Origin of the sequence: Paenibacillus andongensis (assembly GCF_025369935.1) — a bacterium.
Lineage (GTDB): Bacteria > Bacillota > Bacilli > Paenibacillales > NBRC-103111 > Paenibacillus_E > Paenibacillus_E andongensis.
This window is the reverse complement of the sequence record NZ_CP104467.1, coordinates 1,725,687-1,956,372: the sequence shown is the minus strand read 5'-3', so window position 1 is coordinate 1,956,372 and position 230,686 is coordinate 1,725,687. Positions and strand designations below refer to the sequence as shown.

Below are 230,686 nucleotides of genomic sequence, written 5' to 3'. Positions count from 1 at the left end.
GAAACTCCAATAAGTGAACGAAATCCTGCGTAAGTAGAATCTTGCATACGGAGCAGTCCCTGTTTCACGATTAAGCGATTCTCCCCGGTGAGAGGCATTAAATCAGCAACCGTACCAAGCGCTGCAAATTCCAGAAGTTCTTCAGGCAATCGATCCAGCAAAGCATGAGCCAGCTTAAAAGCAACGCCTACACCTGCAAGATGTTTATAAGGGTAAGAGCAGCCTGGCTTCTTCGGATTAATGACGGCTAAAGCTTGAGGCAGTATTTCAGGAGGCTCATGATGATCCGTTACGATAACATCTAGGCCTATTTCCTGGCAATAGGCTATTTCTTGAACCGCACTAATGCCTGTGTCAACGGTGATTAGTAGCGTGACGCCTTGCTCTTTGGCTAATTCGATCGCAGAACGATTCAGCCCATAGCCTTCTCGAATGCGATGCGGGATATACGTATCGAAACGAGCGCCTAAGCCTTTTAACAAATGAGCCATCAACGAGGTGCTGCTTACACCATCTGCATCGTAATCACCATAGACACGTATGAATTCATCGTTCTGAAGAGCCTTTCGGATGCGTTCAACTGCTGGTAGCATCCCGTCAAGCAGATACGGGTCATTATAATAGTGGACTCCGCCATGCAAGAATTGTTCAGCATCTGGCACCGTGCGTATATCTCGAAGAACAAGCATTCTGGCAACGAGTGGGTCTATTTGCAGCTCGCGCGCAAAAGTTTCAACGAGCATTTCATCCGCATTTCCTATGCTCCATCTTGCCTTCGGTGCTAGCACTTGGGTAGTGTCCTCCTTAGAGTTTTGCTTTGCAAAACTTTCTTCGTAAGCATTAGCTAAGAGTTTTCCGTATGGAAAACTGTCTTCGTATGCATAGTCTTAGCGTTTTGCTTTGCAATGCGCTTTTTTAGTGAATAACGGAAGATTCATTAAGTTCGGAATCCGTATTATTTTTGTAAGGATATCCTGCATCATAAGGGTTTACTTGAACAAAAACATCGGAAACATGATGGAATCGTTTCATCAACTGCTTTTTAATCTTTTTGGAGACTTCATGCCCTTCCCAAACAGATACCCTTGGATTCACGCTAATTTTGATAACGACAACGACATAATGGCCATGTTCCCTTGCCTGCAAATCATCGACGGTTATTACGCCTTTAATCATTTGTACGGCAGCAATCAGTTCAGCGGCATCTTCCTGCAGCAATACGTAATCCGATTTCGTATGTAAAGCTTCCTTAAGTAACGAATATCCCATCTTCACCACCATTAGAGATATAAATAATCCCGCAAGTGAATCCAAATAATAAAGGAAAGATAGGTTTAGGTAATTGCCCATTAAAGCACCTAGCACACCTATGAGAGCTACAATAGAAGAGTATATATCGGAACGGTGTCCCCAGCTATTAGCAATTAATTCCTGAGACCCCAAACGCTTGCCCAACCTGTATGTATATTGAAACATCATCTCTTTTACCAAGAGCGAAATCCCAATGGCAACAAGTGCATACACCTTAGGAGCATGCTCTACGTCGACCCATATGGATTTGATGGTTGAGATGCCCAGTTCAACACCTAGGACTAGAATAACTATCGACAGCAGAATAGATGTGATGGATACCTTCTTATCTTGACGATTAGGGTAAGCTTCTTGAGGCACCACTTCTGCAGCTCTTCGTTTAATTAATGCATCAACAGAACTTACTGCCTCAGATGCTGAATGTACCGCGTCAGCGAGAAGTGCTTTACTTTGCGACATAAACCCAACAATAACCTTGAGACAGGCAAGAGCTACATTGCCGGCAAGACCTACCCAGACAGTGAGTTCTGTCTTTTGAAAACGCTCGTCATTCACGTGTACACTCCCCCTGAACGGATACAAAGGCCGCGCAACATTCACGCGGCCGGTTATTATGGTTATTACGCTGCAGCTTTCTTTTTAGAACTACTTAAAGATTTTCTTTTCAATAAATACCACAGAGAACATGCAATGAAAATAGACGAATAAGCTCCACTTGTTAAACCGATTAATTTCGCAAGTGCGAAAAGTTTAATGGACTCACTACCGAAAATATACAAACAGCCTGCGGCTAACAACACCACTAATACGGTATTGATGTTACGCGCCATCGTCTGCCAGATACTATCGTTGACTAATGCAACGAGATCCGCGTCCGTTTTGAGTTTAGCAAATCGTAGATTTTCACGAATACGGTCAAAAATAACGATTTTATCATTGATGGAATAACCGATTGTGGTCAAAACAGCCGCTAGGAACGGTAAGTTCACTTCAAGGCGGAAAATCGCAAACACGGCGATAACCATAAAAGCATCATGAAGTATGGCAATAATCGCTGCTACGGCAAAGCGCCATTCGAAACGAATACTGACATACAAACAAATCAAAACGCTGGAAATGGCAACAGCATATACCGCTTTAAGCAACAATTCCTTCGCTAATTGTGGATCAACGGTGTTGATTTCTTTGGAAACCTCAGTGCCATAAGCAGTTGCGAATGCTTTTTGGATTTTATTAACCGTATCATCATTCAAAACATCATCGAATCGGATGGAGACACGATCACTGTTATTACCGCCGATTGTTGGATCCGCAAAGTTCGATTTTACATCGCCATTCGTTGTAAGAGTATGTAAAATCTCTTCAACCTTGGCCTTGTCTAGTTGCTTGCCAACGACAAGATCAATATTCGTTCCTGCTTTAAAATCAACACCGAAGTTCATGCCTGAGAACAGCATAACGGCTAGTCCAATAACAAGTAAAGCTATCGAAACGACAAAAAATTTATTGCGGTTTTTTACAAAATCAAACTTTTTCTTAGAGTCCACGAATGTCTGCCTCCTTCACACCGAAATAACTTGGCTTTTTCAGCAAGTTGCCCCGTATGATAAGATGAAGCAGCCATCTGGAGAACAATACGTTCGTTAAGATACTGATAATAATACTCATCATCGTTATAACCGCGAATCCACGAATGGCGCCATTCCCGACATAATAAAGAACAATACCTGCAATTAAATTTGTTACGTTAGCGTCCATGATCGTACGAAGTGAGTGTTTGGATCCCGACTTCAAGGATGAGAGAATACTCTTACCTGCACGGATCTCCTCGCGTATTCTTTCATAGGTGATAATGTTCGCATCAACCGCCATACCTGCTCCCAAGACGAGGGCCGCAATACCTGGAAGCGTGAGTGTCGCATTCATAAAGTCAAATATAGCCAGTAGTACCCATACGTAAGTAATCAGTGTAAAGGCAGCCACAAGTCCTGGCACACGGTAATACAGTACCATGAAGATAAAGATTAAGATCGAAGCAATCAAACCAGCTCTAGCCGTTTGGTGAAGCGATGCTTGGCCTAAAGTGGCATCCACACGCTGGATATATTTCTCTGTTAATTTCAATGGCATCGCACCCAAGTTAATCATCTTGGCTACTTTCGTTGCTTCCGCTACACTTGTTTGTGTAATAATCGCTGAATCACTGTCAATGGGAAAATTAACAGATGCTGTCGACTTCACTTCATCATCCAAGTAGATGGACAAGGTACTTCCAACAAGCTTAGTCGTTACTTCTTTAAATTTCTCTCTGCTTTTCATCTTGATTTCGACAATCGGTTGCTTCGTATTCGGATCGTAGCTTAATTTAGCCGCGTTTTCTACGAAATCTGTCCCGTTCATATAAACCGTTCCATCCGGACCTCTGAAGGTAAGTACCGAAGGCTTAGACATTAAGCCTCTAACTTCTTCCTCATTTTTCACACCCGCAAGACGTACACGAATGCGATCCGTTCCTTCCGGATAAACCTCAGGTTCGGCTACACCAAGGGAGTCAGCTCGTTTCGCAAGACTTTCTGCTGCTTGCGTAAGCGTTTCCTTCGTCAATGGTGCACCAGCAGCCAAAGGCTCTGCGGTGTATAAAATTTCAAACCCGCCTTTTAAATCTAATCCAAGCTTAATTCGATCTACTAGACTAGGGCTTGTTGCTCCGATCGCGCCGAGAACAATCACAACCGTTAGAAAAAAGAACGATATTCGTTTCCAATCCACCATCTCTTGCTTGTCTCCCTTCCATACTCAATATGCCTATTATACTCAGGTCTGAAAATCGAGTCAATTTAAGTCGTTTCACGTAAAAATAAGCCCATTCTTAGAATTGGGCCCCTCTATACATACTAATCGTCATCCAGTTCATGAACGCCGTTGATTTGAGCGACAAAATGTCATTTACGATTTGATGGAGCGAAGGGACACCTGTTTTACGGTATTTGTCACTAACGCAATCCCATATATCTTTCCCGCTCACATGTTCGTAGCCAAGCATAATAAATTCTTCAACTTTGCTTAGACATAAGCTTTCGATAAGCTCATTGAGTTCTATATCCGTAAGGGAAACCTCATCTTCATCTGAGTCTATGGATGCTGTCTCGCTAACCTCTGACTGTTCATTCTTAATGTCCTCAGGATGATGAGGTACTTGATCGTTATCTTCTCCGTTCATTGGGAGAACCTCCTAAGGTCTGACTTACCTGTACTCAATTAGAATAATTCGCTGTTCATCCACCATTTTCCTGCAAACTGCGACCTGTCCACAAAATGTTAGCATGAGCTTGGCCAGCCTTCGCATAGTCATAGGATATGACACGTATCGGAAGAGGGAATGGCAGTGACCAAGCAGTCGTTTATTAGAGGCACGATGATCCTGTTAGCCGCAGGCATTTTGAACCGTATTCTTGGCTTCATACCTAGAATTACATTACCGCGTGTCATCGGTGCTGAAGGTATCGGTATTTATCATATGGGCTGGCCATTCTTGTCCGTCATCTTAACTATTATAACAGGTGGGATACCTGTCGCAATTGCTAAGTTGATAGCAGAAGCAGAGGCTGAACACAACGAAACGAGAATCCGCAGTATTCTAAAAATTTCGTTAGCCATTACCATTTGTCTCAGTATCGTATTTACGATCGCTTGTGTTGTAGGAGCTTCGTGGATTACATCTCATTTATTAACAGACTCACGAGTTTACTACACATTCCTGTGTATGAGTCCAATGATCCCGATCATCGGAATCTCCGCTGTGTATCGCGGCTATTTTCAGGGAAGACAGAATATGATCCCTACCGCTACTTCTCAAATTATGGAGACACTCATCCGTATTGTCATGGTTCTCGTTTGTTCGTATGTCATGATCCCCTATGGGATCGAATATGCAGCAGCCGGGGCAATGATGGGTGTCCTAGCAGGAGAAATTGGCGGCCTCGTCGTCTTAGCCATCCATTTCAAGTACGACAAGAAAGCATCTCCCAAAGCTCCTATCGCGCAAATTGGTGCGAATAAAACGAATGGCCGGCTTACAAATTTTCGTAGGATTATGCGAATTGCTATCCCTATAACAGGCAGTAAATTGATTGGGGCAAGCTCCTACCTGTTTGAATCCATTCTGATTGCACAAAGTCTAGCGATTGCCGGTATTTCAACTTCATTGGCTACAGCCCAATATGGTGCCTTACAAGGGATGATTATCCCCATCATACTTCTGCCTAGCGCTCTTACGATGTCATTGTCGGTCTCGCTCGTTCCCTCTTTAAGTGAAGCCCTTGCCCGTAAAGATATCAAAACGATTCACATGCGGCTGCATCAAGCCTTGAAACTGGCTTTAGTAACCGGCGCTCCATTCGCTGTTCTTATGTTCGTTCTGGCTGAACCGATCTGTACCTACATGTACAATCAACCCGATGTAGGGGTCATGTTGAAAATGATGGCTCCTATCGCGATATTTATTTATTTTCAAGCTCCGTTACAGTCCGCCTTGCAGGCATTGAATAAGCCAGGAGCCGCTTTAATCAACACCTTGATTGGCTCATCTGTTAAGCTTATTCTTATCTATTGGTTAGCCAGCAAGCCGGAAATGGGCATACACGGAGCTGTTTTTGCCATCAATGTGAACATCGTCTTGGTAACGCTTCTGCATTGGAATAGTGTTGTACGCCTGTTGAAATTTCGTATGGAAGGCAGTGATTTCGGTAAAATTGGAGCGGCTATGGCGCTTTCCGGGCTCTGCAGTTACTTCGTCATGTACACGCCTTGGACTTCAACCGATTGGCTTCGTTTTTTAACCTCATTTCTAATAGGGTTTATTGTGTATTTAATGTTCATTACTGTATTTCGCCTAATTAGCTTAAAGGATATAAGCCGGCTTATGAACATGGGCAAAAAAATCATTCGCTGATGAGCAACTTATCTTTTTCGATCTAGAAACATTCGCCCTTTATGATCAATGGAGAAGTAAAACACTTCTTTAAAATCACGCACTCCTTTAGCTTGGAGCTGATTTTTCAGCCAAAATCTGGTTTTTCCTATTTTATCCAAATTCTCATCTTGCACTTTACCATCCATAATGAGAGGCAGCGGAAGTCCTTCATAGCGAATCGTCCCTTTTATTCCATCACTGACTTCGGCTGTCTCAGGCTTTGTAACTTCCACAGTCTTTGTCTCTGTCTCTTTTACTTTTCTTTCCAATACACTTAATTTCCCCGAAGGTTCTAACACCGCGAACTCCACGTCTGCCACATTGATAATCTTATTTTGTCTTAGCTGCTGCATCAAATCATCTAAATTATATCGATGCTTCTTCATTTCCTCCCGGTCAATCTTACCTTTGTTGATTAAGACGCTCGGTTTTCCGTCAAAAAGAACTCGAACCATTCTACTTTTTAACGTAATAAATGCAATTAAGATTTGGATGAGCACCAGCGTTGTCATAGGGACAAGCCCATCCATGAGTGGTTTCTCGGTATCCTCAATAACAAAGACTGCAATTTCTGCAATCATAATCGAGATCACAAGATCAAACAGCGAAAGTTTACCAATTTCACGTTTCCCCATGATCCTTAACATGAGAAAAACAACAAAATAGATCAGCACGGTACGTAAAAAAATGGTCAGAATCTCCATTGTTAGCCTCCCCTGATTAAGCTCTTGCTTGTTCCCGGAGTTCAATGGTATTCTGACCGCTCATGCACTTCATCATGCAGAATTTACGTATTCAATTGTTGGCAATTCCTACAGAAACAACTTGAAATAAATAGTAGCTGCTATGAATAAAAGCAGGGAAATTGGGGCTGCCACGATAAAATAGCCACGTTGAGTTAGCCCTCCTCCTTCCTGATCAGAAAGAGCGGCCGCATACATGCTGGTCATAGAACTCAGAAGAGTTACCCCGCTCCCAACGGCAGTTCCAACGATTAAGGACCACCATAAGGAGGAAACGGTTGAGATACCATTTGCATTTTGCAGCATGCTGCCCATATGATCTACGATTGGAATCATGGCTGCCGTATAAGGAATGTAGTCCATCATGGCAGAGCCAAAGCCAGTAAGCCATAACAGAAGAATGGATAAGAAGGGGATGTTCCCTTGACTGATTTCTAAACCTCTCATTGCAATAAATCCGCTAATCCCCGCATATGTTAAACCGCCAATCATGATGAATAATCCAAAGAAAAAGAGCAATTGTGTTTCTCTCAAACCTTGCCATACAGAAAGATAATCTCTTCTTTTCACCAATTGGACTAGTTCTTTATAGTTTAAAGCCAATAAAGTCACTGCCCCACATGCAGCAATATACGAAGCATTCCATCCAAGAACACCTTGAAGGAACAAAGCCAACAACGTCAGTCCGGTGATTAAACAGCTCCCAGCAAGGAACCATCGATCTGAAGCCAAATAAGAGGCGGGTTGTAAAGTAAGCAGCTCTCTTTTATACGACTCTGCCACAATCATCTTCTTCCCGTAAATCAACCATATTACGAGATATACGTTGGCCAGCAAGATAATTACAAGAGGCCCGAGCTTTATAAGCATTTCCCCATTTGATATGTTCTCTGCAGCTCCAATCATTCGGTTAGGCAAATTCCCCATGAGCGTTGCAGCTCCTCCAATATTCACGGATAAGAGAATGCTAATCAGAAAAGGGACTGGTGACAATTTCATCATTTTCGTCGTCTTCAGCAAGATGGGCACCAGTACAGCTATAGCTAGTAAACCGTCCAAAAGCGCTGATATGATCGCAGAAAGGACTGACAAACTAAGTAGAACTGTAATTGGCTTTAAACGAAACTTTCGTAGAATATGACTTGCCGTGTAATCGATAATACCGGTTTTCTGAAAAACGCTTGAAATAACAAATAAGCTTGTAATAAGTAAAAGAACTCGCCAGTTCGCGTAAATTGTAACTGCCTTTCCAAGAGGAACAATACCCACAATTACCATCAGAAGGGCTCCACCTAATACTGTATACATCCGATCCCATTTCTCAATCAAGATACAAACATAAGCCGCGGCAAAAATGATTAAGGCAATAATAGCTTGCCATAAAGCTGGACCTTGAGAAAATTCCGTCATAATTATCCACTTCCCTTTGAACAGTCTGTACTAATTCTATGTGCTTGGCCATACAATGATGTTAAATGAAAAGAACGAATATACGAAAGGATTGGTGGCCTGTGAACCCTATGAAAACGGTCAGCCAGGTTCGAATAACGTCTCCTTTATTTTCCGGACTTGTTTATTCATTAAGCATGATGACAATTGGAACCATAGTAACGTCTTTATTTCTTCTTTTAACCAGCACACAAGAGAGCTCTCTGCATATTTTAACTACGATTATTCATGCAGTTTCTTTATTTATTGGTGGCTGGGTTTCAGGCAAAAGAGCTGGAAACCGCGGCTGGTATCATGGGGGTATTGTTGGTTTTGTTTATTTTATCCTCATATTTTTGGTGGGATTTCTTGCATTCGATGCAGGTTTAAATCTTCAATCCCTTCAATTACTATGTATCCTTTTCGTGTCAGGAGCATTAGGTGGAATACTCGGCGTTAACACGCAAAAATAAGACGTTTCCGTGAAGATATCACTTTCCCCCTTAGATTGTGGTATAATATCATAGTTATTGCCGCAAATAATTTCCAATATTAGGGGGAAAACACCATGAGCCCTTTTCATTCTATGACGCATGCAACGGTCTATATAGTGATTACTGTTTTAATTTTCCTGATTGCTGCGACACGCAAAAGTCCATTTAATATTGCTGGAAGCTTTGTTCAAGAAATATTTACTTCTCGAAAGTATCTCATTCACTTTGTGGCACTGATTACGATCCTATTTTTTAATAAAGTCGAGATGTGGGTTGAAAAAAGCATCGATATCAAAACCGATTTCACCAAGTCGATCTATGGCATTGAAGGCAACTTTGTTTCAGCCATTCAGCACTTTTTCCATAACGATACATTGACTTTAGTAAGCAGTTATTTTTATGTGGTCATTTTTCCTGCTGTAATGATAGCATCGATTGCACTTTATACGTACCAAAAAAATTATAAACTTTTTTACGCCATTTGCTACGCACTCATGTTCAACTATATGATCGCTATTCCATTCTATCTGTTTTTCCCAGTTAACGAAGTTTGGTCGTTTCATCCTAATGTTAAGCTTTTAATCCTAGATGTGTTCCCAACCTTTGAGCAAGATTATCGGCCACTCTCTGGACTTGATAATTGTTTCCCAAGCTTGCATACATCGATCTCGGTTTCGATGGCAGTAATTGCAGTGAAGAGCCGCAGTACGTTTTGGAAAATATTCGTTCCTTGCTCTTCGGCATTTATTATTTTCACGATCTTTTATCTGGGCATCCACTGGTTGTCTGACATGTGTGCCGGAGTTGTGCTTGGTGTCGTAGCAGCCAGAGTTGGCTTACGCATTGCCGACGGCCGTCTCGTTCTTGGCGAGCAAGCTCTGCTAAAACGCTTAAAGAATAATGAACTATAATCACTTTGTAGAAAACCAAATAAAAAGCGAGAACCTGATTGAAGGATCTCGCTTTTTTATTTTATTCTTTTGCTGTTGTTTGAGAAACAGCATTGATAGCAGAACGATCAAATGTCATTTTTGTCGCATCGTTGACACGAAGTACACAAATGTCGTCTGTGATTTCCATAATCGTTCCGTGAAGCCCACCAATGGTAACGACCTTATCCCCTTTTTTCAATCCTCCAAGCATTTGATTACGGGTTTTCTGTCTTTTCTGCTGTGGACGAATAAGTAGGAAGTAGAGAACAACGAACATGAGCACTAAGGGCCCGTATGTATACAAATATCCTACCGCACCTGTATCGGCAGTTCCTTCAGCCAATAGAAACATAGGTATCCTCCTCTCTTAGAATCCTCTTTCATTATCATTCAGCCCATATGCTGCAAAGAAGTCATCGCGGAAATCAAGTAAACGATCTTCCTTAATAGCTTCTCTGACTTCACGCATAAGCTGTAGTAGAAAGTGAAGGTTATGAATGGTAGTCAATCTGATTCCGAAGGTCTCATCCGCTTTAATTAAATGACGAATATAAGCCCGGCTGTAGTTGGTACAGGTATAACATGTACATTTGGGGTCCAGCGGACCAAAGTCGGTCGCATGCTTAGCATTACGAATAACAAGCCGGCCTTCGCTAGTCATACATGTCCCATTCCTGGCTATCCTTGTTGGCAATACGCAATCAAACATATCGATACCGCGGATAGAGCCTTCAATTAAAGCATCTGGCGAACCTACACCCATCAAATAGCGAGGTTTGTTCGCAGGCATAAGAGGTGTTGTATAATCCAGTACTTCGTACATCAAATGCTTAGGTTCTCCAACACTCAGTCCACCAATAGCATACCCCGGGAAATCCATGGAAGTCAACTGCTCGGCACTCAACCTGCGAAGATCTTCATGCATGCCTCCTTGAATGATAGCAAACAATCCTTGATCATTCGGTCGACTATGACTTTGCAGACAGCGCTCAGCCCAACGCGTTGTACGCTCAAGTGATTTCTTCACATATTCGTATTCTGCTGGGAAAGGCGGACATTCGTCAAATGCCATCATAATATCTGAACCAAGCGCATTCTGAATCTCCATGGCTTTCTCTGGGGAAAGAAACAGCTTGTCCCCATTCAAGTGAGACTTAAACTGTACGCCTTCTTCTGTAATCTTACGCATGTCACTTAGACTGAATACTTGAAACCCGCCGCTGTCTGTCAAAATAGGTCGGTCCCAATTCATGAATTTATGCAAACCGCCAGCGGCTTTCACAATATCATGGCCCGGTCTGATGAAGAGATGATATGTATTACTTAAAATAATATGAGCATCCATCGTCTTCAATTCCTCAGGGCTCATTGTCTTGACCGTCGCCTGTGTGCCAACTGGCATGAAGGCGGGGGTTTCAATGACACCGTGAGGGGTGTGAACGCGTCCAAGACGTGCTCCGGATTGTTTACATGTTTTGATTGGTTCGTAAGTAACTGCTGCTGCCAATACATCCACTTCCTAACTTCCTATTCTAAGCGTCTTTCTGATCAATGAACTTAGTAAATTAACATGGCATCTCCAAAACTAAAAAAGCGATACTGCTCTCGAACAGCTTCTTCATAAGCTTGCAACACATTCGTTCGCCCAGCTAATGCGCTAATCAGCATAAGCAGGGTTGACTTAGGCAAGTGGAAATTGGTTAACAAAGCATCCACCACACCGAACGTATACCCCGGATAAATAAAAATGGAAGTCCAGCCCTGTGAAGGCTGAATAACTAATTGTTCCTTAGCGTCGTCACCTGCTTGTTTACGGCTCAAACCAGCTGCTGTTTCTAACGTTCGCGCAGATGTAGTCCCCACAGCAATCACACGCTTACCTTTCATTTTTGTTTCATTAATTAGTGCTGCCGTTTCAGGTGACAGCATATAATACTCCTCGTGCATTCGATGCTCTTCAATGGTGTCTACGGATACAGGTCGGAATGTCCCAAGCCCGACATGCAAGGTGACAAATGCAAGACGGACACCCTTAGCTTGAAGTTTATCCAAGTAGGCTTCGGTAAAGTGCAGCCCTGCCGTTGGTGCAGCAGCTGAGCCTTCATGCTTGGCATATACCGTTTGATAACGTTCCCGCTCGGATAACTGCTCCTTAATATAAGGAGGAAGCGGCATCTCGCCTAATCGGTCAAGAATCTCATTGAAAATGCCCGTATAACTAAATTGGAGCACACGACCACCCATATCTAGGGCTTCCACAACTTCCGCTGTTAATAAAGGTTCTTCTTCCTCGGCCCCATCGGCGTTCACGCCGAAAACAGCCACAGCTCCTAATTGCATGCGTTTCCCAGGCTTTACCAAAGCCTCCCAACGATCCTCGCCCAGGGGCTTCAGGAGCAAAATCTCCACTTTGGCGCCGGTGTCTTTCTTCGCACCAAAAAGCCGTGCTGGAATGACTCGTGTGTCATTCATCACGAGTAAATCCCCGGCTTCTACATAATCAATTAGCTGCTCAAAAGTCCGGTGACTAATCTCACCTGATTGTTTGTTCAGCGTAAGCAGTCTAGACGCCGTGCGATTAAGCAGCGGCGTCTGGGCAATCAATGATTCAGGTAGTTCAAAATCGAAAGCTTCTACATCCATGTTGTGTATTCATTCCTTAGTTATGTTGACTCCAGCATAGTAAGTCTGAAGTATTTTCTTATAATCATAGCCTAATTCGGCATAGCCTCTTGCACCCCATTGAGACATGCCAAGTCCGTGTCCAAAGCCTGTTCCACGGAAAATGAACTGATTGCCTTGACCTGCCGTTTGCGGATTTGGAGGGGTCACTGGGGCTACCGACGAAGACACTGGTTTCGACTGTCCCGCTGTACCTAAAGCCGTTAAATCGGTTATCTTCAAGGCTGTAGGCTGTGACTGACCACCAGACAACACATAAACCGAATCAGAGCCAGCACTACTTGTCTCACTACTTTCTGCACCAGCAATAGCTAGGCCACTAGGAGCTGGGGTATTACCAGTATAACTTCCTGCTTGTACAATTTCAAACCGGGTGCTGGGTAATCCCCCAAGTGCCGTACGTAACGCATCGGGATAAGGTACCTTCACCACAACTCCGTTCGCTTTAAGTTCGGTCACCCTTCCTGAAGGCCCTCGCTTCGATATTTCAAGTGATTGCAGATCTCCGCTTACAACTACATCTGCTGCGGCTAATTTACTTTTAATCTCATTTGCTGTGTATGGACCTCTAATCCAAGAATAGGCATTCGATTCTTTTTCTTGGCCTAGTACTAACACTTTCTCTTTATTGGAAAGCCCCGCAATTGGAGGATTAGCCGCATTATCTACATACGGTGCCGTGCGGACATTCACACCTTGTTCCGTGGCCTCGTAGTAAGACGCGCCTTCTTTCCCCTTCTGGCCCGTGTCTTTGAGGTACATGCTGTGCACGTAGCCCGTTCGACCATCGGATAACTGAATGCGATACCAGATGGCTTTCCCTTTTTCAGCACCATCGTCAGGGCTTGGCACACTGCGCAAATAGGCTGATGGATTCCCCCATACTTCAGAGGGATCCGCTGTCATCCCGCCTGAATTCGAAGAAAATACAGGTGAAATCAGTCCATTTTTATCTGATATTACTTCGTCCTTCGTAGCATCAACAGCTTGTATTCCCGCATCAAATTCCTTTTGAATCCCAAAGTAAGCCTGATCTAACGTTGTATCCGTAACGTGTGCAATCTCATACCTATTCCCTTGTTTGATCGCAAACGTACGGGCAGCTACTGCTTGTGCCTTCAACGCCTCTGATGGCCAACCTGAACTAAGCTCCGAGCCCACGACAGCATATAAATATTGCTCCATCGGCACTTCATTCACCAAAGCTAACCTGCCATGATAGGTACTGATCTCCATGTCTCCGCGGTAACTTCGGTCAGCACGCTCCTTGACTGCAATTCCCTGACTCTTCGGATGAATCACCGTCTTTTGATCCCCTGCTGCCGCAGCATAATGAGGCACGGAAATGGAGCCATTGGAGGAAGCCGTTACATCCGACCTGCGAAGCAAATAGGATAATTTTGTATTCACGGGTTGTAAAGGCAAATTGGGAGTCGCTCGTAATGCTGCCTGTTTGACAGCTTCTAATTGTCCAGAATTAGCTTCATTACCAACCCATACGCTATAGGTTAGTTTACCCGCCACATCTTCTTGCATTGCAATATCTGCATCCAGTCCTGCTTGGTTAAACACAAGCACCTGCTGCAAAGCTGATGACTCATCAGCATACGTACCCGCACTCCAATGCAGCGGGCCTTTAACTACAGGGGGAACCGTTTTCGTTAACGCCGCAACAGTTGTATCTTTAAGCGCTTGCGCCGCTGCGCCCTCGGCTTCTTCCTTAGAAGGGAAGCTGCCGTAATAAACTTGGTACAAAGTTCTGCCTTGTTTCACTCTACTTAACACATAACTATCTTCCGGCATCGCAGCTAATTTAGCATATAAAGCTTTGGCTGATGTGTAGTCCATCGTTTCGAGCATAATCATACTATACTGATCAATCGACATGCGAATCGAAGCATCCGGAATCGAGACCCACGGTTTAGCAGCAGTACCGGCTGAATTACGTACAGCAATATCCAGTCCGCCAGATGCCGTAAGGGTAACTACAGGCTCTACTTTCTTATATTTCGTCGAATCTATCAAAAGTGCAACACGAATCTGATCCAAATGTTTGATCCCCTCTGCATTTGCATGGGGCTCTAGCGCAGGGAATGTTCCAAAGGTCAAAGCAGCCGTCGTTATCAACGCTAATCTCTTAGGGGTAAGCAGCTTATTTCTCCAATTCATTCGACACGTTTTCCTTTCTTTCGCAGCATTCTACTAAGTTAGACTCTAAGAATTGGAAGAAGTTTTGTTTGATAGAATTTTAATAGGCAAAAAAAATAACCATAAACCATCCCTATGTGAAAAAATTCTTTAGCTAAGCTTATAGGACTTGGGCTTGGGAGGTTACCAATGTTGTAGTTGTTTCTACAACATTTCACACGCCTAAAGGCTATTTTGCCTGTTGAAGTTGCAGTTTGTACAACATTTCTACCCCATTTGTTGCGAAATGGCTTTTATTGGGCCTTATTGTTGTACATGATGCAACAATGAAGGGAGAGAGGCGAGATCTGGGCAGAAATTGTTGCACTTTCTGCAACATCATTCAACCGAGAATATGGATTCATTTCATCCAGCAACTTCAAATATTGAATATATGATGATGAATTCCAAATTTAAGCCACCTCATTGGTGAACGAGATAAGATGAATGAATCGACAGTCTCGTTTGTACTTCCACTACCTAGGGAAAACAAAGAAACTTTCTTTTATCACAAAAGTTTAGGCCGAAAAACTTTCTTGCACTGCAATACTCAACTGAAGCAAAATACCACTTTTGTACCTCTAAGCTCGACGGCAAAAACACTCCCTAGCACAGCACAACTCGACTGAAACAAAAAAATCTTTTGCCCGCCTTTCAGCTGCGACAAAAGATCACGAATTACCGTTGTTCCGGCACCGGTAAACCTAAATGATGATAGGCCTGAGGTGTTACCATCCGGCCTCTTGGGGTACGCTGCAAGAATCCAATTTGCAGCAAATAAGGCTCGTAGACGTCTTCAATCGTCTGACTCTCTTCACCGATGGTGGCGGCAATCGTTTCGAGCCCGACTGGGCCGCCCTGGAAGCTTTGAATGATGGCGCGCAGCATCTTATGATCAATCTCATCAAGTCCAAGGTCATCGACCTGAATGAGCTTGAGTGCCTCTTTGGCGATGTCCAGCGTGATAATGCCATCGCCTTTCACTTGCGCGAAGTCGCGAACCCGCTTCAGCAAGCGGTTCGCGATTCGCGGTGTTCCCCGCGAGCGCATGCCGATCTCGCGCGCAGCTTCACCGACGATGCCGACCTGCAGGATGTCGGCCGTTCGGCTGACGATGTAGGTGAGCTCCTCCACCGTATAAAACTCCAGCCGACTGACGACCCCGAAACGGTCGCGCAGCGGCGCAGAAAGCAATCCGACGCGTGTCGTCGCGCCGATCATGGTAAACGCCGGCAAGTCCAGACGCACCGAGCGCGCGCTCGGCCCCTTGCCGATGATAATATCAAGGGCAAAGTCCTCCATCGCCGGATACAACACCTCTTCCACCGTACGGTGGAGGCGGTGAATTTCGTCGATGAAGAGCACATCGCCCTCCTGTAAATTCGTCAGGATGGCAGCCAAATCACCCGGCCGCTCGATCGCAGGGCCGGAGGTCGTTCTGATATTCACGCCAAGCTCGTTGGCGATGATGTTGGACAGCGTCGTTTTGCCGAGCCCGGGCGGTCCATAAAGCAGCACATGATCAAGCGCTTCCTTACGCAGCTTGGCAGCTTCTATATAGATTTTGAGGTTCTCCTTCGCCTGCTTCTGGCCGATATATTCGGCCAAATAACGAGGACGTAGGCTGTACTCAATCGTGTTGTCCTCCATCATTAAATTAGCCGATATAATCCGGTCATTGTCCATGTTGATCCTCCTAAAAGTTTTGCTTTAGCAAAACGAACTCTATAAGAATTGGCTAAGTCAGCCCAATCCTCTTTCACTACATCGTATACAAAGCTTGCAGCGCAAGCTTCATCAACACATCAACAGAATCCGACGGATTCGCTTTTGGCTTCACTTGCAACCAAGCACGATCAGCTTCAGCTTCCGTGTAGCCAAGCGTCATCAACGCTTCCTTCGCTTCGCTCCAGGCATGACCGCCGTCGCTAAGCTGCGCCGATCCGACCACGCTTAAGGCTACCGCAGCTTCCGGGCTTGAGAAGCTTACCGAACCCAATTTGTCCTTCAGATCCAAAATAATCCGCTGCGCAGTCTTCTTTCCGATGCCGGGAAGCTTGGTTAAGAAGGCCAGATTCTCCTGGCTAATTGCCAGAATCACAGCCTCTGGTCTTCCACCTGCAGCAAGAATCCCCAGCGCAACCTTTGGGCCAATTCCCGTTACATCGAGCAATAAGCGGAACAAAGACTGCTCATCCCGTGAAATAAAACCGAATAGCAAGTGAGCATCTTCACGCACATGATAATGAATGAACATTGTCACGTCTTCACCTTCTTTATGCGGCAGCGCAAAGGGATTCGGGCAGAATACACGATACCCTACGCCATTCACATCCAGCACAGCATAGTCGCTCTCACGCAGCGCAACTTTTCCTCTTAAGAAATCTATCATCGTTTCCCGACCTCATTTATCCTAGATTGCAAAGCCGAAGAATGCGCATGACAAATAGCAATCGCAAGCGCATCCGCCACATCATCAGGTTTAGGTATTTGCGATAGTTTAAGTAAAATTTTGACCATTTCCTGCACTTGATGTTTCTCGGCATTCCCGTAGCCGACTACGGATTGTTTGACTTGAAGCGGTGTATATTCAGCAATTGGCAACCCAGCCTGGACACCCGCAAGAATCATGACCCCCCGCGCTTGTCCTACAGTGAATGCCGTCGTCACATTCCGATTAAAGAACAATTTCTCTATCGACATCGCGTCCGGTTTATATTTCTCTATTAATTGCGTCGTAGCATCATAGACATCTTTCAGCCTGATCCCAGGATCCGTATGTGCTTCGGTTTGAATTGAACCATACTGCACAGGAATGAGCTTACTTCCGATCTTATCAATAAAGCCAAAACCAACAATCGCGATCCCCGGATCAATACCTAGAATACGCAAAGCAATTCTCTCCCATCTTTTAAAAAAGCGAACATATGTAGTCATTTCATTATAGCAGATAACAAAAAAAAGAGATAGACTCAGGAAACTCCCGATCTACCTCTTCCGTACATCTTACTATCACCTAATCAAGGACTTGTCATGGCCCGTTCAGCCTCTTGAGGCGGCATGGCATAATCGCTGAAAGTTGATAATACGCTATTATACTCCTCCAAATCAGTGACGCGGATCCCCTCATGGAGCTGCTCCACCGTTTCGCGTGGAAGACTGCTTTCTAAATGCTTAATATTCAATTGAAAAAATGTTCGAATCACATTATCCTTGGCTGGCGTTCCATTAAATAGCGACAGATTACTGCTGCCGTCAATGCCGAATACCGCCTTTTCCTTGCATGCCGGCGATAAATCATCAATATTTTCGGTAAAAGTGACCTCTCCATTCGCCCCTATGCTCAGCAACCAGTTTGGGTGCTTCATTTGCATTTTCAATAATTCTTGAGGGGTCTGCAGGCCCAACTGACTGCGCTCTTCGCCACAAACATAAGTCTTAAGCAAATAGCTTTGCCTGCTGTCCGTTATACTTTTCAGCGTTGCCGTCGCTTCTTGAAGACGTTGATCGTCCACCGGTGTAAGACCGGCAAAGGTCGATCTAACTGCTCCACCAGGGCTATCACCAGCACTTAGAAGGCTCCCAGTTGCATATAATATATAGCTAACCATAACGACAGCAAAGAACATTCCTAAAGTCAACCAACTACGTTTCCAGCGCAGTTTTCTTTTCAAATGCTTCAAAAATTGTCGTACATTCACCGATATCCCCTTCTATTCTCGTTTTTCCGTATTGTTTCCATTTGCATGTGACACTATACATCATTTACCATAGAGGGAGAATATGAAACCAATCAAGACGGACGGTGAAGCCCAATCATGAAAGGTAGAAAACGAATCAAACGTACAACACTCCTAATTATAGGAGTTGTCCTATTATGGGGGGCAGTCGCCATTTGGAATGAAGTACAAAAAAATAAGTCAGGTGTAACCTCACCACGCTCAACTTCAGCCTCCTATCCAACTCCAGCACAGAAAAGTCACCAAACTTCCATGAATTCGGTAACAAATGGGTATAAAATGAGCTCTCCCTAGCTTTAAAATTTGACTGTAGCCACAAAAATGATATAGTCAGAAGTAGATGAAATATTCACATACTTAATCAGGGAAACCGATATATATTTGAATCAGAGAGACTTTGAGCTACGCTCAAAGATCCCAAATCAGAGAGACTTTGAGCTACGCTCAAAGATCCCTATATTAGGAGGGGAACAGCATGAATGTGGCAGAACTTCAATTAATTCAATTATCCAGACGGGGCGACCGCAACGCTTTCGTGGAGCTAGTCGAGTTATACCGTAACAAAATACAGAAACTTGCTTTTCGTATGCTTCATAACAGACCAGATTCAGAGGACATTGTTCAAGAAACATTTATCCGTGTTTATTTGAACCTAAACCACTTTGATGAGAGTCAGAACTTCTCTACTTGGATTTATCGAATTGGTAAAAATGTCGCCATTGACTTGCTGCGCAAAAAAAGACCTGTTCAATCCTTAGATGCCGAGTTGAACGATTATGACGATGATTACAGCTATTACAGTAAGCTTGCAAGTCAAGATCAGTCGCCTGAGCACGTTGTTCTCCAAACAGAAGTTCAAGAGCATATGCATACATCCATTAATAAATTAGCTGACAAATATAGAAGTATCATTACGCTTTACTACCTGGAAGAGCTCTCCCTTCAGGAAATAAGCGAAAAACTGAACTTGCCGATTACAACAGTGAAAACTCGTTTACACCGCGGACGTGAATTGCTTCGCAAAAAATGGGGCATGAATTTCGTTATCGGTTTAATGACTTTTTTCACATTGGGTATGATTGCCTAATCCATAGCATAACGAAACTAAGAAGCCTCCTATTCCACAAATCCTGTGGTTTAGGAGGCTTCTTGTTCATTTTCAGAAGTTAATCCAAGGTGCGTTTTGCTTGGCGTCCCGCTTTTCAGAAGCTCTCTGCTGCCGTTTCAAGAAAGCGTTGAGTGCTCCTGTACCTGACAATTTCACTTTTTTTGAAGAACTGCCGCTGCTTGACCTATCTGCTTTTTTATCGGAACGGATGTCAATTTCAACAACTTCTTCTGTATCTGTCTCTTCCGCAAGCTCATGCGTGTGGACTTGTGGCATAATAGGTGACTCATATGGAGCTTGATAATGAGCTCCAGCATAAGGAATCCCATAAGGATCATATGGATTATGCCCAGTATGATGCATCTCAAAGGGAGCCTGCGCCTGCTGGAAGTCATACGGATTATGTGCAGTATGCTGCATGTCATAAGGAGATGCTGGTGGAAATAACCCAGGAACTGTAGGGAAGCCATGCTGATAACCATCCCACGGACTTTCTACTGTTCCGGTTGGATAACCCGCCGGGAATGTCGTCCATGGGTGTTCCATCATCGATTGGCCACCGCAGCCACAACCATCTTGACTCATTGGATAGGAGGTTGGCTCTGCATGATACGGAAATTGCTCATATGGAGACTGCTGATACGGTGAAAAAGCCGGATATTCTGGTACCTCCTGTTGCTCGGAACCTGGATAGGCAAATACCTCAGTCGCTTTAATGTGAAACTGCTTGAAGGGATGGACCGCTTGCTGCTCGTAGGGTGTTTGGAGACCTATAACCCCAACTTCAGGTGCTGGAATGACTGGTACAGAGGTCATAGGCGAAGGTACAAACGGTTCCTCAGCCTGCGGCATTGATTCTACAAATGGCGCAGGCGGCGTTTGACTTATCGGTTCTTCTGCAATGGGCATAAATGGTTGCTGATGTGAATCTGCAACAGGCCACTGCTGAGCTGATGGGACTTGAGCAAATGGTACTGTCGATGGCTTAGTCACCGATAAAGGCGTAACTCCTACATGTTCATGATGCATCTTGGGCACATAAACAATTTCTCCCGTCATTAGGACATTAGGATTCTTCAGTTGAGGATTCGCCTTAATCATCTCTTGAAGGGGTACATCCCAAGCCTTACCCAGTTTCCATAAGCTATCCCCTTGCTCCACAACGTGTTTATAAACGTAATCTGAAGCAGGTGGACCTACTGGTTTCGGTTTGGAGGGTATTTTCACCTTCATCCCGATGTCAAGATGGTCCGGTTGTTCAATTTGCGGATTAAGTGCGATCACTTCGTCCAACGTGGTTTGATATTTTTTCGCAAGCTCGTACAGGGTATCGCCCTTTTTGACAATGTGGATTTTCAACACCATACCTCCTTAGAGTTTTCGTTAGAAAACTTGCTTCGTAAGCATAGACTCGAGTATTCGTTAGAAAACTTGCTTGGTAAGCACAATCTCGAGTTCTCGCAAGAAAACTTGCTTCGTAAGCATTCGCTTAGTCACAATGATATTACAGTTTATGCAGGTTCCTAGGCTTTTGCCCCTTTTGGACAAAAAAAATCCCTCGCGTAATGAACGCAAGGGAAGAACGGTATTAACTCGTGTATGAATAACTCGGATAGCAACCCAAAATTCGTACCTGACAGCCAATCGCTTCAATCTCCTGAATGGCAGATGGCAGGAGAACGGAATCCAGGGAACCAACAATATCGATATAGAAATAATAATTACCAAGTTTCTTCTTTGTCGGCTTGGATTCAATCTTCGAAAGATTTATTCTGCGCCAAGCGAAGGCAGAGAGCACCTGATGAAGCGCACCCGGGTAATCTTCTGGCAGCGTGACAAGAATGGTTGTTTTCATGTTTTCCGAGGACTTCAGCTCTGACGCTTCGGTACCAACAAGCAGAAACCGGGTCATGTTGTCTTTATGATCCTGTATTTCTCTTTGCAGCATAGGAACACCATAATTTGTAGATGCAATAGCCGTTCCGATAGCAGCCACGGTAGGGTCCTGCAGCGTCGATACAATACGTACTCCCTCTGCCGTGGTGCTTATTTGCTCAAACTCTGCTTCGCTCAAATACTGCTTCATAAATCTACTGCACTGTGCAGGGACGACTTGATGAGATAGCACCTTGCGAATATGTCCGTAGGGGTTCGAAGCTTCCGTTTGTCCGTCAGGGTTCGGATACCCGATGAGATTCATATCAATGGGAAAAACCCATTCTGCCCGAATGGGCAGATCAACCTCATGAACAAGCCAGTCGACATGTAAATGAACAGAACCTTCAAGCGTATTTTCAATGGGAATGACTCCTAATTCCGTTTCGCCTGACGCTGTTGCATTGAACACTTCTGAAATTAGCTTGTATGAAACGTAAGTAAAATCTTCACCCAAAAAATGACGGGTGGCTTCTTCCGAAAAGGTACTTGGTCCTAAGATGGCAACCCGCTTCATGCAAGAACCTCCCCTTCAACGAGGGATAACAGATCCCCGTCACCTTCTTGTAACAGAACGGTCGCCACGCCTTCTCCGCTCGGCTTTAACCAAAGCGTCTCCGCCTCAATCCCTTCCTTAGCAAGCGTACCCTTCAGGAATGCCTCCAGCTCCTCTTTCTGGCCGCTTCGTGCATCCACTAGCGCAAGCATCGTCGGTCCAGCTCCGCTGAGTGCAACCCCGAGCGCACCATGATTCTCCGCTTGCTCAAGCAACGTCTTCATGCCCGGAATGAGTTCTGCACGGTAAGGCTGATGCAGCGCGTCCTTCATGGCATGACGGATCATTCCCAGGTTGCCTGTGCTTAGCGCGGCAACAAGCAAAGATGAATGGCTGAGGTTGAACACCGCATCCTTCATGGGTACTTGCTTCGGCATGACACTTCTCGCCTTCTCTGTAGCAAGCTGGAACGCTGGTATAGCCACCAGCACTTCCAAATTCGCGTCCGGCTCAATTCGTATAGATTCGGCTTTCTCTCCGTCCCAGAACGCAACCACGATCCCGCCGAACAAGCTGGCCCCGACATTGTCCGGGTGCTTCTCCAAACGGCTCGCGATTTGGAACAGCTCATACTGTGTGAGCTTGTTCCCGATTAGGGCATTGGCGCCGGCTAGCGCACCAACAATGGCTGACGCGCTGCTCCCCAGACCGCGTGTGAGTGGAATATCGCTGTACATGGAAATGGCCAGCTCAGGGTGAGATACGCCCGCCTGTTCAAACACCATCTGCGCGACTTTATAAATTAAATTGGACTTGTCCGTTGGAATTCCGTTCATCTGATCGCCGATTAAGTGAATCGTCGTTTCATTCGAAATCGCCATGTCAATCCAAGCATATAAGTTCAAGGCCATCCCCAGTGAGTCAAAGCCAGGACCTAAGTTTGCCGTGCTTGCCGGCACTTTCACTCTTACCTTTTTCACTGCCTTATAACTCATTTCGAAATTGCGCCTCTTTTCAATAATTTAGCCTTCTACGCGATAGACGCTTTTGATGGCGTGAATAACATCCATAGATTCGAATTGTCTCAGCACATTTTTCATACTGGCTTGGTTCGCATCATGTGTGATAATAATAATTTCAGCCTTCGGATTGGTCTGGTTCGGATGCTGGAACACAGACTCCAAACTAACTTCGTGCTGAGCGAAAATTTGCGTAATTTGTGCAAGTACACCTGCTTTATCTTCAACATGCAGAAGAATAAAGTTTTTGGAAGCAATCTGTGCGTCCGTCTTCAGCTTCATTTCTTTGTATGGCGCTAGCACCGTACGTCCATTCACGCCCAGCCTTAAGTTGCGCACAACGGCAACCAAATCTGCTACGACAGAAGTTGCTGTAGGCAGCTCGCCTGCTCCAGCACCGTAGAACATCGTTTCGCCCACTGCTTCACCTGTTACATACACTGCATTAAATACACCATTAACGGAAGCAAGCGGATGCGAGTTTTTCACCATAGTAGGCTGTACACTCACAGAGATATGACCATCATGATTTTCAGCAATTCCAAGCAATTTCACTTCGTAGCCTAATTTTTTGCCATATAGAATATCTTCTTTGGATACTTTCGAAATGCCTTTCGCTTCAACATCACTCAGAGCGACATTTGCGTGGAAGCCAAGTGTTGATAAGATGGTCATTTTACGAGCTGCATCCAACCCCTCAACATCAGATGTCGGGTCTGCTTCTGCGTAGCCAAGATCCTGTGCTTCTTTCAAAACATCGGCATAAGCAGCGCCTTCTTGACTCATTTTAGTCAAAATGTAATTGGTTGTACCGTTCACGATACCCATAATCTTCGTAATACGGTCCGAGGAGAAGCCCTCTACGAGTGCGCGAATGATCGGAATACCGCCGGCAACACTAGCTTCGTAAAATACATCGCAGCCGTGTTCAGCTGCTTTTGCCAAGATTTCAGCGCCATGCATGGCCATAAGATCCTTATTCGCAGTTACGATGTGTTTGCCATTGCCTAGCGCAGTTAAAATATGCTCTTTGGTTGCAGCAACTCCGCCCATAACTTCAACGACAACATCAATTTCACTATCACCGATAACGTCCCATACTTGTTCAGTCAGTTTATCTGCATCCACGGAGATGTTGCGAAGCTTTGATTTATCTTGTACCAAAATTTTTGAAATTTCAATGGACGAGCCTGTTTGACGCTGTAAATCCTCTTGATGTCCTTCGATAATGCGGACTACACCAGTTCCTACTGTACCTAATCCGAGCAAACCAACCTTAATGGGTTTCATGTATGTTACCTCCTGAATATATTTATCTATTTTAACTGCCCTGACCGATGACCATGGCACGCTTGACCCCGTCTTGCGCTTGAAGTCGATTAAGCAATTGACGAATCTCTTCCCCCATGGAGGAGGTCTCTACCGAAATGACGACATTCGCCATACCCTGCAGAGGAATTGTCTGATGTATCGTTAATACATTCCCATCCAAATTAGCAATGAGAGCAAGTACACGAGACAGAATCCCGGACCGATGCTCCAAATCCATGGATATTGTGATAATGCGCTCTCGTTCCAGTTTGCTAAGAGGGTGAATACCATCCTTATACTTATAGAACGCGCTGCGGCTGAGCCCGACTTGTTCAACGGCATCGTGAATCGTCTTCACTTCTCCCCGTGCAAGCAATTCCTTAGCCTGAGCTGTCTTGAGTACTCCTTCTGGCAATATATCTTCCCGGACTAAGTAGTACCTCTCAGGACCGGTGTGCTTGATCGTTTGTAAAAACTCTTTGCTTTCCGGCACTTTACCGCCGTCCTCTCTGGAAAGACCAATGTTCCTCTATAGAGGACATTATATCGAATCATACGGATTGAAGCAATAGGCAATTCACATCTTATTCTTTCATCTTTTGCAGCACCTAACTTCACTATGATAAGCTGATAGTACTAGATTAGAAAGGGATCGCCTCCATGATTACATTACGCATGATGTCTACGGCTCTCCTATGGAACAGCCAGAATGAATTACTAATGATGAAACGCTCCTTAACGCGTTCACTATCACCAGGTTTATGGGCTGCTATTGGCGGTCACCTGGAGCCAAGTGAATTGAATAACCCGCGGGCAGCCTGTTTGCGCGAAGTGTGGGAGGAGACTGGCATTGAGCATGATGAAATCCAAGGGCTGCGCATGCAGTATGTTTTACTTCGATTGAATGGTCAAGAAATTCGCCAGCAATTTTTTTATATCGGAACGACAGATGTGAATCCGCGAATCGTTACACCCGAAGGGGATCTGCATTGGATTCCTAAAGATCAGGTGCTGGAGCGCCCAATCCCTTTTATTTTTCGATGTTTGCTTGAACATTATTTCAGCGTTGGCCTTACTGAGCACCCATGGGTAGGTTCGGCAGGCATTCAACTGGACACAGGTGAACCTACTATTCACTGGAACCCTTTAGTAGATCCCCTGCAGACTTAAAAAGTATGAGAAAACCTCTATCGAGGTCATTCAAGGATGAGCGACCGCGTTTAGAGGTAGGTTTTATCGCCAATAAGAAAGCGGTTTTCGGGAACCGAAAACTTATACTTTCTTATGTGGTAGCAAAAAAGGCAGACATCGATTTCTCGATGTCTGCCTTTTTGAATGGCTAGTTATAACGCACTGCCCCCAAATAAGAAACGATACTCCCAATGGCGATTCTCGATGGAATCAATCCGAACACCGCCGCTGTCCTTGGAGTATGTCGACAAGATTTGTCCATTTCCTAAGTAAATAGCCACATGTGTGATGGTCTGAGTAGACTTATTAATGCCGCTGTAATTCGATTGGCTTGTCCCTTTGTAGGACATGAAGAACATGAGATCGCCAGCCTTCAGATCGTGCCAATTTGTTTTGGCATGCCCGAGAGATTTCACATAATTCCCTTGGCTTCTAGAGTCACTTGGCAGCTTCTTTCCAATACCGTCCAAGAAAGCTTGTCGGACAAAATCAGAGCAATCAAACGTCCTTGTATTATCACGACTTGATCCGTATTCATAGGGCGTGCCTAGATACTTTTTACCCGCTGCAATAATTTTTTGAACATTTACACTTGTTGAAGCTCCAGAACTACTACCGGAACCACTATTCGAGTCGGAATCCCCAGGCGCTGTAACACCCGATGCTTGTATGTATTTGGCGCTTGTGCTTATGTAACCCTCGCGGCCGTCAGAAGCTTTTACTTTATACCACCAACTGTTCACTTTGGACAGAATGGTAACTTTCTCGCCTTCCTTCAGGTACCGGATACGCGTAGAATTCTCATTTGCACTTTGACGAAGACTGACACTGCTAATAATTTGACCTGTTGATGCGGCCGAAGCTTCTTTAGGTAAAGGAATTGTTACAGCACCAAAGATAAGGGCTGGAACAAGTACGAGGGTCAATAGTTGTTTTTTCATGATGTTTCCTCCTAGCATTTTGTGTTACAGAACGAGTCTCATTCACATCTTCTTCTATTTCACCAGGACCAAACTCCGAAAGTTGTTGTCCTTCATATCTATTCGTAATATCGGCCTCCTTTGGGTGGGTAAGATCACAATAATTTAGAAACTTACCTCTAATTCCTCTAGTTGATGGAAACAAAAAAAGCCTTCCTCTAGCTGAATACAAACCAGCACACAGGAAAGCCTTTATCCAATTTTGGCTGAGGAGTCACGGATTTTCGGATGATCTTGAAGCGTAAAGTGATGACTCTGATCCACCCAGCGCTGCATGACTTTGTTGGCTTCTTTTCTTTGCAGCAGCGATTCCGCTAATTGAAATCCTTCTTCATAACTACCCACTTTATCAAACCACATCAATCGAAGTCCCGTATTAAAAATGACATGATCACGTTCTCGCTTCAAATCCTCTGAATCTTCTCCAGCAATAATGCGCCGTACCATGGCAACCTGATCATCTTTACTTAAAGGCTGCAGGGGCTCACTCAGAAAACCAAATTTCTGCGGTTCAACCACTCGCGACTCATCTCCCCAGGGGGTTACGATCCTTATCGTACTGTTCTGGTAGATCGGCAGATCCTCGGATCCTTCAATCCCATTGACAATATACACATTTTGAAAACCAGATCGGATAGATATGGGAATCAGAGATTCCATCGCTTTCCGCTGATTGACGCCTATTATCATATTCATTGAACGTACGGGATTTATGACTTTCTCAACGGTATTCATCACGGTTCGCAATCCTAACTGCTCGCGAACCTGTTTCAGCTTCCCTAGCGGCGGACAAATCTGATCTGTGTGAAGAAATCCAATATGCAGGTGAAACAGCAACGTTTCCCATGCTTTCACTGACAAATCTATCGCAACACCGAAGCTTTCTAATAGTTCTTTCATTGCGGTCCCCTGTCTAGGCGGAAGCGAATCACCTCCATGCAGTACCTGAGAGAAACCCACTGAAGCAAGCAGAAGGCTAACAGGTAGTGTGATGGGAAAATATTGCCGGCCTTCCGTCGGTCCCGCACAATTGAGTGAATCCGCAAAAGTATGGAAATTCAAAGAGTAGCTGCGGAAAACATCAATGAAAGCCATCAGCTCTTCTTCAGCTTCCCCTTTCATACATAGGGCCATTAAGAAAGCTGCGCATTGAGCATCTGTAGAATCTCCTCTGGCCATCTCATGTGCTGCTTCTACAGCTTCCTCATAAGATAAATCACGTGACCCTTGCCTACCTGTTCCCATTGCTTGAATCCATCTTTTCATCAAAATCCTCCTTTCTCCTATATTCACAAGGTAGTCAATGTTATATTAAATGACATAAAATTATGCTAATTAGTGAAATCGTAATCCTTTTCTTTATTTGTGTCAAGTTTCATGACATATTATCGCGTTTAAATGTAAAAGAACGGCTTTCGCCGTCCTTAGGTAAGAGTATTTATTAAAGTTGAAGCAATGCATGCTGCAACTCGCAAGAAGTATTTGCTTTAGTAATTGTAGTTGTAGTCGCTTTAGTATTCGTTTACTTGTCCTTGCAGTGTTGTATTTTGGTCAACATTAGGCAAGCTAATCTGCGATTTCCACGACAACCAATAATCAAAACACAGAAATCAAAACACAGAAAAATTATACAAAAAAAACACTCATCCTGAGGATAAGTGTTTTTCATTATTCTAATGCTTCTCATCGAATTCGAAGTCAAAATCACCAATTTGGATCGTCTGTCCATGGACAGCTCCACGTTTACGCAATTCGTCATCGATTCCCATATTACGCAAAATTCGAGCAAAACGAGCAATGCCGTCCTGTGTGCTGAAATTCGTTCGCTTGATCAACTTCTCAATAGAAGGACTTTCAACAATGAATACATCGTTCTCTCGACGTATTGTGTAATCATTCTCCTCGCGTTTCTCGAAGCGATACACCTTACGCTCTTCTTTATCAGCTACGCCCTCAACTTCAGGAGCATTCGGGATACTTTCTACAATGTCCGAGATCTTGTAGAGAAGCTCCTGCACACCGCCTCGTGTCAAAGCAGAGATCGGATAAATCTCAAACTCTTTGCCATCTGCCGCCATCTGCTCTTTGAACAAAGCCAGATTGTCCTCTGCTTCCGGCATGTCCATCTTGTTGGCAACAACAATTTGCGGACGCTGCTCCAGCTTGGCATTATAGAGCTTAATTTCCTCATTAATCTTGAGGAAATCTTCGTAAGGATCGCGGCCGTCTGCAGCAGACATGTCCACGACATGAACAATCACTCGCGTCCGTTCTACGTGACGCAAGAACTCATGCCCAAGCCCCACGCCCTCGTGGGCCCCTTCAATAAGACCGGGAAGGTCCGCCATGACGAAGCTGCGTCCATCGCCAACATCCACAACCCCGAGGTTCGGGGTCAGGGTTGTAAAGTGATACGCCGCAATTTTCGGTTTTGCGGCAGAGACAACCGACAATAGCGTGGATTTTCCAACGCTTGGGAAGCCTACTAAGCCGACGTCGGCCATGACCTTCATCTCCAGCACAACCCAACGCTCCACGCCTTCCTCGCCGTTCTCAGCAATTTCTGGCGCTGTTACGCGCGCTGTTGCGAAGCGTGTGTTGCCCCGGCCACCTCGACCGCCTTTGGCCACGACAACCTCTTGACCATGACGCGTCAAGTCGGCAATAACCTCTTGCGTGTCATCGTCGATGATGGTTGTACCCGGCGGGATGCGTACAATCATATCCTCCGCATTAGCGCCATGCATGGACTTGTTACGGCCCTTCTCGCCGCGCTCCGCCTTAAAGTGCTTCTGATAGCGGAAATCCATCAATGTACGCAGACCCTCATCTACACGGAATACAACATCGCCGCCATTTCCTCCATCGCCACCTGCCGGTCCACCCTCTGGTACATATTTCTCACGGCGGAAAGCAACTAAACCGTCCCCACCGTCGCCACCTTTAACAAATATCTTCGCTTTATCAACAAACATTTCTACACCTCAACTAAGGAGAGACTTTGGTCTTGGACCAAAGATCCCTTTATTATGTACGAAACGGTAACCGTAATGTGATGACCGCTTCTTCCTCTTGCCATTCACTCTGCTCAAGTGAATAAGAATCCACTTTCGGAAGCAGGGTTGCCTTCACGGCCTTTTCAAGTTGCTCCCTGTTATAGGGGCCTTGATATACAAAATCAAGCAGTAAGCCATCTTCTTGAACATCAAATTCCAAGCTGAGTGTACCGCTTTCACCGTCACTTGCCGCAGCATGCTCTTGGACGCATTCCACGGTTTGACGAACCAATCTTTCGATGAGGCCGTCATGCAAAGGAAGTTGTCCAAGATTGATTTCTTGATCTAATTCAACTTCCAGCTCTAGTGATTTTGACTGGACGCGAAACAGCAACAAGAAAGCAATTAACGATGGAATACCTAACTTGGAGAGATTACTTTCCTGCTGCATAGTCATTTTTATTTTTTCCATATAGGGCTGTAAATTATCAAACTTCTTTAACTGAATATAACCAAACAAAATTTGGGTATCGTTCATCCAATCGTGACGTGAGCGATTTATAACTTGTATTAACTTCTGTTGAGACTGATGTTCCTGTTGACGGAGCTCTTGGCTCCATTTCTCTTCCAATCTACTCGCTTCCAACTTGAATGCAGTATAACCACTGATGACGACGATGAAAAATAATGCGCCCCTGACAATCCAGGGTTCCATAAACATCATTCCAGTCAATCCTATGAGCACAAGTGCTATTAAATATACTTGCGTACTACCTGCTCGTTTCATTCCCCGTTCGCTCCGTTCTCCCTGCTTTGTAACCGTTCATCCAGTATATCACGATGTACTAGCAAACTTCACCAAACAAATGAGAAAACCTCTGCTTTCGGTCATTCGAGATGAGTGACCGCTTTCTAAGATGAGAGACTTTGGCATCCGACCAAAGATCCCTATATAAGGCTTGTTCTGTAGTTAGAAAAAAATCCCTGGGCGGGCTTATCGCTCGCCAGGGATTCAAATTACGCTTCTAAAGCTGCAGCCACAGGAGCTACATCAACTGGGTATACGCTCACTTTTTTGCGATCGCGGCCCCAACGCTCGAATTTCACTACGCCTTGTACCAAAGCGAAAAGTGTATCATCCGAACCGATGCCTACGTTCGTTCCTGGGTGAATTTTCGTACCGCGTTGGCGGTAGAGAATGCTTCCAGCAGTAACGGTTTGACCGTCAGCACGTTTAGCGCCAAGGCGCTTAGAGTGTGAGTCACGTCCGTTCTTTGTGGAACCCACCCCTTTTTTGGAAGCGAAAAACTGGAGATCCAATTTCAACATGGTGTTATCCTCCTTTGTGATAGATTGTTTCAATCGTTATATAGTCACCGTAATTATCTGCAATGGTTTGTAGCATGACGACCATCGATTCAAGAATCAATTGGACTTTATTCCATGTCTCCGGAACAGATCGTGTACTCTCTGGAATGGTAACATCCATCAAGCCTCGTTCCATCTCGTGAATAGGAATCACACCCGTCAGCGATTCAATCGAATTATAAGTACCGAACGTTACCGCCGATACTGCAGCGCAGACCAAGTCTTTGCCAGGTACGTCATATTCAGCATGGCCTTCCACTACAAAAGATGAGATTTGAGGTGAATCCGGTGCAAGACGCTCTATGGTCACATAGATCATAAGGCTGCCTCTTACGCTTGGATTTTCTCAACTACTACTCTTGTGTACGGTTGACGATGACCTTGCTTTTTGTGATAGTTCTTTTTCGGCTTGTACTTATAAACGATGACTTTAGCGCCTTTGCCGTGTTTCTCCACTTTCGCGGAAACTGAAGCACCAGCAACCAATGGAGCACCTACTACTAAGCCGCTCTCTTTGGAAACCAAGAACACACGATCAAAAGAAACAACTTCACCTTCAGCTGCGTTCAATTTTTCGATGTAAAGAACATCGCCCTCTTGAACTTTGTACTGTTTACCACCTGTTTCAATAATTGCGTACATTTTCATTACCTCCTCATGTCTCAGACTCGCCTTGTCCAGGTGACGGTAGGATCAAATCCAAATCCGTGCTTAGACCCGATTCGTGCGGTTACAGCATGCCTAAACAACACACTCCGAGTATTATATCACAGAAACATTTTGTAATGCAATTATTATTTCCGCTTACGCGTCATCTCAAGCAGACCTAGCTTGGTCCAACCCACAATAATCGTTTTGGAGCGATCCTTACGCACGGCTTGTGTGATGTTCTCCATCACGGCTGCTCGATTTACTTCCGAACTCATGTCTATAAAATCAACAATAATAATGCCTCTTATATTACGAAGCCGCAGAAGCCTTGGAATTTCACTCGCCGCTTCTCGATTAATATCGGTAACTGTCTGTTCTAAATCAATGGATCCGGTGTACCTTCCCGTATTCACATCAATAACGGTAAGTGCTTCGGTTTGATCAATGACCAAATATCCGCCGCTAGGCAGCCAAATTTTACGTCTAAAGCTTTGATTCAGTTCTTCCGTGACACCAAATTGATCAAACAAAGGAATCTTGCGGTCATAAAAAGCTACGCGCCCTCGCCAACTCGGCTGCTGCTTTCGTAATAATTGTTTCATCTCTTCGTACACCTTGGCGTCATTGAGCCAAACTTCATGAACGTCATCTGTAATGACATCTCGGGCTAATCTTGGCAAAAGATCAAGATCCTGATACAGCTGTGCAGGTGCGTGTACCTCTTCCATTTTGGAGACAATGGCACTCCATAATTCTCGTAAATTTTGCAAATCATCACGAATCGCTTCTTCACTTTGACCAATAGCACCCGTTCGTATAATAACACCTTCACCAGGCAGCAAGCTGCCTTCAGCAAGCTGTTTGAGGCGCTGCCGTTCTGCGTCCAAATCAATTTTACGGGAGATTGCAATATAATCAGCGTCTGGCATGTAGACAATCCAGCGGCCAGCAATAGAAACATGTGTTGTTACTCTTGCACCTTTGGTACCTTGCGGATCCTTCGTCACCTGCACCATCAGCGTCTGACCGACTTCGGCGAGCTCCGTTATTGAAGGTTTAATCTTAGGCTGCTTGTCCAAGTGGACGGGTAGGAGGTCGTCTATATATAGAAAGGCATTCTTCGCAAGACCGATATCGACGAATGCCGCCTGCATGCCGGGAAGGACGTTGACGATGCGACCCATGTAGATGCTGCCTGCTCTTTGAGAATCAAGCGGATACTGCGTATCATACTCAACAAGTCGACTTTCTTCAAGCAATGCCGCTTGTGTAAGATCAGGTGCGCAGTGAATTATAAGTTGCTTCATACACGTTCACCTCAACAGTTATTTTACATGAAAAGATCGGAAACTGCACTCCCCGGTTTTTTCCCATCCAAATAACCGCTCACTAATTGCTGTTCCGGCAATACGGCTTGTATGCGCCCCGTTTCTCCTACGATATAGATTAAATGATATTTTTCCCTCATAAAAAGCTTCAATGTTTCCGCCATTGTGCGATGTCTCGTAATGATAATTGGCTGTGCTAATGTCCCGCGGCTCAAAAGCCTGCTCATTCGGGTTCCGCGCCCCATAAGAAAACGAAAAAAGTGATAGGGCAGCTGCCGATAGGCGTACCAATTGGATACAAGCAAGAAAATACCGATAACTAATATATTGAGCGGGAGGTGTCCGCTAATCAGTTGGATAATGGCTATTGCAATAATGGCCAAGCTTAATATCATACTGATCCAAGTTGTATATAAAATTGTGTTATGGTAGGACAATAAATACCCTAACAATGACTGCATCACTTTGCCGCCATCGAGCGGCATGACTGGAATGAGATTAAATAAGCCAATCATTATATTTGCCTCAATGAAATAATCCCACCAACTGCTTGCGCCCACGTCCACCCATTTCATCAGCAAAGCAATAAGAATCATCCATACATGCTGCAGCGGCCCAGCTAGGGAGACAATAAGTTCTTCACGCGTTGGAGCCGTTCCAAGCTCATCAACGATCAAGACTCCACCAAAAGGCAGAAGCTGCACTTCCCGCACCCTCCACCCAAAGCCGCTCGCCGCAGCCAAATGACCAAGCTCATGAACCAGTACGATGCCAAATAACGTAACGGCCTCCAGGAAGTAGCCTGTAATGGCAGAGCCAATCATAATGAGTGTAAATAGGGGGTGGAATCGGTACGTAGTTCCGGCCCATTTAATCAAAGCTGATCACATCCGATGGGTTGACGGGATGCCCGTCCTTCGTAACAGCAAAGTAAAGCGTCCCCTTTGCAGGATCCTTCTTGGAAGCCTTACCGACGGGTTCACCAACTTTCATCCAGTCGCCTACCTCAACACTGGCCTCACTCAATCCGCCATACAAGGATTGGAGACCTCCTGGATGGCGAATCACAATCGTTAAGCCCGTATCTGCAGCTACTCCGGAGAAGATGACCTGACCTGTATCCAGCGCATAAACCGGTGCAAATTCAATGGTGTTCAAATTAACTCCGATATGAGAAGTTCCGTCATATCGCGTAACAATGCTTCCCTTTGCTGGAGTGAAAAAGGTGCGCTTAGTGGCATTCACTTTAATGGCCTCATTCCCTTCCCGATTGAAGCTGGGAATGAACGAAGGTGACCCACCAAACTGATCGCTATACCAAGCGGACAGCGACGAGAAATCGTACGACTGTGTAAGCGAAGAGGTCACGAATTGCTTCCCTTTATTAGCCCAAGGCTGATTAAGCTGGAACATCCCGTACAGCGCTGCAAACAATACGCAGCTAATGAACAGCTTGACCGCAATCTTACGAGGCGAAGGCGGAGCTAATAACCCTCTTTCACCATCCCTCAAATAATCTCGCCCAACCAAAGCTGGGTCCATTAATAATTTTTGCTGCCATGCATACTCAGGATCTTCCATTCGCCGTTTCCATTCTGGATCCACATAGTGAGATATTTCGGAATGGTGATGTATAGGCAATGAACTCCCCCTATTTCGAGTGGGTATCATTGGACTTCCACTCCCGTTAGAAGGATCTGACGTTTCGCGCAAATTGCGAAGTCGTTCTATCCTCCGCTGTTTCACTTTATCTTTGACTTCCATGGAAGCCCCTCCCCATCGTTAACCTTTGTACAGCCTATGAGAAGAGGGACAAGATTATGTGGACAAAAAAAGCCCCTGACCAAAGGTCAAGGGCACTGCATTCCTAGATATTCAGAAAAATTCAGGTTCGCGTTCCTGATGCAGCTTTACGCTCATCACGAGGCCTAATGAAAGCATATTAATCAGTAGAGAAGTTCCCCCATAACTGACGAAAGGAAGGGTGATTCCCGTTAACGGCATGATACCAATCATCATCCCGACATTTTCAAAAATTTGAAAGACGAACATGGAAACCACACCGACTACAACATAAGCTCCGCTAAGCTGAGTACTTTGGATCGAAATGAGGATCATACGGTAGATGAGTAAAAAATAGATCAACAAGAGGACAGCAGACCCGCGGAAACCGAATTCTTCACCAACTACGACGAAAATCGAATCGGAATACGCGAATGGAATGAAATTACTATGAACAGAGGTGCCTTTCAGAAAACCTTCGCCTTCCAAGCCTCCTGAACCGATCGCTCTTACCGCATTACGAACCTGATAATTATCATCAGCAGACACCTCTTGGGGATAAAGGAACGTATCAATACGATCCATCCAATGACTGAAACCATAACCCTTAAGCAGTTCAAACAAGGAGTGATGGAAATACTTATATAACGTCAAAAGCAAGAAACCAGCGCCTATGAGTACGACGGTGCTAAGTAAGACATGCGAGTATTTAATATTACCAATCCAAATCATTCCCAACAGAATGATCACAAAAATGATCGCATTCCCTAAATCAGGTTGAATGAGGACCAAAATAAACGGTAATAACACGGCTGCACCGACTGGGATAATATCATTCTTGATTTGCAGTAAATCACCTTTGCGTCTTGCCAGTAGTGCGGTAACAGCCACGATTAGAATTAACTTCACTAACTCCGCTGGTTGAAAGGTTAAGCCGCCCGGGAGTTCAAACCAGCCGCGCGCCCCATGAATTTTCGTCCCAAAAAAGTAGACAGCGACCAAAGAAAAGATGCCGATACCATAAAGATAGGGAGCGATTCTAATTAATACTCGATAATCAAATAAACTGCTTGCAACGAATGCTGCTAGACCAACGCCGTATAAGACCAGTATTTTTGTGATACTAACGTTAATTTTTGGATGATCGACAGATGCACTGTACACAAGCATCGTGCTAATGACCATAAAGGCAATCAAAATGACAACAATAGGAATATCTATGTTTTTCAGTTTGGCAAGCACGGGTCTATCATCCTATTCCGATAAACTTTTTCATACGTTTGACCCAGCCGGTTTTGTCCTCCAATTGCATGAGCGGCACCGTGTCGCCCAGAATACGACGAGCGATATTGCGGTAAGCAATCGCTGCGCGCGACGACGGATTCATTACGGTGGGTTCACCTAAGTTGGCTGCTTTGATCACATGCTCGTCATCTGGAACTATCCCTAACAAATCGATGGCGAGTACCGAGCATATTTCATCAATGTCCAGCATCTCACCTTTCTTCATCATCATGGGACGAATGCGGTTAATGACTAACTTAGGTGAGGAAATTTTCTCATTCTCCAGCAAACCGATAATGCGATCAGCATCACGTACAGCCGCATTTTCCGGTGTAGTAACAACGATCGCTTTGTCTGCACCGGCTACGGCATTCTTAAAGCCTTGTTCGATGCCAGCTGGACAGTCAATTATGACAAATTCGAAATCTTTTTTGAGCTCCAAGATAATATCTCTTACTTGCTCTGGGGATACGGCATGCTTATCCTTCGTTTGAGCAGCTGGCAAAAGATAAAGCTCATCAAAGCGCTTATCCTTAATCAATGCTTGCGGCAAACGGCAGCGGCCTTCTGCAACATCCACAAGATCATAAATAATACGGTTTTCCAGACCCATGACCACATCCAGATTGCGCAGACCAATGTCGGTATCTACCATACAAACTTTTTTCCCTAAAAGCGCTAGTGCCGTTCCAAGATTCGCAGATGTCGTTGTCTTACCAACGCCACCTTTTCCTGAAGTGACGACGATTGCCTCTCCCATATTTCCTCACCCCACACGCTATTTTTACAATTACAAATGATTATTTTACATTCGATTCCGGCCAGATACGATGAAGCTGGTGCAGCTTATCGATTTCCATTTTACCTTCTTTTACATAGGCAAATTCCATGAAAGCCTCATCGATTCCCCATTCATCCGGTGGACGACTAATAATTCCGGCAATCCTAAGCTGCGTGGGACGCATATGAGAAGCAGCAATAATCGCATTCTCATCGCCATCTACCCCTGCATGCGCCATGCCGCGAAGTGATCCCATTATATAAATGTTCCCTGTAGAGGTAATGGTTCCGCCAGGATTAACATCGCCTAAATATAATAAATCACCCTCGTTGTGTAGGGTTTGTCCCGACCGAATCATTCCTTTGAGCGTTGTCATAGAAACCGCAGACTCTTCTGCAGCTTCCTCTTTAGGCGACTCACTTTCGATCGATTGGATAAGCAGGTTGCCTTTTTGCCGGATGACGGACCGAATTTCTTCCTTCTGTTCTTCGGTCGCTTCTCGGCTGCCTAATTTAACGTGCACATGAATAATCGGTCCAGTCAATATTTGTTGATGCGTTTTCTCAAGCTTGTGCTGCAGCTCTTGCAGTAAATCTTGCCATTCGCATGCGTCATTTAGCAAAAAAACAAGGCCATCCTTGACCCCTTTTATCATCACATGGTGCTTTGTTACGGACATAATTGCGCTACGACCTCCCAACCTATACATTTCGGTTCATGTCCTGAATTCTCCTGCCTAGAGCCTGGAAAATTAATCTTCGTTTCCGGACGGCACAATCCGCTTTCCTTCAAGCAGCTTGCGGATAGGAACGTAGCAAATCAAGGCGATGAGCAGATTAAATAGAACACTCGGAAGCATGTAGTGGGTGAGAGCAAACTTCAAATCAATATCAATGAGCTTGAACAACCGATTAATTCCATAATTAATAAACTCAAACAAGAGCAAACCAACGCCAGTTATGAGTAAATTATAAAAAATCAAATTAGGCTGCCTTCGCTGTGCCAGTCCGGCCAAATAACCAGTAAGCCCCATACCGAAGGAATATACACCTAGCATCGATCCATAATAGTTAAAGTCGTGCAATAGTCCGAACAAAAGCCCATAAATTAATGCGGTATGACGATGATGAAAAAGTCCGATAAACAATATGAAAACAAGTGTTAAATGGGGTGTAACATTAACGCTAGATTGCCATGATGAAGGGATCAGCCAAACAAGCAAAGTTCCTTGCAGGATAAACAAACCGAGTAGAATGAGCCACAATAGATGTCGAATCACTTAACGGCTCACCTCATTTCACTTCCGGGACTTCGACAACAAACACTTCTCGGATACGATTGAACGAAGCTTTGGGCTTCACCATAACCTTGTATGTAATGCCGAATTCCCCTGGACCTATGGAAGAGATTGTCCCTACCTCAATGCCCTTAGGAAATACTTGCCCCATGCCGGATGTAATGATCGTTTCCCCGATCTTCATATCGTCCGCATGTTCAACCTTGTTCATCACAAGCTCGCCTGTTTTGGAGTCATAAGACTCGATCATACCGAAGGGTTGACTCTCATTCCCCTTCACAGTGACAGCAATAGCCTTAGAGTTATTATCGGTGTCATTGGTTTCCGTGAGTAATTGAACATTAGAGTGAAAACCAAACACCTTACTCACCCTGCCGATCAACCCATCTACGGTCATGACGGCCATATTCTCCTTGATGCCATCTTTGTCGCCTAAATTAATGGTAACCGTGCTATTATACGGATCCGGATCAATGGTTACGACCTCAGCAATGCGATACGTATATACGTTAGCCTGACGCTGTCTTTCTGTGAAGCCAAGGGCCTCCATTAATCGCTTGTTTTGTGATTCTAGCTCATTCAAACGCTGTGTATCTCGTGCATACTGCGTAAGCGTCAGTTTCAACGTCTTATTTTCCTCGTAGATGACTCTTAGCTGCCGGATATCTTCGAAGAAACCCGCTACCTGCGCAGCGGGCTTGTAGAGTAGTCCTTGCGTCCATGATACCGAGTCTTTGACAAATTTCTCCGGCCATGTCATAGGTCCCCGGTTCCCAAGTGTCAGTCCCATCAATATAAAGAAGCAGACTAGACCGAACATCAGAAAAATCAGCCTCTTGTTGCCCATAAATTTAAACAAATTAGCACCTTCTAACGAATATTAACGCTTATATCTCGAACTGGATCCTGATCTACTCTTGAACAAATGGATATTTTCCAATGCGCGACCCGTTCCAATCGCCACACAATCTAACGGATTATCAGCAACGAGTACTGGCATTCCGGTTTCTCTGGCAAGCAGTCGGTCAAGATTACGAAGTAATCCGCCGCCACCCGTCAGTACAATTCCGCGATCCATAATATCCGCTGATAATTCAGGCGGGCATTTCTCGAGAGTAACCTTCACAGCGTCAACGATCGCATTCACTGTGTCCGTTAATGATTCCGTAATTTCATGCGATGTAACACTTAGCGTTTTGGGTAAGCCGGAAACAAGATCCCGTCCTCGTATTTCGAGGGACTCCGGCTCGTCCATTGGAAGTGCCGATCCGATTTCCATCTTAAGCGTTTCGGATGTACGTTCCCCGATCATCAAATTATACGTTCGTTTAATGTATTGAATGATGGCTTCGTCCATTTCATCGCCGGCGATACGGATGGAACGGCTTGTTACAATCCCTCCAAGCGAGATGACAGCAACCTCCGTTGTTCCCCCGCCAATGTCGACAACCATGCTTCCTGTTGGTTCCCAGACAGGAAGATCAGCACCGATCGCTGCTGCGAAAGGCTCTTCAATGGTGTAAGCTTCGCGAGCTCCAGCCTGTTTCGTCGCATCCTCAACAGCACGCTTCTCAACAGCTGTGATGCCTGAAGGCACACAAACCATGACATTCGGGTGGCGCGCGAATAACCAACGCTGCTTCTGTGCTTGTCTTAAGAAGTAGCGAATCATCGTAGCGGTCGTCTCAAAATCAGCAATTACCCCATCCTTCATTGGACGAATTGCGCGAATGTTTCCTGGTGTACGACCGATCATTTTTTTAGCGGCATCTCCGACAGCCTCGATTGTTTTTGTATCAGTACGTAGAGCAACCACGGACGGCTCCCTAACGACAATTCCTCTGCCTTTTACATAAACCAGTGTATTCGCTGTACCTAAATCAATTCCTAAATCTTTGGTAAAACCACCGAACATGGTAGTTGCTCCTTTCCTATTGCGATATCTATTATATTACATAAAGCCTTGTTCCTTCAAACTTATGAATCTCTGATCACCAATGATAACATGATCAAGCACTTCAATACCAATTATAGTTCCCGCTTCCATTAGCCGATGAGTGAGCTGTATATCCTCCGGACTTGGCGTTGGATCACCGCTTGGATGATTGTGCACACAGATGATCGAAGCACTGCTGCGTTTGATTGCCGCACGAAACACTTCGCGAGGATGAACAATAGATGCGTTGAGGCTGCCCATCGATAATGTTTCCTGCGCAAGCAAATGGTTCTTTGTATTGAGAAATAAGCAAACGAAATGTTCCTTCTGCAAATAGCGAAGATCTTCACTCACTAAATCTGCAATATCCTTGGGAGAACGAATAATAACTCGCTCCGCAAATGTACTCTTGGCCAATCTTCGACCAAGCTCGATCCCAGCTTGAATTTGCAAAGCCTTCGCATCGCCGATTCCTTTGATTTGGGTAAGCTGGTCTTTGCTCATGTCAACAAGGCTGCGCAGCCCGCCGCTTTCACTTAATATACGACCTGCTAGCCTCAGCGCAGACTCCGACACCGTCCCTGTTCGAAGTAAAATGGCCAGGAGTTCTGCATGACTTAATGCACCTGCTCCGTATTGGAGCATTCGCTCTCTAGGTCTTTCCTCCTGTGGTACTTCTCGTAGCATCAAGCTTGTGACTTCCATGAATTCCCCTCTTTCATTATGTAGGTTGTGTTACTTATTCGCATCCCATTCATTCGGATAAGTGCCCATAAAACAAAAATAAAGCCCGCGGATTTGTAAGATCCGAGGGCTTCTAGGACAATTGCTCTTTATTCGATTGTGGACACTCGAATGCTCTGATTTGTTCCAGCATACTGCCGATGGTATGTCCATCAAAGTATATTTCCATCTGCTTCTCTGCGTCAATGAAAACCTTCCCCATCAAAAAATCCATTTTAGATGAAATGACGCAGGTCTTATTCTCATCACCAGAGCACCAGCTCGGTTTCAAGGAACCATGACAAGTTAGTCGGTAAATTTCGCCGAGTGTCACCTCGTCCGGATTGCAGCTAAGTATGAATCCGCCACCGATCCCTTCTTTCGTAGAAACGTAACCTGCTTTTCGTAGAAAGCCCATAACTTTACGTATACGAGCAGAATGGGTGGATACATTCGCAGCAATTTCTTCACTGGTTGCCATATGATCGGGCAAATGAGCCAGAAATACGAGACTGTGGACGGCTATTGTAAATTCGCTGTTCATGGCCAAATACCTCCCAGAAGAATGCGAAGTCATGTCGCTTACTGTCATTGTAACCGTTACAGATTACACAGTCAATGTATGCGTCCTACTTTAGACATAATTTCCAGCTAGGATCAAGTGATTATAGAACTTGAATTTCAAAGCTTAGCAGCAGATCACTGAGTAGAGAAAGCGGCAATCCAACAACGGTAAAGTAATCACCTTCAATCGATTCCACGATCGTTGCTCCGATCCCTTGAATCGCATAGGAACCTGCTTTATCCTTAGGTTCTCCAGTGGCGATATAACGATGAATTTGTGCGTCAGACATAATCTTCATCTTCACATGAGTCACACGATGAGAGACAACCTGCTTACCTGTAGCCGCGTCCACACAAGCAACTCCACTATAAACCTGATGCGTACTGCCTTGCAGTGCTTTAAGCATCCGGAAAGAATCCTGTTCATCCACCGGTTTACCCAAAACTTCATCTTGATAGACAACGACGGTGTCCGATCCGATGATGATTCCTTCTTTTTCACTAGCTTCAAGCATTTCTAGAACAGTTGAAGCTTTACGCAAAGAGAGCACTTCTACGAGTTCAGATGGCGATATTTTTTCTTCGACGGTCTCATCTGCGTCACTCACTCGAATGATATAGGGTAAACCAAGTGATTGAATGAGTTCCTGCCTCCGCGGCGAAGACGAAGCAAGAATAAGTCTTTGTTTAGGGGAATGACTCAAAAGAAACAACTCCTAGCTGATTGTTATTTACTATGGTTTTCTTAATGCAATCCAGTTACACCTTACGATACAGGAGGTACGCCCCTACTAATCCAAGAATACTGCACAGGTTTAGTTTCACCAAAAGATGGAACTCATATTTCACGACTTGTAAATCAGCTTTGGGCTCCCATGAAATTTGTGCCGATTTGGTCAAAAATGCGAGAGCAGGCACTGCAGCCAGCAGCTGGCCTATGATAATCCCGGTAATTAAGCCGACGATTAAAAATACGATCAATGTGAAGGTACCTTTTTTCATTCCTGTCATCCTCTCTTTATGTACAAGCCCTATTATACGGGTAGACTCTTCTTTTTTCCAAGTAAAAATAGGATAGGGTGGCGTTTCTTACCAGCTTACAACGTAAGCCGATCCTAGTAAGATAGTTAGCGGAGGGATTTCAACTTATGACTCTACTTAAAAGACTTATCCTTTTATCCTTATTCCTTACATTTGCATTTCCTTATCAAGCCTTCGCTTACAAAGTTGTCCTCGATGCCGGACATGGTGGTAGTGATCCTGGAGCGACCGGTATAAACGGGTTGCTTGAAAAAGATGTCAATTGGGACATCACCCAGAAGGTACGGGACGAGCTCGTCGCAAAAGGTTACGAAGTCGTCTTAACAAGAACAGATGACTCCTATTGGTCACTTGCGCAGCGAGTCGAATTCACAAATGCTCAAAAAGCGGATTTATTCGTATCTATCCACGCCAATTCGCATCCGGACGGCAAAACGAAGGGAACTATGGTTCTCTACTACGACAATGATTATCCGCAAGAAGACTATCCAGCAAGTGAAACGATGAAAAAATTAACTCCGTATAGTAAAGACCTCGCACAGCATGTTTTGGATTCTCTACTAGCTGCAGCCGGCACCAAAAACTTAGGTCTCATTCCAAGTGCCGTTTATGTAGCCAGAATGGGAACAATTCCGAGTATTCTCGTGGAGACAGCCTTTCTTAACCAAACAAGCGACGCAGCTTTGCTTGCAAGTGACTCTGTTCGGTCTAAAATGGCTGCAGGTATTGCGGATGGTATTGCTGCCTACACACCGCCATTGTTCACAGATTCACTTGGTCATTGGGCCAGAGAAGCGATTTTGCGGATGAAAAATAAAGGGATCATCGAAGGCATAGCTAATCGTTATGAACCGGATCGTGCTTTAACAAGAGCGGAATTTCTCACATTAATGGATCGGGTATTTACATTCAGCAAGTTGAAAGCCGTCTGTGAGCCGAGCGGAACTGTGACATCCAGCGTTTATGGCTGCCAATCTGCCGCTGAGCAAAGTTACATAGACTTGCCGTCATCTCATTGGGCAAACCCTGTATTTGCCAAAGCCAAAAACTTAAACCTCTTACAGGGCTACTCCGATGGAACGATTAGACCCAATCAATCGATCACGCGAGGCGAAGTCGCTTTTCTTTTCGATCGCCTTTTGCAAATGTCGTCTATAACAACGAATAGCCAGCCCGTTCCGGCAACAGAGTCTTCCGCATCATTCAACGATGTACCTGAAGCATTATGGAGTGCTAAGGCCATTTATGCACTTAGAAATAAGGGCATCATTGATGGTATAACGGATACCGAATTTAAACCAAGTCAAACGATTACCCGTGCAGAGATTGCTGCCATGCTCAATCGCTACTACAAATAAAAAGCAGTGTGTTCAAACTCCTGAGAGTTTTGGGCACACTGCTTTTTCATTAAGATACGCTGATTTTCTTTAGCAGCTCTCTCTGAGCAATAATGTACTGCATCATGGACGATTGAGCTTGCCATAGCATAGCAGTGGAAGGACTCTTCTTGTATTCTTCCATGGATTGAACCGCACTGTTGATCGACGTTGTCATTTTTTGCACGAATGACTTCGTGTCATCACCTAGCCCCTCGCCTAGCGAGGCCGACAATGTCGTAAGCAGCTGATGCGAAGAGCGAATCGATTGCAACGATGTTTCAGCCAGCGGGGTTGGCTTCGTCTCAGCCAAATGAACAAGCGCCAATCCATTGATCGTATTCACCAGTTTATCACCTTCGCTAATGAAGGTTGGAACCGACTCCGGTTTTGAACCGCTCCAACGAATTCCTGTGGCCGCAGGGATATCCATATTTTTCATATAAACTTCAATGGTTTTATCCGTTGTTTGCACTTGTTCTCTTAGAGCGAGAGCGTCATCTCGGTTTTTGGCAAATCCGACGAATACGGTTAGCTTATCTGTGGTGTCAAGCGCAGTGGCTAGTCCTTTCTTCTTCAAGGTATCTTGGATAGCTTGAGCTCCCTGTAAATTACTAAACACACCATTTTGAAGGAAAGTATAGGATTTCGCAGGAATTTGAACCGCTGTGACCGCTGAGGCTGAAGCAGGAAGGGAGGATGCTTGATCTGTCGTCGTTTTAGTTGCTCCTGTTGGCGCTTTCGATGGAACTGCTGCTTGTACATTAGGTGAAGCAACTGTAATCGTATGATTACTCGATGCCGTATCTTTGGTATCACGATCGCTTGAAAACATGGAGAGAACAAAGAATCCAAACGCAATCCCCGTCACCACCGCTCCTGCCACTGATGTAGCAATTCGAATCCAAGGAGTACTCGTTGATTTCGCGTATCTGGCACCTGTCCCCGCTTCCGTATACGGCTCCTTAGACGTCCAGGTTGACCACTCATCCCGATGTCGGTCAGAAGTAGGCTCAGCTCTCTCTGTTGACGGATTTCTTACCGTTGGATTCTCTCGGGCCGCCTGTGACTCACGAATGATCCGTTCCACTCGCTCACCTTCTGATTCAATCTGACTGTTCCAGCTTCCAAAATCCGTCGTGAACGTATTTAAAGCATGAGGTTCAAAGATTTGTTCGACTTGCTCCCTCTCCGCTTGATGATAAGGAGTCACCTCATCCGAAGTATGACGGTCAATCGTAGAATCTATAACCTTAAACTCTTCCTGATAGAGTGGTATCACTTTCTCCTCTTGATCAGGTACGCGCGATGCTCTACGGGTCGATTCCGACCTTTCTTGTGGATCGAAACGGTAGGTTATTCTTGCTTTATTCTTATTCATCTCTCAATCACTCCTCGTAATATTTATTTGGAAACGGGCATAGCGCCGCGTCGTCTTGTCCAAATCTTCTGTTACTAGATTATGATTGAGAGAACCCCATTATGTTTCTTTCAGCAAAAAAAGACCGCCTCCAGCCATTTGGCTTGCAGCGATCTTTCTTCTAACTATTCGCTTCGTACTTTTTACGCAGCGATTTGGCTAAACCATCCGCTGTTTTCCAGATGTCGCCCGCTCCCATGGTTAACACCAAGTCACCAGGCTGCACATGCTGAATCAGATAAGTAAGTACCTCATCTCGAGTTGCCATATGCTGAACATTCGGGTTGCTGTTACTGCGGATCAATTGGGTCAGCTTGGCTGAATCTATTCCCTCAATTCGCTTCTCGCCGGCTGGTGAATAGATATCCGTAATAATAACCTCATCAGCTTCATCGAATGAGCGGCTGAACTGTTCAAATAAATAATAGGTTCTCGTGTAACGTTGCGGTTGGAATACAGCTATGATCCGTTTGCCTGTTGCTTTTGCTGCGGAAATGGTAGCTTGAATCTCCGTAGGATGATGCGCGTAGTCATCAATGACCAATATATTCGCAACTTCTCCCATCACTTGGAACCTACGCTTTGCACCGCGGAATTCTTGAATGGCTTCTGCAATGTTCTCGAAACGGAGTCCTGCTTCCAGACAAGTGATAAGTGTAGCTAGTGCATTATACACGTTGTGTTTACCTGGTACGGACAAGCTCACCTGACCGAGTTCCGCCCCTTTGAACTGAACAGTAAACGTAACCTTACGATCACCTAACGTAATATCGCTTGCAACATAATCAGCCTCAGTATCTATACCATACGTAATAACTTCGCTTCCAATATGCGGAATCATTTCACGTAAGAACGTATCATCATTACAAACAATCGCTCTCCCGCCAGGTCTAACTTGACTGAGGAACTGCTTGTAAGCTTTCTTTAAATTCTCGAAATCACCATTGTAATTCTCCAAGTGATCCGCTTCTATATTGTTCACAAGTGCGAGAGTCGGGTGATATTGAAGAAAGGTTCCATCACTCTCGTCCGCTTCTGCTACGACGAATTCACCCTTGCCAGCCTTGGCATTACTGCCAACATTCATGATCTCGCCACCGATGATATAGGTCGGATCTATGCCACAAATCTCCATGACTAAAGCAATCATTGATGATGTTGTTGTTTTGCCGTGGGCCCCGGCTACCGCAATGCCTTTGCGCTCGTTCATGAGCCGAGCAAGCATTTGTGAGCGATGAATAATCGGAATATTCAATTGTTCCGCAGCTTGCATTTCTACGTTATCTTTGGCCAGAGCGGTTGAATACACAACTAAATCGGCTCCTGACACGTTCGTAGCTTCATGTCCGATGAAAACTTGCGCACCCTTCGCTTTCAGCTTTTCTGTAAGCTCTTGCTGTGCCAGATCGGAACCAGATATCCGGTATCCCATTTCCAGCATGACTTTGGCAATGGCACTCATGCCGTATCCGCCGATGCCTATAAAATGTACGTGTTCTGCTTGACTCACGCCGTTCTCACCATCCTTTTTCAGAATCGGTTTGATAGGTAATCCAAGAACGAACATCAGAGATTAAATACAGCGTGCCGGATACGACCGCCAGATCATCCTGCTCAGTTCTACTTGTTAGTGTTTCTAAGGCTAGCTTCCAATCTCGCTCGACAATGATATCTACCGTTCGATTCATCTCACGCAGCAGCTCACTTGCAATCCCAGCAAGCATAGAAGCGTCGCCTTTTTTATGAAAATCAGGTTCCGTAATTATAAGAGTATCCACCAATGGTAGTATATGCCTTAAGTAGCCTGTATGATTCTTCGTCGAAAGCATTCCTACCATCATATGAAGCTTCCGGTACGTATATACACTTTGAAGCGCGGCAGCCAGTGTTGCGGCCCCTTCAGGGTTGTGAGCGCCATCGAGTAATATACGAGGCTTGCTCGAAACCATCTCAAGTCTGCCCGGCCAACGTGTCTCCTTGAGTCCTTTGAACAGATCTTCATCATCTACGATGCACGCATAATATTGACGAAGAACTTCAAGCGTCATTACGGCCACTGCTGCGTTCTTCAATTGGTGTTCTCCGTTTAGTGAAATCGGCACACTAGTAATATTTCGAAACGGCCCGCTAAAATCAAAAGTTTGGCTATCTAGCTCACTTGTCACATTCGTGAAATTGAATTGTCCGCCAAGAGAGTAGAGTGTTGCTTTTTTCGCCTTGGCTGTTTGATCGATCACACGCCAAACCTCATGGGGCTGGACAGCGGTAATGACGGGTACACCAGCTTTAATAATTCCTGCTTTCTCTGCTGCTACTAATTCGAGTGTATCTCCCAAGATTTCCATATGGTCATGGCCGACATTCGTAATGATGGTGACGACAGGATTCACTATATTCGTGCTATCCAGCCTTCCCCCGAGACCTGTTTCCCATACTACGTAATCGGGATATGCCACTTTGCCGAAATACATAATCGCTAGTGCGGTCGAAATTTCAAACATTGACGGAGGACCGACCTCAGTCTCTGCAATTTCGTCTACGATTGGCTTCATATCATTCACCAGTCTGAGCAGCACGTCGTCTGGAATGTCGGACCCGTTCACTTGGATACGATTCGTATACTTCTCCAAATAAGGAGAGGTGAATGTACCCACGTCATACCCGCAAGCCTGCAACACAGAAGAAAGATAGGCACATGTAGAGCCTTTACCATTCGTCCCAGCCACATGAATGAACTTCAGCCTGCGTTCGGGGTGCCCTAGTTTCTCCATTAACATCTGCATTCGTTGAAGTCCCGGTTTTATGCCGAGCTTCTCCATCCGGCCGACAATCCAAGCAATGGCTTCTTGCGCGGTCTGGAATTCAGCCGAAGGGGTGTCTTTGATTTTATCCATCGATCTCATCCTCATTTACTATATGAATCAGCTTGTTTTCGTAACTAGGCATTCGTTTGTTTTACCGCAATTATCCTTTTAACTCCGCCAATCGAGCGATCACTTTGTCTCGCTTATCGGCATAATCAGCAAGCTTTGCTTTTTCTTCCTCGATGACCTTGGCTGGCGCCTTGGCCACAAAGCCCTCATTGCCCAATTTCTTCTCGATACGCTCTACTTCACCGTGCAAAGATTGTAATTCTTTATCCAAGCGTGTGAGCTCTTGCGCAATGTCAATAAGACCAGCCAGCGGCAAGAAAAGCTCTGCTCCTGTAATGATAGCCGTCATTGCTTTCTCCGGAGCTGCCATCTCTGCGTCGATTTGGAGCAGGGATGTGTTACAGAAACGCTTCAGGTATTCTTCATTGCTGCGGAGTATGCTCAGCGTTTCGCTGCTAGCCGGCTTTACAAGCAGTTCAACTTTCTTACTCATCGGCACATTCACTTCGGAACGAATATTACGAACGGAACGAATTACGTCCATCAAGAGTTCCATCTCACGAACAGCGTCAGGCGATTCGAAAGCCTCATTCTCTACTGGCCAAGATGCAAGCGTAATGGTCTCTCCCACATGCGGCAGATGCTGCCAAATCTCTTCTGAAATGAAAGGCATGAACGGATGAATCAAACGTTGTGTATGATCAAGAACGTAAGCAAGTACGGACTGCGTTTTACTCTTAACAGCTGCATCTGCCCCATATAAGCTTAATTTACTAAACTCAATGTACCAATCACAGAGATCATCCCAGATGAAATTATACAGCAAGCGGCCAGTTTCTCCGAATTCATAGCTGTCAATTAGACGCGTCACGTCACGAACGGTTTCATTCAGGCGGTGCAGAATCCAGCGGTCTGCCGTACCCAGTTGACCCGTTAAATCAATATCCGCTGCGTTTACACCTTCAAGATTCATTAAAGCAAAGCGAGATGCATTCCATATCTTATTGGCAAAATTCCGCGCTTGCTCTACACGTTCTAGGCGGAAACGCAGATCCTGCCCAGGTGTGCTGCTCGTCGAAATCATATAGCGCATGGCATCAGCGCCGTACTTCTCGATAACTTCAAGCGGATCGACACCATTGCCGAGTGATTTTGACATTTTGCGCCCTTCGGAATCCCGTACAAGACCATGCATCAATACATCTTTGAACGGAATTTGATCCGTAAATTCAAGAGCAGTGAAGATCATCCGAGCTACCCAGAAATAAATGATATCATAGCCCGTAACCAGTACATTCGTCGGATAGAACCGCTTCATATCCTCCGTCTCATTCGGCCAGCCTAACGTGGAGAATGGCCACAATGCGGAACTAAACCATGTATCAAGCACATCGTTGTCTTGGTTCAAGTTCGTGCTTTGGCAATGCGAGCAAGCCATTGCGTCTTCACGCGTTACCGTGATTTGTTTGCAATCCGCACAATGCCAAGCTGGAATACGATGTCCCCACCACAACTGACGGGAAATACACCAGTCACGCACGTTTTCAATCCAGTTTAAGTAAATTTTCTCGAAACGATCCGGTACGAAGTTAACGCCTTTGCCTGATTTTTGTACATCAATCGCTTGATCAGCAAGCGGCTGCATTTTCACAAACCATTGCGTAGATAAATAAGGCTCGATTACTGCGCCGCTGCGCTCGCTATGACCTACTTGATGAACGTGTTCCTCTATTTTGATAAGAACACCTTGCTCTTTCAAGTCAGCGACAATTTGCTTGCGGCATTCAAAACGATCTTGGCCTTGATAAGGACCCGCATTCGCGTTCATCGTGCCGGATTCGTCCATAACCAGAACTTGCGGCAGGTTGTGACGTTTCCCGACTTCGAAGTCGTTCGGATCGTGAGCCGGCGTAATTTTAACAGCACCGCTTCCGAACTCTTTTTCAACATACTCATCCGCAATGATCGGAATCTCACGATTCACGATAGGCAGAAGTAGCATTTTGCCGATGAGATGCTGATAGCGCTCATCCTTGGGATGAACAGCGACAGCTGTATCCCCGAGCATCGTCTCAGGACGAGTCGTAGCAACAACGATTGAACCTGTCCCATCCGTCGTTTTGTATTCTAAGTGATAGAGAGCGCCTTGCACCTCTTTATATTCTACTTCAATGTCAGATAGCGCTGTACGAGCCGCTGGATCCCAGTTAATAATATAATTCCCGCGGTAGATGAGACCTTTCTCATAAAGGCTAACGAATACTTCGCGAACGGCTTGCGATAGGCCCTCATCCAAGGTGAAGCGTTCACGCGAATAGTCCAGTGAGAAGCCCATTTTGGCCCATTGCTCACGAATCGTGTTCGCATATAGCTCCTTCCACTCCCAAACCGTCTCCAAGAACTTCTCGCGTCCAAGATCATAACGTGATTGTCCTTGCTCACGGAGCTTTTGCTCAACCCTAGTTTGAGTAGCAATACCTGCGTGGTCAGATCCAGGCAGCCAAAGCGCGTCATAACCCTGCATCCTTTTGGTGCGAATTATAATATCCTGAAGTGTGAAATCAAGCGCATGCCCGATATGCAGCATACCCGTAACGTTCGGTGGCGGGATCACAATGGTGTAGGTTTCCGCATCAGGACGGGTGCCCGCTTTGAAAAATTCATTTTTAATCCAGTAATCATACCACTTGCGCTCAGCTTCTTTAGGATCATACGTAGTAGGCATTTGCAATTGTTCTTTGGTCTCATTAGCTTCTGTCATAAGATTACCTCCATTACTATTATCTCTGTTAAACAAGCTTATAAGGCCTGTAAGTCATCTCACATCGGCATCCATTCAAACAAAAAAAGCCCTCCGCCCGCAAAGGACGAAAGGCTTGCTTCCGTGGTACCACCTTCATTCCGCGCAGCTTCAAAAGAAGCGCGTGGCTCTCAAACAGATAACGGCTGCGGCCGGCGAATGCTAATGCTGCTCACCGCTTAAACGGATGCATACAATCACATTCACTACTCCAGGGCGACTTCGTTCGGTTGCTTCCTATGGAACCTTTCAGCGCTACCAGTTCCACTCTCTGAAGGGCTTACCGACTACTACTCCCTATCAACGTTTCCAATATTACTCAAAATGGTTTACATCATATGATATCGAACATTTGAAATAGAGTCAATATATCATTCCAGTATTACCGTTTATGTATAAATTATGCTTGCTTCCGATAGATGTTACGAAAATGAAATAAGAGCCCCCAGCCGCTAGAAGCAGCCAGAGGCTCTTGCCTATGTAACCTGTTATTTATCTAGGCAGATAAATAACCTGACCAACTGAAATTTCTTGATCACTCATTCGGTTCAGAAGTTGAAGCTCACGCGGGTTGAGTTGATATCGTTTGGCAATAGATTCCAACGTATCTTCTTTTTGAACAATGCATAGTTTTAGTTTCCTGAACTCTTGTGATCCTGTGCTGCTCTGAAGAAATAGTCGCTTCCACTCTACAGCATCTATTCGACTCTCTTCCGCAAGTGCAGCTTGCGCTTCTGCTTCTGCATTCCGCTTATCGGTAAGATACGAGCCTGCCTTAGAAAGTAGCGATTTAATACCGTACGGGTTGATGTCCACAGCCTCATCCGCCTTTTTGCCAAAGGCGACTTTGAGTTCTTTCTTATCTTCCGTAACCACCGTGCTTTCTTGATGGGGGGTCACTTTTAATTCGGTTTGTTCAATCTCCACGACAACGACACCATCGTCAGCATTAACCTCATTTTGAACGGGAGCAACAAATGGAATAGCAGCAGCAATAGACGGTACATTTACAGGTTCTCGTATGGTTGGAATTGCCTGTGGTTCCTGCGAAGGTTGCGGCTGATAGGGCATAGGTGGCACGGAACTTGGGATGTTAACCTCATGAACGAAGGTAACTTCCTCTTCTTCCCGCCAGTTCTCCGGCGGAGCCGAAACAATTTCGACACCTTGTAGGGAAAGAACACCTGTAACGTTCAGACTTCGTGCAGATAAAAGATCAATATCAAAATTTTCAATTTCGACCTGAATATCTTCCACACGATGAATGCGATTTAAAGGTAATGTGATCTCGACTGGAATCAGATGCTCTAGTGATCTGGGAGTATCCCTTTCTTCACTAAAATAATTACCCGTGAGCAGCAAGTTTCCTTTCAGGATTGCCTGATCATCCAAAGTAATTACCTGAATATGAGGAAGCAATTCTACATCATTTAATTCTTGTATCCCCGCCAAATCTTCTTGCAAATGAACGCGCTCATAGATATCGAACCTTAAACCTGGTTGTTGTTCAGACACCGAATTAATCCTCCCTTCCATCAAATCCAGATGCTGGACAGCATTCGGATTGTTTGGCCATTTACTTGTTTGTCTCTAAAAGTATATGGGTAGGGTGGGCTAGGCATGACTACATTTTTACAGGGCTGAAACTTCTTCTAGTAAAAGCTTGAAATCTTGCGGCAGCGGAGCATGCACGATGACCTGCTTTTGAGTAACCGGATGATCGAATAAAAGCCTCTCTCCATGCAAGGCTTGTCGATGAAACAAACGCGATGAACCCCCGTAAAGAGAATCCCCTACTAATGGGTGGCCTAAATGACTGAGGTGGACTCGAATTTGATGGGTTCTCCCTGTTTCTAACTCTAATTCCACGAAAGCTGCTTTCTTCATTTGCTCTATAACCCTATAATGCGTTACCGCTTGATCACCGCTTGGTGAAACTCTTCGTTTGCCTGAGATATAGCGATCTTTACCGATAGGTTCATCTATCGATCCCTGCTTTTTCCGGAATACGCCTTCAGCTAGCGCCACATAGCGTCTATCAATCCGTTTGTCACGCATCGCTTCATCAAGAAGCACATGCGCCCACTCATTTTTGGCATAAAGTACAGCTCCGGTCGTATCTTGATCTAAACGATGGATGTGCCGAACCCCGCAAGCCTGGCCAGTCGATTCAAAATAGTAGGCTACCGCTGAAGCCAACGTACCGCTTTGCCCTGCTTCTGCTGGATGTACGGACATGCCTGCCGGTTTATTAACGACAAGGCAAAAGTCGTCCTCATACAAAATGCCAAGATCATAAGACTCCTGTCTGAAAGCAGCCTTCTCTTCAGGAAACGCATGGAGTCGAATTTTGTTATCTTGAATCCGGATAAGGCCTTGAGAGGCTAGTCGAAGAAAATACTTTCTAGGAACTGGCAGCATAACTGCTAATTCTTCGATAGCTCCCGGTTTAAGCGGTTTCCATAACGGATTTGGAACCGGGAGCTCCAACCATTCACCGCTGCGCTTCCACTCCGTCATTTCAGTGTTCCTTTACGAAAAGATAAATAGATTACGAGCAAAATCACTAGAAAGCCAAAAATAACGGCCATTAAATCTATTGGAAAATCAAAAAAGTAATATCGTTTCATAGAATCCATGACTCCTTAAGAAAATAGGGATTATGTACACTTTATTTTAACAATTACCAATAACTATTGCATGCTAAAATATGATAATATAAATCTTGTATTGTTTTTTTTCGACATTACTTATCAAAATATCTAATACCAAATAGAATAATAGAGCAGGAGAGGACAACCTTGGGTAGTTCAATATTAGAGCATTTTCGGAGTTATAGTTGGCTGAAACGCACTTTTCTCATTATAGCTGTTTGTACTTTTCTGAGTTCAAGCTTCTTATTTCTAACTCCTCCTGGGAAAGATTTGCGCGAATATTTGGCTAAAACGGTTATTACCACGCAGCATCGTGACTGGGCCTGGATTTTCGTTGGTGCTGAACGTAGAGATCAAATGGTTCTTGAAATGCAAAATTTGACCGAAATCAACTCTGTTGAAAAACAAGATTTGCGGGCGGTTCAATTCAATAAAAATCGTCCTTTGGAGAGTCTTGTAAAAGTCGAGGACATTTCCGGTCAGTTCTGGAAAGGTAAGAAAATGTATGTGTATGACCCACGAACCATTCGTGTTGTCGTTCCCGGTAAGCAAGGTGAAGGGGAGCGAATTACATCCATGGTGCAGCGTACCGGTGCTGTCGCTGGCGTAAATGGCGGCGGATTTAATGATCCGGACGGATTAGGAAACGGATTTGCCCCAATTGGAGCTATTATGTCCGGTGGGAATATACTTTATACCGACCAAGAAGGCAGCATTGCTCAACATATTGTAGGATTTACCAAAGAAGGAACGCTTATTATCGGTAAATACACAATTAACGAACTTTTGAAGCTGGGTGTTACGGAAGCTGTATCCTTTTACCCACGCGTTATCGCTAATGGAAAACCGCTCATTACGAGCGGTGACGGAGGATGGGGACGCGCACCTCGTACCGCTGTCGGACAAAAAGCCGACGGTACGGTTATCTTCATCGTGATCGACGGCCGGCAAACACACAGTGTAGGCGCAACTCTCAAAGAAGTACAGGATATGTTCCTTGAAGATGGCGTCATAAATGCTGGCTTCTTGGATGGCGGAGCTTCCTCCGAGATGGTATACAATGATGAGTTGATCACGAAACCTTCTAGCCGTTATGGAGAGCGTCGCTTACCTTCCGCTTTCTTAGTTTTTGATCATCCCGACCAAGTTAAAGTGAAGAACGTTTGGGAAGGACTTACGACAATCGATCCAGGCGGTGCTTATGACCACCCTGACTTCTTGAAAGAACAAGCAACTAAAAAAGCGAACCCGCCTAAAGCAACAGCTACACCGAAGTCAACAACGTCTACCAAGCCTGAATCCAGCAGTGAAGCTGGTAAAAACGGCACATCTAATCCACCTTCAGGATCAGATAATGGGACGGTCAAACCAAGTTCATCAGCGAAGCCTGAAACTTCACCGACGCCTTCACCGAAGCCAAGTCCATCTCCGAGTACGGGCACTGGCAACGGAAATGCAGGCACAGGTTCTGGCACTGGCATAGGAAGCTCTTCACCAGGAGCTTCCACATCATCAAAGCCAAGCCCGACGCCTACACCGAATACAAGCCCTATCCAAGGGCAAACAAACAACGGGAATAGTACATTGCCATCTCCAACCGTTCCTCCTACAGTAAAAACAGAATAAATTCTTCTACATAAATCGCAAAAGACCTGGCCGCATTGGCCAGGTCTTTGTATGTTCACAAACTTATAATCGTTTCAAAGCTTCGCGATGAGCATCGATTGTGGCATCGATATCTTCATCGGAGTGTACCGTTGATACAAACATCCCTTCGAATTGCGAAGGTGCAACCGAAACTCCCAAATCCAGCAAATGGCCAAAATAAGCATTAAATTTAGCCAGATCAGATGTTTTGGCTGTATCGTAATTCGTGACCTTCTGCTCGGTGAAGAATGGACATATCATGGACCCTACTCGGTTTATTGTGCTTGCTACACCAAATTCAGCTGCATTCCCAGCAAATCCAGCTTCCAGCTTCGCGGACTTGCGTTCCAGTTCCTCATACACATTGGGCTCACCCAATAAGGATAACGTAGCGAAGCCAGCTGCCATCGCTAGCGGATTACCGGATAAAGTTCCCGCCTGATAGATTGGACCTGCAGGAGCAATCTGCTCCATAATGTCCAGTCGGCCTCCATAAGCGCCAACAGGCAGTCCTCCGCCAATGACCTTACCTAGACATGTTAAATCAGGCGTAACGCCGTACAAGCCCTGAGCGCAGTGTTTATGCACACGAAAACCCGTCATTACCTCATCAAATATTAGCAAGGAACCATATTGCTGCGTAATCGTACGTAAACCTTGCAAAAATCCTTCTGCTGGAGGCACTACGCCCATATTCCCTGCAATCGGCTCTACAATTAAAGCGGCGATTTCTTCCCCAAACTTTTCAAAGACTAATTGGACGGATGCCAAATCATTGTAAGGCACGGTGATCGTATTCGAGGCTACGCTATTCGGAACCCCTGGACTATCCGGAAGGCCTAATGTAGCTACACCTGAGCCAGCTTTGATCAGCAATGCATCTGCATGTCCATGGTAGCTTCCTTCGAATTTCACGATCTTATCACGCTTCGTAAATCCGCGGGCTAACCGTAGGGCGCTCATGGTCGCTTCCGTCCCTGAATTCACCATGCGAACCATATCAATCGACGGCACGCGTTCTATAACCAGCTTTGCCATTTCCGTTTCTAGAAGCGTCGGAGCACCGAAGCTCGTCCCCTTCTCGGCCGTACTTTTAATGGCTTCCAGCACGACAGGGTGAGCATGTCCTACAATTAGTGGGCCCCAAGATCCTACATAATCGATAAAAGTATTGCCGTCAATATCCGTTACGCGAGAACCTGAGCCCTTCTCCATGAACAAAGGTGTTAAACCAACTGACTTGAAGGCGCGAACAGGACTATTCACTCCACCAGGAATGATCTTCTTAGCTTCTTGAAAGGCAGCTGAAGAGCGCGTGTCGATTCTGCTCGAATTTTCCATAATTTCATACCCCCAGTAAACGATCTATGATAAAATGAGTTGACTTACAACATATAAAGGCGGTACCCATATGATCGAAATCCTCAAAAAAGTACCTTTATTCTCCCAATTGAATGAAGAACATTTCAACGCTCTAGCTCAGATCTGTACGAAACGCTCCTTTACAAGGAGTACCGTCCTATTTTCCGAAAAAGAAGTTGGCTCTGTCTTTTATATGGTCCTCAGCGGCTCCGTCAAAATTTTCACAACAAGCAGCTCCGGTGAGGAAAAAATATTGTCCATCTGCAAATCAGGCGAAAGCTTCGGTGAACTTTCACTGATAGATGGCAAGCCGCGCTCTGCTTCTGCCCAAACGTTGGAAGACAGTGTGCTTCTCACATTGACAGGACAAAATTTCCTCGATCTGCTACGCACTCATTTTGACATTACCTTGGGCATTATGCAAGAGCTCAGCAATCGACTGCGTGATACGAATCAACAAGTGTTTGACTTGACCTTCTTAGACGCGAGAACGCGTGTCATCAAAAGTTTGATCACAATGGCCAATAAACATGGGCTGCGTAACGGATCTACGATTACCATTAAGCTCGTGCTTAACTTTGATGAAATATCTCAACTAGCCGGCGTGCAAAAAGCGACACTTATGCAGGTGATTCGTGATCTTGAAGAAAAGCAAATCTTAACCATTTCATCATCCGATTTCAAATTAGACCTGGCCAAACTTCGTTAAATCGAACTAGCTACGGCTTCCTGTGACTGGTTTTGGACCAGGTCTGCAAGCTGCAGAGCAGCCTCTTTACCTTGCCTTATACAGTCAGGAAGACCCACACCATGAAACCCGGCGCCCACGACAATGACTTGAGGCATAGCTGCAGCAAGCTCTTCACGAAACTGTGCAATCTGCTCCAGATGACCGACAGGATACTGGGGCATGGAATGCATGAGGCGAGTTACATCCGTAAAGAGCGGTTCCGCCTTTAGTCCTAGCAATTCTCGAAGATCATGGCGAGCTTTGCTAACTAGTTGTTCATCCGACCACTCCGGCCATTTTTGCTCACCTGAACGACCGATATAACAGCGCAGAAGCACCTTCCCGTCTGGGGCTGTGTGCAGCCATTTGGCAGATGTTAAGGTGCACGCCGTAATCGTCCTGCCCTCGGTTTTGGGTACTAGAAAGCCCGACGCATCCAGTTCAAATGGGATATCTTTGCGATCGAAAGCCATAATTACATTCGCCACAGAAATGTACTCAATCTTCTTAAGCTGATTTGCTGCGGGCAGATCTGCTAACAAATGCGCTGCCTGATAAGTCGGCGTAGTTAGGATAACGCCATCTACCACTTCACTATGCCCATCTTCAAAGATAACCTCGGCTTGCTGCTGCCCCATTTTACGAACAGATATAACCCCAACGCCATTTCGCAGATCCACAGTCTTTAAGGCGTCTTCTAAGCCCGAAACCAACGTCTGAAGTCCCTTCTTGAACGTTACAAAAAGCGAGTTACGAACACCGGAAGGTAAGTGAGCACTCTCTTCACTCACATTTTTGCGGCTCGCCATCATCCCTAGAATTAAACTTCGATGCTTCTGTTCCATCGCTCGAAACTGTGGGAACGTTGCTTTCAAACTAAGCTTAAATGTATCACCGGCATAAATCCCTGCTAGAAGCGGTTCCACGATGCGCTGAAGCACTTCTTTCCCTAATCGGCGCTCCAGGAAATGCCCAAGCGATTCATCCGTCGATAAATCGCGCTTAGGCAGAATCAAATCGAGTGCAGCTCGCATTTTACCTAACGGGGAGATGAGGCCCGTCTTCATGAACGGTGTCATCTGCGTGGGTATGCCGAGCACTAAGCCAGGCGGCATGCGGTGCAGCTTGCCTTGACGTACGATGTAGGTCTTTTTCGCCCCAGGATTCGTACCTGTAAGCTCTTGTTCAAGCCCAAGATCATAAGCCAGATCAATAATAGGACGCTTCCGTGCAAGGAAGGAATCCGGACCCTTTTCAATGACGAATCCTTCTCGCTCTATGGTATGAATTTTCCCGCCAAATGTCGGGGACTTCTCCACCACAGAAAGCCGAAAAGGGGCTTCCGCCGACTCCAACCTTTTCTTTAAGTAAAAAGCTGCGCTAAGCCCCGTAATCCCCCCGCCAATAATCATGTAGTGAGGAATCCTAGTACTCATGATAAACGGGTGACCTCTTTCCATTTCTTGTAGACAACATCACTCAATGTTTCCAGGTATAGAGGGTCTGTATTTAGTGATTCTGTTCGTTCCAAATGCAGTCCAAGTTCCTTAGCCAAAGCCTGTGCTTCAATATCAATATCGTAGAGAACCTCCAGATGATCGGAAACAAAACCTATCGGACATAGGAGAACATTTTTGACGTTTTCTTCTTGATTGATCTTTTGAAGAACTTCCAAAATATCCGGACCGAGCCACGGCATCGCTGTTTGCCCAGCACTTTGCCAACCAAACTGCCAATTCGTCAGACCTACACGTTCAGCAATGGCTTTGGAAGTGGCAAGCAATTGATCTGGGTATGGGTCTTTCATTTCAAGTATTTTCTCAGGCAAGCTGTGGGCTGTAAAGATAACACGCACATCATTGCGATCAATACCTGCGAATTTCTCCAAGGCTTTATCAACACGTGTGCTAAGGGCATCAAGCAGTTTCGGATGAAGATGGTAGTCAAGAACGAAATCAATCTTCAGACCAAGCGCCTCTGCCTTATCTTTCGCTCTTTTCACGTAGCCGCCAACACTCATAGTGGAGTAGTGAGGGGCCAGAACGACTCCTACAGCCTCTGTAATACCGTCCTTAACCATTTGCTCCACACCGTCTTCTACATAAGGCTGAGCATGCTTCAGACCCTGATAACAGACGAATTCAAGTTCTGGATGCTCTTGACGAAGTGTACTCTCCAGGCCTTTAACCTGCTTGTTCGTATTTTCACGCAGCGGGAAAAACCCACCTACAATTGCCTCATAACGAGCCGTTAACTCATGCAGCTGTTCAGGCGTTGGAGGGTGCCCGCGTCTAATATGTGTGTAGTAAGCTTCAACTTGATCCAAACTTTCCGGAGTACCATAAGACATGACTAAAACACCAATGCGCTGACTTCCCATGCTAAACACCACTCTTTTCTGCTTGCTTCGTTAATACGGAATGTGAGTAAGTATGAATGAATGTAGTCAAATCCTTTAACTTCTCAAGCGATGCTTCCGGGAATAATCCATGGCCAAGGTTAAAGATATAACCCGGTTGCTGAATCCCCTCATCGATAATCGCTTTCGCCTGCTGCTCAATAACGCTCATAGGAGCTGTTAAAATATAGGGATCCAAATTTCCTTGTACGGCAAAGCGTTCGCCAACTCGTCCGCGGCCTACAGAAATTGGAATCCGCCAATCTAGACCAATGACATCCGCTTGGATGTCTTTGAGATATGGAAGCAGCTCCCCTGAACTCACGCCTGGGAAATAAATCTTTGGCTCCTTCAAGTCCGCAAGTTCTTTGAAAATACGCGTCATTGTCGGTAGCACATACATTTGGAAATCCGCAGGAGAAAGCGCGCCAACCCAGCTATCAAAAACTTGAACAGCTTTGGCACCCGCTGCGATATGCGCTCGCAAGTAGGTAATGACCATATCACCCAGTTTCTCCATTAAGGCAAACCAAACGGTTGGTTCGGAGTACATAAGCTGCTTCGTACGGATATAGCTTTTGGATGGTCTACCTTCAATTAAGTAGCTTGCAATCGTAAATGGCGCACCCGCAAATGAGATGAGGGGAACCTCAAGCTCCTTATCTAAAATACGGATCGTTTGAATAATATGCGATAAATCTTTGTCCACATCGATTGGACGCAGGCGCTCAACATCTTGTGCTGTCCGAACCGGCGTATGAATGACAGGACCCACATCTTTGACAATATCAAAATCAACCCCAAGAGAAGCAACGGGATTCATAATGTCCGAATATAAAATGGCCGCATCAACACCCAACTTTTTAATGGGCATCATCGTAACTTCTGCAGCTAGCTCTGGTTGCTGACAAATTTCGAGCAGTGAGTACTTTTCTTTGATTTTGCGATAATCCGGATCGTAACGTCCAGCTTGGCGCATATACCAAACAGGCAGCGTATCCACCTGTTCTTTCCGGCATGCTTTAATAAAATTATCGTTGTAGGTCATGAGGCACCTTCCATATATAGGGATCTTTGGCCCTAAGCCAAAGTCTATCCGATTGGTTTCCATCTATTCTCATTCATTATGCCCTAATTATACCCCTGTCACAACTGAGGTAAGCTTAGGTTTTGCGACAAAAGTATGACAAAAGAACCATCCGCACTATAGACTACATGCTGATCGTTTCCACCGGAAACTGCTCGCCCTGCATCTTAGGTGAATGGCTCTAAATAGATATTAGCTATTTCTTCAAATATCGAGCAATGTCTTTAGCAAAATAAGTCAAGATAATATCAGCACCGGCACGTTTGAAGCTCGTCATTGTTTCCATTACGATAGCCTCTTCATTCACCCAGCCCTGCATGGCCGCAGCCTTAATCATTGAATACTCCGCACTCACATTATAGGCCACTACCGGCAAATCGAAGTTGTCCTTCAGCATCCGAATGATGTCCATATAAGCAAGAGCCGGTTTCACCATGAGGAAATCAGCGCCTTCAGCAACGTCACTTTCCGCTTCGCGCAAAGCTTCGCGCCCGTTGGCTGGATCCATTTGATACGTCTTGCGGTCACCGAATTGCGGTGTAGAATCTACAGCATCACGGAATGGACCGTAGTAAGCAGATGCATATTTAACGGAATAGGCCATAATCGGTGTATTCTCATAGCCAGCTTCATCTAAACCTGAACGAATCGCATGTACATAACCGTCCATCATGTTGGAAGGTGCGATAATGTCAGCACCCGCTTTGGCTTGCGATACAGCCGTACGAACCAATAGCTCCAAGGAAGCATCATTCGCCACATCCGCCTGTCCTGTAACCGGATGATGATGGATGACACCACAGTGGCCTGTATCCGTAAACTGACATAGACACGTATCGGCGATAATGAGCAAATTCGGATTCAATTCTTTAATCAACCGAGTTGCTTGCTGTACAATGCCATCATCCATAAAAGCGGATGTTCCTTTCGCATCTTTATGATCCGGAACACCAAATAAAAGAATAGCTTGAATGCCAAGCTTTGTAATTTCTTCGATCTCTTCTTGCACTCTGTCTAAAGAAAAATGATAAACGCCTGGCATTGAAGCAATTTCGGACTTGATGTTCGAACCATGTGTGACAAAAATCGGTTGTACAACATCGTGAACAGTCACTTGATTTTCACGTACCAGATTACGAATAGCTGCACTGCCGCGTAAGCGGCGATTACGAACGATAGGAAAACTCATGAAGAATTCCGCCTCCTTATTGGCGATCAGATGCAGCTCCTAAAGAAGCTGCAGCTGAGGCTTTTTATTATTTATGTTGAGAAATGCTTTGTACTAACGATGCAACGGTAGCCTCTTCTGCCATATAAGTAACAGGCAGTCCACATTGACTTGCGGTCTCTGCAGTCTTGGGTCCAATACAGGCAATTTCAACCCCTTGCAGCAAGGATAGCGGATCTTCCACACCCAGCTGACGCAAGGCTTCAAGTAAATTTGTAACCGTGGATGAACTTGTAAAAGTTATGATATGAATGCTTTGATTTTGCAGAAGATGAATAATTTCATCCCCATCATCTGTCGTGAGTACATTTTCGTAGACATCGACTTCGGTTACTTCAAGACCGAGTTCTTTGAGCTTAGCAGGCAAATAATCACGTGCCAGATCAGCCGTAGGCAACAGCACCTTCTGACCGGCTTTCAAATCTGCTTGAATGGCTTCCAGGATACCCTCGCCTTGATATTTGGCCGGGAGTACATCCGCAATAATGCCACGCTCAGCTAGCGCTTCGGCTGTCTTAGGCCCTACGGCAGCAATGCGAGCATTCCCCATTTTACGAACATCGATCCCTTTTTCACGCAGCCTGCGGAAAAAATACTCAACACCGTTGACGCTTGTCAGCAACACCCAGTCAAATTCTTGAAGCTTGTCTAGCGCCAGATCCAACTCTTGAATGGCCTCAGGGCGACTTGGCGGTTGTAATCGAATAACTGGGAATTCAACCGCTTCCCCGCCCATGTCATCGATTAAATCCACAAGCTCGCTTGCTTGACTTCTAGCTCTTGTGACCAGCACTCGACGCCCAAAGAGCGGCTTTTTCTCAATCCAGGCCAGCTTCTCACGCAGCTTAACAACTTCACCAACAATAATCACGGCTGGCGATTTGAAATTAGCTTCTCTGACCTTTTCAGTAATGTCTGACAGCGTTCCTGTAATCGTAGCCTGATCCGCCCATGTCCCCCATCTGACAAGAGCAACAGGCATTTCTGGCGGTTTGCCGCAGCGAATCAATTCGCGGCAAATTTGTTCAAGATTCGCTACACCCATCAAGAAGACCATGGTGCCAATCGCCTTAGCCAGATGCTCCCAGTCCAAACTGGAGTAGGTTTTATTCGGATATTCATGGCCGGTAATAATGGCAAAAGACGAAGTGAAATCGCGATGAGTGACTGGAATACCCGCATAGGCTGGAACCGCAATCGAGGATGTGATACCCGGAATAATATCGAAGATCACATCGTTATCTGCAAGCAGCTCCGCTTCCTCGCCAACTCGACCGAAGACGCTGGGATCGCCGCCTTTGAGACGAGTCACGACTTTCCCTTGAAGGGCCAAATCCACGAGCAATTGATTAATTTCTTCTTGCTTTAGTATATGTTTGTCCGGAAGTTTACCGACAAAGATCAGCTCTGCTTCCGGTCTGCGATGCTTGAGTAGACGAGGGTTGGCCAGCCGGTCATAAACGATGACATCGGCTTTCTGAATAGCTTCCATACCGCGAACCGAGATGAGTTTAGGATCTCCGGGACCCGCACCAACGAGATAGACTCTTCCTTTGTTCACGATGCTCACTTCCTTACCTCAGCCAGGATACGTTCTGCGCCTTGTGCGATTAGCTTATCGGCGACAAGCAAACCAAGCGCTTCCGGATCGCGCCCGGAAGCCGTTTCCTTGAGCATGGTGACGCCGTCCGGCGTACCCACCATGCCCGTTAAAGTGAGCAGCGGCGACTCTGATACGCTGCTGTCTTCGCTTATGCTCGCGTAAGCGCCGAGCGGCACTTGGCAGCCTCCATTGAGTCTGCCGAGGAAAGCCCGCTCCGCTCGCACCGCGAGCGCAGTTGGCTCATGCTGGAACCTGCTCAGCAGGTCCAGCATGAAGGCGTCGCCGCCCCGGCACTCGATGCACAGCGCCCCCTGCCCTACGGCAGGGAGGCAGATCTCGGGCGGCAAGTACGCACTGATGCGATCCTGCCAGCCGATCCGGTGCAAACCGGCCGCGGCAAGCAGAATCGCATCGAAGTTCTCATCATCGAGCTTGCGCAGCCTCGAATCGATGTTGCCGCGGACCGACTCGATGCGGAGGTCCGGGCGAAGATGCTGCAGCTGGCTGGCGCGCCGCAGCGAGCTGGTTCCGACGAGCGCGCCTTGCGGCAGCTCGTCCAGGGAGCGGTGCCCGCGTGTGATCAGCGCATCGCGCGGATCCTCACGCTTCGGCACCGCTCCAACGACTAGCCCTTCGGGTAGCTCGAAGGGCATATCTTTCATGCTGTGGACGGCCATGTCGATGTCGCCGTCCACGAGTGCCTGTTCGATTTCCTTGACGAACAGCCCCTTACCGCCCACCTTGGATAAGGTGACGTCCAAAATGCGATCGCCCTTCGTGACTATTTTCTTTATTTCAAATTGACAAGCGATCCCATGGTCAGCTGCAAGCTGTTTTAAGAGTTCCACAACTTGCCCTGTCTGAGTTAGTGCCAACGCACTTTGCCTAGTTCCTACAATGATTGTTCTCATCTCTACCCGCCTCCTTGTACTTGCTGCCCGATATCCTTGATAGCTGTTAACCAAGCAGATAGATCTGTACCTTTATCCCCAACTTGACTCTGCATCCAAGGTTCTTTTTCTATGGTTATGTAGAGCTTTTCTTTCCAACTCTCGAACGTTCCGCTCCGTATTTTGGCGAGCACGTCCCATTCTAGCATTTCTTTAAACACACGTTGTCTAGCCTGTTTATCGGCCACCTTACTCTGAATCAATAACCGCAAATCACTGAGGAAATCGAGGTATGTTTCATACTCCTCACCATAAGCGGTGTCTAGTTCTTGAGCGATCTTACGAGCAGCTGACGGACTTGCGCCACCTGTTGAAACGGCAATAACTAACTTCCCTCTACGAACAACAGAAGGTACGATGAAGGAGCTCAATTGAGGTTGATCAACAACGTTGATCAGCTGTCCCTGCCTTGATGCAATCTCATACACCCCGGCATTAACTTTCGCATCGTTCGTTGCAGCTACAACCAAAGTGTAAGGCGCACAATCTGAACTTTCATCGATCATTATCGAAGGCTGAAACGTTTGCCTATACAGTACCACTTCCGACTGGTTCTCCATCTTCATAAGTCCCTCAGTGAATTCTGTGCTTACGATTGTTACATGAGCACCTGCTTGCAGAAGCGATTTCACCTTTCGTTCAGCCACTGAACCGCCGCCTACAACTAAACATCGGCGTCCAGACAGATTCATCATAATCGGATAAGGATGATTCATCGTCGTTAGCTCCATATCCAGCCATGAAAACCTGAAACCAGATTAGAAACCACGAAATTGAGAACTACAATCAAGAATGCTGCAAGGTTCCAAGCTGCTAGCTTATTACCCGAAATACGCATAGAATGCTGCTGAAATAAATAAAAAGCGTACGCTGCTAATACAAAAAATGAATTAATTACCTTAGGATCATAAAGTAAATTACGATTTCCTTCCAGTACAACCCAAACCACACCCAGGCTTAAAGCCATAAGAAGCAAAGGAGCTCCGATAATCACGGAGAGATAGGTGTAATGCTCAATTTTCTCAAGGGAAGGTAGTCTCATCACCGTTTGAGAAAATTTCTTCGCTTTCAGCATTTTGTGTAAGAACACATACATGCCTGAGAAAATAGCTGCAATCGAGAATGCCACGTAGCTGCCAATCGCTAGGGTAATATGGATAAATAATAGCTCATCATTAATGTTCCAATCGGGCTTAATTGGCGTTACGTTCGGATTACTGAAAACATTCAAAGCCAAAATAGCAAAACCGAGTACATTCACAAAAAATACAAACAATTCAATGCGGAAAAATCGGTTAATCAACAGTGAAATCGTGACAATCAACCACGAAAACATAAATAGTACATCCGACCGGGCAAATGCCCATTCTGTCAAATGACCAAACAAGTTAATTCCTAGGTAAGCGGTTTGCAGAACCCATACAAACAAAAGCAGCCCCGTCCCCATCCGTTTCGCACTTCGGTTCGCATTAGCGAAATCCGAAAAGTAAAACAATAGGCTCAGGGCATACATATAAATCATCGCATCAAACAACCAGCTACGTGTTACCATGGCACCTCTCCTAGGCGATTAGCGCCCTTTTCTTCAAGATTGGGCTAGAACATCAGCGTTCTGTAAACTAAGCACGGACAACTTCTCATCCAGCAACTGCTTAGCTTCAACTGCTTTATGCCCGGCTTCTAGTTCTTGTGCTAACTGATCGGCTTGTTCTTGTTGTTCAAGGGTCTCTTCTAGGGCAAACAGTTTCGTGAATAGCTCGAGCGCTTCATCACCATGCCGCTCTCCCGCCATTTCCTTAATGCGAAGGATCGGGTCTCGCAGCACTTGATTCACAATGCTTTTCGTTAATTTACGAATAACTTTAATTTCACGTTCATCTAGGTCCGGCAGCTTCTTTAGCATATTATCCATCGTCTCTTCGTGAATCTGACTCGCTTTTGTTTGAAGAGCGCTAATGACCGGACTTACACCTAGCGTCTTCGTCCATTGTTCGAAAACACCCATTTCAGTTTCAATCATCGTTTCAATCTTAGCTGCTTCTTTCTTTCTCTCCTGCAAATGCTTATCAACGATATTCTCCAGATCATCGATATCATAAAGAAAAACATTAGGTAAGCCGCTAATTTGCGGATCTAGATCCCGAGGGACCGCAATATCCATCATAAAAAGCGGACGTGATTTTCTTTTTTGAACATAGGACTGAATATCATTCTTCGTAAGAACATATCCCGGAGCGCCTGTCGAGCTAATAATAATGTCCACTTCCGCTAGATGCTCGGGCATGTTATCCATGGTACATGGAATACCGTTAAATTTCTGGGCCAATTCTACTGCACGTTCAAACGTACGGTTAACCACGATAACTTTGTTAGCGCCATTTGCGTAAAGGTGCTTCACAGTGAGTTCGCTCATCTTACCAGCACCAATAATCATAACCGTCTTGTTCATGTAGGTACCGAATATTCGTTTACCAAGTTCCACCGCGGCATAACTGATGGAAACTGGATTATTGCTAATGCCTGTTTCGGAGTGTGCTTTTTTGGCAAGTGTCACGGATTGCTTAAACAATGTATTGAAATAAGCTCCGGTTGCTTTCATATTTTGAGATGATAAAAAAGCATCACGCACTTGTCCTAGAATTTGGGTTTCCCCAATGACCATGGAATCTAACCCGCTTGTTACGCGGAATAAATGTTCAATCGCTTTTTCATTTTCATACATATATAAATGTTTTTGGAATTGATCCTTACCGACTTGGAACCAACGTTCAATGAAGTGTGTCAAATAATGACTGCACATCTGCGGTCGATCCACAACAGCGTAGATTTCCGTGCGATTGCAGGTGGCGACAATTACACACTCCAATATACTTTTCGTTTCTTTCAATTCTGCCAATGCCTTAGGTAAATCCTGATCGGAGAAAGCGAACTTCTCCCGAATTTCTACCGGGGCCGTACGATAATTCAAGCCTAGTGCGATAATATGCAAAGGTACCACCTGCCTTTCCGTCTAATTCTATGTCCCATTATAGCACAGCAAAACAAGCAATCCGACAAATTTTTTGTATAAATTATGAATGCTTTACTTCTCGTTAGTTTTAACAGCATTCGGTTCGTATATACCTAATATAGGGATCTTTGAGCGTTGCTCAAAGTCTCTCCGCTTTAGGATCTTTGAGCGTTGCTCAAAGTCTCTCCGCTTTAGGATCTTTGAGCGTTGCTCAAAGTCTCTCCGCTTTAGGATCTTTGAGCGTTGCTCAAAGTCTCTCCGCTTTAGGATCTTTGAGCGTTGCTCAAAGTCTCTCCGCTTTAGGATCTTTGAGCGTTGCTCAAAGTCTCTCCGCTTTGGGATCTTTGAGCGTTGCTCAAAGTCTCTCCACTTTGGGATCTTTGAGCGTAGCTCAAAGTCTCTCCGCTTTGGGATCTTTGAGCGTTGCTCAAAGTTTTCTATAAGTCCTTTATTGAAGTGCTTTTTTTCGAATAAAAGAGGTTAAATTTCGATCTAGTTCAGCCAGCTTCGTATTTTGGGACGAAACAATATCGCCATTCGAAGCCATAATTTTTTCATACAGATCGTACATACTCTTGTATTGAAGCCAAACTTCCTTCAAAACTTGGAGCTCATCAGGCTTTAATGTGCGCTCTCCCCCCACCTGCATACGCTTCAAGTATTGCGTTAGCTGGGTCATGCTGTCCAGTGTAGTCAGATATTCACTTCCTCCTGCAGCGAGCACCAGGCGTTCATGTGTATAACTTGCCGAGTAAAGGGCTTGCCCCACAGCATTCAACCCTTCGGTATCCTTGCTTTGAGCAGCTTCTTCCAGATAGCTCTTTAGAAGTTCCATCTGAAACAGAGATACTTGATACAGGAGATGGGTAGCATCATGCTCTTCTTTATGCGGGCCTAGTATTTGAATGAGCTGATAGATAGGCCAGATAATGAGGAAGACAACAACACTGTAAATCACTGCTTTTCTAACTATTTTTTGTTTCAATTCCGTTCCCCCAATTCATGTTTGCTTCATGTTCGGACATGTGTCGCAATAACATTGTATGGGTATCTGGACAAACAAATAACCACGGATTTCTCCGTGGTTATCGTTATTGTTATGCGCAGATTCTTATTTAACAAGCTCTGCTTGCTTTATTTCAGGAGTTTCAACTTGTAGTTCACCCATTCCGCGAACTAATTTCTTCGCATAGAATGTTTCTGGTTTCAATACGGATACCATAAAGTCAATTGCTAATTGAGGGTCCACTGTCTCACCGCATGTATAGCAGTCAAGCGCGGCAAAACCTCTCTCAGGATAAGTATGAATGGAGAGATGACTCTCGGACAACATAACAAGTACAGTTGCTCCTTGTGGTTCAAATTGCTTGGATTGTACAGATAGTACGGTTGCTCCGCATACCTCGGCAGCTTCTACCATCTGAGCCTGCAGCCAATCTGCATTGTTCAGAAGTTCGAAATCTACCCCCCAAGTATCTACAGCAACGTGTCTTCCGAAAGTTGAGTATTCTGTTTCCATCTTTCGGTTCCCCCTTCCTAGGAATAAAATGTCTGAAAAAAATTTCATCCGCTAGGACCTACGTCATTCACTTCCCGAGGGTATAATCTCTCGCAACATTCAATGTCCTGAGTGAATCCTGGTTCCTATATTGTTTCAACGAGAATAAAAATAACATCTATCGACGAGAAATGCAATAGTTTTTTTTACCAAGTGTCTTAAAACAAAAAAGACCCTAAAAAGGGTCTATTGTAATAGTGGTATATGTGTGGTTAAGCCTCCAATATAAACAAACGATGTGTTAGCTCATTGAGGCGAGTGTCGATCTGCTGATGTTCTTCCTGTCCCTGCAGCATATTGCGTAAATCAAGTAGATGGTTAATTTGATCGTAGATCATTTCAATCTCTTGCTCGACTTCTCTCTTTTGGAACATTTGCTGCATTTGACCAATGGTGTCTTTGTACTCATAAATAACGGTCAACAATTGCCCTTTGACTTCCTCGATCTTAACGACTGTTCCACGTTCATAATAGTAAACCATGGTGTAACTAGGGTAAATTCGGTTTACTGTTGCGCTTCCTTTAAACTCTGATACCGCTTTACGCATCAAATTAGCCAATAATGTGTTACTTAATCTGCAGGATCCTGTGCATTCATATAGGCCCGATTTCTTCTCAAATGAAAGGACGATTTCCTGACCTGCTCCATCTTGAAAAACAACCTCTTGGTTGCCATTTTCCAAGACTTTCACTTGCAACGTCACTTGATGATCCACAAACATTTGAAAAAACCTGAACATCTCGGCTTCTGTTAACTGGAGGCAGGTTTTGACATATTCAGTCGCTAACCTTTGTGCCATAAAAATCCCTCGATTCTTTGTTTTCAAGCCATTAACTATTACCTTGATTATTATTATACTACATGCGTCTCTAATATTCCTGCGTACAATTCATTATAATCAGCCAAATATTCTGAAAAAACCAAGGAATTACGGAATGCCAGCAAATTTTCCCCAGTAAACCTCGCTTTCCCGTATGCTTCTTCTTGATTTTCTCTGTCTTTTGACGTCCTCCTAATCCCTACACAAAAAACCGCCCTATGAATCAGGACGGTTCTTGTTCTTTATCTTGTTCTTGCTCGATCACAAGTTCGTTCGCTTCTTCAGGCTCTGCTTCTCCATAAGCAATGGCTTGCTCAAGAATCCCCCACAGCTCGTCTTTCCCGAGCCCAAGTTCCGAGGAGAACATCAACGGCTGGACACCCTTATCCATCCCAAGTGTTTCTCGCACAATCTTGATATGCTTAGGCCATCTGCTTTTCGGGATCTTATCAGCCTTGGTCGCAATAACAATGACTGGCACATCATTATGTCTTAGCCACTCGTACATAGCTTGATCATCTTTGGAAGGAGGATGCCGCAAATCAACTAATTGCATAACAAGACGAAGTGTTTCTCGATTCATCAAGTAACTCTCAATGAATTTTCCCCACTGCTCCCGTTTCGTTTTGGAAACTTTGGCGTAGCCATAACCTGGAAGATCTACGAAATATAAGTCCTGGTTGATTTTATAATAATTTAGCGTTTGGGTTTTGCCGGGCTGTGAGCTGGTTCTGGCCAAATTTTTGCGGGAGATCATACAGTTAATGAGTGACGATTTCCCGACATTAGAACGCCCTGCCAGAGCAATCTCTGGCAAGGCATCCTCTGGATACTGGCTAGGTCCAACCGCACTGATTATAAACTCAGCTTGATTGACTTTCATGGATGTTCAACTACTTTCTATCGTTATCCGACTTGCACGGGAGGCTTATTTTTGACAAGCGCATGTTCCAGCACTTGATCCATATGGCTGACTGGAATGAAGGTCATCTCGGCACGGACACTTTCTGGAATTTCGATGATGTCTTTCTCATTATCCTGAGGCAGCAGAATCGTACGGATACCAGCTCGATGTGCAGCTAGCGCCTTTTCTTTGAGTCCTCCGATTGGAAGTACTCGGCCGCGCAATGTAATCTCACCTGTCATAGCTACCATACGGGAAACTGGAATATTCGTCAACGCTGAGATCAATGCCGTCGCCATCGTTATTCCTGCGGATGGACCATCCTTTGGAATGGCGCCTTCAGGGATGTGAATGTGGATATCATTCTTCTCATGAAAGTCAGGTGCAATGCCGAATACATCAGCCCGCGTGCGTGTATAACTGAAAGCAGCTTGTGCGGATTCCTTCATCACATCACCGAGTTTACCCGTCAAAGTCAATTTGCCTGTTCCTGGCATAACGGTGACCTCAATAACTAGGGTATCCCCGCCAACTTCCGTCCAAGCAAGGCCTGTCACAGCACCTATTTGATCTTTCTCTTCTGCTACACTATACCGGAATTTGCTCGGTCCTAGATAGTCCTTCAAGTTTTCTTCCGTTACATGTACCGGTGTAGTTGGGTCGGATACGATCTTTTTGGCTGCTTTGCGATTCATGCCTGCGACCTGCTGCTCTAAATTACGGACGCCCGCTTCACGTGTATATTCACGAACGATTTTCATTAAGGCAGCTTCATCCACAACAAGTTGATCTTCTTCTAGACCATGGTCACGCTTTTGCTTAGGCAGCAAATATTTTTTCGCAATTTGCAGCTTCTCAATCTCTGTGTAGCCAGGAATGTAGAGAACTTCCATCCGATCTAACAGAGGGCGAGGAATATTGTGAACAGCATTCGCCGTTGTCACGAACATGACATTGGACAAGTCAAACGGAACTTCAATGAAATGATCACTAAAAGTGCTATTCTGCTCGGGATCAAGAACTTCAAGCAATGCCGAAGCCGGATCGCCGCGGAAATCCATTGCCATTTTATCAATTTCATCTAGCAAGAAAACAGGATTATTCGTTCCAGCGTTCTTCATCCCCTGGATAATCCGTCCCGGCATAGCCCCTACATACGTACGACGATGGCCGCGAATCTCAGCTTCATCTCTGACCCCGCCAAGCGAGATACGAATGAACTGTCTTCCCATGGATCTGGCAATCGAACGAGCAATGGAGGTTTTACCAACGCCCGGAGGACCAACTAAACAAAGGATAGGTCCTTTCAGCTTCTTAACAAGCTTCTGTACCGCTAGATACTCAAGTACGCGTTCCTTTGGCTTATCAAGCCCGAAGTGATCCTCGTTCAAGATCTCCTCGGCTTTATCCAAATCCAAGTCATCGTCCGTGTTTTTGGACCATGGCAGTCCTAGCAGCCAATCAATATAGTTGCGGATGACGCCTCCCTCGGCCGAAGTCGCCGGCATCTTCTCTAAACGGTCGATTTCCTTCTCAACCTTCTCGCGGACTTTCTCTGGCAATTCAGCTTCCGTCAACTGGTTGCGCAGGTCATCTACTTCACCAGCACGGCCTTCCTTATCGCCAAGTTCCTTCTGGATGGCTTTCATCTGCTCGCGAAGGTAGTATTCCTTCTGCGTTTTTTCCATTTGTTTCTTAACACGTTGACTAATTTTACGTTCGAGTTCAAGCACTTCTCGCTCATTATTTAAGATATTGAGCATTTTCTCGAGACGCTCACGTACATCTACGGTCTCCAGAATCTCTTGTTTATCCTTAATTTTGAGCGATAAATGGCTGCATATGACATCTGCTAAACGGCCTGGTTCATCAATGTCCGATACAGCAGCAAGCGTTTCTGGTGTAACCTTTTTAGATAAATTAATGTAATGCTCGAATTGGCTGAGTACACTTCGCATGAGCGCATCAATCTCAGGATCGGTGATCTCTTGCTCTGGTAATTCCTTAGCCGTGACTTCATAATATTCATCATTTACAAGGTATTCAACAATCTCAGCACGCAAAACGCCTTCTACCAAGACACGAATGGTTCCATTCGGCAGTTTCAGCATTTGCCGTACCTTAGCAATTGTCCCAATGCGATAAATATCCTCTTTGGCAGGTTCTTCTATGTTGATCTCTGATTGAGAGCAGAGGAGAATCATGCTGTCATCCACCATTGCCCGCTCGAGTGCTTTAACCGACTTTTCTCGCCCTACATCCAGATGTAGAACCATGCTCGGATAAACCAGCAGTCCCCTAAGAGGCAATAGCGGCAATCTGCGCACCTTGATTTTTCCGGGTCCCATCCTCTGCACCTCCATTTATAGGGATCTTTGAGCAGTGCTCAAAGTCTCTCAGTTTTGGATCTTTGAACGGAGTTCAAAGTCTCTCCGCTTCTTGGAACATATTTCTATATCCTCGATGCCCTTTACATTTTATCAAAACTGCAAACAAAACACCAACTAGCACCCTGACTCATCATGTAAGGTTTCTTTCAGGCAATTCTATGAGTCAATTGTATGTTGTGAATTTGCATGTAAAATGGGTAAAGACGAAGCTGGAATCGCCCTTTCTGTAGCAAAAGGCAAGTGAATCACATTATCGTGTAGCTCTAAGCCTAACGCAACTTCCAGCACTTCTTCGATTGAGTCAGCAGCAAGCACCTCTACACCCGGTAAATTGGCGAACATTTCTTGCCAGTTTTCTTTAGGGATAATGACTTTAGTAGCTCCCGCTTGGAATGCAGCTTCAACCTTCGCTACAACGCCGCCAACTGGCTTAACTTTACCATGGATACTCATTTCACCCGTCATTGCCAATTTATTATCCACAGGTATTTTATGTATCGCAGATGCAATAGCTGTCGCCATGGAAATACCTGCAGAAGGTCCATCGATAGGCACTCCGCCAGGGAAATTAATGTGCAGATCATAATCTGACGTATTAAATCCAAGTTTGCGAAGGACTGTCAGCACATTTTCCACAGATCCGCGCGCCATACTCTTTCTGCGAATGGTTCGAGAGCCTCCTCCCATTTCCTCTTCATCTACAACACCCGTAATATTAAATTTCCCAGTACCGGAAGCGGCAATTGGTATTGCAGTCACTTCGATCTCAAGTAGTGTACCCAAATTAGGACCATACACAGCTAAACCATTGACGAATCCAATTTGTGGTTGTGCTGGTATTTTCCGCTCTGGTCTAGGTGGGATTTGCGATGAATTGACAACCCACTCAATATCGGCTGCCGTGATCTCATCACGCTTATCCGTTAAGGCGATACCCGCGGCAAGCTGAATCACATTCACAGCCTCTCTGCCGTTGGTTGCATATTTCGTTACAACTTGAACAGCAGCTTCACATTTCTTGAAGCCAATCTTATCAAGGGCTTTCCGAGCAATTTCCCCAACCTCATCCGGTAAAAGAGGACGGAAATAAATTTCCAAACAGCGCGAACGGATAGCTGGAGGAATCTCGCTAGGTGTACGTGTTGTAGCCCCTACTAAACGGAAATCAGCGGGTAGACCATTTTGAAATATATCATGAATATAGCCTGGAATATTCGTATCCTCGGAGCTATAATACGCGCTTTCCAGAAATACTTTACGATCTTCCAGCACCTTTAATAATTTGTTCATCTGAGTGGGGTGTAATTCACCAATCTCATCGATAAATAAAATGCCGCCGTGCGCCTTTGTTACGGCACCTGGCTTAGGCTGTGGAATCCCCGCAACCCCCATTGCACCAGCACCTTGATAAATAGGGTCATGAACCGAACCAATCAACGGATCGGCAATTCCTCTTTCGTCAAAGCGTGCTGTCGTAGCATCGATCTCTGTAAATTTGGAGTCCGGACGGAAGGGTGATTCCTGATTTTTCTTAGCTTCTTCTAAAACAACACGAGCAGCAGCCGTTTTACCAACCCCAGGGGGGCCATAAATAATGACATGCTGAGGATTGGGTCCGCATAGCGCAGCTTTTAGGGCTTTCAGTCCTTCTACCTGGCCAACGATATCCTGCATAGAGGACGGTCTTGTTTTCTCTGAAAGCGGTTTTGTTAGTGAAATGGATCTCAGCTTTCTTAATTTCTCCAATTCTTTCCTGGACTCTCTATCGACAGCAGACCGGTTCGTCTGTTGATTACGCAGCAAATTCCAGAAATACAACCCAATCACAACGGCAAAGAAAACTTGAATTACCATAAGAATAATACTTAAACTCATTTGTCATAACCTCCTAAGAGTTTTGCTTTAACAAAACTTTCATCGTAAGCATTGGCTGAGTTTTCGCTAGAAAACTGTCTTCGTAAGCATAAGCTGAGCTTTGCTTTGGCACTCATACTTTTGTCATAGCTTCCATTATTCCCGTGAAAAAGAAGGTTAATCCAATACATGCAAACTTTTGCGTGACGTATGATAGCCCCCTTACAGAAGAAGGATAAGAGTAGATATTCATGCAAAAGGACGTGGTTCGGTTGAAGCAAATTTTAATGATTCTACTTGTTTTCCTCTGTCTTTGTAAGACCTCTGATGCATCCGCGTTGGTGAATGATCCCCTACTGCCTAGTGCTGATATCATTATTGACGTTGGGCATGGAGGCATAGACAGCGGTGCTTTGCACGGTAAATATCTAGAAAAAGATATGAATTTAGCCATCTCCAAAAAAACATATAAGCTATTGAAGAAAAGAGGCTATCGCGTCATCATCAATAGGACAGAGGACTACGCTTTAAGCGAGGATAACAAGTGGTCTTTCGGCGGAAGACACCGCAAAGATTTAGCGCAGCGCTCCGGAATCGCTAATACCATTAAACCCAAAATGATGCTAAGCATGCATATTAATTGGTCCCGCAAATCCGATCGAAGAGGACCACTTGTCATTTATCAAAATCAATCGGAAAGCATTTTGCTTGCTCAACTTTTACAGGAAAACCTGAATCATATTTATGGTACGGAAGAACTTCCTGTTCTTGGTAAAAAGTATTATGTTCTTAAGCATACGAAATGCCCAGCTGTCATCGTTGAATTAGGATTTATTTCTAATAAAGCAGACCGCAAGCTGCTGAGTGATTCTCATCATCAAGCCAAGCTAGCAAAAGCCATTACTCAGGCTATAGATCAATACTTTGCCATGATTCATCCTAATTAGTATTTAGCTTCATTGTTTGTGAAATCGGAACAAAGGTAGCTTCCTTTTGAATGGCCGGAATAGCCTCTTTGATGACTTGGGCTGTTTTTTTCCCTGGTGGACCCACATGTCCGATCGCGATGACCACGTCTCGTTGATGGATTAACTTTTTAAACTTCACCATTTGGTTGCTGATGTGACTGTACGTGTAAAGATCATCGAAGAAAAGTTGATTCTCAGAATAAGGAACTCCATTTTGCCCCGCCAACTTGCCGATTAGGCTTTTTGGCGTCGTACGGCTATCTAATAAAATGAGATTTTTCTCTTTGCAGATATCAATAAGAATTTTCATTACTCTCTCATCGGCAGTAGCCTTGGATCCCATATGATTATTAATTCCTATTACATAGGGAACATCTTCAATTGCCGCTACGATCCGTTTGTGAATCTCATCATTCGATAAATCGGTAGTAATGGCTCCTGGACCTAACCAGCTCTTCTTGCCCCGCACAGGCTCCATAGGAAGGTGTAGAATGACTTCATGCCCCTTATCGTGTGCTAATTGCGCGTCTTGCTTGGAAGAGGGCAGGAAAGGCATGACAGCGACAGTGAAAGGGATGGGTAGATCCATCATCTCTTTGGTGCCATCCATGTTATTACCAAAGTCATCAATGACAATGGCCACCTTCTTCGTCTTGATCTCAGCTGCATGCTGTGCAGGCATTGCCGCATCTGAAGCATCCGTATGCCAAGGTAAAAGAAGCAAAAAAATCCCTACGATTACCGTTAGGGTAATGTGACGAGCAGTCCTATACTTGCTTAGCAAATTCAAAGCATCTCCTTGTTTTCATGTAATCGTTAGAAAAACTTCCTTCAAATGAACATGCTTTCCAGTTTTACTCATTATGCTTCTCTTTCGCTACAAATATGCGTATAAGGAATAAACGGCTTTGGTACACAAAAAAACCGTTAAAGCACCTCACCCGAGGCACCTTTAACGGCTAACTTTTTTAACATATAGGCAATTAGTGCTTGCGTCCTGGAATAACACCCGTTTTTTCATATGAATCTACGATGATATCAATTTCTTTTTTAAGCTCAGCTAGCAATTCTGCTTCAGGAACTTTACGAATCATTTCCCCATAACGGAAAAGCATACCTTCACCACGTGCACCTGCAATACCGATGTCAGCTTCACGTGCTTCCCCTGGACCATTCACTGCACAGCCAAGTACAGATACTTTAATCGGTACTTTGATCTTTGCAATATAGTCCTCAACTTCGTTAGCTATCGAGAACAAATCGATATCCAAGCGGCCACAAGTGGGACAAGAAACAAGCGTTGCAGCATTAGTAATCAATCCGAACGTTTTCAGCAGCTCACGAGCTACTTTAATCTCTTCAACAGGATCCGCGCTAAGAGAGATACGGAGAGTGTTACCGAGTCCCATGTTAAGGAGCGTACCAATTCCTGCCGCACTCTTCACAGCCCCTGTAAAGAGCGTTCCAGCCTCAGTAATCCCGAGGTGAAGCGGGTAGTTGAATGCTTTCGCCGCTTGGGAATAAGCTGCAATCGCCATAGGAACATCGGAAGCTTTGAGGGAAACGATTATATCATGAAAATCAAGCTCTTCCAGAATGTTAATGTGGAACAAAGCACTTTCTACCATAGCTTCAGGTGTTGGGTACCCATACTTTTCGAGAAGATGATTCTCTAATGAGCCAGCATTGACCCCAATGCGAATTGGAATGCCACGTTCCTTACAAGCTTTAACGACCGCTTCTACCTTCTCGCGGCGGCCGATATTACCTGGATTGATACGCACTTTATCAATGCCATTCTCGATAGCAGCAAGGGCTAAGCGATGGTCAAAATGAATATCCGCAACGAGTGGAATATGAATTTGTTTTTTGATTTCTTTAATTGCTTCAGCGGCTTCCTTATTGTTAACAGTGACACGAACGATTTGGCAGCCTGCTTCTTCCAAACGAAGAATTTCAGCCACAGTCGCCTTCACATCTGCTGTCTTCGTAGTACACATACTTTGCATGATGACTTCATTGCTGCCACCGATCGTTAAATCGCCTACACGAACAGCTCGCGTATCTTTTCTATGGAACATTATGGTTTCTCTCCCCATGACACCAAACATCCTCCGCTCCAATTCCCAGTAGCAGGGAATCGGATTGGAGGCTGTGTGTAATTTGTGAAATTATGGGTTACGCACTTTCTTCTTTCTTCTTACCAGTCGCCTGCGCGCCATCTTTGGTCGTCAAAACAGGAGTGATCTTGTTCTGAACCGTTTCCTTAGATACCACACATGTCGTGACGTCTGTTCTCGAAGGGACTTCGAACATCACATCAAGCATAATGCTTTCAATGATGGCTCTCAGACCGCGCGCGCCAGTATTACGTTTGATTGCTTCTTTGGCAATAGCATCAAGTGCCTCTGCGTCGAATTCGAGGGATACATTATCCATCTCGAGCATCTTCTGGTACTGCTTAACGAGCGCGTTCTTAGGCTCGGAAAGAATACGCACAAGTGCTGCTTCATCCAGCGGCTCTAGTGTGGAGATGACCGGTAGACGACCTACGAATTCCGGGATTAATCCGAATCGCAAGAGATCTTCCGGGAGCACCATGGATAAGTACTCGCCTGGTTTCAAATCAACTTTAGCCCCATCGGTGCTAAAGCCAATTACTTTTTTACCAATTCTGCGTTTGATAATTTGCTCAAGGCCATCGAAAGCTCCACCGCAAATAAACAGAATATTGGTTGTATCAATTTGAATGAATTCTTGGTGCGGATGCTTACGTCCACCTTGCGGAGGAACAGAGGCAACTGTGCCTTCAAGAATTTTGAGCAAAGCTTGTTGAACGCCTTCGCCGGAAACGTCTCTTGTAATAGACGGGTTCTCGGATTTACGTGCCACTTTATCGATCTCATCGATATAGATAATGCCGCGTTCGGCTTTTTCTACATCATAATCGGCTGCTTGAATCAATTTAAGCAAAATGTTCTCCACATCTTCGCCCACATAACCAGCTTCTGTCAACGAAGTGGCATCAGCGATCGCGAAAGGAACATTTAAAATTTTGGCGAGCGTTTGCGCAAGCAACGTTTTACCGCTTCCTGTTGGTCCTAAAAGGACGATATTACTTTTTTGAAGCTCAACATCTTCGAGCTTGTTTTGCGAGTTGATCCGTTTGTAGTGATTATAAACCGCTACAGCCAATGATTTTTTCGCTTGTTCTTGCCCAATAACGTATTGATCCAAGATATTACGAATTTCTTTTGGTTTCGGAACATCTTTCAGATCTAGCTCTTCTTCATGTCCTAATTCTTCTTCCACAATCTCCGTGCAAAGCTCTATACATTCATCACAAATGTAAACTCCCGGACCTGCAACAAGTTTGCGAACTTGGTCTTGGGATTTTCCACAAAAGGAACATTTGAGTTGGCCTTTTTCATCGTTAAATTTAAACATGGGATCACTCCTTTATTTCAAGTCGTTTCGAGTGATAACCTCGTCGATTAACCCATATGCCTTCGCTTCTTCAGCGCTCATAAAGTTATCCCGGTCGGTGTCTCTTTCGATCTTTTCAAGCGGCTGTCCCGTACGGTCCACATAGATCTGGTTGAGTTTTTGCTTCGTTTTGATAATCCAATCCGCGTGGATTTTGATATCGGTTGCTTGACCTCTTACACCGCCGAGCGGTTGGTGAATCATTACTTCTGCATTCGGCAGCGCGTATCGCTTGCCTTTGGCACCTGCTGTTAACAGCAAAGAGCCCATACTTGCAGCCATACCTACACAAATCGTAGATACATCTGGTTTAATAAACTGCATGGTATCGAAGATACCCATTCCAGCTGTTACAGATCCACCTGGTGAATTGATATATAAGTGGATATCCTTGTCAGGATCTTGAGCTGATAAAAAGAGCAGCTGGGCAATGACCAAATTAGCCACATCGTCATCAATAGCGCTCCCAATGAAGATAATGCGGTCCTTTAGTAAACGCGAGTAGATATCGTAAGAACGTTCCCCACGAGCCTCTTGTTCAACAACCATAGGAATAAGACTCATTGTACCAACTCCTTTTGCGGCAATAGCCAAGTTCTCTCAATTGAGATTCAGATACAGTTTAACACGTTTGCACAGCAAAGTCATTTTTTCAGAGAACTGCTATGTATGAGGGTATTTCTTATGGTCTTGGGCAGTTTTGGGGCTAAAATAGGGTAAAAGAAAGGCACGTTGCTTACGTACGTGCCTTTACTTACCTTATTTATACTGCTGCGGAAACATGCTTGCTATTTTCAAGCAAGAAGTCAACCGTTTTTCTAATCACAAGATCGTTGCTCAGACCTTCTAGGCTGCCGTTTGAAGCAAACAGTTCACGAAGTTCTGCCGTTGTTTTTTGGTAGGATTGTGCATATTTCTCAAGTTCCGTGTCAACTTCTTCATCGGAAACTGTGATTTTTTCTGCAGCTGCGATGGCTTCAAGAACAAGGTTGTTACGAACACGCTTGTCAGCATCTTCTCTCATTTGTTCTTTCAGCACGCTCTCGTTTTGACCGGAGAACTGGAAGTAGATCTCAAGCGTCATGCCTTGGGAGCGAAGACGTCTTTCGAATTCCTTCACCATAACATCTAGCTCTGCTTCTACCATGGAAGCTGGAATTTCAACTTCAGCGTTAGCTGCAGCTTTTTCAACAACAGCTGTTTCCAGAGCAGCCTCTGAATCTTTTTCTTTGCGCTCTTGAAGACGTTTTTTCAACTCTTCTTTGTACTCTACAAGTGTATCGTACTCGCTCACGTCTTTAGCAAATTCATCATCAAGCTCTGGCAAGTTCTTGCGTTTAATGTCGTGAATTTTCACTTTAAACACAGCCGCTTTACCTTTCAAATCTTCGGAGTGGTAGTTTTCAGGGAAGCTAACATTAACATCTTTCTCTTCGCCTTTACCAAGTCCTACGAGCTGATCTTCGAAACCTGGAATGAAGGAGTTGGAACCAAGCTCAAGGGAGTATTTCTCCGCTTTGCCGCCTTCGAATGCTTCTCCATCAACGAATCCTTCGAAATCAAGGACAACGACGTCACCATTTGCTGCTTGTCCTTCTTCAAGAACAACCAATTCAGCATGACGCTGTTGCAAACGAGTAAGCTCTTCATTCAATTCTTCATCCGTTACAACTGCACTAGCAGCTTCAACTTCGATACCTTTGTATTCGCCAAGAGTTACTTCAGGCTTAACAGTAACTTTTGCTTTGAACTTCAGCACTTGTCCTTTGCCGAATTGCTCAACGTCTACTTCAGGACGATCAACAGGCTCGATTTTAACCTCTTCAATCGCTTCCACATAAACTTCTGGCAAAATGATATCTAAAGCATCTTGATACAAGCTTTCTACACCAAATTTAGCTTCAAAGATAGAACGAGGTACTTTCCCTTTACGGAATCCTGGAACATTCACTTTCGCGGATACCTTTTTAAATGCTTTATCCAAAGCATCTGCTACGCGCTCTGCGCCAACTTCCACTTCAAGAACGCCTACGTTCTTCTCTATTTTTTCCCAACTTGCTTTCATTTTATGCTTTCCCCTCCAAAAATGTACGATGACATATTTTCACGTTACGCTCATTACAACCATTCTATTATACCATATAAGATTTTCATTTCAAGGCAGCACTTCTTGCCTTATGATGGATCCGGATTAAACTGCTTCACAAACGCTTGCAGCACCAGATTAGCTCGTTTCCACTGAAGCTTCATGGAATCGACAATCCCGTAATTTTCTAGTAATTCTTCACGATTCACCGTACCAAACAATTTCTCCTGAAGAATAGCATGCAGGGCAGATGCCCACACATCTACAGCACCTTCTTCCGCATTCTGTAGATCAGTATAGATCGAAGTCCCATAGGCATAGGCTAGAAATTCCTGCCAGGTTTGTTTGGCAAAATAAACAAAATCAGGTTGGCTAATTTCACTAATGTCCCCGACTCTGCGAATCATATCACGAATACGTGATGGGAAATCCTCCGGACACATCGGTGTCTCTTCGATCTCGACCAGGATCTTTTCCCCATTCTTGGGGAATTCGATAAATCCTCGCTCACCCATCTGTTTAAGCGCCTGCAAAGCTTTGAACTGAATGTGAGGGTGCCGCGGCTTCTCACACAACCACTCTTTTACACGCTGGCTTACGTCAGATTGATCGATGAACGCCAATTGTTCAAGGGCGTTGACTTGCTGCTCCAACGTACCGTCTTTCAGCATATTCAGAAGCTTAAGCGCAAAGGCCCCATCATCGGCTGTCTTTTCTTGTATGTATTGCCGTAATAAATCTGTTTCTTCCTCTAGGTCCTCTTCCATTGGCGGCGTCATGGGGAACATGGATTCCGGATACATGGTATACAGCCAGTTCCGCAGAGCTTCCCATTGTTCGGCTTTATGAGGGTCTACTGTAGGAAATTGCAGTAGAAAAGTTAGCAGTTGAAGCGCATCACTATACTGCTCTGTTTTTAGAAACCGAGTCAGTTCCTCTTCGTAATATTGCTCTGTTTTCGGAAAAAGAATTAAGTTATTGATGGATGGGTCTGTTATGATGATCACCTCAGAAATCATGGTCTCGCTGGAGACAGTTTACTTGATTGTCAGAGTGATTGCAAAATAATTATGAATAGAGGGTTGACTTCCTATAAAACGATATGATATATTAACTCTCGCTTCGCTAAACGGATTCATTCCGCTAGGTAAGAAGAGGTTTATGTCTCAGTAGCTCAGCTGGATAGAGCACACGCCTTCTAAGCGTGCGGTCGGGGGTTCGAATCCCTCCTGGGACGTTCATGCAAGACAAAAGGATCGCGAGAAATCGCGATCTTTTTTGTTGTCTGAAAATATAATATCAATACAATAACGAAACAGTATTTCCAACAGTTTTTGTGTCAATCAGAAGTGCTTTATTCATGCAATCTTAGTCGCCTATCATGACGGCTTTTTTTAAAAAAAATCTTTCATCAAGATCGTATGTAAAAAAGTACGCTTCGTTGATAATTTTTCAAATCTATATTTATCCAATCCTATGTCCATATAATTATCGCAGCTAGAAATTAGGCAACGAAACCTTCCCTATTAACAGATAGAGCATTAGAAAGTTATCATCCTACTGGATGATCAACCTCTTCTGCTCTATTAAGCCAATACTTATTTATTTACTTTGTAGGCGACTTATGCCCGTATTCCCTTTTCCGGTTGGCACAAAGCGTTCCTCAAAATCATAAGTCATATGTTCCTTGAGCGGTTTCCCCTCTAGTAAATGTTCTCTAACAAGCCTTCTCCCCGTCTCTGGTGTCATTTCCTTGTACCAAATCCCTTGCGGATAAACGGTGACGACACCTGCATCCTGACAGCGGCCATTACATCGAGTCCGCGTAGTATGTATAAGATGCTCGGCTCCATGCTTCGAAATTTCATCTCGAATGGCTAGTGTTGTTTCATCTCCTGAATGTTTCAGGCAAGATCCCCCGTTACAAATAAGTACATGATGTTGGACTGTGGATAGATCCCACGTACTCATAAGAACACCTCCCTATCTCCCGTAGGTATATAATGTGCTGCTGAAATAGGCAGGTCTCCTGGCTTCAGGATCTTCATCGAACGTCAGCCTTCCCAATCTAGTCGATCAGTGGCATAGAGACGTTGACTCCTCTGTTACAGTGGCGGGACCGCGTCGGCTTCTAACCGATCTTCCCTTTTAAGCTTACTCTGCGATTGGAAAGCGGATGTAAGCACCTATTTCGAATATGAAATTGCATGAGCTTATTCAAATCTTTTAAACTCAATCATCATACCTTATAACTCTATCTACATACAAGGAAAAACCCCCACCAAATGGTAGGGACTTCATCGGAAGCTGTATTTACGAATACAAATCACTCATTCAAACGGAAGGACGATTCGGCTGATGATGCCCAGGTTCTGTTGAATCCAGATTGGACTGTATGCGAGAAGATTGCTTCGAATGATCGATTGTGCTTTGTGTCCGCTGGTCCATACTTTTCTTTTTGCTCATGATAGGATTCATCCTCCTGTGAGTTGAAATAATGATCACTTGATTAGTATGGAGAGATACCGCACCAAATATGCTGTATAAAATACCCATAAGGGACGAAGGCAAAGGGAACACAAAAGCAAAAGCCTGTAAGGAAATCTCCCTACAGGCTCTTGATGGTGCCATTAGACTTTAGTGCTTCTTGTGCGGCAAATTACTGCCTGGCTGACCGTCACCTTGAGTCCTGAAGTTCTTCGCGGCTTTCCTCTGCTTGTCGTGCAGCTTGCTAATGAAATGACTATCCATGAGCATTCGCCTCCTGAAGAAAGAATGGCACTACCCCTTTAGAATGTCACGCAAGCTCTAAATTTAAACGCATGGCAAGATTAAGAATCGCGCCTCTTGCTTCTGCATCTGTTTTGACTTTTTCGTATAATCCCTCAAAATTAGCGCGATTTTGAATAAATTCCGGTTCGGTTTTGATAGCCGTTTGTGTCCAGTTAATCAAGACATTCTCCGCTTGGGTAAGTTCATTGTAAGCACGATGCAAGCCGACACGCTCAATAATTTCTTCCATTTCCGCTTGCCCAACTTCTTTACCTTCTTCTTTTAATTCCGCAATTCGTTTATCGGCTTGGTTACTGATTTGCAGGAAGTGTTCTCTTGAGGCCAAATAGTCAATTTGTGCTTTGGAGTGTTTCTTTTTCATGGTCATCACCTTTGTCATTTAGTAAGTAAGAATTGGATTTATTGTATCAGGCCTGTCTACAAAACACAAAATCCGTCCGGTTGACTGCGTCCATCCCATTCCTGGACAGACATTATATGCCTTCAGTTTGCATACCTTTTATCATCATGCTCTCTTTATAAGGAAAGGAAGGAACGTCTATGTGCGGAATAACGGGTTGGATAGATTGGCGGAAAGACTTGACCGGGTACCCGTCCATTCTAGAAAATATGACGGAAACGCTCCATTTGCGTGGACCTGATGCTTCTGGTACTTGGATTTCACAGCATTGTGCCCTCGGCCATCGACGTCTTAGTGTAATGGATCCGGAAAACGGCGCTCAGCCTATGGTACGGAAACAAGGAGACTACACGTATACGATCGTATATAATGGCGAACTCTATAACGCCCCTGAACTCAAAAAGGAACTCGAACTTCGTGGGCATCATTTCCGCACGACCTGTGATACAGAGGTGCTGCTTGTTGCCTTTATTGAATGGGGGAGAGCCTGTGTAGATCGACTTAATGGCATTTTCGCTTTCGCGGCTTGGAATGATCAGGAACAATCTCTTTATTTGGTCAGAGATCGGCTCGGTGTAAAGCCGCTTTTTTATTCTCATCAAAATAGTGTGCTTCTATTCGGCTCAGAGCCAAAAGCCATACTCGCACACCCCGACTTTCAAGCAGAGGTCGGTGCGGAAGGCTTGGCTGAAATCTTCGCAGTAGGTCCGGCTCGCACACCTGGTCATGGGATTTATCGCAACATGTCTGAGCTCAAACCAGGTCAATGCGCTGTTTTTGACCGCAATGGCTTATCCATTCGCACGTATTGGAAGCTCGAAAGCCACCAGCACTCCGACGATATCGCTGCTACGGCATTGCAAGTTCAGCAACTGCTTAGAGATACATCCCAGCGCCAACTTGTGTCTGATGTTCCCATCTGTACCCTTCTATCAGGTGGTCTTGACTCTAGTGCGCTTACGGCACTTGCCTCTGCTCACTACAAGGAAAGCGGGCAAGGCGCTTTGCATACTTTTTCCGTTGATTACAAAGATAACGACAAGCATTTTAAAGCCAACATCTTTCAGCCAAATTCAGACGCACCTTGGATTAAACGGATGACGGAGCATCTAGGAACTGAGCATCACTATATTGAATTCGACACACCCGAGCTTGTGGAATCTCTGAAAACTGCCGTATTTGCCCGCGATACACCAGGAATGGCTGATGTTGATGGGTCTCTTTATTTATTTTGTCGTGAGATCAAAAAAGAAGCGACGGTTGCGATTTCCGGCGAAGCAGCTGACGAAATATTCGGCGGATATCCCTGGTTCCATAACGAAGAAGCGTTGGCTGCGGGTACGTTCCCTTGGTCTTTGAAACTGAACAATCGCGTCGACCTGCTGGCTCCAGATCTTGTGGATTGGATCAAACCCGTCGAGTATGTCAGTAATCGATACCAGCAAGCGCTCAGCGAAGTGCCGCGGTTAGCTGGGGAAACACAGCAGCAAAACCGTATGCGGGAAATGTCTTACTTGAACATTACCCGGTTCATGCCGACACTTCTCGATCGAAAGGATCGTATGAGTATGGCCGTCGGACTTGAAGTTCGCGTCCCTTTCTGTGATCACCGTCTTGTCGAGTATGTCTGGAACATTCCCTGGGAAATCAAAACATCCGGTGATCGGGAGAAAGGCATTTTGCGCAAAGCGCTCAAAGGTGTTCTTCCTGAGGATGTGCTCACTCGCAAGAAGAGTCCTTATCCAAAGACACACAATCCTAATTATTTGGCAGCTGTGAGAAAATGGGTGTTGGAAATTCTGGATGACCCCAGCTCACCCTTACTTCCTTTCATTGATGTCAAGAAAATCCGTGCACTTGCCAGCTCGGAGACGAATGATTTCGACCTTCCATGGTTTGGTCAGTTAATGACAGGTCCTCAACTATTCGCCTATTTGGCACAGGTGGATACATGGCTGCGTTCCTATAAAATTTCCATCCGATAAATAAGAAAAACCTGCTGGCCACATAAAAAGTGGAAGCAGGTTTTCTTTATGATATTAGCCGTTCTGATCAGGAAGTCGATCCAAAAACATACGTAAAGCTTTGGCTCGATGGCTCATTTCATTCTTCTCTTCCACGGATAGTTCTGCCATCGTTCTCCCAAGAGCAGGGATATAAAATAAAGGATCATAGCCGAAGCCGCTCTCGCCACGTTCTTCCCCAATGATGAAACCACGGCAAGAGTCCTCCGCTTCAATCACCTCATTCGCTACTGGATCGATAAGCGTAAGCGCGCAAACAAAGGAAGCTTCGCTAAGAAGCTTTGGGTGCTCTCCATCAGCAGGCAATCCGTCTACAGGATCTACCTCGCTTAATGCTTGCAGCAGCTTAGCATTATTGTCTGCATCCGTAGCATTCTCTCCAGCGTACCTGGCTGAATAAACGCCCGGTTCACCGTTCAAAGCGGCTACACACAAACCGGAATCATCGGCAAGAACCGGCACATGGAGATGTGCCGAAATGATCTGCGCTTTGATCCGTGCATTTTCTGCAAACGTCGTTCCGCTCTCCACGATTTCCGGAAGATCTGTATAGTCCGTTAAACAGCGAACTTTGTATCCTTTTGCTCCAAAAAGCTTCTCAAACTCTTTGACTTTGCCCTCGTTACGCGTTGCAATGACGACAAAATTACTTTGTAGCTGCATGGTGTACACCTCGAATGCGATCAGCGATCGGGCCTAAAACGTTAGATTGCTCTTCAATCATCGTATGGATGCCAGTTTCAGCGAGAGCGAGCAATTCATCCAGTTCTTTACGGGAAAAAGGAGCATCCTCGCCAGTTCCTTGGATTTCTACGAATTGACCCTGCCCCGTCATCACGACGTTCATATCAACTTTGGCATGTGAATCTTCTTCATAATTCAGATCCAGCCGCGGTGTTTGGCCGATAACACCAACACTCACAGAAGCCAGAAAGTCGTTAATCGGGAATTTGGCTAATTTCTTGTCTGTCGAAAGCTTGTCGATGGCAAATGCCATGGCAACAAAAGCACCGGTAATTGACGTAGTACGCGTACCGCCATCCGCTTGAATAACATCGCAATCGAGTGTGATGGATCTTTCGCCTAAGGCTTCCAAATTCACCACAGAACGAAGCGCACGGCCAATAAGACGCTGAATCTCCATCGTACGTCCACCAAGCTTACCTTTGGCAGCTTCACGCTGATTTCTAACCTGCGTAGCTCGAGGCAGCATCGAATATTCGGCTGTAACCCACCCTTTCCCTTGACCTTTCATAAAAGGTGGAACGCGTTCTTCAACCGTCGCTGTACAAATCACTTTGGTATCCCCGACCTCAATAAGCACCGAGCCTTCCGCGTGTTTTATATAATGAGGGGTAATTTTCATAGGTCGCAGTTCTTGATTCGTTCTACCGCCAATTCTCATAAATGTTGTTCTCCTCCTGTTGCTTCCATCAGAAGCTTGTTCCTACGCCCCATTGTAATGTAGTGTAGGGCTTTTGTAAAAAAAATAGGTTACTATCCCCAAATTTTTCTTTATTATTTCCAAATTGGGGTAAAAACCTATATTTTTTTCCTTAAGGTTTTCTGGAATCTGGAAGTTGCAAAATTTCAATTATTTATCTCAAACGAGAACTCGATACTAGCACATTCTATCACATGTTAATGTCCGGCACGAAATTGATTCTAAAGTTTTGGCATCCATAGGCTAGCATAACTTTGGATTTATCCACCTTTACATAACCCTGGAACATTGCGTTGTATCATCTGTTCAGGATGAACATCGAAGCCGAGTGTTATTTGATTTACAAAAAGCTCTGGACAATTACATACGATAATAATAAAGAGGCCATAGCATTGAATGCTATGGCCTCAAAATCTATATACGCATAAAAATCATTACACCCAATACAAAGCTATACGCAGCAGTTAGACAACCAACTACTCGATACACAGAAAGTCGCAATCGAGCTTTTAGAAAACCTATGACTGCTAATAAAGCAATCAGAGAAGTAGATAAAATCAAACCGAACACAAAGGAAAAAACGACAGATCCTCCTAAAATCATTGTACTCATTCCAGCAGCCGTACTAAGCAGTAAGATTTGCGTAGGTGTCTCAGCGCCGAATCCATGTATGATTCCAACTAAAAACGCACCAGCATGTCCGATTGTTTTTTTCGTTGAAGAAACTTGAACGACTTCTTTTTTCAATACTTTCGCAGCAACAACGTACTTTAATTGACGAATCCCCTCAAGCGCAACACTCCATTTGCTTCGCAATTCAAATCCATTCCACTGGCGAATCAAAGTGATAAACATCCAGATACTAAGTAAAATAAGCGTTGATGCTACTAGGAGTTCCATTGTCGAATCAAGCCAACTAGGAATATTTTTGCCTAAGACAATTGCACTCAAACCAAGAACAAGGATAACCAAACCATGACCAAGAGAATACATAGTTGCAAGCAGCATGCCCTTTCTAGCTTTTGTTTCTACCCCAACCAAATCCGTAATGGCTGCAATATGATCCCAATCAACCCCGTGCCTAAATCCCAGTAATAATGACGAAAAAATAATAACCAGATACTCGCTACCCATCGTTCATTCCTCCTTGTTTTGTTTTTAATTCCAAACAAAAAAACCTTGACCATTGATGGCCAAGGAAGCAGATCATTATCAAACAAAGACAGAAAAATCCCGTATTAATAATATTCTACACCAGCCCCTTTCCTCGAAGGACGTCTACTGTAACGCTACTAGGTAGGTCTCCTGGCTCTCAGATCAAAGCTTCTCTCTCCCTTCCCCATTACATGAGTGGATTCTTAGAAAGTTGCTCCCTGATTACAGTGGCGGGACCGCAGGGGACTTTCACCCCATTCCCTGTTACCCTCTTTGTCTCCAAAAAGGCACCTAGTAACTACGACAATATTCGGTTGTTCATTTTAAAATAGCACAGAGCTGAAAAGGGATCAATGTAATTATTTAGTTATTTAAAGTTATGACTAGACAACGCTGAGAAAACCCCTAGGCAAGCGCCTTGTCAAAGACAGCACGTTTGCATAGAGGTCGTTAGAACCGGGCAAGCTTTTTAAAGCTTAGCCGGATTAATATGCGCAGGTTTCGTTACAGGCTTCACAGCGCCATCCACTTTTATTTGCACTTGCTTAAAGCTTGTGTTCTCCGTCAATGAAAGAATAACGGACTGCATAGCCTCAGCAGATGCTTTCTGATCGGCGCCAAGGAATTTATTGGAGAAGTCAACGGTTATAACGCCATCCGCGGGCTTAATGCTCTTCACTTCCGTTGTAGCATTCAGAACAGCAGCCAGACCCTTCTTCTGATCAGGCCCTTTGATCAACTGTTCGACAACCGCTTTCGCGACATCATCCGTTCTTTTGACGAGCCTTGTAACAGGTACATAATATTTGTAATTCTGATCATTTTGATTCAAGAAATAGAGTGTGACCGGTGTGGATTGGCCAAATTCAGCGTCCTCAGCCTTCTCGATGTTGATCCCCATCGAGCGTGCAAGCGGTGTATCCAGCGGTGTCTTCCCTTTCGGCATCTCCTTCAGATCTTTCCCGTCTACACGCAGCTGCACTTTCTCTACGGTGGGGAAGCTCGTCAGGTTCCAAGTGATAGCTTCTAAAATTTTTCTCTCATTTGCCCCATCATAATTGAGGAACTCCTTAGAGAAATCAACAATGGCACGCTTGTCTGATGTGACATTCAAACTTACGACTTTCGTACCTTTAGGCAGCAGAGCCTCAAAACCAGATGGAAGCAAACTTGCAACAGGTCCTCCGTCCACCATATACTCGAGAGTCGTTTTGGCGACAGACACCGTCTTCGGCAATCCAAGACTAAGCGGAGCCACGAAGCCTTTACCATCTTTCACATAAACCGTCATCTGCGATGAATTGTCTTCGATCATATCGATCGTAACGGCTGCTGATGTCGTCTTCGCGTCAGCTCCCGCACCCGTTGTCGGAGGTGCATCGATGTCACTTTTCTTTCCAGTGCCCAGAACCGAACATCCCGTGGTCAGCAAGGCAATAACCCCCGCGATAGCGGCTGAACGAATCCAATGTTGATGTTTCATTAGCTTATTTCCTCCTCCAAGTTTTCGTAGACAAAAGAAGCATCTGCCTATATTTTCTTAACATGGCCTGTACACTGCTTTTTCGTATTATTATGTATACGAGGCTTTGTCCGATTTATAACTACTTTTTGTCCACATTCGAAAAAAAGTCCTGCACCGGAAATTAAGCCCTGCGGCGTCCAGTAAGACATGACAATAAGTCAAATCGCGGGAGCTGCTTTCGGCATCTTTTTAAAGATATGCTATACTCAAAAATAAACAATTGACCTAATTTGGAGGCAATGCGATGCGAACATTCCTTAAAGAAAAAGCAAACATTTTCAATGAATTCCGTGAAGAAGTGTTCAGTCACTATTCCCAAGCTGTCATCGAAGAAGCCGTTGCTCGCCTACTCGTCGAGATTAAAGGAATTAAAAAAATTCCGTATGAGACGATCACAACAACTCTACTAGGTGTATTAAGCAAAACAGAAACCTATAACGTGATGTCCACGCTCATGGAGCTGCAAAAGAAGGTCAAGCATGATTCCGAGCTGCTAGCTAGCATGAAGGACCCTGCTTATAATGTTCATCGTACCATCGCAATGTCCATTTGCGGTTTATATGGCAGCGGCGCGATTTCTCTTTTCGGATTTATGGATTGTAAATTCCGCTTCTTCTTTCCGACCAAACGACCTAAATCTTTCATTTCCAAAGGGATCTGCGCCATTGTTGCATCAACGGCCAGTTCAATCATTTCTGAAAATGTGAAAGAGGATTATACCGAACGTAACCTAGCACTGTTCGCATCAAGAGGCGTGGCATTGGAAGACATGGTGGATATTCTGGATCAACTTCAACGGCCTTATAATCCGGATATGGAGCGCAGCCTTTGTGAAGAGCATGTCCTTGCCGTATTACGAAAACAACAAACATTCCATGCTCTCCAATTGGCGATCAAAATTGATACAGCCGTCGAAGCAGGAGAATTCAACCCGCAATATAATCATATTGTCGGACAAGACGAGGGGCTTTTCGGGGTTGATGAAAGCATCGCGACAGCCGTTCCACTTATGTATGGGACCATTGCACTCACGAATTTCGGATACCTCGACAAAGAGAAAATCGGGATTATTAAAGACCTCGATAGCGATCATTCCGAAGGAAAATGCAATACGTTTATCGATGATATGGTGTGCGGTATCGTAGCTGCCGCCTGTGGCCGGTTGGCGCATAATAATATTCCTACTTATAGTAAGCCTTTGAAGTGAGGCTGGTGTATCCTCCCTTTTGGCTTCAAAAGAGTAGGAAGCTAGTTATCTCCGGTAAGCTATTAACGGAACGTGAATGCCTTATTTGCCTAAAAACGCCCGTTTTGATGCGCAAGAGGAACGAGGATGCGTTAATTCACTGTTTTTGATTCAAAAAGCCTTATTTTCTTGAAATAGCGGATTCTAGTTCCGTTAGAATCGAAATACACATGCTTTCCCAAAAATAGCGGATTCTAGTTCCGTTAGAATCGAAATACACATGCTTTCTAAAATAGCGGATCCTAGTTCCGTAAAATGAAATGGACTAGACGATTTATACTCCCTGAAAAAAATAAAGCCTCCAAAACCATATACCGGGTTTTAGAGGCTTTCCGTATTTATTTCGATATCGCGATATATTGAATAAACTCCGCGGCGGGGTCTACCTGCCCAATGAGGCCTTCGGCTTCCAGCAGGATGAGGTGAGCGATCGTCTCCGACAGCGCGAACCTCATCTGATGTATGCTCAGCCGGTCGCCGAACGTCGCACGGCACACTTCATAAGCGCTAAGCGGCGCGCTTAGCTGCCCCTCCATGAGCGCAAGCCGCTCATGATGATGGCGCACAAGCTCCTCTGCGCGTGCGCCAAAGCCGGACCAAGGCTCCCGGTGCCCCGGGTAAGCCATCTTCACAGGCAGCCTGCCGATCTCCTGCAGGCTGCTGAGGTACGCGCCGAGCGGGTTTTCTTCCACCTGCGGGAGGAAGGAAACGTTCGGCGATATTTGCGGCAGGACATGGTCGCCGCAAAAGATCACCTCCGCCGCGGCGTCGTAGAAGCAGAGATGCCCCGCGGCATGGCCGGGGGTCTCGATGGCTTCGTACACGCGGTCCCCGAGGCGCACGGGCCCTTCACGCAGCAGCGTCACCTGCGGCTGCGGCGACACCAGCGAGACGAAGCTCTCCATGTGCTTCGTCATCTCCATCAGTCCGGCTTCCGGGAAGCCGTGCCGGGCAAAGAGCGTCAGGAGCAGCGCCGACATCGGCTGCTCCGGGCCCCACAGGAGCTGCACTTGCGCTAGACCGGTCTCCGAAAGGAGGACCGGCGCGCCCGTGCGCTCCTGGAACCAACCCGCCATCCCATAGTGGTCGGGATGGTGGTGGGTGAGCACGATCTGCTCCACGTGCTCGAAACCGATCCCGCGCTCCTGCAGCACCTGCTGCCAGAGCGCTTCCGCATCCGGGGTGCGGAGCCCCGGATCAATCACGGTATACCCGCCCTTACCTCGTACGAGGTAAGCATTCACCCAACGCAGAGGAAAGGGCAGCGGAACTTTCACTTGCGTGATCTCATCCGTATGTTCAGTCACGATGTTCATTTCCGAGTACTCATCCTTCCTTATGCCCTACAAAAATCAATCGGCTAGACGCCTCAGCATCATAAGCTTGTCCATCATATTCGCCGTATACATGATCAATATGTAAACCCGCTTTTATCAGCATAGCTTCAAACGCTGATCGATCATACAACTTAACCTGCTCCAGATAATACCGATCAGCCGTACCCTTTTGCGAAATAACAATCCGTTTACGCACATAGCCCTCTTCAATGGCTCTTTCTTCACGAATCAATAGATCTTCTTCCGTACGTTCCGATTGAGAAACGAGATTCATCTGAACATAAACCGGGTTCAAGAAATCGATGATGAAATGGCCTCCTTCTTTTAGAAGCCGATGAATTTCATGAAGCACCTTCTCATTCTGTTCATCCTCATCAAAATACCCAAATGATGTAAACAAATTCACGACAGCATCGAATTGCCGATCGAGCGGTACTTCACGCATATCGCCGCGCAGCCAGGTTACATGCTTTCCATCGTCTAGCTTAACCGCCTCATTCAAAAGGACTTCGGATAAATCCACGCCCGTTACATCGTAACCGAACTCAGCCAGTGCCATGGAATGGCGGCCCATGCCGCAGCATAAATCAAGCACTTCAGCCCCTTGCTCGAGCCCCAGCCAATCGATCATCTTTTTCACTTCATGGTAAGCACCTTGCAAATCTCTGTGTTTATAAACCATTAAATAATCATTCCCAAAACTTTTCTGATACCAAGCCATTTCTTTACACCTTCAATTTCTACGATTTATCCATGTTAGGACTATCCAATAATTGCAATTTTTGCTTCACAATACGCAGACCATCTAACGCTTCTTCTTTGCTAAAATTGCCTGCTTGCAAGAGTTCTTCTTCCATACCCATTAATTTTTCGTAAAAAATTACTCCTCGTTCGAGGATTACGGATCTGTCCGGATGATCTTCTATATAATGGAATATAACATCCTCTACTTTGGCATAATTGCCTTGTTTCTCATAATGCGCGAAAAGAAGCCTCTTGATCTCCTCCGGGATGATCCATCCTTGAAGTCGTTCCAAGCTCTGGTTCAATCGAGCCTTGATTTCATCGTTCACTTCATCCATAGGCTCAACCTCGGGTGAGAGCGATAGATGAAGCAGCAAATCAACGGATTTCAGATAAGCCTGATAAACCTCGTCCGTCTGGTCATGCCGCTGAAGCAGATCACCATGGCCCACAAACATATCGCTAAGCACCAGTGCTTTGGCCGTATCCACGCTGCCATGATAAGACAATAAATCAAGAATATCCTTACTCGATAATGCCTGCAAAGAGCGAATATTCAGCCCCAATAGATGGCGACTTGCTTCATCTAGCTGCTGCTGGGCATCTTCTAAAGGGATGTGTTCCTTATTAAAAAGTATGCGATGCAGCACCACGGTCATTTGCTCAATCTGCCGCATAAAATAATCACGCCTGAACATCATTTGAGCCCCCTTTGTTCAAAAGAAATGCCTCATTTTAGCTTACCACGCCTCGGAAAGAAACTCAAAAGCGGATATCGCCTATTTTTATGCATATACCGCACCATTGACACCAGCCCTTCATAAACTAATTTTGACTGTATCCCTAAACCTTGTATTTCCCAATACCCGAGCAAGGAGGGGTGACACACATCCATGGGCAGCGACCACAAAAACAAATTTCTACTTACTAACCGCGAAAGAGAAGTATTCGAACTCTTGGTACAAGACAAAACCACGAAAGATATCGCGCAGCAGCTTTTCATTAGCGAAAAGACTGTGAGAAATCACATTTCTAACGTCATGCAAAAGCTGAACGTAAAGGGTCGTTCACAAGCGGTTGTAGAACTGATCAAGCTTGGGGAATTAAAGATCTGATTCCGTCAGTATAGGGATCCATGTAAGCCTTTGAGCCTCCTTGTGGAGGATTCAAGGGCTTTTATGTTTGGCGAGTTGGTTAGAAACTATCTATAGTACCAAATATTGAAAGTTTTGTTAACCCGATGTTTCGACAACAAGTGACTTGGGGCATGTACTATGATACATATACAATTCATGATAAGGGAGGTCATTATGTTAAATGGTTGAAGCAACCAATGATCAAAAAAACATTTTTTCACTTTCAACGCTTCTGAATATAGAGCCCAAAATTCTGCTTAGACTGTGCCATTATATTGAATCCAGAGGGTATAGCTTTACGAAATCAGAAGAGGGTACCCTTCAATTTAATGATAGAGATATCGCTGTTATCCTAGCCCATTATTGAAGGGCTTTTTTTGTAACTAACGTATATGTTCACCACTTCCTATTAGGCACAAGAAAAACTTCAGGCTCAGTTTCTGGTCCTTGGGGTAAAGCTTTAATTACACGATTATTATTTGCAGGTTCCTTTGTAAGGGACTACTTGCTGCTCGCCGGTGTATAAGGAGCTTTAGCATTTAGCCGTGAGGAGAACGATTAATTAACTGCCCATAATAACTGCGAGAAAGTGCAGGTATTTTTGCTAAAATCGTATGAAAAGAGGAAAAGCCTGCTATTACCTCCTAGGAATTTTCATCCCTTCCATCCTGAAAGTAGAAAAGACCGCAAAAGGCTGCACAATTGCAGGAATTTATGAGAGCGAGCTATTCAAAGAAAAAAAGCCTGCACAATTGCAGGCTTACCATAACCACAGCCCTCCTTCTCGTTAAAGCTCGCTCCCCCCAAAACTTATACTTTAGCGTACACACGGATAAACGACTCCGTCGTCCTTCAGGACGAGCGCGTTTGTCAAGGTAGCTGCGAAGCAAAAGGTTAAAACTTATACTTTCTTATCTACTAAAAAAAGAAGCCCCATAAACTTTTGGGCTTCTTTTCGCTTATTATTTGATCGTGATGGAGGTTACGAGCCTATTAACTCCATTTAGCTGGATAAGATTCCCTTCCTTAAATAAGGCCAGGTTGCCGGAAAGCGTGACACCAGAGGATACCTGATAGATCGTTGTTTGTTCCCTACCATTAATGGTTTGTGCGATGGAAATCGTTGCAAGCTCACCTTGGGCATTGAGGGTAGTTCCTTTTAACTTTCCTAAAAGCTCAAATGGCAAATTCGCATCAATCATTTTGGTGACTTCAATGTAAATGACTTTATTATCCGAAGTGCGAATATCGACTTCGTCGCCTACTTTTAAATCAACAGCTCTGACCTTCACGCCATTTCGATAGACAACGACATCCGGATGAAGTGTGAATGCAGTTGTAACTCCCGACTTCGAAAGTTTCAGTTCATTGTTGCTCACCAGTGCACTGACCGTACCGTTGTTTGTTATGGGTTGAACCATTTTGGTCACTTCAATATAAATGACTTTATTTTCGGAAGTGCGAATATTGACCTCGTCTCCAACTTTCAGATCGGAAGCATTGACTTTCAACCCATTGCGATAGACGATAACATCCGAGTGAAGTGTTAATTCAAATGTAACACCTGACTTCTGAAGCTTAAGTACGTTATTGCTAACGACTGCGCTAACTGTACCGCTATTTGTAATGGCTTGTGCTGTTTGTGTTACTTCAATGAAAATGACCTTATTGTCAGATGTGCGAACATTCACTTCATCGCCAATCAACAGAGAGCCTGCAGTGACTTTCACACCGTTTCGATAAATGACCACATCTGGATGCAGGGTATACTCCGTGGTAACGCCCGATTTCGTAAGCTTCAGCACATTGTTATTAACAGTCGCACTAACTGTCCCGCTGCTTGAAATAGGTACAATCGATTTGGTGACTTCAATGTAGATGACTTTATTATCCGAAGTGCGAATGTTAATTTCATCACCAACTTTGAGGTCTACCGCATTCACCTTAATACCGTTACGATAAACCACGACATCTGGATGAAGCGGTAGTGTAGAGGTAGCTCCAGCCTTCGTTAGCGTTAATGTATTATTCGTAACTGCTGCACTTACGGTACCGCTGTAGATAATCGATTGCACGGCATTGGTCACTTCGATGAATACAATCTGACCATTAAATGTACGTACTTTCACTACGTCCCCGACTTGCAAGGCAGATGCGCTCACTTTGGATCCGTTCCGATAAATGAAAACGTCTGGATGCAGCGGATAAGTTGATGTTGCACCTGAACTTGTGATACTAAGCGTGTTGTTGGTTACAACCCTGCTTACCGTTCCATCTATCGTGTTATTCCCTTGGTCTGGCAATTGACCGCCGGTACGATCAAGCAAAGCTGCGAGCTGAGCCCGTGTTACCGGTTGATTAGGCCTAAATGTATTGTCTTCGAAACCGTCGATCAAACCTTTCTCAATAGCAACAGCTACATAACCCACAGCGCCTGCAGGAATTTGCTTCGCATCTTTAAACGGCAGCGTCGTGTTCATTTTCGCTTTCGCCTGAGCTTCCAACTTCAATGCTTTAACTAAAAGTGTCGTTGCCCAGAGCCGGTCACCTTCCTTTTGAGGCTGAACCATATCGTCATTTTCCGAAAATAAATCATTTTCTAAAGCTACAGCTACATAACCGACAGCCCAAGAAGGAACTTTATCCGCATCTTTAAAATTCAAATGAGTGCTCATTTCTGCTGCTGATTCTGCTTGGCTGCGAAGTCCCATCAAACGAACGGCAGCCGTAATCGCTTCGATTCGGGAAACCGTATTATGAGGCTTAAAGGTACCATCCTCATACCCTTCAAACACACGCTTCGATGCTAAGCTCGCGATATAGCGTATCGCCCATTCCGCACTTTGCAAATCGTCAAAGGTAAGATGAATCTCAACCTTACTGTCATCTTTTTTATTGCCATGGCCATTTCCATTTCCATTTCCATTATCTTTGGCTAGAACTGCTGTACCGCTTCCCATGATCATAACGAAAGCAAGACCCGTCGCTATTACTTTTTTGAGCATCACGCTTCACACACTCTCCTTCTTGATTTGAATACTACATGTATCAGAAGAATTCGTTTGAATGGTTATTTTTAGGAGGGTGCCCTTTTATTTTCCATGGAAAATTTTTTCTTTATTCATCCCATAGCATGATCAAGTATTGCTTTAACCAATTTAGCATATGAGATGTAAATAAACTGTCATATTTTGCGCCGCTGGCGATGACCCTCACAATATGCTATGTTGGAAGAAATTGTGAGCAAGGGAGCAAAGACTATGACGGAAATTGCGTTGGATCTATCTCATTTCCATCCCATTCTGAGGGCTTGGTTTACTTCCCGTTTCGGTGAGCCTACGGATGTTCAGAAGCAGGCATGGAAACAAATACGTTCTGGCACACACACGCTCATCTCTTCCCCAACAGGCTCAGGTAAAACACTGGCAGCTTTACTGCCTTGTTTGGACGGAGTTATCCAGAAAAAGCAGACACACGAAGAGTATTCAGCCGGTGTTCGCGTGCTTGTCGTGACACCGCTCAAAGCGTTGAATAACGATATTCATGATCATTTGATTCATTTTATGGCAGAAATTGAGGAGATGGCTTCCTCTTTCGAAAAGGAAACCGCCTGGAAGGGACTCACGATAGGGGTTCGTACCGGTGATACCAAACAAAGCACTCGGGCATCGATGCTGAAGCAGCCGCCTGATCTGCTGGTGACCACGCCAGAATCGTTGTATTTGCTGCTTACTTCTCCGCGCGCGAGAGAAATGCTAAAGAGCGTGGAACAGATCGTCGTCGACGAAATCCACGATCTGGCAGCGGACAAGCGCGGTATGCACTTATCGCTCACGCTGGAACGGCTGAATGCGTGGTGCGGGCGATCCGTCCAGCGGATCGGCGTGTCTGCGACGCAAAAGCCTATCGAGCGGGTCGCTCGTTATCTTGGGGGCTGGGAAGCTGACCAGCCGCGACATGTAGCTATTATCGAGAGCAAAGCCGAGAAGCAGTACGCGCTTCAGGTGACGATGCCGGAACCTGTACGGGCTGGGGCTGATCAAGAGGCGATATGGACGCCTCTTGTCGAGCGCCTGCTGCAGCTCATGGAAGGCTGCAGCACCGTGCTTATCTTCGCAAATAGCCGCAGGCTTTGCGAACGTTTGACCTTGCGACTCAATGACCATGTCGGTCATGAGATCGCGAAGAGCCACCACGGCAGCGTCGCCCGCGAGAAGCGGCTCGAGGTCGAGCGCTCGCTCAAGGCCGGCGAGCTTCGCTGCCTGGTTGCCACGTCGTCGCTGGAGCTCGGCATCGACGTCGGCCATGTCGATCTGGTGATCCAGATCGACTCGCCTTTCACCGCTGCCGCAGGCATCCAGCGGATCGGCCGGGCCGGCCACGCCGTCGGCAGCGTCAGCCGCGGCGTGCTGCTTGCGCGCAGCCGCAGCCTGCTGCCGGAGCTGGCCGTGCTCAGCCGGCGGATCGCGGCGCGCGACATCGAGGCCATCCGCATCCCGCGGGGCAGCCTCGATGTCCTTGCGCAGCAGCTCGTCGCCATGGTAGCCATGGGCGACGAGCTGGATGTGCCGCGCCTGGAGCGCCTGCTCGCGCAGAGCGACTCTTTCCGCGAGCTGCCGCGTGAGCGCTGGCTCGCGATGCTCGAGGTGCTCGCAGGGCTGTACCCCTTCGTGCGTCCGCTCATCGCATGGGATCGTGAAACCGGCCGCTTAGAACGGTTGGCGGCTACACAGATGGCCGCGCTCACCGGCGCGGGCACAATCCCTCAGAGCACGGCCTATCCCGTGCATCATAACGAAACCGGACTTCACCTCGGTGAACTGGATGAAGAGTTCATCCACGAATCGTCTGTCGGCGACGTGTTTCAATTGGGAACGGCTTCTTGGCGTATCGTCCGCAAGCGTCCAGAGCGTATCTATGTCCAAGAAGCAGAGAACCGATACAGTGAAGTCCCCTTCTGGCGCGGGGAGACCGGTGGAAAGTCGTTTGAGCTTGGCGTTCAAACTGGTCAAATATGGCGTCAGCTGCGTGATCGTTTGCAGTCGCTTCCTCACACGCAAGCTGATCTCGATGTCCAAGATTGGCTCATGGATCAATTTCACTTTGATTCGGAGGCAAGCCATGCACTCATCAGTATCGTTCGCAATCAAATCGCTGTAAATACAGTTCCAACAGATACAACGGTTGTCATAGAAACCTTTGTTGATGAAAACAATCAAACCCATTATATTTTGCACAGCCTATTCGGTCGCAAGCTGAACCGTACTTGGCTAATGGCTATCGATAAGCATCTTAAACAAAAAGGTCAAACTGCCCTATATACGAATGCGAAAGATAACGGCATCGAGCTTATTTTCCCTAGCTTTCAAGAATCGATTGTACATGCCATCATGTCCATCTCTTCTATAGAAGCGGAACAGTTCATCATTGAAGCTGTAGCCGAATCCGGTATGTTTGGCGCAGCTTTCCAACGGCTGGCAGAAACGTCCTTGCTTCTTTCCCGCAGTTTCACACGTATCCCTGCTTGGATTAAGCGACTGCGTGGACAAGAACTCATGAAGGAAGCTATGCCCTTCAAAGAACGCTTTCCCTTGTTTCAGGAAGCTATGCGAGAATGCCTGGAAGAGCATGTCGATATTCAGCATCTTCAGGGCATTTTAACAGCTATTCATACAGGAAGTATTCAATTTGCCGTTCATCGCAACCATTTCCCATCGCCGCTCGCTGGGCAATTCAAGTTCGACTATGTGTCGCAGAAATTATATGAATCCGATGCGTTAACGCAGGATTTGCAAGTTGAATTACTTGGCTTTAGCCGTCAAATGGCAGCTGATATTTTCGGTATTGAGGCAATCCGCAGCGCCGTTAGTCCTCAAGTCATCGAGGCAGAGGAACATAAACTTGCCTTGACGGATGAGCCTTTAGCCTCTTCTCAAGAGGTGTTTCGTTATTTGAAAGAACGCGGCGATTCCTCTTTGGCTGAACTCGTCATGGCTAGTTCAGCTTCTGAAATAACTGTCAATGCATGGATCAACGATCTCCTTGTCCAAGGCAAGACAGCAACAGCCTTCTTTATGAAAGAGACCCGCTATATCAGCAGTGATGAAGTAGAGTTCTATTCTTCACTTTCGGATTCTATGGTTGCCAAATCGTTCGTGTTTCAAAGATTTGCCGACGGGAAGCTCTCTTTCACAACGGCAGAATTAGCAGCTCGTTTTGAGGTAGAACTTGCCATCGCAGCTGATTGGGTTCAGAGTGCTATTCGAAATGGTACGTTATCTGTCGCACCTTTTGCCGATCCGGAAACCGAAGAACTGTGGACGAGCAGCAAGGTAGCTTCCCGATTAATTCGTCTGTCCCTTCAATCTTATAGACGTGGTGGCGAGGCTGTATCCCCGCTCACTTATATGACGCATATGCCGCTTAGGCGTAAACTCGCTGATAGAAACGACGTTCCCGGCATGGAACATCTTCGCGAAATTATTGAAGACTTGCAAGGCTTCTTCCTGCCTTTCTCACTTTGGGAGTCTGTCTTTTTTCCAACTCGTCAGCTTTCGTACCGCAAACAGGACTTAGACACGCTATGTTCTTCAGGTCAAATTGTCTGGATAGGCCGCAAAGAGCCGGAAGAAAAGGAAGGCCGCATTGCCTTCTTTCTGGCAGAAAGCAGTTCTCTGTATGAGCCCTGCCTCACTGTAGCCAACCAAAGACCAGCCTCAAACCCTGAGCTTCTCAGCCTTTTGCAGGAAAAAGGGGCCATCTTTCTAAGCAAGCTGGGTCTTGAAAAAGGACGAGCTCCATCATCATTGTTGGAGGAATTACTACAATTAGTGTGGGATGGACAGGCTGCCAACGACCAGTTCGCTCCGCTTCGACTACATGCCGCAGGTGCTTCTAAGAAACCGGATAAATTCCAGTCAGGACTTGGTCGTTGGTACCCTCTCGATTCGCTGCTTAGCCCTGCCTTCGATAAGCAATCGTCCGCCATGCAGTGGACGCATCATCTGCTGGAGCGTTTTGGCATCATCACCAAAGATCTCGTCTCTGCTCTGTGTCCGTTTCCATGGGAAGCCATTCAGACAGCGCTCCGTCAGTTGGAGGAGTGGGGGCTTGTTGTCAGAGGTCTATTCATTACCGATTTACATGCTCTGCAATACGCATCTAAAGAATTCATCACTCGCCTGTACCAGCAAGCAGGTGACGTTACCGCTAGTCAACAAAAATTCACGCTTTTAAGTGCTGTTGATCCGGCTAATCCGTTTGGACTGATTGTCCCCTGGCCCGAGGTTTCAAACATCTCATTTTCACGTAAAAGCGGTAATTACTTAGCTCTCAAAGGCAGTGAGTGGTTGTATTGGATCGAGAATAATGGCAAGCGGATTTATCATATTGCACCTAAGGCGAACCAAAACGACGATCAAATGACCATTGTCCACGAGTTAAAAAGTATGTTCCGCCAGTTCCTCAAACAACATCAACTACGTAAAATCGTTATCGAAACTTGGAACGGTGTGCGTATCTCAGAAGCGCCCGAACAGGAATATTTAAAGCTTCTAGGCGCAGAAAAAGACCGCACCAACTTAGTTCTTTGGCCAAGCCAACTAAGCTGAGTGCGGTCCACTCTAACTTTCTTTCATTGCTGTTGTAGAAGGAATGACAAATTACATGCTATGATATGGAGAAACCATTTATCCGAGGATACAGCTGCAAATTTCCATTCAAGTTTACAAAGAAGAAAAAAGGGGGAATTAGATCGTGTTCAGAAGTAAGCGCTTCCGTGATAATTGGATTTTAATTCTGATCATTTCCAGTATTCCCGGACTTATCTTCGGCGGTGTGATTTATTGGCTTGGCGGTGAGCGTCTTGAGAATGAGCTGCTTCAGATGCACAATAAACAGATTCAGCTAAGAGCGTCCAATATTGACGAGCAGTTCTCTTATTTGGAGACGTCGGTCATGCATTGGTCATTCGATCCTAATTTCAGTTACTCATTGGCGAATATAAGTCTATCGCGCGATTTCGAGATTGCTCGCAACATCACACAAACGATAGCCAATATGAAAGGTGCAAATCCACTTGCTATAGAAGCAGAGTTGTTCTTGGAAGGAGCCGCCCCCGTTCGGTTTCATCCGCAATACGAAGCGTTAACGGATGCTGTGCAGATCGAAGGATACAGAAAATTGCTCGCGTATGATAAACAAGTGTTCTGGTCGCAGCATACGTCCGAGTCAGGTTCTCCGAATGATAACTCACTATCTTTTATGATAAAAATACCTGAAAGCAATGAGAACCATTACGGTGTTATTGCCGTCCGGATGGATACGCCGAAAGTCGCCAAACTGCTGCAAACACTAGCCCCATATGATGGCGGGAATACGTTCCTGTTGGAGGAAAATGGCGATCAACTACTGTCTAGCTCTGGGAAGGTGCCGGCGTCGCAGCTTGATGAAGCTATTAAGAGAGAAGTTCTTGCCAGCAAAACCAAATCAGGTTCATTCTTGTTCAATTGGAACCAATCAACATACACCGTATCCTTCGGCACGATGTCGCGCATCGGTACCGATTGGACGTATGTCTCTGCATCGCCGATCAGCGCGATTACAAAGCCGGTCGTTTTTATTTCTCAATTGGTCTTGACGTTAAGCATCGGGATGCTGCTGCTCGCGTTCGTTTTATCATGGCTGGCTTCACGGCGTATCTATTCACCTATCGCCCAGTTAGTCAGCTTGCTTACAGGAAAGACAGCAATAGCCGCGTTAGGGAAAGAACATAATGATGATTTCAAGATCATTGAGAAAGAATGGCTGCATCTAACTAGGGAGAGCACAACCCTACAGAATAAGCTGGAGCAGCAGCTTCCTCACCTCAAGGAGGGCTTCCTGCTTCAACTTGTCCAAGGATATCTCTATTCCTACTCCGAGCAGGCTCTGCTTGAGAGGATGCGCAATTTCGGCTGGTCAGTAGACCATCGGCAATACGCTGTGCTGTACATCCAATTGACCGGATTTGAAAACTTGGAAGGACGCTTCTCCTCTGGCGATGAAGGGCTCGTCACTTTCGTGGCTGCCAATATTACGAAAGAGCTCGCATCGAGCCGTTTCGAGCAAGCAGAAGTGATGAATTTCCACGATTTGTCTGTCGGTCTCCTCATTATCGTTCCAGAAGAAACTGAGCAGCAGGAAGCGATCAGAACCTTTAGTCAAGAACTGACTCAGGGGATTCATCACATGCTTAACATGTATGTATCGGTCACGATCGGCAGCCTCACTTCGTCTGTGGTTCATGTACCCTCCCGCTTCGAGGAAGCGATGCAGGCGTCAGGCAGACGCCGTTTCGAAAGTCGGAACCAAATTATCGATCTGGAATCTCTGGATGAGTACGATAAAGAGAACAACGAGATTCATTATCCATTCGCGCTCGAAAGAGAGATCATTCAAGCGATTCGAACCGGCCAGATGGAAGAAACGAAGCAGCTCATCCGGGCTTTCTCGGAAGAACTGCTCGAACGCGGAGCCAAAGTAATTGACATTCAGCAAGGAATGCTTCAATTGCTCGGCAGCATCCTGCATGCCATTCGGCTTACGGGTATGGATCCGAACCGTATTTTCAAATCGGCAAATTTGTACGAGCAATTGATGCAGCTCGGAGAGCCGCAGAAAATGATCGCTTGGTTCCACGACAAAGTAGTGTACCCCTTCATGCAGGAACTGGAGTCCCGTTCCGACGTGCAAGTGAAAAGGACTGTGGAAACTGCGATGATTTATCTGCAGAACAATTATATGAAGGAAATATCTCTGGACAGCTGCGCCGACTACGCAGGCACGAATACGGTTGCGTTAAGCAAAGCTTTCAAGCAGGTCAGCGGTAAAAATTTTATTGACTATTTAACCGAGCTGCGCATTGAAAAAGCGAAAGAGCTTTTGCGTGACACCGATATGAAAATCAACGACATAGCCGAAAAGACTGGATATCAACCCAGCTATTTTAATCGCATATTTAAGAAACAAGAAAGCATTACACCAAGCCAATATCGGGAGTTAAACCGAAATTAATAGCATGATGTCCCAAACCGCCCGCAGTGGCGGTATTTTCTTGTTGTAGAAAAAAAGTCTTATTCCCGGAAAAAAAGTGAAATCTCTCGTTAGCTATGGAATTAAAAAGTGTGGTTGAAGGAAATTCCCACAGATACTAATCTTGAACCGAGACATTAACAAATTCGGGGAGGGCTAACGATAACATGGGGCAGAAAAAGCAACTCCATTTGCATTGGTTGGAGGAAGCACTTCCAACCTCTTGTGGCGTTACATGGGGAGTACCTTGGCACATGGGAGAATTGAATCGGTCGCAAGCCGGCTCTTTCACCCTTATGGGTTCCTCAGGAGACTCGTTGGAGCTTCAGAGCTGGCCAACTGCATATTGGCCTGACGGCAGCGTGAAATGGACAGCACACGCCGCATCATTCGATATGCCTGAAAGTGAAGGCTATTCACTGCAAGCCGCCGATGAACAGTCTAGTGTGAACCCAGCGAGTTCTCGCTTGAAGGTTACACAATCAGCTGATGAAATAACTGTCGAAACCGGAGTTATCCAGTGTATCGTCGGAAAACAAGGAAAAGCATTAATCCGCGCTCTATATCACGGGGAGAAGCTGATCTGCTCGGATGGTTCGCTTGTTTGTATTCGCGAAGAACGACGTACGACATCGAGCGGACGTCTTTATCAGGAAGAATCGTTTTGTGGCGAGATCACATCTGTAACGATCGAACAGGAAGGCCCCTCACGGGTCGTACTGATGGTGGAGGGCGAGCATATCTCCAAGGATGGCAATCGTTCTTGGCTCCCCTTCCGGTTGCGCCTGTATTTCTATGCCAACCAAGCATCGATTCGGATTGTCCACACCTCATTCTTCAATGGAAATCCGCAGGAGGACTTTGTGAAAGGGCTTGGCATCTCTTTTGCATTGCCACTAAAAGCCCCACTGTATAACAGGTATGTACGTTTTGCGGGTGATACTGGCTTTTTCAGTGAATCGCCCCGGCATTTGTCGACATGGCGAACGAAGGGCGTCTACATGGACATGTTCTATCGTCAGCAAGTCGGAGAAGCGATCGCATTCGACCCTGAGAAGGATGCAAAATTCAAGGCACTGCTTGATGATTCCGCTGCGTGGGACAGCTATAAGTTAGTGCAGCTTTCTGCCGACTCCTATTCTATCGTCAAGCAAACCAATGCAGCGTGCAGCCCAGTGAAGGCCGTCAGCGGCAACCGTGCGAGAGGCCTCGTATATGCTGGAGACACTCACGGCGGGCTTGCAGCAGGGCTGCGCAATTTTTGGCAGAAGCATCCTTCGTCTTTGGAAGTAACCGGTATGACGACAGACGAGGCCAAGCTAACACTTTGGTTCTGGTCGCCGGATGCGGCAGCTATGGATATGCGTCATTACGACACGAATACGTATGTGGAATCCGCCTATGAAGGTGCGGATGAGCTGCGCAGTACACCTTATGGAATCGGAAATACGAACGAGCTTATGCTGTGGTGCTGCGATGGGACACCTACTGCTGCCGACCTTGCAAACATGACCGGACATGTTCAAACCCCGCCGCAGCTCTTATGCGAGCCTGCACATTATCATGATACGAACGTATTCGGTATCTGGAGCCTGCCTGACCGCAGCACGCCTGCTAAAGGTTGGATCGAAGATCAACTCGACGCCTGTTTGAGGTTCTACAAGCAAGAGGTTGAGAGTCGGCGGTGGTACGGTTTCTGGGACTATGGAGATTTCATGCATACGTACGATCCTGTACGGCACGAATGGAGATACGACGTTGGCGGTTTTGCCTGGCAGAACACTGAGCTTGTGCCGAACATTTGGCTATGGCTCTCGTTCTTGCGATCTGGAAAAGCAGATTTGTTCCGCATGGCGGAGGCCATGACACGTCATACGAGTGAAGTGGATGTTTATCATTTCGGAGAATACGCAGGACTCGGGTCTCGGCATAACGTCGTTCACTGGGGTTGCGGATGCAAGGAAGCGCGCATCGCAATGGCGGGTTTGCACCGTTACTATTACTTCTTGACTGCAGATGAACGTATAGGAGATATTTTGGCGGAAGTGGCCGACGCTGATTTCGCTACTGTCGGAATTGATCCGATGCGAGCCTATTTCCCAAAGGATGAGCATCCTACTCACGTGAGGAGCGGTCCGGACTGGGCAGCCTTCAGCTCGAATTGGATGTCGCAATGGGAACGCTTTGAGCATTCGAAATACCGAGATAAGATCCTGCAAGGGATTAAGAATTTGAAGGACGCACCGTTCCGGCTCTTATCAGGCACGACATTCGGATACGATCCGAACACCGGAATACTTACCCATATCAGCGACGGCAACTACGGATATCATATGGTCATTTCCTTTGGCGCGCCGCAAGTGTGGATTGAGCTTTCGCACCTGCTCTCTGATCCTGAATGGGATGACATGCTCATAGAATTTGGGGAATTCTATTACCTAGAACCAGAGGAAAAGTTAGCACGCACGAATGGGGTCATCCATCCTAACCAATTCAGTTGGCCAATGTTTGCGGCATCGATGGCGGCCTACGCAGCCAACCGACGCAATAACGCGGACTTGGCTGCGAAAACATGGCGCATTATGCTGGAAAATCGTCTGCCGGGAGACAGTGAGGACGCGACGCTAACCTATCAAGTGCCGGAGCTCGCATATGTCCGACCGATTCAAGAGCTGCCGAGCATCACGACGAACGTAACGTCGCAATGGTCATTGAATGCGATCATGTGCCTGGAGCTGATCGGAAACGAACTGCCGACGGAGCTTAACGCTGAATATCTGAGCCCTTTCTATGCCGAGGATCAGAAAAAAAAATCCATATAGGCTTAGATTTCAATTTTCATTTGCTCGAGGAGGAACTGTTTTGAAATACGTAACTATAAATGAAATGGATATTAAACAAGCCATCGACCGCCTCGTAACCAGAACGTTTCAGATGGATATGACATGGGATTGGCCTGCCGGAGTCGCTTTCTATGGTGTAGGCCAAGCCTATCTAGCTACCGGCGAAACTAAATATTTGGATCAATTGCAAACGTGGATTGATGAACAGTTGGAGGACGGCATTCCTACGTTAACCGTCAACGCTGTATCCATCGGTCATACATTGCTTACCTTGTTCGAACAAACCAAATCGGAACGTTATCTGGATATAGCCATTCAAATGGCGGAATTCTTGCGAACGGATGCGGTTCGCTTCGCAGATGGCGTATTTCAGCACACCGTATCGCAAAATTACGATTTCCCGCAGCAGGCTTGGGTCGATACGATGTTTATGGCCGGATATTTTCAGATCCGTATCGGCACCCTGCTTCGTAGAAACGATTGGCTGGAGGATGGCTTACGGCAGTACCATGCTCACGAGCGTTTCTTGCAGGATCGTGAAACAAATTTGTATTTTCACGGTTGGGACCATATCGCCCAGAACAACATGTCCGCTGTCTATTGGGCGCGCGGCAATTCATGGGCGGCTTATACGATGTCCGAAGCGCTGCATATCGTAGAAGTTACACATCCGTCTTATATGAAAATATACGATTCGCTGCGTGATCAACTTAGCAGTATCGTCCGGCTCCAATCCGATGATGGTCTTTGGCACACCGTGCTGAACGATCCGACCGCTTATGAGGAAACATCGGGCTCTGCAGGTCTTGCCGCCGGATTGATTCGATATAACGAAGCCATCGGTGCCCCTATGTACAATAAGTATATTCAGAAAGCCGTGCCTGCTATATTATCGAAAATTTCGAATAACGGAACTGTGTTGGACGTATCGGCTGGAACAGCCGTGATGAAGGACGCCGACGGTTATAAAGGAGTTGCGCATGAACGGATTCAAGGCTGGGGACAAGGGCTGGCATTGGTATTCCTGTCTTCGCTTCTAACGTACAAATGGGTTAAAGACATATCCCAAACCGAGTAACGGAATTATTTAAAACAAAAAAAGAGATGGCAGGTTATTCTTGCCATCTCTTTTATTCCGATCGATTGCAAGGCACGAGTCACCCGGCCTCTAGTTAGTGGAACGTCGATTCGTTATTTTGGGAAATCTGCACTAAATTGAATGATGCGATATTCATACTTGCCAATTTCTAATTTCCCCGGAAATACTGGCTGCTGCTTCAATGCATCAAACCCTTCCTGAGGGATTGTAACGTTACCTCCGTTTCCATCCATATTAATGATCACCCAGATGGTATAGCCATTTCCTTGTCTCGGAGCGACGATTGTACCTTGTGTAACATCCGTTCTAAGCAAAACATCGGCTTCAACAGCATAATGTCCGATGAGTTTCTTCAACATCACATCCCCCTCCTCGCCCATAGGCATCGAGCCCAGCATGACGATTTTCCCTTTGCCTAGCCGCTTCTCTGTGATAAACGCATAGTTTGGTGTTAATCCTTCCGTGATCATACCCATCGATTTCGATTCTTTCGGTTCGTACACTGCGCTCCACATTCCTAATGGGGCCGATATTCCGAATGCTTGACCGATTGTACCTGTTCCATCCAACGGATAGGTGTACAGTGTTTCGACACCTGCAAGATCCTCTAATGCGCCTAATGCCGCATCCGTATGTATGGTATGATGTTCCGTTCGCCCTCCAGTAAGCGGACCAACCACCCATATCCCCCCTTCTTGCACGAATTGTTTGGCACGGCTCAGATAATCAGATGACACATAGTGGATAAAGGGGGTGAACAATAGCTTGTACCCGTCCAAATCCGCTCCTTCCGGAATAAGATCCCTATGAATCCCCATGGCCAAAAATCGTTCATAAAATGCAGTTACAAGTCCTCGATGATTTAATTTTGTATGCGGCTCCGTTTTTAAAAATGCTTTCGAGCGATCTGAATAGGTGATGGCTATCTCGGCTTGAGAAGGTTTGGATGCAAGAAGTAACGATTCTATTTCCTTTCTTGCTTGTTCAACCTCTATGACATTTTGATATCCCACCGTTGGTTTTCCCCATGCACTGATCACTGATCCGTGAGGTTGTTCGCATCCGGTCCGCTGCTGCCTCCACAGCCAATAACAGAAGGCTTCTGCTCCCAAGGCATAAGCAGCCACGGCTTCTGCCTTCAAGTATCCGTTAGGATGAGGCGTTGCATAGTTTTCTAGCGATGCACTGAAAGACGGACTCGTCTCCATGATCCAGAAAGCCCTGCCTTTCTTGAAATTTCTCCACAAATCACAGTTGATCAAATAAGCCGGCGTATTATTGGCTGCTGCATAGGTGTCAAATGAAGCAAAATCAAGGTTTTGGAACAGGCGTTCATTATCTACATGAAAGGCAACACTGCTGTTATGGGTGATGGAGGCATTTGAATAATTACGTATAATAGCCGCTTGCTCATCTGAAAACTCTGCAATCTTCTCCATTGAGAATAGTTGGTACATCGTACTCAAAGAGGAATTATGAAGAAACGGTGCATGTCCCGGCTGGGGCACTTGCTCAAAGCTATGGTAATATTCGCTCCAAATTTGTGTTCCCCACGCTGCATTCAATTCATCGATCGAGCCGTAGCGCTCTTCTAACCATCGATGCCATAAACCTTTGCATGTTTCACACATACAGCTGCTAACATGAGCCTTAAACTCGTTGTCAATCTGCCAACCGATGACACCTGGTAAACGCCCGACAGCCCGTGCAAGCTGCCCTGTCATTATCGCCGCTCTTTCTCGAAAGTAGGCGTTATTTGTACAAGCATGCTGCCTTGACCCATGCCCCATCACGTTTCCATGCTCATCAACATACATACGCTCTGGATGACCATACGATAACCAAATCGGAGGTGTGGGAGTTGGCGTACACATCACAGTCTCAATGCCGTTTTCATACAGTCGGTTGATCATTTCAACAAAAAAGCGAATGTCGATCTTCCCTTCTTCCGGTTCTATTTTCGACCAAGCAAACTCTCCAATCCGGACAACATTGATTCCTGTTTCTTTCATTAACTTGATATCCTGCTCGATCACCGCTTCATCCCAAAGCTCAGGATAGTAAGCCGCCCCATGGTATAATTTTCTGTACAAGTTCATCTCTCCTTAGCGTTTTTTCGTTAAAACCTTTCCAAGAATGCAATAGTAAAGTTTTGATATCTACATCGTAATAAACCCTTTAATTACAAACAATATGACCTTTTTGCCGGGCCTTTTTTGGCTCTCATACTTTTTTTCCGGTTTCATACTTTTTTGGGGAAAGCGATTTCAAAATAGTATGATTGTCAGAAATATTTGAATCTTATAGTGTTTAACTTACAAAGCGACATGCTAAAAACATCAATCCAATTGCGAAGGAGTGAGAACATGATCAAAACATCAGGTGCTGAACAGCACATAGCGCCTGTCCCAGCCGTAAGAACTTCCAAGCGCAACACATTAATAGGCAAAGTATTAAGAGATAAATACTTACTGCTGCTGCTGCTGCCGGGATTGGCCTACTTTATTATTTTTAAATATGTTCCAATGTGGGGGGTTCTGCTTGCCTTCAAAAATTATCAACCCTACGTCGGTTTTTTTAAAAGCGAGTGGGTCGGATTAGATAACTTCAAACAATTCTTCCAAGATCCCGTATTTTTCAGATTGATACGCAACACGCTAATGCTCGGCTTGTACGATATGGTGTTTTTCTTCCCAGCACCGATCATACTGGCAATCTTGTTAAATGAAGTCCGAAAATCTTTTTACAAACGCTTTATTCAATCGCTGATTTATATCCCGCATTTTATTTCGATGGTTATCGTTGCAAGTATTTCCTATCTTCTTTTGACGACTGAAGGTGGAGTCATCAATGAAGTGATGTTTAAGCTATTCGGGTATAAAATCGACTTTCTGACAAGTGAAAGCTGGTTTCGTCCCATGATCATCACACAGAGTATTTGGAAAGAGATGGGTTGGGGAACGATCATTTTCCTTGCAGCGCTTGCGGGGGTAGATCAAGAACAGTATGAAGCAGCCATCGTCGATGGAGCAAGCCGATTTCGCCAACTTTGGCACATTACACTTCCGGCTATTCAGGGGACGATCATTGTCGTGCTGATTCTGCGAATGGGGCACTTTATGGACCGTGGATTTGAACAAGTTTTATTAATGATCAACCCACTCAACCGGCCTGTGGCTGAAGTGTTTGATACGTATGTTTATACGGCGGGGATTGTACAAGGCGCTTTCAGCTACAGTGCGGCAGTAGGTTTATTTAAAGCCATCATCGGTGTCATTCTCGTTTTTACAACGAATTATTTAGCCAAAAGGGCTGGACATTCCGGCATATTCTGATCTTTGTACATGCTTACGAAGTTAGTTTTGCTATCGCAAAACTCTTAGGAGGAGAGAACTATGAATACGCGTCACCCTTCTGTAGGCGAAAAATTATTTGATATCGCCAATTACCTGTTTCTTGGCATTGTTGCGCTTACCATGATCCTTCCGGTCATGTATATCGTGGCGGGATCGTTCGCAAGCGATCTTGAAATAGGAAGCAGATCCTTTTTCCTAATTCCCAAAGACATCACTTTCGATGCTTACAAGTTCGTTTTCAAAGATAATGCTTTACCGCGAAGTTTATTCGTATCCGTATTTATTACCGTTGGAGGAACTCTTGTTAATTTGTTCTTTACCTTTACGATGGCCTATGCTTTATCGCGGAAGCACATGATCGGCCGAAATGTTGTCTTGAATATCATCATCTTCACGATGGTGTTTAGCGGCGGGATTATTCCTACTTACCTGGTTGTTAAGGGCTTAGGACTGTTGAACTCCTACTGGGCCGTCATGCTGCCTGTCGCAATCAACGCCTTTAACTTGATTGTCGTAAAATCATTTTTCCAAGAGATCCCTAATGAATTGATTGAATCGGCCCGAATTGACGGGAGTAACGATATCGGTGTGCTGTGGCGTATTGTTCTACCGCTCTCCAAACCGGTTATTGCGACATTCGCACTCTTCTACGCCGTTGCCCATTGGAACGATTTCTTTAATGCGCTGATTTATCTATCAGATGCCAAAAAGTGGCCGATGCAGGTTCTCCTGCGGCAAATTGTACTTCTAGCAACAGGGTCGCTAGAAATGGGCACGTACGATCCCACCTATGTGAAGCCACCGGATCAATCGATTAAAATGGCGATTATCGTCGTAGGTACATTACCGATCTTGATGGTTTATCCGTTTATTCAAAAGTATTTTGCCAAAGGAGTTTTAATTGGTGCTGTAAAAGGGTGAATGTTTTATGCCCATCATATACAGGTACATTTTCGAGGTGACAAAGGGAGGAAAAAGAAGATGAATTGGGATAAAAAGAAAAAACCATTGTTTGCCGCAACTAGCATCGTATTAGCAGTTACAGCAATAACGGGGTGCAGCTCAGGTACTGATGGCTCTAAAGCGACAGATGCACCTAAGACGACAGCAGGAGCAACCACCGCTGCAAAAGAAAAACCATTTCCAATTAGTGTCATGTTGAAAAGCTACAACAATGACATCGCAACAGCTGAAAGTAAAGTATGGAAAAAAATCGAAGAATACACGAACACAAAATTGGATCTACAATTTACTCCTGATACAAGCTACAGCGATAAACTGAATATAGCCCTTGCTTCCGGCACCCTGCCTACTCTAGTCTTTGTGAATAATGCGAAAATATCCTCTGTTGCCAACGCTATCAATGGAGGCGCATTCTGGGAGATCGGCCCTTATCTCAAAGATTATCCGAATCTTAGCAAAGCGAATCCAACCGTTCTTAACAATACGTCAGTAAACGGTAAGTTCTACGGTCTCTACGTATCCCGACCAATCGGCCGGATGGGGATAAACTACCGTAAAGACTGGCTTGATAATTTAGGCATGCAGGAACCGAAAACGATCGATGAGTTTTACAACATGTTAAAGGCGTTCGCCAAAAATGATCCCGATAAAAACGGCAAAGATGACACTTATGGAATGGTCGTAACCAAATTTGGAGGTCCATGGGATATTATGCAAACATGGTTCGGAGCTCCGAATAAATGGGGTGAGAAAGACGGTAAGCTTGTCCCCGCTCATTTGACACCTGAGTACATGGAAGCGCTGAAATTCTTCAAAAAATTGTATGATGAGAAGTTAGTGAATCAAGACTTTGCGGTATATGATTCGGCGAAATGGAATGATCCGATTATTAACAGCCAAGCTGGTGTGGCGATTGACGTTACAGAACGTTCTTACCAGATCGATGAGAAAATGAAACAAGTCAATCCGAAGGGCAGTATTGATATTATTGGCGCTGTAAGCGGCCCTACCGGTCTTCATAATTTACCGACAGCCGGTCATAACGGCATGTTCTTAGTCTCCAAATCAGCGGTTAAAACAGAGGCCGATCTCAAAAAGGTACTTACCTTCCTGGATAAGACCAACGATAAAGAAATGCAAGCGCTGCTCAACTATGGTCTCGAAGGCACTCATTATAAAGTGGAAGACGGTAAACTGGTTACGCTTATCCTACAAACGGATCCTATGGCCCCTGATATCAATAACAAGGGTATTAACCAGCTCTTATCTTCTATTCCATACATTGTGCCTGATATGTTCAAACCGTCTACACCGCTTCGCGCTAAGGCGGTCGATGTGCAAAAAGCAAATGAGAAAATCATAGTTGTAAATCCAGGAGAACCATTTACAACTGCTACTTATACGCAAAAAGGAGCGCAATTGGATCAAATCGTTGAAGACGCAAGAACGAAATTTATTGTCGGTAAGATCGATGAAGCCGGCTATAAAGCGGACATGGAATTGTGGAAAAAGAGCGGTGGCGATGCCTATACAAAAGAAATGAGCGATGTCTTTGCCGCAAGCAAGGCTAAGTAAGCGAAAAAAAATACGCTTCGTAGATAAAGCCCAGTCGTTCAATATGACTGGACTTTATCTCGAAAGGAGCAGAACGATGACAATGGTAAGAGCCAAAGGCGGCAAAGGAACGGTTTGGCCTTCGGAACGGCGCAGTTATACAGATTTGATAACGGGCGTAACCGTGACTCAGCTAACGAATCACTGCTCGCACAGTCACCATATTTATTTTACGAATAACGGGTTTTATGGGGATGGAAAGTTAATCTTTGGATCGGACCGCGAGAATGTTACCAATCTGTACAGCATGGATTTGCACGATGGAGTGATGACCCAATTAACAGATTTGGAACGCGGCCGTGAATCTCGGATTCAAGGGACTTTTCTTCATCCTGACGGACATGAGGCCTATTTTTACTATGACAATTCGATTATGGCAATCAACCTGGGAACGATGGAAGAACGTATTCTCTTTACGGTTCCTGAGACATATAAATTCGGCAGTTTGAGCTGCACTGCAGACGGACTGTGGTTATGCTTCGGTCTGAACAAGGACTTAACTCAAAGCATCGCGATGGATACCAAGAATGGTTACTTGGGCTTCGAGGCGTATTTCCGTGCGAAGCCGCACAGTATGATTATGGCAGTTTCCCCTGTCAACGGGAAAGTGATGAAGCTTCATGAGGACCAGCTGTGGATCGGCCACGTCAATACGTCTCCAACGCAAGCGCATCTGCTGACATTTTGCCATGAAGGGCCTTGGGAACAGATTGATCATCGGATCTGGGTGCTGGATATCATAACCGGGCACCATTGGAAGGTAAAGGATAAGAAACCGAATGAATATGTCGGTCATGAATATTGGATGTCAGACGGTATTCATATCGGCTACCATGGTTTTACCCATTCTCTTGAGGATCACGCCGGGAAAATAATCGGGGCTGTTCTTTTTGATAACAGTCAAATCCAGCAATACGAATTTCCTTTTCAAAATATGCATGTTCATTCTAATGATCTATCCCTTGTCATTGGTGACGGCCAGCAAACGAGCGCTTATCATGGCCAGCAATTTCAAGATACGCTGCAGGTATGGCGGAATGACGGGTCCGGATTCAAAGGCCCGCGTATATTGTGTAAGCACCGAGGAAGTTTCCATACGCAAAATCTTCACGTACATCCGAGACTAAGCCCGGACGGTAAGCAGGTGCTGTTTACGAGTGATATGTCGGGATACGGTAACTTGTACATGGTCGATATGCCAGAATTCGAATCTTTACCCGAGATGCCAGTTACATGAAGACACGGCCGAATCTACTACTCATTTTTACAGACCAGCAGCGCTGGGATACGTTAGGGGCATACGGAAATAAAACGATTCAAACGCCGCACTTGGACCGGTTGGCACAGGAAGGGGCCGTATTCGATAACGCGATCACCCCCTACCCTCTCTGTGCACCTGCCAGAGCGTGTACGATGACGGGGTTTGCTGCAGGAAAGACGCATGTGTTCAATAATGAATCAGCCTCATCTGTTGCTGCCGATGAATCGATTGCCGCTTATTTGTCCAAAGCTGGATATCACAATCAGGCGATCGGGAAGATGCATTTTACACCGGATGAGCAAACGTATGGCATGGATCATCTTATTTTATCGGAAGAAATGAGAGGCGTGCGTACGGCAGGAAGTATACAGGAGATTCATTTTGATGATTATGATCGATACTTGATGGAGCATGATGCTTGGGGTTGGGAGAAACCTCCCGAGATCGGTTACAACGAACTGAAGCCGCTTGTTAACGGCCTGCCCAAAGAGCTGCATATTACACAATGGTGCGGAGATCGAACGGTAAACTGGCTTAAATCGGAAAGACCCTCTAACCAACCTTTTTTCTTATGGACATCCTTCGTCAAACCTCATGCTCCTTTCGATTGTCCTTCGCACTTGACGGATTTGTATGCTCCAGATGAAATGCCGAGGCCTTGGGTATCCGAACAGGATGGAACGTCGAAAAACCCTTATTTGGCGTCACATCGCCAAGCGATGGAAGTCGATCTGTATTCGGAGCATGCTGTGCAAACGAACAGAGCTTATTATTATGCCAATATTACGTTTATCGATGAACAAATAGGTCGGATCATGCAAACGTTGGAGGAAGAGGGACTGGCGGACAATACGCTTGTTATCTTCACATCGGATCATGGCGAACTGCTTGGCGACCACCGATTATGGTTTAAAAACTTAGGGCACGAGGGCAGTTTGCACATCCCGATGTTAGCATGGTGGCCCGGCGTTATTCATCCGGGTACCCGCTGTGATGAATTGACTACCTTGCTTGATATTTTCCCTACGCTGGTCAATCGGGCAAGTGCGAAACGCAAGTATGACGGAAGACCCGGTTTGGATTTATTAGAACTGCTCACGGAACCTTCCTCGGTTCGCCGAGATATCGTCTGTTCGGAATTCTATGTGGCACCCAACTATATGCTCCATGTCCGCAGCAAAGAATGGAAATATCTCTTTTATCAGAATGGCGGTTACGAAGAACTATATCATCTCCTAAGCGATCCGCATGAGCTTGTTGATTTGGCGGATGATCCCGTCTTTCAGCAAGTTAAAGATGAGCATCAAGAGGCAGCCGTTAATTGGATCATCAAGTATGGAAATCCTGAAATCGCACTCGATGAAACAGGCTGTAAATTGAAAGTAGTTCCTTTCCAGCCTCAAGAAGCCAAATCTAACCCTAGGCCGTTCTCACGAATGCCTTGGGACTCCAGAGTTCCGCCTTCGCTGCTCCCTGAACAGCAGCGCTCTTGGTTTTGGAAGGAGTTGGGCGGAGACTGGAGCAGCCTCATATCCTTGTTTGGACCCAAAGATAGTTAGAAATTGATGATTGGGGGTATGAATAACATGGATTGGAATGAAATATTCCTGCTGGAAGAGCTTTTATATCAAAATCCTCTATCAGATGAAAAAGATGTGCGGGATTTCAAAATGGAAGGACAGGCCGCTGTCAGTTTTCCACGGAATCGCTTGCGGATGGAAAATAAGCTTGATCCAAAGCTTGGGCAAAAATCAAACTTTGTTTATTGGTGTCCGATTGAATTTCCAGATAACATCGCAATCACTTGGGATTTTTGGCCGATTCATGAGCCGGGACTTTGCATCTTGTTTTTTGCCGCCAAAGGTATCCGTGGTGAAGATTTGTTTGATAGCGGGCTTTCCGTAAGATCAGGCGTGTATGACCAGTATCACCATGGGGATATTGATGCCTTCCACGTATCGTACTTTAGACGCAAGGAAGAAGAGGAGCGGAGTTTTCATACATGCAATTTGCGCAAAAGCTATGGCTTTCATCTGGTTTCTCAGGGCGGTGATCCGATCCCGTCCGTTGCCGATGCTAAAGGTCCCTACCGGATGAAATTGTTTAAATGGGGATGTGACATTCTATTCACTATCAATGATCTGACTGTATGGCATTGGATAGATGACGGAAAAACATTCGGAAAGCCCCTTACCGGTGGGAAAATCGGCTTTCGCCAGATGGCTCCTCTAATCGCTGAATACGCCAATCTTACTGTCTATTCGCTTTCAAAAAAGCAATCTTTGTAATATCTCATCCACCACGATTAGCTGCAGAAAAAGACCGCACCCGCTTAGTTCTTTGGCCAAGCCAACTAAGCTGATTGCGGTCTATTCTGCACGTTCTACTTTTACTGCGCAAATTTTAAACTCAGGCATCCGGCTCGTGGGATCCAGCGCATCATTCGTTAATACATTAATCGAATGCTCATCACCCCAATGAAAGGGTACAAACACCGTACGAGGCTGAATACCTTCTGTCACTTTAACGTCGAAAACCAAGGATCCACGGCGGCTTGTAAGGCGTATCTTGTTATCCATTCCCAGTCCAATTCGCTTCGCCAGCCAAGGATGAATCTCGGCGACGGGAACGGGAGCCTTCTTGTTTAAACCTTCCGTGCGGCGCGTTTGTACGCCGCTTAAATAATGATTCGCAAGCCGCCCCGTTGTCAACACGTAGGGATAATCCGAATCGATAGGTTCTGCCGGCATTTTCGGCTGAATACCGAACAATCTGGCTTTGCCATCGGAATGATTAAAATGATTCTCGAATAATTGCGGTGTACCCGGATGGTCAGGAGCTGGACATGGCCAGAATATGCCCTTCTCTTCCTGAAGCCGCTCATACGTAATGCCGCTGTAATCCGCTTTCCCTCCAGCTGTAGCAGCTGCTAACTCGCGAAACACATCTTCAATACCCGCATATTGAAAATAGGCGCCCCGGCCTAGCGCATCCGCTAACTGACAAATAATATGGAAATCAAGTCTGCTGTTTCCCGGAAGCTCCATCGCTTTCTGGCGGTGAAACACGCGTCCTTCCAGATTGGTCATCGTACCTTCTGCTTCCGCAAAGGATGACCCTGGCAGTATATAATGGGCATAACGAGCCGTTTCAGTTTCAAACATGTCAACGACAACGAGCAATTCCAGCTTCTGCAGCGCTCGCTCAACCATTCGGTTATTCGGACTGGATACAAGCGGATTCGATCCGAGGACGATCAAGGCTTTGATCTCGCCTTCATCTATCTTCTGCAGCAGCTCATAAGCTGAAACTCCTTTACCCGGCAGCTCACTCGGATCGATTCCCCATACTTTGGCAACATGCTCACGCGCAGCTGGGTCTTCGATTAACCGGTAACCCGGCAGTTGGTCCGCCTTTTGCCCATGCTCGCGTCCGCCTTGCCCGTTTGCTTGGCCGGTTACGGCGCCGTAGCCGCAGCCTTTGCGCCCTATTTTACCAGTGACTAAGGCTAAATTAATGTAATTCAGCGTGTTCTCTACACCGTTCACTTGCTGCTCCAAACCGCGTGCTGTTAGGACAATACCCGTCTCCGCCTTCGCGAATCCACGAGCAATCGTACGAATTACGGCTTCTAGAACGCCGGTTAGCTCCTCCACTCTCGCTGGGGTGAACGGCTTAACCGCCTCCTTCAATTGTTCAAAACCAACCGTACGTTCTTCAATAAATCGATGATGGACGAGTTTCTCTTCCACCATGACATGTAGGAGTCCGTTTATAAATACAGAGTCGAATCCCGGTTGTAGACGAACATGGATATCCGCTGTCTTCGAAGTCATCGTATTGCGTGGATCAATCGTAACGATCACGGCGCCTTTTTTCTTCGCTTCAAGTAAATAAGGCATCATCGTCGGCTGACATTCCGCTATATTCGTTCCTGCGAGAATGATATATTTCGCATTTGGAATTTCCGTCAGAGGCATTGTCATCCCGCGATCGATCCCGAATGCCTGATTACTGGCCGCCGCTGCTGATGACATACAGTATCGGCCGTTGTAATCAATAAATTTGGACCTGAGTGCTACTCGGGTAAACTTACCAAGCAAGTAACTAACTTCATTGGTTAATGAGCCGCCCCCGTATACGCCAATCGAGTCAGGACCATACTCAGCTTGCAGTCCTTTAATTCGCTCCGCAATGTCAGCAAACGCATGATTCCAGGTTACCGTTTGCCACCGTCTCGGCTCACCCTCGACCCTTGCCAGGGGCTCGAGGATGCGTTCTGAGTGAAGCACATGATCCAGTGCATTCAATCCTTTCTGACAAAGGCGGCTAGTCGCCACAGGAAAGTTCGGGCTTGGTTTAATCGTGAGACCTGACGTCTTCTCACTCGGCATAATCTCCAATCCGCACTGCATGCTGCAAAAGCAGCAATGGGAGGAGGGTTGTTCTTTAGGTAATGTCAATAATGCGGATTTCAACGCACCCCACCCCCGATAATAAAGCTCTCTATGAAATCTAAATGTATCTTAATGTGCTTATTATGGTCAGCGAAGCGTTAGCAGGCTAATTCTTTGTTTATCTGAAATCCAATAAACACCATTCCTTCATGAACCTTCGTTGAATACGTTTGTACACAGCCCGTATCCGGAGCTTGAACAAGACCGGAAGGGAGATGAATCTTGCGATCATGCATCGGACAGAAGACGTGGTCATCACATACAATGCCTTCTGCAAGGACGCCCTCTTTATGAGGACAGCGGTTCTGGATGGCTTGAAGCTTGCCGCTTTTCAACTTGAAAAGGGCTACCTCTTCGCCTTGATACCGAATTGTTTTTCCTGTGTTAACAGCTAAATCGTCATAAGAAACGGCCTGCACCCAAATCATTTGCTCTTCTTGTGTTTTCATAGTCTGCTCCTCCCGACTTTCCTCTTTTTCTAGTTAAGCTCTACGACTTCATAAAGGTCACGTTGAATCTTTTTGCTATCAATCGCTTGTTTCCAAGGGTCCTTCGTCACCGAAAGCGCTAGATCCATACGAGCACACAATTGTTTGCGCTCTTCCTCATTCTCCACCACATCACGAATATGCTCGATACCAAGTCGGTGCACCCACTCGCTTGTGCGCTCACCATATTTACCCGTTTCACGATAGTACTGCAGATAAGCTTCTGTGTATTCGATAATCTCTTGCTCTGTCTTGACAGTTGTCAAGAGGTCACCCACACGTACCTTCACACCGCCATTTCCTCCGGCATAAAGCTCCCAACCGCCATCTACCGAAACGACGCCTAAATCTTTGATCCCAGATTCCGCACAATTTCGAGGGCATCCAGATACAGCTAGCTTCACTTTAGCAGGCGTGTTCAAGCGTTCAAAACGCTTCTCCAACTCGATACCTACGCCCATCGCATCACCCGTACCGAATCGGCAGAAAGTTTCTCCCACACACGTTTTTACCGTCCGTAGGGCTTTACCGTAAGCATATCCAGACGGCATATCCAAGGCTTCCCACATCGCAGTAAGATCTTCTTTCTTAACACCAAGCAAATCTAGACGCTGTCCACCAGTAAACTTCACAGTAGGGACATTGAACTGCTCGGCTACTTCTGCAATACGCTTCAATTCCGTCGGATTAGTTACACCGCCGTAGATCCGTGGAACTACGGAGTACGTTCCGTCTTTCTGAATGTTAGCGTGCATACGCTCATTGACAAAACGTGAAGTACTATCGTCTTTATACGTATTTGGACTTACCATACCCAGGTAATAATTAAGTGCAGGACGGCATTTCGAGCAGCCTTCTTCATTTTTCCAACCAAGGACGTTCATCACTTCACGCACATGGGATAACCCTTTTTCACGAATCGCTGTAACGACTTCATCACGTGTATGGTCTGTACAAGCGCAAATCGTCTCTTTTGCAGCGTTCTTATCATAGGAAGCCCCTAGTGTAAATGCCAATAAGTCACTCACCAGTGGTTTACAACCGCCGCAAGAACGAGAAGCTGTCGTACAATTTTTCACTTCATCCACTGTCGTTAAGCCTTGATCCTTGATCGCTGAACAAATCGTTCCTTTTGTAACGCCGTTACAACCGCATATGATGGCATCGTCTTTCATGTCAGCAACACCTGATGACGCTCCGCCGGTTCCACCCGAGGCATCCGTCAATATCGCCGTTTTCCCCATGCCGCTAACATCTGTTTCTTCCCGAATCATTTGCATAAGTCGCGTACCATCCGCCGTATCTCCGAAAAGAACCGCACCGATGATTTTATTGTCTTTAATCACAACTTTCTTATAAACACCAGTGAACTCATCATGAATGCGAATAGCTTTCGTGCCTTCCGCATCGCCGAACTGTCCGCCTGAGAATACATCAACACCAGATACTTTAAGCTTCGTATAAAGGATAGAGCCTTCATAAGGACCCGTTTCCACGCCTGCCAAATGTTTAGCAAGCACTGCACCTTGCTCGTAGAGCGGTGCGACCAAACCATAAGCAATCCCGCGATGCATCGCGCATTCCCCAACCGCATAGACATTGGGAACGTTTGTTTGCAAATAGTCATTCACAACGATACCTGGATTGCATTCAACGCCAGCCTTTTTCGCAAGTTCAACATTGGGACGGATCCCTACAGCCATGACGATAAGATCAGCCTCAGCAACGGTACCATCCTTGAATTTCAAGCCGGTTACCCGCTTGTCGCCTACGATTTCTGCGGACTGCTTCTCCAGCAAGAAGTTGATGCCTTGCTCTTCAAGCGCTGCTTGCAGCATTTTGGACGCCGTTCGATCCAGCTGACGCTCCATAATTGTATCTACAATGTGAACAACATCAACTTTCATACCTAAGTTAAGGAAACCTCTCGCCGCTTCTAATCCCAGCAAACCGCCACCGATCACGATCGCTTTTTTATACTTTTTAGCGGACTCGATCATAATTTCACAATCACGAATGGTTCGGTACGCCATAACCCCTTCTTTATCAGCGCCAGGCATTGGAATCATAAAGGGATTAGACCCGGTGGCCAAAATTAATTTATCATACGATACCGTCAGTCCCTTATCACTCGTTACGGTTTGAGCTGCTGTATCGATGTCCGTTATGGTTTGGTTGGTATGCAAGGTGATGTGGTTATTCGCATACCAGTCATAGGGATGAATGACGATATCCTCTACTTTGGAATCTCCTGCTAATACGTAGGACAACAAGATTCGGTTATAGTTCGGATGTGGTTCACTGCCAAAAATCGTAACCTCATATTTATCAGGTGTCAGTTTAAGTAAATGTTCAACAGCGTTAACGCCCGCCATTCCGTTTCCGACCAGGACCAACTTCTCTTTCTTGACTGTCATTGTGATCATCCTTCCATCCATTTACTATTGAAAAAGTTCGTTTTTTTGAAAAAAGGCCATTCAGGAGCTCACGCTCCCAAATGACAAAATTGGGATATGGAGCTTGAGTAGTTCAACCGAACTACCAAAGACGGTAAGTCGTAAACGTCTTTGCCCATGCAGCCTGGACACTCAAGCTGCATGAGCAAAGGCTTTACTTATATGCCGCTGATCATGCGACCAGCGGCTTGAACCTGTTACTTAAGCATGCAAACTATCCATAGAGGCAGGAGCTACCTTCACTTTGCCGCCTTCACCGATCCAAGTACGTTTCCATTGACCTTGCACAATGGCGATCAACAAGAGACATGTAATCGCAATTGCGCTTAAGATTAGGAACCCTGGCGTAAAAGAACCTGTCGTTAGTTTCAAGTTACCGAGAATCTTGGGTAAGAAATATCCGCCTAAACCACCCGCTGCTCCAACGATTCCAGTCATAACACCGATTTCCGCCTTGAAGCGCTGCGGAACAAGTTGGAACACAGATCCATTCCCCATTCCAAAAGCCATCATGGCGATGAAGAGCATGACCGTTGTCATGGAGAGAGCAGGGAGTGTGGAGATTCCGGCCATCATCAGGGCAACAACGCCGTATAGGACCATCAGCATTCGAATACCGCCTATCTTATCAGCAAGCCAACCGCCTACGGGACGGAAGAAGCTTCCCCCGATCACACACAAGGTCGTAAAATCAGCAGCACGAACTGGCGATAAACCATATTGCGTATTAAAGAAAATGGTTAAGTAAGATGCCATTCCAACGAAACCGCCGAATGTCACACTGTATAAAATACAGAACAACCAGGAATCTTTCTGTTTCAATACTTTGCCGTATTCCGCTATTGTTTTCGGAGCCGGTTTATTCGGGCTATCCTTTGCCAGTACACTAAAGATGACTAAAGTTAACGCAATCGGAATCATTGCAATGCCGAAAACAACATGCCAATCTCCATAATGCTGTGCAATTCGGTTCGCAAATAAGGTAGCGAAGATCGTTCCACTGTTACCTGCCCCTGCAATCCCCATCGCTAATCCTTGATACTGCGGCGGGTACCAGCTGCTGGCAAGTGGTAATGCTGCCGCAAAACTTGCTCCTGCAATACCCAGCATCAGAGCAACGAAGTACATATCCCCCATCGTGTTTGCAAACTGCCAACCCCAGAATAAAGGTACTAAAGTTAACGTTAGTCCAATTTGTCCTGTAAGCTTAGGGCCTATCTTATCTGTTAGAACACCCAACACCAATCGAAGTACGGCTCCCCCTAAGGTAGGCAAAGCAACGAGATTCGCCTTTTCAGCCGCATTCAGATGAAAATCATTAGCGAGAATAACCGCTAGTGGCCCTAAAAGAACCCAAACCATGAAGCTCATGTCAAAATACAAGAATGAACTAAACAATGACCCTTTGTGCCCCACTTGCAAGAAACTTTTCCGATCAACCATGCTTTCCCTCTCCTTTTGTGAGGCTTTTCGCCTTCTTTTTTCCTACCCAGACGTGTTGACTGCTCTTTGACAGAAAAGGCCGACAAACAACCCCCAACCTGTGTGGGATGCTTATCGGCCTCTTTGCCACTGCTGCCACATCATCGTGAACAGCATGTTTGATGATTTTCAGTAAAAAGAACATAAATAGCCTATCCGGTTACGTATTTGTAAGAGGATAGGCGCCATTGCCTTCGTTAGTGGCACATCATTGTGCCGATTTCTAATTTGATTATAGTATGACATCCCCTTCGTGTCAATAAACATAACACAAATATTTTATATGTGAGATTCCCTCTACCATATCGACAAAATTTAGTGTCATATGCTATAGTAATGCCGTATAATAAATCATTTCATAACTGAAACCTTACATAAAGTTACCATGAGGTATAAAGCTATCCATGATTGGAGGTATTCAAATGTTGCAATCATTTATACTGATCGACGAGTTTAAACCAACTCGCTCAGCTACCTCCTCCTCGTCGTCGACTACCGATCCGAATGTTACGAATAATGAAAAGGAATCCTTGCCAGAAGCGATGCTGAAGGATTTGGGATTTCGCATATATGTAGCATCTAATGTAAAAGAAATTTCATTTATGATTCCTAAGGTCGATGCGGTATTATTATCAGTAAGCCCTGATCAAGTAGAGCCATGGCGTTCCCGTGTGCTGGCTCATCGCAGCCTCCCCCTTTTCTGGTGGTGTGATGCCCGCACTTTTCCTTCTAATGAATGTAGAATGGACGCGGGTATTGATGGTTTGATTGGTTCTGCGATGAGCCCTCTGGAAATTCACTGTGCGCTGCTCCTAGGTGTGAATCATTACTTCCAGCGAACCGAATGGCAGCAAGAGCGCGAACAGCTTCTCTCCAAATTGGAGGAGCGCAAATGGGTCGATCAGGCAAAGCGAATCTTATGTGAGATCAAGGGTATCTCCGAAGCAGAAGCTTATGATTTTTTGCGTAAACAAGCCATGAATGAACGTAAACGTATGGTAGATGTCGCTACCTCCATCGTTAAGGTATATCAAATACTACAGGATCAGAACCAAGGAGGTCGCAAACGATGATATCATTATTAAAAGAAGTAGGACGCGGAAAACGCGGAGCCAGAGATCTTACCTATGAAGAGGCATCCCAAGCTGCCGAACTCATACTAACCGGAGCCGCTACACAAGCACAAATAGGTGCTTTTCTCGTTGCAGAACGCATCAAAATGGAATCCCCCGATGAGTTGAAGGCCTTCATCGATGCTTTGCGCCAGCGCATCCAGACCTATCCAATACCCGGCAGCATGGATTGCGCCGGACCTTATGATGGACGCTCACGTACGTTCATCGCGACTTTACCGACCGCGTTCGTTCTCGCGGCCTGCGGACTTCCCACTACGCTGCACGGCAGCCCAAGCATGCCGCCCAAATGGGGCATCACGCTGTCCGACGTGCTAGCGGCACTTGAAGTACCCGCGCTTAACGCGTCACGTGAAGCGCTCATATCAGCCGCAGCGCGAACTGGCTTCCTGTTCGCACCAACGGAGCGCTGGTGTGCACCGCTCGGCGAGCTGCGCGAACTGCGCAAGGAACTCGGTCTGCGGACCGTGTTCAACACAGCAGAGAAACTGCTGCGCTTTACGGAAGCCCCTTTCATGGCTGTCGGCGTGTTTCACGGTACGGTGTTCGAGAAAATCACCAATTTATTAATCGAATTGGGCGTCTCTAGCGGTATTGTTGTGCAGGGTATGGAAGGCTCCGAAGACCTTTCCGTTGACAAGCGCACGCGGACATTCCTTATCCAAGAGGGTTCTAGTGAATTATTCATTGTTGATCCTGAGATTTACGAATTAATGGTCGAGGTGCCGGAAGTTGAATGGACCGCTCAACTGCAAGCAGAAACTGTATTATCCGTTCTTCGCGGAGATGCCGAGCTCCCCTACTTGAATATGGTTTTACTGAACAGTGCTGTGCGTCTGTGGGTTTCCCAGAAAGCAGGGTCCATTGAAGAAGGGATTTATTTGGCCCGACATGCGATTGAGCAAGGGGCTGCCTTACAAAAATTCACCGAGTGGACGGAAGCGATTAAGCCGGTATCTACAACTTGAATCTTATACTCATGAAAAAAGAGCCCCAAAGGGCTCTTTTTTTCATTTTCCAATAAACTGCTGGGTAAACATTTTACCGCACGGACCGCCGTTTACGATGCCGATCCCAATGTGGGTATAGTCTTTGCTGAGTATATTCGCTTTGTGTCCTGGAGAATTCATCAGTGCCTGATGAGCCGCTTGGACACTTTGATTGCAAGCAATATTCTCTCCTGCCGCGTTGTACGTAATACCGAATTTCTCCATCATATCGAATGGCGAACCATACGTCGGTGAATCGTGGGAGAAGTAATTGTTGTCGACCATATCTTGGCTTTTTAGTCTAGCCGTTTTGGTAAGCGCAGGGTCAACAGCTAGTGGAGAAAGCCCCACAGCAGCACGCTCCTTGTTGACCAAGTCAAGCATTTGCTGCTCCTCCACTGTTAATTCCGTAGTCGATGGGACTTGCGGTTTAGGTGTAGGCTTAGGTGCGGCTGGCGGAGGAGCCGGCGCTGGTGTCTGCTTCTTGGCAATTTTCAAATTACCGTAAGCCCACAGGATGGATTGCAGCGTTTGATCATCTACATTCCCCGTCGCAGGAAGGCCATATCTGGTTTGAAACGCTTTAACACCCGATGAAGTTTGATTACCATAGTAGCCCGTTATAGGTCCGCTATAGTAGCCAAGTGACTTCAGCATCCCTTGCACCGCATAGACATCAGGTCCCTTAGCCCCTTTACCATAGGCAAAAGCGGTGGTTGTGGATGAGCAAAACAAGGCGATACAGATTAGAATAATCCAGACATGCTTTTTTTTACCCTGTAACATGCGTTTACGTTCACACCCCGTCATCTTCAGTATCATTCGTCGCACAGTGGACGATAGCATTAGAATGACCAAATTCACGACTATTATCCATAATCATGAAATATGGGTTGGATGTCGTTTGGATGTTATTTCTTCGATATTCGCTTGGCGTAACGCCTTGATGCTTTTTAAAGATGCGGTTAAAGGAACTCATGGTTTGATAGCCTGCTTGAAGCGCAATATCTTGAATTTTCATATCTGTTTGCAGAAGCAGATTAACGGCCTGCTTGATGCGGAACTCATTAACGAAGTCAACGAAATTGGTTCCCGTTTTTTCCTTAAAATAAGTGGATAAATAACCTCCGGTAATGTTCAGTTTACCAGCGATTAGATCCAATGTGATATCTTCCGAGTAATGATCCTGCAAATAGTCCACAATAAAGCTGACAATCGGGTCGCGTTCTTCCTTTTTCAACCGGATTAACCGCCCCGCTTCGTTCAGCATCATCTCGAAATATTGATCCAATTCCTCGGCGGTATGCATGAGCCGGATCGATTTCGCCGAATCCGCCACTTGATTTGTTTCCAGATGCAGAGAGTTTAGTATTCGCTGGACTTTATCGGTTATTTCCTCCGCAAACCGATAGAAAACTGGCGTGCTCACCTCTTTCTTTTTCATTTGCTTAAGAACACGGCGCAGCGTTTGTAATACCAGGGTATCGTTTCCTTCCTGCAGGTTGACGTTGATTTCCTGTTCGAGGGTACTTGGGAGCAAGAAAGACTCCTCTATCACGTCCACGTCATATAAAATCCTTGTCTCATCGTCAAATGGGCGATGTTTGACCAATTTCACGACTTGTTCATAGGCTGAGGTCTGCTCAGAAGAGTGCTCGTATAAATCACTAACGGCTATTGTGAAAAAAAAGTAGTCCTTATCGGTTGCCAGGACGTGCTTAATCGTATTTAAAACTTCCATCCATTGCTGGGATTGATCATTGATATACACAATAGACAATATTTGATCCGTTTCAATCTGAAAGGTATGGGCATCATTCAATTCTTTGCCCATCGCTTGATTGACATACTCCCTAATATAGTAGGTGGCGCGTTCCTTTTCTTCGCTTATATCCTGAGAAAACTGCATTTTGAACGTGAGTTGAAACAAGATAAAGCGAAACGGCTGGTTCATTTCATCGGAAGCATGGACCTCATCGGGATCACCATGGATACGTTTTAGCCGGTTCATGTAACCGTAATAACGCAGAAGTGACGTTTTTTTCTCCAAGTTCATGTGGGCATCCTGATTCGATTTCAACATGAAACCAATATTTTCTTTAATCAGGTCAAATTCGTTCGTGTGTTTGGCAAGCGTATTTTTTTCGTTAAAATGCCGAATCGAATCCACTATTTTTTTGACCGGATTATTAAACCTCATACTAAAGAAGACGGACACTGCAATGCTGATAAGGACCGAAATCACGAGAAGCGCAATCAACGTCAAGTTCAATTTGAATATCTGGGACGAAATCGCGGCATCCGGGACAATATTGACATACGTAAACCCAGTAACCTCCCCTTTTTTATAAAAATAATAATTCCCGTTTTCCTTGATCCAATCTTTGCCCGGCTCCAAAACCGGAAGTTGATGCCGACTGGTAGAATCGGACGAGAACAAAGGACGCCCCAGATTGTCCAACATGTAAAAGTTATTATTGATCGATTGATGGAACGCCTTGTATAACCTATTGGTATCGATAAAGGCAAGCATAATATAGTCGGGATAAAAATCGCTTTTTATCATTAAAGGAAAAACAAGGCCGGTTTGTGAAACTGGACTAAGATTTGGAGCCTCGGTAAAGGTAGCTGCCGGATACATTTTGAAATAGACTTTTTGCGCAAATTCCCGTTTCCAGAAGTCATAGGTGTAGTCGGGATTCGTATAAAGTTGGCTGAATATCGCTTCTGGACTTGCTCCTCTTGCTTTTTCGAGAACAAGTGAGTGTTTAATATCGTAGACAAACAAGTTATTTAAATATAAACGGGGATTGGAGACCGTGTTTCGCAGATCGTCGATCACATGATTGGCGGCAACATAATCGATGGATGCTGAATTTGAATCCCGCAGGTTGTTGTTCAAGTACAAATTGACAATGAGGCTGTTCAGCAGTTGAAAATATTCTTCAAAGTCGTGAGTCGTATTGGACATGTTGGTATCGTTGTATTTAATCAGCTCGTCGCGTACGCTCTGTCTGAAAAATGCAAGCGAAAATAAATTAAACGAAACAAACAGAAGGATGATCACTAGGAAGCTTATCAGTAATTTGACAAAAATAGAGCGGGTATTAAGTTTCAACTGTCGTATTCTTCGCATGTTCTTGCATCCTCCTTCGGAATAAGAGTGATTATTTTATTGAAAATTGTGCTTTTTTACGGATTTTCCGAAGAAATGATCAGTAATGAAAATTTTATGGATAGTCTCTTCCCAACTTTCTGATTAGTATGGGTCTTATAGCAACAGCGACTGATGGTCCCGTAGTTCGGCGTTATGCCAACGCCTATCATCAAATTGAAAACGATTACACCTTCCTGCGTGATCTTTTTATAGTACATAAATATAAGGGGGAAGACAATGGAATTAATCACAGAAAATAGGGTTGTGAAGAAGAAGAGAAATTCACTCGCAGCTAGATTGTGGAAAGAGAAATATTTGTATCTGCTCCTTCTGCCGGGTCTTGCTTATTTCATTGTTTACCGCTACGTTCCTATGTTGGGCAATATGATCGCCTTTCAGGATTTCAGTGCATTTAAAGGATTTCTTCATAGCGATTGGGTTGGGATGAAACATTTTAAGAAGATTTTTGAAGATAGCGAAGTGATCCGTGTTATCTGGAACACGCTATACTTGTCCTTTTTGCAGATTGTGTTTGCTTTCCCGTTTTCGATTCTTTTGTCACTCATGCTAAATGAACTACGCAGCGAGAAGCTGAAGCGTATTATTCAATCCATCATATATTTGCCACACTTTTTATCGTGGGTGGTAGTCGTTGGAATCGCAACGGTATTTCTCAAATCAGAGGGAATTGTTAATCAACTATTATCCCATGTATTTGGGATGCAGCCGATCCCCTTTCTACAGGAGCCTGGCTGGTTCATGCCCTTGATCGTCCTGGAAGTGATCTGGAAGGAATCCGGCTGGGGTACGATTATTTTCCTCGCCGCCTTATCCGGTGTGAACCCAAGCTTGTACGAAGCGGCTGTTGTCGACGGTGCAAGCCGGTTGAGGCAGATTTGGCATATTACGCTGCCTGCTATTCGCAGCACGATTGTCATTTTATTGATTTTACGGCTCGGGAGCGTCCTCGATGTTGGTTTTGAACAAATCTTCTTGATGATTAATCCGTTTAACAGGGAGATGGGCAACGTGCTGGATACATTCGTTTACTACAAAGGGATCGAACAATCGGACTTTAGTTTCGCGACTGCGGTCGGTCTATTCAAATCGTTCGTCGGCTTGATCTTGATTGTTGGAGCAAACCGTTTGGCGAAGCGATTCGGTGAAGAAGGCGTCTTTTAATCATCAAAATGGGAGGTGAAGGGAATGAATTCCTATTTAAGTTGGCGAAGTAAGTCGATGAATGCGCTCAATGCGCTTATACTTATTGTGATTAGCTTGATCATGCTGTTTCCGTTTTATTATATGATTGTTACTTCTTTTACGTCTTACGCAGAATTTGTACAAAAGGAATTGCTGCTGTTTCCGAAGACATGGGTGCTCGATGCTTACAATTACATTTTTGATTCCAAAGCGTTTGTCCGTTCTATTGGCGTTACTGTCTTTGTTACGATCGTTGGTTCGTTGATAAGTCTAGTGCTGACTTCCATGATGGCTTATGCGCTGTCGCGTCAAATATGGGGCCAACGCTTTTATTTATTCCTTGTGCTGTTTACCTTTGTTTTCGGTGCAGGAATTATCCCAACCTACTTAGTGATAAAAGCAACACATTTGCTCAATACGTACTGGGCGCTTATCATTCCGGGTGCGATCAACTCGTTCAATCTAATCGTAATGAGGCAGTTTTTCATGGGTATTCCTCAGGATTTATCGGAAGCTGCTTACATGGATGGTGCGAATGATTTGCAAATCTTTTCACGCATTATCATCCCGCTTTCTAAGCCGGCACTCGCGGCATTTGGTTTGTTTTACGCGGTAAGCAACTGGAACACCTATTTCTCTGCCTTAATCTATATGAGTGATCCAGCCAAATGGACCGTACAGGTCGTATTGCGCCAAATCGTTATTTTGGAGCAAGCAGCTGGGACACTTTCGGATGGCCACCAAATGGGATTGGCTCAAAACCCGCCGCCAGCCGAGACGATCGGCATGGCTGCTGTCCTGCTTGCGACGATCCCGATTTTACTTGTTTACCCGTTTCTGCAAAAGCATTTTGCGAAAGGGGTGATGTTGGGATCCGTGAAAGGATAAGCGAGCACCGATTACATATCATGAGGAGGGTTCTGCATGCAAATGAAACGTATAACTACTGTCCTACTATCTCTTACTATGACAGGAAGTCTGGCGGCTTGTTCCACCGGGCAATCTGCGGCTCCACAGGAAACCGGCAAGGCTGGAACGGATACCGGCAAAAAAGTGATGATCAATTGGTTTGAAGGTTCTTGGGAAGATCCGGTCCCGCCACCGGATAGTGAAGCGGTTAAAGCAATCAATGAAAAGTTTAAGGTTGATTTCAAATCACAGTACATACCTTGGGATACCTATGATGAAAAGCTTGCCGTAAAAATGGCTTCCGGCGATCTTCCGGATGTGATCGGTATGGAGGAGGTGGATTCCAACTTCGTGAAATGGGCGAAGCAAGGCGCTTACCTTCCGCTCGATGAGTTCATCAAACAATATGACACGTTTAAAGCGGTTCCGGATTATGTATGGGATCCTTTGAGAGTGGATGGGAAAATCTACGGAATTCCAACCTATTTTACGGCAAAAGGCGGAAAAAAACCGCTTATCCGCCAAGATTGGCTGGATAAGCTCGGGCTCAAAATGCCGACTACCTATGATGAGCTGAAGCAAGTTGTTACGGCTTTTGCGAAGAATGATCCGGACGGAAACGGGAAAGACGATACCGTAGGTCTAGGTCTTGCTAAAGGGATTTATTATGACCCGGGCTTTGGCGCCTATTACAGCAATACCGCCTGGTATCATAAGAATCCAAGCGGACAGTTAATCCCCGGCAATATTTCTCAGGCCAATAAAGAAAAAATTCAGTTCCTAGCCGATGTTTACAAGGCAGGCGCGCTCAATAAAGATTGGGCTGTTACGAAATATAACGATGTATTTAAAGCGTTTAACGCGGGTAAAGTCGGGATTTGGTACGATCAACCGGGACCTGGCGGGCCGAGCGGAGTTGACTTCGAAGTATTGAAGAAAAATGATCCGAAGGCGGTCGTCGTTCCGATTCCTCCGTTCAAAACAGCGGATGGGAATTCCGGCTATACCCTAGGGACTGGCTTTTATCGGATGTATATGATTTCTTCCAAGCTGAAAAACGATCCGAATAAAGTAAAACGCATTCTGGAGATCATCGATTACTTCAGAAAGCCCGTTCCCTTCGATCAGCAGAATCCGAAGAACGAATACTACGATTGGATGAACGGCCATGAAGGCAAAGGCTACAAAATGGTTGACGGAATCGCGCAGCAAATAACGGAAAACAGATCAAATGTAGCGCCCAATGCCTACATCTTAAACGAGGGATGGCAAACTGGCGATGACATTCTGTATGATTACGCGAAGATGAATAAAACAGCTGAAGGAAAAGTATTCAACCAACAGCTTGCCGATCTATTGAAAAGTTCACCGTTTTATGTAAATCCGCTCAATCGGATTCATCCCCTTACGTTTATGGAGAAAAAGACGGAATTGAACCAATATATTACGGATGAAACGACCAAAATGGTCGTCGGTCAAAGACCGATTTCCGATTGGGATAAGATGGTTGATGAATGGATGGCTAAAGGCGGAAAACAGGCTATCGATGAAGTCAACAAAGAGCTTAATGATTTGAAATTAAAAGGGGAATGGAAAAAATAATCCTACCCGCAGGTTAGAGACGAGAACAGCCCGATCCCAAAGACCCGGGCTGTTCAATAAGGAGAGAATCTACTATGAAGGAGCTTACAGCTGTACTCATCGGTGCGGGAGCACGAGGCGCCCATGGTTATGCGCCTTATGCCATCCATTACCCTCACTTGTTGAAATTCGTCGCCGTTGCAGAATCGAATCCGGAGCGGAGGGCAAGTTTTGCCAAAGAGCACGGAATTCCTGAGAATCGCTGCTTTGATTCCTGGGAAAAACTGCTGGAGCAGCCGCAAATGGCAGATATTGCGATGATTTGCACACAGGACCGGATGCATTACCATCCTACACTTCAAGCGTTGAACAACAAGTATCATGTCCTATTGGAAAAGCCAATGTCGCCCAGTCCTAAGGAATGCTTGGAGATGGAGAAAGCGTCAAAGGAAAATAACCGTCTACTTACGATCTGTCACGTTCTCCGCTATACGCCATTCTGGTCTGCTATTAAACGGCTGATCCAAGAGGACAGAATTGGTCAAGTTGTATCCATTCAATTAAACGAAAACGTCGGTTATTGGCATATAGCACACAGTTTCGTACGAGGGAACTGGAACAACTCCGATACCTCAAGCCCGATGATTCTTTCCAAATCGTGCCATGATATGGACGTGCTCTCCTGGTTAATGGATCAGCCTTGTGTTCGCGTCAGTTCTTACGGCTCCTTGATGCATTTTCATTCCGGGAATGCTCCTGAAGGATCAACAGATTATTGCGTGAATGGCTGTTCGGTCGAATCGACTTGTCCGTATTCCGCACCACGGTTTTATTTAGGAGAAGGAAAAGGATGGGCGAGACATTTTACAGAAGAACTGACAAGGGAAAATATCGTCAAAGGCTTGAAAGAAACCCCTTACGGACGCTGTGTGTACAAAAGCGATAATAATGTCGTCGATCATCAAGTGGTCAATATGGAATTCGCGAATGGGGCTACCGCGATGTTCAGCATGTGCGGCTTCACCCGTCATCAGGAGCGAAGGATTCAGATTATGGGCACCAAAGGTGAGCTTCGCGGAGACGAAAACAAGTTGACTTTGCTTGATTTCGTTACCCATGAGGAGACGGAGATTAAGATAGCGACTCCAACAAGCGGTCATGGCGGCGGGGACTCTGGCATCGTGAGCAGCTTCCTCGAGGAAGTACGGAATTACGACGGCGGAGAAAGTTTGACATCCGCATCTGCGTCCGTGCGCAGCCATTTGATGGCATTTGCTGCTGAAGAGTCCCGATTGAATCATGGGAAGTCCATTGATTTATCCGAATTTGCTATTCATCAAAGGCTATTTTGAACGCAAGTGTTGTAGATTCATCCATTGACTTTCCCCTACGTATCCGATAAAGTATAATTATATTTAGTACCTAGTACTAATATCAGATACCAAAGGAGTGAATCATCGATGTCCATCTCTCCCTCATTGCAAGCCCGAATCACAGCAATCGGCAGCTACGTGCCCGATCGCATACTAAGCAACGCGGATCTTCAGGGAATGGTCGATACGAATGATGAATGGATCGTTCAACGCACAGGGATTCGGGAACGTAGAATTGCCGCAGCGAATGAATTCACAAGTCATTTATGTATAGCCGCCGTACAAAATATGCTCTCCAGATACCCGACAGCACTAAGCGATGTTGATTTAATCATTGTCGCTACCCATACACCGGATCTGCCTTCCACCCCAGTCGCTTGCCAGATTCAAGCTCATTTCGGCATCCCTGCAACTGGCGCCTATGACCTTAATGCCACCTGTTCCGGATTTGTTTATGCCTTGCATACAGCAAGCGGACTAGTTGCTGCTGGGGTACACCGCAAGGTTCTCGTCGTCGGCGGGGACTCCGTATCCAAAATCACGGACTACACGGACCGTTCCACCTGTATTCTTTTCGGTGATGGCGCCGGAGCCGTGATGGTTGAAAGAGAGGAAGAGCATCCTGCTTTCTTAGCTCATCATCTGGGATCGGACGGTACAGGCGGCAAGCATGTATACCGAACCGGCCTTGCCTCTGAATTGAACGGAACGCCATTAACGGGTGAAGGCAAGCTCGTCCAGAATGGCCGCGAGGTGTATAAATATGCCGTGACGACTGTCCCGCAAGGGATCGAAAAACTGCTCGCAAAAAGCCGGTTACCTCATACGGCAATTGATTGGTTCATTCCTCATAGCGCTAACCTTCGGATTATTGAGTCCATCTGTGACAAGAGCGGTATTCCGTTCGAAAAAGCGCTGTACAGCCTTGAATACTATGGCAATACTTCCGCGGCTTCCATTCCTCTTGCTCTGGATTTGGGCATACAAGAGGGTAAGGTCTCGACCGGCGATACGCTGCTGCTTTTTGGTTTTGGCGGGGGTCTTACTCACGCGGGATTAATCTTGCGTTGGGGATGATCCTCGAGCGACATTTCTGCTAATCCATGGCTTGCCGGGCGTTCCAAACCGGCGGCAACGCGGACGTTGCTTCGTTATTTTCTGAATCATCGAACGTTGGTATTCACTTATCGTCTTGAGATTCTCAGCCAAATGGACAGCAAGCTGATCTGATAATGCTGCTTGATCCGCGATCGTCTCTATGATTCGGCATAAGGCTCGCTGGCTTCTAGCCAGCGAGGTTAGCATATGCAATTCAATTCTTTCACGATTCGATGCTCTCATTACTTATCATCCTCACCAAACGAGAATAAGTTACCCACTCCGTTCGAACCGTCTGCCCCCGCTCCTGATCCCGATTCATTTTGTCCAAGAAGAGCCTGCATATGTCGGTTTAAGGAATTCTCCATCTTCGTTAAGCCATCGATGAGCTCAATGACATACTCATGAATCTCTCCAGATTGTTTCATCTGATGTTCATGCCCCTCTAAATTCCTTGAGTTAATATGATTGCAAATCCAGTTGCGCGATTTCTCCGCTTCAACCACTCTAGCTTCCAACATCAAAGCTATTTCATGCTGCAGCTTTGCAGTAGCATCCAACATATGCAAATACAGTTCATTTCTATTCAAGGCTATCCCTCTATTCTTCATCTTCAGGGTCTTTCATTTCTTTCATGACAATTTCCGTTTGCTGTGCGATTGCCTCTTCCAAATTAGCTAGGCTATTTAAATAAGCCGTTATATTCTTGGTTAGTTGTAATGCTTGTTCCTGCAGCATGCCTACGCCATCGAAATGAGGGTGCGAGTCAGGTATGTCGCCCGCAATTGCAGCCATTTGCGACGAAACACTTCGGTGCGTCTCCAAGATTCTAGACATCTCACGATGAGAGGCTGCAATGTGGGAAATAATTGTTGTCACACGCTGTTCCAATCCCTTCGCCTCCATTTCCACTTTTTCACTCTAAGTTATGCAGCAATGCAGAGAACGGTGACTTCAGAAGACTCACTCCATGCCTTAAATGAAGTTGTGCGGATCAACGCCCCATTTATCTATAAACTTCTGGCGATTTATCTGCAGCAGCCCTTGCACATCCTCTTGACTCTTTTTGTTAAAGCTCACACTGCCGTGATGGAAGATGAAGCAATCCCCTGTGATGAGCAAGCGATATCCTGCAAGGCGAGCCCGATAACATAAATCATCGTCTTCGAAGTGCCCTGGGGAAAATCTTTCGTCCATAAAGCCAACTTTATCTAACATTTCCCTTTTGAAAAGTAAGCAGATCCCGACCAAGCGTTCTGTTTCCTGCCATAAAGAAGTATTCACGTTGTTATATTTCGCAACCATATCGTCTATGTTCGTAAATGGTTCCTGAATCTGCTGTTTACCGCTCGCATAATTCGTCACAGGACCTACCATGCCTATGTCCTCACTACTGTACAAACAGCGCAGCAGATTATCCAACCAATTCGGGGTCACGATGGTATCGTTATTGAGCAGCATCAAGGCATTTCCAGTCGCTATGTGAAGACCATAATTACAAGCAGCAGGGAAGCCGCGATTAACTGGAATTGAAACCAGCTTCAATCGCTCTCTATAGCAGTATTCCAGGGTTCCATCCTGTGATCCATTATCAACTACGATAATTTCAAATGGAACTGAAGTATGTCTTCGAATTGATGCTACACACTCTTTCAGTAAAGGAAGACCATTATAAGTTGGAATCACGATACTGGTTACCTGCATGCTCCTTCACCTCTTTAGAAATTCCCTTTTTCTTATGATATCCGGAAACACAATTCGCTCGCCTTTCAACTGCATCGCAAGCTGCAGCGCCTCCACATGATCTCCAATAATCAAGCGGGCAACGGTGTTGTTCTTCCCTCTATTGTGACTTCGGATTTTGTTCTCAGATACGACGTTAACACTTGTTGGCGCAGTAATCCGTAATCCCGCCAGAATCGCGTTTACCTGTGCTTTGGGTGGAACCATTAACTCGGAACATCCGATGCGTTCCAGTGCATTCCTCGATAGAGCATGAGGAACTGCTGTAAGCGAGTTCGCATTCAGTTCCGGTCTTTTCAATGTTGTATTAAGAAACCTCTTCATCACAGTTACGGAATCCCAGCGTGAAAAAAGAGGTAAATACGGTGTTATGTTGTTTAGCACAAGATCTGAACCACGTTCAACATCATAGATGAAAGGAATAAGTTTCTCGGCCTGCACGACAAAATCTCCATCCAAAAAGAGCAAAATATCCGAATGAGACAGTTTAGCGCCAATCGACCTCCCGACATCATGGCCCAATGGATCTGGGTAATGAACGATAAGAGCATGCGAGTGCGCTCTTACTTTCTCTAAAGTGCGATCACTCGATCCATTCACGATAATGATGATCTCATCCAATGGCAATCGATTTAGCTGCTTTATGACCTTCACGATTGTACGCTCCTCATTCATCACGCTCACAATCGCGCAAACGGAACGCGCTGTTGGGATCAGCATCCAATCGGGGACTTGCAATTTAGCCGCTTTAAAGTAACCTTTCACATACCCTTTTGACGCTGCTTCATAGCTTTGTCCGTTGGCAGTAAGTAACTGGGAATTAGCCCGCTCCACCCATAGGTTATTGAGTGCTTTCTTTTGGTAAGGCTCCTTTGTAATATCGTGCGCGAGTGCATCTTGTTGTCCGGCTCGTTTCCCCCAATTTCTCCAGTATAGCTCGGTTCTTGTTAGGGAAAGGGTACGCTTCGAACGAGAACGAAGCGAAGATCTCTTAAACCGGGTTCGCTTTTTATTCATTACTGCGGATGTAGGTCGAGGCTTTGGTTTCTTGATGCTCAGCTTCATGTGATCACCTCATCATTTCTCTAACACGCAATTGGTCATCCATATTCGCTCTTTCATTAGAGGCTTGGATCAGCCAACCAATGGCTTCCAAATGATCGCCGATAATGAGATCACCTACGGGGTCCACATCTTTTGCCCTTCTTCGGATGCGATTTCTGAGCCCGACTTGGATAAGCTGCGCTGCCTTTATATGAAGTCCGCGTTGTACAGCTATGGCTTGGGCCAAAGGTGGAACCGCTAAATTCTCAACTCCAATAATGTTAAGCGCTTTGCGACTAATTGCGTGTGGGATCGTCGTCATAGAGGCGCCGTGTAAGTCTGGCCGGCCTAATATCGCATTAAGTGCGTGTTTGGCTAAAACAACCCTATGAACACTCGCTTTCGTTACGATTCCATTATATTTATTTAATGCTACATCAACACCTTGCTGCACAGCTCGGATCAGTGGGATTGTTTCCTTGGCAGATACAACAAAATCCGCATCAAGGAATAATAGGATATCCCCTTTAGCTTGCATCGCACCTATACTTCTCCCAACATCATGTCCTAGCCGTTGACTAAACGAGATAACCCTAGCCCCTAATCCCGTCGCTACACGTTTACTACCATCCGTAGAGCCATTATCAACGACAATGACTTCGGTTTGAGGATGCACGCGGAAAGCTTCCCGAATGACTTTGGCCAAGGTACGAGCTTCGTTGCAAACCGGAATGATGACCGATACTTTTGGCTGATGCTGATGCAAGGTGACGGAGGAGTTTGGCTGCTTCCGTTTCCGCTGAATACGCTGATTACTCAATTCGTTCTCAACTCCTGTCCATGGCGGAATACCTGCTTTATATATTCTATGATTGCAACAGAAAGGGGACAGGGCAGAAGCCGTCCAAGTAGAAAACAGGCATTTGTACAGCCTATCCTGTACATTAAATAGGGGTCTGGATATTTGTCTTGTACCGCTTTCCCCTCCTCCACGTAAGATAACGAAAATCCATGCAGAAGAGAGGAAAACAGGATGAAAGCTGTCGTTACCGGAGGTGCAGGCTTTATCGGCTCGCACCTTGTGGAAGAACTCCTTGCGGAGCAATTTGAGGTCCATATCATTGATAATCTGATTTCAGGTAAGCAGAAACATGTAAATCCACAAGCTATATTCCATTTGGCAGACATCAGCAGCGAACAAATAAAACCCCTCATCGTAGATATCCGACCTGATGTTGTTTTCCACCTTGCGGCTCAAGCAGATGTCCAGCGTTCCATTCAAAATCCGGGGTACGATGCCATGGTGAATCTAGTGGGAACGATCTATCTGCTTGAGGCATGCCGTGACGCAGCTGTTAGCAAATTCATCTTCGCTTCCACTTCCGCCGTATACGGAAACTTGCAGAAAGAGCAGATCGTCGAAACAGACCCGACGTCTCCTATTTCCTACTACGGCATTTCGAAATATTCCGCTGAATCCTACATCCGTGTGTTCCAGCAGCTATACGGACTGCCCTACACCATTCTTCGTTATGGAAATGTATACGGACCCAGACAAACGCCTAAAGGAGAAGGCGGCGTCGTTGCCGTCTTTATGGAACGTATTCAACAAGGAGCACCGCTGACGATTCATGGCGATGGTGAGCAAACCCGCGATTTCGTCTATGTCAAAGACGTAGTTCGTGCAAACGTAGCTGCTATGAAACGCGGGGAACAGGAGATCATTCATGTCAGCACTGCGAATCGAACATCCATCAATGATTTGGCACGGTTGCTGACGCAATTTCACGGGACAGATCTACCCATTATTCATTCCTTAGCTAGGGAAGGAGATATTAAACACAGCAATCTAAACAATCAAAAAGGGCTCGAATGCCTGGGGTGGCAGGCAAAGTATGAGATTCGCGCAGGTTTAGAAGAAACTTACCACTCTTATATGAACGAATCGATAAGAGACGTAAAGGAAACATGACATCGAGGCTGCCGATTCGGCAGCCTTTTTCAGTAGAAATGAAAGAATAAGTTTTATACTTTGCTTCGCATCTACCTTGACAAACGCGCTCGTCCCAGTGGGACGATGGAGTCGTTTATCCTTGTTTGAATCTATGCTATCATCTTCCTTTTCTATGAGCAGTAGACAGCTGTCTTGTACCGATTAGTGTAGAGATACGTAAGATAGAAGAGAAAATGAAGGAAGGTGAAGACGATTTCCATTTTTCAATTTATATCGCATGTGGGTGCCGCTGCAGATTCACGCTATATTCAAGCTTTCGATTTGACGGTAGAAAATCATGGAGAAGAAGAGTTCGACATTTTGATACAAGGGGAAAGTGAATGTGGGGCAAATACGCTGATGCTGTATCATATGTCCGCTGCATCCAAAGGAATCGGCTCGAAGGTAACGGTTAGCGAAGTACCTACGAATTTCGGACCTTTTTCCCTTCAACTTGTTTCGAATATTAATGATGCCAGCAGAACCGCCGTCACGCTTTTCGCCAAACAAGGCGGATCCGTCATCGCCATCTTCACGCAGCAGCATTTCTCCATCCTAGAGTAGGAGGGGTTTTCGGATGAACGTCTTATTCGTGTATTACATTGCCAGCGGGGGCATGGATACGTTGAACCGACAACGATGCCTCGCGCTGCGCCGACACGGTATTAACGGTCATTGCCTTTATTACCAATGGGGCTCAGGCTTAAACAACGCAAGCGATATACCAACATTCATCAGCAATAGCGATCTCGAAATCAAAACGATCCTCGATCAAGGACAATATGGCGCTGTGATCGTGACAACCGACTATCCTTCCCTACTCCGCTTCCGCAGCCTTGGGTACACCGGCAAAATTTTTCTGGAAATACAAGGTCTCGGCTCCAAAGAAACAGCCCGAATAGAGCTGCTTACCGCTCAGCAATACGTGCACGCCTACGCGAACGGTCTGATCAACCCAAATACACCGCATATTGCCACTTTGTTTCACGAGTTGTACACGCATACTCCGAAATTTATGTTTAACAACTGCTTTGACTTCACTCGGTTCCACTATCATGCTTGGCCTAAACTGACATACCGAGTGATGGCGTGGATGGGACGTATTGAGGAGAACAAAAACTGGCGGGAATTTCTTCACATTGGATCTCATTTAATCCGGGGCTATGACGCTTCCTTTCAACTGTGGATGTTCGAAGACGCGAACTTGTCACGGCCCGAGGAAAGGCAAGCTTTTCACGAACTCGTGCAGCAGTTGGAACTCGAAAAACATCTGCAGTTATTCTCCAATGTGCCTCATACGGAAATGGCAAACTTTCTCTCCATTATCGGCGACTCAGGTGGCCTCCTCTGCTCGACTTCCATCATGGAAGGGCAGCCCTATTCGATATTAGAAGCAATGAGCTGCCGCTGCCCCGTCCTGACTACAAATTCAGACGGTGTATCGAACTCAATCTATCACAATGAAACCGGAAAATACTATTCGCGCGGTGACATTGACCATGCGGTCCATGAGGCCATAGATCTGATGGGGAATGCTCCTCTTAGGGAGCACATCCGATCTACCGCAGTTCACCATGTACAAACGTATTTCAACCCAGATCTGTACTGCGTTCAATTTATCAACATGCTCCATTCCGTTTAAAGATTAAAAGCCTCCATCTTCTGCAATCTTCGGGTTGCTAAGGAATGGAGGCTTTTTTTATGATTATACGATTCATTACGACTTTCGAAATTTAATAGAAATAGATTTAAAACTATTATAGTCGACCATTCGAAATAAGAGAGTTTGGCATATAGTAGATAGAATCAAAAAGGAGGTGAATCAATATGACATTAACTATTCAGGATTTCGGAAAAAGCATCGCAGCGCAGTTCGCTTCTTCTGTCTCCATTGCTATTCCGGCATCGCCGAGCGGTGTGAAGCTTGCGGAATTTGGTCTATCTGTCCCCTCTGGCGCACAAGTCGAGTTAAAAGCAACCGTTGGTACACAAGCAACTTTGGGCCAGCCAGACATTTTGTACAGTATGGTCCGTGGAAACACTGTGATTTTTACCGTTAAGTCTTCTGATCTTCAGACCAGTAAATTCGATGAGGCAGCTTTTACCTATACGGATTCCGGCGCATCAAGCGGTTATTATGCTTATAGTATTTTTGCGGAGATTACGAACTCCATCTCTACGAATCAGGCGAACGTAATCGGCCCGATTACATTCAGCGGCATATCATTGCTTTAAGATTTATACAGCAGCCATATTGTTTGGAAGACAGTTGCGTTCAGCAGCTGTCTTTTTTTCGGGTAGCATTAGAAGTAACTAGTACAAATGTCTTGTACGAATCACAAATCATCTACGTATGATACACATATAAAGTGCGAGCATTTTGTATACTCAGCAAATTTCAAGAAAAATGAGTTCATGAAAATCGAATAAGTTTCATATTTTAACAATATGGGTGGCGAAACGAATGAAACTACTCTTTATTTTCTATACGCCTAGCGGCGGCATGGAGATGCTCAATCGGCAAAGAGCCAATGCACTACAGAAGAACGGAATCGACTGCCATTTGCTGTATTTGGAAAATGGCGCAGGGCTGCAAAATATCGAGGGCATCAGCACCCACATACTGACAGACGACATATCTATCGGTAACTTGTTGCAAAAAGAGCAGTATGACGCTCTTATTGTTACTTCCAACTATTATCTGCTGCCCCGTCTTCGTCAAATGGGATTTTCCAAGCCGATCATCTTCGAAGCGCAAGGACTGGGGACGAAAGAATTTGCTCGGTATACGATCTATGATGCTATTCCTTACATCAGGAGCTATGTAGATGCGCTGTTATACCCCCAAACCCCACATCTTATGCAGCTTTTTCAAGAGTACTATCCTTCTTTTAGACACTTCTGCTTTCATAATTGCATCGATAGCGCACAATTTACGTATCAACCGCATCAGAGGCTAACTTATCCTGTTATTGGTTGGGTAGGACGCGCGGATGCGAACAAAAATTGGCGAGCCATGCTGGAAATTAGCCAGCGACTGATTGCTTATTGTCCAGGTCTGAAACTGTGGCTGTTTGAGGATTCCTATATGGGTGACGAGAAAACGCTTTATGAAACTGCTTTGGACCAGCCGGAATTTGCTGGCCATGTAGTCCGGCATTCGAATGTACCGAACCGGCACATGCGCGATTATTATTCAATCATTGGAGATTCAGGCGGCTTTTTGCTTTCTACGTCTGTCACCGAAGGCTTTGGCTACGCCATGGTGGAAGCGATGTGCTGCCTTTGTCCTGTCGTGAGCTCAGACTCTGACGGGAACGGAAGCTTTTTGCTGCCTAATGTGACCGGGAAAATGTATCAACAAGGCGATATAAGCCAAGCGGTGCAAGAGGGAATCTACTTATTAATGAACCCGCAGTCAAGAGAAGCAATTCGAACTCAAGCACGACGGCACATTGAGCAGCATTTTTCTCTTGACGCTTATTGTCGCAACTTTGTGTCCATGCTCAATCAACTTGACGTGTTTTAAAAGTGGAAGGGCGGTGCTTCGTGGCTCTAACGACCGGGCTAATCATTAACCAAACAACATCAGGCGGCCCCCCAGTCGCTACATCTGTCATAGTCGGGGCAATCAATGATAATCCCCAGTTTCAAGCAAACTTGGAGGTGGAAGTGTTCCGGATTGTTCTTCCCGGGCCCACTCGCTTACCAGCAGGTCAGGATCTGGTCAGTCTGGGTCCCAACAAAATGTTCTTCAAGACATACACGCTAGTCAATGCGATTGCCTATGAAGTTCAGGTCGACTATTTCAGTGCTACGAACGTAGCCATCAGCATCGTCGGTGTGGATCAGGCGGGCAATTTCGTTCCCACTCAACGCGTCTTGACCCCTGAACTGACTATAATCGATCAATTAAGCAGTACTTCATGAAAAAGGGGGATCCTTGACATGGCCGTTGTAAACATTACAGCCGGTTCTCCGGGAGCTCATCACGAACCCTCTGTTGCCGTTAGCGTTCTAAATCCCAATATCATCAACGCCGTCGCTGTCGACACCTCCACGGGCGCTACGCAAATCGGAATCTATCGGAGTATCAACGGAGGCAGTACTTGGAGTACAGGCGTGCTACCCCTGCCAGCAGGATGGGCGGGAATGGAAGGAGCGACGATCAACTATACGTTACCCAATACTTTCGTTGTTTGTGCTCACGCTTTTAACGGTTTCGAGGACGGCAGTATATTCGTGTACCGCTCTATAGACAACGGTGTAACCTTCAGTGCTCCGATCCTCGTAGCCAGAGGGTTTGGCACTGTCGTGCATTATGACATCCCTTATTCAGCTGCCGATGAATCCCCATCCAGTCCATTCCTCGGGTTTACCTATCTGACGTACGTTCCTTTGTTTGACTTTGAATTCGGCAGCGGAAATGCAGCCATTTTCTTTCAGAGATCGCTGGATGCGGGACTGACTTGGGAGGAACCGATAAGGATTTCAGAACCGTTCGGTTTACAGAATCGTGCTGCTATTTCTGTAGGACTGACAGGAGAAGTGTATGTGGGGTGGATCTTGACAGGGCCGACGAACCCGACATTTTTGATTCGGCGCTCCTTGGACGGAGGGGTCAACTTTCAGCCGAATATTAATGCATTACCAGCGAAAGTAGCCGATGTAGTCCTCGTGCCGACTACGCTTCCCGGCTACACGTTCCGTACCCTTACTTTGGCAAGCCTGGCATCGGATATTTCCGCTGGACCGTTCGGCGGGAACATCTACGCGGTTTGGCAGGATAACCGACAAGGATATTCAGATGTTTTCCTTAGTACCTCCCAAGACGGGCTGCTGTGGTCACCGCCATTAAGCATTACCGGCGCACCAGCCGGTTCCCAAAACTTTTTCCCTTACGTAACCGTTTCTCCCTTTACCGGAGCAGTATTTGTCGTTTACTACACCAATCGATTTAACCCACCTCTGCTGGATGTGTTCGTGGCCGAATCATTCAATGGCGGAGGATTCTTTACGAATCGAAGAGTGACGCAAACCTCCTTTGATCCGGATAGTCAGCCGCTAATCGGTGACTATCTCACCGCCTCTGTCATAAAGCCGCAAACACTGGCAGCGGTTTGGGCGGCAACAACGCCGCCATTCGGGAAGCTGGATGTTTATTTCGGGACATAAGAAAAACAGCTTTCAAAACATATAAATTGCACATAACAAAAGGGCTGCCGAATCGGCAGCCCTTTTTATCATTAACAATCTGAGATAAAGCTTCGTGCAGGGTTATCCAACCTTCTCTCGATGGGATGGACAAAATAGACTTGTTCCTTTGCCTCTACGACTTCCTCGACCGATAAAGGCAGGCCTAGCCTGACAAAGGCTACTTCATCCTCTGGATAAGGACGCAGCATGCCACCGCATTTGGCCGCTAATGTTCCGTATAATATTTCTTCCAGCGCAAACACGTTGGTTCTGGCAAATTCTGCTGTAGGGACATATCTCAATCCCGGTTCCCAGTCCGAACGAAGGATCATCCCCACCGTTATATAGAAAAGCTTTCGAACCGGGGACGAATTTTCGTATGTTTTCGAGTTGATTTATTAATACATCTTCACCCGTATGAGCTAAGATAGCGAAACATATCATTGGAGTCACCTTCCAGAAATGTTATTCGATAATTCAATCCCATGGAAAGCATACGCCCAGTACATGTCATTCTCGTTCCAGATGTCGCCGGCGTAGGGAATCGTCAGCGAACAAATTCCTTCCAACCCCTCCTTTCTTCCATTGCTCAGTTGAGAGAAAGGCCACTGAAAACGATCGGGCCTACGACGTTCGCCTGATCCGTAGCGAAGGAATTGACAATTTCTACGGTAAGGCTATAAGAGAAATAACCGGAAGCTACACCTGTATCCACAAAAGTGAAGGATTCCGCATTAAACTGGTTGGCTTGCGTCGAAGTGACGCATAGTGTAAAAATGAGTGTGTTGCCGCGTAAGATGCGAAATATTAAATTAGGCGTACCGTCCGTACTTTGTGTGCCTACCGTCGCATTTAGAAGCACTTGTCCGCCTTGCTGCGTCAGTAAGCCGAACTGTGCAATAGTTATGCTGCTCGGTGTGCTTAGTATAGATATTGGGGTTATGGAGCCAAAAAATGCAGCCGGCACGCTTTTACCGAAATCGATGATATCGAACATATCTCGCACTCCTTTTTTTTGGTAATCCCCCTCGAATCCTATAAATCCTTCCACGCCAGAAGTGCATCGACAGGAGGATGATCTTCCCCGAATGCTTGGCGGAATGAAATGTTGCTCTCATCATGAAAATCTTTAAATACTAGAACTTGATAACCTTTCTCTAAGAACTCCTCAGGCTCCCAACCACTGCGGTGGCTTTGATATACCTCGCCGTTCAGATGGAAATGATCATACCCGTCCTGGGGAAAGAAGCCTCTCGGGGTAAAAACAATGACCCGCTTAACGGCAATTTGTTCCGCTTGTCTTAACAGTTCTAAGGCCTCATTTTTATGAAAATGTTCCAGCGTGTCATTAAACAGCACCAAAGAAATCGTCTTCGGCAAAAAATATTGACTCATAGCTCTAGCATCCATATGAAGTGGAATCATGTTGACAGAACGGTTAACGCGATTAACTAGATAAGGACGATGCACATCAATCCCGATCGTGATTGGACATTCAAAGTCCGTATTCAAACAAAGCCCGCATCCGACGTCAAGAAGACTATATCCTTGTCGATCTATTAATTCCTTCAGCTTTGCCGACAAATCCTTACTGTTCGTTTCGGGCACCATTATATTCACACTCCATTCGTTCCATCTATTCGCGCAACAACGCCAGAAAGGCTTGATCTGGCAACAAATAATCTCTAGGTAGAGAATTAAACAGCTTGTTCCAAGTGAAGTAATCTACTGAAATATCGGGAGTGGAGACCAGCTCAGTAAATAGTCGATTATAATCATCTCCTGTGACTTCCATCCCAACAAGCCCCTTCATGCTCAAATTCCAATGAAGAGGAACAGGTTCCTTGCATGAAGAACGACTCTTAGCAAGATCGTAAATCTGCAATAATCGCTCCATCATCGTATCCAGCGACCACATCTTCATTCCCCATTCTCGGGCCTTTGTTCCCATTGTTTCGCGGTACAAATCGTTCTCCAATAGAGTAACAATATGACCTGCCAAAACATCGTTATTTCCACTTGGAAAAGTCAATCCGTTCACGCCATGATCCACCATTTCAGGAAGCCCCCCAACATCGGACACGATCACGGGCAAGCCCGCTATTTGCGCTTCCATGACGGAAAAAGGCTGGTTTTCCTGAAGGCTCGACATCACTAACATGTCGGAATGCCTTAGTAAATAAGGAACGTCGTCCCTACGTCCCAGAAACCTTACATCCTCCTGTATACCAAGTTCGGATGCCAGCTGCTGGAGCTTCCAGTTTTGCTGTCCATCCCCAGCGATCCAGCAAACCCAATCATTTCGTATAGCTTTCACCTTAGACAAGGCGTGAAGCAGAATATGCACGCCTTTGATATGGTCGAGGCGGCATGTGCAAATGATCACTTTTTTCCCCATTGGATTTTCAACTAGTTGGCCATGCTCCATATTTTGAAGAAAAGCTGGAATATCCAATCCGTGAGGAATAACGGTAAACTGTTCGAGAGGAACTCCAAATTCGTTGACCAGCATATTTTTCAACCAATGCGAAGGCGTGATGGCCACATCGCTGGAACTGACTCCGCACCGTTCTAGGCTTGAATAATATTTCCAGACGATTGAATTTTTGATCGTTTCTTCCGGCATATACGCCGATTGTTCAATCAAAACCTCTCTAGCTGCGCAGCCGTGAATGGTGGCTACTAGCGGTGTCGTTTTCGGTTTTACACGGTTGAACGCTCTCGTGGATAGTATATCCTGGGTATGAATCAGGTCATATTTATGCAATCCGAGGTAAGCTGCCGACAATTCCAGACAATACCGATCGAACTCGGCATGAAGAACATTGACATGCTGATGCAGCAGTGGTGCGACTTGCGGATGCAGCTTTGCATACAACAAAGGCATGATTTTTTCTTTATCAATAGAGCGGTAATTATGAAGGATATGGTACCTATCGATTCCGTTCCCCAATATGTCAACCTCGTGCCCCATAGCTTCTAGCCTTTGCTTAAGCAGCTCCATGTAAGATGATACCCCTCCTACGAAGGGTAATTGCCAGTAGGTCGCGAGCAGTATTCTCATAGCCTCTCCCTCATTTCCGAAACGGCCTTCCTTCAAAGAATGCCGTTTCTGCATTTAACTGGATTCGAACCATTTGAGAAGGGTGGGATTGAACGTTTCGCGTATATACCGGACTTCCATCTCCATCTCGGCTTGATACAGGATCGTACCATTCCCCCCATGCCAGCGAAATCGGGTTAGCGATTCATGTAAATAATCAAAATCGAAACGGGACAATACGATTCGCATCCACATTTCATAATCTTGCGTGTAAAGAAGATGTTCGTTGAAATAACCTACGTGCGTGAACAATTCTTTTTTTGCCATAACCGTACAGCCGTGGACCGGGACACTCGTTAAAAACGCCCGGTAAAATTCTATCGTCGTTGCATAGCAACGTCCTCCAAAAGTTTTTATCGTCTCGTTCTGTGCGTTGACCAAATCATAGTTGGTATAACTGACCCATGCGTCGCGCGCCAACATAAAAGACAATTGTCTGTCGATTTTGTCGGGATGGAACAGATCGTCCGAGCTGAGCCAAGCCACATACTGCCCGGAAGCATGCCGAACCCCGTAATTCAACGCGCTGGCCGTTCCCCCATTGGCTTTACGATGGTAATTCACCCTGTCTTTAAAGGGAGCAATTTTGTCCTCATACATCGTGGAACCATCATCTACAACGATAATCTCTACATTTTCATAGGTTTGGTCCAAAGCGCTCTGAATCGCTTCATCGACGTAAGGGCAATTGTAAACTGGTATGACCACTGAAACCTTAGGAAACATAGCCTTCACCCCCCCATCTGGGCAATCAGCGCCAATAGTTGTTCGCGGTATTTCGCTTTCGTAAACGCAATTTCCCTTTCGATAGCCGGCCAATGTTTTTTGGTCCCCATTTGTTCGTGCCAGCGGTACATGATTAAAGATTCATCCAGAAAATGGATCGGTATGCGATTCAACAGAACGCGCAGCCAAAGATCGTAATCGTGCGTGTAGAGCAGTCCTTCGTCAAAGTAACCGACAAGCGAAAATAATTGCTTCTGCATTATAACCGTACATCCGTTGATAGGATCCGTTTGCAGCCAAAACTTGACGAAATCGAGGTAACTTGGGAAACGAGTTCCTGCCGAACAGTTAAGAACCTGATTATGTTCATTGATTTCATCGAATGAGGTGTAGCTGATCATGGATTGATTCGCCTGCATAAAAGCTAGTTGTTTCTCTACTTTGTCCGGAAAAAATATATCGTCGGAGCTGAGCCACGCCACGTATTCCCCGGAAGCGTACCGGATTCCGTGATTTAAGGCACTAGCCGTTCCCCCGTTGGCCTTGCCAAGATAATATACTCGGTCCTTGAAAGGCCCAATCTTATCAGCGTGAATCGTGGAACCGTCATCCACGACTATAATCTCTACGTTTGAGTAGGTTTGGCCAATAGCGCTTGCAATCGCTTGGTCGATATACGGACAGTTGTAGAACGGAATGATGATCGATACTTTGGGCTGCACACAATGTTCCTCCTTCAAGGAAAACTACGGAATAATTAATAAGTATCAGAATTATACAGGTAAACCTCACAATCAAGGTGCATGCTGCACCCTAGTACTAATATATTAAACAGCCCTCCCAATCGGCACGATAGTTGCCCAACGGCAATCATACAAATTGGATTTTCTCCTATTAAAGTAGAAGCTGCCCCTAAGTCTAAGTTAGACCGAGGGACAGCCCCTTCTTTTTCATAAAATAGATGGTGAATTAACCCATTAGGTATCCAGTTAGGTTAACTGGGCCTACAATCGTTGCGCCACCTGTACCCGATAGTTCAACAGTCAAAAAGTAAGTCTGCGTAGTGCCAACGATAAAAGCCGGTTGGACTAAATCAGTGTGGACACTTGAAAAGGTACGGTCTGTAGCTATAACAGGACCAAGACCCGCAAACATGGAATCATTCGTTTGAAAAATAACAGTTCCGGATGAACTCCCACGGCGAATCCGGAAAGTAAGCACGGGCAAGACCGGTAATATTGCTAACGCAGCCTGCCATCCAACAGTCGAAAAAAATACGGACTCGTTGGTAACTGCCTGAATGTTGAGAGTAATAGTCGTTAAGAAAACTTCAACCCCCGGTGTCAACGCGATTGGCAATGCAAAAGTACCTTGTGCAGCCTCATTGGAACGAAAATCAAGAACAGTTGCTACCATACAAACATCTCCTTTTTTCTATAAATGGCATTACCATATAGTAGATGTTAATAGGGTTCGAATGGTAACGGACAACCGTCGTTTCATACTGGAAATTACTAGAAGTATTTTAATAGAATTTTATTCTTTGAAGAATGCTTGGGAGAAGGCGTCCACAAAAGGTGTATCGGGAAGCGTGTAATCTTTGGGCAAAGAAGTTTTAATACGATTCCATACCTCGTAATCAACCAATACGTCCAGATTGGTTGTTTGCACGGCAAACAAAGCATTATACAGGTCCCCGATAACCCTAAAAGACCCCATATCTACCACCCGCCTTTTCCATAGCTTTGTTATATATCGCCAACATTCGTGCAATCATGAGATCCAACGACCAGTGGCTCTCTCCCCATCTTTTAGCGTTTGCACCAAGCTGTTTCCGATAAGCATCTTCTTGAAGCAGCAAACCCAGATGATGAGCCATCATGCCCGCATCACCTACAGGGGAAACGAGCCCCGTTATGCCGTGCTCTACCATTTCCGGCAGCCCTCCTGCGTCGGAGACCACGGAAGGCAAACCAATCATTTGTGCCTCCATGACAGAAAACGGCTGGTTATCCTGAATGCTGGGCAACGCGAAAATATCCGCTAATCCGAGTAGAGCCGGGATATCGTCACGATACCCCAGAAACTGCACATGATCTCGCAAACCAAGAGCTGCCGCCTGCTGTTCAAGAGCCGACTTCAATTCCCCATCCCCGACAATCCAACAAACCCAGTCGCTGCGTGCTTGTTTCAGCTTCCCAAGCGCTGAAAGTAATACCTCTATCCCCTTAATAAACACCAAACGGGCCGGACAAATGATTACTTTCTTGTCCCTCGGCCGCCTTATGGAAGTGCCTTCCGAATATTTACGCCAGAAGGTGTCCGTATCTAGCCCGTACTGGAAAACATCGATGTTAGCCGCCGGGACTCCATACTCCTCAGTCATTAGGTTCTTCATCCAGTAGGTCGAAGTCAGCGCAATGTCGGCTGAGGTTGCGCCATAATATTCCATCGTTCTGTAGTAATTCCAGATCGGCAGCTTTCGCAATTCGCTGTTAGGGTTTTGATGATAGACGGCAAGCATAACTTCTCTGGCAATCGAACCATGAATATTGGCGACGAGCGGTGTCTTTTTCGGTTTTACCCGACTAAGCGCGCGCGTGGAAATAACATCTTGCGTATGAATCAAATCATACTGTTCCAAACCGAAATAAGCAGCGGCCAGTTCCATGCAATAACGGTCGATTTCTGTTTCGTAAACCCAACGGTCGGCATGTAGAGAAGGAAATGCCGCCGCATTGAGCTTCGCGAATAGTAAAGGCTTCAGAACATCCTTCGCTATCTCACGATGATCGGAAACCATATGGAACTTGGTGAAATCAGGGCTGTTTCCCATTAAATCAACGCTATGCCCCATTGCCTCCAACTTTTGCTTAATCTGGTTCATATACGGCCATACTCCCCCAAGATGCGGAAGCAGCCAGTAAGTAGCCAGCAAAATTTTCATTGTGGCGCCCTCCCTAACACTTTTCTCATCCTCCGAGTTGTTGAATGTAATCTTGAAGCTGAGCTCTATATATTCCTTGTATATAGGCAATTTCCCGCTCGATAGCTGGCCAATGCTTACGGGTGCCCATATCGCTGTGCCAACGATACATCGTCAACGACTGATCCAGAAAATGAACGTACACTCGCCCTAACACGGCGCGAAGCCACAAATCATAATCATGCGTAAAAGGAAGTGATTCGTTAAATAAGCCGATATACGAGAGTAGTTCCGTCTTCATCATGACCGTACAACCGTTAATCGGATCGTGGCTGATCAGCGAGCGGATGAAATCAACTTGGCTTGCAAACCGTGCTCCGACGCTGCGGTTCGTCACGTTGTTGTAAGCGTCGATTTCATCGAAAGCCGTATAACTGATCACAGAATGGTGGGCCAGCATGAAATTCAGTTGGCGCTCAATCTTATCCGGATAAAACATATCGTCTGAACTAAGCCAAGCGATGTAGTCTCCCGATGCCATGCGGATGCCATGATTAAGTGCACTCGCCGTTCCGCCGTTTGCCTTTCCCAAGTAATGAACACGGGTAAGAAACGGAGCGATTTTGTCCGTGTGCACGGTAGATCCATCATCAACAACGATGATCTCGACATTCGGATAGGTTTGGCCAAGCGCACTAACAATCGATTGTTCGATATAAGGACAATTGTAAAAGGGGATGATGATCGATACTCTTGGGTACATCACTTCACCTCTATCGAAACAAAATTAAGATTTGATTGTCGCCAGTTCGTTCCAATACACGGTATCCCGAGCTTGCTTTCGTGGCGACACCATTGAGATTAGATCTGCAGTAGCTATCGACTTCACAGGTTCCGTCATCTCGAACGAGAAGTTTGCCGAGCAATCCTACAGCAACCCATTCCGGTCGCTTCATGCGCGAAACATACTCCTGCTTCGCATCCCACATCGGATTGAGAACGGGGTGAAGCTCTGTACGTTCCGGAAGCAACTCTCTTCCGGCTGCGTCTGTTTCTGCGGCTAGCGTAACTTCCCGGTACTGCTTTCTTCCCCATTTGTCAGTTAAAAATTTGCCTTGCCAATGCATCTCTGCACTGTCTCCAATCATTCCCGGAGTTGCGCTTGTAATGCCTACAATATAGTCATCTGCGGAAGCAGCCGCTCGAATTTTCTTCCCGAAGATAGACACAAAATAGCCCGGTTCGATCGAATTGCCGTCAATCGTTTCGAACAATTCGGCATAATCTGCTCCACCAGGTACGAAAGCGCCGTCGACATGCATATTGCCAGTAGAAGCGAGCCATTTTGCGCCAAGACCTCGCGTAACGGCACTCGTTCCGTTGCCAATGAACCAGGAATAAGATTCCTGCGCAGTACCGTTGCGGCCCATGATGTGGGCGCCTGCAAATCCGCCCGCACTCGTATTCAATCCTTCCGCGTGGGCTGCTTCAGCATTGGCTAGCGTCCCGAAGCCTTCGGAGTGAGAGGCGTTGCCGCTGGCCGTTGTCTGCGCTCCCTCCGCATGCGCTGCGACGCCGCTGGCCATCGTCGTGGTTCCTTCAGCATGAGCGACATCACTACTGGCGACAGTATTGAATCCTTCAGCATGCGATCCGTCGGCATTAGCTATCGTGCCGACACCCTCGGCATGAGCGGATTCACCGTTAGCCTGCGTGTGCGCTCCTTCAGCATGGGCGGAATCTTTCGTAGCAAATGTTAGAAAGCCTTCGGCATGTGCGGCATTCGCGATCGCACTTGTATTCTGGCCTTCCGCATGGGCAGCCGACCCGCTGGCTGTGCAACTGCCCCCTTCCGCATGAGAGGCATTCCCGCTGGCGGTGTTGTTTACCCCTTCAGCGTGAGCAGCCGGAGCAGTGGCGTTGCTACCGATGCCCTCTGCATGGGAACCCTCCCCGCTAGCTAACGTATTTCCGCCTTCAGAATGGGAAGCATTTCCGGTAGCCATCGTGTTGAATCCTTCCGCATGTGAAGAAGGCCCGCTGGACGTCGTATTAAACCCTTCCGCCGTAGAGCAAGTACCTGATGGATTTTGATTACACGCCATGAATCGTTCTCCCTTTCCGTTGTATGATTGACTGATTTATGATTCGGCTCGATAGAAATGGATAATATCCGCTATGGATTGTTCAAAGGAGATTTCGGGCCTCCACCCTAGGGCTTTCATGAGCGCTAAGTCTATTGGGTTAGGAGGTACATAACCATCGATTTGTCCAATTTCCAATGGTATTTCCACAGCGATCATCGATTGGAATGCTTTCACGATCTCCCCAATGGTTCGATTACTGCCTGAACCTACCGGATAAACCGTTCCCGCCGTTCCATACAGCAGGATATGCTCATAGGCCTTGACAGCATCCCGAATGTCAACATAATCGCGCTGCTCGATCAAGGAAGAAAGCCGGAAAGGGGTGTTCTCTACACCATTTTCAATCTTGACCGCCTTCTTTGCCAAAATCCCGCATAATCCGTTGGAATACCCTGGGCCTATCAAATTGGAAGGCCTTGCCACCATGATCTGTTGTTGAAATAAATGAGACCACGACTGAGCAGCCAACATTTGGAACGTTTTACTAAGGCTATAAGGATGTAGGGGTTGTGGATTTTCGTTCAACGTAAAACTAAGCATCGATCCCGCTACGACAATGCGGCAATCGGGGTAGCCCCGCAAGGCGTTTAGAAGATATAGAGTCGCCATCACATTCGCATCCATGTGTCCGATCGGGTCAGCCCAAGAATCTTGTACCGCATTTCGTCCAGCCAAATGCAGTACGTAATTGGGCATCGTTTCCCGGATCAGCTGATGAACCTTCAACCTATCGGTCAAATCGCAAATTTGAACTTGATCTGCATGAACAACTAACGTGTTCTCTTTCCTAACTACAGCAATCACCTTCATGCCGCTAGCGCTAAAATGCTCGCAGGCATGTTGACCGGTAAAGCCGTTAGCACCCGTAATGAGAATAGTTTCTTTACCTGCATCTGCGTTCAAGATGATCGCATCCAATCTGCCAACTGCTTTAGCATGGTTGGATACGTCGATACTTCGAAAGTAAAATCATCCCTTGTGTTGATTAAAGTTCGGTCGAGACGAATCTCCTCATCTGAAATGATCGATACGTCGCGTTTGTCAAATGCATGTTGAAACAAGTGGAGCAATTCATATTTGCTTATTTTCTGCGGTGCGGTCAGTTGAAGCAGTCCGAAGCAAGGATGTTCGATAGCATGATGGATAGCTTTAGCCAGTTCCAGCGTTGTCACACCATTCCACATCACATGGGTATACCCTTTGACAATACCCTGCTGCTGCAAAAACCATTGTAATAATCCAATCCCCTGCGTGCGGATTTCGGGCCCTATAATCGACGTCCGGATCGTAAGATGTTGACCGCCGATCACCTCGCCTAACGCTTTCGATTTGGCATAAACCGTCGTACCTTCCGGCTGGTCGTTCTCCTTGTAATCTCCCCGGTTCCCAGAAAACACGCAATCCGTGCTAATATGAATCAACTTGCCTCCCTCACGTTCGACCGCTTCGCGAATCCGATGAGGCAGAAGGCCGTTTACCCAATAAGCCTCTTGTGGATTCGCTTCTGCAAACTGGTTCAGGATTCCGATGCAGTTGACAATAACGTTAGGAGCCACAGCTTCAATCACTTTATCGACGAGCACGGGATCCATGGCATCTAAGTAAAGTCCCTTTGGATCTTGTTTATCCCTTGTTGTGTACTGAACATGATAGCTGCTGCATTCGCCAAAGTACCGAACCAGTAAATGACCAAGCATTCCCTGCCCACCGAAGATGAGCAGCTTCCGCGTCATCCTAGAAACCCCCCTTTAACGAGCATTTTTTTAATATCCGCTTTCGACATCAACGGTTCTTCCGAGCTGAAACTTTCGTACGGCACTTTCGGGAAATTCTCATAATGCTTCTTAAGTCCGGGGATATCGATCGTTGGCAAAATGACCAAGTGATCATCGTCATAGGCAACAGTAAATTGGCTTTCAAACTCAGAAAGCAAAATTTCATGGATTTTTTCCCCCGGTCGTACGCCAAGCTCAACTACTTCCACATCCTGATTCCCTAACTCTTCGATCAGCACCTCAGCCAAATCCATAATTTTACATGTAGGCATTGTTATTACGAATGTTTCCCCACCCTGCCCTACTTCTGCGCCTCTAAGCATCAACTTAATCGCTTCGTGCTTCGTCATGAAGAATCGCGTCATGTTTTTATCCGTGATGCCTACTTGATTCTTTTCCTGAATTTGCTTCATGAACAAGTGAATGACGCTACCATTCGTACCTAGTACATTGCCTCCACGAACGTTAACGAATTTGGTATGTGAACTCAACAGGTTGGCATATACGATAAGTTTCTCTCCAATTGCCTTCGTCATGCCATAGAAATTGGAAGGGTTTGCTGCCTTATCGGTCGAAATGTTAATAACTTTCTTCACTTTGTTCTCGATAGCCGCTTCAATAACATTCTGCGTTCCCACCACGTTCGTCTTTAAAGCTTCGTAAGGTTGGTCCTCACAGACGGGAACATGCTTGAGCGCCGCCAGATGGAATAAATAATCAACCTTTTCACAAGCTTTCATCAAAGCCTCTTTATCCCTTATATCCCCAATACAGAAGCTCAGTCTGGCATCCTCAAAGGTCCGCTTCATTGCTACCTGTGTCGATTCATTACGGGAGAATACAATAATCTTCTTGGGATTTTCCCGAAGCAGCTGTTCTATGAGTTCATAACCCCAGGATCCCGTCCCACCGGTCACTAAGATTGTCGCGTTAGCAAACATTATCTTTACCTCCTAATAAATATTGAACGACTTTTTGCGATACATTTGTATCTAAATAGCCATCCGGGCAATGCCACCCTGCTGGAAAACTCACCATCACTTTAACCGCGTTCAATATTTGCTCAGCTCGGAGACCAGAAACCACATTGCTTCCGCAATCGACGGTTTCAGGCCGTTCAGTTGTCGTTCGGATGGTCACCGTCGGCACATGAAAAATGCAGCATTCCTCTTGAACGGTGCCGCTGTCTGTCAAGACACAGAACGCATGCTTCTCCAGATGCACAAAGTCGAAAAATCCAAATGGCTCATGAAATTGAACGAGTGGATGCATCGTGACCATGCCATCCTTCTCGAGTCGTGATTGGGTACGGGGATGAATGCTGCAAATGACTTTATGTCCAAAGGTTTCAGCAACCAGATTAAGTCCTTGGAGAATTTGTTGGAGTCGTTCAGGATGATCCACATTTTCAGCACGATGCGTTGTAACCAGAAAGTAAGGCTCACCTTTCAGATCCAGCTTTTCAAGAATGTCACTTTGTTCAATACGTGTCTCATAATGAATCAGCACTTCATTAATGGGATTCCCTGTGACGATAATACGATGACTGGGTACGCCCTCCCTAAGCAGATTGTCTCGGCTGTAACGGGTGTATGGCATATTAATGCTAGAAATCGCATCGATCACTTTTCGGTTCTTCTCTTCCGGTACACCGAGATCGAAACAGCGGTTACCCGCTTCCATGTGAATCACAGGAATACCCATTCGCTCGGCAAGGATGCTGCTGAGCGCGCTGTTCGTGTCACCCAGAACAAGCACTTTATCCGGGCGTTCAAGTGTAAATATGCGTTCCAGCTCTGCGAAAAGGACTGAGAGCTGCCCTCCTAACGTACGCTGCTGGTTCTGCAGCATATAATCGGGTTGGCGCAGCCCCAGCTCCTCGAAAAACACGTCGCTAAGCGTAGAAGTGAAATTCTGTCCTGTGTGAATGAGCACATGCTGTTCGGCCAGTTCATCCAGCTTCTGAATAATGAGACTCAGCCGGATAATTTCGGGACGAGTCCCCAAAACAGTCGCGATTTTCATCTTTTTCCGCCTACCTTCACGATTCTTTTATGCTTAGGACGTTGTCCTGCCTTTACCTTTTTTGCACGACGTCTAGCCTGCCCGCGTCCTCTTATCGACTTTTTCGCTTGGGCTACTTTCCGTTTGCGTGCTTTGAAACCACCCTTGGCAAACCTGCGAGTGCCCTTTCTCAGCTTTGTTCCTTTTTTTGTTTTTTTCTTCATGATCAGCTTAGCTTTACTTTTTCGCCTAGGACCCTTTTGCGCAGCTTTCTCGCCTCCACCAATCGGAAGACCTTGCGTGTAAGAAGCGATACCGCTCTCCGGAAGCAAGACGATCTGTGACATCGCGTACCCGTAACGCTGAAGAGCACTTTCTGACATAAAAGGATATCTCACCCCATGCTGCATAAGGTAAACGGTTGGCCCCTGTCCTCTCGCTACATAAATCGCTGGGGCATATGTCAGAAAAGGCTCTTCAGCACGAATGGGAGTACCTGTCGGATGCATGGCTAGCTGGCGATCATCTACAGTCCCAACTCGGTTCCAATCAAATTTATAAAAACTGAAATCTACACCCGTAGAAATCGGGCGCTTAAGGCCCTGCTCAATGACGAATACCGTATGTGAGGATTCCCCTTTCAGCAGGAAATGTTCAGGAAACCTAGGAGAATTCTGCCGATCCATCCGCCTTGATTCCAAGACAGGCCCGAGATGAGAAAGAAAACTTCCCAAACGGCCACGGTAAGCTTCAATCCCAAACACTTGATGAATCACTTGGCTGTTCTTATTCCCTATTTTCTGGCGGTTTTGGTGATCCGATAATAAATACTGAACCTTAATTGTGAGATCACGAACATCTCCTTTTTGAGCCAGAAAGGCTTCATTTCCCGTTGAATGGAGTATTTCTTCCAATCCACCTGAGCGATAAGCAACAACGGCTTTACCAAAAATGAGACCTTCTAAGGCCGTTAATCCAAATCCCTCGTTCATAAGACTAGGAACAACAACGATATCCATCGCTGGGTAAATAGATTGAATGTTGGCGTCAAAAGGGAGGAAGGAGAATTGAGAGGAGTAGCCTGAGATCAAGATCATTTGTCTGCAGGATTCCATATAGACAGGGTCAGTTGGTTTGCCTGTAATCATAAAGTGGACCATCCGATTCGTTTCGCAAATGTGAATCCCCATCTGAATGAAATGGTCCAGCCCTTTATTCGCGTAAATATCGGAGGAAATGTATCCGATGACGGGCCGCTCATCATAGATGCCGATTTCCGCACGTTTACTTTGCCTTCTTAACGGCCACTCACTAGGGTTATATTGCTCTGTATGCCATGATGGAGGAAGTACGAACTTTTTGTTGCTGCTCATAATGCTCTGAAGAGGCTGCATGGTTGTACCCGAAATACCCACAATCCAGTCCGCATATTGGTCCATGAGCTCTACACTGAAAGGTGTGAATTCATTGATTAGAGTCGTCTCCGCAATGACCCACGTTACAGGAATCCCCAGTCTCTTAGCGGCCACGGCTGGTAAAATGTTAATGCAAGTATTCGTGATGACCATTTCCGGCTCATGAATGAATAGAAGATCGATTAAGCCTGGCAGTTCTGAATGAAGAAGCAACTCCTGGAAAAGGTGGGGTAAAGCTGCTGAGGGATGATACATCTCATATAAAAGAGGGAACGATTGGACAACCGTGTTAATGCCATGGTTTCTAGCTTCTACAGCTAAAAGTCCTTCTCTGGGGACCACTAACGTACATGCAAAATTCCTTCCAAGTTCCAAAGTCATAAAGAGCAGCATTTTTTCTGCACCCGTAATATGATTAGGATTGCAAATATGGGAAAATAATAAAATTTTTGGTCGTTGTGGAGTTGACATGTGTAACATACCTGCCTCTAAGACACAGGTATGGAATTCACCTCCTTCCATGAATGCATTGGCCATCGTTTGCTGGATTAAACGGTCGGCTGTTCTTGCTCCAAAGCATAACCTTGCGCGAAGCCAATGCTGAAGCCCTCATTATAGGCTTCATCGAAGGCTGCATTATAGGCTATTCTGCGGTGCTTGCTGATTCTATGTCTTGTTCCCCGTCGGGACAATTTCACATGACGGCCTGCCCGCAACTTTTTTTTCACAATTAGTTTCTTCTTTGGATGAAGCTTACTTTGCGCAGCAGGTCTCTTTTTACGGAGGGTTATTTTAAGCTTCAGTTTCCGCACTTTTATCTTTTTGTTCACTGTCTATGCACCTCAGCTTCCTTATCATTAGGACCGGTGTTCTCATCCTTGTTGTCCGAAAACAATAGCGAGCATGTTAGACAGCCTATTCGCATAGGTGTGATCTCGCATTGTACGATACAATCCTCGCATAGCTATTAGTTTGCGTTCTTCATCGTGTAGCAAATAGTATTCCATCTTCTCCACCAGATCTTCTGGTGATGTATAGGTGACAATATCGTAACCTGGTGTATAAAAGTTAACTAAGTCGTCGCGTACATCCGTTAATTGAAGCACACCGCAGCCGGATATCTCGAAAGTTCGCGGATTGGGGGAGGCTCCAAGAATTTGCCGGCTGTTATTGTTATATGCCTGGTCATCATAGGCTCGGTGCATATTAATGACGATTTTGGCTCCATTATAAACATTCGCGGTATGCTCCGGCTGCATCCAAGTATTGAGCTGAATCTGTGGCGCAAGCAGCTTATAGTGCTTCAGACGCTCCCACCATATACCGGAAATGAGGATCCGTTTGTTTGACAAATAGGGAGCCAGCCGATCAAACAACGCCACCCGGTTCCAATAGGCAGATCCGATGAAACTGATATCCCGATGCATACCATGTGGAATGCGCTTTGGTCGAAACATATCCGGTTGAAAGGCAAGCGGTAAATAATGAACCTGAGGGCATCCCATTTCCTTATATAGCGACACGCAATTCACTTCCAACGTGAACATGAAATCGTAGTGGGTCGCATAAGAGACGGTAATGTCCGTGTAATAGGGGTCATCCGTAAGCCATATGGCTGTACGGATGCCCATACTGCGAATCCGATCTACCACATCTAGAGATAAATTCATCCCATCTAGAACAATCATCAGGTCGGGATGATAGACCGCAGCAAGCGTTTCGAGATTTGCCTCTGGTCTGCCGATACGAATCGGATCATTATCACAATTCCCAATAATTAATTCACGGACTAATGGACGCAAGCTGCCAATAATCGCATGATCCAAGGGCTCGTAAGGAAATCCTTTACCCGACGTTACATATAACACTCGCACATCCCAAACGGGGTTAGGTATCCGATCACGAATCGCTTTATGAATAATAGCTTCGCATAGCCCTAACCTAACTCCGTTGGAATAGCCCGCTTCATAACCGTTCTTTTTTCCCCTTCTCGAGGAAGAACTCTTCTTGACTTCGGCCATCTTCTGCACTCCTTTCTAGGCAAATACAATGTCCATCAGCTTGACTAATCGAATCGCAAACGTATGTTCATTCATTGTTCTTCGTAAGCTTCTTATCGCAATTCGCAGCCTATCCTCTTCATGTCTCAAGTAATGTTTCATCTTCAGGATAAGTTCTGCCGAATTATGAAAGGTCTCGATATCGTAACCGGGCGTATAATACATATCCAAATCGTGACGGTGATCTGTAATTTGCAGCGTACCGCACCCAGAAATCTCATACGTTCTTGGATTAACCGAATGACCCGGGATATTTCTACTATTTTTGTTGTACATTTCATGATAGGTTTGGCGATGAACGTTAATGACAATTTTGGCTCCGTTATAATACTTCACAGACTCTTCAATAGGTATCCATTGCAGCTTAATGCCCTTCTTTAGCAAATCAAATCCCTCTAGTTGTTCCCATAATCCCCCTGCAATCAGCACTTTTTTATCCGCTAAGAATGGAGTCAGCTCATTAAATAGGGCGATCCGGTTCGGAAACCCATTTCCAATAAAGCAGATATCACTTCGATATTCGGGACTAACATGCGTAGGCTTAAAAACAGCCGTATTGACTGCCAAGGGTAAGTAATGGACCTGGCCACAACCAACTTCCCGATAGAGCGCTACACAGCTCAATTCATGCGTAAACACGTAATCGTAGTGAGGAGCAAGTGTGACCGTATGATCGGTAAAATAGGGATCATCCGCAAACCAAATCGCCGTGCGTATGCCCATCTGTCTCACTTGATCGACATGGTCTGTGTGATCAGCCGGAAAGACATGAAGACCATTCATGACCAGCACAAGGTTCGGTTGAAGCTCTGCCGCCAAACGGAGCATGTCGACAGCAGTTGCTGTAAAAGCTTCTCGGACCGTTTGTCGCAGGCCCTGGGCAATTCCTTGGTCAATGGCATCGAAACCTTGAATGATAAATAACACTCTGGCATCTCGGAGTGGTAAGGGTTCAGGTCGCATCGAGTCAGTAACAAACTGGCACCGCCCCATCCGGATGCCATGTTCTTTACCTTTCTGAAGTCCACGTTTTCTACCCATTTTCGGACCATACGGACGAGTAGCAATCGTTTTGCTCATCTCACACCTTCTTTTCTAAGGCTGCTGGATAAATATGATCGATCTTCAAGAAAAAGTTCAGCGCCGATTTCCAATCTCTCATCGGGGTAAAGCCATTGTCAGCCATAGCTTTATGAGCAAATGCCGAGTACATCGGTCTTGCCGCAGGCAGTGGAAACGAATCCGAATGAACAGGAATCAGCGGAACATGCTCCATTTGAGCGATCTTCAAAATGTGCAAGGCAAATTCATATCTAGAGCACACCCCTTGATTCGATGCGTGATAAATGCCATACCTGTCCGTTTCAATCAGTTCTCGAAGAAAGATCGCCAGATCCAAACCATACGTGGGTGAGCCGAATTGATCATCTACAATGGACAGAGGTCCTCCCGATTGTGCCTTTTCCAACACCTTGGTAACAAAGTTAGCTCCTTTGGTGCCATATAACCAAGACGTACGTACGACAAAACGTTTCGAGCAGGTCATTCTGACGAATTTCTCTCCAAGCAGCTTAGAATGACCATATATATTGTTTGGATTGGTGATATCCCCCTCTTCATACGGGGTTTCCTTCGTTCCATCAAACACATAGTCGGTACTCACATATACAAGCTTGGCACCGATTTTCTCGCAAGCCTTTGCAATGTGCAGGGCTCCCAATGCATTCACTTGATAGGCTAGCTCCGTCTCTACTTCCGCCTTATCGACATTCGTATAAGCAGCAGCATGAATAACAACATCCGGTCGCTCTTGTAGAAGGATGTCCATGACTTTCTTCTCATCGCTCACGTCAAATTGGTCTTTGCGCCAAGCTGATACTTCATGAACGAGGCCAAACACACGAATGAGATCATAGCCGAGCTGTCCACCGGCTCCAGTAATTAATATTTTCATGTGCGATCAGCTTCTGTTTGGGCGCGATAAGATCCGTCTGCAATACGTGCACACCATTCGTGTTCTTGCACATACCAATCCAGTGTCTTCTTTAGTCCCGATTCAAATGAATAGGACGGCACCCAGCCCAGTTCACGGCGAATTTTGCTACTATCAATCGCATACCGACGATCATGTCCAGGCCGGTCTGATACGAAGTGGATCAAATCCTCCGTTTTGTTAAGCAGCTTCAGAATGCTTTTGGCAACCTCCAAATTCGTTCGTTCATTTTGTCCGCCGATATTGTAAACCTCCCCAGGTACGCCATCCTCAATCACTCGTTCAATCGCTGAACAGTGGTCTTCCACATACAACCAATCTCGTATATTCAATCCATCGCCATATATCGGAATCTGCTCATTGCGAAGGGCACGAGTAATAATGAGTGGAATTAGCTTTTCAGGAAACTGACGAGGACCATAATTATTAGAGCAGCGAGTAATCACAGCCGGGAACCCATAGGTTTCATAGTAGGCTCTGACTAGCATATCCGATCCTGCCTTACTCGCAGAATAAGGAGAATTCGGTGCTAAGGGAGTCGTTTCGGTGAATGCCCCATCGTCTCCAAGTGATCCATAAACCTCATCCGTCGAAATATGAATGAACTTCTTAACCTGATGCTGTCTCGCTGCCTCCAATAAGCATTGTGTCCCTGCTACATTTGTAAGCACAAAGCTGCGAGGGTTATGAATGCTTCGATCCACATGGGATTCGGCGGCAAAATGGACAACCACGTCAACCCCTTGCTTCATCAATTGGTTTAAGAGACCAACATGACCGATATCACCAAGTACAAACTGGTAACCAGCTTGCCCATCTAGTGACCTGAGGTTATCCTCATTTCCTGCATACGTAAGTAAATCAACATTTATTAAATGATCTTCCGGATGATTTTTCTTCCAGTAATAAATAAAGTTACTTCCAATAAATCCCATTCCACCCGTAATTAGAATCACCGACATTAGCTGTTCTCCTTCCTTACAAAAAGAGTAGCCTGGAAGAGAGATTCATGTGTCCCGGCATCAATCCACCAACCTGTAAAGAACCCATGAGTAAGCTTGCCCGCAGCTGCGTACACATTGTTCACATCAGTGATTTCCAGTTCGCCTCGACTGGAAGGCGTTTGTTTTTTAATAATGTCAAACACTGTAGAATCAAATAAATAAATACCCGTAACTGCATAAGACGAGCTCGGATAATCCGGCTTTTCTTCGATCCGTTCAATGATGCCATTCTTCATCTTTGCAACACCATATCTTCTAGGATCAGTCACCTTCTTTAGAATGACCATTGCTCCATCTTTCTGCTTCTCGAAGGTGTCAATTATCGGACTTAAGGAATCTTCAAACAAGTTATCACCCAGAAGAACGACAAATTTCTCACCCGTCAACACGAATTCCTTCGCGAGCGCCAGTGCCTGAGCGATCCCCCCGGCTTTATCTTGGAGCTTGTAAGTAAGACGGACACCAAACGTTTCACCACTGCCCAAGTAATCCAAGTACAACCCTGCGGATTGTTTTCCCGTGATTAATAAAATATCTTGAATGCCGGCTTTGCATAATTTCTCGATGGCATATTGAATCATGGGTAATTCACCGACTGGAAGCAAATGTTTATTGATGATGTTCGTCAGAGGACGCAAGCGGCTTCCCGTTCCTCCCGCCAGTACAACACCCTTCACAAGACATACCCCTTTCCAAGCGTTATAATGGTGCGTAGCCACATCCACTTCTTTAATCATATGCTTTCGTGATATATGGAAATTGGACGAATACCCCTGATTCAAAAATTGGACATTCAACCACACGTAAAGTGGCGCCGCTAAACAACAAAAAACGGCTAGCTCGCAGCATCTGCGACACTAGCCGTTATTAATAACCTGAGCCCTCTTCATTTACAACTTCTTGCCGATAGCTATCCAATTCACGATACCTTGTTGATCTGGTGAAAACTTGGCACGCATAATAGATACTACCGCGTTATCCATCGATTTTTGTTTCACAGATACATAGCAGGACTGGTGATCCGTCATCGCCGTTAACACATAATTCTCATCCGCAAACTTCTCATCGAAGTTTAAGACCACTTCCATCATTTCATCCTGAAGTTTCATTTCAAAAGGAACGAGTCCAAACTGCTGCGTAATATTTTTTTGTGCACTTGGCGTCTGCAGGACATTTTCCGTTAATTTCGTTACGGAAAGCGATCCATCTGCAATGTGCTCATTTCTTACAGCACTTGGTTTCAGCTTTGTTCCGTCAATGCTGCCGCTCGCAATATGAAAGTTGCTAATAGAGGCATAAGCCAGTTTGCTGCCATCAATACTACCAACCGTCAGCTTCGATCCTTCCAGCGCACCGTCTGCCAGATGGCTGCTATTCACTGCGCCAGAGGCCAACTTGCTGCCATCTACGCTGCCAGCAGTCAGCTTCGATCCGTCTACGGAACCGGGTGCCAGATGACTGCTGTCCACGGCTCCAAACGCTAACTTACTGCTATCTACACTGCCTATAGCAAGCTTCGCTGCATCTACAGCGCCGTCCTTCAGGTGCTCATTCCTGACCGCGCACTCTGCCAATTTACTGCTATCCACACTGCCTGCCGTCAGCTTGCTACCATCTACCGCGGCTTCAGCCAGATGCTCTTTAGTTACTGCGCCAACTGAAATCTTACTGCCATCAACACTGCCTGGAGCCAACTTCGAGCCTGACACAGCATGATCAACAAGGTGTTCGCCACTCACCGAGCCGCCCGCCAATATTCGACCGTTCACACTGTCATCAGCCAGCTTAGCCTCATCCACAGCACCGTCCGCCAGATGTCCATTCGTAACTGCACCTGTGATGATCTTACTTCCATCCACGCTGCCAATCGTCAAATGATAGTTGCTGATGATGCCAGAGGCCAACTTGCTGCCATCAATACTTCCCGCTGCCAGCTTCGCGCCATACAATGCACCGTCAGCAAGATGATCGCCACTAACAGCACCTGCGGTCAACTTACTGCCATCTACACTGCCTGCGGCCAGCTTAGCCCCATCGACAGCACCGTCGATAAGGTGAGCGTTGTTGACAGATGCAGCTGTCAGTTTGCTGCCATCAACACTTCCAGCGGCTAGCTTCGTAATATCCACTGCACCTTCTGCAAGATGAAAACCACTAATTGCCGCAGATACCAGCTTACTGCCATCCACACTGAACGGCGCCAGCTTGCTGCTTGTAATGCTTCCGTCTCCCAAGTGCTCATTCGTAACTGCACCTGCTACTAACTTACTGCTGTCCACACTGTTTGGAGCCAACTTTGAGGCATTAATGGATCCAGCAGCGATATGATCGCTGTTCACAGCCCCAGTGACTAACTTACTGCTGTCAACAATACCCGCAGCAAGCTTTGCACTCGTAACAGAACCATCAATAAGGTGACCGCTGCCAACCGTTCCAAGCGCTAATTTACTACTTCCTACGCTGCTGTCTGCAAGCTTTGACCCATCCACTATGCCATTTGCTAAGTGCTCATTATTTATTGCGCCTGCCGCCAGCTTCGATCCATCTACAACGTTATCCATGAGATGTTCCCGATGAACCGAACCCACCGTTAACTTAGTCCCGTCCACACAACCTGCTGCCAACTTCACACCATCTACAACACCGTCTGACAGATGCTCATTTCTTATTGAGCCCGTTGTCAACTTACTGCCGTCTACACTGCCTGTCGCCAGCTTTGCTCCATACACCGCATTATCCGCTAGATGATAGTTACTAACAGCACCAAGTATTAATTTGCTTCCGTCTACCGAATTCGCAGCAAGCTTATCATTATCGACAGCACCGTTAGCCAGGTGTTCCGTATCAACAACGCCAAGCGCTAGCTTTGCACCATCTACAGCACCATCAGACAGATGTTTGCTCGCAACTGATCCTAGAGACAGCTTCGTACTGTCTATGCTGCCCATTGCCAACTTCGAACTGCTTACAGCACCATCCACTAAATGCTCACTATTTACAGCAAGCGCTGAAATTTTGGAACTCGTGACAGCACCGTCTGCCAAATGTCTTCCACTTAGCGCTCCGCTCACTAGCTTACTGCCATGAATACTTTCATTAGCCAGTTTAGCCGCTGTAATCGCCCCGTCAGCGATATGCTCACTATTGATAGCTTTCACTGTGATTTTGCGGCTAGTCACACTCGCATCTGCTAAATTGACTTCCATCACCGCTTGGTCTTCCAGTTTCCTCGATGTGACTGCTCGATCCTGGAGTACCTTGGACGATACGGATTCAGCTTGCAGATGCTGGGTCCCAACCGCTCCGCTTGCCAGCTTCTCTTCTGTAACAGCTCCTTGAGCAAGTGTTTCAGAGGTGATCGATCCTTCGATAAGTTTGGTTCCTTCCAGACTTCGGTCAGCGAAAATACCAATAGTAATGGAACCTTGGGCTAAATGTTCAGACGTTATTGCACCTGGTTTAATGTGTAGCCCATTAATAATTTTCTCTTGTAAATGGCGAGTTTCAATCGACATGGAGGCCATTTTACTGCTCGTTACAGCTTCTTCCGCGATTTTACTCGTTGTTATGGTTTCATCTTGCATATGAAGCGTTGAAATGGCTTCTTCAGCTATGTGTTCGCGTTGAACCGCTAACCAAGCAATTTGTTTCTCACCGATTGCTTGATCAACGACATGCTCCGAGCGAATCACATTTAATCCGATCTTATCCCCGGTAACAATTCCATTCTGAAGATGCTCTTTACCAATGGCCTGATGAGTAATGTGCTGACCTAGTACGGCTACATCTTTCAAATGAATACTACTAATGATGCCTTCCTGCAAATGTCCCGTTTTGATGGAATTCGGTGAGATCTTATCAGAAGTTACACTTTCTTCCTTCAACTTCGAAGTATCTACACTGCCCTCCGATAATTTCTCATTCGTCACAGACCCCGCCTCAAGCTTAGCGGTAGAAATCGTATGATCAGCCAAATGTGTATTGTCTATGGATTGTGCTTTAATATGTCTTCCCTCAACCGAGCCTTCGGCTAATTTAGATGAGGTGATCGTTCCATCTTGAAGCTTTGAAGGCGTTATTTCTCCATCAATCAAATGCCTATTACCAATCGTTTGACTGCGAATATGCTTTCCTTCCACAAGGTCCTCTACCAATTTAGCTGATGTAATGGACCCATCTTTCAGTTTCGTCGTCGAAATGATAGCGTCCGCAAGATGCTGGCTTTGAATGGCATTAGGTTGAATGTGACTATCCGTAATGAGGTTTTCTGCCAACTTATCTGATGTAATGCTTCCATCCGAAAGCAAACTTCCATATAAAGCGCCATTCGCAATATGCTCCGCTTGAATCGAGCTTGCGGCGATATGACGACTCGTGATTGCTTCATCGGTAATATGTTCACCATAGATGGAGGATTCCTGCAAATGTTTCGTCTCAATCGCTAGTGGAGCAATCTTCGCGCTCGATACAGCCATATCCGCAATCTGATCCTGATTTACAGCATCCCATGCCAGCTTCTCTGTGGTGATCGACTCATCCTTCAAATGAAAGTTCTCAATAGCAAGATCAGCAATATGCGTTGTTTCGATTTGACGCGGAGCAATGTTATGACTTAGAACGCTGCCGTTAGCTAAGTGCTCTCCATAAATACTTTGTGGTTGAAAATGAACTGAGGTAATACTCGCATTGGCGATTTTTTCTTCGGTCACAGCCTGATCTCTTAACTTATCTGTTGTGACGGAAGCATCCGTCAGCTTGGCGGTATCAATAATATAATTGGACAAATGCTTTGCTTGCACGGCGCCACTACGAATTTTCTCTCCAGTTATCGCCTGATTATCAATGAGTTCGCTCGTAATGATCAGCTCAGATAAATGTTGTGGAAGAATGGAACCGTGAGCAATTTTTAAGGAATCAATGGTTTGATCGGCCAGTTTATCGGCTGTGATACTATTGTCCAACAGTTTACTGCCCGGAATGGATTCATCCTGAATTTTATCACCCAAGATACTATGCGGAGCAATATGTTCATCGTTGATCGCTTGATTAGCGATCTTATCTCTTGTTACGCTTCCCGGAGCTAGCTTCGAGTTTTCGATAGCAAAATCCTTCAGAGCTTTCGTGCCGATACTTAGTGGTTTGATTTTACTTTCATCAACAGAGCGATTTGCAATTTTCTCCCAAGTAATCGCTTCTTCCACAATATCATCTGTATAGACGACAGGGTTTGCAAATTTCCCCGTTTTCCTTTCCGAAAGCAATAACAGTGGCGGTGGGGGAGCGGTGGAAGTAGTGGATACCTTCATTAGACTAGATTGCTTGTTAATTTTGGTCGTTTCGACTGGGGCTTTCACATTCCCTTTGAGTGGCGTTTGCGGATCACTCGTTACCGTCTTCTGAACAGGTTCTTTTTCTGCTTTCTCGGCTTTCTCAGCTTTCTCTGTTTTTTCTTGCTTCACTGGAGCAGATTCTGGCTCAATCTCATCTATCCAATCCAGTTCGTTCACCCTGCTGGAGATTACTTTTTTCACGAAAGGTCTTGCTCTGTTGTTCTTACTCTTACTCATAGACTCCTCTCCATTCTCCAAGAATTAGTCACTTGTAACATATTCAGTCCCCGCCCGATAGGTACGCTAGCCCGAGAAAATGTGCGCTAACCTAGATAAATGGTCAATTCACCAACTACTCTCTATACATATGCGGATTAAAAGGCAAAGCTTGGGCATTTGTCCCATTGCTGCATGGAAAGTATCGGCATCCGTACAAACAAGCACCCCTGCTTTTCCATAAACTGAGGAGAGTTACAATCTCATAAATCCCAGCCCTCTGAAGGAGAAGGAGTGAAGTAGATGTCGAATCCCTATGTGGGTATTTTGGTCAATGATTCCTTATACGCAGGTATTCCCCTAGGGAACACAAAGTATGAAGCTATTCCATTTTATGAAGAAGCTGGCAAGCAATACGGTGTAATTCCTTGCTATTTCCGCCTTCAGGATGTCCTTATCGATAAGATGAAAGTACTCGCTTATGTACAAGAAGGTCTCTGCTTTGAGCAAAAATGGTTGGATCTACCCGCGGTAATTCATAATCGAGCGATTTATTTGGACCATGCTTCTTATCAGAAACTGGAGGAATGGACCAAGCGAGGCGTAATCTTGTTTAATAGATGGAACCGCTATAGTAAACTGCACATTCACGATATTTTGCTGAAAAATGATAGCATTCGCCCCCATCTGCCAAGGACTTACCCGGCTACCTTCAAAAATATGAAAATCATGATGTCAGCCTACGATTCTCTCATTATAAAACCTACCAATTCCAGCATCGGACGTGGCGTGATGAAAATGGATCGCAATGTTAGGAGCTGGAAGCTCATTTACCCGGCAAGCATGAAGATCAGCAACCAACTCTGGCGGACAGTAAGCTTCCGTCAGTACCTTCCTTTGACCTTACGACGCAAAATCCAAAGCAACACCTACATGATTCAGCAGCGCCTGCCTCTGGCTACATTTGATGGCCGACCCTTCGATCTTCGCATATCTGCTCAGCGCGGGGCATCTGGCGAATGGGGAATAACAGGTATGGTTGCGAAAGTCGCATCACGTAAGCTGTTTCTCACGAATGTAGCGCAGGGTGGAGAAGTGCGAGCTTTACCCGATATTCTATCCACCGAATACCCTCATCTTAATCAAGAGGAAGTATTACACCAAATTACCGAATTCTCTCTGCGTGTCGCTCGGCATCTCAGTACAGAACTGCCCTACTTAGCTGATATTGGGCTCGATATAGGGATCACAAGCGACGGACTTCCCTTATTTATTGAATGCAACGGGAAAGATCAACGCTATTGCTTCCTTGAAGCCAAAATGCAGGAGATATGGAAAGCTACTTTTTTCAACCCTATCGCCTATGCCAAATTCTTGTTAGATGGCGGTATCCCCCCACTTTAATCCAAGGATAAACGACTCCGTCGTCCTTCAGGACGAGCGCGTTTGTCAAGACTGATGACGCGAAGTGTAATAAAACTTACACATTCTTATCTACGCACAAAAAAACACCGTGCTGCGAATGAACCCGCAGGAACGGTGTTATTTGTTTGCTTTTGTCCCTAGTACGCTTTGCACCTCTGCGTTCAGTTTCTTCGTATCAGGAACTTGGATCGGACGATCATGCAGTTGGTATTTCTGTTTCAACTTCGTGACTTGACGAACACTTTGGTCTATCGTTTCCATCGGTATTTGCCCCGATTGAACGGCTTTGCGCAGTGCGTTTATGACCGTGACGACCTTCTCATACTCATGTCCAACCATAACGATATTTGCCCCAGCAAGAACTGATTTTACGGCGGCCTCACCCAGATCATAGTTCTTGATGATAGCCCCCATCGTCATATCATCTGTCATGATGAGTCCCTCGAACCCCATTTCCTTACGCAAAAGATCTGTCATCATCTTTTTCGACATTGAAGCAGGATTCTGAGCATCCACTTTAGGCAGCAAAATATGAGCGACCATGACCGCATCAGCCTGATGCTTGATAGCTTCTGCGAACGGAACCAGCTCAAGCTTACGCAAGCGGGCGAGGTCATTTTGAACAACCGGCAGTCCTACATGCGAATCCACCGAGGTATCCCCATGCCCAGGAAAATGCTTCACAACTGGAACAACCTGCTGATTCTGTAGTCCATTCATCATTTGAACGCCAAAACTACTCACAATAGAAGCGTTAGATCCGAATGAACGGTCACCTATGACCGGATTATTGGGGTTACTATTAACATCCAGATCGGGTGCGAAATCCATATTTAAGCCATAGGCATTCAGTTCTTTCCCAAGAAGTTGACCGATCTGATAGGCCAGCACAGGACGACCTGTTTTACCGATGTCTCTGCTGGTCGGTGTTTTCGTAATCTCATCCGGCAACCGTGTCACTCTGCCGCCTTCTTCATCGACACCCAGCCAAAGCGGAAGCTTATTCACGGCATTCGTCTGTTTCAATTCATTAACTAGACTTACCAGTTGAGTCGTATTTTTCACATTAGGCTTGTATAATATAATCCCGCCAACGTGATAAGTTTCAATCAGTTCGCGTGCTTGTACATTCATACTGTACTCATCGATTCCCGCTATAATCATTTGTCCTACCTTTTCTTCCAGTGTCATTGCCGTAACCGCGCTTGTTGCAACTGGTGTAGGAGTTGGTGTCGGTGATGGAGTAGCTTCCACTCTTGGCGGTGTCGCGGCGGGTGTTGAGGAAGATGGATTTACTCCCGGGTTAGACGACCAACATCCAGTTAAGAGTAATGAAAACGAAGCCGCGAACACAACGCTTCTGATCAACAAAGTTATCTCTCGTTTCATCTTCATCTACCTTCCCTTCTGGCTCTAATCTTCTTAACGATCTTCCGGCAACAATTGTTGCAAGACCGATTATTCACTTCTAAACTCCTTCAGCGTCCATTTTAGTAACGTGTAGATCCCATAACAACCCAAATAAGCTCCGCTTAACAGGAATAGCCCATTTTGAAAAACGCCATGAATATTCGTCATAAATACCGTCTCATCTCTTAAAATCTCATATATGGCGAGCACGCTGATGATACCAAACACATAGGCACACCCCACTGCCAACACGTGATATATAGTTCGGCACATCGTGAACAGCCAAGCACTTACTAGCATACTGATGGGAATCAGAATACTAAGAACTACAATTATTATAGACATGATGTCATTTCACCTCATAAACAGCATTGACGGTTTCCTTTCCGGAAATACCAAAGGCATTTTGATCCATTTTGTGATATGATTGATATTGAAAGTAAAACGTTTACATGAAGGCTTCTCCTGCTAGGATCCGGCTCGTATCCATCACAAGGAAAAGAGGTCAATTAATGAAGAAGAATAACGTCTTACAGTATTCGCTGCCCTTAGATGCTTCCTTTGAGCTAATCGCAAGCTGCAAGTCCTGTACGAGTATTTCTGATCATTCATCTCGAACCCCTGTTCAATGTATCAAGTTCGCCGGCTCCTCTGTCCCTATCTCCGTTAACCTCGCTACCTGCTATACCTGCGGGGATTATAAGCAAAGCTAGCATATTCTATCTCAAACAGCCATTAGGCTGTTTTTTTCTTGCGCTTACCTTGCATTCCTTCCCTATTCGACAATTGATTCTTTTACCTTTCTGTGGCAAGATTAGCGAAGAACGATATAAACACGAATGAACAGGAGTTTTTTAATCTATGTCTAAACCATTTTTTCGATTGCTAACGGAGCTGTCTTCACGCAAATGGGTGTCCCAAGTGACAGGCGCTTTTGCCAGATCCAAAGCAAGCCGGATCTTCATTCCTCGCTTCGCCCAAACCTACGGAATACGCATTGAAGATGCTGAGAAGCAATTACAGGATTATAAATCTTTGAATGATTTCTTCACACGCAGATTAAAGCCAGGGTTACGCCCTATTCACGAAGACCTAACTCGTGTTGTAAGTCCTGTTGATGCCATGATTACAGGTATCGGCGATATTAAGGAAGGCCTGATTGTGAATGTCAAAGGTCAAGACTACACAATCGAAGAGCTCCTTAATCGTTCCCCTCGTACGGTCAATTATAAAAATGGCTTTTATTTTGTGCTGTACCTCAGCCCTACGGACTACCACCGGATTCATTCGCCGATTTCAGGTGATGTGCTTGAGAGCGAGCATGTGCTTGGGAAAGTATATCCTGTGAATGAGTTTGGCCTTCGTCATATGAAGAGAGTACTAAGTCGTAACGAACGGTTAATCACCTTTATCCAGCACAATGCCGGCGAAGTTGCTGTGGTGAAGGTTGGGGCACTTAACGTTAGTTCTATTCAATATGTGAAGCCTCTTCCCAAAACGCTTGAGCGAGGTCAAGAACTAGCTTATTTCGAGTTTGGTTCAACAGTCGTTCTCCTTTTTGAAGACGATATGTTTGAGCCTCGCCCAGATCTGCAGCTTGGTTCTAAAGTGAAAATGGGAGAAGACCTCGGCCGTTTCCTAGAAAAATAAAAGGGATCTGTCACTGGAGAGGAGAGAACCATGGCGTCCATTACAGCATCATCTCCCGAACAAAGCTCCAAGAGCTTACATGGTACCGGAGACGTCAAACCTACCGTATATCGTATTTTATTCGCAATTGGTCTTGTCCATTTACTCAACGATTCGATTCAATCTGTCATTCCTGCTATCTTTCCCATTCTAAAAAGCGAGATGGGACTAAGCTATACACAGATTGGTTGGGTGCAGTTCGCCATTAACTTCACGGCATCCATTATGCAGCCGGTTGTTGGCTTATATACAGATCGCAAGCCTTCACCCTATATGCTGCCAATTGGCATGGCCTCCACCCTTACAGGTATGCTCCTGCTCGCATTCGCACATTCGTATTGGGTCGTTTTATTGTCAGTTTGCTTTGTAGGTCTTGGCTCAGCCGCCTTCCACCCGGAGGGATCTCGTGTCTCTCACATGGCTGCGGGAGGTCGCAAAGGTCTGGCTCAATCCATTTTCCAAGTAGGCGGTAACGCCGGTCAATCCTTGGCCCCCATGATGACCAAATGGATTTTCATTCCACTTGGATTATTCGGTTCCATATGGTTCACAGGCGTTGCAGCTGTGGCTATCGCCGTGCAATTATATATTGCTCGCTGGTACAAATCCGTACTGCTTGCCACACCGGTCAAAGCTAAGACAATCGTACAGCGCACCGTCAACCCACAGCGGCGCAAGCAAGTCATGTTTGCCATTTGCCTGCTTATTTTTCTTGTATTCGTCCGTTCTTGGTATGGAGCAGCAATGAGCGGCTACTTCGCCTTTTTCTTGAAAGATACATACGGCATGTCAATCGACCGCGCACAGGACTTTATCTTCTTGTTCCTAGCAGCAGGAGCGGTTGGAACCTTTTTTGGTGGTCCGCTTGCAGACCGTTTCGGTAAGCGTAATGTCATTTTCTTTTCCATGCTTGGTTCAGCGCCGTTTGCTTTGCTGTTACCGCATGTGTCCATAACTTGGGCTTACGTTTTACTTGTGATTATCGGTATCATCCTATTATCCAGCTTTTCCGTTACCGTTGTGTACGCCCAAATGCTGTTTCCTGGGAAAGTCGGAACCGTTTCCGGCTTAATTACAGGTTTAGCCTTTGGAATGGGCGGCATCGGAAGTGTTGTTCTTGGCAATCTCTGCGACACCCTGGGCACGACGCGTGTTATGGAAATGTGTGCATTTCTGCCGCTTCTCGGCATCCTGACTTTCCTTCTCCCTTCGGATCGCAAGTTAAGACAATGGACAGAAGAAACTAATTAGAAAGAAAGAAAGAAAGACCTTGTTAAGCAAGCTGAATCAGCTGCTGAAACAAGGTTTTTTTCGTATATATAGACAAGTTAGGGGATTTCGTGTAATTCTTTGCTGGATGCTAACGCCGCATGCTACTTTCCCTTTACTTTACTACAAACTAACCCATTACCTACACTTCTATCCCTTTACCTTACTGCAAACGAACCCATTACCTACACTTCTATCTCTTTACTATTACCTACTAACCACTCCCACCTGGCATGTCAATACACCCTCCCTCGGTAGCACACCTCTTCCTCCGCCACACTTTTAAGGAGTTCTTAAAATATACTTTGCTGCAAAACATGCAGTTAATTTCTACCGAGTAGCACTTCCCTCTGAAGCGAATTAACTGCATTTCTGCACCTAGAATTAAAAGTGGACATCTCTTAAGTGAAACTAAGATAATATCAATAAGAGGGAGAGGTGTCCGGGATGGAACGAAATCGTTATAGTGAAGAATTTAAGAAGCAGACAGTGAAGTACATCTTAGAGCAAGGTAAATCAATGCCGCAGATGTCCGAAGAGCTCGGGATATCTGCGGGTGTTCTGCACAACTGGAAAGCTACATACCGTGACGAATTTCAGACGGAGTCAGTAATTACTCCGGAAAGAGTGCGCCAGCTTGAGCAACAGTTACGTGAAAAAGATCTGGAGTATCAGGAGAAAGAACGCCAAAATCAAGATCTCCAAGAGGAACTCGCTATTTTAAAAAAGGCGCTGCACATCTTCAGCAAAGAAAAGAACTAAGGTTCCAATTCATCGAGGATCATCGCTCCGAGTTTCGATTGGAGAAGATGTGTGACGTGCTACAAGTGTCTAGGAGCGGCTATTACAAATGGAAAACTGTTGTTGTGTCCGAGCGTAACAAGCGCAAAGAGGAACTAACTAAACGCATTAAGTGGCATTTTCATGATTCGGATGAAACTTATGGCAGCCCGAGGATATTCAAAGAACTTGTGAAAGAAGGCTGGACCGTAGCGGAACGTACGGTGGGTCTTATTATGCGCGAACATGGATTACGTTCGTGTATGGCGCGGAAGTTCAGGGTCACTACGACAGATTCTAATCACGATCAGCCCATTGCTCCCAATATCCTTGAGCAAGACTTTAAAGCAACGAAACCAAATGAAAAGTGGGTAGCTGACATAACCTACATTCCTTGCCGTCAAGGGAGGCTCTATCTGGCTAGCATCATGGATCTGCACACGAAACAAATCGTTGGATGGAAACTTAGCGATCGAATGACGACTGACTTGGTAATGGATGCGCTAAATCAGGCATACGCCTCTAAGAAGCCAGGCAAAGGTCTTATCCATCATTCTGATCGCGGCTCCCAGTATGCCTCAAAGGAGTACCGTGAGCAGTTAGCAAGCTACGGTATGAAGCCAAGCATGAGTCGTAAGGGCAACTGTTATGACAATGCTTGTATTGAGGCTTTTCACAGCATCTTAAAACGTGAGTGTATCTACAGCAAACCCAAATTTAAGACGAAGCAAGAAGCGCAGGAGAAGTTGTTCCGATACCTCGAAATCTTTTACAACCGGAAACGATCTAACAGCACGATTGGCTACATGTCTCCGTTACGCTTCGAAAAGTTGTACTACCAGAACGCAGCTTAACTAAAGAAGTGTCCACTTTCTTGACAGAAGAGCAAAACTGCATCTTGTATGGTTTTGAGCATCATCCAGCTGACTGCCAACCGTGACCCAATTACCATAGCTTAGAAAAACGAAAAAACAGTTCGGATCACCTCCATTGAGGTTTACCGAACTGCTAATTCATAACCACTTATTCGTGGTGTGCATCATGTGTCTCGCGCTGGCTGCGGCGACGGGCCACACCGGATTCATAGGCGGCTTCCATGACCGCTTCTCTTACCTTCTCAACAACAGCCGTGTTGAACACACTTGGAATAATGTAATATTCGTTCAACTCATCTTCATTCACTACCGATGCAATTGCTTTGGCTGCGGCCAGCTTCATTTCTTGCGTGATGCGCGAAGCACGACAGTCCAACACACCGCGGAAAATCCCCGGGAAGCAAAGAACATTATTTATTTGATTCGGGTAATCTGACCGGCCGGTTGCCATCACACGAACATAAGGTTCAGCTTCTTCCGGCGTAATTTCCGGTGTTGGGTTTGCCATCGCGAACACGATCGGATCCGTGCCCATTCTCTTCACATCATCCGCCTTAAGCACACCTGGCCCCGATAACCCAATGAAAATATCAGCACCTGATATAACATCAGACAGTAGTCCTCTTTGTAAAAAAGGATTTGTGTTGTCTGCATACCATTCCCAAGCCGAATTCGTATAGCTATCTCCGCGTACGATTGCGCCTTGTCGATCTACTCCGATAATATTTGTAACTCCGGCAGCTAACAGCATCTTTGTACAGGCAATCCCCGCAGCTCCAATGCCCGTGATAACTACTTTACAATCTTCCAAATTCTTGCCCACAAGCTTAACCGCATTGAGCAGCCCTGCAAGAATAACTACTGCCGTTCCATGTTGATCGTCGTGGAATACAGGAATATCGAGTTCATTGATTAATCTTTCCTCAATCTCAAAACAACGAGGCGACGAAATATCTTCTAAATTAATACCGCCGAAAGCTGGTGCAATCGCTTTGACCGTACGAATAATTTCTTCGGTATCCTGCGTGTCCAAACAAATCGGGAACGCATCTACACCCGCCATCTGCTTGAACAGCATGGCCTTCCCTTCCATTACCGGCATCGCCGCTTCCGGACCGATATTTCCTAAACCTAGGACCGCTGTGCCATCCGACACAACAGCAACCGTATTCCGTTTTATCGTTAATGAGTGTGCTTTAGCTGGGTCTTCATGAATAGCCATACAAACGCGAGCAACACCCGGTGTATAGACACGGGATAGGTCGTCCCGATTTTTAATCGGCATTTTCGGAGTCATTTCGATCTTGCCGCCCAAATGCATGAGAAACGTTTGGTCTGAAACGTTAATTAAGCGGACGCCAGGAATATCTTTCAACGCATTAGTTATAGATTCTGTATGTTCAGGGTCGCTAACTTTTACCGTAATATCGCGCGTTGTCGTTGTTTTACTTGCTCGTGTTACGTCAATCGCGACAATATCGCCGCCTGCTTCACCTATAGCTGTAGCAATTTTCCCAAAAGTGACCAATTCTTTATGTATTTCCAAACGCACAATAACACTTGTGCCTCCACCATTTAACCCCGCCATAAAAAGAGATCACTCCTAAGAAGATAATTAATTGACCATCCTGTTAAATCATATCATACAATGTCAATCCTGCCAAAAATCACACTCATCCTTTGTGGCAATCATGAACATGCCTTAAAAGAGCAACACCGCGGCGTATCTCCTCCTCGGTTAGATGTGCAAAACCGAAGATTGCCCCCATTCGCTCTGGGGGGAGGCCGTAAGCCGCTGCGTCGCTCCATGAGACGCCAACTTCACGGCATGCAGCTGCATAGGAGGCATAGCTGCTGGCCTCGCTCCGCCACCAGCCGAACAGATGCAGCCCGCTATCACACTCCACCCACTCGAAGAGGGCGGAGAGCTGCTCCTGCAGATGAGCTTGCAGGAGCAAAAACTTGCTCGCGTACACCCGCCGCATCCGGCGCAGGTGTCGCTCGTAGCCGCCGCTCACCATGAAAGCGGCGAGCGAGCGCTGTTCGAGCAGCCCCGAAGGGTACGGCTCGTAAAGCCGCTTCGCGGCCACAAAAGCGTCCTGCAGCGCCTCCGGCAGCACGACGTACCCGATGCGCAGCTCCTGCAGCATCGTTTTGGAGAAGGTGCCGATGTACACCACTCGGCCCTCCTCTTGGTCTAGCACCTTGAGCGGCTCAATCGGCCGCCCGCGGTGCCTGAACTCGCTGTCATAATCGTCTTCGACGATGACAGCGCCTTGCTCTGACGCCCAGCGCAGCAGCTGCTGGCGGCGCTCTAAGCCCAGTACTGCCCCCGTAGGGAACTGGCGGCTGGGTGTCACGAACAGCAGCCGTGCGTTCCACGGCTGCGGAACAAGCCCCTGCCCGTCCACCTCCGCGTGTACGGGGATTCCCCCAGCCGCCAGCACAGCGCTGCTGATGCCTGGATACCCTGGACGCTCCAGTACGACTGGATCGCCTTCATTCACAAGCACCTGGGTCAGCAGCGCTATCGCTTGCATCGACCCGTTAACGATGACGATGCGCTCAGGCGGCGCATCGATTCCCCGCATCCGCCTCAGGTGCTGTGCGATCGCTTCGCGAAGCGCATAATGCCCCTCGGCGTTGTAAGCCTCCTTATGCGGCGACTCCGTCATCCGCCGCACCTGCTCATACATCCCGCGGTTCCACAGCTCCCGCGGAAACTCATCCATTAGCGGTCGACCCACCGCAAACGAAATCTTTCGCCCTTGTCCTTGTCCCTGCCCTTGCCCTTGTCCTTGTCCTTGTCCTTGTCCTTGTCCCTGTCCTTGTCCTTGTCCTTGTCCTCGTCCTAGCTCTTGCCCTTCTCCCCGCCCTACCCGATCCCCATCAAGCACCCGCGTCCCCCAAGTGGATAGTCGAATCTCCTTCCTACTACCATGCTCCTTCTTCTCCTGCCCGCCGGCATATACAACAAATGTCCCTCTTCCTACATCAGCCTGCAAATAACCTTCAGCAATCAGCATCTCATACACCTGATTAACGGTTCCCCGAGACAGTCCAAACAAAGCTGCCAGTTTACGGCTCGATGGGAGCTTCGTGTCTAGTTTCAATCTATTTGCAAGTATTTCATCATGAAGAGCATGATACAATGCGGCATACTTACTCGCATATTGGGTCCGATAGGAATGGTAGGGTAAATGAAACTCCATGCTCGCTCCTCCGATCATTATAGTAAGAATTCGTTATCCTGCAAATGAAGGAATCGATGAATAATTAGGACAATCTTCTGTTATAAATGATGTTACTTACGTTTGTTTATTAGCCTCGACATGACTAAGGGGAACCTGAGTGCGTTATTTCTTGCAAAATGCTTGTTTCGCTCCCCAAAGGGAACTACGATCCGTTATTTAGCCCAAATCGAGCGTATATACCTTGTTTTTTAACAAATAGCGGAACGATGTTCCGTCTAATCGCCTCTACTCGATGAAACTAATCATTTAACGCATCAACGTTCCCTCTAAAAACAAGAGTGCCCCTAATAACATAAAATTGGTACACATAAATCCAACAAAATTGGCTCTTTTTATTACTCCACTTTTCAATTATGCTATCTAAAATCTCATAAAAAAGTCCTTATGACAAGGAGAAAATTCCCAATGAATCTACAACCTCTTATTTTAGAAGGCGAGCGTGTCGCCCTACTGCCTATGCAAAAATCCCATATATCCGGCCTACTAGAAGCAGCAGCCGACCCGAACATATGGGCATATATGACGCCGCTTCATAGTTCCGCAGATGTAGAGAACTTTGTCCACCAAGCACTAGAAGAACAGGCGGCAGGACTAGGCATCCCTTACAGCGTCTACGATAAGCATACCGATGCTTTCGTCGGTAGCACGCGTCTCTTCGATATCTCAGCTCAACATCGGAATCTGGAAATCGGTCATACCTGGTACAATTCCCAAGTGTGGCGTACGCGCGTTAATACCGAATGTAAATATTTACTGCTGAACCACTGTTTCGAAACATTAAACCTTCTCCGCGTCCAACTAAAAACGGACCTACGGAACGAACGTTCTCAAACGGCTATTGCTCGATTAGGTGCCCAAAAAGAAGGTATTCTACGTCAACATCGCATACTTCACGATGGTTATATTCGTGACACTGTCATGTTTAGCATCCTTGATACCGAATGGCCTGGAGTTAAACATCGATTAGAAAGTTTTTTAAATAATGTAAGCGTGTAATTCCATATCCAATACCAATCCGAAAATATTTGTTTCGCGCAGTGACGTACCCTTTTTAAAGTGGTATAATAACTGCAAAAAATGAATAGCTCATTGGAAGGAATGACCCACTCTTATGAATCCTTTGGCACAAAAGTTAAACGAGACCCTGGAACGTGAAAATTCTCACGTGCATGACATGCTTTCAGCATTAGGTAGATCCATTTACTTCCCGAAAGAAGGCATTCTCAGCCAATCTGCTGAAGCAAAGGCCAAAGCCAAGAAGTATAATGCTACCATCGGTATTGCTATCGAAAATGGTCAACCTATGCATCTGAAGGTCATTCAAGACACACTCTCTACCTATGCACCAAAAGATATATATGAATACGCACCACCTGCCGGTAAACCTGAACTTCGTACAGCATGGCGCAAAAAAATGCTCGAGGAAAATCCCGAGATTGGCAATAAACGAATCGGAAACCCGATTGTTACGAATGCCCTGACCCATGGTCTTAGCATTGCCGCCGACCTTTTCGCAGATGTTGGTGATGCAGTCATTATTCCAGATAAAAACTGGGAAAATTACGAGCTCACCTTCGAAATCCGCCGCGGTGCCCAAATCGTGAATTACCCGTTATACAACGAAGAGCAAAAATTTAATGCAGCTGGACTTCGTGAAGCTCTTTTTGCTCAAAAATCCAAAGGCAAAGCGATCGTTGTCTTGAACTTCCCGAACAACCCGACAGGCTATACACCTGGGGCTGAAGAGGGGAAAGAAATTGCTGCTGCCATCAAAGATGCTGCTGAAGCAGGCATCAACGTAGTCGTACTTACGGACGACGCCTACTTCGGTCTTTTCTTCGAAGGTTCCCTGCATGAGTCCTTGTTCGGTCAATTGGCTGACATTCACCCACGTGTGCTCGCTGTCAAAATCGACGGAGCCACCAAAGAAGAATACGTCTGGGGCTTCCGTGTAGGCTTCATTACGTATGCTGGCCAAAGCGAAGCACTTCTCAGCGCCTTAGAGCAGAAAACAATGGGGATCATCCGTGCGACCATTTCCAGCGGTCCTCACCCGTCTCAAACATTCGTGCTTCACGCGCTTAACTCTCCTGAGTTTGGCCAACAGAAACAAGAGAAATACGAGATCATGAAAGGCCGCGCTAACCGCACCAAGTCCATTCTGGACAGCGGAAAGTTTGATGATGCATGGGGCTACTACCCGTTCAACTCCGGTTACTTCATGTGCTTGAAGCTCAAAACCGTTGATGCCGAAGACTTACGTGTACACTTACTGGATCAGCATGGTGTAGGTACGATCGCCTTAGGAGCTACCGATCTGCGCGTTGCTTTCTCCTGTATTGAAGAAGGCAGCCTCGAAGAGCTATTCAACCTCATTTATCAAAGCGTTAAAGAAATAGAAACCGTCTCCGCAAGCAAATAATATGAACAAAAAAGAGCACTTCCTAACATCAAGTTAGAGAGTGCTTTTTTTTGTTCTTTTAGTTTGTTCTTCGCGTTTGTTCTACTCCTATTTCATTCCGGTGCATCATCGATGGATATTATCTACTTGGTGAAGTTCCTTTTCTACTGATTTGGAAAGCAGATCTTTCATTAATCCACTTGAATATTGATAACTAATAAACCCTAGTAATAATAAAGGAATTAATACGATAAATGTAAGAACCCCTATCGTAGATTTTCACTAGAATTAGTCACTTTACTAGATCACTCTTCATTTTCTATTCATAGAATGTGATGAAGTTGATATTTGGAAGGAGTGATTGATTTGCAATATTCAACATATGGCAGGCATACGATTGTTGACGTTTGGGGAGTAGATTCCAGTTTTCTAGATAATGTTGATTTTTTACGATTAATCATGGTGAATGCTGCTGAGAAAAGCAGTGCTACCGTGCTGTCAGTCATCCATAAAAAATTCGATCCAAGCGGCTGTTCCGTACTTGTTCTTTTGTCTGAAAGTCATCTTTCCATTCACACCTATCCGGAGGAAGGTTTCGCGGCTATAGATGGTTACACATGCGGAAAGAGAGTAGATCCTAAAATAGCAGTCGATTATTTAATGGAAATATTAAAACCCGAGAAAATGTATACGAAAACATTAATTCGCGGTTCTAATGAAATAGTTGACTTAGATTAACAGTAAAAGCCTCTTCGGATGAAGAGGCTTTTACTGTTAACATGACCTCCCAAATAATAATCCTCTTAATTATAAATCCCCCCACCCTGCTATCTGTCTAACACGGGATGTAATGTCGTTAATTCTTTGGACTTTCCGTCTTTCTAGTACCAATTCTAGTCCGATCGAAAGTGCTAGCTTTTCTGATTTTGCCCGCAAACTTGGATCATCTATACTTTCCATATCCCATACATGCGCTAGACCTATAATTCTACGAATCATTTTACAACCCGCATAGCCTGCCGTATCCTCAAGGATTTGGAGTAAGTAATGATCTACGTATCCAGGGATTACAGCCATTCTTTCTTTAGATTCATTTTTCCATAAAATCCTAAATTCTTTTTCAAAGTAAGTCCATATTTGTTCAATCATCGTAAGTAGATAGGCTTGATAATCCATTCGTTCCTGCGAGTCCGTAGTGTGTCCTTCGTGGGAGGCAAAGCTAAGTAGAAGGTTTCCTATTACAGCGCCGATATCAAATCCCATAGGTCCATAAAAAGCGAATTCCGGATCAATCACTTTAGTTTCGTCTTTCGTTACCATGATGCTGCCGGTATGAAGGTCCCCGTGGATGAGTGCCTGGGCATGAGTGAGGAAACCTTCCTTTAATTTTGCAACCTCAAGTTTCAGTTGGTTATTCTCCTCTATTTCAACTACCTTATCTGCTATTAATGGATTAAATGGTTTGGTTTCTGAAGCGAAATAGGGATCTGTAAAAATGAGATTCTCGGATATCTTGCACATCTCCGGATTAGAGAATTGAACCACTTTCTCCTTTTTCATTTGAGAGGGTAATGCAAAATCAGATGTCAAATACAAAGTACGTGCCAGAAAGGTGCCAATTTGACATGCAAAATGAGGATAGCGTTCTCGGGCAACCAATCCTTTACGCAGATTCATGTGGCTCGACAAATCTTCCATCACTGTCAAAGCCATCGTACTATCATAATGATAAACAATAGGCACAAAACCTGGGCAAATAGACTGTTGAACGATCAATGCCTGACTCTCAATTCGTGCCCGTTCAAGAGTCAAAGGCCAAGATTCCCCAACCACCCGCGCATAAGGAAGTGCCTGCTTTATTATGATGCTTTTTTCTGAACTTTTGTCAGTAATCCGAAAGACGAGATTTAAATTCCCATCGCCGATCTCTTCGCAAACTAGCTCTGCATTTGACTTAAACATGTTTCTTAGCTTTCTGGCGTAATTCATAGCTTTATATTCATTGAGGGCTTGGTACTGAAGCATACTATCATTCCTCCTTCTTCCACGAGAAGAAAAGTTATACTATTCTATTAATAATCGAACAAAGAGGATTTGGTGTATACAAAAAGCCAAAATAGTAAAATAGACTACAAATTTAGGTCATTCTAAGAGAATATATCGATGGTAATAGTATCTGATCCATTTCTGTATGTTCCACATCCGTTGTAACACAAAAAAACCCTTAACTAGTAAGGGTTTCTTGCTTAAATAGAGATGCGGTCGGAGGGATTTGAACCCTCACGCCTTGTGAGCGCCACCCCCTCAAGATGGTGTGTCTGCCGTTCCACCACGACCGCGTATGAAAATAGAAAACTGGGGATCTAGGATTTGAACCTAGGCATGACGGAGTCAAAGTCCGTTGCCTTACCGCTTGGCTAATCCCCATTATTGAAGGGAAAAGGGCGACCGATGGGACTTGAACCCACGAATGCTGGATCCACAAACCAGTGCGTTAACCCCTTCGCCACGATCGCCACAGTAGGGATTTATTCCCTGAAGACTAGATACGAAACTTACGTAAAGTATTTCAGCTTAGGTTTATTGGTTAAGCCCTCGACCGATTAGTATTCGTCAGCTGCATGCATTGCTGCACTTCCACCTCGAACCTATCAACCTCGTCGTCTACAAGGGGTCTTACATACTGGGAAATCTCATCTTGAGGGGGGCTTCGCGCTTAGATGCTTTCAGCGCTTATCCCCTCCGTACATAGCTACCCAGCGATGCCTCTGGCGAGACAACTGGTACACCAGCGGTACGTCCATCCCGGTCCTCTCGTACTAAGGACAGCTCCTCTCAAATTTCCTACGCCCGCGACAGATAGGGACCGAACTGTCTCACGACGTTCTGAACCCAGCTCGCGTACCGCTTTAATGGGCGAACAGCCCAACCCTTGGGACCTACTTCAGCCCCAGGATGCGATGAGCCGACATCGAGGTGCCAAACCTCCCCGTCGATGTGGACTCTTGGGGGAGATAAGCCTGTTATCCCCAGGGTAGCTTTTATCCGTTGAGCGATGGCCCTTCCATTCGGTACCACCGGATCACTAAGTCCGACTTTCGTCCCTGCTCGACTTGTAGGTCTCGCAGTCAAGCTCCCTTATGCCTTTGCACTCTGCGAATGATTTCCAACCATTCTGAGGGAACCTTTAAACGCCTCCGTTACATTTTAGGAGGCGACCGCCCCAGTCAAACTGCCCACCTGACACTGTCCCCATACCGGATTACGGTACCAGGTTAGAACTCCGATACGATCAGGGTGGTATCCCAACGGCGCCTCCACCCAAGCTGGCGCTCAGGCTTCAAAGGCTCCCACCTATCCTGTACAGATCGTACCAAAGTCCAATATCAAGCTGCAGTAAAGCTCCATGGGGTCTTTCCGTCTTGTCGCGGGTAACCTGCATCTTCACAGGTATTAAAATTTCACCGGATCTCTCGTTGAGACAGCGCCCAAGTCGTTACGCCATTCGTGCGGGTCAGAATTTACCTGACAAGGAATTTCGCTACCTTAGGACCGTTATAGTTACGGCCGCCGTTTACTGGGGCTTCAATTCATAGCTTCGGGTTTAACCCCTAACCACTCCTCTTAACCTTCCAGCACCGGGCAGGCGTCAGCCCGTATACTTCGCCTTGCGGCTTCGCACAGACCTGTGTTTTTGCTAAACAGTCGCTTGGGCCTTTTCACTGCGGCCCCCTCGGGCTATTCACCCTACCGAGGCACCCCTTCTCCCGAAGTTACGGGGTCATTTTGCCGAGTTCCTTAACGAGAGTTCTTCCGCGCGCCTTAGAATTCTCTTCTCACCCACCTGTGTCGGTTTGCGGTACGGGCACCTTCGCCTGGCTAGAAGCTTTTCTTGGCAGTGTGAACTCATGACCTTCGGTACTTAAAGTTTCCCTCCCCATCACAGCCCAGCCTTACGGTTAGCGGATTTGCCTACTAACCAGCCTCACTGCTTGGACGAGCATCCATCAGCTCGCGTCACTATCCTTCTGCGTCACTCCATCGCTCATAACGGCTACGGTGGTACAGGAATTTCCACCTGTTGTCCATCGACTACGCCTTTCGGCCTCGCCTTAGGTCCCGACTTACCCTGAGCGGACGAGCCTTCCTCAGGAACCCTTAGGTTTTCGGCGGATCAGATTCTCACTGATCTTTTCGTTACTTATACCGGCATTCTCACTTGTATGCGCTCCACCTGTCCTTACGGTCAGAATTCAACGTACATACAACGCTCCCCTACCCATGCACATACGTGCAAGCCATAGCTTCGGTGGCGTGTTTAGCCCCGTTACATTTTCGGCGCAGAGTCACTCGACCAGTGAGCTATTACGCACTCTTTCAATGGTGGCTGCTTCTAAGCCAACATCCTGGTTGTCTGTGCAACTCCACATCCTTTCCCACTTAACACACACTTGGGGACCTTAGCTGATGGTCTGGGCTGTTTCCCTTTTGACAATGGATCTTAGCACTCACTGTCTGACTCCCGGATTTAAGTTTGTGGCATTCAGAGTTTGACTGGACTTGGTAACCCTTGGCGGGCCCCGCACCCAATCAGTGCTTTACCTCCACAACTCCACATCCGAGGCTAGCCCTAAAGCTATTTCGGGGAGAACCAGCTATCTCCGAGTTCGATTGGAATTTCTCCGCTACCCCCACCTCATCCCCGCATTTTTCAACATGCGTGGGTTCGGGCCTCCAGTGAGTGTTACCTCACCTTCACCCTGGACAGGGGTAGATCACACGGTTTCGGGTCTACGTCCACGTACTCAAGCGCCCTATTCAGACTCGCTTTCGCTGCGGCTCCGCCTTTTCAGCTTAACCTCGCACGGGAACGTAACTCGCCGGTTCATTCTACAAAAGGCACGCCATCACCCATATAGAGGGCTCTGACTTCTTGTAAGCACACGGTTTCAGGTTCTTTTTCACTCCGCTTCCGCGGTGCTTTTCACCTTTCCCTCACGGTACTGCTTCACTATCGGTCACTAGGGAGTATTTAGCCTTGGCAGATGGTCCTGCCGGATTCCGACGGGGTTTCACGTGACCCGCCGTACTCAGGATACCTCTAGGGGTTTCGTTCGATTTTGGCTACAGGGCTTTTACCTTCTATGCCGGACCTTTCCAGATCTCTTCGCCTACCGAACTAACCCCATATCGAGGTCCTACAACCCCAAGGGGCAAGCCCCTTGGTTTGGGCTATTCCGCTTTCGCTCGCCGCTACTGACGGAATCACTTTTGTTTTCTTTTCCTCCAGGTACTTAGATGTTTCAGTTCCCTGGGTATGCCTCTACTATTGCTATGTATTCACAATAGAGTAACTGCGCATTACCACAGCTGGGTTCCCCCATTCGGACATCCCCGGATCAAAGCCTGCTTACGGCTCCCCGAGGCATTTCGTCGTTCGCCACGTCCTTCTTCGGCTCCTAGTGCCTAGGCATCCTCCGTGTGCTCTTTCTAGCTTAACCTAGAAAAACATTTAAAGAATTTTGCAAGATCATAAGATCAAGCAACCTAAGTTCTTACTTTACGTTTTGTTTCGTTATCTAGTTTTCAAGGAACAAGTAGTTGAAGGAAAATTCATCCTTCAAAACTGAACACGAGTGAGTAAACTGTTTTGTGCTTTCGCACTTGACTGGGTCTATCAGACCCGAGTCTCCATAGAAAGGAGGTGATCCAGCCGCACCTTCCGATACGGCTACCTTGTTACGACTTCACCCCAATCATCTACCCCACCTTCGGCGGCTGGCTCCCTTGCGGGTTACCCCACCGACTTCGGGTGTTGTAAACTCTCGTGGTGTGACGGGCGGTGTGTACAAGACCCGGGAACGTATTCACCGCGGCATGCTGATCCGCGATTACTAGCAATTCCGACTTCATGCAGGCGAGTTGCAGCCTGCAATCCGAACTGAGATCGGCTTATAAGGATTGGCTCCACCTCGCGGCTTCGCTTCCCGTTGTACCGACCATTGTAGTACGTGTGTAGCCCAGGTCATAAGGGGCATGATGATTTGACGTCATCCCCACCTTCCTCCGGTTTGTCACCGGCAGTCATCTTAGAGTGCCCACCCGAAGTGCTGGCAACTAAGATCAAGGGTTGCGCTCGTTGCGGGACTTAACCCAACATCTCACGACACGAGCTGACGACAACCATGCACCACCTGTCTCCTCTGTCCCGAAGGCCTACGATATCTCTACCGTATTCAGAGGGATGTCAAGACCTGGTAAGGTTCTTCGCGTTGCTTCGAATTAAACCACATACTCCACTGCTTGTGCGGGTCCCCGTCAATTCCTTTGAGTTTCACTCTTGCGAGCGTACTCCCCAGGCGGCATACTTACTGTGTTAACTTCGGCACCGAGGAATCGAATCCCCAACACCTAGTATGCATCGTTTACGGCGTGGACTACCAGGGTATCTAATCCTGTTTGCTCCCCACGCTTTCGCGCCTCAGCGTCAGTTATAGGCCAGAAAGTCGCCTTCGCCACTGGTGTTCCTCCACATCTCTACGCATTTCACCGCTACACGTGGAATTCCACTTTCCTCTCCTACACTCAAGTCAACCAGTTTTGGATGCGAACCGGGGTTGAGCCCCGGGCTTAAACACCCAACTTAATTGACCGCCTGCGCGCGCTTTACGCCCAATAATTCCGGACAACGCTTGCCCCCTACGTATTACCGCGGCTGCTGGCACGTAGTTAGCCGGGGCTTTCTTCTCCTATACCGTCACACAAAAGGCAGTTACTCCTCTTGCTGTTCGTCTAGGGCAACAGAGCTTTACGATCCGAAAACCTTCATCACTCACGCGGCGTTGCTCCGTCAGACTTGCGTCCATTGCGGAAGATTCCCTACTGCTGCCTCCCGTAGGAGTCTGGGCCGTGTCTCAGTCCCAGTGTGGCCGTTCACCCTCTCAGGTCGGCTACGCATCGTCGCCTTGGTGAGCCGTTACCTCACCAACTAGCTAATGCGCCGCAGGCCCATCTATAAGCCACAGATTGCTCCGTGTTTCATAATTCTCTCATGCGAGAAAACCAGTTATCCGGTCTTAGCTATCGTTTCCGATAGTTATCCCGGTCTTATAGGCAGGTTACCTACGTGTTACTCACCCGTCCGCCGCTAACTTATCCCGAAGGATAAATCCGCTCGACTTGCATGTATTAGGCACGCCGCCAGCGTTCGTCCTGAGCCAGGATCAAACTCTCCATAATAGAAAATCTATTTGAAAGCTTAATTGCTCATTTGCGTTGCTAGCGAGATTTTGCAATCTCTTTTTTGAACGATTTCTCGTTTGTGCTTACTCACTCGTTGTTCAGTTTTCAAAGATCAATTTCTTTCATTATTCCGAGCTGCTCTCGCGGCCGGATTTATAATATAGCATATTCGCCCAACCAATTGCAAGCTTTATTTTTACTTTTTTCGATAAAAATTTCAACTCGCTTTAGCCGAATTAATAATATATCACGGTAACTTGGATAATTCAACACCAATTCGACATTTTTTTTATAAAGATTCGCGGTTAAGTACTTGCTCTACAAGTTCCTGTTCAAAACGTTCCTTTAGTGAATCATTGCTAGGCCCTACAACCAAGCCAATCTCTTTGAATTCGCGGATCAAGGTTTGAATATCAGCAAGGTTTCCCTCTTGTGCGAATTGCTCTGTTTGCTCGATGACATGATAAGCGATCGCTTGATAAGCATCAGAAAAGCTTTGATCAACATTTGCAGCGCCTCGGTAATCGGCATAATACCTTTTGAATGTAGCCATGAGTGTTTCGTCCATAAATAGTCCAACTCCTAATATAAGTATTTTTGAGCGTAACTCTAAGTCTCTGACAGTTTCCCTCATTAAAAGCAAGATTATACAGCCTAAAAGCACAGTTGGCCCCCTGCTATAAATAAGCAAGGAGCCAACTGCAATGTATCTAACCTTTTCTATATCTTTCAAATGATGCTTTTATTATTTCACATCAATAGAAGTAACTACTTGGTTCTGTCCTTTAAGCTGGATCAGATGCCCTTGTGTGAATGCGCCTAAGTTACCTGTCAAAGCAACATCAGCAGCTACATTATAAATCGTAGTCTGGTTGACACCGTTAATGTTTTGAGTAATGGAAATTGTTGCAATTTTACCTTGAGCATTAAGAGTAGTCGCATTCAACGTACCCAAAACATCGAAGGATTGGTTAACTTCAGCCAATTTCGTCACTTCAACGTAAACAACTTGATTGTTAAAAGTGCGGACTTTCACTTCATCTCCAACTTGAATAGCAGCAGCAGGAACTTTCACGCCGTTACGTAGAACGAATGCTTCCGGATGAAGGGCATATTGAGTTGTAACGCCCGCTTTAGTAAGGGAAAGCGTGTTGTTATAAACCGCAGCGCTTACAGTACCGGTGCTTGTATTTTGATCTTGATCAGGCAGTTGGTCGTTAGTGCGGTCGAGCAACGCAGCAAGTTGTGCGCGTGTAACAGGTTGGTTCGGTCTGAATGTATTGTCCTCAAAGCCATCAACCAATTTCTTCTCGATCGCTTCTTCTACATAACCTACAGAACCCGCTGGGATTTTCTTCGCATCAACAAATGGAAGAGTTGAGTTCATTTTCGCTTTTGCTTCAGCATCCAACTTCAAAGCTTTAACCAACAATGTAGTCGCCCATAGACGATCTGCAGGCTGATTCGGTTGAACAGCATCATCGCTTTCCGTGAACAAATCGTTCTCAAGTGCTACAGCTACATACCCTACAGCCCATGAAGGAATTTTATCAGCATCTTTGAAGTTCAACTTTGTTTGCATTTCTGCAGCGGATTCTGCTTTATCACGCAATCCCATCAAACGAACGGCAGCCGTGATAGCCTCAATGCGGGAAACATTGTTATGCGGTTTGAATGATCCATCTTCATAGCCTTCGAATACGCCTTTGGAAGCCAAGCTTGCTATGTAACGCAGTGCCCATTCAGCACTTTGCATATCATAGAAATTAAGGTTGATTTTGATATTTGTATGAATATTGTTCTTGATTCCGCCTTTGTCACCTTTATGATCATCACGGTCATTACCTTTGGCAAACGCTGCGGAAGCGCCACCCATTACCATTGTAAATACAAGACCAGTTGCTACAAATTTCTTCATAAGATTCTTCTTCATTCAAGTTCGCTCCCTTATTCATATAGTTAGTTTTATTAAGTTGTGTGGAGCCTTCGCGAAGGGTTCCTGGTTATGCTACAAGAATTCGCCCATCCGAATATATTTTGGGGGGTGGACATGAAAATCTTTTCTATCAACCTACTTCTGAGTCTGTTAAATCCACTATGAAACTGCTAAACTTAAATCATATCTGACTATCATTAAAGGAGTTTACACATGCGCTTACGGAATCAGCGAGTTCAACTTATTATTGCTTTAGCCGTTCTGATTATTGTTTTTTTCGCATTTTCGTATAGCAAGGTTTGGCCTAAACAAGGGAACTTGGAACCAGAATCTGTTTCTGCACCAACCATCACGCATACAAACAAACCAATTGTTAGTGAAGCCACTACAGCACCTATTGTCGCAACAAATAATGCGAGTGATAATACATATCCTATTGAACACATCGACGTCGTTGTGATCGGCAGTGAGCTTGAAGGACTTTACCTAGCCAGAGCTGCTGCAGATGAAGGCTTGAAGGTTAAAATACTGGATCCTCATAAAGCTTTTGGAGGTCAGATTCTCCAAAGTCAAATGTTATTTCTCGATGAAACCCGCGACGATCAAGGTCATCTACTCGTACAAGGCCGTGTCAAAGAATTATTCGACGGTTTCCGAAACGCCAAAATTCGTAAGCTTCCTGAATTCACTACATATATGAATAAATTAATGAAAGACATTCCTTTGGAATCTGGCATTGTCATTAATGACATTGAACAAACGAATACACCTGATCATATGAACAAAATCGCTTCAATTGTTTATAGTACGGAGCAGAATGAAAAAAAGAAAATTACAGCCTCCTATTGGGTCGACAACAGTGATTATGCGGCGTTAATCAGTAGATTGGATGCCAAGCGATTGCCAGGTCTTGAGAAGTTCTATGGTCAAAAAGAGATCGAGTATATGAGTGCCGGCATGATGATGAAGTTCAAAAATGTCGACTGGAAAAAGTTTAATACCACTTTTAATCTATTAAAGCCGGAAGAGAAATCAAAGCAATTCGGTGGTGGATATGTCAGTGATAGCTTCGCTATTGGGCTAAGCGGAATGACGAAGGCCTATCATCCTTCCAATGATCGCGTTTTTCTAAGAGGATTGAATGCGGTGAATCAAAGGGATGGGGAAGTACTAATCAACGCCCTTCTTGTTTATACCGTGGATCCTTCAAACCCTGAATCCATCCAAGAAGCTGTTAATCTGGGCAATAAAGAAACACCTTTGATTCTCAATCACTTCCGTAAAACGTTACCGGGTTGGGATCATGCTGAATTAGGCGAACTCCCTACGTATCCTTATGTCCGAGAATATAATCACTATGAAATGGACTATATTTTAAAACCATCTGATCTCCTTTCAGGCACGATGTTCTGGGATAATGTCAGTATTGGCGGGTATCCGCTTGATCTACAGGGCACGAGTGCTAACAAGTGGGGTATTGAAATGGGGCGTCCGGATAAATACGGCATGCCGCTGCGCAGCTTTTTGCTAAAAAATTATGATAATGTCATCGCGGCCGGAAAAAATGTAGGTTCATCAGCTATCGCTTACGGAAGCACAAGAATTCAACCAAACACGAGTCTTGCCGCAGAGTCTATCGGAGTGATATTAGGTCAACTGCATGGCAAGCAAAAACTGAGGGAAATAAAACCCGATGAAATGGCCAAACTTCAGCAGTACTTAGCTCACCGCTACCAAATCAAGCTTACGGGGATAGTAGGTACGAATAAAATTACTGGTTGGAACGAAGAAGAAATTAGAAAGCTCGACTCCGGAGAAATTACATATCCTAGCTATATCAAAACCAAGAAAAAACCTGCTATTAAATAAGCAGATTATTGATGAGATAACCGTGCATTCGCTCCTTGAGCGAATATGCGGTTTTTTTATGCCGAATAGCGTTAAATTTTACGAAAACAAAATAGTTGAAAAAAATGCATACTACGCATTATAATAAGCCATATACTTATTATCACTTATATTCACTTAAGCGAAAGGAGTGAGTATCACTTGTTTCAAGAAGAAAGACTTATTTCAATCGTCGAATACTTAAAATCAAATAAGCGAATTACCGTTGATCTCATTTGTGAGCTTTATGAAGTTTCAAGGGACACAGCTAGACGTGACATGGTTAAGCTCGAAGAGCAAGGGACCATCGTTCGAACGCGCGGTGGAGCCATCCTCCCTACCCTTTCCAAAGAAGTTGGCGATTATGATCAAAGGCTGCAAGCAGAGTCTTCCTCGAAGCTAACGATTGGCAAGACAGCTGCAGCACTCGTTCAAGATGGCGATTATATCATGATGGATGCCTCGACCACAGTCCTTCATGCCGCCACCGCACTTAGCTCCAAACAAAATATCGTCGTGACAAGTTCAATTGAAATTGCTGCTATACTCACTCGTAAAGATGAAACAACGATCCATATTCTGGGCGGTGTACTGGATAACAAACACCATAGCGTATATGGAGCGAAAGCGATCGAGATGTTAAATGACTATCATGTTGATAAGCTGCTCATCGGAACTTGCGGAATTACAGAAGAAGGGCTGTCTGCTCCCAATGAAGAGGATTGTTATCTGGTGAGAGCCATGATGCAGCATGCGGACCAAGTTATTGTACTGGCGGATCATTCCAAATTCGGAAAGCGATTGTTTCATCGTGTAGTAGGCTTCGAGAGTATTGACATCCTCGTAACGGATCAGGCATTAAGCCCTGAGATGAAAGAGAAATTACTTGCATGTGATGTGGAAATCGTATTAGCAGGAGGAGAAGACCAAGATGATTAAACTTATCGTAAGCGATTTGGACGGCACATTACTTGATCATAATAAGAAAGTTAGTTCTAGAGAATTAGCTGCACTAAGGAAAGTTAAAGAAGCTGGTATTGCACTTTGTTTGGCATCAGGAAGAATGAATATTGAAATGCAGCAGGTACTGGCTGAAATTGGTCATCAGGCCTATTCCGTCTCGCAAAATGGCGCATTCATTCATTTAGACGACGGTTCGTTCATGAAATCCCAACTTTTTCAACCTGAATTGGCTTATCAAGTGTACCAACTGCTTAAGGATTTTGATCTCGTCAAGCTCATCTGCTCGGGGGAAGCGAATTATATCACGCATTTGACTCCTGCTTCCGATGAGGTACAATCCCGGACGTTCCAACCTTTTATAGTAAAAGAAGATGTGGAGCAGTCGTTGGTAGGGGATTTTGCTGTTTGTAAGTTCTCGATGTTTGGAAAAATAGAAACGCTTCTTGAGCTTAAGGCTCTAATGGAGGAAAAGCTTGGGGATCAGTTAGAGCTGTTCATTTCCGACAAAGATTGTCTGGATATTATGCCTCTCGCTGTTTCAAAAGGCAGTTCTCTGCTTGTTCTTATAGAAAAATTGGGCTTGCAGCCAGAAGAAATTGCTTGTTTCGGTGACTCTTTCAACGATGTATCGATGTTCGGCATCACTCCTCATAGTTTTGCTATGAAAGGGGCTCATTCGGAGGTCAAACAAAAGGCAATGTACCATGTTGATTCTGTTGCAGAAGCCATTGGTCATGTATTTGCTTATAACGAGAACTTTGCATTAGAACAAAAAGGAAGCACTGCTTTATGAAAAGACTACTTATTATGGGGTGCTTGTCATACTTGTTAACAGGCTGTACCCACGTTATATTTGGCGCTGTTTTACCTGAATTACTTACCCATTACGGACGGAGTTACAGTGATGGTGGAATGCTAGTCTTCCTAGAATTCGGTGGTTTCCTTCTAGGTGTTCTCTCTATGCCTAGTCTTATTCGTCGCATTAGTCGCAGAAGTACCATTACAGCGGCTTTTGGTCTTCTCTTTTTCGCCATGATCGCCATTGTTCTACTGCCTCCTTGGCCTATTACGGTTTGTCTCTCATTCATAGCCGGGGTTGCTTTCGGACTTGTTGAATCCTGTATTAGCACCTTTGTATTAATGGCTGCGAAAAATAATCAAGCGATTGCTTTCAATAAGCTCGAGGTTTTCTTCGGCCTCGGGGCGTTATTTATGCCAATTATATCAAGTATCCTTATTGCCAGCGGCTTATGGAAATATGGATTCCTGCTATTAGGTTTAAGTGCACTCGCTACGGGTATTGTCTGGTCGAAACTTTCCTTAGGCGAGCATGATGCGTTATTAGCTCATAAAGCGGATCGCACACAGCGGACAGAGAAACCCCCTGCACTAACGAAGAGCTCATTAACGTTTCTTCTCCTACTCATGATCGTTTTCTTCTTATATGTAGGAATGGAAAATACCATCGTTAACTTCTTGCCATCCATCTTCACCGATCAATTACATGCTTCCAGCTCCGTTTCGTCCCTCGCAGTAACAGCCTTTTGGTTAGCAATGGTGATAGGACGTATATTCGCCGGTGTAGTTGCCGAGAAAATGACTTATTTCCGTTACTTAGCGGTTTCTTTTGCAGGCAGTCTGCTCACCGTACTCATCTGGGTGTTTAGCACGAATCTATGGAGCAGCTTCGCCGTAGTATTATTACTTGGATTATTCATGTCTGGTATGTTCGCAGTAGCTCTCATTTATGCGAATCAGCTGCTTCCAGGGCGTACGGAGCAAACAACGAGTACGCTTATAGCAGCAGGCGGATTTGGTGGTTCAATTCTTCCCTTAGGTGTCGGTTGGGGGATGGACCGATTTGATGTTGGTGTGTCGATTTGGTTTGTACTGATTGGCATGTGTGTCGTGTTAGGCATCATTTTATATTCTCGGAGATGGAACGTTCAGAACACTCAGTCTGTATAGAGTAAAAAAGAGGCTGTCCAACAAGTAGCTACTTGTGGGAAGCCTCTTTTTTTTTTGCATTTTCAGCATGGTTTGTAGGAGTAAACCTTGCGAATATACATCTTTTTTCTTCTCGGAATAACTGTTATTTGTACAACTTGCCTTCTTACTATTTCCTTACTCCCTCGAGCAAAAAAACGAAACCACTGAAGGAAATAGTTACTTACCGAATGATTATGCATATATCCACATTCTCACTCGGCTCGGCCAAGTCTGTTAGCTAACGATGCTAAACAGGAGTACGCTTCTATATGCCCCAATCCCAAAAAATATAAAAATTTTTTTTCTAAAACTGGCTTATGGGGCTGCCCCTTTTATCGCAACGGCTTTAATTGGATGATGATGGCTTTCTCCTCGAAAAGTACATTCTTTACACCAATAAGTTTTGGCAAGTGATCTTCAATAGGGAGTTCGATAGGCGCAAGTTGAACCCATTCACTTGGTACTTGCATGCCTTTAATGCTTGTATTTCTATGTTGAACGACTAAATTCGGCGGGTTCCAAGCAAGGGTGAACATCATTTGGGCACCGATGGGTATCTTCTCCCGCCACCTCACATTCACGTCAGCCACAAGGTTGGAACCTTGAAGTGTAAGCTTCGCCCCTTCAATTCGAAAATCGTTAGGCAGAACCTGATGGGCAGACAGCTGCTTCTTTACGACATCATTAAGGTCTTGTTCCGTTAGCTGTACCTCTAGCTTCCGGTTCTTAACGATGTCTGCGATCTTACTGCTGACCGTGATTTCTTTATATTCTAGGTTTAAAGTTTCGGTAGGTCTAACATGCCGAACGGCGATCGCAAGTGCAGCCGTAAGGATGATGACCACAACTATGGCGAAAATGAAAAATTTTTTCAGCACGTTTCACACCCCGCAGATACAATTTGTTGTTGCCCGCGTAGATAGGGCTACTCTTTGTTCTGCTGCTTTTCTTTGAGCCAGCGAGGAGCGCCCTTGCTCTTGCGATCTCGCTCGCGCTGGGCTTTACTCACGGCCTTGCTGCCGGCGGCCGTGTTCGCCTGCGCCGCCGGCTTCGCCGGGGCCGCGCTGCTCTGGCCGCGCGCGTCAGGCGCCGCGGCGTTAGTGCGGACCGCGCCCGCTGGCGCGGCAGCATCCCGCGCGCCAGCGGAGCTGCGCGTAGGTGCTGCGCCGCTCGGGCGCGCAGCTTCGCGGCGGCTGCGCATCGTCGCCGCACTGCGGTCCTGGGCCGGGTCGACGAGCCGGCCCTCGAACATCGCCTTCGGCGCGATCGTGATGCCGAGCTGCTTCTCGAATTTCTCGAGAATGAACTGCTCCTTCGGCGTCACGATAGAGATGGTCGTGCCCTCGCGGCCCATCCGACCGGTCCTGCCTACGCGGTGGAGATAATACTCCGCGTTAGTCGCAGGATCCAAGTGGAAGACGTGGGTCACGCCTTCAATATCAAGCCCTCTTGCGGCAACGTCCGTTGCCAGCAGCAATTGAAATTTCCCCTCGCGGAAATTCCCCATCACTTTGGCTCGATCTTGTTTGCTCGCTTCTCCGTACAAGGCTTCAACAGATAAACCAACGTACTGGAGTTTGCCCACCACTTGGGCAATATCGTCCGTAACGTTGATAAACACGATAGCTGATGTAGGCTTAATTAGTCGCACAAGTCTTCTTAGCGTATCAATCTTTTCACGCTCCTGACACACGACATACATATGTTCCAATGTTTCGGCTGTGCGCTGGCTCGGATTGATTTTAATAATTACAGGATCTTTGAGCCATCTCCCCGCAGCTTGCTCGGTGCTTTGAGGGATCGTCGCAGAGACAAACACCATCTGACTGGACTTAAGCATTCCTTTAAGGACTGCTTCAACATCCTGCATGGAACCCAGCTCGAATACTTGGTCTACTTCATCAACAATACCTATTTTCACATGATGTAGCGTTAGCTTCTTTATTTTCATAAGTTCAAGCAAGCGACCCGGCGTACCAACAACAATATGAGGGTGTAATCGAAGCTTTTCTACTTGTCTAACAATGGCCGCTCCACCGATAAGAGATTGAGAACGAATCGGTCCACCCTCTGTGAACTTCTCAATTTCCTGCATGATTTGCATACCTAGCTCCCTAGTGGGAACGACAACAAGCACCTGCAGTTGTTTTTGTGTAGGATCGATTCGTTCTAATGCCGGAAGCAAATAGGCTAATGTTTTTCCCGTACCTGTTTGTGATTGAATGATGGCATCCTTCCCTTGCTTTAAAACAGGAATACCTTCGGCTTGAATGGGTGTTGGCTCACCAATCCCTAATTCTTGCAATTTATCTAAATAGGACTGCGCGATCTGCAGTTGTTCAAAGCTTGTACTCAATTTACGAAAACCCCTTTTCTCATCCAATCTAATCTTCTTATTATATGCCACGCCGTAAAACGATACAAATCGACAACCTCGAAAGTAGAAATAAGAGTCCTAAAGGACTCTTATCCGCCAGATCCCCACTCTTCAAGCAGTCTCTGTTTAATCACATCACGTGCCCGGAACAAGCGTTGTCGAACAACTCCCTCCGTTACACCAAGCTCAATAGCCATATCTTTGTAAGATAAATTATGGATCCATTTCATCGCAATAATTTGTCTGTAGGAGGGACTAAGCTGATTGACGTAGGTGATAATAGCCTCGCGCATTAGCTTCAGCTCGACTTCTTGATCCAGTGGGACCAGATATTCAGATGTTGATGCCGCTTCCTTGACGAAGAGGTTGAGTTCAGCTTCCAGCTCATCTCGGTTGCGCTTGTGCTTACGAAGATGATTCAGTGTAACATTCCGAGTTAACTTCTTAACCCAGCTTTCATATTTATCAATCTCAGTCAATAAAGGCGCTTTACGAACAGCCCTAAGAAATGACTCTTGGATAATGTCTTCCACCGTCGCATGATCCCTCAATATGAAGTAAATCATGGGATATACGAGGAGATAGAACTCTTGATATATCTGTTCCTGCACGCTCTTATCTAATGTATAAAAATCGCTGCTGAATATCTGTCTCAGAGACTTCGAATTAAACGCCCCCTAACCTACCAGGTAGAACCAACGTATTGTGTTCCTACCTTATTTTAGGTCATAAAACGGGAGTAAACAATAATAATAATTAATTTAAGTGGAAAAGACTTCCTGCTTACTTCGTTGAAGCTTCTCATCGAGCCATGTAAATATGTCATCCAAAGCTTTTTCATCATCTTTTCGAGGAAATCGATGCTCAAGTCCTGCATATAACGCCATCCTATAATCTTTACCGGCTTGCTCCAGAGAATTAGCCAGTTTTCTTGCATGTCCGACGTCCACTTGTGAATCTTTCGTTCCATGAATAATATAGATGGGCGAGTCGATTTCATTTGCCCAATAGGCTGGGGACCGATCGATGTAAGCCTCGACTTGTTTCTTCGGATGTCCGACAACCCGTTTGAGCATACGCCTTAAATCCGCACGCTGCTCATAAGTATCTAACATGTCACTTACACCACCCCAAACGACAACAGGACCAACCCCGCTGCACTCTCGGGCAGCACGCATGGCCATAACAGCACCTCTGGAAAATCCGATCAATGGTACGGGTCCTGGCAACACTTCCTCTAATGATTGCACCATTGGAATAGCATGAAACAAATCGAACCTGTCTTCCCCGCCAAAATCCTCCCGTCCTTCACCACCTTCATTTCCTCGATAATAAGGAGCAAAGACGACGTAGCCGCGTTTAGCCATCGATATCATTCTTCGTTTACGAACCATCCCAACACGTTTAATGCCGCCGCGGCAGTAAATGACAGCAGGTCGCGGACTTGTTCCATCTGGAACGGCCAATAGGCCTTTCACTTTTAGGCCTTGACTTACATAAGTAAGAATGTAAAGCGATATATGCTTCACGAAGCAGCGAATTTGCTCTTTACCTACTAATTGACCATCTTGGATAACATCTAGTGCTATGGACATGGGTCCCCCCTATTTTGACAGCTGTCAACTCATCATATAAACTAAACGTACTACACCTATTTTCCATCCGAAGGGATGAAACTATGAATACAGATTTTGAGAACGAATTTAATTCCTTAGTGTTCAAAACAGCTGAACTCATCACAGGCGATACTTCACCTGAAATGCTTGAGAAAATTAAGATATGGGCATTTTTTAATCATGTTCATAAATCGCTGCCGGCGCTAACCTCCCACTGGAACCAAACGCATCCAGAGGGCAAAGCCGAAGTACGTCGCATTTTTGAAGAAATTCGAGAATTAAACCAGACCTTGCAAGCGGCGAAAAAGCCGGAACAGACTTAGAATCGTCCATCATTGAAAGAAAAAAAGCGGAATCCCAATCTATCACTGGGAGCCGCTTATTTTTTATTTAAAATGCCTGATGCCAAGCGATCGAACATTCGCGGGAATAGATGAAATAATTTGATCCCCATTCCAGCTACAAAAGGAAGATCTTTCTCGGGAATGTTTTTTTCTATCGCATGTAGGAGTGCTTTGACGACTTTCTCCGGTTTAAGCATAAACCAAGCCACATTTTTGACATAGTTACCGCTCGGGTCTGCTTTATCAAAGAAAGGTGTTGAGATGGGTCCCGGGTTTATCGCAGTTATTGAGATCCCAGTTCTATTTAGCTCCTGCCGCAAGCTGTTTGTGAAGCCTAATACTGCATGCTTAGTCGCGGAATACCCCGTCGATTTGGCCGAACCAATCTTACCCGCCATAGAAGCCACGTTCACAATATGACCGCTCCCAGCCTTCAACATATGAGGCAGAACAGCTTGGGTACAGCGAACTAAGCCCATGTAATTTACATTCATCATTTCTTCAAAATGTGCAAGCGGCGCCTCTGTAAACGACTCAAATATCCCGTACCCCGCGTTATTAATCAAAATATCAATACGACCAAATTTGGCTATAATTTGTCCCACAACTTCATTAACTTGCTCCGTATTCGTGACATCCATCTCGTAAACAGCGTGCTGCCCTTGCAAGCCTGAAGCAATTTCTTCAAGTTTAGCTGAACTGCGTGCAGTTAAAATAGGAATGGCTCCTTTGGCTGCAAATTGCTGTGCCATAACGGCGCCAATGCCGCTCGAAGCTCCTGTAATCAAGACGATTTTGTTCGAAATGTTCAAGCTTACCTTCTCCTTATTGCATAGATTATAAAAAAATGGAGATACCGCTTCAGCAGCACTCCAGTTCATTTTAACATATGTATCTATACTAGGTCTCTTACGTGATTAATACTTGAATGTCCAGTTCGCCAATGTTATCCATAATCAAAGGTATGGTCAATGCTTTCTTCGGCACAAATCCTGCAGCCGTCGCAGATTGAACAATCTTCGGTGGTGTAATATCCACCCTAACCCCTTGATTGAAGAGCATCGTGCTTGCATTCCCGCTAATCATATTACCCAGCTCAGAGATGGCGCTCTTACCCATTTCATCCATTTCTGTAATAACAAATCCACCCATCATGGCAGAAACCATTTTCAAAGCAACATCCTCAGCTAAGCCGAAAACAATATCGCCTTCCATCTGCCCAGTCATCCCTATTTGGATCCAGATATACTTTTCCACAAATTTGACGTCTTTAACGCCGAGCAGCCCCGTTGTTGGGCGAATGTTAGCAACTTGCTCGATGACAATTCTAGCCGACTCCAAAAAGGGATTAATGTACTCAGCCTTCATAGCTCCGCTCCGATCTCATTTGTGAATAAGTTCCACAGAAAAACGACCTTTTTCAACATTATACCTAAAAAATTAGGACAAGTATACTGTCTTTTTCGATAAAATAGTTCCTACTACTCAGATACACAAACTCATCCTGCCTTCATACTTATATTGTCGAACAACGATGTAATTGTTCATAAATAAAGGAAATAGCAACATCAATATGGAAGAATATATATATTCTTGTCGATTCCTGTTAAGCTTATGAGGGAAAATTCCTTAAAGGGGCGTTGAAAGTCTGTATGATTAAACAGCATATTACTGCTCGAAATTGGAGTTTATATCAACTTGCGCTTGTTTATCATATTATTGTTATATGTTTGATTTGGACAAATTTCTACTTTATACATCCTCTTGCATACGTACAAGATAAGCCATGGATAGGTCTATTTTTCGATGTCATTCTTTTCGGTTCAATTCTTGGATTAGCTTTATTTGGCATTAAAATAGTAAAAAAAAGAGAATCTTCCATTAATGAAACCGCGAAGCGATATAAATCTCTTTATGATAATCATCCTGATTCTATTATCTCGTTTAGCTTAGACGGCGAAGTATTGTCCGCTAATCATGGATTGGAAAGTCTCCTTGGACTAGCTCGTGAAACATCGATGTTAACTTCCTTCATTCCTATGATCAATCCGCCCGATCTGCTCAAAGCATTGCATCATTTCCAAGTGGCTTCCGCCGGGATGTCGCAAAATTTCGAGGCTGCTTTTGTTCATCAGAAAGGATACCCTATCCAATCCAATGTAACTTTCGTACCGACGATGGTAGACGGCAGTATTGTTGGGGTTTATGCCATTCTCAAAGATTTAACCGAAGTCAAAGAACAGAAGAAGGTCATCGATAAGCTGTATAAGCAAAATCAACTCATTCTCAATTCCGTTTCGGAAGGTATTTATGGGATTGATATGAGTGGTCGGACGATTTTCTGGAATAAGGCCGCTGAGGCTATAACCGGATGGAAAGTAGATGAAATGCTGGGCCGACAAATTCATAATCTCATTCGACCCGTTAAGAGCGATGGTTCTCTTTATCCACCTGAGGAAAGTCCTATTTTGAGTACTATTTTGAATCATGAAGTTTCTGCTATGCAAGAGGATATGTTCTGGAGAAAAGACGAAACCACCTTCCCGGTCATGTACATGTCTAGTCCAATGCTGGAGGGGAAAGGTCAACTTCTAGGTACAGTTATTACTTTCAAAGACATTACCGAGTTGAAAAAGACGCAAGAGCTGCTAATCAAATCAGACAAGCTGTCAGCTGTTGGGCAGTTGGCTGCTGGCGTTGCTCATGAAATCCGAAATCCGCTAACGGCTTTGAAGGGATTCTTGCAGCTGCTTAAGACGAATAATGCCAAAGAGAAATATTACATAGAAATCATGCAAAATGAACTGAAGCGTATTGAATTTATTGTGAATGAGTTCTTGTTTGTATCCAAACCGCAGGCGACACATTTCGCAACGCAAACCTTGGATTCCATTGTCACAAGCACAATTGAACTCCTTCAACCTCAAGCACTGCTTGGAAATATTCAAATTGAAGCCGAACTTAAGCCAGATCTGCCGCCTGTCTCCTGTGATGAGCATCAGCTTAAGCAGGTTTTCATCAATATTATGAAAAATGCGTTGGAAGCTATGCCAGTAGGTGGTACAATGCGGATTCAAGCTCTTTTGGATCATAACCCAAACTACATAACTATACGTTTCATCGATCAAGGGTGCGGTATTGCACCAGAGCGGCTGCCCAAGCTCGGCGAACCGTTTTATAGTACGAAAGAAAAAGGAACAGGACTAGGTCTTATGGTCTGTTACCGAATTATCGAAGCACACGGCGGTTTTATGGAAATTCGCAGTAAATTAGAAGAAGGAACGACGGTAGAGATCACACTTCCTTCCACGAAATAAACACAATAAGGGGAGTGCAAGCAAGATGAATGGTTTTCTCATTGATTTGGACGGTACACTGTATAGGGGGCATGAACCGATTCCCCATGCAGCGGCATTCATTCATTGGCTGCACCAGCACCAATTAAAGTACTTACTCGTGACGAACAATTCATCTCGCACGCCAGAGCAGGTTGCCGATCATCTGCAAGAGCTCGGGATTGAGGTTCCAGCGGCTGCCGTCTATACGTCTTCACAGGCGGCCGCTCAGTACTTGACCGAGCAGCGCGGAGGTAACCGCGTGCATATGGTCGGAGAAGCCGGACTGCGGATCGCCTTGGAGGCGTCCGGCTTCGCCCTTAGTGATGGGACGACGCCGGATTACGTCGTCCAAGGCATTGACCGCAGCTTCTCCTATGAGAAGCTGACGGAAGCGGTCCGCCATCTGAAGCATGGCGCGACCTATGTGTTAACCAATCCCGACCGCATGCTGCCGTCGGATGGTGGGCTTATGCCAGGGGCTGGCTCCCTGGCAGCTTCGATCACCGCCGCCTCGGGCGTGGAGCCCGTGGTGATCGGCAAGCCTTCGCCGATCATCATGGCTTACGCCATCGAGCGGCTCGGGCTGCCTGCCGCCGATGTCTGGGTCATCGGCGATAACGTGCATACCGACATCCGCGGAGGCATGTTGGCGGGATGCCGCACGGCGCTCGTGTTGACCGGTGTCGCCACGGCGGACAACGTGCAAGAGCAGCTAGCGTCGGCGAGCTTGACGCCGGACTTGGTCTGCGATGATTTGCAGCATTTCATCGCGCAGTTCAAAGAATGGGGCAGCTAATAAGGTGCTCCTAAGGATGTTTTATATCGCTACCGAAGCGGAATTACCCTTTATGAGTAAGCTCGCCACATTCAAATAAAAAGCCGCAACTGCACTCAACAAGAGCAGTTGCGGCTTTTCTTCTATTCAATACGGTCCCAGTCAACTTCCAGCGGGGAGTTCTTCTCTTGCAAGCGGCCCTCTCTGGCATCCTTCTGCAGCTGTTCCAGCCATTTCAGTTCGCTAAATGCACGCTTGTAGGTGCCCACCAACATCTGTAGGACAACTCTTGGAACAATGGAGATGTGTTCTTCATACAAGCTTTTCATTTTGTTCATAACCATTTTTTGGGCCAAAATCTTATTCTCAAGAATGTCGGCAATCTTCGCCTGATCCCCATGCATGGCGAATGGCAGAGCGACGTAAAGAGGATGATAGTGCCTGATTTCCTCATGCAATTGTTCCACTAACAGTTCTTGAAATTTTAATTTCCCGGCTGCGGTAATTTGATAGATCGTTTTCTCCGGACGATTCGTATCGCGTACAACCTCAAGTGCTTCTACGAGACCATCCTTATGGAGTTGATCCATCGCATAATACAGCGAGCCGTCTTGCAGCTTCATGTAGTTGTTCATGCCTCTTTCTTTCATCGTTTGCCGAATTTCATAGGTATGCCGATTGGCTTCCATCAACAGTCCGAGAATGACGAGCTTCATCGACATGGATGTTAACCTCCTAGTGTCCTACGGGTACGTTTTCTTTGACTGGAGCTCTTCCCACTTCAAGTTTAGCGTTACCCATGAATAAGATGAACACAAGACCTATTACAGCCAGAACGATGGTCGTCTGGAAAACAACGGCAATAGAATCAGCCAATGCGGTTAGGAGCTTGTGTAGAACTTCAGCGGGAATGTTTGCACGGACCTGTGGCTGAAGTAAAATTCGTGCATCATGAAACTTCTCGGCCATCGCTGGATCCTGAAGGGATGTTGTAATGTTATCTCTTAACGAGTTGACTTGAATGCTGCCAAACACCGCTACCCCGATTGCTGAACCTACGGAACGGAAGAAACCAACAAGCGAAGTCACGGTACCTCTGCGGCGAAAGTCTATTTTATGCAGAGCAGACATCGATGTAATTGGGAAGCAAGCGCCAAGACCGAGACCAAGGAGGATCATATAGGATGTAATGAGCCAGCGTTTGGAATCGATGGAGATTCCGCCTAAGAGCGAAGTTGCTAACAGCAGTAGAGCTACGGAAACAAGCATGACATTGCGATAAGAGAACTTACCGATGAAGCGCCCTCCGAATGCACTGCTGACTACAACACCAAGCATCATTGGGGTTAGCGTAGAACCAGCACTTGTTGCAGAGCCTTCAAATACACCTTGAATGAATAAAGGGATATATGTTCCGGCCGATATCAAAACAGCACCATATGCAAAGCTAACACCCATACTGGCGGAAAAAAGGCGATTTTTGAACAAATCAAGCGGGATAATCGGTTCTGCTGCATATTTCTCGATCATAATAAATGTACCTAAGAGAACAGCAAATCCTGCAAACAACCCTATGATTTGTAGGGAATCCCAAGCATATTCTTTACCGCCAAGTTCCAATGCAAACATGAGGGACATAATCGATGCTGTCAGAAAAATAGTTCCGCCCCAATCGATCTTCGCCTTACTGTGTTCCACGGATTCGTGATAAGAGAAAATGATTAATAATAAGGACACAATGCCGAGGGGGAGATTAATAAAGAAAATCCATTCCCAAGTCACATGGTCGGTGAAGTAAGCGCCAATGATCGGTCCCAGTACGCTGGATAGTCCGAACACAGCCCCGAACAGCCCTTGCATTTTACCCCGTTTCTCAGGCGGGAAAATATCAAAAATAATCGCAAAAGTAATCGGCATAAGGGCACCGCCCCCGATACCTTGAATGGCGCGGTAGATGATGAGCTCAGTCATCGATCCTGCTGTTCCACATAGAGCTGAGCCAATCATAAATACAACGATACCGATAATAAAAAATAGTTTTCGGCCATACATATCGGATAGTTTACCGAAAATAGGCATGGCGGCCACATTCGCAATTAAATACGCTGAAAAAACCCAGACGAATTGGCTGAAACCGCCTAGTTTAGACACGATCGTTGGCATCGCTGTTGAAACGATGGTCTGATCCAGCGATGCCAGTAAAAGTCCCAACATCAACGCCACAACGGTCCACGTTGTATTTGACTTACGGGTTAACGACATATGGTGCATCTCCTTCATAGTTTATTTAATCTATAAATTATTATAATCAAATTTGAGTATTTAGCAACGAAAATCGGTTATATTCGTCCAAGCTTCCTTGCTAGATTGTACACCGTTGTCCAACTTTATCCTAAAATGTTGCCGATTCGGGTACTCCTATCATATAATGGGGTTACAAAAGGTTTTTATGCCCTTTACAATTTCGATAAATTTTATTTGTATCTTTACTATAAAAAGCAGGAGGTATGCTCATGAATATGAACCAGTTAGAAACATTGCTCACCATATCCAAAACAATGAGCTTTCGAAAAGCTGGCGAAATTCTTAACTTGACCCAACCTGCCGTTTCCGCACAAATAAAGAGCCTTGAAGACGAATTCGGCACAATTCTCATTGATCGCAATCAGCCTGTAACCTTAACCGATAGCGGTAAACTGTTCTTGGAGCATGCAGAAAAAATGCTGCGGATCGCCAGTGATCTCAAGCAGCGATTGTCCGACTTACATCATACACCGCAAGGTCACATCCATATTGGCACGACAACGTCGATTGCTATGCAGATTTTGCCGAGGGTGCTGTCCTATTTCCAAGACCAATTCCCACTCATCAAGACGACCATCCACTCGATGACCTCTTCACAAATTATGGCTTCCGTGGAAAATAGTCAAATTGATATTGGAATTACTTATTTGTTCGAAAAAAATCAAGCCTTAGAAACTTCAGTGCTTTATTATGATACTTTCGAGCTGATTGTTTCCACACAGCATCCTCTTAGCCGATTTGCCCATTTATCCATTGAGAAGCTGCGCAATATTCCATTCATTATGCTTTCTCCGGAAACAGCAGGACGACGATTCGTCGACCAAATCTTCAAGGCTTATGACGTCTCCCCGCATATTGTGATGGAGCTCTCCAGCAGCGAGGAAGTGAAACGCATGGTAGAGTTAAATCTTGGGGTTGCTATCATCTCCAAGCTTTCTGTCGCAGATGAACTGCGACATGGAACTTTGAAAATGGTCAAAGTGAACGAATTGGATATTACCCATCCTGTCGGTGTAGTATATAAGTCAGGACGCTACTTAAATTCTGCGATGCAGCAGTTCCTTCGTGATCTAAAAGGAATGCCGGAAACCCAGTTTCTCGGCTCAGAATAATATTTACTGCTTACGACGCCAGTTTTGCTAAAGCAAAACTCTAAAGTTACTGCTTACGATGCCAGTTTTGCTAAAGCAAAACTCTAAAGTTACTGCTTACGATGCCAGTTTTGCTAAAGCAAAACTCTAAGGAGGTTATTTTCAATGAAATTCGACCTACATACCCATCATGATCGATGTGGTCACGCTAAGGATAAAATTCGCGATTATATCGAAGCCGCTATTGCCGGCGGATTGCAAGTGATCGGGATTTCTGACCATTCCCCTTATTTTGCGAGTCCAGAAGATCAGGCACAACCTTTAATCGCTATGGCTAAGAGCGAATTCCCCCGTTATATTGAGGAAGTTCTGCGTCTAAAACAAGAATATGAAGGAAAAATTGATGTGCTTCTAGGTGTTGAGTCCGACTATTTCCCTGAGCATGTCGAGGTTTACCGGCAAGAGTACGCGAAATATCCATTCGATTACATCATTGGCTCTGTTCATTTATCTGGCGGGGTCAGCATTTTCAATCGCAACAGGTGGAAACATTTAAATGAAGAGCAGAAAGTTCAGCATAAAGAAGACTATTATCATCTTATTGCAGAATCCGCACGTTCCGGCATGTTTCATATCCTTGGCCATATCGATGCCATGAAAGGCTTCTATCCAGCCTTTTCTGATATCTCCACACCTACGGTTAACGAAACGTTGAAGATCATCGGAGAAGCTGGTGTAGCGATTGAAATCAATACTTCAGGAAAGACGAAGGACGTAGGCGGCTGGTACCCTTCCAACGCAATTCTGGAGCAAGCGCTGCATTATGGTGTTGAAGTGACCTTCGGCTCAGATGCTCATCTGCCAAGCCGCGTAGCTGACGATTGGGAAGAAGTTCGCAAGACGTTAAAAGAGATCGGCTTCAAACATTGGGTCTATTTTAAAAATAAACAAAAACAAATCGTTCAACTCTAGAACAGAAAAAATCTCCTTCGCTGCCTTCAGCGGGGGAGATTTTTTTTCTGATCTTTATTGAATATGGCCAGAAGGGTTTGATTCAAGAAAGGCAAGCTTAGGGTGTAAACATTCCTGTAAGACAGGCAGCGCTTGCTCGGCAGTCATAGGCCGGAAGAAGTAATAACCTTGAATTTGACTGCAGCCATTAGCGACTAAAAAGCCGGCTTGTTCTTCTGTTTCAACACCTTCCGCAATAATTTGCAGTTGAAACGAATTGGCTACGGAAATTATCGCTTTGATCATCGCTCGATCCTTGTCATCCGTTTGTACGCCGCGGACAAATGATTGGTCCAATTTGATTTTGGTGACGGGGAACCTTTTCAAATAACTTAGAGAAGAGTAATGCGTACCGAAATCGTCGACGGATATCGCAATCCCCAGCTGGCGAAGCTTGCTAAGTGCTTCCAGCTGTTCATCCTGCATGGCGAAATTTTCGGTAATTTCCATCTCCAAATACTTAGCTTCCAGGCCTGTCTCCTCTAAAATTTGTTTCACTTTATCAACAAAACGCTCATCATTCAGCTGTTTGACCGATAGATTGACCGAGATAGCTAATGGTTCAACCATCACGCTGTGCCATGCCTTCATCTGCTTGCAAGCGCCTCTTAACACCCATTCACCAATACTAGCAATTGTACCTATTTCTTCTGCTAGAGGTATGAAGTCAGCTGGTGAAATATAACCTTTGGTCGTATGATTCCAACGCACGAGTGCTTCAACGCCAATAACTTTGCCCAATAAACAATCTACCTGCGGTTGATATACAATTTCGAGTTCGTTCCGGTCAAGTGACTGACGCAGATGATTTCCCATCTCCAGTTTTAAAAGGGAATTCATTGCCATTTGCTGATTAAAGAAGCTGTATGAGCTGCCACTCTCTTTTTTGGCAATGTACATGGCTATATCCGCATTCTTGAGCAATGCTTCCCAAGTCACGCCTCCATAAGGATACTGCACGATACCGATACTGGCACTAATGAAAAAAGAGCGATTCGATAATAAACAAGGCGGTTTTAGGATATCTATTAATTGTTCACAGAAGAGCTGAATTTCCATCTCACTTGAACAATCTTCTATCAGAATGGCAAACTCGTCCCCGCCAAATCTGGCAAACGTATGATAGGAAAGGTTCGATTGCCCAATCCGATTAGCAACTTCCTGCAGCATCAGATCACCCATGTGATGACCATGCGAATCATTAACCATCTTGAAGTTATCCAAATCAAAGAAAAGTATAGCAAGGGATGTACGATTAATTTCATTGTGTACAATTTGTTCTTTTAAGATCATTTGAAAATGGGCTCGATTATGTATCCCTGTCAGAACATCATGATAAGCCATGTAGGATAGCATTTGTTCGGATTCTAGCAATCGTTTGGTTGAATCGTTCAGTTCCTGTTGTCCTGCCAGAAGCTCTTCATTCGCAGCAGTCAAATCTTCATTTGCAAACTGTAATTCTTGTGTGCGCTCATTTACCGCTCGATATAACTTATCCCGCTGTCTAAGAATATACAGGATAAAGATGAGACCGATTAGCAGAACAAGCATAAAAGAGCTGCGTATTAAGATGATTTGCTCTCTAATGCTCTGAACCGCACTTGCCTGCGGCAGCGCAGCAATCTCCCATTTCATATCCGTATGCTCAATAGTGGCTATTATTGGATTTTCCTGAAAAACAGAATCGTCGCCATAGAACGCAGGCTCTCCAGGATTGCGGATGGAAATCTGCAAATCTCCTGTATCTTCTCTATTCTTGATCCCTGCTTCTACAAGCAATTGATCCAGATTTACACCTACAGATACGAAGCCCCAAAAAACACCATCTTGATAGATTGGCTTTCGAGCGACTAAACCATTAATGCCTTGCAGTAATTTAAACGGGCCATCCATCGTCATTTTTTTAGTTTGGAAAGCTTTTGAAATTTGCTGTTGAATACTGGCACGGGGATCTTTCAATAGATCCCAATTGTATATACTTTCGTTACCCTGTATCGGATACACGAACTTCATAACGCCATTAGGCGCAATGATTAAATTAAACGTGGATCCCTGGGCGCCAAGATAAAGAGATGCAATGTAGTCCATGACTTCTTTATCGCTTTTGTTTTGTAAAAAATTCGCATTCACATAAGCTTCAAGGCTTACCATCATATTAAAATTACGGTCAATTACGGATTGTAAAGCCAATGCTCTCGAGGATAATTGGGACTGTTCCGTAATTTCAAGCTCATGGAGTAAAGAGTCCTTATACTTAGTAAGAACAAACTCGGACGATGAAACTAATATGACGAAAATTAGAGCTATTATCGTGTATTGAATCATTTTCATGTTACTCTACTCCTAAGTCATATAAAAGTTTTATGTCACAATTCGACATCATCACCTCTATTATTTCATCTCTAAACCTTCCGATGCAATCTTTTTATTGAAATTAGTTTTACTTTGCAAAAAATGGATGATGAAATGAGAAGAAGGACCTCGCCTATATGGGCTGAGTCCTTCTTGTTGTCCGAATTTACAATGCTCTGGCTGCTGTTCCAGTACGCCCTATACGTACAGCCATGATTGCAGCAATCATGCATACAAAACCCGCCATAAGAAAAGGTAGCGAATAGCTGCCTAGTAAATCTCTTAGTAGGCCAGCTTCATAGGCAGCAAAGGATGCTCCCAACTGGTGTGCTACTACGATCCAGCCAAAAACCATGCCTGCCTTCTCCTTGCCGAAAACATCCGATGCAATCTTCACGGTTGGCGGGACGGTTGCAATCCAATCCAAACCGTAGAAAACGGCAAAAATAAGAAGCTCTGTATAGCCTAAACCGAGCGCTTGCGGGAGAAAAATCAGTGAAATTCCGCGAAGCCCGTAGTACCAAAACAGCAGCCAACGCCCGTCGAATCTGTCGGTCAACCAACCTGACATCGTCGTCCCGACCAGATCAAAGATGCCCATAAGCGCCAGCAATCCCGCGGCCGATACTTCAGGAATGCCATAATCCCCACAGGCGGGAATAAGATGCGTACCAATTAGCCCATTCGTGGAGAACCCGCAAAAAAAGAACGTCCCAGCAAGCAGCCAGAATGCCTTGTTCTTACTGGCATCTCGTAGTGTAAGCAGAGGGGTCATAAATAGGTTGCCTTTGAATTCAGCAGGCTTGACGACTTGATCAGACCCATACGGAGCAGCACCTATGTCATAGGGATGATTGCGCATCCAGATCGCTACAACAGGGATTAGCACCGCAATCACAGCGATCGCTGTATAAATGGCATAGCGCCAACCGATGTCCACCGTTATTTTAGCCAGAAGAGGTAGAAATAGCAGCTGACCTGTCGCCGCGCTGGCTGTCAGAATGCCAACCACCACTCCTTTGTTCTTAGTGAACCATCGATTCGCTATCGTTACACCGAGCACATTGGCAAGTGCACCCGTTCCAAGCCCCACAACGACCCCCCAAAGCAAATCAAACTGCCACAAAGCCGTCATCATAGGTGTCAGCGAAAGGCTGGCCGCGATGCAAATGAGGGAGATCAGCACCACCCGGCGGGTACCAAACCGCTCCATCCATGCAGCCGAGAAAGGCCCCATAAGACCATACAAGAAAATATTTATGGAGACAACGGAAGATACATCCGCGCGGCCCCATCCGAACTCTTTTTCAAAGGGAAGCATAAAGATGCTGGGCACCGAGCGTATACCCGCCGATACAATCAAGGTAAAGAAGGTCACCAGGACAACAATCCAGCCGTAGTGCAGTTTGGTGCGTTTTGCTAATGATCCCATTCTATTTACTCCCATTCTTCTGCCAAAATCCCAATATTTTATATGTAAACATGACTTGCCTCCGATCTAACACCATGAATGGCATTACCACGATATTGTTCTTTGTTATATAATAATCCAAGGACAACCTGAACGAATGGAGAAATGAATATGGATATACATGAAATTCCCATGCATTTAATTGACGAAGATACGGATCAGCCTAGATATCAATTTGATGAAGAGGCGCTCCAAGAATTAATGAAAAGCATCGAGGAGATTGGCTTACTCTCTCCGATTAAAGTGAGAACAACTGCTGACAACCGGTACAAAATTATTTACGGGAACCGGAGATATAAAGCTAGCAAAATGCTGGGACGCCCTACCATGTCCTGTATCGTATCGACCGTAACGGATGAGTTGGAGATTTATTTAGAACAGATTGCGGAGAATCTGACAAGGGAAGGCTTTTCCCCCATTGAGGAAGCCGAGGCCTTCCATAAACTTATGAATGATTCTAAATTCAGTTCCTCTATTAAATACCTTTCTAGCAAACTTGGCAAGCCTGAAACTTACATTAAAAACAAATGTGATTTGTTAAAGTTTGGTAATTCAGTCAAGAAACTGATCGTAAGCGGCACAGAAATTCGAAAAGACAAGTTGACCGAGGATCAGCTGCTGCCTATCAAAGATTTACCTATTGAGCACCGCGATCCGCTAGCTTTGATTATTGCTAGAGATGAAATGCCTGTCAGTGATGTCAAAAAGATTGCTCGAATGTTCAAAGATAAAGATATTTCAGAAAGCACCAAAGGGAAACTCCTCTATAAAACAGGTCATGATCTGGTCGAAACTTGGTCCGTCTTTCAGAACAACCGGGCAGAACGGGCCAAGCCTGCAGCTGCAAAAGCTCCGACAAAAGCGGAGAAAGCGGAGAAATCCAAGGAAACAGTCTCAGAAAATAAAACAGAAATGCCGATACAAAACGGGCTCTCTGCTGCTTCAACTAGTACAACAATAAGCTCAACAACTAGCCCAATATCTAACCCACTATCTAACCCAATTCAAACCAAACTTTTGCAAATGCTTAACGCATTTCCTGCATCTAATGATTTTCAAATTGAAGACTTAGACGTCGATGCTCAAGATAAGGAACAATTTCTGAATGATCTCAATACCTTAGTCGGTAATTTGGAAAAGCATTTGGATGCGTGGAAAAAGGTTAGAGAACTTGCCGTTAGCCAATAACCTACTAGTCTAGTACTTCTAGTTTCTTCGCATAGCAATGCCTTAGAAGGCCGCCATACATCGGGCGGGTGAATTGAAGTGTGAAGCCTGCTGCTTCTAAGTTTTGCCGACTTATTACATTGTCAGGATGTACGGTTGCGTAGAGGTATAACATACCTTGTTCCCGCGCCCGCTGCTCTCTCAAGGCATGAAAATGCCGTTGGAGCCCTTGTCCCCTGACCGATTCATGGACAATGGATCCTTCTAGAGAAGCTACTCTTGGCAGCTCTTCTTCCGGCACTCCAAACTCTCGTCCGAGATTGCTGGCACTTAGACCGGGAAATGCGATGACCGTATAAGCAACTAGCTTTTCTCCTTTAAAAGTGCCGTACATCTCACCTTTATCTTGGACATATTCGTATAGAGCCTCCAAGCGGTCCATCGAATAAAGCTCATCAGATGGAAGACGTGACACCACGTCCATCATTAATGCTTGCACATGCGGTATATCTTGTTGCCATAAACGCCTTATTTCCAAGTTGTAATCCTCCTAGTGTGCTGCTGATCAGTAGGTCACCATGGTTTGCTGAAACCAAGTCTCATTTCGTCCCTCACAGTCATGAGCTTTAATCTCAATCCTGCATACCATGGTGGCGTATTTGATAGATCACTATCCTCCAAAGATGTTAGGATTCTTGAAAAGCTATAGAGCTTAGAGAACCTTAAGAACTTTGGAAAGTGTTCTATCATTTGCTTGTCTAATGGACAAATCGCTGTATAGCCTCTCAGAAAACATTCTACCTGACTGCTGGAATCCCTCTCTGTATTATCCAACACGTCAGCAAGAGCTGCAACAATATCCATCGCATACCAATGATACATAGCATCATCCTTAGATTCATCATTTTGTTTTACCTCTATTCGAGAGAGCTGCTAACTCGGGTTGAATGCGATGTTTCGTTGCCTGCTCAAACCCATAAGCAATTTTTATCAAAGTGGGTTCGCTAAATGCCGTTCCTACAAAGGTAATCCCTTGTGGTCCCTTCGTTGTATACCCGCCCGGTGCGATAATCCCCGTTGCAGCATACCCTCCCGGTACCGTAATGGATGGGTAACCGGCTCTTGCCGCAAGATCTGCCCCACCCTCAAATCCTAGGAATAGGAGTGCATCCAGTTGATGCTCCTCTAATGCATGATCAATCCCCTGCTCACGCGACATCTCTTTATCCCTCTTTTTGCTGTCTAAATAGGCTTGTTCCGTTAGTGTTCCGCTCGTTTCCTCTGACCAGATTAAGGTCCCTTGCCCATATTTCAATGCTTGATCTGCATGTGCTTTATTATAGGCAATGACATCTGCCAAAGAATGTACGGGAATTGAGCCGGACAGCTGGGCTAAATAATCATTTAAATCCTTCTTAAATTCAAACCTCATGACATTGCCATCCCAAGGCGTCTGCTCACATGGAAGCACCACCGGATCAACGATTGTAGTACCCTTTTGTTTCAAAACGGCGATAGCCGCCTCTACAATTTCAAGCCGAGCATTGTCTAATTGTTTGTAATAAAATCTCGGGATCCCTATTCTTGCTTGCTGCAAATAATTGGCGTCTAAGAATGGTGTGTAGTCTTGGAAAGAACGCCTTTTACTAGCTAACGTCTCAACATCACGCTCATCCATGTTGGTTAAAGCGCCAAGCAAAATCGCTGCATCACTGACCGTTCTTGCCATAGGCCCCGCTGTGTCCTGACTATGAGCAAGTGGGATGATGCCTGTTCGGCTAACTAGTCCAATCGTTGGCTTAATGCCAACTAAGCTATTTTGGCTGGAGGGGCTGATGATAGAGCCCGATGTTTCCGTTCCAATCGCCGCTGCTGTTAGATTCGCTGCCGTGGCTGCTGCTGAGCCTGAGCTTGAACCGCCTACGAATAATTCGCCAGGGCCGTAAGGATTTAAGGTGAGACCACCTCTTGAGCTATAGCCCGCCCAAATATCGCCTGACATGTAGCCTGCCCATTCGGTCATATTCGTTTTACCAAGAAGCACAGCCCCCGCCGCTCGAAGCTGATCTGCAACGAAGGAATCGGCTGCTGCGAAGGATTCCGCTAATGCGATAGAACCGGCGCTTGTATGCATACGATCGTGTGTATCGATATTATCCTTAAGCAGAATAGGGATACCATGTAAGGATCCACGACTGCCCTTCACTTTTCGTTCTTCATCTAAAGCTTTAGCTATGTCGATAGCGTCTGGATTTATTTCTAGAATAGTATTTAATATGGAGTCGTACTTTTCTATGCGGGTTAGATATACATGAACCAATTGTTCCGAAGTAACCCGCCCCGTATTCATTGCTTGCTGCATACTTGCTATATCTGCTTCTATGATCCATTTCTCCAACTCATTTTCCATTCATCTATCTCCTTCTAGTTCTCAGTCTTATTAACACTTTTCTATGTAGGGTATGTAGTTCCTTTATGTGTAAGTTGGGGAGTTTAGTTATAGTTATTTTTGATTAATTAATTTGTGTCTCACTTTACTTAGAATGACAACTTGTCTTTGTGCAAATAAATAAAATAAGCTAACCCTTTCCAGCCTTAGCTGAAAAAAGAGTTAGCTTTCTTGTTATCACGTTGTTATCCACGCTCTTAATACAACGGAAATTTTTCTCGCAAATCTTCCCTCTGCGTAACAAACGAATCCTCGCGAATGTAATGACACACATAGGAACGTCGCCAACGGTCCTTGCTTCGATTCTTATTGGACGAATGGATGAGCAGCTCACTAAAGAAGAGGATATCTCCTTTTTCCATCTCGACTGGGATTTGCTTGCTGAGGTCTACGCCTTCTGTCTCGTCGGTCCATGATTCGTGCTCTTCTATATTTTTCACTGCACCGTGAGGCAGCAGTCCAAGCTTATGTGTGCCAGGGATGACCCAGAGGCAGCCATTTTCGATATCGACGATCTCTTCCAATGCGATCCAAGCTGCGATCATCGTCATGGGGTCATTCTTGATGTAATAGTAGTCCTGATGCGAAGCCTGTCCCGGTGAACCCGGTTCCTTGTAGAAATACATACTTTGCACACAGTTAGCCTCTCTGCCCATTAATTGAGCTAGCGCACCTCGGATGACGGGAAGCTTCATCATTTGGCGAGAAAAGCTGTCATACTTGTGGGGATTAAACAACCGCAGGGAGAATTTCTTGCTTTCTTCACAGGCTGCCCAATTGGGTACTTCTGCTTGGTTACGAATATCAAAAATGTGTCTATTAAAGGCATCAATGAGATCGCTGCTGCAGCCTTTCTTAATAAGCAAATACCCATCTCTTTCGAACTGCTCAACCTGCTCTTCCGTAATAGGTGACATACGATCTTGTTGCTTAAAAAACATGACAGCTATCCCCTCTCCTGTACGTGAAAGTAATACGTCTTTCCTTACCTTCATCATACTGTCGAGGCCATCATTCAACAATGGCTGGAATTATCAGGTTTGTATCTGAGATTGATATAAGCAGTTCCATTCGCTAAGAGCCTTCATTCGGGATAAATGTAGTAATTCGCGCTATTTCCTCCGCCACCTCAATAAGTTGATCATGAAAATCATCTTTTTGCAAAATGGCAAGTTCCAGGTAGCTTGCTGCTTCAAGCAATCGATTTGCGGAAATACTTCCAGCAACTCCGATAAGCGTATGGATAGCCCTTTTGACAGCCTTCCAATCCTCCTCAAGGATACTCTGCATTAGCTGCTCGACAAAAGTTGTATAATTTTTCTTGAACAGCTGAAGCATGACGATTAGAATGCTTTCTTTTCCTTCTAGACGGGCGAGTGCAGTTTGCCAATCTATAGCTTCAATATGCTTATAAAAATCGATTGCTTTCGTCTGACTAGCTCTTATTGATGCAGATGGTTCGATCCATTTACTAATCACATTAAAGAGATGTTTGATATCGAAAGGCTTACTAATGACATCATTCATGCCGTAACGGATATAATCTTCATGATCCTGCTTAACAACGTTGGCCGTCAGTCCGATGATGGGTATATGCATATAGTTAGGGATCTGACGAATGTGCGCTGTCGCTTCGACACCGTCCATGATCGGCATGTGTATATCCATCAAAATCAAATCGTATTCGTCGTCGCTTGTCAGTTCTTCAATGGCTTCCTGGCCATTTTCCGCTAACGTGATCTCAAATCCCTGCTCCTTTAGAAACTCCATGGCAACCTGCTGATTAATTTCATTATCTTCAACGAGAAGAATTCGCCCTGTCTTACTAACGCTGGAAGACTTGGCTTGCAAAGACATGCCGCTACTTGGAGATTGGTTGTGCGGATTAAACAGGGAATCCAACGTTTGATAAAGCTCTAAACGGCAAATCGGTTTAACCATAACGGCATCAGGTCTTTCGTTAATCGGAAGTTTCAGCATTTCTTCTTTGCCAAGCGGCGAAGTTAAGCATACAGCAAGCGTTTGGTCTCTTTGGATCGACTCGATAAATGTATGCCATGTATCTATGCCATACATATCTTCAATTTCCATATCAAGCAGGATACAATCGTACTTGCCATCGGATCCCAACATCTTCAACTGTTCAAACATCTCCATCCAGGAAGGCACCTCCGAAACGATTAAGGCGAACGACTCCAAAGTGTCCCGTAAGCTGCTGCGCATCAGGAGATGATCTTCGACCAGCAAAACTTGATACGTCGTATGCTCTTTGGTTAAATCCCATTCATCTGGATCAGCGAGTTCTATGATTTGAAAAGGGAGTGTAAATGTAAATCTGCTTCCTTTACCCAATTCACTTTCAGCTGCTAAAGACCCACCCATAAGCCCAATCAAATGTTGGCTGATCGTAAGCCCCAATCCAGTTCCCCCATATTCACGACTCGTAGATCCATCTGCCTGAGAAAAGGGATCAAAAATAAAGGCTAACCGATCTGGAGATATGCCTATACCACTATCCTCTACGGTAAAGCTAAGCATTATTTCTTCTTTGGACGTATGTGGTTCCAACTCAATTTGGAGCATCACATAGCCCTCTGAAGTAAATTTGATTGCATTGCTGCAAAGATTAAGCAGTACTTGCTTCAGTCTCAGCGGATCCCCGAGAATATGGTTGGGCAATTCAGCTGCTGTATTAAAAATAAGCTCGATCTGGCGGCTATCGGATAAGACACTTAGTATACTGGCGAGATCCTTGAGAAGTTCATCTAACTGAAAGCTGGTACGTTCTACTTCGAGTTTGCCCGCTTCTACTTTGGAGAGGTCAAGAACATCATTAATAATGCCAAGCAGTGTATGGGATGAAGATTTTATTTTATGTAGATAATCCTTTTGATGGTCGGAGAGCGAGGTTTTCCCCAGAAGCTGAGAAAGGCCAATAATACCGTTCAAGGGAGTTCTAATTTCGTGACTCATTTTGGCTATAAATTGACTTTTGGCTTGGTTCGCTTGATCGGCGGCATGCCGCATGGTGACCTCTGTGAAATCATGTACCGTTCCAACAATACCTTCCAATTCACCACTTGCATCATGGTAGGCCGAGAGTGTGACACAATAATCTCTTCGAGCACCTTCAGAGGACGGAAGACTCATTTCAAACCGTGCGTTACCACCATTCAGGATGACTTCTTGGAAATGGGAATCCCAACGAATTTGCTCGGCTTCCGGGAGAAATTCGGTTATTTTTTTGCCCAACATATCCGCAGTTGTTGCATGGGTCATCAGGGAAACAATTTGATTAACGGAGGTAATCTCGCCTTCCTTCGTGAACCCAAGAATTCCTTCTTGTGAATTCTCAACGAGGATTCGATAACGCGCTTCACTCTCCTGAATACGCCGCTCTGCTGTCGTTCTCTCTGTAATATCAGTCGTAGAGCCGATGATCTCGACCACCTGCTCACCTTCAAAGACAGGCTGCAAGGTAGTAAAGGCGATCTTCCCCTTTATTTGATTCTCATAAGCAACTTTGTTCCCTTTCCATGCTTCTTCGAATTTCCCAATGATAACCGATGTGAATTCAGTGGTAAAAGCTTTGATTAATTGTATATTTTTATCTATTAAATCTTGCGGGTGAAGTCCAACATTTCGCAACAACTGGCCATCAATCATGGAGAAAATGAATTGATTATGAATTTTTTTCAGTTTAAATGTAATGCCGGGCTGCAGCCGAAGAATATCCAATAACTCTTGTTGGATATGTCTTACCTGACTCCTTAGCTCCTCTGCTCTTAAGAAATAACGGATTAGCGCTGCTGCGAATAAGCCGCCTCCCAAATGCAGAAGCAAAGCTGGAATGACTAGCTCGGCAAAAGGAATATGATAAATCAGCACCATATCAACGAACAAGACGCTGATAGGACACATAATAAATAATATCCATTTCCTCCAATAGCCGTGAATATAATGATTGGTTAGCGCGGTTACCGCAAATATGAGCAGTCCCAGTGTAGAAATTCGAAAGAAAACAGAAGGATCTATCAGCGTCCTGCCTATAATCATAATCGTTGTAGCAATAAAACCAGAAATTCCTCCGCCAATGAAAGTAGCCATCAGAATGGCAATCGCTTTTAAATCCAATATATGTCTTGCAGTTACATGTACGCCAAGAAAAGTTAGAATGACACCATAGATCCCATGCATCAGACCAGCTATTATACGATATTTCCATCTCGATGCGGCTTTTAATCTAGGAGAATAGAAAATCTCGATAGACAAGAATATGAAGACAGCTAGTATCGAGAAATTGTTCAGTAGATCTTTGAGCACTTCTATTCACCTCATCGTTATTTACACACCTTAAATAGCTGAAAGATGCACAAATTTATAACCAACACCCCAGACGGTTTTAATATACTGAGGTTCTTTTGGATTCTGCTCTATTTTTCTCCGGAGATTCGTAATATGCACATCAATGGCGCGATCATTCACGATTTCGCCCATCCGATATAAAGTATCTATAAGCTCATCACGTCTAAACACTCTGCCAGGATAGTGAATAAAACGTTTCATAATTTCAAATTCCGAGTTGGTAATATCAATTTTTTGATCTTTGATCACAATCAACCTACGCTCTACATCGAGTGTAAAGTCGGGATATTGTAACTCTGACTCTGTCCCCTCCGACACACCGCCATCAGGAATCTGAATGTCCGCCATACGAAGCGAAGCTTTGATCCGTGCTTTTAACTCCTGCATGCTAAACGGTTTACAAAGATAGTCATCAGCCCCAATATTAAAGGCCTCTACCTTCTCCTTAATGTTTGTTTTCGTGGATATCACAATTATTGGAACCAAGCTTAGTCCCCGAATAGCCCCGCATAGCTCTAGCCCCTCATAATCCGGTAAAACGAGATCCAATAAAATCACATCAGGCTGAAACTGAACGATTTCCCGCAAACCGTCATGACCATTTACCGCTTGCTTCACTTCAAATTGATCTTCCGAAAGATACATGCTTATCATTTGTCCAATAATGATGTCGTCTTCGATAATAAGCACCTTAATCACTAAATTCCCTCCTTTATACCTATTTCGATTCTTTTCTCTATTATAATATGTCGAATTATGGCAGGTCTACACTATTTTTTACCAAAAATATGAAAATAAAAACGCCACGGATACGATAGTCGCTATCATGGCGTTAGCATATTCTTATGTATTCGCAATTCGATTGCATGCAAATCTATCAAAAATCTCGGGTACTTCAATTGCTTCTACCGGGCGGCTAAATAAATACCCCTGTACGGTGTCACAATTAAATTCCTGCAGAATCTTTAAATCGTCGTCGTTCTCTACTCCTTCTGCAATCACAACTAGCTTTAGGTTACGTGCTAGCGCAATGATCGTATTTACGATGGCTGCATTGGTAGGATTAACCGAAATATCCTTCACAAAGGACTGATCGATTTTCAAATGGTGGATTGGGAATTCTTTCAAATAGCTGAGCGAGCTGTAGCCCGTTCCAAAGTCATCCATAGCAATCTTCAGCCCCATGTTTCTGAAACTATTTAAAGTCGTTAAGGCGACTTGAACATCCATCGTCATGCTTTCCGTTATCTCTAATTCCAGATATTGCGGTTCGAGTCCTGTCTCTTGAAGTATGCTGTTAATCTGATCTTTGAGAGACTGATCATAGAACTGTTTAGAAGACAAATTGACAGCCATGGAAACCTTGGGAAAACCTAACTCCTGCCAACTCTTATTCTGGCTGCACGCTTCTCTAAGAACCCATTTTCCAATCGGGTAGATTAATCCCGTTTCCTCTGCGATAGGAATAAATTCTAGCGGAGATACGCGCCCCAGTTCAGGACTTTCCCATCGAATTAAACTTTCAAATCCGACGATCTGATTCTCTATTAGATTGACTTGCGGTTGGTACACCAAAATAAACTCATTTTTCTCTAATGCTTTTCGCAAGTGCTTTTCAATCTTAATTCGACGTTCAATTTTCGCATAAATTTGTGAATTGAAATATTGAACTTGATTCCCGCCCAGTTCTTTCGCGTATTCCATAGCAATATCTGCAAAACGAATCAGATTGTCAGGGTCACTATCATCTTGCGGGTACTGGCTAATCCCGATCGAGGGAGACATATAAATTTCATGATCTTGGATACGAATGGGCTGATTAATAGTTTGAACTACGGTATTGGCGAACTCCTCAAGCTCAGCTAACGAACGGTGCTTAACCAAACCAATAAATTCATCACTGCCCACTCTGAAAACAGAAATATCTTTGATCATGGTGCTATTTTTCAATCTGCGAGCCATAACTTGAAGAATTCTGTCCCCTGTATCATGACCTAACGTTTCGTTAGCCAGTTTGAAGTGATCCAAATTCACGAATACAACAGCAAAACGTTCCTGCTGCGCAATGGCGTCCTCGATCCATTTACTTAACCCATGTCGATTCGGAAGGCCTGTCAGAGGGTCATGATGGATTAAATAGCGGATACGCTCCTCCATGCTTCGCGACTCCGTGATATCTACAGTTAGTGAAATGACTTCTGTAATGACACCATCTCGTTTAATCGGACGAAGAACGGTTAAGTAATAATAACCATGCCATTCCGTTTCGAAATCAATGACTTCTTCTTTGTCCCATGCTGCTTGATAATAGGGAGCCATGAAGCCCGCCTTATCTTTCGGGAAAATGGCAAACAAATCCTTGCCTACCGCATTATCCTCCTTGATACCTAGCCGATTAAATAGTGAACCCTGCCACGTGGTATAGATAAATTTATGATCTTCTTGATGAAATTTAACGAGAAGTCCATTTTGTTGTTTGATTTGATCCTGCAGTTCATCGTGAAAATGCAGCATATCCTCCTCCATCTTCAGTAGGAATGTAAGTATTTCCAAGTGAATTTTGATCGACTGCTCTTTCCCCAGTATACTCGTCTCATTCCGTAGGAACAGTTTCTTCCTCATTGCAGTTTTGCACCGTAATAGAAATTCTTCTTCTATCAGAGCATTCTGTGTTCTTTGGAATAGTGTCTCTTTTTGGAAAAAATCCATTGCCCCTAGCTCCAGAGCTTGCAAGGCAACATTTGAACATTCTTCCGTGCAGCTGCTCAGCATAATAACCGGCACTGGATGAAAGGTCATAATTTGACGCAACGCAGCTAGTCCATCGAGCTCGGGCATTTCTACATCCAGTGTCACAAGGTCTGGCTGCAGCTCAACAATTTTATCCAGCGCATTGGCACCATTAACCGCGAATCCTACCACTGCAAATTGTTCATCTTGCTCAAAAAGATTCGCAATCCTATTTCTCATTACGATGGAGTCATCGACGATTAACACCCGGTACTTTCTCATACTTATCACCTAAATTCTTATGAATTCGTAGTGCCAGTTAATTGACTCGCATTTGAATCGCAGAGAAAACAAGATCAATGAATTCCCCTCGTGCTTGGTTGACATAGCCTAATGTTGTCTGCTGAAGGCTTTCTATAGAAACACAGGAGGTTAACAAAATCTTATCCGAGAACAAATACAAGGATAGCTCATACGATGACGAAGCGTTTTTGACTACATCACTAATATTCGTTTTTTTATATTTTTCAGAAAGTTCAATCGCATACACCAAGTACAAGGGTTCACTCGGAAAATGAGTCATCTGAAAAATTTCTTTAAAAGAAGACTTCGCATACGAATTCCAACGAAACCCAAATCTATAGGTACGATCCTCTTCCCAATTGGGCTCGAACTGAGAAATTAATTCGAGAAACTGCTGGCGGTAATAATGGATCAGGTTCATTGGTGGCCCCCCCTCGCAATTCCTGAAAATGTTAGCTATCATTTCTGTATATCCATCATACTTTGTAATTGTTGTTAAACATCTATCTTAAATCTTAGCTAAACATTATTTTTCCTAATAGTTCGCTAATGAATCTAACACTTTAAGCCTTCTGAAAAAAACGAAAAAACCAAGCGCTGACCGCACTTGGGTCATAAACTTGGTCTTATGGATGTTTATCATGATGAGATATTAACCAATTGTAAGGAAATCGAACACTACTGACCTTATCGTGTCGTCTGCAGCTTTACCCACATTGACTTATTCCGGAATTCTTCCTCCGCTCCTAACTCTCTCCCGAACCAAGAAGGTATTCTAAAGAGCCGCGCAGCTTCAACATCGGGAAACTCGACTTCGACCACCAGGAGATCTACTTGTTTATACTCATCAATTTCAAAATGGAGCCCCTGAACTTCAACCGTGGTGCGAATCTTCTCCAATGGGATTAACCCGGTTCGTTCAAGCAGCTGCTTATATATAGGCTCCGAGATGTTATATTCAATCTCTTCCCGAACCATGCCATGCCCCGATTTGAACGTATGTGTAAAATGCGACAATCCAGAACTATCCACCAACTGGCGCACTCTGATTTCTTGATCCTCCGAAAAGGCCAAATACGTTTGATAAATGTACTGCTTTGATACAAGCGTGATTTCATTATTGCTCAGTTCAGCCGCCGGGAAGGCGTGTAATAGGAACTTTCTTTCGATTTCGGCACTCATTGGTGTGACCCCTCTCCAAACAAATCATGTTCTCTTCCCCATTTTACCACGCTATCAAAAGGATAAACCACTCCGTCGTCCACCAGGACGAGCCAGACACCTTGAATCTTCACAATTTCCCTAGCCAGCCCCTCCTGACGGAAACCAACCTTCTCCAAAAAAAAGGGACCTAGCCAACGGGGCCAGGTCCAAAGTTTATATTAAAAAAGGGGGGTCTTGTTTATTATAATACCTCTTCTATGTTAGAGAAGTGTAACAGGAATGTTCCAATTGTGTTACAAAAAAGCGATTCCGTTCAAATGGCTTTTTTTGTATGCACTTTTGTACATACTACAGAATGTAAATCTTTAGGAATAGGAGTCAAACATGTGAAAGTTGAAGACGCCATTGTGGAACACATTAGACAAAAAGCTGTGCGGCTGAGCACCTCCGAAGATTTGGATGTATTGGTAGAAGCAATCGGAGACAAGAAGTACGTTTTACTCGGTGAGGCAACGCATGGTACATCGGAATTTTATAAGCTGCGCATGGAGCTGAGCCGTAAATTGATTGAAAAGAAAGGTTTTTCTTTTATTGCCGTCGAGGGCGACTGGCCGTCCAGTTATGAGGTTAACCGCTATGTAAAGCATTACAAGGATGCAAAGCCGAGTTCCCGCGAGGTTATGGAAACTTTCAATCGCTGGCCGACTTGGATGTGGGCGAATGAGGAGGTTGGGGAGTTGATGGAGTGGCTCAACCAACACAATGCAGACAAGCCGATGGAAGAGCGAGTTGGGTTTTACGGTCTGGACGTCTATAGTTTATGGGAGTCACTAGAAGAGATCGAACGTTATTTAAAGGAAAAAGGCACACCCGAGCAATTAGCTCTGGCGCGGAAGGCATTTGAGTGCTTCGACTCCTATGAGAAGGAGGGGCAAAATTACGGGGTTTCGGCGGCTTTTTATGGCGAAAGCTGCCAAGATGAGGTCGTGAAGCTGCTTCAAGCGCTTCACGCGAAACGCGTGCGGTACGAAGAAGACAGCGAAGCAGCTCTTAGCGCGGAATTGAACGCGCTTGTTGCTGTGAACGCTGAGGATTACTACCGCACCATGGTTCGTCACGACGCGGAGTCGTGGAACGTCCGCGACCGACACATGGTCGAGGCGCTGCGCCGCCTCGCCGACCATCACGGCCCAGACGCCAAAGTCATCGTCTGGGAGCACAACACGCACGTCGGCGACGCACGTGCAACAGATATGATGGCCGACGGCATGGTGAACGTCGGCCAGCTCGTGCGCGAAGCGCACGGCGAAGCCGATGTGTTCGCCATCGGCTTCGGCACTTACCGCGGCACGGTCATCGCCGCGACATCCTGGGGCGCGCCGATGGCGACGATGCAAGTCCCACCTGCCCAGCCAGGCAGCTGGGAGGAGCTCATGCATCGCGCTGGCGCGCATGATCAGATCCTCCTGCTGCGCAAGGAGGATCCGATTCTCGGGCACGAGGTGCTGAAGCACCGTGCCATCGGGGTCGTGTACCGCCCTGGCCATGAGAGAGGGAACTATGTTCCCTCTCTTATGGCTCGGCGGTACGACGCCTTCGTGCATGTGGATGAAAGCCATGCGCTTCATCCGCTAACCATAAATAAAGTGCTTGTGTGAATTCACACAAGCACTACCTCTTCTTCTCACTAATGTATGGTAAAATTGAACAGTTAAAATATGAGCCAAGGAGTTTTAATGATGATTCGTTCCCTTGCTGTTACCATGGACTTCAATGTGCTTCATAATGTCCCCTTCGAGGAGCTTCTAGGCCCGAACATGAAGTGGTATTGGGTCGACTTTCATAATCCGAGCGAAGAGGAAGCGCGGCATCTGAAGGATCATTTCCACTTTCATCCGCTGGCCATAGAAGACTGCTTTTTCTTACTGCAACGACCGAAAATGGATCATTATGAGAACGTTAGCTTTTTTGTGATGCATGGGATTAATGCTTTAACACTGGATGCTGAAGAAGTGGACATGTTTCTGGGAAGCAATTTCATTGTGACCTTTCATTTGCATGAATCCCGAGAAATTGAGGAAGCTTGGAGCCGAATTTTAGAACAAGAACACTTGCGGAATGAAGGTCATATTTATGCGGCGTATTTAATTCTTGATAATTTGGTGGATCAATATTTCCCAAGTGTTTACCAAATCGAAGATCAATTGGATGAAATCGAGAACAATTTTGATGCCGAATCCATTGAAGTCTTGATGAAACATATTTTTGGCATTCGGGCCAAATTGTTAAAATTACGCCGCACCATCGTGCCCATGCGTGACTTGCTGTATAGGGTCATCAATACAGAACGAATCGAGCTTCGCGAGCAGCTCGTCTTTTTCACGGACATTCATGATCATCTGCTCAAGCTGTCTGAAATGATTGATTCAAACCGCGATATGACGGCGGATATGAGGGATAGTTACATCTCCCTGAATTCGAACCGAATGAATACCATCATGAAAACATTGACTGTAATCACGACGATCTTCATGCCATTAACGTTCATTGCTGGTCTTTATGGGATGAATTTCGCTTATATGCCTGAGTTGAAGTGGCACGGGGGATATTTTGCCATTCTCGTGATCATGTTCGGAATTGGTTTCGGCATGTTCGCTTGGTTTTGGAAAAAGGGCTGGTTTAAATAAAAGTCCTCCTTACTGATTCGGTTGGGAATTCATCGCCATAAACTGGCTGGGCATAACTCCGACCGTAGCCTTGAAAGAGCGGCTGAATAAATAAATGCTTGAAAAGCCCACCTTCTCCGCAATAGCAGTTAAGGTTTGATTCCCTTCAATCATTCTTATTTTCGATTGCTCGATTCGAATATGGGTCAAATATTTATGAATCGTAATGCCCAGCTGATCTTTAAATAAAAACGATAAGTGATTGGTCGAAATTCCGACATGCTTACTTATCGTATGATTATCCAGTTCAGGGTCCCCATATCTTTCATTGATCAAATGGATGGTTTTTTCAATAAACACCCAGCCCTTGGTCATTTTCCCTTCTTTATCGTTATGGCCCACTTGTCCCTTCATAAAAAGAACGAACAATTCCAAACAAATCCCCTTAAGGATCAACGAGTAACCCGATCTTTTATCCAGAAATTCCTTCTGCATGATCAGGAATCTCTTCTTTAATTCGATCCGTTCCGGCAGCTGCAGGTGAGA

At 45.5% G+C, this 230,686-nt stretch carries 200 protein-coding genes, 4 tRNA genes, 2 rRNA genes, 2 riboswitches and 2 other annotated features (2 of these 210 only partly in view); of the genes, 58 read left to right on the top strand and 148 right to left on the bottom strand.

What is annotated here, in order from left to right; translation table 11 throughout:
• The 5 genes from recJ to NYR53_RS09025 form a co-directional block, all read right to left on the bottom strand.
• A protein-coding gene (gene recJ / locus NYR53_RS09045; RefSeq protein ID WP_261304861.1) for a single-stranded-DNA-specific exonuclease RecJ crosses the window boundary here: on the bottom strand, positions 1–788 show its beginning. It extends 1,660 nt beyond the left edge of the window; the window shows 788 of its 2,448 coding nt (coding positions 1–788); its start codon is at positions 786–788; its stop codon lies off the left edge, out of view.
• A 127-nt stretch (positions 789–915) separates the two neighbouring features.
• Positions 916–1,866 (bottom strand): cation diffusion facilitator family transporter, encoded by a 951-nt coding sequence (locus NYR53_RS09040; RefSeq protein ID WP_261304860.1) that lies wholly within the window; start codon positions 1,864–1,866, stop codon positions 916–918.
• A gap of 65 nt (positions 1,867–1,931) precedes the next feature.
• Positions 1,932–2,858, bottom strand: coding sequence for a protein translocase subunit SecF (gene secF, locus NYR53_RS09035; RefSeq protein WP_261304859.1), 927 nt, complete (start codon positions 2,856–2,858; stop codon positions 1,932–1,934).
• Positions 2,848–4,080 (bottom strand): protein translocase subunit SecD, encoded by a 1,233-nt coding sequence (gene secD / locus NYR53_RS09030; RefSeq protein WP_261306309.1) that lies wholly within the window; start codon positions 4,078–4,080, stop codon positions 2,848–2,850. The genes secF and secD overlap by 11 nt, the downstream gene beginning before the upstream one ends.
• A gap of 100 nt (positions 4,081–4,180) precedes the next feature.
• Positions 4,181–4,531 (bottom strand): post-transcriptional regulator, encoded by a 351-nt coding sequence (locus NYR53_RS09025; protein WP_367618632.1) that lies wholly within the window; start codon positions 4,529–4,531, stop codon positions 4,181–4,183.
• Between the two features lie 165 nt (positions 4,532–4,696).
• Between NYR53_RS09025 and spoVB the strand changes: the two genes are divergently transcribed.
• The gene (gene spoVB / locus NYR53_RS09020; RefSeq protein ID WP_261304858.1) at positions 4,697–6,262 is read left to right on the top strand and encodes a stage V sporulation protein B; all 1,566 of its coding nucleotides are present in this window, start codon (positions 4,697–4,699) and stop codon (positions 6,260–6,262) included.
• An 8-nt stretch (positions 6,263–6,270) separates the two neighbouring features.
• Here the strand turns inward: spoVB and NYR53_RS09015 are convergent, their stop codons facing one another.
• Both NYR53_RS09015 and NYR53_RS09010 read right to left on the bottom strand, forming a co-directional pair.
• On the bottom strand, positions 6,271–6,987 hold the full coding sequence (locus NYR53_RS09015) for a DUF421 domain-containing protein (RefSeq protein ID WP_261304857.1): 717 nt from the start codon (positions 6,985–6,987) through the stop codon (positions 6,271–6,273).
• Between the two features lie 108 nt (positions 6,988–7,095).
• On the bottom strand, positions 7,096–8,436 hold the full coding sequence (locus tag NYR53_RS09010) for an ArsB/NhaD family transporter (protein ID WP_261304856.1): 1,341 nt from the start codon (positions 8,434–8,436) through the stop codon (positions 7,096–7,098).
• A 110-nt stretch (positions 8,437–8,546) separates the two neighbouring features.
• On the opposite strand from NYR53_RS09010, the gene NYR53_RS09005 reads away from it, so the two are divergent.
• Positions 8,547–8,927 carry a TIGR04086 family membrane protein gene (locus NYR53_RS09005; protein ID WP_261304855.1) on the top strand — a complete coding sequence of 127 codons (381 nt, stop codon included), beginning with the start codon at positions 8,547–8,549 and terminating at the stop codon, positions 8,925–8,927.
• Between the two features lie 95 nt (positions 8,928–9,022).
• A complete protein-coding gene (locus NYR53_RS09000; protein WP_261304854.1) occupies positions 9,023–9,859 on the top strand; it encodes a phosphatase PAP2 family protein in 837 nt (278 codons plus the stop codon).
• Positions 9,860–9,920: 61 nt separating this feature from the next.
• Here the strand turns inward: NYR53_RS09000 and yajC are convergent, their stop codons facing one another.
• The 8 genes from yajC to NYR53_RS08960 all read right to left on the bottom strand — a co-directional run bounded on the left by yajC (position 9,921) and on the right by NYR53_RS08960 (position 18,423).
• Positions 9,921–10,232: a preprotein translocase subunit YajC gene (gene yajC / locus NYR53_RS08995; RefSeq protein ID WP_261304853.1), complete on the bottom strand. Its 312-nt coding sequence runs from the start codon at positions 10,230–10,232 to the stop codon at positions 9,921–9,923.
• Between the two features lie 15 nt (positions 10,233–10,247).
• On the bottom strand, positions 10,248–11,387 hold the full coding sequence (gene tgt / locus NYR53_RS08990) for a tRNA guanosine(34) transglycosylase Tgt (protein ID WP_261306307.1): 1,140 nt from the start codon (positions 11,385–11,387) through the stop codon (positions 10,248–10,250).
• Positions 11,388–11,437: 50 nt separating this feature from the next.
• Positions 11,438–12,523, bottom strand: a complete 1,086-nt coding sequence (gene queA / locus NYR53_RS08985) for a tRNA preQ1(34) S-adenosylmethionine ribosyltransferase-isomerase QueA (protein ID WP_261304852.1) — start codon at positions 12,521–12,523, stop codon at positions 11,438–11,440.
• Positions 12,524–12,532: 9 nt separating this feature from the next.
• Positions 12,533–14,731 (bottom strand): SpoIID/LytB domain-containing protein, encoded by a 2,199-nt coding sequence (locus NYR53_RS08980; protein WP_261304851.1) that lies wholly within the window; start codon positions 14,729–14,731, stop codon positions 12,533–12,535.
• A 696-nt stretch (positions 14,732–15,427) separates the two neighbouring features.
• A complete protein-coding gene (ruvB, locus tag NYR53_RS08975) occupies positions 15,428–16,435 on the bottom strand; it encodes a Holliday junction branch migration DNA helicase RuvB (RefSeq protein ID WP_056836283.1) in 1,008 nt (335 codons plus the stop codon).
• A 76-nt stretch (positions 16,436–16,511) separates the two neighbouring features.
• Positions 16,512–17,141 carry a Holliday junction branch migration protein RuvA gene (gene ruvA / locus NYR53_RS08970; protein ID WP_261304850.1) on the bottom strand — a complete coding sequence of 210 codons (630 nt, stop codon included), beginning with the start codon at positions 17,139–17,141 and terminating at the stop codon, positions 16,512–16,514.
• Complete coding sequence (gene ruvC / locus NYR53_RS08965) at positions 17,138–17,641, bottom strand: crossover junction endodeoxyribonuclease RuvC (protein ID WP_029194685.1); 504 nt, start codon at positions 17,639–17,641, stop codon at positions 17,138–17,140. Before ruvC ends, ruvA begins: the two co-directional genes overlap by 4 nt.
• Positions 17,642–17,769: 128 nt before the next feature.
• On the bottom strand, positions 17,770–18,423 hold the full coding sequence (locus NYR53_RS08960) for a BofC C-terminal domain-containing protein (protein WP_261304849.1): 654 nt from the start codon (positions 18,421–18,423) through the stop codon (positions 17,770–17,772).
• Between the two features lie 541 nt (positions 18,424–18,964).
• Between NYR53_RS08960 and sigW the strand changes: the two genes are divergently transcribed.
• The gene (gene sigW / locus NYR53_RS08955; protein ID WP_261304848.1) at positions 18,965–19,576 is read left to right on the top strand and encodes an RNA polymerase sigma factor SigW; all 612 of its coding nucleotides are present in this window, start codon (positions 18,965–18,967) and stop codon (positions 19,574–19,576) included.
• Positions 19,577–19,648: 72 nt separating this feature from the next.
• On the opposite strand, the gene NYR53_RS08950 is transcribed toward sigW, so the two are convergent.
• The 5 genes from NYR53_RS08950 to NYR53_RS08930 all read right to left on the bottom strand — a co-directional run bounded on the left by NYR53_RS08950 (position 19,649) and on the right by NYR53_RS08930 (position 24,851).
• Complete coding sequence (locus NYR53_RS08950; RefSeq protein ID WP_261304847.1) at positions 19,649–20,956, bottom strand: LysM peptidoglycan-binding domain-containing protein; 1,308 nt, start codon at positions 20,954–20,956, stop codon at positions 19,649–19,651.
• Between the two features lie 229 nt (positions 20,957–21,185).
• The gene (pheA, locus tag NYR53_RS08945; RefSeq protein WP_261304846.1) at positions 21,186–22,049 is read right to left on the bottom strand and encodes a prephenate dehydratase; all 864 of its coding nucleotides are present in this window, start codon (positions 22,047–22,049) and stop codon (positions 21,186–21,188) included.
• Complete coding sequence (thrB, locus tag NYR53_RS08940; RefSeq protein ID WP_261304845.1) at positions 22,046–23,023, bottom strand: homoserine kinase; 978 nt, start codon at positions 23,021–23,023, stop codon at positions 22,046–22,048. The genes pheA and thrB overlap by 4 nt, the downstream gene beginning before the upstream one ends.
• 27 nt (positions 23,024–23,050) lie before the next feature.
• Positions 23,051–24,337 carry a homoserine dehydrogenase gene (locus NYR53_RS08935; RefSeq protein ID WP_261304844.1) on the bottom strand — a complete coding sequence of 429 codons (1,287 nt, stop codon included), beginning with the start codon at positions 24,335–24,337 and terminating at the stop codon, positions 23,051–23,053.
• 31 nt (positions 24,338–24,368) lie between these two features.
• Complete coding sequence (locus tag NYR53_RS08930) at positions 24,369–24,851, bottom strand: ACT domain-containing protein (RefSeq protein WP_261304843.1); 483 nt, start codon at positions 24,849–24,851, stop codon at positions 24,369–24,371.
• 167 nt (positions 24,852–25,018) lie between these two features.
• Between NYR53_RS08930 and NYR53_RS08925 the strand changes: the two genes are divergently transcribed.
• Complete coding sequence (locus tag NYR53_RS08925; RefSeq protein WP_261304842.1) at positions 25,019–25,528, top strand: NUDIX domain-containing protein; 510 nt, start codon at positions 25,019–25,021, stop codon at positions 25,526–25,528.
• 173 nt (positions 25,529–25,701) lie between these two features.
• Here NYR53_RS08925 and NYR53_RS08920 read toward each other — a convergent pair whose 3' ends face one another.
• The 20 genes from NYR53_RS08920 to NYR53_RS08825 all read right to left on the bottom strand — a co-directional run bounded on the left by NYR53_RS08920 (position 25,702) and on the right by NYR53_RS08825 (position 42,241).
• Positions 25,702–26,490 (bottom strand): C40 family peptidase, encoded by a 789-nt coding sequence (locus tag NYR53_RS08920; protein ID WP_261304841.1) that lies wholly within the window; start codon positions 26,488–26,490, stop codon positions 25,702–25,704.
• A gap of 231 nt (positions 26,491–26,721) precedes the next feature.
• Positions 26,722–27,795, bottom strand: a complete 1,074-nt coding sequence (locus tag NYR53_RS08915) for an anthranilate phosphoribosyltransferase (protein ID WP_261304840.1) — start codon at positions 27,793–27,795, stop codon at positions 26,722–26,724.
• Between the two features lie 407 nt (positions 27,796–28,202).
• Complete coding sequence (gene obgE, locus NYR53_RS08910) at positions 28,203–29,504, bottom strand: GTPase ObgE (protein WP_261304839.1); 1,302 nt, start codon at positions 29,502–29,504, stop codon at positions 28,203–28,205.
• Between the two features lie 52 nt (positions 29,505–29,556).
• Positions 29,557–30,312, bottom strand: a complete 756-nt coding sequence (locus NYR53_RS08905) for a Spo0B domain-containing protein (protein WP_261304838.1) — start codon at positions 30,310–30,312, stop codon at positions 29,557–29,559.
• A gap of 230 nt (positions 30,313–30,542) precedes the next feature.
• Positions 30,543–30,854, bottom strand: coding sequence for a 50S ribosomal protein L27 (rpmA, locus tag NYR53_RS08900; RefSeq protein WP_029194675.1), 312 nt, complete (start codon positions 30,852–30,854; stop codon positions 30,543–30,545).
• 4 nt (positions 30,855–30,858) lie between these two features.
• On the bottom strand, positions 30,859–31,212 hold the full coding sequence (locus tag NYR53_RS08895; RefSeq protein ID WP_029194674.1) for a ribosomal-processing cysteine protease Prp: 354 nt from the start codon (positions 31,210–31,212) through the stop codon (positions 30,859–30,861).
• Between the two features lie 11 nt (positions 31,213–31,223).
• The gene (rplU, locus tag NYR53_RS08890) at positions 31,224–31,535 is read right to left on the bottom strand and encodes a 50S ribosomal protein L21 (RefSeq protein ID WP_029194673.1); all 312 of its coding nucleotides are present in this window, start codon (positions 31,533–31,535) and stop codon (positions 31,224–31,226) included.
• 12 nt (positions 31,536–31,547) lie between these two features.
• Positions 31,548–31,635: a sequence feature (ribosomal protein L21 leader region), on the bottom strand.
• A 52-nt stretch (positions 31,636–31,687) separates the two neighbouring features.
• Positions 31,688–32,851 (bottom strand): Rne/Rng family ribonuclease, encoded by a 1,164-nt coding sequence (locus tag NYR53_RS08885; protein ID WP_261304837.1) that lies wholly within the window; start codon positions 32,849–32,851, stop codon positions 31,688–31,690.
• 23 nt (positions 32,852–32,874) lie between these two features.
• The gene (locus NYR53_RS08880; protein WP_261304836.1) at positions 32,875–33,750 is read right to left on the bottom strand and encodes a M50 family metallopeptidase; all 876 of its coding nucleotides are present in this window, start codon (positions 33,748–33,750) and stop codon (positions 32,875–32,877) included.
• Positions 33,743–34,636 carry a M23 family metallopeptidase gene (locus NYR53_RS08875; protein ID WP_261304835.1) on the bottom strand — a complete coding sequence of 298 codons (894 nt, stop codon included), beginning with the start codon at positions 34,634–34,636 and terminating at the stop codon, positions 33,743–33,745. The genes NYR53_RS08880 and NYR53_RS08875 overlap by 8 nt, the downstream gene beginning before the upstream one ends.
• 111 nt (positions 34,637–34,747) lie before the next feature.
• On the bottom strand, positions 34,748–35,896 hold the full coding sequence (locus NYR53_RS08870) for an FtsW/RodA/SpoVE family cell cycle protein (RefSeq protein WP_261304834.1): 1,149 nt from the start codon (positions 35,894–35,896) through the stop codon (positions 34,748–34,750).
• A gap of 7 nt (positions 35,897–35,903) precedes the next feature.
• Positions 35,904–36,698 carry a septum site-determining protein MinD gene (minD, locus tag NYR53_RS08865; protein WP_047675989.1) on the bottom strand — a complete coding sequence of 265 codons (795 nt, stop codon included), beginning with the start codon at positions 36,696–36,698 and terminating at the stop codon, positions 35,904–35,906.
• 40 nt (positions 36,699–36,738) lie between these two features.
• Complete coding sequence (minC, locus tag NYR53_RS08860; RefSeq protein ID WP_261304833.1) at positions 36,739–37,398, bottom strand: septum site-determining protein MinC; 660 nt, start codon at positions 37,396–37,398, stop codon at positions 36,739–36,741.
• Between the two features lie 72 nt (positions 37,399–37,470).
• Positions 37,471–37,998: a rod shape-determining protein MreD gene (mreD, locus tag NYR53_RS08855; RefSeq protein WP_261304832.1), complete on the bottom strand. Its 528-nt coding sequence runs from the start codon at positions 37,996–37,998 to the stop codon at positions 37,471–37,473.
• A 13-nt stretch (positions 37,999–38,011) separates the two neighbouring features.
• Positions 38,012–38,875: a rod shape-determining protein MreC gene (gene mreC / locus NYR53_RS08850; RefSeq protein WP_261304831.1), complete on the bottom strand. Its 864-nt coding sequence runs from the start codon at positions 38,873–38,875 to the stop codon at positions 38,012–38,014.
• A gap of 21 nt (positions 38,876–38,896) precedes the next feature.
• Positions 38,897–39,931 (bottom strand): rod shape-determining protein, encoded by a 1,035-nt coding sequence (locus NYR53_RS08845; protein ID WP_261304830.1) that lies wholly within the window; start codon positions 39,929–39,931, stop codon positions 38,897–38,899.
• A gap of 36 nt (positions 39,932–39,967) precedes the next feature.
• Positions 39,968–40,657, bottom strand: a complete 690-nt coding sequence (gene radC, locus NYR53_RS08840; protein ID WP_261304829.1) for a RadC family protein — start codon at positions 40,655–40,657, stop codon at positions 39,968–39,970.
• A 112-nt stretch (positions 40,658–40,769) separates the two neighbouring features.
• Entirely contained in the window at positions 40,770–41,219 is a 450-nt protein-coding gene (locus NYR53_RS08835; RefSeq protein ID WP_261304828.1) for an RrF2 family transcriptional regulator, read from the bottom strand.
• Between the two features lie 121 nt (positions 41,220–41,340).
• A complete protein-coding gene (locus NYR53_RS08830) occupies positions 41,341–41,943 on the bottom strand; it encodes a Maf family protein (protein WP_261304827.1) in 603 nt (200 codons plus the stop codon).
• Positions 41,944–41,998: 55 nt separating this feature from the next.
• Positions 41,999–42,241 carry a DUF4321 domain-containing protein gene (locus NYR53_RS08825; protein ID WP_047675969.1) on the bottom strand — a complete coding sequence of 81 codons (243 nt, stop codon included), beginning with the start codon at positions 42,239–42,241 and terminating at the stop codon, positions 41,999–42,001.
• 146 nt (positions 42,242–42,387) lie between these two features.
• Between NYR53_RS08825 and NYR53_RS08820 the strand changes: the two genes are divergently transcribed.
• Complete coding sequence (locus NYR53_RS08820) at positions 42,388–43,638, top strand: N-acetylmuramoyl-L-alanine amidase (RefSeq protein WP_261304826.1); 1,251 nt, start codon at positions 42,388–42,390, stop codon at positions 43,636–43,638.
• Between the two features lie 49 nt (positions 43,639–43,687).
• Here the strand turns inward: NYR53_RS08820 and NYR53_RS08815 are convergent, their stop codons facing one another.
• From NYR53_RS08815 to NYR53_RS08790, 6 genes are all read right to left on the bottom strand, one after another.
• Positions 43,688–45,037 carry an SPOR domain-containing protein gene (locus NYR53_RS08815; protein ID WP_261304825.1) on the bottom strand — a complete coding sequence of 450 codons (1,350 nt, stop codon included), beginning with the start codon at positions 45,035–45,037 and terminating at the stop codon, positions 43,688–43,690.
• Between the two features lie 160 nt (positions 45,038–45,197).
• The gene (gene murC / locus NYR53_RS08810; protein ID WP_261304824.1) at positions 45,198–46,586 is read right to left on the bottom strand and encodes a UDP-N-acetylmuramate--L-alanine ligase; all 1,389 of its coding nucleotides are present in this window, start codon (positions 46,584–46,586) and stop codon (positions 45,198–45,200) included.
• Between the two features lie 7 nt (positions 46,587–46,593).
• Entirely contained in the window at positions 46,594–47,970 is a 1,377-nt protein-coding gene (locus tag NYR53_RS08805) for a bifunctional folylpolyglutamate synthase/dihydrofolate synthase (RefSeq protein WP_437180137.1), read from the bottom strand.
• A gap of 70 nt (positions 47,971–48,040) precedes the next feature.
• Entirely contained in the window at positions 48,041–50,710 is a 2,670-nt protein-coding gene (locus NYR53_RS08800) for a valine--tRNA ligase (RefSeq protein ID WP_290428990.1), read from the bottom strand.
• Positions 50,711–50,809: 99 nt separating this feature from the next.
• Positions 50,810–51,062 (bottom strand) — a binding site (T-box leader).
• A gap of 179 nt (positions 51,063–51,241) precedes the next feature.
• Complete coding sequence (locus NYR53_RS08795) at positions 51,242–52,264, bottom strand: LysM peptidoglycan-binding domain-containing protein (protein WP_261304822.1); 1,023 nt, start codon at positions 52,262–52,264, stop codon at positions 51,242–51,244.
• 117 nt (positions 52,265–52,381) lie between these two features.
• Positions 52,382–53,269, bottom strand: coding sequence for an RluA family pseudouridine synthase (locus NYR53_RS08790; protein ID WP_261304821.1), 888 nt, complete (start codon positions 53,267–53,269; stop codon positions 52,382–52,384).
• Positions 53,270–53,550: 281 nt separating this feature from the next.
• Between NYR53_RS08790 and NYR53_RS08785 the strand changes: the two genes are divergently transcribed.
• Positions 53,551–55,029 carry a phosphodiester glycosidase family protein gene (locus tag NYR53_RS08785; RefSeq protein WP_261304820.1) on the top strand — a complete coding sequence of 493 codons (1,479 nt, stop codon included), beginning with the start codon at positions 53,551–53,553 and terminating at the stop codon, positions 55,027–55,029.
• Between the two features lie 63 nt (positions 55,030–55,092).
• Here the strand turns inward: NYR53_RS08785 and hemL are convergent, their stop codons facing one another.
• Positions 55,093–56,391, bottom strand: coding sequence for a glutamate-1-semialdehyde 2,1-aminomutase (hemL, locus tag NYR53_RS08780; protein WP_261304819.1), 1,299 nt, complete (start codon positions 56,389–56,391; stop codon positions 55,093–55,095).
• Positions 56,392–56,461: 70 nt separating this feature from the next.
• Between hemL and NYR53_RS08775 the strand changes: the two genes are divergently transcribed.
• The gene (locus NYR53_RS08775; protein ID WP_261304818.1) at positions 56,462–57,121 is read left to right on the top strand and encodes a Crp/Fnr family transcriptional regulator; all 660 of its coding nucleotides are present in this window, start codon (positions 56,462–56,464) and stop codon (positions 57,119–57,121) included.
• Here the strand turns inward: NYR53_RS08775 and hemG are convergent.
• From hemG to lonB, 15 genes are all read right to left on the bottom strand, one after another.
• Positions 57,118–58,578, bottom strand: a complete 1,461-nt coding sequence (hemG, locus tag NYR53_RS08770; RefSeq protein ID WP_261304817.1) for a protoporphyrinogen oxidase — start codon at positions 58,576–58,578, stop codon at positions 57,118–57,120. The genes NYR53_RS08775 and hemG overlap by 4 nt on opposite strands.
• Entirely contained in the window at positions 58,575–59,522 is a 948-nt protein-coding gene (gene hemH / locus NYR53_RS08765; protein ID WP_261304816.1) for a ferrochelatase, read from the bottom strand. Before hemH ends, hemG begins: the two co-directional genes overlap by 4 nt.
• Position 59,523: 1 nt before the next feature.
• Positions 59,524–60,588 (bottom strand): uroporphyrinogen decarboxylase, encoded by a 1,065-nt coding sequence (hemE, locus tag NYR53_RS08760; RefSeq protein WP_261304815.1) that lies wholly within the window; start codon positions 60,586–60,588, stop codon positions 59,524–59,526.
• Between the two features lie 235 nt (positions 60,589–60,823).
• Positions 60,824–61,816 (bottom strand): porphobilinogen synthase, encoded by a 993-nt coding sequence (gene hemB, locus NYR53_RS08755; protein ID WP_261304814.1) that lies wholly within the window; start codon positions 61,814–61,816, stop codon positions 60,824–60,826.
• 67 nt (positions 61,817–61,883) lie between these two features.
• Entirely contained in the window at positions 61,884–63,416 is a 1,533-nt protein-coding gene (gene cobA, locus NYR53_RS08750; RefSeq protein WP_261304813.1) for a uroporphyrinogen-III C-methyltransferase, read from the bottom strand.
• 5 nt (positions 63,417–63,421) lie between these two features.
• The gene (gene hemC, locus NYR53_RS08745; protein WP_261304812.1) at positions 63,422–64,369 is read right to left on the bottom strand and encodes a hydroxymethylbilane synthase; all 948 of its coding nucleotides are present in this window, start codon (positions 64,367–64,369) and stop codon (positions 63,422–63,424) included.
• Between the two features lie 2 nt (positions 64,370–64,371).
• The gene (locus NYR53_RS08740) at positions 64,372–65,124 is read right to left on the bottom strand and encodes a precorrin-2 dehydrogenase/sirohydrochlorin ferrochelatase family protein (RefSeq protein WP_261304811.1); all 753 of its coding nucleotides are present in this window, start codon (positions 65,122–65,124) and stop codon (positions 64,372–64,374) included.
• A 5-nt stretch (positions 65,125–65,129) separates the two neighbouring features.
• Positions 65,130–65,960, bottom strand: a complete 831-nt coding sequence (locus tag NYR53_RS08735; protein WP_261304810.1) for a cytochrome C assembly family protein — start codon at positions 65,958–65,960, stop codon at positions 65,130–65,132.
• A 33-nt stretch (positions 65,961–65,993) separates the two neighbouring features.
• Positions 65,994–67,397: a glutamyl-tRNA reductase gene (hemA, locus tag NYR53_RS08730; RefSeq protein ID WP_261304809.1), complete on the bottom strand. Its 1,404-nt coding sequence runs from the start codon at positions 67,395–67,397 to the stop codon at positions 65,994–65,996.
• Positions 67,398–67,866: 469 nt separating this feature from the next.
• Positions 67,867–68,403 (bottom strand): S-adenosylmethionine decarboxylase, encoded by a 537-nt coding sequence (locus NYR53_RS08725; protein ID WP_261304808.1) that lies wholly within the window; start codon positions 68,401–68,403, stop codon positions 67,867–67,869.
• Between the two features lie 126 nt (positions 68,404–68,529).
• Positions 68,530–68,937, bottom strand: a complete 408-nt coding sequence (gene speD, locus NYR53_RS08720; protein WP_028556978.1) for an adenosylmethionine decarboxylase — start codon at positions 68,935–68,937, stop codon at positions 68,530–68,532.
• A gap of 251 nt (positions 68,938–69,188) precedes the next feature.
• Positions 69,189–69,776, bottom strand: a complete 588-nt coding sequence (locus NYR53_RS08715) for a non-ribosomal peptide synthetase module (RefSeq protein ID WP_261304807.1) — start codon at positions 69,774–69,776, stop codon at positions 69,189–69,191.
• Between the two features lie 244 nt (positions 69,777–70,020).
• Positions 70,021–70,680 carry a ribosome biogenesis GTP-binding protein YihA/YsxC gene (gene yihA, locus NYR53_RS08710; protein WP_261304806.1) on the bottom strand — a complete coding sequence of 220 codons (660 nt, stop codon included), beginning with the start codon at positions 70,678–70,680 and terminating at the stop codon, positions 70,021–70,023.
• A gap of 23 nt (positions 70,681–70,703) precedes the next feature.
• On the bottom strand, positions 70,704–73,049 hold the full coding sequence (gene lon, locus NYR53_RS08705) for an endopeptidase La (RefSeq protein WP_261304805.1): 2,346 nt from the start codon (positions 73,047–73,049) through the stop codon (positions 70,704–70,706).
• Between the two features lie 198 nt (positions 73,050–73,247).
• On the bottom strand, positions 73,248–74,966 hold the full coding sequence (gene lonB, locus NYR53_RS08700) for an ATP-dependent protease LonB (protein WP_261304804.1): 1,719 nt from the start codon (positions 74,964–74,966) through the stop codon (positions 73,248–73,250).
• A gap of 230 nt (positions 74,967–75,196) precedes the next feature.
• Here lonB and NYR53_RS08695 point away from each other — a divergent pair, with 230 nt between their 5' ends.
• Positions 75,197–75,892 (top strand): N-acetylmuramoyl-L-alanine amidase family protein, encoded by a 696-nt coding sequence (locus NYR53_RS08695; RefSeq protein ID WP_261304803.1) that lies wholly within the window; start codon positions 75,197–75,199, stop codon positions 75,890–75,892.
• Here the strand turns inward: NYR53_RS08695 and NYR53_RS08690 are convergent.
• From NYR53_RS08690 to NYR53_RS08665, 6 genes are all read right to left on the bottom strand, one after another.
• Positions 75,885–76,595: a divergent polysaccharide deacetylase family protein gene (locus NYR53_RS08690; RefSeq protein WP_261306305.1), complete on the bottom strand. Its 711-nt coding sequence runs from the start codon at positions 76,593–76,595 to the stop codon at positions 75,885–75,887. The two genes, NYR53_RS08695 and NYR53_RS08690, sit on opposite strands and share 8 nt — an antisense overlap.
• Before the next feature lie 301 nt (positions 76,596–76,896).
• Positions 76,897–77,994 (bottom strand): flavodoxin-dependent (E)-4-hydroxy-3-methylbut-2-enyl-diphosphate synthase, encoded by a 1,098-nt coding sequence (gene ispG, locus NYR53_RS08685; RefSeq protein WP_029194634.1) that lies wholly within the window; start codon positions 77,992–77,994, stop codon positions 76,897–76,899.
• A gap of 97 nt (positions 77,995–78,091) precedes the next feature.
• A complete protein-coding gene (gene clpX, locus NYR53_RS08680) occupies positions 78,092–79,360 on the bottom strand; it encodes an ATP-dependent protease ATP-binding subunit ClpX (protein ID WP_261304802.1) in 1,269 nt (422 codons plus the stop codon).
• A gap of 12 nt (positions 79,361–79,372) precedes the next feature.
• A complete protein-coding gene (gene clpP, locus NYR53_RS08675; RefSeq protein ID WP_029194632.1) occupies positions 79,373–79,963 on the bottom strand; it encodes an ATP-dependent Clp endopeptidase proteolytic subunit ClpP in 591 nt (196 codons plus the stop codon).
• A 199-nt stretch (positions 79,964–80,162) separates the two neighbouring features.
• Positions 80,163–81,464: a trigger factor gene (tig, locus tag NYR53_RS08670; protein WP_261304801.1), complete on the bottom strand. Its 1,302-nt coding sequence runs from the start codon at positions 81,462–81,464 to the stop codon at positions 80,163–80,165.
• A gap of 110 nt (positions 81,465–81,574) precedes the next feature.
• Complete coding sequence (locus NYR53_RS08665) at positions 81,575–82,504, bottom strand: hypothetical protein (protein WP_261304800.1); 930 nt, start codon at positions 82,502–82,504, stop codon at positions 81,575–81,577.
• 144 nt (positions 82,505–82,648) lie between these two features.
• Between NYR53_RS08665 and NYR53_RS08660 the strand changes: the two genes are divergently transcribed.
• Positions 82,649–82,722, top strand: a tRNA-Arg gene (locus tag NYR53_RS08660).
• Positions 82,723–83,087: 365 nt separating this feature from the next.
• On the opposite strand, the gene NYR53_RS08655 is transcribed toward NYR53_RS08660, so the two are convergent.
• From NYR53_RS08655 to NYR53_RS08640, 4 genes are all read right to left on the bottom strand, one after another.
• Positions 83,088–83,456 carry a (2Fe-2S) ferredoxin domain-containing protein gene (locus NYR53_RS08655; RefSeq protein ID WP_261304799.1) on the bottom strand — a complete coding sequence of 123 codons (369 nt, stop codon included), beginning with the start codon at positions 83,454–83,456 and terminating at the stop codon, positions 83,088–83,090.
• Positions 83,457–83,487: 31 nt separating this feature from the next.
• Positions 83,488–83,690: riboswitch (cobalamin riboswitch) on the bottom strand.
• Between the two features lie 129 nt (positions 83,691–83,819).
• Positions 83,820–83,951 (bottom strand): hypothetical protein, encoded by a 132-nt coding sequence (locus NYR53_RS08650; protein WP_261304798.1) that lies wholly within the window; start codon positions 83,949–83,951, stop codon positions 83,820–83,822.
• A gap of 171 nt (positions 83,952–84,122) precedes the next feature.
• Complete coding sequence (locus NYR53_RS08645; RefSeq protein WP_082562468.1) at positions 84,123–84,236, bottom strand: DUF4023 family protein; 114 nt, start codon at positions 84,234–84,236, stop codon at positions 84,123–84,125.
• Positions 84,237–84,282: 46 nt separating this feature from the next.
• Positions 84,283–84,639 (bottom strand): hypothetical protein, encoded by a 357-nt coding sequence (locus tag NYR53_RS08640; RefSeq protein ID WP_261304797.1) that lies wholly within the window; start codon positions 84,637–84,639, stop codon positions 84,283–84,285.
• A 179-nt stretch (positions 84,640–84,818) separates the two neighbouring features.
• On the opposite strand from NYR53_RS08640, the gene asnB reads away from it, so the two are divergent.
• Positions 84,819–86,663 (top strand): asparagine synthase (glutamine-hydrolyzing), encoded by a 1,845-nt coding sequence (gene asnB, locus NYR53_RS08635; protein ID WP_261304796.1) that lies wholly within the window; start codon positions 84,819–84,821, stop codon positions 86,661–86,663.
• Between the two features lie 54 nt (positions 86,664–86,717).
• Here the strand turns inward: asnB and NYR53_RS08630 are convergent, their stop codons facing one another.
• From NYR53_RS08630 to NYR53_RS08615, 4 genes are all read right to left on the bottom strand, one after another.
• A complete protein-coding gene (locus tag NYR53_RS08630) occupies positions 86,718–87,365 on the bottom strand; it encodes an XTP/dITP diphosphatase (protein ID WP_261304795.1) in 648 nt (215 codons plus the stop codon).
• The gene (gene rph, locus NYR53_RS08625; RefSeq protein ID WP_261304794.1) at positions 87,349–88,107 is read right to left on the bottom strand and encodes a ribonuclease PH; all 759 of its coding nucleotides are present in this window, start codon (positions 88,105–88,107) and stop codon (positions 87,349–87,351) included. The genes NYR53_RS08630 and rph overlap by 17 nt, the downstream gene beginning before the upstream one ends.
• A gap of 453 nt (positions 88,108–88,560) precedes the next feature.
• The gene (locus tag NYR53_RS08620) at positions 88,561–89,280 is read right to left on the bottom strand and encodes a HoxN/HupN/NixA family nickel/cobalt transporter (RefSeq protein WP_261304793.1); all 720 of its coding nucleotides are present in this window, start codon (positions 89,278–89,280) and stop codon (positions 88,561–88,563) included.
• A gap of 144 nt (positions 89,281–89,424) precedes the next feature.
• Positions 89,425–89,611: riboswitch (cobalamin riboswitch) on the bottom strand.
• A gap of 159 nt (positions 89,612–89,770) precedes the next feature.
• Positions 89,771–90,784, bottom strand: coding sequence for a GerMN domain-containing protein (locus NYR53_RS08615; RefSeq protein WP_047675891.1), 1,014 nt, complete (start codon positions 90,782–90,784; stop codon positions 89,771–89,773).
• A 286-nt stretch (positions 90,785–91,070) separates the two neighbouring features.
• On the opposite strand from NYR53_RS08615, the gene NYR53_RS08610 reads away from it, so the two are divergent.
• Positions 91,071–92,033, top strand: coding sequence for a phosphatidylglycerophosphatase A family protein (locus NYR53_RS08610; RefSeq protein WP_261304792.1), 963 nt, complete (start codon positions 91,071–91,073; stop codon positions 92,031–92,033).
• A 377-nt stretch (positions 92,034–92,410) separates the two neighbouring features.
• Here NYR53_RS08610 and NYR53_RS08605 read toward each other — a convergent pair whose 3' ends face one another.
• From NYR53_RS08605 to NYR53_RS08595, 3 genes are read right to left on the bottom strand one after another with little or no spacing between them, the layout of a single operon-like run.
• Entirely contained in the window at positions 92,411–93,388 is a 978-nt protein-coding gene (locus NYR53_RS08605) for an MBL fold metallo-hydrolase (protein WP_261304791.1), read from the bottom strand.
• A gap of 10 nt (positions 93,389–93,398) precedes the next feature.
• The gene (locus NYR53_RS08600; RefSeq protein ID WP_261304790.1) at positions 93,399–94,130 is read right to left on the bottom strand and encodes a class I SAM-dependent methyltransferase; all 732 of its coding nucleotides are present in this window, start codon (positions 94,128–94,130) and stop codon (positions 93,399–93,401) included.
• A 19-nt stretch (positions 94,131–94,149) separates the two neighbouring features.
• A complete protein-coding gene (locus NYR53_RS08595; RefSeq protein WP_261304789.1) occupies positions 94,150–94,854 on the bottom strand; it encodes a DUF6483 family protein in 705 nt (234 codons plus the stop codon).
• Between the two features lie 192 nt (positions 94,855–95,046).
• Between NYR53_RS08595 and NYR53_RS08590 the strand changes: the two genes are divergently transcribed.
• A complete protein-coding gene (locus NYR53_RS08590; protein WP_028556998.1) occupies positions 95,047–95,268 on the top strand; it encodes a helix-turn-helix domain-containing protein in 222 nt (73 codons plus the stop codon).
• A gap of 635 nt (positions 95,269–95,903) precedes the next feature.
• A complete protein-coding gene (locus NYR53_RS08585; RefSeq protein WP_261304788.1) occupies positions 95,904–96,080 on the top strand; it encodes a hypothetical protein in 177 nt (58 codons plus the stop codon).
• Positions 96,081–96,251: 171 nt separating this feature from the next.
• Here the strand turns inward: NYR53_RS08585 and NYR53_RS08580 are convergent, their stop codons facing one another.
• Positions 96,252–98,294 (bottom strand): S-layer homology domain-containing protein, encoded by a 2,043-nt coding sequence (locus NYR53_RS08580; protein ID WP_261306304.1) that lies wholly within the window; start codon positions 98,292–98,294, stop codon positions 96,252–96,254.
• 255 nt (positions 98,295–98,549) lie between these two features.
• Between NYR53_RS08580 and NYR53_RS08575 the strand changes: the two genes are divergently transcribed.
• From NYR53_RS08575 to NYR53_RS08560, 4 genes are all read left to right on the top strand, one after another.
• A complete protein-coding gene (locus NYR53_RS08575) occupies positions 98,550–102,899 on the top strand; it encodes a DEAD/DEAH box helicase (RefSeq protein ID WP_261304787.1) in 4,350 nt (1,449 codons plus the stop codon).
• Between the two features lie 145 nt (positions 102,900–103,044).
• Positions 103,045–105,342, top strand: a complete 2,298-nt coding sequence (locus NYR53_RS08570; protein ID WP_261304786.1) for a helix-turn-helix domain-containing protein — start codon at positions 103,045–103,047, stop codon at positions 105,340–105,342.
• Positions 105,343–105,527: 185 nt separating this feature from the next.
• Positions 105,528–108,182, top strand: a complete 2,655-nt coding sequence (locus NYR53_RS08565; protein ID WP_261304785.1) for an exo-rhamnogalacturonan lyase family protein — start codon at positions 105,528–105,530, stop codon at positions 108,180–108,182.
• Between the two features lie 64 nt (positions 108,183–108,246).
• Positions 108,247–109,281 carry a glycoside hydrolase family 88/105 protein gene (locus NYR53_RS08560; RefSeq protein WP_261306303.1) on the top strand — a complete coding sequence of 345 codons (1,035 nt, stop codon included), beginning with the start codon at positions 108,247–108,249 and terminating at the stop codon, positions 109,279–109,281.
• A gap of 113 nt (positions 109,282–109,394) precedes the next feature.
• Here NYR53_RS08560 and NYR53_RS08555 read toward each other — a convergent pair whose 3' ends face one another.
• Entirely contained in the window at positions 109,395–111,395 is a 2,001-nt protein-coding gene (locus tag NYR53_RS08555) for a beta-galactosidase (protein WP_261304784.1), read from the bottom strand.
• A 276-nt stretch (positions 111,396–111,671) separates the two neighbouring features.
• On the opposite strand from NYR53_RS08555, the gene NYR53_RS08550 reads away from it, so the two are divergent.
• The 6 genes from NYR53_RS08550 to NYR53_RS08525 all read left to right on the top strand — a co-directional run bounded on the left by NYR53_RS08550 (position 111,672) and on the right by NYR53_RS08525 (position 118,784).
• Positions 111,672–112,637 carry an ABC transporter permease gene (locus tag NYR53_RS08550; protein WP_437180171.1) on the top strand — a complete coding sequence of 322 codons (966 nt, stop codon included), beginning with the start codon at positions 111,672–111,674 and terminating at the stop codon, positions 112,635–112,637.
• A 60-nt stretch (positions 112,638–112,697) separates the two neighbouring features.
• Positions 112,698–113,579, top strand: a complete 882-nt coding sequence (locus tag NYR53_RS08545) for a carbohydrate ABC transporter permease (RefSeq protein WP_261304782.1) — start codon at positions 112,698–112,700, stop codon at positions 113,577–113,579.
• Positions 113,580–113,639: 60 nt separating this feature from the next.
• Positions 113,640–115,196: an extracellular solute-binding protein gene (locus NYR53_RS08540; protein ID WP_261304781.1), complete on the top strand. Its 1,557-nt coding sequence runs from the start codon at positions 113,640–113,642 to the stop codon at positions 115,194–115,196.
• 76 nt (positions 115,197–115,272) lie between these two features.
• A complete protein-coding gene (locus tag NYR53_RS08535) occupies positions 115,273–116,472 on the top strand; it encodes an oligogalacturonate lyase family protein (RefSeq protein WP_261304780.1) in 1,200 nt (399 codons plus the stop codon).
• Complete coding sequence (locus tag NYR53_RS08530; RefSeq protein WP_261304779.1) at positions 116,469–118,055, top strand: sulfatase family protein; 1,587 nt, start codon at positions 116,469–116,471, stop codon at positions 118,053–118,055. Before NYR53_RS08535 ends, NYR53_RS08530 begins: the two co-directional genes overlap by 4 nt.
• 27 nt (positions 118,056–118,082) lie before the next feature.
• Positions 118,083–118,784: a DUF1961 family protein gene (locus NYR53_RS08525; RefSeq protein ID WP_437180136.1), complete on the top strand. Its 702-nt coding sequence runs from the start codon at positions 118,083–118,085 to the stop codon at positions 118,782–118,784.
• 81 nt (positions 118,785–118,865) lie between these two features.
• Here the strand turns inward: NYR53_RS08525 and NYR53_RS08520 are convergent, their stop codons facing one another.
• From NYR53_RS08520 to NYR53_RS08505, 4 genes are all read right to left on the bottom strand, one after another.
• Positions 118,866–120,959, bottom strand: coding sequence for a molybdopterin oxidoreductase family protein (locus NYR53_RS08520; protein ID WP_261304777.1), 2,094 nt, complete (start codon positions 120,957–120,959; stop codon positions 118,866–118,868).
• 92 nt (positions 120,960–121,051) lie between these two features.
• Positions 121,052–121,402, bottom strand: coding sequence for a nitrite reductase small subunit NirD (gene nirD / locus NYR53_RS08515; RefSeq protein ID WP_261304776.1), 351 nt, complete (start codon positions 121,400–121,402; stop codon positions 121,052–121,054).
• A gap of 29 nt (positions 121,403–121,431) precedes the next feature.
• Positions 121,432–123,858 (bottom strand): nitrite reductase large subunit NirB, encoded by a 2,427-nt coding sequence (gene nirB / locus NYR53_RS08510; protein ID WP_261304775.1) that lies wholly within the window; start codon positions 123,856–123,858, stop codon positions 121,432–121,434.
• Positions 123,859–124,098: 240 nt separating this feature from the next.
• Positions 124,099–125,340 carry a nitrate/nitrite transporter gene (locus tag NYR53_RS08505; RefSeq protein ID WP_261304774.1) on the bottom strand — a complete coding sequence of 414 codons (1,242 nt, stop codon included), beginning with the start codon at positions 125,338–125,340 and terminating at the stop codon, positions 124,099–124,101.
• A gap of 461 nt (positions 125,341–125,801) precedes the next feature.
• On the opposite strand from NYR53_RS08505, the gene NYR53_RS08500 reads away from it, so the two are divergent.
• Together NYR53_RS08500 and NYR53_RS08495 are read left to right on the top strand one after the other, a co-directional pair.
• Positions 125,802–126,452 carry an ANTAR domain-containing response regulator gene (locus tag NYR53_RS08500; RefSeq protein WP_261304773.1) on the top strand — a complete coding sequence of 217 codons (651 nt, stop codon included), beginning with the start codon at positions 125,802–125,804 and terminating at the stop codon, positions 126,450–126,452.
• Entirely contained in the window at positions 126,449–127,480 is a 1,032-nt protein-coding gene (locus NYR53_RS08495; protein WP_261304772.1) for an anthranilate phosphoribosyltransferase, read from the top strand. The genes NYR53_RS08500 and NYR53_RS08495 overlap by 4 nt, the downstream gene beginning before the upstream one ends.
• 42 nt (positions 127,481–127,522) lie before the next feature.
• Here NYR53_RS08495 and NYR53_RS08490 read toward each other — a convergent pair whose 3' ends face one another.
• Positions 127,523–128,287 carry a CAP domain-containing protein gene (locus NYR53_RS08490; protein ID WP_261304771.1) on the bottom strand — a complete coding sequence of 255 codons (765 nt, stop codon included), beginning with the start codon at positions 128,285–128,287 and terminating at the stop codon, positions 127,523–127,525.
• Between the two features lie 10 nt (positions 128,288–128,297).
• Positions 128,298–130,637 (bottom strand): helix-turn-helix domain-containing protein, encoded by a 2,340-nt coding sequence (locus tag NYR53_RS08485; RefSeq protein ID WP_261304770.1) that lies wholly within the window; start codon positions 130,635–130,637, stop codon positions 128,298–128,300.
• Between the two features lie 258 nt (positions 130,638–130,895).
• Between NYR53_RS08485 and NYR53_RS08480 the strand changes: the two genes are divergently transcribed.
• The 5 genes from NYR53_RS08480 (at position 130,896) to NYR53_RS08460 (ending at position 136,801) form a co-directional block, all read left to right on the top strand.
• Complete coding sequence (locus NYR53_RS08480) at positions 130,896–131,840, top strand: ABC transporter permease (RefSeq protein ID WP_261304769.1); 945 nt, start codon at positions 130,896–130,898, stop codon at positions 131,838–131,840.
• A 24-nt stretch (positions 131,841–131,864) separates the two neighbouring features.
• The gene (locus NYR53_RS08475; protein ID WP_261304768.1) at positions 131,865–132,749 is read left to right on the top strand and encodes a carbohydrate ABC transporter permease; all 885 of its coding nucleotides are present in this window, start codon (positions 131,865–131,867) and stop codon (positions 132,747–132,749) included.
• Positions 132,750–132,785: 36 nt separating this feature from the next.
• Positions 132,786–134,372, top strand: a complete 1,587-nt coding sequence (locus tag NYR53_RS08470) for an extracellular solute-binding protein (RefSeq protein ID WP_261304767.1) — start codon at positions 132,786–132,788, stop codon at positions 134,370–134,372.
• Positions 134,373–134,446: 74 nt separating this feature from the next.
• Positions 134,447–135,703, top strand: a complete 1,257-nt coding sequence (locus NYR53_RS08465) for a Gfo/Idh/MocA family protein (protein ID WP_261304766.1) — start codon at positions 134,447–134,449, stop codon at positions 135,701–135,703.
• Positions 135,704–135,811: 108 nt separating this feature from the next.
• Positions 135,812–136,801, top strand: a complete 990-nt coding sequence (locus NYR53_RS08460) for a ketoacyl-ACP synthase III (RefSeq protein ID WP_261304765.1) — start codon at positions 135,812–135,814, stop codon at positions 136,799–136,801.
• Here the strand turns inward: NYR53_RS08460 and NYR53_RS08455 are convergent.
• The 6 genes from NYR53_RS08455 to NYR53_RS08430 form a co-directional block, all read right to left on the bottom strand.
• Positions 136,781–137,065, bottom strand: coding sequence for a hypothetical protein (locus tag NYR53_RS08455; RefSeq protein WP_261304764.1), 285 nt, complete (start codon positions 137,063–137,065; stop codon positions 136,781–136,783). The genes NYR53_RS08460 and NYR53_RS08455 overlap by 21 nt on opposite strands.
• Positions 137,065–137,412, bottom strand: coding sequence for an alpha-helical endospore appendage domain-containing protein (locus NYR53_RS08450; RefSeq protein WP_261304763.1), 348 nt, complete (start codon positions 137,410–137,412; stop codon positions 137,065–137,067). Before NYR53_RS08450 ends, NYR53_RS08455 begins: the two co-directional genes overlap by 1 nt.
• A 10-nt stretch (positions 137,413–137,422) precedes the next feature.
• Positions 137,423–137,713: a nucleoside-diphosphate sugar epimerase gene (locus NYR53_RS08445; RefSeq protein ID WP_261304762.1), complete on the bottom strand. Its 291-nt coding sequence runs from the start codon at positions 137,711–137,713 to the stop codon at positions 137,423–137,425.
• A gap of 84 nt (positions 137,714–137,797) precedes the next feature.
• On the bottom strand, positions 137,798–138,526 hold the full coding sequence (locus NYR53_RS08440; RefSeq protein WP_261304761.1) for a glycosyltransferase family 2 protein: 729 nt from the start codon (positions 138,524–138,526) through the stop codon (positions 137,798–137,800).
• 6 nt (positions 138,527–138,532) lie between these two features.
• Positions 138,533–139,630: a glycosyltransferase family 2 protein gene (locus NYR53_RS08435; RefSeq protein WP_261304760.1), complete on the bottom strand. Its 1,098-nt coding sequence runs from the start codon at positions 139,628–139,630 to the stop codon at positions 138,533–138,535.
• A gap of 4 nt (positions 139,631–139,634) precedes the next feature.
• Positions 139,635–140,429 carry a glycosyltransferase family 2 protein gene (locus NYR53_RS08430; protein WP_261304759.1) on the bottom strand — a complete coding sequence of 265 codons (795 nt, stop codon included), beginning with the start codon at positions 140,427–140,429 and terminating at the stop codon, positions 139,635–139,637.
• Positions 140,430–140,642: 213 nt separating this feature from the next.
• Between NYR53_RS08430 and NYR53_RS08425 the strand changes: the two genes are divergently transcribed.
• The 7 genes from NYR53_RS08425 to NYR53_RS08395 all read left to right on the top strand — a co-directional run bounded on the left by NYR53_RS08425 (position 140,643) and on the right by NYR53_RS08395 (position 146,777).
• Positions 140,643–141,581, top strand: a complete 939-nt coding sequence (locus tag NYR53_RS08425) for an NAD-dependent epimerase/dehydratase family protein (RefSeq protein ID WP_261304758.1) — start codon at positions 140,643–140,645, stop codon at positions 141,579–141,581.
• Positions 141,582–141,806: 225 nt separating this feature from the next.
• Positions 141,807–142,166 carry a hypothetical protein gene (locus NYR53_RS08420; RefSeq protein WP_261304757.1) on the top strand — a complete coding sequence of 120 codons (360 nt, stop codon included), beginning with the start codon at positions 141,807–141,809 and terminating at the stop codon, positions 142,164–142,166.
• A gap of 13 nt (positions 142,167–142,179) precedes the next feature.
• Entirely contained in the window at positions 142,180–143,244 is a 1,065-nt protein-coding gene (locus NYR53_RS08415) for a glycosyltransferase family 4 protein (protein WP_261304756.1), read from the top strand.
• A 185-nt stretch (positions 143,245–143,429) separates the two neighbouring features.
• Positions 143,430–143,837 carry a hypothetical protein gene (locus NYR53_RS08410; RefSeq protein WP_261304755.1) on the top strand — a complete coding sequence of 136 codons (408 nt, stop codon included), beginning with the start codon at positions 143,430–143,432 and terminating at the stop codon, positions 143,835–143,837.
• A gap of 229 nt (positions 143,838–144,066) precedes the next feature.
• A complete protein-coding gene (locus NYR53_RS08405; RefSeq protein ID WP_261304754.1) occupies positions 144,067–145,131 on the top strand; it encodes a glycosyltransferase family 4 protein in 1,065 nt (354 codons plus the stop codon).
• Positions 145,132–145,151: 20 nt separating this feature from the next.
• Positions 145,152–145,532 carry a hypothetical protein gene (locus NYR53_RS08400; RefSeq protein WP_261304753.1) on the top strand — a complete coding sequence of 127 codons (381 nt, stop codon included), beginning with the start codon at positions 145,152–145,154 and terminating at the stop codon, positions 145,530–145,532.
• A gap of 18 nt (positions 145,533–145,550) precedes the next feature.
• The gene (locus tag NYR53_RS08395) at positions 145,551–146,777 is read left to right on the top strand and encodes a sialidase/neuraminidase family protein (protein ID WP_261304752.1); all 1,227 of its coding nucleotides are present in this window, start codon (positions 145,551–145,553) and stop codon (positions 146,775–146,777) included.
• A 71-nt stretch (positions 146,778–146,848) separates the two neighbouring features.
• Here NYR53_RS08395 and NYR53_RS08390 read toward each other — a convergent pair whose 3' ends face one another.
• The 23 genes from NYR53_RS08390 to NYR53_RS08280 form a co-directional block, all read right to left on the bottom strand.
• Entirely contained in the window at positions 146,849–147,100 is a 252-nt protein-coding gene (locus NYR53_RS08390) for a hypothetical protein (protein ID WP_261304751.1), read from the bottom strand.
• Between the two features lie 287 nt (positions 147,101–147,387).
• Positions 147,388–147,795 (bottom strand): hypothetical protein, encoded by a 408-nt coding sequence (locus NYR53_RS08385; protein ID WP_261304750.1) that lies wholly within the window; start codon positions 147,793–147,795, stop codon positions 147,388–147,390.
• A gap of 38 nt (positions 147,796–147,833) precedes the next feature.
• A complete protein-coding gene (locus tag NYR53_RS08380; RefSeq protein WP_261304749.1) occupies positions 147,834–148,409 on the bottom strand; it encodes a class I SAM-dependent methyltransferase in 576 nt (191 codons plus the stop codon).
• 25 nt (positions 148,410–148,434) lie between these two features.
• Positions 148,435–149,862 carry a glycosyltransferase family 4 protein gene (locus tag NYR53_RS08375; RefSeq protein ID WP_261304748.1) on the bottom strand — a complete coding sequence of 476 codons (1,428 nt, stop codon included), beginning with the start codon at positions 149,860–149,862 and terminating at the stop codon, positions 148,435–148,437.
• A 54-nt stretch (positions 149,863–149,916) separates the two neighbouring features.
• Positions 149,917–150,627, bottom strand: coding sequence for a glycosyltransferase family 2 protein (locus NYR53_RS08370; protein WP_261304747.1), 711 nt, complete (start codon positions 150,625–150,627; stop codon positions 149,917–149,919).
• Positions 150,628–150,632: 5 nt separating this feature from the next.
• Positions 150,633–151,349, bottom strand: coding sequence for a glycosyltransferase family 2 protein (locus NYR53_RS08365; protein ID WP_261304746.1), 717 nt, complete (start codon positions 151,347–151,349; stop codon positions 150,633–150,635).
• Positions 151,350–151,596: 247 nt separating this feature from the next.
• Positions 151,597–152,043 carry a hypothetical protein gene (locus NYR53_RS08360; RefSeq protein ID WP_261304745.1) on the bottom strand — a complete coding sequence of 149 codons (447 nt, stop codon included), beginning with the start codon at positions 152,041–152,043 and terminating at the stop codon, positions 151,597–151,599.
• Positions 152,044–152,163: 120 nt separating this feature from the next.
• Positions 152,164–152,346: a hypothetical protein gene (locus tag NYR53_RS08355; RefSeq protein ID WP_261304744.1), complete on the bottom strand. Its 183-nt coding sequence runs from the start codon at positions 152,344–152,346 to the stop codon at positions 152,164–152,166.
• Complete coding sequence (locus NYR53_RS08350) at positions 152,333–153,574, bottom strand: glycosyltransferase family 4 protein (RefSeq protein WP_261304743.1); 1,242 nt, start codon at positions 153,572–153,574, stop codon at positions 152,333–152,335. The genes NYR53_RS08355 and NYR53_RS08350 overlap by 14 nt, the downstream gene beginning before the upstream one ends.
• A gap of 25 nt (positions 153,575–153,599) precedes the next feature.
• Entirely contained in the window at positions 153,600–154,316 is a 717-nt protein-coding gene (locus NYR53_RS08345) for a glycosyltransferase (protein ID WP_261304742.1), read from the bottom strand.
• A 10-nt stretch (positions 154,317–154,326) separates the two neighbouring features.
• Positions 154,327–155,658: a peptidase G2 autoproteolytic cleavage domain-containing protein gene (locus tag NYR53_RS08340; RefSeq protein ID WP_261304741.1), complete on the bottom strand. Its 1,332-nt coding sequence runs from the start codon at positions 155,656–155,658 to the stop codon at positions 154,327–154,329.
• Between the two features lie 36 nt (positions 155,659–155,694).
• Positions 155,695–156,618, bottom strand: a complete 924-nt coding sequence (locus NYR53_RS08335) for an NAD-dependent epimerase/dehydratase family protein (protein ID WP_261304740.1) — start codon at positions 156,616–156,618, stop codon at positions 155,695–155,697.
• A complete protein-coding gene (locus tag NYR53_RS08330; protein WP_261304739.1) occupies positions 156,600–157,433 on the bottom strand; it encodes an SDR family oxidoreductase in 834 nt (277 codons plus the stop codon). Before NYR53_RS08330 ends, NYR53_RS08335 begins: the two co-directional genes overlap by 19 nt.
• Positions 157,430–158,416, bottom strand: coding sequence for an SDR family NAD(P)-dependent oxidoreductase (locus tag NYR53_RS08325; RefSeq protein WP_261304738.1), 987 nt, complete (start codon positions 158,414–158,416; stop codon positions 157,430–157,432). Before NYR53_RS08325 ends, NYR53_RS08330 begins: the two co-directional genes overlap by 4 nt.
• Entirely contained in the window at positions 158,406–159,500 is a 1,095-nt protein-coding gene (gene wecB / locus NYR53_RS08320) for a non-hydrolyzing UDP-N-acetylglucosamine 2-epimerase (RefSeq protein WP_261304737.1), read from the bottom strand. Before wecB ends, NYR53_RS08325 begins: the two co-directional genes overlap by 11 nt.
• A complete protein-coding gene (locus tag NYR53_RS08315; RefSeq protein ID WP_261304736.1) occupies positions 159,497–161,275 on the bottom strand; it encodes a glycosyltransferase family 4 protein in 1,779 nt (592 codons plus the stop codon). Before NYR53_RS08315 ends, wecB begins: the two co-directional genes overlap by 4 nt.
• A gap of 167 nt (positions 161,276–161,442) precedes the next feature.
• The gene (locus NYR53_RS08310) at positions 161,443–161,724 is read right to left on the bottom strand and encodes a hypothetical protein (protein WP_261304735.1); all 282 of its coding nucleotides are present in this window, start codon (positions 161,722–161,724) and stop codon (positions 161,443–161,445) included.
• A 42-nt stretch (positions 161,725–161,766) separates the two neighbouring features.
• Positions 161,767–162,915 (bottom strand): CgeB family protein, encoded by a 1,149-nt coding sequence (locus tag NYR53_RS08305; protein WP_261304734.1) that lies wholly within the window; start codon positions 162,913–162,915, stop codon positions 161,767–161,769.
• Positions 162,916–162,930: 15 nt separating this feature from the next.
• On the bottom strand, positions 162,931–164,034 hold the full coding sequence (locus tag NYR53_RS08300; RefSeq protein ID WP_261304733.1) for a CgeB family protein: 1,104 nt from the start codon (positions 164,032–164,034) through the stop codon (positions 162,931–162,933).
• 1 nt (position 164,035) lies between these two features.
• Complete coding sequence (gene rfbD, locus NYR53_RS08295) at positions 164,036–164,908, bottom strand: dTDP-4-dehydrorhamnose reductase (RefSeq protein WP_261304732.1); 873 nt, start codon at positions 164,906–164,908, stop codon at positions 164,036–164,038.
• Positions 164,905–165,909, bottom strand: a complete 1,005-nt coding sequence (gene rfbB, locus NYR53_RS08290) for a dTDP-glucose 4,6-dehydratase (protein WP_261304731.1) — start codon at positions 165,907–165,909, stop codon at positions 164,905–164,907. Before rfbB ends, rfbD begins: the two co-directional genes overlap by 4 nt.
• Complete coding sequence (locus NYR53_RS08285) at positions 165,909–166,628, bottom strand: sugar phosphate nucleotidyltransferase (RefSeq protein WP_261306302.1); 720 nt, start codon at positions 166,626–166,628, stop codon at positions 165,909–165,911. The genes rfbB and NYR53_RS08285 overlap by 1 nt, the downstream gene beginning before the upstream one ends.
• A 213-nt stretch (positions 166,629–166,841) precedes the next feature.
• On the bottom strand, positions 166,842–171,518 hold the full coding sequence (locus tag NYR53_RS08280) for a WIAG-tail domain (RefSeq protein WP_261304730.1): 4,677 nt from the start codon (positions 171,516–171,518) through the stop codon (positions 166,842–166,844).
• Positions 171,519–171,800: 282 nt separating this feature from the next.
• Here NYR53_RS08280 and NYR53_RS08275 point away from each other — a divergent pair, with 282 nt between their 5' ends.
• The gene (locus NYR53_RS08275; protein WP_261304729.1) at positions 171,801–172,901 is read left to right on the top strand and encodes a YheC/YheD family endospore coat-associated protein; all 1,101 of its coding nucleotides are present in this window, start codon (positions 171,801–171,803) and stop codon (positions 172,899–172,901) included.
• 138 nt (positions 172,902–173,039) lie between these two features.
• Here the strand turns inward: NYR53_RS08275 and nagZ are convergent, their stop codons facing one another.
• Positions 173,040–174,317 carry a beta-N-acetylhexosaminidase gene (gene nagZ, locus NYR53_RS08270; protein ID WP_261304728.1) on the bottom strand — a complete coding sequence of 426 codons (1,278 nt, stop codon included), beginning with the start codon at positions 174,315–174,317 and terminating at the stop codon, positions 173,040–173,042.
• A 63-nt stretch (positions 174,318–174,380) separates the two neighbouring features.
• A complete protein-coding gene (locus NYR53_RS08265) occupies positions 174,381–174,677 on the bottom strand; it encodes a transposase (RefSeq protein ID WP_261304727.1) in 297 nt (98 codons plus the stop codon).
• 516 nt (positions 174,678–175,193) lie between these two features.
• Between NYR53_RS08265 and asd the strand changes: the two genes are divergently transcribed.
• The 4 genes from asd (at position 175,194) to NYR53_RS08245 (ending at position 178,924) form a co-directional block, all read left to right on the top strand.
• Positions 175,194–175,982, top strand: coding sequence for an archaetidylserine decarboxylase (gene asd / locus NYR53_RS08260; protein ID WP_056836609.1), 789 nt, complete (start codon positions 175,194–175,196; stop codon positions 175,980–175,982).
• Positions 175,983–176,012: 30 nt separating this feature from the next.
• On the top strand, positions 176,013–177,272 hold the full coding sequence (locus tag NYR53_RS08255; protein WP_261304726.1) for an MFS transporter: 1,260 nt from the start codon (positions 176,013–176,015) through the stop codon (positions 177,270–177,272).
• A 465-nt stretch (positions 177,273–177,737) separates the two neighbouring features.
• Complete coding sequence (locus tag NYR53_RS08250; protein WP_261300801.1) at positions 177,738–178,052, top strand: transposase; 315 nt, start codon at positions 177,738–177,740, stop codon at positions 178,050–178,052.
• Positions 178,053–178,063: 11 nt separating this feature from the next.
• The gene (locus NYR53_RS08245) at positions 178,064–178,924 is read left to right on the top strand and encodes an IS3 family transposase (RefSeq protein ID WP_261306251.1); all 861 of its coding nucleotides are present in this window, start codon (positions 178,064–178,066) and stop codon (positions 178,922–178,924) included.
• A gap of 169 nt (positions 178,925–179,093) precedes the next feature.
• On the opposite strand, the gene NYR53_RS08240 is transcribed toward NYR53_RS08245, so the two are convergent.
• Positions 179,094–180,533, bottom strand: coding sequence for an NAD-dependent malic enzyme (locus NYR53_RS08240; RefSeq protein WP_261304725.1), 1,440 nt, complete (start codon positions 180,531–180,533; stop codon positions 179,094–179,096).
• An 85-nt stretch (positions 180,534–180,618) separates the two neighbouring features.
• Entirely contained in the window at positions 180,619–182,157 is a 1,539-nt protein-coding gene (pdxR, locus tag NYR53_RS08235; protein ID WP_261304724.1) for a MocR-like pyridoxine biosynthesis transcription factor PdxR, read from the bottom strand.
• A 447-nt stretch (positions 182,158–182,604) separates the two neighbouring features.
• On the opposite strand from pdxR, the gene NYR53_RS08230 reads away from it, so the two are divergent.
• The 3 genes from NYR53_RS08230 to speD (NYR53_RS08220) all read left to right on the top strand — a co-directional run bounded on the left by NYR53_RS08230 (position 182,605) and on the right by speD (NYR53_RS08220) (position 185,338).
• A complete protein-coding gene (locus NYR53_RS08230) occupies positions 182,605–183,195 on the top strand; it encodes a GNAT family N-acetyltransferase (RefSeq protein ID WP_261304723.1) in 591 nt (196 codons plus the stop codon).
• Between the two features lie 115 nt (positions 183,196–183,310).
• Positions 183,311–184,621, top strand: a complete 1,311-nt coding sequence (locus NYR53_RS08225; RefSeq protein ID WP_261304722.1) for an aminotransferase class I/II-fold pyridoxal phosphate-dependent enzyme — start codon at positions 183,311–183,313, stop codon at positions 184,619–184,621.
• Between the two features lie 345 nt (positions 184,622–184,966).
• Entirely contained in the window at positions 184,967–185,338 is a 372-nt protein-coding gene (gene speD / locus NYR53_RS08220) for an adenosylmethionine decarboxylase (RefSeq protein WP_261304721.1), read from the top strand.
• A 69-nt stretch (positions 185,339–185,407) separates the two neighbouring features.
• On the opposite strand, the gene mtnK is transcribed toward speD (NYR53_RS08220), so the two are convergent.
• The 8 genes from mtnK to NYR53_RS08180 all read right to left on the bottom strand — a co-directional run bounded on the left by mtnK (position 185,408) and on the right by NYR53_RS08180 (position 193,775).
• On the bottom strand, positions 185,408–186,625 hold the full coding sequence (gene mtnK, locus NYR53_RS08215; protein WP_261304720.1) for an S-methyl-5-thioribose kinase: 1,218 nt from the start codon (positions 186,623–186,625) through the stop codon (positions 185,408–185,410).
• Positions 186,626–186,857: 232 nt separating this feature from the next.
• Positions 186,858–186,939 (bottom strand) — tRNA-Leu (locus NYR53_RS08210).
• Between the two features lie 16 nt (positions 186,940–186,955).
• A tRNA-Gln gene (locus tag NYR53_RS08205) sits at positions 186,956–187,027 on the bottom strand.
• Between the two features lie 16 nt (positions 187,028–187,043).
• Positions 187,044–187,116, bottom strand: a tRNA-His gene (locus NYR53_RS08200).
• A 67-nt stretch (positions 187,117–187,183) separates the two neighbouring features.
• Positions 187,184–190,101: ribosomal RNA gene (locus tag NYR53_RS08195) — 23S ribosomal RNA — on the bottom strand.
• Positions 190,102–190,297: 196 nt separating this feature from the next.
• A 16S ribosomal RNA gene (locus NYR53_RS08190) occupies positions 190,298–191,839 on the bottom strand.
• Together the 16S and 23S rRNA genes with 3 tRNA genes alongside form the textbook arrangement of a ribosomal RNA operon.
• Positions 191,840–192,131: 292 nt before the next feature.
• Positions 192,132–192,410 (bottom strand): hypothetical protein, encoded by a 279-nt coding sequence (locus NYR53_RS08185; protein ID WP_261304719.1) that lies wholly within the window; start codon positions 192,408–192,410, stop codon positions 192,132–192,134.
• A 177-nt stretch (positions 192,411–192,587) separates the two neighbouring features.
• Complete coding sequence (locus NYR53_RS08180) at positions 192,588–193,775, bottom strand: S-layer homology domain-containing protein (protein ID WP_261304718.1); 1,188 nt, start codon at positions 193,773–193,775, stop codon at positions 192,588–192,590.
• A 216-nt stretch (positions 193,776–193,991) separates the two neighbouring features.
• Here NYR53_RS08180 and NYR53_RS08175 point away from each other — a divergent pair, with 216 nt between their 5' ends.
• The 4 genes from NYR53_RS08175 (at position 193,992) to NYR53_RS08160 (ending at position 198,596) form a co-directional block, all read left to right on the top strand.
• Positions 193,992–195,647, top strand: coding sequence for an FAD-dependent oxidoreductase (locus NYR53_RS08175; RefSeq protein ID WP_261304717.1), 1,656 nt, complete (start codon positions 193,992–193,994; stop codon positions 195,645–195,647).
• A 180-nt stretch (positions 195,648–195,827) separates the two neighbouring features.
• A complete protein-coding gene (locus NYR53_RS08170; RefSeq protein ID WP_261304716.1) occupies positions 195,828–196,604 on the top strand; it encodes a DeoR/GlpR family DNA-binding transcription regulator in 777 nt (258 codons plus the stop codon).
• Positions 196,597–197,421, top strand: a complete 825-nt coding sequence (locus NYR53_RS08165; RefSeq protein WP_261304715.1) for an HAD family hydrolase — start codon at positions 196,597–196,599, stop codon at positions 197,419–197,421. Before NYR53_RS08170 ends, NYR53_RS08165 begins: the two co-directional genes overlap by 8 nt.
• Positions 197,418–198,596 carry an MFS transporter gene (locus NYR53_RS08160; RefSeq protein ID WP_261304714.1) on the top strand — a complete coding sequence of 393 codons (1,179 nt, stop codon included), beginning with the start codon at positions 197,418–197,420 and terminating at the stop codon, positions 198,594–198,596. Before NYR53_RS08165 ends, NYR53_RS08160 begins: the two co-directional genes overlap by 4 nt.
• Before the next feature lie 353 nt (positions 198,597–198,949).
• On the opposite strand, the gene NYR53_RS08155 is transcribed toward NYR53_RS08160, so the two are convergent.
• The 4 genes from NYR53_RS08155 to NYR53_RS08140 all read right to left on the bottom strand — a co-directional run bounded on the left by NYR53_RS08155 (position 198,950) and on the right by NYR53_RS08140 (position 202,589).
• The gene (locus NYR53_RS08155) at positions 198,950–199,495 is read right to left on the bottom strand and encodes a hypothetical protein (protein ID WP_261304713.1); all 546 of its coding nucleotides are present in this window, start codon (positions 199,493–199,495) and stop codon (positions 198,950–198,952) included.
• Positions 199,496–199,542: 47 nt separating this feature from the next.
• Positions 199,543–200,973 carry a DEAD/DEAH box helicase gene (locus NYR53_RS08150; RefSeq protein ID WP_261304712.1) on the bottom strand — a complete coding sequence of 477 codons (1,431 nt, stop codon included), beginning with the start codon at positions 200,971–200,973 and terminating at the stop codon, positions 199,543–199,545.
• A gap of 110 nt (positions 200,974–201,083) precedes the next feature.
• A complete protein-coding gene (locus NYR53_RS08145; protein ID WP_261304711.1) occupies positions 201,084–201,605 on the bottom strand; it encodes an RNA polymerase sigma factor in 522 nt (173 codons plus the stop codon).
• A 150-nt stretch (positions 201,606–201,755) separates the two neighbouring features.
• On the bottom strand, positions 201,756–202,589 hold the full coding sequence (locus NYR53_RS08140) for an alpha/beta hydrolase family protein (protein WP_261304710.1): 834 nt from the start codon (positions 202,587–202,589) through the stop codon (positions 201,756–201,758).
• Between the two features lie 83 nt (positions 202,590–202,672).
• On the opposite strand from NYR53_RS08140, the gene NYR53_RS08135 reads away from it, so the two are divergent.
• Positions 202,673–202,933 (top strand): DUF2573 family protein, encoded by a 261-nt coding sequence (locus NYR53_RS08135; RefSeq protein ID WP_261304709.1) that lies wholly within the window; start codon positions 202,673–202,675, stop codon positions 202,931–202,933.
• 56 nt (positions 202,934–202,989) lie between these two features.
• Here NYR53_RS08135 and NYR53_RS08130 read toward each other — a convergent pair whose 3' ends face one another.
• Both NYR53_RS08130 and NYR53_RS08125 read right to left on the bottom strand, forming a co-directional pair.
• Positions 202,990–203,766: an SDR family NAD(P)-dependent oxidoreductase gene (locus tag NYR53_RS08130; RefSeq protein WP_056836723.1), complete on the bottom strand. Its 777-nt coding sequence runs from the start codon at positions 203,764–203,766 to the stop codon at positions 202,990–202,992.
• Positions 203,767–203,863: 97 nt separating this feature from the next.
• A complete protein-coding gene (locus NYR53_RS08125; protein WP_261304708.1) occupies positions 203,864–204,322 on the bottom strand; it encodes a chemotaxis protein CheX in 459 nt (152 codons plus the stop codon).
• A 284-nt stretch (positions 204,323–204,606) separates the two neighbouring features.
• Here NYR53_RS08125 and NYR53_RS08120 point away from each other — a divergent pair, with 284 nt between their 5' ends.
• Together NYR53_RS08120 and NYR53_RS08115 are read left to right on the top strand one after the other, a co-directional pair.
• Positions 204,607–206,271: a PAS domain-containing sensor histidine kinase gene (locus NYR53_RS08120; protein WP_261304707.1), complete on the top strand. Its 1,665-nt coding sequence runs from the start codon at positions 204,607–204,609 to the stop codon at positions 206,269–206,271.
• A gap of 25 nt (positions 206,272–206,296) precedes the next feature.
• On the top strand, positions 206,297–207,088 hold the full coding sequence (locus NYR53_RS08115; RefSeq protein ID WP_261304706.1) for a TIGR01457 family HAD-type hydrolase: 792 nt from the start codon (positions 206,297–206,299) through the stop codon (positions 207,086–207,088).
• 122 nt (positions 207,089–207,210) lie between these two features.
• Here the strand turns inward: NYR53_RS08115 and NYR53_RS08110 are convergent, their stop codons facing one another.
• Together NYR53_RS08110 and NYR53_RS08105 are read right to left on the bottom strand one after the other, a co-directional pair.
• Positions 207,211–207,789: a PadR family transcriptional regulator gene (locus NYR53_RS08110; protein WP_261304705.1), complete on the bottom strand. Its 579-nt coding sequence runs from the start codon at positions 207,787–207,789 to the stop codon at positions 207,211–207,213.
• Positions 207,790–207,802: 13 nt separating this feature from the next.
• A complete protein-coding gene (locus tag NYR53_RS08105; RefSeq protein ID WP_261304704.1) occupies positions 207,803–209,329 on the bottom strand; it encodes an MDR family MFS transporter in 1,527 nt (508 codons plus the stop codon).
• Positions 209,330–209,580: 251 nt separating this feature from the next.
• Here NYR53_RS08105 and NYR53_RS08100 point away from each other — a divergent pair, with 251 nt between their 5' ends.
• Positions 209,581–210,483, top strand: coding sequence for a LysR family transcriptional regulator (locus NYR53_RS08100; protein WP_029197406.1), 903 nt, complete (start codon positions 209,581–209,583; stop codon positions 210,481–210,483).
• A 144-nt stretch (positions 210,484–210,627) separates the two neighbouring features.
• A complete protein-coding gene (locus NYR53_RS08095; RefSeq protein ID WP_261304703.1) occupies positions 210,628–211,434 on the top strand; it encodes a histidinol-phosphatase in 807 nt (268 codons plus the stop codon).
• A gap of 54 nt (positions 211,435–211,488) precedes the next feature.
• Here NYR53_RS08095 and NYR53_RS08090 read toward each other — a convergent pair whose 3' ends face one another.
• Positions 211,489–213,804, bottom strand: a complete 2,316-nt coding sequence (locus NYR53_RS08090) for a bifunctional diguanylate cyclase/phosphodiesterase (RefSeq protein WP_261304702.1) — start codon at positions 213,802–213,804, stop codon at positions 211,489–211,491.
• 187 nt (positions 213,805–213,991) lie between these two features.
• Positions 213,992–215,257 carry an MFS transporter gene (locus tag NYR53_RS08085; RefSeq protein ID WP_261304701.1) on the bottom strand — a complete coding sequence of 422 codons (1,266 nt, stop codon included), beginning with the start codon at positions 215,255–215,257 and terminating at the stop codon, positions 213,992–213,994.
• A 150-nt stretch (positions 215,258–215,407) separates the two neighbouring features.
• On the opposite strand from NYR53_RS08085, the gene NYR53_RS08080 reads away from it, so the two are divergent.
• The gene (locus NYR53_RS08080) at positions 215,408–216,484 is read left to right on the top strand and encodes a ParB/RepB/Spo0J family partition protein (protein WP_261304700.1); all 1,077 of its coding nucleotides are present in this window, start codon (positions 215,408–215,410) and stop codon (positions 216,482–216,484) included.
• A gap of 4 nt (positions 216,485–216,488) precedes the next feature.
• On the opposite strand, the gene NYR53_RS08075 is transcribed toward NYR53_RS08080, so the two are convergent.
• The 9 genes from NYR53_RS08075 to NYR53_RS08035 form a co-directional block, all read right to left on the bottom strand.
• Positions 216,489–217,001, bottom strand: coding sequence for a GNAT family N-acetyltransferase (locus tag NYR53_RS08075; RefSeq protein ID WP_261304699.1), 513 nt, complete (start codon positions 216,999–217,001; stop codon positions 216,489–216,491).
• Between the two features lie 35 nt (positions 217,002–217,036).
• A complete protein-coding gene (locus NYR53_RS08070; protein WP_261304698.1) occupies positions 217,037–217,327 on the bottom strand; it encodes an aminoglycoside phosphotransferase/kinase family protein in 291 nt (96 codons plus the stop codon).
• A gap of 37 nt (positions 217,328–217,364) precedes the next feature.
• Positions 217,365–218,873 carry an amidase family protein gene (locus tag NYR53_RS08065; RefSeq protein ID WP_261304697.1) on the bottom strand — a complete coding sequence of 503 codons (1,509 nt, stop codon included), beginning with the start codon at positions 218,871–218,873 and terminating at the stop codon, positions 217,365–217,367.
• 236 nt (positions 218,874–219,109) lie between these two features.
• Complete coding sequence (locus NYR53_RS08060) at positions 219,110–219,853, bottom strand: phytanoyl-CoA dioxygenase family protein (RefSeq protein WP_261304696.1); 744 nt, start codon at positions 219,851–219,853, stop codon at positions 219,110–219,112.
• Between the two features lie 133 nt (positions 219,854–219,986).
• Positions 219,987–223,235: a response regulator gene (locus NYR53_RS08055; RefSeq protein ID WP_261304695.1), complete on the bottom strand. Its 3,249-nt coding sequence runs from the start codon at positions 223,233–223,235 to the stop codon at positions 219,987–219,989.
• A 30-nt stretch (positions 223,236–223,265) separates the two neighbouring features.
• Positions 223,266–223,976, bottom strand: coding sequence for a response regulator transcription factor (locus NYR53_RS08050; protein ID WP_261304694.1), 711 nt, complete (start codon positions 223,974–223,976; stop codon positions 223,266–223,268).
• A gap of 144 nt (positions 223,977–224,120) precedes the next feature.
• A complete protein-coding gene (locus tag NYR53_RS08045) occupies positions 224,121–226,289 on the bottom strand; it encodes an EAL domain-containing protein (RefSeq protein ID WP_261304693.1) in 2,169 nt (722 codons plus the stop codon).
• Between the two features lie 37 nt (positions 226,290–226,326).
• A complete protein-coding gene (locus NYR53_RS08040; RefSeq protein ID WP_261304692.1) occupies positions 226,327–226,731 on the bottom strand; it encodes a hypothetical protein in 405 nt (134 codons plus the stop codon).
• A 266-nt stretch (positions 226,732–226,997) separates the two neighbouring features.
• Positions 226,998–227,492 (bottom strand): CYTH domain-containing protein, encoded by a 495-nt coding sequence (locus NYR53_RS08035; RefSeq protein WP_261304691.1) that lies wholly within the window; start codon positions 227,490–227,492, stop codon positions 226,998–227,000.
• 368 nt (positions 227,493–227,860) lie between these two features.
• Between NYR53_RS08035 and NYR53_RS08030 the strand changes: the two genes are divergently transcribed.
• The gene (locus NYR53_RS08030) at positions 227,861–229,132 is read left to right on the top strand and encodes an erythromycin esterase family protein (RefSeq protein WP_261304690.1); all 1,272 of its coding nucleotides are present in this window, start codon (positions 227,861–227,863) and stop codon (positions 229,130–229,132) included.
• Between the two features lie 81 nt (positions 229,133–229,213).
• The gene (corA, locus tag NYR53_RS08025; protein WP_261306301.1) at positions 229,214–230,161 is read left to right on the top strand and encodes a magnesium/cobalt transporter CorA; all 948 of its coding nucleotides are present in this window, start codon (positions 229,214–229,216) and stop codon (positions 230,159–230,161) included.
• 9 nt (positions 230,162–230,170) lie between these two features.
• Here corA and NYR53_RS08020 read toward each other — a convergent pair whose 3' ends face one another.
• Positions 230,171–230,686, bottom strand: the 3' portion of a protein-coding gene (locus NYR53_RS08020) for an AraC family transcriptional regulator (protein ID WP_261304689.1). It continues 360 nt past the right edge of the window; the window shows 516 of its 876 coding nt (coding positions 361–876); its start codon lies off the right edge, out of view; its stop codon occupies positions 230,171–230,173.

Coding starts and splice junctions, on each gene's coding strand:
- NYR53_RS09025 (WP_367618632.1), bottom strand. CDS start 4,531: ATGAACGGAGAAGATAACGATCAAGTACCTCATCATCCTGAGGACATT.
- NYR53_RS09015 (WP_261304857.1), bottom strand. CDS start 6,987: ATGGAGATTCTGACCATTTTTTTACGTACCGTGCTGATCTATTTTGTT.
- NYR53_RS09010 (WP_261304856.1), bottom strand. CDS start 8,436: ATGACGGAATTTTCTCAAGGTCCAGCTTTATGGCAAGCTATTATTGCC.
- NYR53_RS09005 (WP_261304855.1), top strand. CDS start 8,547: ATGAAAACGGTCAGCCAGGTTCGAATAACGTCTCCTTTATTTTCCGGA.
- NYR53_RS09000 (WP_261304854.1), top strand. CDS start 9,023: ATGAGCCCTTTTCATTCTATGACGCATGCAACGGTCTATATAGTGATT.
- yajC (WP_261304853.1), bottom strand. CDS start 10,232: ATGTTTCTATTGGCTGAAGGAACTGCCGATACAGGTGCGGTAGGATAT.
- queA (WP_261304852.1), bottom strand. CDS start 12,523: ATGGATGTAGAAGCTTTCGATTTTGAACTACCTGAATCATTGATTGCC.
- NYR53_RS08980 (WP_261304851.1), bottom strand. CDS start 14,731: ATGAATTGGAGAAATAAGCTGCTTACCCCTAAGAGATTAGCGTTGATA.
- ruvB (WP_056836283.1), bottom strand. CDS start 16,435: ATGGACAATGACCGGATTATATCGGCTAATTTAATGATGGAGGACAAC.
- ruvA (WP_261304850.1), bottom strand. CDS start 17,141: ATGATAGATTTCTTAAGAGGAAAAGTTGCGCTGCGTGAGAGCGACTAT.
- sigW (WP_261304848.1), top strand. CDS start 18,965: ATGAATGTGGCAGAACTTCAATTAATTCAATTATCCAGACGGGGCGAC.
- pheA (WP_261304846.1), bottom strand. CDS start 22,049: ATGAAGCGGGTTGCCATCTTAGGACCAAGTACCTTTTCGGAAGAAGCC.
- thrB (WP_261304845.1), bottom strand. CDS start 23,023: ATGAGTTATAAGGCAGTGAAAAAGGTAAGAGTGAAAGTGCCGGCAAGC.
- NYR53_RS08935 (WP_261304844.1), bottom strand. CDS start 24,337: ATGAAACCCATTAAGGTTGGTTTGCTCGGATTAGGTACAGTAGGAACT.
- NYR53_RS08925 (WP_261304842.1), top strand. CDS start 25,019: ATGATTACATTACGCATGATGTCTACGGCTCTCCTATGGAACAGCCAG.
- NYR53_RS08920 (WP_261304841.1), bottom strand. CDS start 26,490: ATGAAAAAACAACTATTGACCCTCGTACTTGTTCCAGCCCTTATCTTT.
- NYR53_RS08915 (WP_261304840.1), bottom strand. CDS start 27,795: ATGAAAAGATGGATTCAAGCAATGGGAACAGGTAGGCAAGGGTCACGT.
- obgE (WP_261304839.1), bottom strand. CDS start 29,504: ATGTTTGTTGATAAAGCGAAGATATTTGTTAAAGGTGGCGACGGTGGG.
- NYR53_RS08905 (WP_261304838.1), bottom strand. CDS start 30,312: ATGAAACGAGCAGGTAGTACGCAAGTATATTTAATAGCACTTGTGCTC.
- rpmA (WP_029194675.1), bottom strand. CDS start 30,854: ATGTTGAAATTGGATCTCCAGTTTTTCGCTTCCAAAAAAGGGGTGGGT.
- NYR53_RS08895 (WP_029194674.1), bottom strand. CDS start 31,212: ATGATCTATGTGACCATAGAGCGTCTTGCACCGGATTCACCTCAAATC.
- rplU (WP_029194673.1), bottom strand. CDS start 31,535: ATGTACGCAATTATTGAAACAGGTGGTAAACAGTACAAAGTTCAAGAG.
- NYR53_RS08885 (WP_261304837.1), bottom strand. CDS start 32,851: ATGAAGCAACTTATAATTCACTGCGCACCTGATCTTACACAAGCGGCA.
- NYR53_RS08875 (WP_261304835.1), bottom strand. CDS start 34,636: ATGGAAGTCAAAGATAAAGTGAAACAGCGGAGGATAGAACGACTTCGC.
- minD (WP_047675989.1), bottom strand. CDS start 36,698: ATGGGAGAGGCAATCGTCGTCACTTCAGGAAAAGGTGGCGTTGGTAAG.
- minC (WP_261304833.1), bottom strand. CDS start 37,398: ATGTCCGTAACAAAGCACCATGTGATGATAAAAGGGGTCAAGGATGGC.
- NYR53_RS08845 (WP_261304830.1), bottom strand. CDS start 39,931: ATGTTCGGTGGTTTTACCAAAGATTTAGGAATTGATTTAGGTACAGCG.
- radC (WP_261304829.1), bottom strand. CDS start 40,657: ATGGAAGTCACAAGCTTGATGCTACGAGAAGTACCACAGGAGGAAAGA.
- NYR53_RS08835 (WP_261304828.1), bottom strand. CDS start 41,219: ATGAACAGCGAATTTACAATAGCCGTCCACAGTCTCGTATTTCTGGCT.
- NYR53_RS08825 (WP_047675969.1), bottom strand. CDS start 42,241: ATGAAAAAAGGTACCTTCACATTGATCGTATTTTTAATCGTCGGCTTA.
- NYR53_RS08820 (WP_261304826.1), top strand. CDS start 42,388: ATGACTCTACTTAAAAGACTTATCCTTTTATCCTTATTCCTTACATTT.
- NYR53_RS08815 (WP_261304825.1), bottom strand. CDS start 45,037: ATGAATAAGAATAAAGCAAGAATAACCTACCGTTTCGATCCACAAGAA.
- NYR53_RS08805 (WP_437180137.1), bottom strand. CDS start 47,970: ATGGATAAAATCAAAGACACCCCTTCGGCTGAATTCCAGACCGCGCAA.
- NYR53_RS08800 (WP_290428990.1), bottom strand. CDS start 50,710: ATGACAGAAGCTAATGAGACCAAAGAACAATTGCAAATGCCTACTACG.
- NYR53_RS08790 (WP_261304821.1), bottom strand. CDS start 53,269: ATGACGGAGTGGAAGCGCAGCGGTGAATGGTTGGAGCTCCCGGTTCCA.
- hemL (WP_261304819.1), bottom strand. CDS start 56,391: ATGGAAAATTCGAGCAGAATCGACACGCGCTCTTCAGCTGCCTTTCAA.
- NYR53_RS08775 (WP_261304818.1), top strand. CDS start 56,462: ATGATCGAAATCCTCAAAAAAGTACCTTTATTCTCCCAATTGAATGAA.
- hemG (WP_261304817.1), bottom strand. CDS start 58,578: ATGAGTACTAGGATTCCTCACTACATGATTATTGGCGGGGGGATTACG.
- hemH (WP_261304816.1), bottom strand. CDS start 59,522: ATGGGAAGTCAGCGCATTGGTGTTTTAGTCATGTCTTATGGTACTCCG.
- hemE (WP_261304815.1), bottom strand. CDS start 60,588: ATGACCTACAACGATAATTTTATTAAAGCATGCCGGAAAGAACAGGTG.
- hemB (WP_261304814.1), bottom strand. CDS start 61,816: ATGAGTTTTCCTATCGTTCGTAATCGCCGCTTACGCGGCAGTGCAGCT.
- hemC (WP_261304812.1), bottom strand. CDS start 64,369: ATGAGAACAATCATTGTAGGAACTAGGCAAAGTGCGTTGGCACTAACT.
- NYR53_RS08740 (WP_261304811.1), bottom strand. CDS start 65,124: ATGAATCATCCTTATCCGATTATGATGAATCTGTCTGGACGCCGATGT.
- NYR53_RS08735 (WP_261304810.1), bottom strand. CDS start 65,960: ATGGTAACACGTAGCTGGTTGTTTGATGCGATGATTTATATGTATGCC.
- speD (WP_028556978.1), bottom strand. CDS start 68,937: ATGGAAACAGAATACTCAACTTTCGGAAGACACGTTGCTGTAGATACT.
- NYR53_RS08715 (WP_261304807.1), bottom strand. CDS start 69,776: ATGGCACAAAGGTTAGCGACTGAATATGTCAAAACCTGCCTCCAGTTA.
- yihA (WP_261304806.1), bottom strand. CDS start 70,680: ATGAAAGTCAATCAAGCTGAGTTTATAATCAGTGCGGTTGGACCTAGC.
- lon (WP_261304805.1), bottom strand. CDS start 73,049: ATGGGACCCGGAAAAATCAAGGTGCGCAGATTGCCGCTATTGCCTCTT.
- lonB (WP_261304804.1), bottom strand. CDS start 74,966: ATGAGTTTAAGTATTATTCTTATGGTAATTCAAGTTTTCTTTGCCGTT.
- NYR53_RS08695 (WP_261304803.1), top strand. CDS start 75,197: ATGCAAAAGGACGTGGTTCGGTTGAAGCAAATTTTAATGATTCTACTT.
- NYR53_RS08690 (WP_261306305.1), bottom strand. CDS start 76,595: ATGCCTGCACAGCATGCAGCTGAGATCAAGACGAAGAAGGTGGCCATT.
- ispG (WP_029194634.1), bottom strand. CDS start 77,994: ATGTTCCATAGAAAAGATACGCGAGCTGTTCGTGTAGGCGATTTAACG.
- clpX (WP_261304802.1), bottom strand. CDS start 79,360: ATGTTTAAATTTAACGATGAAAAAGGCCAACTCAAATGTTCCTTTTGT.
- clpP (WP_029194632.1), bottom strand. CDS start 79,963: ATGAGTCTTATTCCTATGGTTGTTGAACAAGAGGCTCGTGGGGAACGT.
- tig (WP_261304801.1), bottom strand. CDS start 81,464: ATGAAAGCAAGTTGGGAAAAAATAGAGAAGAACGTAGGCGTTCTTGAA.
- NYR53_RS08665 (WP_261304800.1), bottom strand. CDS start 82,504: ATGATTTCTGAGGTGATCATCATAACAGACCCATCCATCAATAACTTA.
- NYR53_RS08655 (WP_261304799.1), bottom strand. CDS start 83,456: ATGAGTACGTGGGATCTATCCACAGTCCAACATCATGTACTTATTTGT.
- NYR53_RS08650 (WP_261304798.1), bottom strand. CDS start 83,951: ATGAGCAAAAAGAAAAGTATGGACCAGCGGACACAAAGCACAATCGAT.
- NYR53_RS08645 (WP_082562468.1), bottom strand. CDS start 84,236: ATGGATAGTCATTTCATTAGCAAGCTGCACGACAAGCAGAGGAAAGCC.
- NYR53_RS08640 (WP_261304797.1), bottom strand. CDS start 84,639: ATGAAAAAGAAACACTCCAAAGCACAAATTGACTATTTGGCCTCAAGA.
- asnB (WP_261304796.1), top strand. CDS start 84,819: ATGTGCGGAATAACGGGTTGGATAGATTGGCGGAAAGACTTGACCGGG.
- NYR53_RS08630 (WP_261304795.1), bottom strand. CDS start 87,365: ATGCAGCTACAAAGTAATTTTGTCGTCATTGCAACGCGTAACGAGGGC.
- rph (WP_261304794.1), bottom strand. CDS start 88,107: ATGAGAATTGGCGGTAGAACGAATCAAGAACTGCGACCTATGAAAATT.
- NYR53_RS08620 (WP_261304793.1), bottom strand. CDS start 89,280: ATGGGTAGCGAGTATCTGGTTATTATTTTTTCGTCATTATTACTGGGA.
- NYR53_RS08615 (WP_047675891.1), bottom strand. CDS start 90,784: ATGAAACATCAACATTGGATTCGTTCAGCCGCTATCGCGGGGGTTATT.
- NYR53_RS08610 (WP_261304792.1), top strand. CDS start 91,071: ATGCGAACATTCCTTAAAGAAAAAGCAAACATTTTCAATGAATTCCGT.
- NYR53_RS08605 (WP_261304791.1), bottom strand. CDS start 93,388: ATGAACATCGTGACTGAACATACGGATGAGATCACGCAAGTGAAAGTT.
- NYR53_RS08600 (WP_261304790.1), bottom strand. CDS start 94,130: ATGGCTTGGTATCAGAAAAGTTTTGGGAATGATTATTTAATGGTTTAT.
- NYR53_RS08595 (WP_261304789.1), bottom strand. CDS start 94,854: ATGATGTTCAGGCGTGATTATTTTATGCGGCAGATTGAGCAAATGACC.
- NYR53_RS08590 (WP_028556998.1), top strand. CDS start 95,047: ATGGGCAGCGACCACAAAAACAAATTTCTACTTACTAACCGCGAAAGA.
- NYR53_RS08585 (WP_261304788.1), top strand. CDS start 95,904: ATGAAAAGAGGAAAAGCCTGCTATTACCTCCTAGGAATTTTCATCCCT.
- NYR53_RS08580 (WP_261306304.1), bottom strand. CDS start 98,294: ATGCTCAAAAAAGTAATAGCGACGGGTCTTGCTTTCGTTATGATCATG.
- NYR53_RS08575 (WP_261304787.1), top strand. CDS start 98,550: ATGACGGAAATTGCGTTGGATCTATCTCATTTCCATCCCATTCTGAGG.
- NYR53_RS08565 (WP_261304785.1), top strand. CDS start 105,528: ATGGGGCAGAAAAAGCAACTCCATTTGCATTGGTTGGAGGAAGCACTT.
- NYR53_RS08560 (WP_261306303.1), top strand. CDS start 108,247: ATGGATATTAAACAAGCCATCGACCGCCTCGTAACCAGAACGTTTCAG.
- NYR53_RS08545 (WP_261304782.1), top strand. CDS start 112,698: ATGAATACGCGTCACCCTTCTGTAGGCGAAAAATTATTTGATATCGCC.
- NYR53_RS08540 (WP_261304781.1), top strand. CDS start 113,640: ATGAATTGGGATAAAAAGAAAAAACCATTGTTTGCCGCAACTAGCATC.
- NYR53_RS08535 (WP_261304780.1), top strand. CDS start 115,273: ATGACAATGGTAAGAGCCAAAGGCGGCAAAGGAACGGTTTGGCCTTCG.
- NYR53_RS08530 (WP_261304779.1), top strand. CDS start 116,469: ATGAAGACACGGCCGAATCTACTACTCATTTTTACAGACCAGCAGCGC.
- NYR53_RS08525 (WP_437180136.1), top strand. CDS start 118,083: ATGGATTGGAATGAAATATTCCTGCTGGAAGAGCTTTTATATCAAAAT.
- nirD (WP_261304776.1), bottom strand. CDS start 121,402: ATGAAAACACAAGAAGAGCAAATGATTTGGGTGCAGGCCGTTTCTTAT.
- nirB (WP_261304775.1), bottom strand. CDS start 123,858: ATGACAGTCAAGAAAGAGAAGTTGGTCCTGGTCGGAAACGGAATGGCG.
- NYR53_RS08505 (WP_261304774.1), bottom strand. CDS start 125,340: ATGGTTGATCGGAAAAGTTTCTTGCAAGTGGGGCACAAAGGGTCATTG.
- NYR53_RS08500 (WP_261304773.1), top strand. CDS start 125,802: ATGTTGCAATCATTTATACTGATCGACGAGTTTAAACCAACTCGCTCA.
- NYR53_RS08495 (WP_261304772.1), top strand. CDS start 126,449: ATGATATCATTATTAAAAGAAGTAGGACGCGGAAAACGCGGAGCCAGA.
- NYR53_RS08490 (WP_261304771.1), bottom strand. CDS start 128,287: ATGTTACAGGGTAAAAAAAAGCATGTCTGGATTATTCTAATCTGTATC.
- NYR53_RS08485 (WP_261304770.1), bottom strand. CDS start 130,637: ATGCGAAGAATACGACAGTTGAAACTTAATACCCGCTCTATTTTTGTC.
- NYR53_RS08480 (WP_261304769.1), top strand. CDS start 130,896: ATGGAATTAATCACAGAAAATAGGGTTGTGAAGAAGAAGAGAAATTCA.
- NYR53_RS08475 (WP_261304768.1), top strand. CDS start 131,865: ATGAATTCCTATTTAAGTTGGCGAAGTAAGTCGATGAATGCGCTCAAT.
- NYR53_RS08470 (WP_261304767.1), top strand. CDS start 132,786: ATGCAAATGAAACGTATAACTACTGTCCTACTATCTCTTACTATGACA.
- NYR53_RS08465 (WP_261304766.1), top strand. CDS start 134,447: ATGAAGGAGCTTACAGCTGTACTCATCGGTGCGGGAGCACGAGGCGCC.
- NYR53_RS08460 (WP_261304765.1), top strand. CDS start 135,812: ATGTCCATCTCTCCCTCATTGCAAGCCCGAATCACAGCAATCGGCAGC.
- NYR53_RS08455 (WP_261304764.1), bottom strand. CDS start 137,065: ATGAGAGCATCGAATCGTGAAAGAATTGAATTGCATATGCTAACCTCG.
- NYR53_RS08440 (WP_261304761.1), bottom strand. CDS start 138,526: ATGCAGGTAACCAGTATCGTGATTCCAACTTATAATGGTCTTCCTTTA.
- NYR53_RS08435 (WP_261304760.1), bottom strand. CDS start 139,630: ATGAAGCTGAGCATCAAGAAACCAAAGCCTCGACCTACATCCGCAGTA.
- NYR53_RS08425 (WP_261304758.1), top strand. CDS start 140,643: ATGAAAGCTGTCGTTACCGGAGGTGCAGGCTTTATCGGCTCGCACCTT.
- NYR53_RS08415 (WP_261304756.1), top strand. CDS start 142,180: ATGAACGTCTTATTCGTGTATTACATTGCCAGCGGGGGCATGGATACG.
- NYR53_RS08410 (WP_261304755.1), top strand. CDS start 143,430: ATGACATTAACTATTCAGGATTTCGGAAAAAGCATCGCAGCGCAGTTC.
- NYR53_RS08405 (WP_261304754.1), top strand. CDS start 144,067: ATGAAACTACTCTTTATTTTCTATACGCCTAGCGGCGGCATGGAGATG.
- NYR53_RS08395 (WP_261304752.1), top strand. CDS start 145,551: ATGGCCGTTGTAAACATTACAGCCGGTTCTCCGGGAGCTCATCACGAA.
- NYR53_RS08385 (WP_261304750.1), bottom strand. CDS start 147,795: ATGTTCGATATCATCGATTTCGGTAAAAGCGTGCCGGCTGCATTTTTT.
- NYR53_RS08380 (WP_261304749.1), bottom strand. CDS start 148,409: ATGGTGCCCGAAACGAACAGTAAGGATTTGTCGGCAAAGCTGAAGGAA.
- NYR53_RS08375 (WP_261304748.1), bottom strand. CDS start 149,862: ATGAGAATACTGCTCGCGACCTACTGGCAATTACCCTTCGTAGGAGGG.
- NYR53_RS08370 (WP_261304747.1), bottom strand. CDS start 150,627: ATGTTTCCTAAGGTTTCAGTGGTCATACCAGTTTACAATTGCCCTTAC.
- NYR53_RS08360 (WP_261304745.1), bottom strand. CDS start 152,043: ATGGTAGCAACTGTTCTTGATTTTCGTTCCAATGAGGCTGCACAAGGT.
- NYR53_RS08355 (WP_261304744.1), bottom strand. CDS start 152,346: ATGGGGTCTTTTAGGGTTATCGGGGACCTGTATAATGCTTTGTTTGCC.
- NYR53_RS08350 (WP_261304743.1), bottom strand. CDS start 153,574: ATGAAAATTTTGCTGGCTACTTACTGGCTGCTTCCGCATCTTGGGGGA.
- NYR53_RS08345 (WP_261304742.1), bottom strand. CDS start 154,316: ATGTACCCAAGAGTATCGATCATCATCCCCTTTTACAATTGTCCTTAT.
- NYR53_RS08340 (WP_261304741.1), bottom strand. CDS start 155,658: ATGGCGTGTAATCAAAATCCATCAGGTACTTGCTCTACGGCGGAAGGG.
- NYR53_RS08330 (WP_261304739.1), bottom strand. CDS start 157,433: ATGACGCGGAAGCTGCTCATCTTCGGTGGGCAGGGAATGCTTGGTCAT.
- NYR53_RS08325 (WP_261304738.1), bottom strand. CDS start 158,416: ATGTTTGCTAACGCGACAATCTTAGTGACCGGTGGGACGGGATCCTGG.
- wecB (WP_261304737.1), bottom strand. CDS start 159,500: ATGAAAATCGCGACTGTTTTGGGGACTCGTCCCGAAATTATCCGGCTG.
- NYR53_RS08315 (WP_261304736.1), bottom strand. CDS start 161,275: ATGACTTTGGAACTTGGAAGGAATTTTGCATGTACGTTAGTGGTCCCC.
- NYR53_RS08305 (WP_261304734.1), bottom strand. CDS start 162,915: ATGGCCGAAGTCAAGAAGAGTTCTTCCTCGAGAAGGGGAAAAAAGAAC.
- NYR53_RS08300 (WP_261304733.1), bottom strand. CDS start 164,034: ATGAGCAAAACGATTGCTACTCGTCCGTATGGTCCGAAAATGGGTAGA.
- rfbD (WP_261304732.1), bottom strand. CDS start 164,908: ATGAAAATATTAATTACTGGAGCCGGTGGACAGCTCGGCTATGATCTC.
- rfbB (WP_261304731.1), bottom strand. CDS start 165,909: ATGTCGGTGATTCTAATTACGGGTGGAATGGGATTTATTGGAAGTAAC.
- NYR53_RS08280 (WP_261304730.1), bottom strand. CDS start 171,518: ATGAGTAAGAGTAAGAACAACAGAGCAAGACCTTTCGTGAAAAAAGTA.
- NYR53_RS08275 (WP_261304729.1), top strand. CDS start 171,801: ATGTCGAATCCCTATGTGGGTATTTTGGTCAATGATTCCTTATACGCA.
- nagZ (WP_261304728.1), bottom strand. CDS start 174,317: ATGAAGATGAAACGAGAGATAACTTTGTTGATCAGAAGCGTTGTGTTC.
- NYR53_RS08265 (WP_261304727.1), bottom strand. CDS start 174,677: ATGTCTATAATAATTGTAGTTCTTAGTATTCTGATTCCCATCAGTATG.
- asd (WP_056836609.1), top strand. CDS start 175,194: ATGTCTAAACCATTTTTTCGATTGCTAACGGAGCTGTCTTCACGCAAA.
- NYR53_RS08255 (WP_261304726.1), top strand. CDS start 176,013: ATGGCGTCCATTACAGCATCATCTCCCGAACAAAGCTCCAAGAGCTTA.
- NYR53_RS08250 (WP_261300801.1), top strand. CDS start 177,738: ATGGAACGAAATCGTTATAGTGAAGAATTTAAGAAGCAGACAGTGAAG.
- NYR53_RS08240 (WP_261304725.1), bottom strand. CDS start 180,533: ATGGCGGGGTTAAATGGTGGAGGCACAAGTGTTATTGTGCGTTTGGAA.
- pdxR (WP_261304724.1), bottom strand. CDS start 182,157: ATGGAGTTTCATTTACCCTACCATTCCTATCGGACCCAATATGCGAGT.
- NYR53_RS08230 (WP_261304723.1), top strand. CDS start 182,605: ATGAATCTACAACCTCTTATTTTAGAAGGCGAGCGTGTCGCCCTACTG.
- NYR53_RS08225 (WP_261304722.1), top strand. CDS start 183,311: ATGAATCCTTTGGCACAAAAGTTAAACGAGACCCTGGAACGTGAAAAT.
- mtnK (WP_261304720.1), bottom strand. CDS start 186,625: ATGCTTCAGTACCAAGCCCTCAATGAATATAAAGCTATGAATTACGCC.
- NYR53_RS08185 (WP_261304719.1), bottom strand. CDS start 192,410: ATGGACGAAACACTCATGGCTACATTCAAAAGGTATTATGCCGATTAC.
- NYR53_RS08180 (WP_261304718.1), bottom strand. CDS start 193,775: ATGAAGAAGAATCTTATGAAGAAATTTGTAGCAACTGGTCTTGTATTT.
- NYR53_RS08175 (WP_261304717.1), top strand. CDS start 193,992: ATGCGCTTACGGAATCAGCGAGTTCAACTTATTATTGCTTTAGCCGTT.
- NYR53_RS08165 (WP_261304715.1), top strand. CDS start 196,597: ATGATTAAACTTATCGTAAGCGATTTGGACGGCACATTACTTGATCAT.
- NYR53_RS08160 (WP_261304714.1), top strand. CDS start 197,418: ATGAAAAGACTACTTATTATGGGGTGCTTGTCATACTTGTTAACAGGC.
- NYR53_RS08140 (WP_261304710.1), bottom strand. CDS start 202,589: ATGTCCATAGCACTAGATGTTATCCAAGATGGTCAATTAGTAGGTAAA.
- NYR53_RS08135 (WP_261304709.1), top strand. CDS start 202,673: ATGAATACAGATTTTGAGAACGAATTTAATTCCTTAGTGTTCAAAACA.
- NYR53_RS08125 (WP_261304708.1), bottom strand. CDS start 204,322: ATGAAGGCTGAGTACATTAATCCCTTTTTGGAGTCGGCTAGAATTGTC.
- NYR53_RS08120 (WP_261304707.1), top strand. CDS start 204,607: ATGATTAAACAGCATATTACTGCTCGAAATTGGAGTTTATATCAACTT.
- NYR53_RS08115 (WP_261304706.1), top strand. CDS start 206,297: ATGAATGGTTTTCTCATTGATTTGGACGGTACACTGTATAGGGGGCAT.
- NYR53_RS08110 (WP_261304705.1), bottom strand. CDS start 207,789: ATGTCGATGAAGCTCGTCATTCTCGGACTGTTGATGGAAGCCAATCGG.
- NYR53_RS08105 (WP_261304704.1), bottom strand. CDS start 209,329: ATGTCGTTAACCCGTAAGTCAAATACAACGTGGACCGTTGTGGCGTTG.
- NYR53_RS08100 (WP_029197406.1), top strand. CDS start 209,581: ATGAATATGAACCAGTTAGAAACATTGCTCACCATATCCAAAACAATG.
- NYR53_RS08095 (WP_261304703.1), top strand. CDS start 210,628: ATGAAATTCGACCTACATACCCATCATGATCGATGTGGTCACGCTAAG.
- NYR53_RS08090 (WP_261304702.1), bottom strand. CDS start 213,804: ATGAAAATGATTCAATACACGATAATAGCTCTAATTTTCGTCATATTA.
- NYR53_RS08085 (WP_261304701.1), bottom strand. CDS start 215,257: ATGGGATCATTAGCAAAACGCACCAAACTGCACTACGGCTGGATTGTT.
- NYR53_RS08080 (WP_261304700.1), top strand. CDS start 215,408: ATGGATATACATGAAATTCCCATGCATTTAATTGACGAAGATACGGAT.
- NYR53_RS08070 (WP_261304698.1), bottom strand. CDS start 217,327: ATGGATATTGTTGCAGCTCTTGCTGACGTGTTGGATAATACAGAGAGG.
- NYR53_RS08065 (WP_261304697.1), bottom strand. CDS start 218,873: ATGGAAAATGAGTTGGAGAAATGGATCATAGAAGCAGATATAGCAAGT.
- NYR53_RS08060 (WP_261304696.1), bottom strand. CDS start 219,853: ATGTTTTTTAAGCAACAAGATCGTATGTCACCTATTACGGAAGAGCAG.
- NYR53_RS08045 (WP_261304693.1), bottom strand. CDS start 226,289: ATGAGAAAGTACCGGGTGTTAATCGTCGATGACTCCATCGTAATGAGA.
- NYR53_RS08040 (WP_261304692.1), bottom strand. CDS start 226,731: ATGAACCTGATCCATTATTACCGCCAGCAGTTTCTCGAATTAATTTCT.
- NYR53_RS08035 (WP_261304691.1), bottom strand. CDS start 227,492: ATGAGTGCCGAAATCGAAAGAAAGTTCCTATTACACGCCTTCCCGGCG.
- corA (WP_261306301.1), top strand. CDS start 229,214: ATGATTCGTTCCCTTGCTGTTACCATGGACTTCAATGTGCTTCATAAT.